Origin of the sequence: uncultured Flavobacterium sp. (assembly GCF_951805225.1) — a bacterium.
GTDB lineage: Bacteria > Bacteroidota > Bacteroidia > Flavobacteriales > Flavobacteriaceae > Flavobacterium.
On record NZ_OX638201.1, the window covers coordinates 519042 to 749727 of the forward strand.

General features: G+C 32.8%; 197 protein-coding genes (1 of these 197 running past the window's edge). 77 read left to right on the forward strand and 120 right to left on the reverse strand.

Annotated elements, in window-relative coordinates:
- The first annotated feature begins 79 nt into the window (after window positions 1–79).
- Entirely contained in the window at window positions 80–994 is a 915-nt protein-coding gene (locus WN975_RS02320; protein ID WP_337965033.1) for a LamG domain-containing protein, read from the forward strand.
- A gap of 207 nt (window positions 995–1201) precedes the next feature.
- The gene (locus WN975_RS02325) at window positions 1202–1429 is read left to right on the forward strand and encodes a hypothetical protein (RefSeq protein WP_337965034.1); all 228 of its coding nucleotides are present in this window, start codon (window positions 1202–1204) and stop codon (window positions 1427–1429) included.
- Here WN975_RS02325 and WN975_RS02330 read toward each other — a convergent pair.
- The 3 genes from WN975_RS02330 to WN975_RS02340 form a co-directional block, all read right to left on the reverse strand.
- Entirely contained in the window at window positions 1426–2190 is a 765-nt protein-coding gene (locus WN975_RS02330) for a hypothetical protein (protein WP_337965035.1), read from the reverse strand. The genes WN975_RS02325 and WN975_RS02330 overlap by 4 nt on opposite strands.
- A 61-nt stretch (window positions 2191–2251) precedes the next feature.
- On the reverse strand, window positions 2252–2506 hold the full coding sequence (locus tag WN975_RS02335; protein WP_337965036.1) for a hypothetical protein: 255 nt from the start codon (window positions 2504–2506) through the stop codon (window positions 2252–2254).
- Between the two features lie 135 nt (window positions 2507–2641).
- Window positions 2642–2836 (reverse strand): hypothetical protein, encoded by a 195-nt coding sequence (locus tag WN975_RS02340; RefSeq protein ID WP_337965037.1) that lies wholly within the window; start codon window positions 2834–2836, stop codon window positions 2642–2644.
- Window positions 2837–3258: 422 nt separating this feature from the next.
- On the opposite strand from WN975_RS02340, the gene WN975_RS02345 reads away from it, so the two are divergent.
- The gene (locus tag WN975_RS02345; protein WP_337965038.1) at window positions 3259–4008 is read left to right on the forward strand and encodes a hypothetical protein; all 750 of its coding nucleotides are present in this window, start codon (window positions 3259–3261) and stop codon (window positions 4006–4008) included.
- A gap of 91 nt (window positions 4009–4099) precedes the next feature.
- Here WN975_RS02345 and WN975_RS02350 read toward each other — a convergent pair whose 3' ends face one another.
- From WN975_RS02350 to gcvT, 3 genes are all read right to left on the reverse strand, one after another.
- Window positions 4100–4813, reverse strand: a complete 714-nt coding sequence (locus tag WN975_RS02350; RefSeq protein WP_007811539.1) for a YebC/PmpR family DNA-binding transcriptional regulator — start codon at window positions 4811–4813, stop codon at window positions 4100–4102.
- A 344-nt stretch (window positions 4814–5157) separates the two neighbouring features.
- Entirely contained in the window at window positions 5158–7188 is a 2031-nt protein-coding gene (locus WN975_RS02355) for a S41 family peptidase (RefSeq protein WP_337965039.1), read from the reverse strand.
- 260 nt (window positions 7189–7448) lie between these two features.
- Window positions 7449–8531 (reverse strand): glycine cleavage system aminomethyltransferase GcvT, encoded by a 1083-nt coding sequence (gene gcvT / locus WN975_RS02360; protein ID WP_337965040.1) that lies wholly within the window; start codon window positions 8529–8531, stop codon window positions 7449–7451.
- A gap of 443 nt (window positions 8532–8974) precedes the next feature.
- Here gcvT and WN975_RS02365 point away from each other — a divergent pair, with 443 nt between their 5' ends.
- From WN975_RS02365 to WN975_RS02375, 3 genes are all read left to right on the forward strand, one after another.
- The gene (locus WN975_RS02365; protein WP_337965041.1) at window positions 8975–9835 is read left to right on the forward strand and encodes an NAD(P)H-hydrate dehydratase; all 861 of its coding nucleotides are present in this window, start codon (window positions 8975–8977) and stop codon (window positions 9833–9835) included.
- A 355-nt stretch (window positions 9836–10190) separates the two neighbouring features.
- The gene (locus WN975_RS02370) at window positions 10191–10973 is read left to right on the forward strand and encodes an aminotransferase class I and II (protein WP_337965042.1); all 783 of its coding nucleotides are present in this window, start codon (window positions 10191–10193) and stop codon (window positions 10971–10973) included.
- A complete protein-coding gene (locus WN975_RS02375) occupies window positions 10963–11346 on the forward strand; it encodes a DUF3037 domain-containing protein (protein WP_337965043.1) in 384 nt (127 codons plus the stop codon). Before WN975_RS02370 ends, WN975_RS02375 begins: the two co-directional genes overlap by 11 nt.
- Before the next feature lie 256 nt (window positions 11347–11602).
- On the opposite strand, the gene WN975_RS02380 is transcribed toward WN975_RS02375, so the two are convergent.
- A complete protein-coding gene (locus tag WN975_RS02380) occupies window positions 11603–12715 on the reverse strand; it encodes a pectate lyase (RefSeq protein ID WP_337965044.1) in 1113 nt (370 codons plus the stop codon).
- Between the two features lie 215 nt (window positions 12716–12930).
- Here WN975_RS02380 and WN975_RS02385 point away from each other — a divergent pair, with 215 nt between their 5' ends.
- On the forward strand, window positions 12931–13500 hold the full coding sequence (locus tag WN975_RS02385) for a Crp/Fnr family transcriptional regulator (protein WP_337965045.1): 570 nt from the start codon (window positions 12931–12933) through the stop codon (window positions 13498–13500).
- Between the two features lie 245 nt (window positions 13501–13745).
- Here WN975_RS02385 and WN975_RS02390 read toward each other — a convergent pair whose 3' ends face one another.
- The 9 genes from WN975_RS02390 to WN975_RS02430 all read right to left on the reverse strand — a co-directional run bounded on the left by WN975_RS02390 (window position 13746) and on the right by WN975_RS02430 (window position 24521).
- On the reverse strand, window positions 13746–14294 hold the full coding sequence (locus WN975_RS02390) for a HutD family protein (RefSeq protein WP_337965046.1): 549 nt from the start codon (window positions 14292–14294) through the stop codon (window positions 13746–13748).
- 93 nt (window positions 14295–14387) lie between these two features.
- On the reverse strand, window positions 14388–14894 hold the full coding sequence (locus WN975_RS02395; RefSeq protein ID WP_337965047.1) for a GNAT family N-acetyltransferase: 507 nt from the start codon (window positions 14892–14894) through the stop codon (window positions 14388–14390).
- A gap of 125 nt (window positions 14895–15019) precedes the next feature.
- Window positions 15020–15838 carry an aspartyl protease family protein gene (locus WN975_RS02400; RefSeq protein ID WP_337965048.1) on the reverse strand — a complete coding sequence of 273 codons (819 nt, stop codon included), beginning with the start codon at window positions 15836–15838 and terminating at the stop codon, window positions 15020–15022.
- Window positions 15839–16029: 191 nt separating this feature from the next.
- Window positions 16030–17160, reverse strand: a complete 1131-nt coding sequence (locus WN975_RS02405) for a helix-turn-helix transcriptional regulator (protein ID WP_337965049.1) — start codon at window positions 17158–17160, stop codon at window positions 16030–16032.
- A gap of 37 nt (window positions 17161–17197) precedes the next feature.
- Window positions 17198–17785: a hypothetical protein gene (locus tag WN975_RS02410; protein WP_337965050.1), complete on the reverse strand. Its 588-nt coding sequence runs from the start codon at window positions 17783–17785 to the stop codon at window positions 17198–17200.
- Window positions 17786–18186: 401 nt separating this feature from the next.
- Entirely contained in the window at window positions 18187–20661 is a 2475-nt protein-coding gene (locus WN975_RS02415) for an FAD-dependent oxidoreductase (protein ID WP_337965051.1), read from the reverse strand.
- 62 nt (window positions 20662–20723) lie between these two features.
- Window positions 20724–21665, reverse strand: a complete 942-nt coding sequence (locus WN975_RS02420) for a hypothetical protein (protein ID WP_337965052.1) — start codon at window positions 21663–21665, stop codon at window positions 20724–20726.
- Window positions 21666–21781: 116 nt separating this feature from the next.
- Window positions 21782–22831 carry a serine hydrolase domain-containing protein gene (locus WN975_RS02425; RefSeq protein ID WP_337965053.1) on the reverse strand — a complete coding sequence of 350 codons (1050 nt, stop codon included), beginning with the start codon at window positions 22829–22831 and terminating at the stop codon, window positions 21782–21784.
- A gap of 694 nt (window positions 22832–23525) precedes the next feature.
- Window positions 23526–24521, reverse strand: coding sequence for a hypothetical protein (locus tag WN975_RS02430; protein WP_337965054.1), 996 nt, complete (start codon window positions 24519–24521; stop codon window positions 23526–23528).
- A gap of 481 nt (window positions 24522–25002) precedes the next feature.
- On the opposite strand from WN975_RS02430, the gene WN975_RS02435 reads away from it, so the two are divergent.
- The gene (locus WN975_RS02435; protein ID WP_337965055.1) at window positions 25003–25398 is read left to right on the forward strand and encodes a helix-turn-helix transcriptional regulator; all 396 of its coding nucleotides are present in this window, start codon (window positions 25003–25005) and stop codon (window positions 25396–25398) included.
- 338 nt (window positions 25399–25736) lie between these two features.
- Window positions 25737–26027: a hypothetical protein gene (locus WN975_RS02440; protein WP_337965056.1), complete on the forward strand. Its 291-nt coding sequence runs from the start codon at window positions 25737–25739 to the stop codon at window positions 26025–26027.
- A gap of 47 nt (window positions 26028–26074) precedes the next feature.
- Here the strand turns inward: WN975_RS02440 and WN975_RS02445 are convergent, their stop codons facing one another.
- The 5 genes from WN975_RS02445 to thrA all read right to left on the reverse strand — a co-directional run bounded on the left by WN975_RS02445 (window position 26075) and on the right by thrA (window position 32949).
- Entirely contained in the window at window positions 26075–26554 is a 480-nt protein-coding gene (locus tag WN975_RS02445; RefSeq protein ID WP_337965057.1) for a hypothetical protein, read from the reverse strand.
- A 197-nt stretch (window positions 26555–26751) separates the two neighbouring features.
- On the reverse strand, window positions 26752–27366 hold the full coding sequence (locus WN975_RS02450) for a DUF2321 domain-containing protein (protein ID WP_337965058.1): 615 nt from the start codon (window positions 27364–27366) through the stop codon (window positions 26752–26754).
- A gap of 323 nt (window positions 27367–27689) precedes the next feature.
- A complete protein-coding gene (thrC, locus tag WN975_RS02455) occupies window positions 27690–28979 on the reverse strand; it encodes a threonine synthase (protein WP_337965059.1) in 1290 nt (429 codons plus the stop codon).
- 441 nt (window positions 28980–29420) lie between these two features.
- Complete coding sequence (locus WN975_RS02460) at window positions 29421–30353, reverse strand: homoserine kinase (protein ID WP_337965060.1); 933 nt, start codon at window positions 30351–30353, stop codon at window positions 29421–29423.
- 148 nt (window positions 30354–30501) lie between these two features.
- Window positions 30502–32949: a bifunctional aspartate kinase/homoserine dehydrogenase I gene (gene thrA, locus WN975_RS02465; protein ID WP_337965061.1), complete on the reverse strand. Its 2448-nt coding sequence runs from the start codon at window positions 32947–32949 to the stop codon at window positions 30502–30504.
- Between the two features lie 725 nt (window positions 32950–33674).
- Between thrA and hutH the strand changes: the two genes are divergently transcribed.
- Genes hutH through WN975_RS02480 form a run of 3 tightly spaced genes read left to right on the forward strand, consistent with a single transcriptional unit; the run spans window position 33675 to window position 37247 of the window.
- Window positions 33675–35189, forward strand: coding sequence for a histidine ammonia-lyase (hutH, locus tag WN975_RS02470; RefSeq protein ID WP_337965062.1), 1515 nt, complete (start codon window positions 33675–33677; stop codon window positions 35187–35189).
- A 48-nt stretch (window positions 35190–35237) separates the two neighbouring features.
- Window positions 35238–35882: a DUF47 family protein gene (locus WN975_RS02475; RefSeq protein WP_089352421.1), complete on the forward strand. Its 645-nt coding sequence runs from the start codon at window positions 35238–35240 to the stop codon at window positions 35880–35882.
- A 33-nt stretch (window positions 35883–35915) separates the two neighbouring features.
- Entirely contained in the window at window positions 35916–37247 is a 1332-nt protein-coding gene (locus tag WN975_RS02480) for an inorganic phosphate transporter (RefSeq protein WP_337965063.1), read from the forward strand.
- Window positions 37248–37645: 398 nt separating this feature from the next.
- Here the strand turns inward: WN975_RS02480 and WN975_RS02485 are convergent, their stop codons facing one another.
- The 3 genes from WN975_RS02485 to WN975_RS02495 all read right to left on the reverse strand — a co-directional run bounded on the left by WN975_RS02485 (window position 37646) and on the right by WN975_RS02495 (window position 42345).
- Window positions 37646–38170, reverse strand: coding sequence for a DUF421 domain-containing protein (locus tag WN975_RS02485; protein WP_337965064.1), 525 nt, complete (start codon window positions 38168–38170; stop codon window positions 37646–37648).
- Between the two features lie 117 nt (window positions 38171–38287).
- Window positions 38288–39658: a 30S ribosomal protein S6--L-glutamate ligase gene (gene rimK / locus WN975_RS02490; RefSeq protein WP_121325734.1), complete on the reverse strand. Its 1371-nt coding sequence runs from the start codon at window positions 39656–39658 to the stop codon at window positions 38288–38290.
- 140 nt (window positions 39659–39798) lie between these two features.
- Window positions 39799–42345, reverse strand: a complete 2547-nt coding sequence (locus WN975_RS02495) for an ATP-dependent Clp protease ATP-binding subunit (RefSeq protein WP_099711702.1) — start codon at window positions 42343–42345, stop codon at window positions 39799–39801.
- A 257-nt stretch (window positions 42346–42602) separates the two neighbouring features.
- Between WN975_RS02495 and gyrA the strand changes: the two genes are divergently transcribed.
- Together gyrA and WN975_RS02505 are read left to right on the forward strand one after the other, a co-directional pair.
- Window positions 42603–45245 (forward strand): DNA gyrase subunit A, encoded by a 2643-nt coding sequence (gene gyrA, locus WN975_RS02500; RefSeq protein WP_337965065.1) that lies wholly within the window; start codon window positions 42603–42605, stop codon window positions 45243–45245.
- Window positions 45246–45293: 48 nt separating this feature from the next.
- Entirely contained in the window at window positions 45294–46565 is a 1272-nt protein-coding gene (locus tag WN975_RS02505) for a tetratricopeptide repeat protein (RefSeq protein ID WP_337965066.1), read from the forward strand.
- A gap of 80 nt (window positions 46566–46645) precedes the next feature.
- On the opposite strand, the gene WN975_RS02510 is transcribed toward WN975_RS02505, so the two are convergent.
- The 7 genes from WN975_RS02510 to WN975_RS02540 all read right to left on the reverse strand — a co-directional run bounded on the left by WN975_RS02510 (window position 46646) and on the right by WN975_RS02540 (window position 56074).
- Window positions 46646–47062 (reverse strand): OsmC family protein, encoded by a 417-nt coding sequence (locus WN975_RS02510; RefSeq protein WP_337965067.1) that lies wholly within the window; start codon window positions 47060–47062, stop codon window positions 46646–46648.
- Window positions 47063–47422: 360 nt separating this feature from the next.
- Window positions 47423–49420 (reverse strand): DUF349 domain-containing protein, encoded by a 1998-nt coding sequence (locus tag WN975_RS02515; RefSeq protein ID WP_337965068.1) that lies wholly within the window; start codon window positions 49418–49420, stop codon window positions 47423–47425.
- Window positions 49421–49723: 303 nt separating this feature from the next.
- The gene (locus WN975_RS02520; protein ID WP_337965069.1) at window positions 49724–50479 is read right to left on the reverse strand and encodes a lipid A phosphoethanolamine transferase; all 756 of its coding nucleotides are present in this window, start codon (window positions 50477–50479) and stop codon (window positions 49724–49726) included.
- Between the two features lie 67 nt (window positions 50480–50546).
- Entirely contained in the window at window positions 50547–51296 is a 750-nt protein-coding gene (locus WN975_RS02525; RefSeq protein WP_099711708.1) for a shikimate dehydrogenase, read from the reverse strand.
- Window positions 51296–52693 (reverse strand): tetratricopeptide repeat protein, encoded by a 1398-nt coding sequence (locus tag WN975_RS02530; protein WP_337965070.1) that lies wholly within the window; start codon window positions 52691–52693, stop codon window positions 51296–51298. The genes WN975_RS02525 and WN975_RS02530 overlap by 1 nt, the downstream gene beginning before the upstream one ends.
- A gap of 273 nt (window positions 52694–52966) precedes the next feature.
- Window positions 52967–54163 (reverse strand): aspartate aminotransferase family protein, encoded by a 1197-nt coding sequence (locus tag WN975_RS02535; RefSeq protein ID WP_337965071.1) that lies wholly within the window; start codon window positions 54161–54163, stop codon window positions 52967–52969.
- Between the two features lie 210 nt (window positions 54164–54373).
- A complete protein-coding gene (locus WN975_RS02540; protein ID WP_337965072.1) occupies window positions 54374–56074 on the reverse strand; it encodes an OstA-like protein in 1701 nt (566 codons plus the stop codon).
- Between the two features lie 682 nt (window positions 56075–56756).
- Between WN975_RS02540 and WN975_RS02545 the strand changes: the two genes are divergently transcribed.
- The gene (locus WN975_RS02545) at window positions 56757–58628 is read left to right on the forward strand and encodes an alpha-amylase family protein (RefSeq protein WP_337965073.1); all 1872 of its coding nucleotides are present in this window, start codon (window positions 56757–56759) and stop codon (window positions 58626–58628) included.
- 103 nt (window positions 58629–58731) lie between these two features.
- Here the strand turns inward: WN975_RS02545 and WN975_RS02550 are convergent, their stop codons facing one another.
- The 14 genes from WN975_RS02550 to rsfS form a co-directional block, all read right to left on the reverse strand.
- A complete protein-coding gene (locus tag WN975_RS02550; protein ID WP_337965074.1) occupies window positions 58732–60357 on the reverse strand; it encodes an alpha-glucosidase in 1626 nt (541 codons plus the stop codon).
- A 128-nt stretch (window positions 60358–60485) separates the two neighbouring features.
- Entirely contained in the window at window positions 60486–62198 is a 1713-nt protein-coding gene (locus WN975_RS02555) for a hypothetical protein (RefSeq protein WP_337965075.1), read from the reverse strand.
- Window positions 62199–62212: 14 nt separating this feature from the next.
- Window positions 62213–63499 (reverse strand): MFS transporter, encoded by a 1287-nt coding sequence (locus WN975_RS02560; RefSeq protein ID WP_337965076.1) that lies wholly within the window; start codon window positions 63497–63499, stop codon window positions 62213–62215.
- Complete coding sequence (locus WN975_RS02565) at window positions 63499–64557, reverse strand: glycoside hydrolase family 130 protein (protein WP_337965077.1); 1059 nt, start codon at window positions 64555–64557, stop codon at window positions 63499–63501. The genes WN975_RS02560 and WN975_RS02565 overlap by 1 nt, the downstream gene beginning before the upstream one ends.
- 76 nt (window positions 64558–64633) lie before the next feature.
- Entirely contained in the window at window positions 64634–66184 is a 1551-nt protein-coding gene (locus WN975_RS02570; RefSeq protein WP_337965078.1) for a RagB/SusD family nutrient uptake outer membrane protein, read from the reverse strand.
- Window positions 66185–66194: 10 nt separating this feature from the next.
- Window positions 66195–69281, reverse strand: coding sequence for a TonB-dependent receptor (locus WN975_RS02575; RefSeq protein WP_337965079.1), 3087 nt, complete (start codon window positions 69279–69281; stop codon window positions 66195–66197).
- A 193-nt stretch (window positions 69282–69474) separates the two neighbouring features.
- Window positions 69475–73674, reverse strand: a complete 4200-nt coding sequence (locus tag WN975_RS02580) for a two-component regulator propeller domain-containing protein (RefSeq protein WP_337965080.1) — start codon at window positions 73672–73674, stop codon at window positions 69475–69477.
- A gap of 380 nt (window positions 73675–74054) precedes the next feature.
- Window positions 74055–74837 carry a superoxide dismutase gene (locus tag WN975_RS02585; protein ID WP_337965081.1) on the reverse strand — a complete coding sequence of 261 codons (783 nt, stop codon included), beginning with the start codon at window positions 74835–74837 and terminating at the stop codon, window positions 74055–74057.
- A gap of 8 nt (window positions 74838–74845) precedes the next feature.
- Complete coding sequence (locus tag WN975_RS02590; RefSeq protein ID WP_099711718.1) at window positions 74846–75115, reverse strand: acyl-CoA-binding protein; 270 nt, start codon at window positions 75113–75115, stop codon at window positions 74846–74848.
- Window positions 75116–75769, reverse strand: a complete 654-nt coding sequence (locus tag WN975_RS02595) for a phosphatidylserine decarboxylase family protein (RefSeq protein WP_099711719.1) — start codon at window positions 75767–75769, stop codon at window positions 75116–75118.
- Window positions 75759–76646 carry a phosphatidate cytidylyltransferase gene (locus WN975_RS02600; RefSeq protein ID WP_337965082.1) on the reverse strand — a complete coding sequence of 296 codons (888 nt, stop codon included), beginning with the start codon at window positions 76644–76646 and terminating at the stop codon, window positions 75759–75761. The genes WN975_RS02595 and WN975_RS02600 overlap by 11 nt, the downstream gene beginning before the upstream one ends.
- A gap of 1 nt (window position 76647) precedes the next feature.
- Window positions 76648–77253, reverse strand: coding sequence for a lactate utilization protein B/C (locus tag WN975_RS02605; protein ID WP_121325715.1), 606 nt, complete (start codon window positions 77251–77253; stop codon window positions 76648–76650).
- Window positions 77254–77367: 114 nt separating this feature from the next.
- Window positions 77368–79293 (reverse strand): ATP-dependent zinc metalloprotease FtsH, encoded by a 1926-nt coding sequence (gene ftsH, locus WN975_RS02610; RefSeq protein WP_337965083.1) that lies wholly within the window; start codon window positions 79291–79293, stop codon window positions 77368–77370.
- 15 nt (window positions 79294–79308) lie between these two features.
- Window positions 79309–79680, reverse strand: a complete 372-nt coding sequence (rsfS, locus tag WN975_RS02615; protein ID WP_007809313.1) for a ribosome silencing factor — start codon at window positions 79678–79680, stop codon at window positions 79309–79311.
- A 93-nt stretch (window positions 79681–79773) separates the two neighbouring features.
- Here rsfS and WN975_RS02620 point away from each other — a divergent pair, with 93 nt between their 5' ends.
- Window positions 79774–80514 carry a biotin--[acetyl-CoA-carboxylase] ligase gene (locus WN975_RS02620; RefSeq protein ID WP_337965084.1) on the forward strand — a complete coding sequence of 247 codons (741 nt, stop codon included), beginning with the start codon at window positions 79774–79776 and terminating at the stop codon, window positions 80512–80514.
- Between the two features lie 322 nt (window positions 80515–80836).
- On the opposite strand, the gene WN975_RS02625 is transcribed toward WN975_RS02620, so the two are convergent.
- From WN975_RS02625 to pyrE, 3 genes are all read right to left on the reverse strand, one after another.
- A complete protein-coding gene (locus WN975_RS02625) occupies window positions 80837–81493 on the reverse strand; it encodes a hypothetical protein (protein WP_337965085.1) in 657 nt (218 codons plus the stop codon).
- Window positions 81494–81780: 287 nt separating this feature from the next.
- Complete coding sequence (locus WN975_RS02630; protein WP_099711725.1) at window positions 81781–82173, reverse strand: orotate phosphoribosyltransferase; 393 nt, start codon at window positions 82171–82173, stop codon at window positions 81781–81783.
- Between the two features lie 140 nt (window positions 82174–82313).
- A complete protein-coding gene (pyrE, locus tag WN975_RS02635; RefSeq protein WP_337965086.1) occupies window positions 82314–82961 on the reverse strand; it encodes an orotate phosphoribosyltransferase in 648 nt (215 codons plus the stop codon).
- Between the two features lie 7 nt (window positions 82962–82968).
- Between pyrE and WN975_RS02640 the strand changes: the two genes are divergently transcribed.
- The 4 genes from WN975_RS02640 to WN975_RS02655 all read left to right on the forward strand — a co-directional run bounded on the left by WN975_RS02640 (window position 82969) and on the right by WN975_RS02655 (window position 86806).
- Window positions 82969–83577, forward strand: a complete 609-nt coding sequence (locus WN975_RS02640; RefSeq protein WP_337965087.1) for an NUDIX domain-containing protein — start codon at window positions 82969–82971, stop codon at window positions 83575–83577.
- A 418-nt stretch (window positions 83578–83995) separates the two neighbouring features.
- The gene (locus WN975_RS02645) at window positions 83996–85573 is read left to right on the forward strand and encodes a GLUG motif-containing protein (protein WP_337965088.1); all 1578 of its coding nucleotides are present in this window, start codon (window positions 83996–83998) and stop codon (window positions 85571–85573) included.
- A 302-nt stretch (window positions 85574–85875) separates the two neighbouring features.
- Window positions 85876–86106, forward strand: a complete 231-nt coding sequence (locus WN975_RS02650; RefSeq protein ID WP_337965089.1) for a DUF4287 domain-containing protein — start codon at window positions 85876–85878, stop codon at window positions 86104–86106.
- Between the two features lie 283 nt (window positions 86107–86389).
- The gene (locus WN975_RS02655; protein WP_337965090.1) at window positions 86390–86806 is read left to right on the forward strand and encodes a helix-turn-helix transcriptional regulator; all 417 of its coding nucleotides are present in this window, start codon (window positions 86390–86392) and stop codon (window positions 86804–86806) included.
- A gap of 339 nt (window positions 86807–87145) precedes the next feature.
- Here WN975_RS02655 and WN975_RS02660 read toward each other — a convergent pair whose 3' ends face one another.
- The 10 genes from WN975_RS02660 to WN975_RS02705 all read right to left on the reverse strand — a co-directional run bounded on the left by WN975_RS02660 (window position 87146) and on the right by WN975_RS02705 (window position 96766).
- Window positions 87146–87508, reverse strand: coding sequence for a hypothetical protein (locus tag WN975_RS02660; protein WP_337965091.1), 363 nt, complete (start codon window positions 87506–87508; stop codon window positions 87146–87148).
- A gap of 60 nt (window positions 87509–87568) precedes the next feature.
- Window positions 87569–88666 (reverse strand): YbjQ family protein, encoded by a 1098-nt coding sequence (locus WN975_RS02665; RefSeq protein ID WP_337965092.1) that lies wholly within the window; start codon window positions 88664–88666, stop codon window positions 87569–87571.
- Between the two features lie 226 nt (window positions 88667–88892).
- Window positions 88893–89441, reverse strand: a complete 549-nt coding sequence (locus WN975_RS02670) for a DUF4738 domain-containing protein (RefSeq protein WP_337965093.1) — start codon at window positions 89439–89441, stop codon at window positions 88893–88895.
- Window positions 89442–89535: 94 nt separating this feature from the next.
- Window positions 89536–89973 carry a hypothetical protein gene (locus WN975_RS02675; protein WP_337965094.1) on the reverse strand — a complete coding sequence of 146 codons (438 nt, stop codon included), beginning with the start codon at window positions 89971–89973 and terminating at the stop codon, window positions 89536–89538.
- Window positions 89974–89988: 15 nt separating this feature from the next.
- Window positions 89989–90333 carry a hypothetical protein gene (locus WN975_RS02680; RefSeq protein WP_337965095.1) on the reverse strand — a complete coding sequence of 115 codons (345 nt, stop codon included), beginning with the start codon at window positions 90331–90333 and terminating at the stop codon, window positions 89989–89991.
- A gap of 205 nt (window positions 90334–90538) precedes the next feature.
- Window positions 90539–91027, reverse strand: a complete 489-nt coding sequence (locus WN975_RS02685; RefSeq protein WP_337965096.1) for a hypothetical protein — start codon at window positions 91025–91027, stop codon at window positions 90539–90541.
- A gap of 55 nt (window positions 91028–91082) precedes the next feature.
- Window positions 91083–91577, reverse strand: a complete 495-nt coding sequence (locus WN975_RS02690; RefSeq protein WP_337965097.1) for a hypothetical protein — start codon at window positions 91575–91577, stop codon at window positions 91083–91085.
- A gap of 26 nt (window positions 91578–91603) precedes the next feature.
- A complete protein-coding gene (locus tag WN975_RS02695) occupies window positions 91604–93052 on the reverse strand; it encodes a hypothetical protein (protein ID WP_337965098.1) in 1449 nt (482 codons plus the stop codon).
- Between the two features lie 310 nt (window positions 93053–93362).
- Window positions 93363–95090, reverse strand: a complete 1728-nt coding sequence (locus tag WN975_RS02700) for a M14 family metallopeptidase (RefSeq protein WP_337965099.1) — start codon at window positions 95088–95090, stop codon at window positions 93363–93365.
- A 263-nt stretch (window positions 95091–95353) separates the two neighbouring features.
- Window positions 95354–96766 (reverse strand): PLP-dependent aminotransferase family protein, encoded by a 1413-nt coding sequence (locus WN975_RS02705; protein WP_337965100.1) that lies wholly within the window; start codon window positions 96764–96766, stop codon window positions 95354–95356.
- A gap of 100 nt (window positions 96767–96866) precedes the next feature.
- Here WN975_RS02705 and WN975_RS02710 point away from each other — a divergent pair, with 100 nt between their 5' ends.
- The 4 genes from WN975_RS02710 to WN975_RS02725 all read left to right on the forward strand — a co-directional run bounded on the left by WN975_RS02710 (window position 96867) and on the right by WN975_RS02725 (window position 100590).
- Complete coding sequence (locus WN975_RS02710; RefSeq protein ID WP_337965101.1) at window positions 96867–97325, forward strand: cupin domain-containing protein; 459 nt, start codon at window positions 96867–96869, stop codon at window positions 97323–97325.
- Window positions 97326–97342: 17 nt separating this feature from the next.
- Entirely contained in the window at window positions 97343–98224 is an 882-nt protein-coding gene (locus tag WN975_RS02715) for a dihydrodipicolinate synthase family protein (RefSeq protein ID WP_337965102.1), read from the forward strand.
- Between the two features lie 223 nt (window positions 98225–98447).
- Window positions 98448–99797 carry a DEAD/DEAH box helicase gene (locus WN975_RS02720; protein ID WP_337965103.1) on the forward strand — a complete coding sequence of 450 codons (1350 nt, stop codon included), beginning with the start codon at window positions 98448–98450 and terminating at the stop codon, window positions 99795–99797.
- Between the two features lie 346 nt (window positions 99798–100143).
- The gene (locus WN975_RS02725; RefSeq protein WP_337965104.1) at window positions 100144–100590 is read left to right on the forward strand and encodes a hypothetical protein; all 447 of its coding nucleotides are present in this window, start codon (window positions 100144–100146) and stop codon (window positions 100588–100590) included.
- A 226-nt stretch (window positions 100591–100816) separates the two neighbouring features.
- Here WN975_RS02725 and WN975_RS02730 read toward each other — a convergent pair whose 3' ends face one another.
- The 5 genes from WN975_RS02730 to WN975_RS02750 form a co-directional block, all read right to left on the reverse strand.
- On the reverse strand, window positions 100817–101395 hold the full coding sequence (locus WN975_RS02730) for a PhnA domain-containing protein (protein WP_337965105.1): 579 nt from the start codon (window positions 101393–101395) through the stop codon (window positions 100817–100819).
- 94 nt (window positions 101396–101489) lie between these two features.
- Window positions 101490–101636 carry a hypothetical protein gene (locus WN975_RS02735; protein WP_337965106.1) on the reverse strand — a complete coding sequence of 49 codons (147 nt, stop codon included), beginning with the start codon at window positions 101634–101636 and terminating at the stop codon, window positions 101490–101492.
- Window positions 101623–102207: a zeta toxin family protein gene (locus tag WN975_RS02740; protein ID WP_337965107.1), complete on the reverse strand. Its 585-nt coding sequence runs from the start codon at window positions 102205–102207 to the stop codon at window positions 101623–101625. Before WN975_RS02740 ends, WN975_RS02735 begins: the two co-directional genes overlap by 14 nt.
- A 45-nt stretch (window positions 102208–102252) precedes the next feature.
- Complete coding sequence (gene coaD / locus WN975_RS02745) at window positions 102253–102711, reverse strand: pantetheine-phosphate adenylyltransferase (RefSeq protein WP_302095492.1); 459 nt, start codon at window positions 102709–102711, stop codon at window positions 102253–102255.
- A gap of 149 nt (window positions 102712–102860) precedes the next feature.
- Complete coding sequence (locus WN975_RS02750; protein ID WP_099711747.1) at window positions 102861–103832, reverse strand: D-alanine--D-alanine ligase; 972 nt, start codon at window positions 103830–103832, stop codon at window positions 102861–102863.
- A gap of 434 nt (window positions 103833–104266) precedes the next feature.
- On the opposite strand from WN975_RS02750, the gene WN975_RS02755 reads away from it, so the two are divergent.
- Window positions 104267–104890, forward strand: coding sequence for a PASTA domain-containing protein (locus WN975_RS02755; protein ID WP_099711749.1), 624 nt, complete (start codon window positions 104267–104269; stop codon window positions 104888–104890).
- Complete coding sequence (locus WN975_RS02760) at window positions 104880–105923, forward strand: RluA family pseudouridine synthase (protein WP_337965108.1); 1044 nt, start codon at window positions 104880–104882, stop codon at window positions 105921–105923. Before WN975_RS02755 ends, WN975_RS02760 begins: the two co-directional genes overlap by 11 nt.
- 135 nt (window positions 105924–106058) lie before the next feature.
- Here the strand turns inward: WN975_RS02760 and WN975_RS02765 are convergent, their stop codons facing one another.
- The 6 genes from WN975_RS02765 to WN975_RS02790 all read right to left on the reverse strand — a co-directional run bounded on the left by WN975_RS02765 (window position 106059) and on the right by WN975_RS02790 (window position 111250).
- A complete protein-coding gene (locus WN975_RS02765; protein WP_337965109.1) occupies window positions 106059–106667 on the reverse strand; it encodes a hypothetical protein in 609 nt (202 codons plus the stop codon).
- Between the two features lie 9 nt (window positions 106668–106676).
- Window positions 106677–107918, reverse strand: a complete 1242-nt coding sequence (locus tag WN975_RS02770; RefSeq protein ID WP_337965110.1) for an ATP-binding cassette domain-containing protein — start codon at window positions 107916–107918, stop codon at window positions 106677–106679.
- A gap of 88 nt (window positions 107919–108006) precedes the next feature.
- Window positions 108007–108861, reverse strand: a complete 855-nt coding sequence (locus WN975_RS02775) for a sulfurtransferase (protein WP_337965111.1) — start codon at window positions 108859–108861, stop codon at window positions 108007–108009.
- 11 nt (window positions 108862–108872) lie between these two features.
- Complete coding sequence (locus WN975_RS02780; RefSeq protein WP_337965112.1) at window positions 108873–109727, reverse strand: ThuA domain-containing protein; 855 nt, start codon at window positions 109725–109727, stop codon at window positions 108873–108875.
- 33 nt (window positions 109728–109760) lie between these two features.
- Window positions 109761–110150 (reverse strand): DUF1398 family protein, encoded by a 390-nt coding sequence (locus WN975_RS02785; RefSeq protein WP_337965113.1) that lies wholly within the window; start codon window positions 110148–110150, stop codon window positions 109761–109763.
- A 110-nt stretch (window positions 110151–110260) separates the two neighbouring features.
- A complete protein-coding gene (locus WN975_RS02790; protein ID WP_337965114.1) occupies window positions 110261–111250 on the reverse strand; it encodes an alpha/beta hydrolase in 990 nt (329 codons plus the stop codon).
- 305 nt (window positions 111251–111555) lie between these two features.
- Between WN975_RS02790 and WN975_RS02795 the strand changes: the two genes are divergently transcribed.
- Entirely contained in the window at window positions 111556–112248 is a 693-nt protein-coding gene (locus WN975_RS02795) for a hypothetical protein (RefSeq protein ID WP_337965115.1), read from the forward strand.
- 223 nt (window positions 112249–112471) lie between these two features.
- On the opposite strand, the gene WN975_RS02800 is transcribed toward WN975_RS02795, so the two are convergent.
- The 7 genes from WN975_RS02800 to WN975_RS02830 form a co-directional block, all read right to left on the reverse strand.
- Complete coding sequence (locus WN975_RS02800; protein WP_337965116.1) at window positions 112472–113317, reverse strand: mechanosensitive ion channel family protein; 846 nt, start codon at window positions 113315–113317, stop codon at window positions 112472–112474.
- A gap of 88 nt (window positions 113318–113405) precedes the next feature.
- A complete protein-coding gene (locus tag WN975_RS02805; protein ID WP_230713373.1) occupies window positions 113406–113843 on the reverse strand; it encodes an acyl-CoA thioesterase in 438 nt (145 codons plus the stop codon).
- 166 nt (window positions 113844–114009) lie between these two features.
- On the reverse strand, window positions 114010–114480 hold the full coding sequence (locus tag WN975_RS02810) for a hypothetical protein (RefSeq protein WP_337965117.1): 471 nt from the start codon (window positions 114478–114480) through the stop codon (window positions 114010–114012).
- 363 nt (window positions 114481–114843) lie between these two features.
- On the reverse strand, window positions 114844–116073 hold the full coding sequence (locus tag WN975_RS02815) for a sigma factor (protein WP_337965118.1): 1230 nt from the start codon (window positions 116071–116073) through the stop codon (window positions 114844–114846).
- A 219-nt stretch (window positions 116074–116292) separates the two neighbouring features.
- Window positions 116293–116637: a YciI family protein gene (locus tag WN975_RS02820; RefSeq protein ID WP_337965119.1), complete on the reverse strand. Its 345-nt coding sequence runs from the start codon at window positions 116635–116637 to the stop codon at window positions 116293–116295.
- Window positions 116638–116747: 110 nt separating this feature from the next.
- A complete protein-coding gene (locus tag WN975_RS02825; RefSeq protein ID WP_121325681.1) occupies window positions 116748–117200 on the reverse strand; it encodes a carboxymuconolactone decarboxylase family protein in 453 nt (150 codons plus the stop codon).
- 255 nt (window positions 117201–117455) lie between these two features.
- Window positions 117456–118724: a Na+/H+ antiporter gene (locus WN975_RS02830; protein WP_337965120.1), complete on the reverse strand. Its 1269-nt coding sequence runs from the start codon at window positions 118722–118724 to the stop codon at window positions 117456–117458.
- 370 nt (window positions 118725–119094) lie between these two features.
- Here WN975_RS02830 and dnaK point away from each other — a divergent pair, with 370 nt between their 5' ends.
- A complete protein-coding gene (gene dnaK / locus WN975_RS02835; RefSeq protein WP_337965121.1) occupies window positions 119095–120978 on the forward strand; it encodes a molecular chaperone DnaK in 1884 nt (627 codons plus the stop codon).
- 137 nt (window positions 120979–121115) lie between these two features.
- Here the strand turns inward: dnaK and WN975_RS02840 are convergent, their stop codons facing one another.
- A complete protein-coding gene (locus tag WN975_RS02840; RefSeq protein WP_337965122.1) occupies window positions 121116–121763 on the reverse strand; it encodes a carboxypeptidase-like regulatory domain-containing protein in 648 nt (215 codons plus the stop codon).
- 157 nt (window positions 121764–121920) lie between these two features.
- Between WN975_RS02840 and corA the strand changes: the two genes are divergently transcribed.
- The 12 genes from corA (at window position 121921) to WN975_RS02900 (ending at window position 142775) form a co-directional block, all read left to right on the forward strand.
- Entirely contained in the window at window positions 121921–122991 is a 1071-nt protein-coding gene (corA, locus tag WN975_RS02845) for a magnesium/cobalt transporter CorA (protein ID WP_337965123.1), read from the forward strand.
- A 48-nt stretch (window positions 122992–123039) separates the two neighbouring features.
- Window positions 123040–125133 carry a phosphate acetyltransferase gene (pta, locus tag WN975_RS02850; protein ID WP_337965124.1) on the forward strand — a complete coding sequence of 698 codons (2094 nt, stop codon included), beginning with the start codon at window positions 123040–123042 and terminating at the stop codon, window positions 125131–125133.
- Between the two features lie 93 nt (window positions 125134–125226).
- Window positions 125227–126411: an acetate kinase gene (locus tag WN975_RS02855; RefSeq protein ID WP_337965125.1), complete on the forward strand. Its 1185-nt coding sequence runs from the start codon at window positions 125227–125229 to the stop codon at window positions 126409–126411.
- Window positions 126412–126513: 102 nt separating this feature from the next.
- On the forward strand, window positions 126514–129258 hold the full coding sequence (locus WN975_RS02860; protein ID WP_337965126.1) for a histidine kinase: 2745 nt from the start codon (window positions 126514–126516) through the stop codon (window positions 129256–129258).
- A 243-nt stretch (window positions 129259–129501) separates the two neighbouring features.
- Window positions 129502–132534 carry a SusC/RagA family TonB-linked outer membrane protein gene (locus WN975_RS02865; protein ID WP_337965127.1) on the forward strand — a complete coding sequence of 1011 codons (3033 nt, stop codon included), beginning with the start codon at window positions 129502–129504 and terminating at the stop codon, window positions 132532–132534.
- 4 nt (window positions 132535–132538) lie between these two features.
- Window positions 132539–133993 carry a RagB/SusD family nutrient uptake outer membrane protein gene (locus WN975_RS02870; protein WP_337965128.1) on the forward strand — a complete coding sequence of 485 codons (1455 nt, stop codon included), beginning with the start codon at window positions 132539–132541 and terminating at the stop codon, window positions 133991–133993.
- 74 nt (window positions 133994–134067) lie between these two features.
- Window positions 134068–135435, forward strand: coding sequence for a glucoamylase family protein (locus WN975_RS02875; RefSeq protein WP_337965129.1), 1368 nt, complete (start codon window positions 134068–134070; stop codon window positions 135433–135435).
- A gap of 1 nt (window position 135436) precedes the next feature.
- Window positions 135437–136150, forward strand: coding sequence for a prolyl oligopeptidase family serine peptidase (locus tag WN975_RS02880; protein ID WP_337965130.1), 714 nt, complete (start codon window positions 135437–135439; stop codon window positions 136148–136150).
- A 10-nt stretch (window positions 136151–136160) separates the two neighbouring features.
- A complete protein-coding gene (gene bglX, locus WN975_RS02885; RefSeq protein ID WP_337965131.1) occupies window positions 136161–138461 on the forward strand; it encodes a beta-glucosidase BglX in 2301 nt (766 codons plus the stop codon).
- 98 nt (window positions 138462–138559) lie between these two features.
- Entirely contained in the window at window positions 138560–139345 is a 786-nt protein-coding gene (locus WN975_RS02890; RefSeq protein ID WP_337965132.1) for a glycerophosphodiester phosphodiesterase family protein, read from the forward strand.
- Window positions 139346–139369: 24 nt separating this feature from the next.
- Window positions 139370–141289: a discoidin domain-containing protein gene (locus tag WN975_RS02895; RefSeq protein ID WP_337965133.1), complete on the forward strand. Its 1920-nt coding sequence runs from the start codon at window positions 139370–139372 to the stop codon at window positions 141287–141289.
- A gap of 97 nt (window positions 141290–141386) precedes the next feature.
- Complete coding sequence (locus tag WN975_RS02900) at window positions 141387–142775, forward strand: M20/M25/M40 family metallo-hydrolase (protein ID WP_337965134.1); 1389 nt, start codon at window positions 141387–141389, stop codon at window positions 142773–142775.
- A 57-nt stretch (window positions 142776–142832) separates the two neighbouring features.
- Here WN975_RS02900 and WN975_RS02905 read toward each other — a convergent pair whose 3' ends face one another.
- From WN975_RS02905 to prmA, 11 genes are all read right to left on the reverse strand, one after another.
- Complete coding sequence (locus WN975_RS02905; protein WP_337965135.1) at window positions 142833–143138, reverse strand: hypothetical protein; 306 nt, start codon at window positions 143136–143138, stop codon at window positions 142833–142835.
- A 4-nt stretch (window positions 143139–143142) separates the two neighbouring features.
- Complete coding sequence (locus WN975_RS02910) at window positions 143143–143595, reverse strand: hypothetical protein (protein WP_337965136.1); 453 nt, start codon at window positions 143593–143595, stop codon at window positions 143143–143145.
- A gap of 95 nt (window positions 143596–143690) precedes the next feature.
- Window positions 143691–144377 (reverse strand): YiiX family permuted papain-like enzyme, encoded by a 687-nt coding sequence (locus WN975_RS02915; RefSeq protein ID WP_337965137.1) that lies wholly within the window; start codon window positions 144375–144377, stop codon window positions 143691–143693.
- 164 nt (window positions 144378–144541) lie between these two features.
- Complete coding sequence (locus tag WN975_RS02920; RefSeq protein ID WP_337965138.1) at window positions 144542–145447, reverse strand: hypothetical protein; 906 nt, start codon at window positions 145445–145447, stop codon at window positions 144542–144544.
- Window positions 145448–145466: 19 nt separating this feature from the next.
- A complete protein-coding gene (gene kdsA, locus WN975_RS02925) occupies window positions 145467–146285 on the reverse strand; it encodes a 3-deoxy-8-phosphooctulonate synthase (RefSeq protein ID WP_026982277.1) in 819 nt (272 codons plus the stop codon).
- 419 nt (window positions 146286–146704) lie between these two features.
- The gene (locus WN975_RS02930) at window positions 146705–147019 is read right to left on the reverse strand and encodes a hypothetical protein (protein ID WP_337965139.1); all 315 of its coding nucleotides are present in this window, start codon (window positions 147017–147019) and stop codon (window positions 146705–146707) included.
- Window positions 147020–147064: 45 nt separating this feature from the next.
- Window positions 147065–147517, reverse strand: coding sequence for a 2-dehydro-3-deoxyphosphooctonate aldolase (locus WN975_RS02935; RefSeq protein WP_337965140.1), 453 nt, complete (start codon window positions 147515–147517; stop codon window positions 147065–147067).
- Window positions 147518–147738: 221 nt separating this feature from the next.
- A complete protein-coding gene (locus tag WN975_RS02940; RefSeq protein WP_337965141.1) occupies window positions 147739–148416 on the reverse strand; it encodes a lysoplasmalogenase in 678 nt (225 codons plus the stop codon).
- Between the two features lie 7 nt (window positions 148417–148423).
- Window positions 148424–149695 carry a sterol desaturase family protein gene (locus WN975_RS02945; protein WP_337965142.1) on the reverse strand — a complete coding sequence of 424 codons (1272 nt, stop codon included), beginning with the start codon at window positions 149693–149695 and terminating at the stop codon, window positions 148424–148426.
- 64 nt (window positions 149696–149759) lie between these two features.
- Window positions 149760–150035, reverse strand: coding sequence for an ATP-dependent Clp protease adaptor ClpS (locus WN975_RS02950; protein WP_099711786.1), 276 nt, complete (start codon window positions 150033–150035; stop codon window positions 149760–149762).
- A 233-nt stretch (window positions 150036–150268) separates the two neighbouring features.
- Window positions 150269–151102: a 50S ribosomal protein L11 methyltransferase gene (gene prmA / locus WN975_RS02955; protein WP_337965143.1), complete on the reverse strand. Its 834-nt coding sequence runs from the start codon at window positions 151100–151102 to the stop codon at window positions 150269–150271.
- Window positions 151103–151215: 113 nt separating this feature from the next.
- On the opposite strand from prmA, the gene WN975_RS02960 reads away from it, so the two are divergent.
- Together WN975_RS02960 and WN975_RS02965 are read left to right on the forward strand one after the other, a co-directional pair.
- Entirely contained in the window at window positions 151216–152352 is a 1137-nt protein-coding gene (locus WN975_RS02960; RefSeq protein WP_337965144.1) for a hypothetical protein, read from the forward strand.
- Window positions 152312–154648, forward strand: a complete 2337-nt coding sequence (locus WN975_RS02965; protein ID WP_337965145.1) for a hypothetical protein — start codon at window positions 152312–152314, stop codon at window positions 154646–154648. The genes WN975_RS02960 and WN975_RS02965 overlap by 41 nt, the downstream gene beginning before the upstream one ends.
- A 144-nt stretch (window positions 154649–154792) precedes the next feature.
- Here the strand turns inward: WN975_RS02965 and tpiA are convergent, their stop codons facing one another.
- From tpiA to WN975_RS03000, 7 genes are all read right to left on the reverse strand, one after another.
- Window positions 154793–155545 (reverse strand): triose-phosphate isomerase, encoded by a 753-nt coding sequence (tpiA, locus tag WN975_RS02970; protein ID WP_337965146.1) that lies wholly within the window; start codon window positions 155543–155545, stop codon window positions 154793–154795.
- Between the two features lie 84 nt (window positions 155546–155629).
- Window positions 155630–156124 carry a TlpA disulfide reductase family protein gene (locus WN975_RS02975; RefSeq protein WP_337965147.1) on the reverse strand — a complete coding sequence of 165 codons (495 nt, stop codon included), beginning with the start codon at window positions 156122–156124 and terminating at the stop codon, window positions 155630–155632.
- Window positions 156125–156528: 404 nt separating this feature from the next.
- Complete coding sequence (locus WN975_RS02980) at window positions 156529–157197, reverse strand: DUF2974 domain-containing protein (RefSeq protein ID WP_337965148.1); 669 nt, start codon at window positions 157195–157197, stop codon at window positions 156529–156531.
- A 77-nt stretch (window positions 157198–157274) separates the two neighbouring features.
- The gene (locus WN975_RS02985; protein ID WP_337965149.1) at window positions 157275–157427 is read right to left on the reverse strand and encodes a hypothetical protein; all 153 of its coding nucleotides are present in this window, start codon (window positions 157425–157427) and stop codon (window positions 157275–157277) included.
- On the reverse strand, window positions 157424–157897 hold the full coding sequence (locus WN975_RS02990) for a hypothetical protein (RefSeq protein ID WP_337965150.1): 474 nt from the start codon (window positions 157895–157897) through the stop codon (window positions 157424–157426). The genes WN975_RS02985 and WN975_RS02990 overlap by 4 nt, the downstream gene beginning before the upstream one ends.
- A gap of 92 nt (window positions 157898–157989) precedes the next feature.
- Window positions 157990–159114, reverse strand: coding sequence for a DoxX family protein (locus WN975_RS02995; RefSeq protein WP_337965151.1), 1125 nt, complete (start codon window positions 159112–159114; stop codon window positions 157990–157992).
- 91 nt (window positions 159115–159205) lie between these two features.
- Window positions 159206–159745 (reverse strand): DUF1599 domain-containing protein, encoded by a 540-nt coding sequence (locus WN975_RS03000; RefSeq protein ID WP_337965152.1) that lies wholly within the window; start codon window positions 159743–159745, stop codon window positions 159206–159208.
- A gap of 220 nt (window positions 159746–159965) precedes the next feature.
- Between WN975_RS03000 and folP the strand changes: the two genes are divergently transcribed.
- Both folP and WN975_RS03010 read left to right on the forward strand, forming a co-directional pair.
- Window positions 159966–160790 carry a dihydropteroate synthase gene (folP, locus tag WN975_RS03005; RefSeq protein WP_337965153.1) on the forward strand — a complete coding sequence of 275 codons (825 nt, stop codon included), beginning with the start codon at window positions 159966–159968 and terminating at the stop codon, window positions 160788–160790.
- 174 nt (window positions 160791–160964) lie between these two features.
- Window positions 160965–161597 (forward strand): hypothetical protein, encoded by a 633-nt coding sequence (locus WN975_RS03010; protein WP_337965154.1) that lies wholly within the window; start codon window positions 160965–160967, stop codon window positions 161595–161597.
- Between the two features lie 42 nt (window positions 161598–161639).
- On the opposite strand, the gene rlmH is transcribed toward WN975_RS03010, so the two are convergent.
- The 7 genes from rlmH to WN975_RS03045 all read right to left on the reverse strand — a co-directional run bounded on the left by rlmH (window position 161640) and on the right by WN975_RS03045 (window position 167563).
- Window positions 161640–162113, reverse strand: coding sequence for a 23S rRNA (pseudouridine(1915)-N(3))-methyltransferase RlmH (gene rlmH / locus WN975_RS03015; protein ID WP_029269532.1), 474 nt, complete (start codon window positions 162111–162113; stop codon window positions 161640–161642).
- Window positions 162114–162196: 83 nt separating this feature from the next.
- The gene (locus WN975_RS03020; protein WP_337965155.1) at window positions 162197–162499 is read right to left on the reverse strand and encodes an antibiotic biosynthesis monooxygenase; all 303 of its coding nucleotides are present in this window, start codon (window positions 162497–162499) and stop codon (window positions 162197–162199) included.
- A 176-nt stretch (window positions 162500–162675) separates the two neighbouring features.
- Window positions 162676–164091: an adenosine deaminase gene (locus WN975_RS03025; RefSeq protein ID WP_337965156.1), complete on the reverse strand. Its 1416-nt coding sequence runs from the start codon at window positions 164089–164091 to the stop codon at window positions 162676–162678.
- Between the two features lie 237 nt (window positions 164092–164328).
- Window positions 164329–164610 carry a GNAT family N-acetyltransferase gene (locus WN975_RS03030; RefSeq protein WP_337965157.1) on the reverse strand — a complete coding sequence of 94 codons (282 nt, stop codon included), beginning with the start codon at window positions 164608–164610 and terminating at the stop codon, window positions 164329–164331.
- A gap of 6 nt (window positions 164611–164616) precedes the next feature.
- Window positions 164617–165012, reverse strand: a complete 396-nt coding sequence (locus tag WN975_RS03035) for an OsmC family protein (protein WP_099711800.1) — start codon at window positions 165010–165012, stop codon at window positions 164617–164619.
- A gap of 2 nt (window positions 165013–165014) precedes the next feature.
- Window positions 165015–165896, reverse strand: a complete 882-nt coding sequence (locus WN975_RS03040) for a pirin family protein (protein ID WP_337965158.1) — start codon at window positions 165894–165896, stop codon at window positions 165015–165017.
- 566 nt (window positions 165897–166462) lie between these two features.
- Window positions 166463–167563: a DNA alkylation repair protein gene (locus WN975_RS03045; RefSeq protein ID WP_337965159.1), complete on the reverse strand. Its 1101-nt coding sequence runs from the start codon at window positions 167561–167563 to the stop codon at window positions 166463–166465.
- Between the two features lie 349 nt (window positions 167564–167912).
- On the opposite strand from WN975_RS03045, the gene nadC reads away from it, so the two are divergent.
- The 5 genes from nadC to priA all read left to right on the forward strand — a co-directional run bounded on the left by nadC (window position 167913) and on the right by priA (window position 173454).
- The gene (nadC, locus tag WN975_RS03050; protein ID WP_337965160.1) at window positions 167913–168770 is read left to right on the forward strand and encodes a carboxylating nicotinate-nucleotide diphosphorylase; all 858 of its coding nucleotides are present in this window, start codon (window positions 167913–167915) and stop codon (window positions 168768–168770) included.
- 84 nt (window positions 168771–168854) lie between these two features.
- On the forward strand, window positions 168855–169778 hold the full coding sequence (locus WN975_RS03055) for a YihY/virulence factor BrkB family protein (protein WP_337965161.1): 924 nt from the start codon (window positions 168855–168857) through the stop codon (window positions 169776–169778).
- A gap of 1 nt (window position 169779) precedes the next feature.
- A complete protein-coding gene (locus tag WN975_RS03060; RefSeq protein ID WP_337965162.1) occupies window positions 169780–170211 on the forward strand; it encodes a DUF2147 domain-containing protein in 432 nt (143 codons plus the stop codon).
- 18 nt (window positions 170212–170229) lie between these two features.
- Window positions 170230–170976, forward strand: coding sequence for a subclass B1 metallo-beta-lactamase (gene bla-B1-FLAV / locus WN975_RS03065; protein ID WP_337965163.1), 747 nt, complete (start codon window positions 170230–170232; stop codon window positions 170974–170976).
- Window positions 170977–171003: 27 nt separating this feature from the next.
- Window positions 171004–173454 (forward strand): primosomal protein N', encoded by a 2451-nt coding sequence (gene priA / locus WN975_RS03070; RefSeq protein WP_337965164.1) that lies wholly within the window; start codon window positions 171004–171006, stop codon window positions 173452–173454.
- Between the two features lies 1 nt (window position 173455).
- Here the strand turns inward: priA and WN975_RS03075 are convergent, their stop codons facing one another.
- Complete coding sequence (locus tag WN975_RS03075) at window positions 173456–174154, reverse strand: LytTR family DNA-binding domain-containing protein (RefSeq protein ID WP_026729423.1); 699 nt, start codon at window positions 174152–174154, stop codon at window positions 173456–173458.
- A gap of 177 nt (window positions 174155–174331) precedes the next feature.
- Here WN975_RS03075 and rpsF point away from each other — a divergent pair, with 177 nt between their 5' ends.
- The 10 genes from rpsF (at window position 174332) to WN975_RS03125 (ending at window position 199113) form a co-directional block, all read left to right on the forward strand.
- The gene (gene rpsF / locus WN975_RS03080; RefSeq protein ID WP_007810575.1) at window positions 174332–174673 is read left to right on the forward strand and encodes a 30S ribosomal protein S6; all 342 of its coding nucleotides are present in this window, start codon (window positions 174332–174334) and stop codon (window positions 174671–174673) included.
- Between the two features lie 5 nt (window positions 174674–174678).
- Window positions 174679–174975, forward strand: coding sequence for a 30S ribosomal protein S18 (rpsR, locus tag WN975_RS03085; protein ID WP_002987043.1), 297 nt, complete (start codon window positions 174679–174681; stop codon window positions 174973–174975).
- A gap of 66 nt (window positions 174976–175041) precedes the next feature.
- Window positions 175042–175482 (forward strand): 50S ribosomal protein L9, encoded by a 441-nt coding sequence (gene rplI, locus WN975_RS03090; protein WP_007810573.1) that lies wholly within the window; start codon window positions 175042–175044, stop codon window positions 175480–175482.
- Window positions 175483–175582: 100 nt separating this feature from the next.
- The gene (locus WN975_RS03095) at window positions 175583–178759 is read left to right on the forward strand and encodes a carboxypeptidase regulatory-like domain-containing protein (RefSeq protein WP_337965165.1); all 3177 of its coding nucleotides are present in this window, start codon (window positions 175583–175585) and stop codon (window positions 178757–178759) included.
- Between the two features lie 108 nt (window positions 178760–178867).
- Entirely contained in the window at window positions 178868–179341 is a 474-nt protein-coding gene (locus WN975_RS03100; protein WP_099711810.1) for a DUF6495 family protein, read from the forward strand.
- 1258 nt (window positions 179342–180599) lie between these two features.
- Window positions 180600–193253 (forward strand): gliding motility-associated C-terminal domain-containing protein, encoded by a 12654-nt coding sequence (locus WN975_RS03105; RefSeq protein ID WP_337965166.1) that lies wholly within the window; start codon window positions 180600–180602, stop codon window positions 193251–193253.
- A 45-nt stretch (window positions 193254–193298) separates the two neighbouring features.
- Window positions 193299–194231, forward strand: a complete 933-nt coding sequence (locus WN975_RS03110) for a type IX secretion system membrane protein PorP/SprF (RefSeq protein WP_337965167.1) — start codon at window positions 193299–193301, stop codon at window positions 194229–194231.
- A gap of 11 nt (window positions 194232–194242) precedes the next feature.
- A complete protein-coding gene (locus tag WN975_RS03115; protein ID WP_337965168.1) occupies window positions 194243–196177 on the forward strand; it encodes an OmpA family protein in 1935 nt (644 codons plus the stop codon).
- 247 nt (window positions 196178–196424) lie between these two features.
- Complete coding sequence (gene ligA, locus WN975_RS03120; protein WP_337965169.1) at window positions 196425–198431, forward strand: NAD-dependent DNA ligase LigA; 2007 nt, start codon at window positions 196425–196427, stop codon at window positions 198429–198431.
- The gene (locus WN975_RS03125) at window positions 198418–199113 is read left to right on the forward strand and encodes a hypothetical protein (RefSeq protein WP_337965170.1); all 696 of its coding nucleotides are present in this window, start codon (window positions 198418–198420) and stop codon (window positions 199111–199113) included. Before ligA ends, WN975_RS03125 begins: the two co-directional genes overlap by 14 nt.
- On the opposite strand, the gene WN975_RS03130 is transcribed toward WN975_RS03125, so the two are convergent.
- The gene (locus WN975_RS03130) at window positions 199099–200010 is read right to left on the reverse strand and encodes a metallophosphatase (RefSeq protein ID WP_337965171.1); all 912 of its coding nucleotides are present in this window, start codon (window positions 200008–200010) and stop codon (window positions 199099–199101) included. The two genes, WN975_RS03125 and WN975_RS03130, sit on opposite strands and share 15 nt — an antisense overlap.
- A gap of 111 nt (window positions 200011–200121) precedes the next feature.
- Window positions 200122–200901, reverse strand: a complete 780-nt coding sequence (locus WN975_RS03135; protein WP_337965172.1) for a 5'-nucleotidase — start codon at window positions 200899–200901, stop codon at window positions 200122–200124.
- 47 nt (window positions 200902–200948) lie between these two features.
- Between WN975_RS03135 and WN975_RS03140 the strand changes: the two genes are divergently transcribed.
- The 16 genes from WN975_RS03140 (at window position 200949) to WN975_RS03215 (ending at window position 216962) form a co-directional block, all read left to right on the forward strand.
- On the forward strand, window positions 200949–201461 hold the full coding sequence (locus WN975_RS03140; RefSeq protein WP_337965173.1) for a hypothetical protein: 513 nt from the start codon (window positions 200949–200951) through the stop codon (window positions 201459–201461).
- A gap of 27 nt (window positions 201462–201488) precedes the next feature.
- Window positions 201489–202370, forward strand: a complete 882-nt coding sequence (dapA, locus tag WN975_RS03145; RefSeq protein ID WP_337965174.1) for a 4-hydroxy-tetrahydrodipicolinate synthase — start codon at window positions 201489–201491, stop codon at window positions 202368–202370.
- Between the two features lie 136 nt (window positions 202371–202506).
- Entirely contained in the window at window positions 202507–203307 is an 801-nt protein-coding gene (bamD, locus tag WN975_RS03150; RefSeq protein ID WP_337965175.1) for an outer membrane protein assembly factor BamD, read from the forward strand.
- 4 nt (window positions 203308–203311) lie between these two features.
- Window positions 203312–203629: a DNA-directed RNA polymerase subunit omega gene (locus tag WN975_RS03155; RefSeq protein WP_007807938.1), complete on the forward strand. Its 318-nt coding sequence runs from the start codon at window positions 203312–203314 to the stop codon at window positions 203627–203629.
- 18 nt (window positions 203630–203647) lie between these two features.
- The gene (gene coaBC, locus WN975_RS03160) at window positions 203648–204862 is read left to right on the forward strand and encodes a bifunctional phosphopantothenoylcysteine decarboxylase/phosphopantothenate--cysteine ligase CoaBC (RefSeq protein WP_337965176.1); all 1215 of its coding nucleotides are present in this window, start codon (window positions 203648–203650) and stop codon (window positions 204860–204862) included.
- 68 nt (window positions 204863–204930) lie between these two features.
- A complete protein-coding gene (locus WN975_RS03165) occupies window positions 204931–205815 on the forward strand; it encodes a DUF4835 family protein (protein ID WP_337965177.1) in 885 nt (294 codons plus the stop codon).
- Window positions 205816–205864: 49 nt separating this feature from the next.
- A complete protein-coding gene (gene recN, locus WN975_RS03170) occupies window positions 205865–207517 on the forward strand; it encodes a DNA repair protein RecN (protein ID WP_337965178.1) in 1653 nt (550 codons plus the stop codon).
- 107 nt (window positions 207518–207624) lie between these two features.
- Window positions 207625–208815, forward strand: a complete 1191-nt coding sequence (gene fabV / locus WN975_RS03175) for a trans-2-enoyl-CoA reductase family protein (RefSeq protein WP_337965179.1) — start codon at window positions 207625–207627, stop codon at window positions 208813–208815.
- A gap of 128 nt (window positions 208816–208943) precedes the next feature.
- Window positions 208944–209942 carry a glycosyltransferase gene (locus tag WN975_RS03180; protein ID WP_337965180.1) on the forward strand — a complete coding sequence of 333 codons (999 nt, stop codon included), beginning with the start codon at window positions 208944–208946 and terminating at the stop codon, window positions 209940–209942.
- A 1-nt stretch (window position 209943) separates the two neighbouring features.
- Complete coding sequence (coaE, locus tag WN975_RS03185) at window positions 209944–210540, forward strand: dephospho-CoA kinase (protein WP_337965181.1); 597 nt, start codon at window positions 209944–209946, stop codon at window positions 210538–210540.
- 59 nt (window positions 210541–210599) lie between these two features.
- Window positions 210600–212186 carry a HAMP domain-containing sensor histidine kinase gene (locus tag WN975_RS03190; protein WP_337965182.1) on the forward strand — a complete coding sequence of 529 codons (1587 nt, stop codon included), beginning with the start codon at window positions 210600–210602 and terminating at the stop codon, window positions 212184–212186.
- 3 nt (window positions 212187–212189) lie between these two features.
- Entirely contained in the window at window positions 212190–212906 is a 717-nt protein-coding gene (locus WN975_RS03195; protein ID WP_099711827.1) for a response regulator transcription factor, read from the forward strand.
- A gap of 690 nt (window positions 212907–213596) precedes the next feature.
- Entirely contained in the window at window positions 213597–214343 is a 747-nt protein-coding gene (locus WN975_RS03200; protein WP_337965183.1) for a hypothetical protein, read from the forward strand.
- A 3-nt stretch (window positions 214344–214346) separates the two neighbouring features.
- Window positions 214347–215738, forward strand: a complete 1392-nt coding sequence (locus tag WN975_RS03205; RefSeq protein ID WP_337965184.1) for an RtcB family protein — start codon at window positions 214347–214349, stop codon at window positions 215736–215738.
- 11 nt (window positions 215739–215749) lie between these two features.
- Entirely contained in the window at window positions 215750–216439 is a 690-nt protein-coding gene (gene prfH / locus WN975_RS03210; RefSeq protein ID WP_337965185.1) for a peptide chain release factor H, read from the forward strand.
- Window positions 216426–216962, forward strand: coding sequence for a hypothetical protein (locus tag WN975_RS03215; RefSeq protein ID WP_099711832.1), 537 nt, complete (start codon window positions 216426–216428; stop codon window positions 216960–216962). Before prfH ends, WN975_RS03215 begins: the two co-directional genes overlap by 14 nt.
- A gap of 332 nt (window positions 216963–217294) precedes the next feature.
- Here the strand turns inward: WN975_RS03215 and WN975_RS03220 are convergent, their stop codons facing one another.
- The 9 genes from WN975_RS03220 to WN975_RS03260 all read right to left on the reverse strand — a co-directional run bounded on the left by WN975_RS03220 (window position 217295) and on the right by WN975_RS03260 (window position 225204).
- Complete coding sequence (locus tag WN975_RS03220) at window positions 217295–218041, reverse strand: thioesterase (protein WP_337965186.1); 747 nt, start codon at window positions 218039–218041, stop codon at window positions 217295–217297.
- A gap of 76 nt (window positions 218042–218117) precedes the next feature.
- A complete protein-coding gene (gene miaA, locus WN975_RS03225) occupies window positions 218118–219038 on the reverse strand; it encodes a tRNA (adenosine(37)-N6)-dimethylallyltransferase MiaA (protein ID WP_337965187.1) in 921 nt (306 codons plus the stop codon).
- A gap of 152 nt (window positions 219039–219190) precedes the next feature.
- On the reverse strand, window positions 219191–220030 hold the full coding sequence (locus WN975_RS03230; protein WP_337965188.1) for an ion transporter: 840 nt from the start codon (window positions 220028–220030) through the stop codon (window positions 219191–219193).
- Between the two features lie 30 nt (window positions 220031–220060).
- A complete protein-coding gene (locus tag WN975_RS03235) occupies window positions 220061–221422 on the reverse strand; it encodes an exonuclease domain-containing protein (RefSeq protein ID WP_337965189.1) in 1362 nt (453 codons plus the stop codon).
- A 65-nt stretch (window positions 221423–221487) separates the two neighbouring features.
- Entirely contained in the window at window positions 221488–222147 is a 660-nt protein-coding gene (locus WN975_RS03240) for a YggS family pyridoxal phosphate-dependent enzyme (RefSeq protein WP_337965190.1), read from the reverse strand.
- The gene (locus WN975_RS03245; RefSeq protein WP_337965191.1) at window positions 222147–222734 is read right to left on the reverse strand and encodes a hypothetical protein; all 588 of its coding nucleotides are present in this window, start codon (window positions 222732–222734) and stop codon (window positions 222147–222149) included. The genes WN975_RS03240 and WN975_RS03245 overlap by 1 nt, the downstream gene beginning before the upstream one ends.
- Window positions 222735–222752: 18 nt before the next feature.
- A complete protein-coding gene (locus tag WN975_RS03250; protein WP_337965192.1) occupies window positions 222753–223640 on the reverse strand; it encodes a 3-hydroxyacyl-CoA dehydrogenase NAD-binding domain-containing protein in 888 nt (295 codons plus the stop codon).
- Window position 223641: 1 nt separating this feature from the next.
- Window positions 223642–224238 (reverse strand): hypothetical protein, encoded by a 597-nt coding sequence (locus WN975_RS03255; RefSeq protein WP_337965193.1) that lies wholly within the window; start codon window positions 224236–224238, stop codon window positions 223642–223644.
- Window positions 224239–225204, reverse strand: coding sequence for a Gfo/Idh/MocA family oxidoreductase (locus tag WN975_RS03260; RefSeq protein ID WP_337965194.1), 966 nt, complete (start codon window positions 225202–225204; stop codon window positions 224239–224241).
- Window positions 225205–225347: 143 nt separating this feature from the next.
- Here WN975_RS03260 and WN975_RS03265 point away from each other — a divergent pair, with 143 nt between their 5' ends.
- Window positions 225348–225989 (forward strand): protein-L-isoaspartate(D-aspartate) O-methyltransferase, encoded by a 642-nt coding sequence (locus WN975_RS03265; RefSeq protein WP_099711843.1) that lies wholly within the window; start codon window positions 225348–225350, stop codon window positions 225987–225989.
- A gap of 29 nt (window positions 225990–226018) precedes the next feature.
- Here the strand turns inward: WN975_RS03265 and WN975_RS03270 are convergent, their stop codons facing one another.
- From WN975_RS03270 to smpB, 3 genes are all read right to left on the reverse strand, one after another.
- On the reverse strand, window positions 226019–227068 hold the full coding sequence (locus WN975_RS03270; protein WP_337965195.1) for a Fic family protein: 1050 nt from the start codon (window positions 227066–227068) through the stop codon (window positions 226019–226021).
- An 89-nt stretch (window positions 227069–227157) separates the two neighbouring features.
- The gene (locus WN975_RS03275; RefSeq protein ID WP_337965196.1) at window positions 227158–227799 is read right to left on the reverse strand and encodes a hypothetical protein; all 642 of its coding nucleotides are present in this window, start codon (window positions 227797–227799) and stop codon (window positions 227158–227160) included.
- A 77-nt stretch (window positions 227800–227876) separates the two neighbouring features.
- The gene (gene smpB, locus WN975_RS03280; RefSeq protein WP_099711846.1) at window positions 227877–228332 is read right to left on the reverse strand and encodes an SsrA-binding protein SmpB; all 456 of its coding nucleotides are present in this window, start codon (window positions 228330–228332) and stop codon (window positions 227877–227879) included.
- A gap of 165 nt (window positions 228333–228497) precedes the next feature.
- Between smpB and WN975_RS03285 the strand changes: the two genes are divergently transcribed.
- Window positions 228498–228725: a VF530 family protein gene (locus WN975_RS03285; RefSeq protein WP_337965197.1), complete on the forward strand. Its 228-nt coding sequence runs from the start codon at window positions 228498–228500 to the stop codon at window positions 228723–228725.
- On the opposite strand, the gene WN975_RS03290 is transcribed toward WN975_RS03285, so the two are convergent.
- The 3 genes from WN975_RS03290 to WN975_RS03300 form a co-directional block, all read right to left on the reverse strand.
- Window positions 228726–229280 (reverse strand): DUF3575 domain-containing protein, encoded by a 555-nt coding sequence (locus tag WN975_RS03290; protein WP_337965198.1) that lies wholly within the window; start codon window positions 229278–229280, stop codon window positions 228726–228728.
- 130 nt (window positions 229281–229410) lie between these two features.
- The gene (locus tag WN975_RS03295; protein WP_337965199.1) at window positions 229411–229959 is read right to left on the reverse strand and encodes a GNAT family N-acetyltransferase; all 549 of its coding nucleotides are present in this window, start codon (window positions 229957–229959) and stop codon (window positions 229411–229413) included.
- Window positions 229960–229970: 11 nt separating this feature from the next.
- Window positions 229971–230686: the 3' portion of an aldose 1-epimerase family protein gene (locus tag WN975_RS03300; protein WP_337965200.1), read on the reverse strand. It continues 136 nt past the right edge of the window; 716 of the gene's 852 nt are visible here — the last part of the coding sequence; its start codon lies off the right edge, out of view; it ends in the stop codon at window positions 229971–229973.

The window sequence follows — 230686 nt, forward strand, 5'->3', positions numbered from 1 at the left end:
TTTTCGCTCAAATGCATAATAATATAGTTTAGCATTGTTAAAATGACACAGAGTTTTTTAATACCCTAAATCTACTATTATGAAAAAATTACTACTCACATTAATGTTTGTAAGTTATTTGAATGTTAATGCACAAAACCCGATTCAGGAGTTTAATTTCAATGGTACTTTAAATAATACCAACAATACAACTTCATTCATGGGAACGAATAATTTCGTGAACGATAGAGCAGGAGTTGTAAAAGGAGCACAGCGACTAAGCAATAAAGCGCTTGAAGCTGTAATTGATAATCTTCCTCAGGAAAATAGTGCAAGAACTGTAAGTATCTGGGTTAAGCTAAATGATATTTCGTCAGCGAACTATATTTGGGGTTATGGAACTGCTTATAGTGCACAATATTGCGGTTTATTGCAGCAAGGAACGGCTTCATCAAACTCAGACTTAAGTTTGGCTGGTTGGGGAGCTACAAATGATGTTATTGTTTCGACGCCGCTTGTAAAAGATACTTGGTACAATTATACGATAACTTACGATGGTAAAGTTTCGAAGATTTTTAGAAATGGACAATTGCTTAAATCTGTTAATGGAATAAGTCGTTCGACTAAAGGAAACATCTTTAGATTAGGTGAAATAAATACAACTGTTGGGATTAATGCTGACATCGACGATTTAAAAATATATGATGTTGCGCTTACAGACAGTCAGGTTATAGAACTTTATAATAGTTCTAAACCTACAGTAAATATTGTAGAACCAGTTGTAGCTGCAAAAGTTACGACAACTGCAAAAGGAAAAACGGCTACAAAAACTGCAACATCAAACAATGCTATTATTGCTTCAAGTGATGTGAATGGAGTTTCAAAAAATGTTGAGGTTTTCTCGCAAGGACAAAAAATAATAGGTAATAATTCGATGAACATAAATGATTTGCCGGAAGGAACTTATTTGCTAAAAATAACAAATGCTCCATCTAAAAAAATCACTTCAAAATAAGGTTAAGGATAATTTTTAAATAGTTAGTTAGTTTTTTATGTTGTTTAGTAGAGTTAAATTTTTTGGAATAGTGAAAAAGACCTTCTAAAGACCCTCCTTTCAGAAGGTTTTTTTGTACTTACTGCTTTTTTAATAAAATACAAAACTTGTATTTTATATACCTTCATTTCTGTGATTACTAATATAGAATTCAAAATAGTAGTTAAGATGAAAATAAATATAGCTACTTGGGATGATCCTGAAGATTTGCAAAATCTGATAGATTCATACAATAAAAGCAATAACCTTGATATTAAGATTGTAGCTTTTGAAAATCGGGATGGTAGTTTTTTTGCAACTATAGAATCGGATAAATTAAGTAAAGAAGACGCCTTTTACCTCGGGAAAACTTATGGAATTATGATAGAAGATTTCAAACCAAAAGGTATTCTTTAATTTTTATAAACTCCGTAAATGAAAATACCTTCCGGACCATATTGTCCTGTAAGAGAGTAAATAACGGTTAATTTGTCATTTTGAGAAATTTCTAATATTCTTGAATTGTTATTCTCGGCGTAGGCATAAAAAACATTATTCTCTTCTTTTATCTTTAGATTGTATTTTTCAGTTAATAACTCAAGTTCTTGCTTGCTAAAATATCTAAAAGTAGATAATGATTTTAAATTTTCTTTAATGAAGTAAATTCTTTCGTTCTGTACTTCTATATATGAATTACTATAAATAGAATAATCGTCGGAACTTAGCCAATTATCATAGGAGTTGGTTGCTTCAAACAAGCTTATTCCATCGAATAAATCATAAGTAAACTGAATATCTAAATCATCAGCTTTATTATTTTCTGTATTAGAATTAGCAATCAAATAGTCTTTCCAGTCTTTCATTAACTCATATACTTCCTGAGTAGGAATTTCGGCAATACATTTCCAGTAATTATAAGTATCAATAACTTGCGATATTTCTTTTTTACATTCAATAGAATAGACTTCATACCCAAAATCATAATACAGTAATTCTCCAGATAAGACTTTTTCTAATGATTTGACAATTTCTTCTAAATAATCTAATTTTAAATTTAATATTTCAGTAGAAAAATGTTCCCCATAATTCTCTTGGTCTTCAATTATTAATAGTGATGTTGACTTATTAAGATTGTCATTTTTATCAAAATAATTATGCTGTTCAAATTTGTATTTCATCTTTTTGTAAATTAAGAAACAAGTAAAGTCCGCGTAAGATTTAACTGTTATAGAAAAAAAGTTACATAAAACTAGAGCGGGGATTTGATATGTTCTTGTCAACTGCTTCCACTGAACCACCGTGTATTCTCCCTAAATCAAAAACCTGATTAAAATTGGCATTAGTAAATTCTACAATCGCAAAGTTGACCTCATCACCTATGTATTCGACAAAAACAAAGTCTGTATTATAAGTTGCATTATACCACTTAATAGAATCTCGTAATATGATTTCGTGGTTTGTGAATATTCTTAGGCGATTTTTTTCTTGTTCCATTTATTTTGTAAAAATATTAGAGAAAGATATTTAAATTAAAGATAAAATTTCAGCGAATGTGAGAAATAGTTTGTTTTATATTTAAAAATGATAAAAAGCCTTCTAAAGATTATTCAGAAGACTTTTTTGTGTTTATTACTTTTTCTTTTGTTGTCCTGGAGCATAAGCTTTTGCGCTTTTACTTCCGGACATTTTTTTTGCTTGTCCCGGCGGAATTTTGCCAGAACTTCCAGCAGTATGTGTATGTGTGCTGCAGCCAATTGCGCTAATAGTCACAAATAAAATTACCATAATAGCAACGGTAAATTTGGTGTACTTAAATGTTTTCATAAAATGTTTTTATAATTTGGAGTACCTCAAATATACTAGTTTATATGATTTTTTATAGTTTCTGAATTTAGTTTAAAACCGTTACAAACAACAAAAGCTCTGAAAATTTCCAGAGCTTTTGTTGTTTGCTTTTAAAGTGCTTTTAGCTAATAACGCTAATCACTATAAATAGAATAACCAAGGCGATTACAGCAAATTTGGTGTATTTAGATGTTTGCATAAAATGTTTTGTTTAAAATTAATTTAGATTTGAGATCGGCAAATATAATAGTTAATTTGATTTATAGCTCTTAAGAAGATATTAAAATAAGAATAATCGTAAGAAAAAAAATAATTTTATTCTCTTCCCAACCTTTTTTATCGAAATGTACTCTATATAAATAGTAATCATCTCAAAATGATTTTAATTTAAAAAACAGAGTATGAAAAAGAAATTCACCTTAGAAATAGCAAGTCCTTGTTCTGAAAATTTTGATAAAATGATTCCAAATTCAAAAGGTTCATTTTGCGATTCATGTGCTAAAAATGTGATTGATTTAAGCAGAAAAACAAATTCAGAAATCGCCAGATTTATGGTGGAGAATAAAGATAAAAACATTTGCGCAAGAGTTAAAACAACGCAATTGGAAAACGAATTTGTATACAATGAAACTTCGAGAATGAACAATCTTAAATATGCTGCAATTGCTGCTTCGGTTTTACTAACGTCAAATGTTGTCGCGCAAGAAAACGAGCCGGTTAAAAGCGAGATAAGTGTAGAACCAACTCATCATCTTGTTGGTAAAATCGCCATTAATCAAGCTGTTCAGGAATTGATTTCGATAAAAGTCAAAGGAAAATTATTAGATTCCGAAACTCATAGACCATTGGACGAATTAAGATATCCTGATTTGACGCTTAATATTAATAACGAACCAACTCCGGTTAAGGTAAATCCTAAAACAGGCGAGTTTTCTATTCCTGTTATACTTTCAAAAGACAGTAAAGAATTGATGATTACTGTTGTCAGCAATGATTCTCATTTGTCTAAAGTGATACCTTTTGATGCGAAGTCAGTAAAAAGAAATGTTTTTCAGCAAGATATAATTATCGAAACTGAAAGTATGGTTGTAACTCAAGTATATCGATTAGGTGGTATACGTGCCAATTTTATTGAAGAAAAAAAGGAATAACAAAATTCAATTAAACGCAATCAAAGACTTCATCAAAACAAAAAAGCCCTGAAAATTTTCAGGGCTTTTTGATGTTTATAAAAAGAGAATATTATTCTTCTTTCATAGTGTGATAAACGTTCATAACGTCATCATCTTCTTCAATTTTTTCGATTAATTTCTCAACGTCAGCGATTTGAGCTTCAGTAAGTTCTTTTGTGATTTGCGGAATACGCTCAAAACCAGAAGATAAAATTTCAAGACCTCTGTTTTCTAATTCTTTTTGCAAAGCACCAAAGCTTCCAAAAGGAGCGTAGATTAAGATTCCGTCTTCGTCTTCAAAAACCTCTTCAGCACCAAAATCAATTAGTTCAAGTTCTAATTCTTCAGGATCAAGATTCCCTTTTGCAATTCTAAAATTACAAGTATGATCAAACATAAACTCAACAGAACCTTGAGTTCCCATTGTTCCGTTACATTTGTTAAAGTAGCTTCTGATGTTTGCTACAGTTCTATTATTGTTGTCAGATGCAGTTTCAATTAAAATCGCAATTCCGTGAGGCGCATATCCTTCAAACAAAATTTCTTTATAATTGGCAGTATCCTTATTACTTGCATTTTTTATCGCGCGCTCCACATTGTCCTTAGGCATGTTAGCGGCTTTTGCATTTTGTATTACAGCTCTTAATCTAGAATTGGCATCTGGGTTAGGACCACCTTCTTTAACGGCCATAACGATATCTTTACCAATTCGGGTAAATGTTTTAGCCATTGCTGACCAACGTTTCATTTTTCTTCCTTTTCTAAATTCGAACGCTCTTCCCATTACTAATTTTTTATTTTGTGATGCAAAAATACGGTTATTCCTTATTTTTCCAAAATCAATTCTATTCTTTTTTTATTTGTTTTAAGTTTCAGGTTTTCTTTGTTTCAGGTTTCAGGTTTCACGTTTTGAAATAAGGTGAGTTTGTGTGAGTTTAACCGCAAAGCACGCAAAGTTTTTCATCTATAAAGTGTATAAATGTGCATAAAAAGGCAAAGTTCGCAAAGCTATGTCTAAATAAAGCTTTGCGAACTTTGCATTTACTAACCACAATCCAAAACAAAAAATCTTTGCGCACTTTGCGGTTAATTTTTTTATTCTCATTTCAAAACCTGAAATCTGAAACCTTATTTCGAAGCATTAAACTCATTAATAACATTTACTGCTTCATTCAGATACGGATTGGTTTTCAGATTATCGATTTGATATTGATTTATTGTTTTTTCGGTAGGATAAGCGCCTAATAAAAATTGATTTACGGTAGAATTGTAAACATCCAACGGATTATTTTCGTCATTAAAAGTATTGATTTCAGTCCAAAGCGAATTTACGCTTTTCTTTTGTTGAAAAACCGCGTCTAATGTCATCGGAATCTCCGCTTTTGGAGTATTTACCAATTGATCAATTTTCAGATTGATTTTTTTGATGTTATTAAAAAAGTAATTATCCGCCAATCTTGCTGTACTATTTTTAGCCAGTTTATCGATAAGACTTCTCTTTACGTATGGTCTGTATTTTAAAAAGGGCTGAATACTGTCGTTTTTAATTGCAGTCGGAAAATCACTTTCTTTTTGGTAAACACCTTCGTAGAATTCCGGAAGAATTACGTCTGGTTTAACCCCAATATATTGATGACTTTTGCCTGTAACTCTATAGAATTTGTTGATTGTAATTTTTAGAAAGTCAGTATTTTTACTTTCGTCAAGCGAAAGAATAGTCTGCATTGTAGCTTTTCCAAGAGTATTGCTTCCTAACAATAATGCGCGATTATAATCTTGTAAAATCGACGAGAAAAACTCACTTGCCGAAGCAGTATTGCTATTTACCAAAATCACAATTGGACCTTTATAAATCAATCCTTTATACGGATCATTAATCACAGATTTTCCGTCCTTATTATCTATAACAATCGAAAGCGGACCATAATCTATAAACATTCCCGCCATTTTTATAGCTTCTTCCATAGATCCTCCACCATTATCGATCAAATCAATTACAAGACCTTTTATATTATCTCTTTCAAGTTTTATCACTTCGCGCGCAACATCATCGGCACAACCTTTTCGACTCGTTCCGTCTAAATCTGCATAAAAACTCGGAATCTTGATGTATCCAATTTTACTTTCTTTTCCAACAATAAAACTAAAAACCGAATTTTCTTCGTCTTTCATCACTTGCTTTTCGATATAAACATCAAAGCTTTTACCGGCATTTCGCTTTAGCGTAAGCGTAATACTTTTATTCGATTCAGATAAAATCATCGTCGAAATAGATTCTAATGAAGCACAGGAAACCTGCAAAGTGTCTTTTTGATTCGAAATCGAAACAATCTGATCGCCTTTTTTTATTTGTCCCGTTTTGTAAGCAGGACCATTTGGATCGATTTCTTCAACAATAATTTCATTTTTTTCGTTAAGATTCACCGTCATTCCCAGCGACAAATGCTCTTTGGACAATGAAGCGACAAAACTCGTTTTAGAATCATCACTAAAATAAGCCGTATGCGGATCAAAATAAGTACAGAAGAAATTGTAGAAATTCTCTTCCTGTTTCAGTTTAGTTTCAAGAAGCGTATTAATTCTGCAGATTTCATTCGTCAGAATCATTTTTCTGGCAGTAAGTTCAATTGATTTAAAATTGGCTTTAATCGAATCCAGGTTCTCGCTCGTTTCAGAGATTTCATCCAGAATTTGATAACGAAGTTTTTTAAGCCAAACCTTCTCTAAATCTTCTTTTTTGAGATAAAACGGAAATGATTTTTTATAAAACCTGATCGTATCTTTCTTAGAATAATCAATTGGTCCCGCCTGAATTTTTTCTAAAACAGCTTTAGTTCTCAAAAGACCATTTTTGTATTTAGCCGTAATATCCGCCAGAAAACTACAATCGTCGCTCAGGATTAAATCGTCTAAATTAAGTCGGTATTTATCCGCCATTTCGTCGTATTCACTCTTGTAGAAAATGTTTCGTGAAGGATCTAAGCCATTGATAAGATTATCAAAAACATAAATAGATAAACTATCGTCAACAGGTTTCGGTCTGATATGTTCTGCCTGAATAAGAGCGTTTATTTTGTTTACTAATTCGCACGTTTCAGCGCTATTTTGACTAAATAGAACAGTAGTAGTCAACAAAAATACCAGCCAAATTTTTTTCATAAATAGAACATCTATCGTTTAGACTAAAGTTACATTTAATTTTTCAGAAAAGGTTATATTATTTTCTAAAATTTCTTACAGCAAAGCAATTTATTTTAACACATTCAAATTAAGTTTTTAAAATATAAAGCCAGAAAAAAAAACACGAATTCATGAATTATTGTAAGTGCATGATAAACAATAATTCGTGAATTCGTGGCAAAAAAAAAATGCATTACAATTAAGTAATGCACTCTTATTTATGTATGTCTTAAAAAAAACTATTTCTTATAAAAAGGTAATTTAACCACTTTTGCAGCAACATCATTTTTTCTAATTCTGATAAAGATATCGCTATCAACAGCACTATTATTTACTGTAACATATCCCAAACCAATACCTTTATTCATAGAAGGCGACATAGTTCCAGAAGTCACAATACCAATTACTTCGCCAGAAGCATCAACAATTTCATAATCGTGTCTTGGCACCGCACGCTCTTGCATTTCAAAAGCAACCAGTTTTTTAGTAACACCAACTTCTTTTTGTTTCTTCAAACTTTCAGAATTGGTAAAATCTTTAGTAAACTTAGTAATCCATCCCAATCCTGCTTCAAGCGGAGAAGTAGTATCATTAATATCATTTCCGTACAAACAGAAACCCATTTCAAGACGCAAAGTATCACGTGCAGCTAATCCAATAGGTTTGATTCCGAAAGCTGCACCAGCTTCAAAAACCTTGTTCCAAACTTGTTCAGCTTCACTGTTTTTGCAATAAATTTCAAAACCTCCAGAACCAGTATATCCTGTAGCCGAGATGATTACATGTTCTATTCCTGCAAAATCACCAACTTCAAAATGATAATAAGGTATTGCAGCCAAATCGATAGACGATAAAGCCTGCATAGCTTCAACCGCTTTTGGCCCTTGAATTGCCAATAACGAATAATCATCCGAAAGGTTTTTCATATCAACACCCAAATCATTGTGCGAAGAAATCCAGTTCCAGTCTTTATCGATATTCGAAGCATTTACAACCAGTAAATACTGTTCCTCTTTCATTTTATAAACAATCAAATCATCCACGATTCCGCCTTCATTGTTAGGCAAGCAAGAATATTGCGCTCTTCCAATCGTCAAAGTCGATGCATCATTTGAAGTCACCTTCTGAATCAAAGCCAAAGCATTTGGTCCAGTCAACAAAAATTCTCCCATATGCGAAACGTCAAAGACCCCCACACTGTTTCGAACCGTCTCGTGTTCAGCATTCACACCCTCGTATGTAATAGGCATATTGTAACCGGCAAAAGGTAGCATTTTCGCTCCCAAACCCTCGTGTATGTGCGTAAGCGCAGTATTTTTCATTGTGTTGTTTTAAAAAATTGTGTCGCAAATTTATTCAAAAAATATCAAAATGAAGCACACTAAATTATAAATTTCGTAAAGATTAGGAGCTATTTCCTGCTTTCCGTTACAAGTCCTCATAAAAAAAGCAAAGTTTCTAAAGTTCCAAAAAGAGCTTCCGTTGGTCGCTTTTTTAGAACAAGAAACTTTTGCTTTTTTTACTCCGGGCTTTTCAATTCAATCAGGGCTAGGACATTCAGGCAATAAGAAACACTCTCTTCATCAATTTTTTATGTAACTTTAATAATCCAAATTTTTATCATTAAAATAAATCCAAAAAACAAAACATTTCACGAATCAAAAATCAGTTTTTATCCGCGTCTTTACGAAGTAAATCCGTTTTATCCGCGTCATAAATAACCCCAATACAAAAAAAACATCAATACAATACATAAAAAAGCCCAATGAAAGATCCATTTCTAATCACAAAAGAAGACATTCTAAAATTCTACAAACCCGTAAATCCTCTCACACATAAAGGACTTCAAGGGCATGCAGTGATTATTGCCGGAAGCTACGGCAAAATTGGAGCAGCAGTTTTAGCCTCAAAATCCTGCTTAAAATCAGGCTGCGGACTTGTAACAACTTTCACACCAAAATGCGGTTATCAAATCCTTCAAATCTCAATTCCCGAAGTCATGGTTGTAACCGATGAAAACGCCAATTTTATCACCAATATTCACTTTCCCATACAACCACAAGCAATCGGAATTGGTCCAGGAATCGGGCAGGAGTTAGGCACACAAAAAGCACTATTCGAATTTTTAAGAATCAACAACACACCATTAGTTCTCGATGCCGATGCCTTGAATATCTTGGCACAAAACCAATCCTGGCTAGAACTAGTTCCCGAAAATACAATACTAACACCACATCCAAAAGAACTGGAACGCCTAATAGGAAAGTGGAATTCAGAATCAGAGAAGTTTCAAAAAACAATTGCCTTTTCAGAAAAATACAAAGTCATAATCGTCATGAAAGGCGCGCCAACCTACATCATCAATAAAACCGAAATCTACGAAAACACCACAGGAAACGCCGCATTAGCAACCGCAGGAAGCGGCGACACCCTAACCGGAATCATCACAAGTTTACTCGCCCAAGGTTACGAACCCAAATATGCCGCAAAACTAGGCGTCTTTCTCCACGGATCAACCGCTGATATCGCTTTGCCAAAAACAGGCTATCAATCGTTTATAGCCTCAGATATTATCGAGAATTTAGGGAAAGCTTTTCTTGAATTAGAAAATGTGTCAATTAGATAATTAGAAAATTGGATAATTTGTTTCAGGTTTGAGGTTTTCTTTGTTTCAGGTTACTCACTTTGTCCATAGACTAAAGTTTACACAATGTTTTGTCATTTCTCGTTCCTCGAAATGACAAACTAAATCGCCAATCTTTTTCGAGTTTCTAGTATGATCTCTCGTTCCTCAGGATAATAAAAAAACACAACTAAAAAAAAATCCGCATTAATCCGCGTCTTCGCTTTAGCGAATCAGTTTCATCTGCGTACTTATTACACGCCAAAAAAGCTTAAGATATATATATTATTCTTCGCACTCTTTGCGTAAAACTTTGCGAACTTTGCGGTTAAATAAACAAAATCGTAAGTTTGTATATATGAAAAACAATTTCGATCTAAGAACCGTAAATGTCACCCGTTACATTACACCTTTGCGTGAAGGCGGTTCCTTACCCGCTTTGGCAGAAGCCGATGACGATTTTAAATACGTCCTAAAATTCAAAGGAGCCGGTCATGGCGTAAAAGCCCTAATCGCCGAATTAGTTGGTGGACAAATTGCCAAAGCCTTAAAATTACAACTACCGGAATTAGTCTTTGCAAATCTCGACGAAGCCTTTGGAAGAAGCGAAGGAGACGAAGAAATTCAGGATTTACTACAAGGAAGTCAGGGACTAAATTTGGCACTTCATTTTTTGTCAGGCGCCATTACATTCGATCCCGTTGTAACAACAGTTGATGCCAAATTAGCATCGCAAATTGTTTGGCTTGACGCTTATATTACCAATGTAGATCGTACGTTTAGAAACACCAATATGTTGATTTGGCACAAAGAATTATGGCTGATTGATCATGGCGCATGTTTATATTTTCATCATTCCTGGAACAATTGGGAACAACATGCTAAGAGTCCGTTTGCATTGATAAAAGACCACGTTTTATTACCACAAGCCACACTTTTAAAAGAAGTTGACGCTGAATATAAAGCGCTTTTAACACCGGAAATTCTGGTAGATATTGTAAATACAATTCCGGAAGAATGGCTGCAATGGGAAGACACTGATGAAACACCCGAAGCTTTGCGAAACGTATACCTACAGTTTCTGCAAACGAGATTAAACAATTCAGAAATCTTTGTAAATCAAGCCCAAAATGCAAGATAGTCACTTATATGAGTATGCCGTAATTCGCGTAGTACCCAGAGTGGAGCGAGAAGAATTCCTAAATATCGGAATCATTTTGTTTTGCAAAAAAGCCAAATTTATAAAAGTATTACACCACATAAACGATACAAAAATCGAAGCATTATCAAACGATTTTGATATCGAACAATTGCATTGCAATATAACAGCATTAGAAAAAATTGCAAGTGGAGCCAAAGATGGCGGTCCAATTGGCGAAATGGAAATTCCGGAACGTTTTCGTTGGTTAACAGCTATTAGAAGCTCAGCAATTCAGACTTCAAGACCACATTCAGGATTTTCTCAGGATTTAGAAAAAACGATTCAAAGATTATTTGAAGAATTAGTGCTTTAAAAAGAGGTTCAAAGGTGCAGAGGAACAAAGGGACAAAGATTTCTCTGTAGAGGCGCACAGCAGTGCGTCTAACCTAACGATTTAAAAAACTTTGCGTCTTTGCGCGACTATTTCACTTCAATATAAAAAGCTTTGGGGTAAAATGGTTTAGTAAAAAAATAACCATATAAGTAATTCAAGAAATCATAAGCCTCAGACTTAAATTAACTTAAATAACTTATATGGTTTAAATAAAAAAAAACTAACTCAATTTTTATTAAAAAGATCCACAGGTATTTCCTGTAAATGTAGCACCGGCGCCTCCAGTAACATCAGCTTTAACAGCCGAAGCAGCAAGTGTTATAATAGAATAAGGCGGAGTAAAAGCAGTATTACTTCCAAGAGTATTTCCGGTAGTATTTACAAATGAGTTTCCAACTGCGGTAACGGCAGTATAACCAGTCATTAAATCTATTGGAGTCTTAACACCTTCAAATACATTGTTTTCTACGCGAAGACTAGCTTCAAAACCTGCAGCAATACATTTATTGCTCACAGTACTATTAAAGTAATTGTTGATCAAATGTACTTTTCCAAAACGAACTCTAGGCATTCTTTCTTTACAACCTTGCGCCCACCAACAACGAGCAAAAGTAATTCTCAATTTTCCACGATCGGCAGTTGCACCATCGCTTGAACCAATTAAATTTGAATATCTGTGATCGTCAGAACCTCCTGGACCTCCAGCTTTAGGCGCTTTCAAATAACCGAATTTGCAATAAGAAACCGTCACATAATCTGATTTGTTTTTGATGTCAAAGTTTCCGTCAACACCATCTCTGAATTCGCAGTGATCAACCCAAACGTTTTGGCAATCGTCAAGAATTGCATTGTCCCAACCGTCAGTATCGTACGCGCCAGGACCTTCAAAAATTAAATTTCTGATGATTAAATTCGTACATCTTTTGATGTTGATAATACCAGAACCATCTTTAGTCTGATTCGTAGAAACAAGTTTTGCTCCGCTTGCGCCATAAATGGTTTTTCCACTTTGGTCTTGCAATGATAATCTTGTTGTAACGGTAATTGTACCGGTTACTTTAATCACTTTTACCGCACTATTTTCTATAGCCGATTTAAGTAGTGCGTAAGTGTTCACGACAGTTTCTGGTGAAGTTCCACCACCAGTTGTACTTCCATTTTGAGAAGCCCAACCCGGAACCTGAGCGCAGTTTCCAACTTTTGCAGTTAAACCGCTTTGAGCAGTTGTAGAAGTTTCGATAACAGCATTTTTACCGTTTTCAATAGTTGCAGTTTCGTCGGTATTACAAGCTGTAAAACCGAAAATTAGTGTTAGTAAAAACACTGAAATTGTAGATTTGGATTTCATAATATTAAGTTTGGTTACAAAAAGTTAAGAGTGCAAATCTGCTTATAATTAGATTGAAAAAAGTTGAACAAGTTCAATGTTTTGAAAATATTTTACTGTTAAATGTATATTTAACACCAATTACATTACAAAAAACTATATTTTTGCGCAATCGATTACATTATTTTTGATTCATTCACCTACTTACGCCCCTGAGTAAGAATAAAATAAAAAACATGTACAAAGCCCTAAGATTAAACATTGAACGTAAAATACCACTAACAGACGAAGAATGGAAATTAGTACTTGAGAAAACGGAGTTTATAAAACTCAAAAAGAACGAGTTTCTTCAGATTCAGAATTCTAATAGTTCCTATGAAGGATTTATTCTGAAAGGAGCTTTTAAAACCTACATTTTGAATGATAATGGTAACGAAAGTGTTATTTTTTTCTCTTTCGAAAATGAATGGATGTGCGATCTCGAAAGTTTCTATCATCAAAAGCCTACAACCTACAACATCAAGGCAATTGAAGAAAGCGAAATTTTAGTGATTAGCAAAGCCAATAAAGCGCTCTTGTTTGAGCAAGTACCCAAGCTGATTCAGTTTCACATTCTTATGGTCGAAAAAGCCAATATTGCCATTCAGCAAAGACTTTTAGACGTATTAAACAAAACTTCGAAGCAAAGATATCTGGAGTTTATAGAGAGATATTCTCAAAAAGCAGATAAAATCAATAACAGAAATTTGTCGTCTTACCTTGGCGTTTCGCACGAGTTTTTGTCAAAGATTAAGAGAAGGTGCTGAGGTTCTGAGTAGCTAAGGTTCTAAGGTTTTCTGTAGAGGCGCACAGCAGTGCGTCTTGGTTATTATTAAAAAATCTCGCAAAGTCGCGAAGTCGCGAAGTCGCGAAGATGCAAAGAAATATAAGAAATAAACTTTGCGACTCTGCGACTTTGCGAGATTAAAAAAAACTTGTGAACTTTGCGTAAACCCTTGCGAACTTTGCGGTTAAACCTGAAACCTGAAACAAAAAACTTCAAAGAATCGGATTAAAAATCCAATATTCCAGTGAGGCATTCATTAGAAAAATGAAGCATTACATTTTCCTTTTCTGGATTTTCAATGACTAATAAATCATAAGGTTCCAGATCATATGACTGCTCATTAATTTTAATAACGGTTGTATCCAAAGAAAATAGAATTATTATTTCAGTATTAAAATCCTGATTACTATTTGTTATTTTCAGTTTGTGATGGCGTATTTTTTCAGAAATGATCCAATTAAAATCAATACCTTTTGTAGAAGAAGTCACTTCATCATCCGAATTAAATTCCATGATTTCGTATTTCTCATATATCTTTTCTTCATTGTTTATCTCAACATGTAAAGAATCATCAAGCATAACCAAATATCGGTAATAACCTTTAAATTTCGTAAACTTAGAAGGGACTTCCTCAATTGTAGCACTGCTTATTCTGAATACAAAATCTCTATCGGCATAGTTTGCTGTTCTCGGATATATCATATATTCATATGTCAATCCGCCACTCCAAATAGAGGCTTTACAATCTTTTTTAGGAAAAAGGCTTATGTTCATTTATTGAATATTTTAATATGACTTCAAGTTCCTTGATACATCTTTTTACCCTGCTTTTAAATGAACTTATATCACTTATATGGTAAAAAAAACTTAAATTTTCTTTTCAAAATAAATAAACTCCAAAGGTTTTTCAGAAATCGTAACATGAATTTCACTTTCAGGAAAAGCTTCTCTTTTGCCAGTATCAACATACCCGTGACGTTTGTACCAAGCAATAAGCTCTTCACGAACCGAAATTACCGTCATAATAATACTAGATAATCCTAAAGATTTAGCATGATTTTCGGCTTCAGCCAACATCTTTTTACCAATTCCGCTATTTTGTAATTCAGGAGAAACAGTTAACATTCCCAAATACAATTGATTTTCTTTTTCGACCAATAAAACCGATCCAATAATTTGATTGTTTTCGGTGTATTTTAGAATAGTATTTTTAGGATCAAGAATTGTTTCTGTCAATTCTTCTTCGTTTGTTCTTTTTCCTTCTAATAAATTGGCTTCAGTCGTCCAGCCTTTTTTAGAAGTTTCGCCTCTGTAAGCTGAATTAATTAATAGATTTAATGACGGAATATCTTGTAATGTTGCTTTTATAATCATGGTATACAATGCTGTATTTTTATTTTTTAATTTGAATAGTTTTTTGCATTAACTGGAGAAACAAAATTATACTATTTAGGGAACGGCTTTATCCAAAATCTGTTAATTATTTTTTTGCTTTTCGATTAATTAATCCAAACCTCTTTATTTATTAAATCAATAGTAAAAGTATATTCACTTATGGATTCGACGTTTAAAACGCCATCATAAATTATTTTCCTTGAGAATGGTTTTATTTTCAGTTTGTTTTTGCCAATATTAAATTCTGTTTCAATAGTATTTGCCTCATTTATATCAGTTTGTAATCCCCAAGTGATACTACTTTCATTCGAAAGCAAGAAAGGTCCGCTGTTTCCGGAATCAAATAAAAACCAATAAATCGAATTATTTTTTGGTATTCCGATAAAGATATTTAATTCTGATCCATCAAGACCATTTGCAAAACGACTTTTGATAAGATGTTTTCCTTTCATTTGTTTTTTTGCCGAAATTGTATTCTCAATTATAAAAATGTTCTTAGAAAGATCAAGAGTCAGAATTTTATTTTCGAATGATTTTAGAGAAATAACACCATCAATTTTTGGCCAGTCTTTGGGTAAAATACTCATGATATCCCAAACACTAACAGTTGAATGAAATAAAGTTGCAGAACCTATTTTAAGCGAAATACTATCGCATTTTTGAGCTTTGATGATTTCGCCATCCATTCTAAAACCTGTAACGCTTCCGTATATTTTTTTGTTTGTGATTTGAGCGATTTCGGGAGAAATAATAGTTTGTGCACCTCCTGTATCGAATAGAAAATTATATTTTTTTCCTTTTATAAAAACGTCAATAGTTTTCATGTTTTCGATGTAAGGTTTTAGCCGAATTGTGTCTTGTGCAGAAACGTCTATTTTATTACCAAAAAGCAGTACGATAAGAATTATTTTGATTGATTTCATGATTGAATTTTTGCTTACTCTAAACTTGGTTTTCAGCTTTTCCCATTTTTGCATTATTGCGTATGTTTTTTAATTTCATGCAAATGTGGAATACTTATTTTCTAAAAACGACCGACAAAAAAAAGTCGAACCATTTATTTTAAATTAAATGGTTCGACTTTTTCTGAGAAATAATCACTCTTAATATAATTCTATAATAATGAAGATTTTCTGTATTCTGTTGGAGTTAGCGAAGTATGCTTTTTAAAAGCAGTATTAAAAGAAGATTTAGAATTGAAACCAACTTTATCTAAGGTTTGCAAAATGGTGAAGTCTTTTTTGGGATGGTTTTTTAGAATTTCCATTGCTTCTTCGATTCGGTATTGATTGATAAAATCAAAAAAGTGCTGGTTGAGATGCACGTTAATTAAAACCGATAATTCACTAACCGGAACATTAATTTGATTTGCCAATTCCTGAATCGTAAGCGAAGGATTAAGATAAGGTTTTGCTGTATTCATATGTTCTTTTAACGATTCGATTTGAGACATTATCTGTCGGTTTTCAAGATCGGTTAAAGCCACCGTTTTCGACTTATTCTTGCTTTTAGAATCTATACTTTTAAAAAGGTCAGGATTATTTAATGCTTTCAAAATAAACCAGCAAGTTATAGCCAATGCAATAATACCTGCAAACTCGTTGATGACGACTAAAAACTCATGATAATTAGTATATCTCAATAAATTTTTGAGTGTGTCAAAGTAATGCGCAATCACAAAAATCGTGGTCATTTGAAACAACCATTTATAAACAGAAGTATTAGAATTAGTATAATTTTCTAAGTAGATACTTTTGTATTTCTTTAGAATTATAAAAACGGCAATTATATATCCTAAATACTGTAATTCGATTATGGATTGAAAAAGCATCATTTCTCCGGTTTCAAAATGATGCTTAAAAAAGTACTTTTTAGCAGTATCATTTCCCAGATAAATACGAGGTATTAAAACCAAATTAAAAAGGATAAATAGAACAAAATGCAATAAATGTTTCCGTTTTAAACGAAAATCATTGTAGCAAATCGCTTGCACATAAAGATAGAATAACGGAATACTTAATAAGCAAAGCGTCCATCTGAAAATTTCTAAATTCGGATAGTAAGAAGTAATTTTATCGGCAAGAAAAAATCCGCTAATATCAATTCCGTTGATTATTAAATAAGTTGCAAAAAGTCTATTGGGAATCTTGTTTTTTGTCTTTACAGTTAATAGAAAAAAGATCAGAAGCAGTAAGACAAAAACTGTAATTACGGCAATAATCTTAAGATAACTGAAAGAATTCATCGAGTACTTTTTTTACGTTTTTTATCTTTTTTTCTAATTAATATTTTGGAGTAATGTTTTTTATTTTTTCAAATAATAGATCTTCTTTTTTAATTACTTTTTCATAAGGAGATTTATCTGGCAGATGTTGTTTTTGATATTCCTCAATAAGCGGAATAGTTAAAATAATTTTCAAAGCACTATGATAATTATTTATCTCGTTTCGTTTTTCATTGATAGTATTCATTAAATTTTTCAGATCAGCTTTTTGAGAGACATATTTATCGTTACTTTTCGTAATTAAATTTAAAATCTTCTGTTTCATTACGCTATCCGTTATACTATTTATTTGGTTTTTTGCGTCTCTGTAGTAATCATTAGATTTTTGATTATAATTATAAAAAACGTTTACTGTATCTCTTGTATTTAATTGACTTAACTCGTTTTCTAAAGATGTCAATTCTGGAGATTTCTCTACAAGTTCCTGATACAAGTCTTCGACCAAATCATTGCCTTTTCTAAATCTTCCGATATCAATACTTTTTTCTTCGAATGCTTTTGGTTCTTCAGAATTTCGGACATTAGTTTCATTATCCCGACAAGATGTCAAAATGATTAGTGATAAGAAAATGATTTTTTTTAGCATAGCTTTATAGTTATAATTTTAAAGTTTGAATTGTCTCCTGCTTTAGCTGGAAGAGCTAAATATATTATTTGCGGAATGGCTTTAGCCAAAATCGTTTAATTATTTTCTTGCTTTTCGATTTAGTAAATAACAATAAGTAAAATGAGTTAACAAAACTACTGTTATTCCAATATTCCAATAAATTTCAAAGTAACCAAATGCATTATAAAAGCAATATAAAGAATCTTTAGGTTCATCATCAACTCCAAAATAAATAGGAAAGACAATTAAAAAAAGTGATAGAAATATTGATAGAATTATGAGACGACCATATTTGATTTTAAAATGATCAACCAATCCATAACATAGCATTTGAATGATTAATATTACCAGAAAAAACTTCTCCATAGTTTTAAATTATTTTAATAATCATAAACGTGTTCAATTGTAATGCTTTCGTTTCTTGCTTTCTTGATAAAAGGCAATAATTTATCGACAGGTAAAAAGTAAACATTTCTTTTTAATTTATCATTAGTAACAATTTTGGATTGATACAATAATTTTGTGTCTGCCAGCTTTATATCTTTCGAATTGTCCATTATTGTCGAAACTGCAATTTCATCATTTCCGGAAATTTCATAAATTTTTACATCCTGATTCGAAAGTTTAATCATTTCAGATGTAAAAGCTCCCCATCGCGTCACGGCAATAATCATTTTGTCACCTCCTTTTTTAATGATTTTCAAGTCTTTATTTTCTTTAATAGAATCTGTATTCGAGATTATTAAATAAATAACATTTGAAGGAGTTTCGTATGTCGATTGCGCTGCCCATTGAATAAGTTGCGAATAAAAAGCTTTAAACGAAAATTCAAAAGTAAATAATACCGTTCTTTCCCATTTTCTTAAAGTACTGCAATTTGAATTATCAGAGACAGTCCACACTTTTTTGATCCAATCTAAAAAATTAAATTCATACCAAGCAGTTTGATATATAAAATCACTGTAAGCGCTTTGAGCTTCGATTATTGTTTCTTCTTGTTTTGATATTTGTTCTTCGGCAAATAGCGAAAAGAAACGTCCTATTGTATTTTCATAAATGATTTTTGCGCCGTATTCCATTGTCATACTTGCGCCAATTACTTGCAGCATTGTTTTGTATTCACTGTTTTCCGGATAAGCTTCTGAAGTTAATTTCAGCGAACGATCATAAAGTTTCCAATATTCATCAATTGATTTATAGAATGGAAAATCAGACGGATTTTTACCGCTTTTTAGATAATCAGCATATTCTTTCGGATTATAAACTAAATACCATTCCGGAACCGTGAGAATTGTTTGTTCTTCGGCTCTGAAATATTCTTTTATCTTCTTTTTTTCAATCGAGAGATTGTTTTTTCGATAAGGATTATACTTGTCCAGCAATTTGTTTGTAAAGCGCTGATCCGGATCGAGTTTGTTTTTTACTTCAAAATATTTTGTACTATTTGGATATCCTTTTTGAAACTGTTCAATAGTCGCATGAGGCTGATAGGGAAGATACCACGTTCCGTTTTCGCTCAAAATAGCGTCAGTCATTTCAAGAGTCCATTTCTTGACATTGTCTTTTGCTTCCTGATCAGTTCCTTGTTTATAATAAATCACAAAAGCAAAAACCTCTTTGTTTGCCCACGAAAGATAACTTTCATGATCCGGCAAAGCATGTCTTACCGAAACGTTGATAACATTTACTTTGTTATTTTGAAAAATAGCACTCATTTTCGGGATAAACGACTTTATATTTTCAACCGGAATAAAGTATTCTTGCAAGACGTAGGTTTCTTTTTCGCGAGAAGCAGGTTCTAATTCCTTTACATCATAACTTGCTTCCTTATTTCTCCATCGTACTATTTCGGGAAAATAAAACAAAGGATCAATCGTATATTCCCGAATCCATTTTCCGGAATTTCCCCAGGAAACCATTCCCGAAACTCTTGATTCCAGTAAATAATTTTCATCTTCCGGTATTAATCGTTCTTTATCAGTTAATGGTTTTGTAGTTTTTTCCCATGAAATACTCATTATTTTATCGTATTTCGGCGGATATAAATTACCATTTTGAAAAACTACATTGGTATTATTCCGAATGTTTTTATCGAAATAAACTTTGTAATCTTCGATATCCATTACCTGATGAAATCTTTCTACTTTTTCATTATCAACCAGTTTTAAAGTAGCTTCGGCAATAACACCAATTCCGCCATAACCGCCAATTGCGGCATTAAAAACCTCTTGATTTACTTCTCGATTGGCAATTATAATATCACCATTTGCCGTAATTATTTTTAATTCTAAAACCGACGAAATAATCGGACCATGACCAATATATCTTCCGTGACAATTTACAGATATAGCGCCGCCAACGGTAAAATTAGAATAGGTTTGCATTATTTTTATAGACAAATTCAGCGGATCGATTACTTTTTGAATGTCTCTCCAGCGAATTCCTGCTTGTACCGTAATTTCTTTTTTGGTTGTATCAATCTTTACAATTTTATTGAAAGATCTCATATCGATATGCAAACTGTTTTCAAAAGCAGTTTGTCCGCCCATACTGTATTTTCCTCCGCCTATAGAAATTGGTCCTGTAGTACTTTTTATGGCATCGATAATTTCATTTTCGGTTTCTGGTCTGATAATTTTATTTGCCTGAATAGGATTTATTTGCGTAATATCATTCAGCGTTTTATCCTTAATAACGGTATTGAAATTTGAATCTCCCGAAAATTCAATCAACAGGAAAATGTATAAAACGAATAAAATAAAACCATAAAACGGAATCGATCTGCGCTTTTTTCTATTAATAAACCGAATGGCTTTTTTAATTCCAGACCAAATCAGTTTTATTATTTTTAGCAAATAATTACATATAAATCGAATAAAGCGGTAGATTTTCTTCATAAAAAGGTGTAGAAAAATAATTATATTTTTGTAAAAACCATTAAAGCATTTTTGGTAGGATCTCCTTTTTGATACAATGTTTTTTTGGTGAATTTGAATCCAATTTTTTCGACAAAATCACAAATAAAATCTAGCGAATAAAAGTTTCTGATCTCTTTGGCATTGTATTCCCAAGTCTCATTTACGCCCAAATTAAAAACGTCGTGAGCAAGCGCAACTAATACTTTTTGATCTTCGGTATCGCAATTATGATCTCTTAAAATAAGTTTTCCGCCAACTCGCATTGTATCTCTGATCGACGAAATGTATTGCGTTCGCAAATCTATTGGACAATGATGAAAACCAATATATACAGTTACAAGATCTAAACTATTGTGCGGTACATGATCTGCAAATTTGGTTTCGTAATTGGTAAACTGAATATATTCTGCGCCAACGGCAATTTGACCGCGTTCGACCATTTCTGTAAAGGAATATTTTGGTTTTCGGCCGTCAGCATAATATCTTTTTCCTTTAATGGAAATACTTTCTTCAAGATAATCCAAATATCTGCCCGAAGAACCAATTTCTAAATAGCCATTATAAGAAGTTCCTTCGCCAAGTAAAGCAACGGTTTCTATAGACATTTCATTTTTTTGATGCATCAAAGCCGGAAGTTGATATCGAACGCCTGATAAAATGGGCGTAATGTCGTCTAGTTTTGATTGTGTTGCAATATAAATTTCTTTATCTGTAGTTTTTGAAATCGTATTGTCATAAATTAATTTATGGAATTCTGTTTCCGGATATAAATTAAATACGTTTTTCAAAAACAAAAAGAACTGATTTTTAAGCTTAGAATTGGTATAGATATATTTGAAATTACTTCTGATTAGCGAAGTCGAATTAAGTATTATATTCGGAAACAATTGTGCAGATGTAACAAAGAGTAATGTTGTTTTAATGAAATTCCTTCTTATCATAATTGTTTTTAATAAAGTAATATAATTCTTTCTTTTTTGAGCAAATATAGGTTTTAATTCAAAGGTTAATTATTTTTATTTGAATTCATATTGACTAAACAAATTAATTCCAATCTTTAATCCAACAAACCACTATTCAACACTATTTTTCGAATTTCAGATTCGAAATAATAAGCGATATCTAAATTGTCAAAAGCTTGGTTTTCGAGAACAATAATACTTGTTTGGGTTTTTGGATAATATAAATTTACCGATGTAAAACCTTGATCTGGAACAATTCCGGTATGACCAAATTCTTTAATTTTTGATTCATCGTTGATTCGAATTCCATATCCATAACCAATTTCTTTATCGCCAAAAACCGAATGTTGATTTGTAATTGTATAAGTAGTCATTCGGCCATAAGTTCCCACGTTCAAAAGTTTGCCATTATGCAACAAATTATTCCAAATAGCTAAGTCTTCGACAGTGCTGACAAGTCCTGCAGCAGGAATTCTCTCTTTGGGAACTATAACACCTTTTATTTCTTTGGTTGTATTGTCTTTAGAAAATTGACGACCGTTTACAACTTCATCTTTGTTAGAGTCATTCGGAAAAAAACTATCTCTCATATAGTTCTTCTTGAACAATTCGGTTACAACAGTTTCGTATGTTTTGTTGGTTACCCTTTCTATAATTTGAGCTAATAAAATATAATTTAAATCAGAGTATTTAAATTGAGTTCCGGCAGCAAAAATCGTTGGTTTCTCAAGATCAACAATGCCCGAAGTATGATTTAATAAATTTTCGACCGTTACAGTACTTGTCCAGGGTTGTTTTAAGTTTGGTAAATATTTTTTTATCGGAGTAATCAAAACAATTTTCCCTTTTTCGACTTCCTGAAGAATTAAAACAGCCGTAATTTGCTTACTATTAGATAAAATAACAAAAGGATCATCTAATTTCAGAGGTGTTTTTTTTGCAAAATCAGAATAACCGTAAGCTTTAGAATATTTGGTTTTTCCTTTTTGAGAAACTAAGATTGTTCCGTTAAAAGGTCGAACCGAAGTTGTTTTAATCAAGCTGTCTATTTTGGCGCTATAATTATCTTTTTGAGCAAAAATACTCTGATTTGATACAAAAAATAGGAGTAAGGCAATTGGAAGAAAAGATAACTTGTTTTTCATTTTTTGTAAAAGAGGTTTGGTGTTTTATGATTAAGTATTAAATGTAAAAGTAATAGAATTTATGCTGATTCGTTTTTATAATTTTTTGTTCCATCGGAACATCTCATCGGTAAAAACATACAGATTAGACACACAATTTGTCAAACGTCCTTACAAGACGATGTTTTTCACGATCTATTTTTTTTTCTACCGATGAGATGTTCCGATGGAACAAATTGTTGATGACAATATCTTATCAGGTTGTTTGTTAGAAAAACAAATCATTTTCTATTTAAGACACCTTTTTTTATGCTTTTCTGTTCCATCGGAACATCTCATCGGTAAAAACATACAGATTAGACACACAATTTGTCAAACGTCCTTACAGGACGATGTTTTTCACGATCTATTTTTTTTTCTACCGATGAGATGTTCCGATGGAACAAATTGTTGTTGACCATATCTTATCAGGTTGTCTGTTAGCAAACAAATCAATTTCATTATTTAAGACACCTTTTTTTATACTTTTTTGTTCCATCGGAACATCTCATCGGTAAAAACATACAGATTAAATACACAATTTGTCAAACGTCCTTACAGGACGATATTTTTCACGATCTATCTTTTCTACCGATGAGATGTTCCGATGGAACAAATTGTTATTATTTAACCAAAAAAGCTACAAGTTTTGAGTTTGTAGCTTTTGTATAATTTGTTATTCGTAAGTATATAAAGTTTTTAATACATATGGCGTTGCAAGCGGATTAGCGATATTAGTTGTTGTACGTTTAGATTCGGTTAAATAACCATCTGCATCATAAACATATTCGTAGTCGTATCTTTGCTCATATTCGGTTACGCCATTAGATACAGCTTTAAATTTCCAATCTACAATGTGCATCCAATCATAAATATAACATCTAAAGATTGGTTCACTAGAATAAATTCCCGCTTTTGTATAATCTACTGTAAGCTCATAAGTTATATTTGTGATCTTGTCTTTATACTCATATTCACTAGTTGTAGTTCCTGGTTTTAGAGTTCCGTAATTCTTTTCAGTCTGAACGATATTAACGAAAACTTTATTCCCTTCATAAGTATATAAATAAGTTGCCGTTAACGGATTTTCAACTTCAGTATAAGAGTATTCGCCGTTATCTTCCAGTTTTTCAATTTCCTGAAAATAAGTTCCGTTTGCAACTTCTTTGATATCACGTCCAATTTCATCATAGAAAATATCAGTTACAGTTCCGTCGCTTCCGGTTACTTTCGAAATAAATCCTCCGCTATTAATTTCTGCTACAATATCAGCATAATAAGTACTTGTTACCTGATTTGCATCATTAAAATTAAACTTCGTAATGTTTTTGTACAACTGATTATTTCTATATCTGTCTACCGAATTCAGACGACCTTTTGAATCATAAGAATAACGATTATCAGTAATGTTAGTTTGAACGTCATTTCCTGCCTGATCTTTGGACAATCTAAAACTATACATTTTAACAAGATGTTTAGTTGTCGGAGCATATTTTCCGGTACTTTTTGCCGCTTGTGTTTTTGGAACTAATTGTATCGCTGGTTTAAAAACTTCCTGATTTGGCAATCTAGGATCAATTACTTGCGCCGAGGCAGTATCTTCGTTACTTTGGCAATTAACAAATAATAGCGTTGTAAAAGCAAGAAGTGTTTTTAGAATAATTTTCTTCATTTGTAGTTTTTGGATTTTGGTTTTTTCTTGATTTCAGAGTAATTCTCAATCTTGATTTATAGTGTACAAATGTCAATTTTATTTTCATTATTTTTTTACGGGAAGCCGTAAAACCGCAATAATATTTAAGGAATATTATCTGTGTGAATTTGTAGTAATTTGGCTAAAACAATATAGGAAAATCCGTTTTTATCAGCGTTTTCGCTTTAGCGAATCAGTAAAATCAGCGTCTAATTTTGACGCGGATAAAAACGGATTTAATTTGCAATAAATTTACTTTTTAAAGCTTAACTTAATGACATTGAGCTTTAGCTGAAGAAAAAGAATTGCATTAGAAAATGACTTTAGGATAATTTTTGGTGTTTTTTGGCTAAAGCCGAATTTCTCAATTTATATAAATTATGAAAAGAGTATCTTACAAAAACAGTTTGTTTTTTACCTAAATTTATTTTCGTTCAAGAATTTTAAATATCTTTGAATTATGAGTACAGCAATAAAACCAAAACATATCGGCAGAAATATAAGCCGTATCAGAGAGCTTAAAGATATGAAACAGGAAGCTCTGGCACAAGCTTTAGGAATAAGTCAGCAGACGATTTCGGCTATTGAAAACAGCGAAACTGTAGAAGAACAACGATTAATTGAGATAGCAAAAGTTCTTGGAGTTTCTGCTGAAGCAATTAAGAGCTTTTCGGAAGAAGCGGTTTTTAATATTATTGGAAATACCATTCAAGATAATGGTACGCTTTCGACTACGACAGGTAATTTTAATTGTACTTTTAATCCTTTAGATAAAGTAGTTGAACTTTACGAACGTTTGGTGCAAGCTGAAAAAGATAAAGTTGAATATTTGGAGAAGTTATTGAACGGGAAATAACGTTCTTAGATATATATTAAATAAAAAAGAGATCTTAATTTTAAGATCTCTTTTTTGTTTTTGTTCAATTGCTGGCGCGAGCGTCTCGCTCGTGAACGTTCCAATTGGGTTTTGAATTTCTTTGTGTTCACGAGCGAGACGCTCGCGCTATCGGGGAGCAAAACCATTGTTAACTGCAATATCGTTTGTAATATTTGACAAAAAATACAAATTTCGGACATAATGGCTTGTTTTGTTCGCTTTACAATGTTAATATTATGAAAAAATGTCATAAAAATACAATGGGTATAAAATATGCTTTATGAATCACGCACCATAAAATCAGGTGCAGTTAGCCTATGGCACAGATATTAATTACTTATGATTTGCAAGAAGATAGCTTGCACCCATCCAAGCACATTCAGGTTAAGGATGAAATGAAAAAACTTGGCTATATGGATAGCTGGTCATCTGACGGAGTAACTTACACACTTCCAAATACTACACTTTGGAAGAATGAAGCGACCACTACTCAGGCAAAGACAGATTTAGAGAATAGCGCAAAAAAATTCGGAGCTACTGTTGAAAGATTTGTGGCAGTTGAATTTACAAATTGGGATGCCATACAGGGTAAACCATACAAAAAGTAAATTAAAAAAGAGGAGAAATAAAAATTTCTCCTCTTTTTTATGTTCTATTATTCTAAATTTTGAACCGTAAACTCCAAAATTCTCGAACAACATTTTATTAAATCTTCATTTCGTTGAAACTGATTATTTTCCAATTCTACTTTTCCGTCATGAGTTAAATTATTTCGAACTTGTTCTATTATATACAGTAGTGCTCGAGTTTGATTATTTTTAAATGTATGCTCATTTTTTTCGTCGAGTAGATCATTACGAAGGAAATCTGTTGCATTTTTAATTATAGGCTTAACTTGAAATTCAAAATCGTTTGCCCTTACATAATCTAACTTTATAAGCTCAAGAATGTCATTTTCAATGTCTTTAAATTCCATCAAATTTATTCGATGAGATAACCATTCATGTTGATTTTTCGCAATGCCATTTGCTTTGCAATAATTTTCTATTCCAGTAAAATTTTCTCTCAGATTATTTCTGTAATGCGCATAATCGCTTCCAAAAATTAATTCTTTAAATTTACGAAATTCGTTCATGAATGTTTTTAGATATTGTAGGTAACGTTCTGGTGCTACCGGCTGTTTGCGGTTTTGTAAATGAGTGTTTTTTGCTTAACGAAAATATGATGAAAATACGATAATTCCCTTAAGTCCGCAAATCGATTGTAATGGAGGTTAGGCTATGTGCCAATTAATGGTTTTCAAGATATTTAATATTAATATATTATTTTGATTTAGTTTTTCGGAAACAAACGTTCATAGAAAACAGGTTCTTTAAATAGAATATAACTTGCAAAACCTAAAACAGCAGTTGCAATTGTGATTATTAAGCATGTGATAAAAATATATAAAATAATTTTAATAAATCTATCTTCAGTTTTTAGCAATAAAGAGAAAACGAAAGCGAAAAAAGAAATTACAAGTACGAAAAACGGATACACAAATACATCACTATTATTCAATTTGAAATAGCCTGCTAATGCTAAAAGGCAAATTGTAGCTACAATGACCCATGAATATTTCAGTATGGGAACATTATCAACAGCTTGTTTATATAAAACGATAATGGAACTTAGTACTTTTGGAAGTTGAATTTTTTTGTTGTTCCAAGGGAAATTTACACCACAATCTTCACATACTTTTGGAACTGGGGTTTTTCGTCCGCTCAAATCAATGAAATTTTCTACATGATAATTACCCTTAATTAAAGAATTGCATTTTGGGCATTGATGAATTGTTTTTGCACCGCAATTTGGACAATGTTTCTTTCTATGTTGCGGATATCTGTAATATGTATCAGTAATTTGATGACCATTAAGACAAACTTGCATAGTGTCAAATGTTCCCATAAGTTTAATATTAGTTTAAAATATATAAATTTAGATTTTTATCTTTTTTTTCTACGGCAATGAAGGCGCCTAACTCATTTATATGCGAAACAAACCTTCGGATGTACACCTAAGATCGGGTAGATAAGCGAAACTTTACTTCGTTTTCTTGCTTTTCAAATATATGGTTTTTTCTTACTAGATTTTTAAACTTGATATTGAATAATTATTTTTTTGGAAGAAAATAAATTTAAAAAATACTTTAGACAGTTAAGGACTGACTCAAAAAACAAAACGACTGAAATAAGTCTCAGCCGTTTTATATGTGATGATAAATTAATTTTTTAGCCCAAGAAGTCCTTCAATTCCTCATAAGTTTTAATCTTCACACTAACTTTTTCTTCATTAATAACACTTTTAATTTGTTCTGGAATCGGAAGTGTAATTCCTAAAGCAGGTTCAACAACGTCTAGAAATTTGATAGGATGTGCAGTTTCTAAGAAAACACCAATTGCGTTTTCGTGTTTTTGTAATTCTTTCTTTAAACCTAAATAACCAACTGCGCCGTGTGGTTCTGCAATGTAACCGTCGACTTTGTAGATGTTTTTTAAGGCAACAAGCGTTTCTTCGTCAGTATAACTATAAGAAGAAAAGTCTTTTTCGAAAGCTTTTAAATCGTTATTATATAATTCCTGAATTCTAATAAAGTTACTTGGATTTCCAACGTCCATTGCGTTAGAAATTGTTGCTTTAGAAGGTTTTGGATCGTATTTTCCGCTTTCTAAGAATCTTGGTACAGTATCGTTTACGTTTGTAGAAGCTACAAAATGTTCGATTGGCAAACCTAATTTCTTTGCCATAATTCCGGCACAAATATTTCCGAAATTCCCACTCGGGCAAGAGAAAACCAATGGTTTGTTTTGGCTTTTCAAAGCTTTGTAAGCAAAGAAAAAATAGAACATTTGTGGCAACCAACGCGCAATATTTATAGAATTTGCCGAAGTCAGGTTTTTATGTGCCAAAGTTTCATCCAAAAATGCTTTTTTTACCATATCCTGACAATCATCAAAAACGCCATCAACTTCAAGTGCTTTAATGTTTTGCCCTAAAGTCGTTAATTGTTTTTCCTGAATATCGCTCACTTTTCCTGACGGATATAAAATCACAACATCAACGCCGTCAACGCCAAGAAATCCGCTTGCAACAGCACCGCCTGTATCTCCCGAAGTTGCTACCAAAACAGTATTTTTGCTGTCTTTTTTGTCTTTATTAAAATACGCCAGACAACGTGACATAAATCGCGCTCCAACATCTTTGAAAGCCATTGTTGGTCCGTGAAATAATTCTAAGGAATAAATGCCTTCTTCAACTTTCACAACCGGAAAATCAAAACATAAAGTCTCAGCAATAATCTCTCTTAAATTTGCCTCAGGAATTTCGTCACCCACAAATTGCTGAATAACATCAAAAGCAATATCCTGATTGCTTAAATTTTCGATTACATTAAAAAACGCAGGATTTAATGGCGTAATATTTTGAGGAAAATACAATCCTTTATCACTCGCTAATCCTTGTATTACGGCTTCTTTAAAGGAAACCTCGGGTGCATTATGGTTTAAACTATAGTATTTCATTTTTTTTATTGCTTTAGGCTTTAAGCTATATGCTTTAGGCTTTTTTCCTAATGCTTTTAAGCTTATTGCTTTTTATTGGTTGTTTTATTTTGGATTTTATTTTAACCGCAAAGAGCGCAAGGAAATTGTTTCTTTTGAAAACGCAGAGATCGCAAAGCTTTGTGGTTTTTAAAATTCAATTATTATTATTATTATTATTATTATTATTATTATTATTATTCGGTTTTTTTGTCATTCCGAGGAACGAGGAATCTCCGCGAGAAGCTCGACAAAGATTGACTCACGTTACGGAGTTACTTGCGGAGATTCCTCGTTCCTCGGAATGACAAACGTTATGTTTTTTGTTTGCGTCTATACTTTACGTGGACTTCGACTTCGCTCAGCCTGACAAGCAGCACATGATTTTTAATTCTAAATTTTTAATTCTTAATTCTCACCACCTTACAATATCCTAACTCCATCCGGATTAATTTTCGAAACGTGAATTTCATACGGCAAATTCATGTTTTCGTAAACCTCGCTCATGGCTTTTGCGATTTTGTCTGCGGTATTTTTTCCTCTGCTTAAAGCAAAAATCGACGGACCAGAACCTGAGATTCCAGAGCCTAAAGCACCGTTTTCAAGTGCCGTTTGTTTGATTAAATCAAAACCTGGAATCAAAACGCTTCTTAGCGGTTCAACGATTTCATCATGAAGAGATCTTCCAATCAAATCGTAATCTTTTGTGTATAATCCGGCAATTAATCCGCCCACATTTCCCCATTGCATAATGGCGCTTTTCAGGGAAACATTTTGTTTTAATACCGAACGTGCATCCGAAGTTTTCAGTTCAATTTGCGGATGAACCACCGTTGCGAACAATTCCTCCGGACTATCAATTCTGATAATATCAAGCGGAGCATAACTTCTTACCAACGTAAAACCGCCTAAAAGGGCAGGAGCAACGTTGTCAGCATGAGCGTTTCCGCTGGCTAATTTTTCGCCTTGCATCGCAAATTGAACCAAATCTTTGCGGGAATAAGGTTTTCCTAATAATTCATTAATTCCAAAAACGGCTCCGGCAGAACTTGCAGCGCTGCTTCCAATTCCGCTTCCGGCTTTGATGTTTTTGTAGATTTCGATTTCAAATCCAAAAGTTATGGCTTCAAAATCTCTTTCGTAAGCTTCTAACATTGCAAGAGCCGCAACTCCCGAAACATTTTTCTCGGTTTCTAAAGGTAAATCGGCACCCACAATTTTTGTAATCCGAATTCCTTTTTGATCTACTTTTCGAACAATCATTTCATCGCCCGCATTGTCTAAGCAAAGTCCAAGTACGTCAAATCCGCACGAAAGATTTGCAATTGTAGCGGGACAAAATAGTTTTATTTCCATTTTTAAGGTTCTGAGGTTCTAAGTTGCTAAGTCCCTAAGGCTTCTTTTGCAACTTTATATTTTTAGTTTCTAAGGTTCTGAGATTCTAAGTTGCTAAGATTAGTTTTAAAAAAACTCAGAACCTTAGCAACTTAGAACCTTAGTACCTCTAATTATTACCTATTCTAATTACATCCGCAAAAATTCCAGACGCTGTAACTGCTGCTCCGGCTCCGGCGCCTTTTATTAATAAAGGCTGATCTACGTAACGATCTGTGTAGAAAAGTACGATATTGTCTTTTCCTTCCAGATTGTAAAAAGGATGATCTTTTGGAATGAATTGAAGACCAACGCTTGCTTTTCCGTTTTCGAATTGTGCTACATATTTCAAACGAGAATCTTTGGCTAATGCTTCTTCATAGATTTTCTCGAAATGTGGAGCATGTTTAATTAAGGAAGCAAAAAAGTCTTCGTTATTTGTTGTTGCCAAACAATCTGCAGGCAGGAATGATTCGTTTGCAATGGCGTCAATATCCATTTCATAACCGCTTTCGCGAATAAGAATCAGGATTTTACGAGCAACGTCGATTCCGCTTAAGTCAATTTTTGGATCTGGTTCTGTGAAACCCTGAACTCCGGCTTCTTTTACAACATCATGAAAAGAATTGTTCTTGTTGAAATTGTTGAAAATGAAGTTCAAACTTCCTGATAAAACGGCCTGAATTTTATGCACTTTATCGCCCGAAGCAATTAAGTTTTTTACAGTATCGATAATTGGTAATCCCGCACCAACATTCGTTTCAAACAAAAACGGAGCGTTATATTGGCGTGATAAACTTTTTAATTTTTTATAATTGTCATAAGCAGATGAACAAGCAATTTTATTACAAGTTACAACGGCAATACTTTCTTTTAAGAACTTCTCATACATTTCAGAAACGCTTGCATTTGCTGTAATATCAACAAAAATACTGTTACGTAAATTCAGTTCTTTCGCTCGGGCGATAAATTCTGTTGGAATAGCTTCTTCTCCTTTTGCTAAATCTGATTGCCATTCTTTTAAAGAAATTCCGTCTTCGTCAAAAAGCATTTTTCTTGAGTTTGATAAGGCAATTACGCGAACATTTATCTTTAGATTATCTTTTAAGAACTTTCTTTGATTGTGAATTTGTTCGATGAATTTTTCACCCACATTTCCAACTCCCATTACAAATAAATTCAGCTGTTTTGTGTTTTCTTCAAAGAAGTTTTCGTGCAAAGTGTTCAATGCTTTTTTAACGTCTCTTTCGTTGATTACAGTCGAAATATTACGCTCAGAAGCACCTTGCGCAATGGCACGAATGTTTACGTTATTTTTTCCTAAAGTACTGAACATTCTTCCGCTTAAACCTTGGTGATTTTTCATGTTTTCACCAACCAAAGCAATAATGCAAAGATCTTTTTCTACGATACAAGGATCGATTTTGTTTTGTAAAATCTCAACTTCAAAAGCTCTGTTAATTGCTGCTTCGGCATTTTCAGCATCTGAATTTAAAATTCCGATACAAATCGAATGTTCAGAAGAAGCCTGAGTAATAAAAATTACGTTGATTTTTTCCTGAGATAATACTTCGAATAAACGTTTTGATGAACCCGAAACTCCAATCATTCCCGGGCCTTCAAGAGTTACAAGCGATATATTATCGATATGACTAATTCCTTTTACAACTGTATCTTTTGATGAAACCTGATTAGAAATTAAAGTTCCTACAGCTTCCGGTTCAAAAGTATTTTTGATTAAAATTGGAATATTTTTTCTTAAAACAGGCTGAATCGTTGGCGGATACAACACTTTTGCACCAAAATGCGACAATTCCATTGCTTCCTGATAAGATATGTTTGAAATTGGTTGCGCTTGTTTTACGATTTTTGGATTTGCTGTGAACATTCCGTTTACATCAGTCCAAATTTCTAATTGAGATGCATTAAGCGCTCCGGCAATAATTGCGGCAGTATAATCAGAACCTCCACGGCCTAAAGTTGTAGTGATTCCGTCAAGAGTTTGCGAGATAAAACCAGGCAGAATATTGATTTGCGTATGATTTCCGCCAAAATATTCCTGAATTAATTGGTTTGAAACTTCAAAGTTTACAACCGCTTTGCTAAAGTTATTATCGGTTTTAATCAGTTCGCGGCTGTCTTTGTAAACGACATCTTTGTCAATTTGCTGATATGCCTGAGCGATTATGTAAGACGATAATAATTCTCCAAAACTCAAAATTGTGTCAGCAGTTCTTGGAGATAATTCGCCTAATAAAAAACATCCATCCAATAAAGTTTCTAAATGATTGATGATTCTTTTTACGTGACTTAACAAGCTGCTTTGCTCGCTTACCGGAATTAATTCTTTTAAGGTATCAAGATGTTTTTTCTCAATTTCGACAACGATATCTCTAAAAGTTTCGTCGTTTGCAGCTGCTTTTGATGCTGCTAATTGCAGTAAATCAGTGACTTTGCTTAATGCCGAAACAACAATTGCCAGTTTGTCTTGTTTAGAATTTTGTTTAATTATTTCGAGAACTAATTTTATATTTTGAGCATTGGCAACCGAAGTTCCGCCAAATTTTAATACTTTCATTTTGATGTTTTTTAGTAAGGTGCAAAGATTTTGAGTAACAAAGGTTCAAAGGTTATCAACTGTGAACTGAAACTGAAAACTGCGACTATTTTTTTTCTTTGTAAATGTTTTTTATGTACCCATTGCCTTTCTTCTTTCAAGAGAAAAGTATAGATAACCTGGATTATATGTAAAATGTATACCCCTAAGGGGTAGTAGTTGTTGTAGTAGAAATAGTTGTAGCAGCAATTGCAACTCTAGTTTGAGTTGTCATTGTAGATTGATATTTTGCGCTGTTACTTTTCATTTTGATTTTTCAAAAGTACAGTTTTTTATAAAAGTTAAAAACTCTAAATGTCTTTTTACGAATATTTTAATAATTCAAATCTCATCAAATTAATATTGAGCTTTTGTCAGGATAGAATATGATAAATTGATGTATTCGTATATTTAAGCTTGTTTTTGTTGGGTTTGGTAATAGTTAATGGTCTGATTTTTAATAAAAATATTCCAAAATAAAAGCAATTTAATCTATATGGTAAGTAGGGATTGAGTTTTTTGGCTTTTGATGCGAAATTCTGATAGTTTAAATTCCTAAACCCAAATAAGGAGTTGATTTTGTGTGATTAGTATTGTGAAATAGATAAAAGTGAAGAAAATGAATCAGTCTAATTTTAATTATTATGAACAAATGTTGCTTTTTAATATTGATTTGTTGAATTTTGGGGTCTAAAATTATAAACATCATGAATGAAATCCATTATATAAGTACTGAAACTTTAGGTTTAGAAGCTTTACAAGAAATTATTGTTAATCAAAAAACACTTGAATTATCAGAAGAAGCTAAAGTAAATGTGCAAAAATGCCGCGATTATTTAGATAAAAAAATGGCATCGCATTCTGAACCTATTTATGGTATAAATACTGGTTTTGGATCACTTTATAGTGTGAAAATTTCAAATGAGAATTTGTCTAAACTTCAGGAAAATCTAGTAAAATCACACGCATGTGGAACTGGTGAAGAAGTTCCGGCTGAGATTGTGAAAATGATGTTGTTGCTTAAAATACAATCTTTAAGCTACGGTCATTCAGGAATTCAATTGCAAACATTACAGCGTTTGGTTGATTTCTATAATAATGATATTCTACCTATAATTTATACTCAAGGTTCACTTGGAGCTTCGGGAGATTTGGCGCCATTGGCACATTTATCTTTACCATTATTAGGAGAAGGAGAAGTGCTTTTTGAAGGTAAAAAAGTAGCTTCTGCCGAAGTTTTAAAACATTTTAAATGGGAACCAATCATTTTACAGTCAAAAGAAGGTTTGGCTTTATTAAACGGAACTCAGTTTATGAGTGCTTATGGAGCTCATATTTTATTGAAAGCTTATAAATATTCTTATTTAGCAGATTTAATCGGAACAATTTCTTTAGAAGGTTTTGATGGAAGAATCGAGCCTTTCAACGAATTGATTCATTTTATACGTCCTCATAAAGGTCAAATTGTTACCGCTCAACGTGTCAATGAGTTTCTTGAAGGAAGCGAAATCATTGTACAAGAGAAAAAACATGTTCAGGATCCGTATTCTTTCCGTTGTATTCCTCAGGTTCACGGAGCTTCAAAAGATGCGATTGATTATGTTCGAAAAGTATTTAAAACCGAAATTAATTCGGTTACAGATAATCCAAATATATTTATTGAATCAGATCAAATTATCTCTGGCGGAAATTTCCACGGACAACCTTTGGCTTTAGCCTTAGATTTTATGGCAATTGCTTTGGCGGAATTAGGTAGTATTTCTGAAAGAAGAACGTATCAATTGATTTCTGGTTTACGTAATCTTCCGGCATTTTTGGTTGATAATCCGGGATTGAATTCAGGATTTATGATTCCGCAATATACGGCGGCAAGTATTGCAAGTCAAAACAAACAATTGGCAACTCCGTCAAGTATAGATAGTATTGTTTCGAGCAATGGGCAAGAAGATCACGTAAGTATGGGAGCAAACGGAGCTACAAAAGCTTTGCGTGTTATGGATAATTTAGAGCGTATTTTGGCAATCGAATTGATGAATGCTTCTCAGGCGATTGCTTATAGAGAACCTTTGAAATCGAGCGATTTTATCGAGATGTTTTTGAGCAGTTACAGAGAGGTTGTGCCGTTGGTAAAAGAGGATAGAATCTTACATTATGACATCGAAAAAACCGTTGCGTTCTTGAATAGTTTCCAAATTGAAAACGATTTGTTAACAATGGCTTAACATGGCAAAATAATATTGAAGTAATTTTGCACTATCAAAAATAAAAAAATGTCAATAAACAGTATTTTCCAATTTTTAGTTCCGAAAGACAAGAAATTCTTTCCACTTTTTGAAGAGGCTTCAAGCAATTTAATTGAATTAGCGTCTAATTTACACGAAGCTGTAAACCTTCCATTGAAAGAAAGAGAAGTTCTTTTTCAAAAGATTGATGAGTTAGAGCAAAAAGGAGAAGACATTACACGTCAGACCAATCTTGAATTGAGCAGAAACTTCATTACTCCATTTGATAGAGAGGATATTCATACATTAATTACTTCAATTGATAACGTTGCTGATTACCTTCACGGTGCAGCAAGCAGAATGAGATTGTATCAAGTTGATAAGATTACAAAATCTATCAGAAAGATGACAGAAATCAACCTTGAAGCTTGTCAAAACATTGACAGTGCTGTAAAAGAGTTGAGCAACTTAAAAAACATGAACATTATTAAAGAAGCTTGTGCAAGAATTAATAAACTTGAAAACAAGTCTGATAACGTTTATAACAAAGCAGTTTTTGAAATTTTTGAAAACGAAACAGACGCTAAAAATATTATTAAATATAAAGAAGTGTTATCTGTTTTAGAATCAGCAACAGACAAATGTAAGAGTGTTGCGAACATACTAGAATCTATTTCTGTAAAACATTCTTAAATTCAATTTATTTCATTCTGAAGTTATAATTTTATGACGCTACTTATAATTATTATAGTATTAGCTTTAATTTTTGATTACATCAATGGTTTTCATGATGCGGCAAATGCTATAGCTACCGTTGTTGCTACAAAGGTTTTAACGCCTTTTCAGGCCGTTCTTTGGGCAGCATTTTTTAACTTTCTGGCTTACTGGGTTTTTGGATTTGGTGTTGCGGATACTGTTGCGAAAACAGCCCACACTATGGAGATTAACCTTGTTGTTATTCTGGCTGGGGTTATTGCAGCGATTTGTTGGAATTTATTGACTTGGTGGTTAGGAATACCTTCAAGTTCATCACATACATTAATTGGTGGTTTTGCCGGAGCTGCAGTTGCTCACGCAATCGCTGTACATGGTTTTTCTGGTTATGTTGGCGAAGATGGAGCTACTCATTATTGGTATCAAATCGTAAGTTGGTATAAGGCCGGAAAAGATGGCGGAATGCCGTCAGGGGTTATTATCATTATTGCTTTCATTGTTTTAGCGCCATTATTGGGAGCATTAGCTTCTTATTTAATTTCGATTTGGTTGCTAAACGCTTCTCGTAAAATTATTGGACCTAAAATTTTCACTGTAGCTTTAATGATTGCTACCGTTTGGGTTGTTAGTAGTTTAATGGTTCCTTATGCTGATATTGAAAAGCCTCGTTTTGAATCTCATTTTTGGAGTGTAGCTTTTGATCCGCACAATATTAAATGGTTTTTAGTTGCTTTTATTATCTTAACAGTAAGTGCTTTTTGTTTAATATTCAGTAGTTTGAACCTTCACCAGGCTGATGCTGCTTTAAAGAAAATGCAATTATTGTCTTCTGCTGCCTTTAGTTTAGGACACGGAGGGAATGATTCTCAAAAAGTAATGGGTATTATTGCTGCTGCTGTAGCGGTTTATATCAATACAAATCCGGGTGTTCATATGGATTCTTGGTTAGATGTTGTTTTGCCAAATGATGATTTGGGTGTAAAAGGAGTAATGCCAGGTTGGATTCCATTAGCATGTTATTCTGCTATTGCTGCAGGAACTTTGAGTGGTGGTTGGAAAATTGTGAAAACAATGGGTTCTAAAATCACAAAAGTAACTTCGTTTGAAGGTGTAGCTGCTGAAACTGCTGGAGCTTTGACGCTTTACTTTACTGAGCACTTAAAAATTCCGGTAAGTACAACGCATACAATTACAGGTTCTATCATCGGGGTTGGATTAACAAAACGTGTATCTGCAGTTCGTTGGGGAGTAACCGTAAGTTTGATTTGGGCTTGGATTTTGACTATTCCTATTTCAGCTATTTTAGCAGGATTGGTTTACTTTATCTTAAGTGTATTTATTTAATAAAATGATTATTGTGAAATGTGAGATCTAAAATCGCATTTTGTCAACATAAAAAAAAAGCTGATTTCAATTTGAAATCAGCTTTTTTTTTATGAATAAATTCCAACGGATCAAAGCAAGAACCTGTGGAGAAACATAAGATATTTTGTGTAGGCTAATCATTTTAAACGCAAAGCACGCTAAGATTTTTATCTAGTAGTATGTTTAAAAACACAAAGTTCGCAAAGCTTTGTGTTGATTTAGCTTTGCGAACTTTGTGTTTTATAAAATCCGATACCGATATGTATAAAAAAACTTTGCAAACTTTGCGGTAAAATCCATCTTTAATTTTTATAGCTCCACAAGTTTTTATATTGATCCATTTCAGCTCTGAGCGTTATTCTATTGGAATTTTTTATTTAAGATTGTTTTTGTAAATTCTTGCGATTGTGTTTTCGTTTGTAATGCGTTTGTTTTAGATTCTTTTTATCTTCTGAAATGATGCTTATTGAACCATCAATTTCTAACATGGCGAGCTTTACATCTGCGAAAAATTCAATTCCGTGTTCTCGCATTGCTTCTTTTAATTCATCATGTGAGATATCTAATTTACTTAATGCTGAAAAATCAAGCTTTCCGTCATGGATTAAAATCTCAGGTTTGTCTAAAAGTAAATTGTTTAGAATTTTGTATTTATGCGTCAGTTTTTTGATGATGTAATTAATTATGAATAAAGCCAAAGCAGCAATTAATCCTCCTGAAAGACTCGTGTCTGGGCCAACCATTGCATTTTGAACGGAATTACTAATTAATAAAATCAGAATAATATCGGCAGTATTTAATTGCGAAAGTTCTTTTTTGCCGAAAATTCGCAAAGCAATTGTCATGAAAAAATAGACAGCGAGACTTCTTAAAATAATGTCCAGATAAGGATATAGTGCCATTTTTTTTTTTTTTTTTAGGATTTAAGTTTAAAAAAAGCTTTGTCAAAGTTTTAAACTTTGACAAAGCTGCTAAATTAATTATATGTTATTAAGTTCGGATGAACTTGTTTTTAGTTTTTATATAAGCTTAAAGTTCTTTTCGATTGCTCTGATCATTTCTCCGGCAATATCTTTGTTTGTTGCACCTTCGATTCCTTCAAGACCCGGAGAAGAGTTTACTTCAAGTAATAATGGTCCTTTTGAAGAACGAATAATATCAACGCCGGCAACTTTTAAATCCATTGCTTTTGCGGCTTTAATCGCGATCTTTTTCTCTTCGGGAGTAACTTTTATAACAGAAGCAGTTCCGCCAAGGTGAATATTAGCTCTAAATTCGCCTGGCATTGCTTCACGCTGAATTGCTGCGACAACTTTTCCATCGATTACAAAACAACGAATGTCTTTTCCGTTGGCTTCTTTAATGAATTCCTGAACTAATATATTTGCATTTAAGCTTTTGAAAGCATTAATAACACTTTCTGCTGCTTTTTTAGTTTCTGCAAGAACAACGCCTTTTCCTTGAGTTCCTTCTAATAATTTTACGATTAAAGGCGAACCTCCAACCATTTTAATCAAATTGTCAGTATCCAAAGGAGAATTGGCAAAACCAGTTGTCGGGATGTCGATTCCGCTATTCAAAAGTAATTGAAGCGAATATAATTTATCTCGTGATTGTGTAATGGCTGTAGCCGAATTTAAAACAAAAACCTTCAAAGCTTCAAACTGACGCGTTAAAGCACAACCGTAAAAAGTAATACTTGGACGAATTCTAGGAATAATAGCATCGAATTGATTTAGTATTTTTCCGCCACGATAATGAATTTCTGGTGTCTTTGCGTCAAGTTTCATATAACATTCCTTGATGTTTAAGAAATGCATTTCATGACCGCGCATTTCGCCCGCTTCCATGATTCTTTTATTGCTGTATAATTCAGGATTACTGGCAAGAAGACCAATTCGCAATCCAGAAGTTGCTTTTTCAGAGTTTTGGTATAATTCTTTTAGAGATTCTGGAGTTGGCTGACCTAATAAATATTTTTCTTCGGGATCAACCAAAACACGTCCGCTCATGGCTTCACGGCCTAAAAGCATACGGAAACCCATTGAATCTCTGTTAGTCAAAGTCATTTCTATTGGCCATTTGATATCGCCAAGTTTAATGTGAGTTTGAATAACATAACGATGTTCTCTGAATCCGCTTGAACTTTTTACAATTCGTTTATCAACCAGCGGAGCTTCACAATGAATAATGGTTTTGATGTTATTCTGAATAGGATTAATATCAAATTTTACCCAATTGGTATCATTTTTAATAAAAGGAGCTATGTTTATGGCGTGCATTGCCGAAGTTTTGGCACCAGAGTCCACACGAGCCTTGATCGTTGGAATTCCTAGTTCTGGAAATGAGCACCATTCTTCGCTACCTAAAATGACTTTGTTTTGAAGCATACGTAATTTTTTATTATAGAATTTAATAGCCAAAAATAGCTATTTGCTTTTACTAAAGATAGTAAATTATCTAAAAAAAATACCCGTTATGTTATGAAAACGTAACGGGTTTGTTATTTCTGTTATAAAACTTAACTATCTTATTGATTTGTTGGTTCTTCAGCTTTGTGTATTTCTACTGAAAGTTCTTGAGAATCATCTTTTAAATCCATTAAGATTTCGTCACCTGAATGTATTTTTGAAGTTATGATTTCTTCTGCTAACAAATCTTCAACATATTTCTGAATTGCTCTTTTTAGAGGTCTTGCTCCAAATTGTCTGTCAAAGCCTTTTTCTGCAATAAATGCTTTTGCTTTGTCGGTAAGATTTAGCTTGTAACCTAATTCAGCAATACGAGAATAAAGTTTTGCAAGTTCAATATCGATAATTAAATCAATGTCGCCTTTTTCTAATGCGTTGAATACGATTACGTCATCAATTCTGTTTAAGAATTCTGGTGCGAAAGTTTTTTTCAATGCATTTTCGATAATGCTTTTTGAGTTTTCATCGGCTTGAGCCACTTTTGCAGCAGTTCCGAATCCTACACCTTGTCCAAAATCTTTTAATTGACGTGCTCCAACGTTAGAAGTCATGATAATGATTGTGTTTTTAAAGTCGATTTTGCGACCTAAACTATCTGTCAAATATCCATCATCAAGAACCTGAAGCATCATATTGAATACATCCGGATGCGCTTTTTCGATCTCGTCTAAAAGAACAACACAATATGGTTTTCTACGAACTTTTTCAGTCAATTGTCCACCTTCTTCATATCCTACGTATCCCGGAGGCGCTCCAACTAAACGCGAGATCGCAAATTTCTCCATGTATTCACTCATGTCAATACGAACTAACGCATCTTCTGAATCGAATAATTCTTTTGCAAGAACTTTTGCCAATTGTGTTTTACCAACTCCAGTCTGACCTAAGAAAATGAACGAACCAATTGGTTTGTTAGGATCTTTAAGTCCGGCTCTGTTACGTTGAATAGAGCGTGCAATTTTAAGAACAGCTTCGTTTTGACCAATTACTTTATTCTGAATTAATTCAGGTAATTTAGCTAGTTTGTTGCTTTCTGTTTGTGCAATTCTGTTTACAGGAATTCCAGTCATCATCGAAACAACATCGGCTACATTATCTTCTGTAACTTCAATTCTGTTATTTTTAGAATCTTCTTCCCATTGTTCTTGAGCAACCGCAAGATCTTTTTCGATGCGTTTTTCATCATCGCGAAGTTTGGCAGCCTCTTCGTATTTTTGTTTTTTAACTACCATATTCTTCATTTCACGAACTTCTTCTAACTGACGTTCTAAATCAAGAATTTGTTTTGGAACATCAATGTTAGTAATGTGCACGCGAGATCCGGCTTCGTCAAGAGCATCAATAGCTTTGTCTGGTAAGAAACGCTCAGACATATATCTGTTTGTTAATTTAACACAAGCTTCAATTGCTTCCTGAGTATAAGTTACATTGTGGTGATCTTCGTATTTGTCTTTTACATTGTTCAAAATTGCAATCGTTTCTTCCACAGAAGTTGGTTCAACAATTACTTTTTGAAAACGTCTTTCAAGGGCACCATCTTTCTCAATATATTGTCTGTACTCATCAAGAGTAGTTGCACCAATACATTGAATTTCGCCTCTTGCTAAAGCAGGTTTGAACATGTTTGAAGCATCAAGAGATCCTGTTGCTCCACCAGCGCCTACGATAGTGTGAATTTCGTCAATGAAAAGAATAATGTCATCATTTTTCTCCAGCTCGTTCATCACGGCTTTCATTCTTTCTTCAAACTGACCGCGGTATTTTGTTCCGGCAACTAAACTTGCCAAATCAAGAGTTACTACACGTTTGTGAAAAAGAATACGAGATACTTTCTTTTGAATGATACGTAGCGCCAGTCCTTCTGCAATAGCAGATTTACCAACTCCAGGTTCTCCAATAAGAAGTGGGTTGTTCTTTTTTCTACGGCTTAAGATTTGCGAAACACGTTCAATTTCTTTTTCGCGTCCTACAACCGGATCTAGTTTTCCTTCCTCAGCCATTTCTGTTAAATCTCTCCCAAAATTATCTAACACCGGAGTTTTAGATTTTTTGTTTGACTTATTGGCGGGATTGTTAAAACTACTTTCTTTAAGACTGTCATCTTGTCCTGAATCGTCATTATACGATTCGTTTCTTGGCAAGTTTTCTAAGAATTCTTCTTCGTTTGGAGTCATATTTAAATATTGTTCTTTAGCTATGTCATAATCTATTTTTAGTTTATTCAACAGCTTGGTTGTTGGATCGTTTTCGTTTCGTAAGATGCATAGAAGCAAATGAGCTGTGCTAATCGACGAGCTTTGAAATACTTTAGCTTCAAGAAAAGTGGTCTTCAGGGCTCTTTCTGCCTGTCGGGTAAGATGAAGGTTTTTCTTTTCGGCATTTACTTCAACGCTCTGGTTGGCTGGACTCAGTATTTCTACCTTCCTGCGTAAATGGTCTAAATCGACTGCTAGGTTATTAAGTATATGAATAGCTTTTCCGTTTCCATCCCTTAAAATGCCTAGCATTAGATGTTCAGTACCAATAAAGTCGTGTCCTAAACGAAGGGCTTCTTCTTTACTGTATGTAATAACATCTTTTACTCTTGGTGAAAAATTATCATCCATAATATATAATTGGTATTGTAAATTTAGTGAATTACAGTTTGAAAAACAAAAACCGTACCCTTCAGATCTCCTGACAGCTAAGAGACAAAAAAAATAACAATAAAAGCGTTAAAATACGCTTAATTTATTAACTAAAAGCTAAAATAAAGTTGTTAATAAATCATTGAAATAAGTGTAAGTAAATAGCTGAAAAAATTCCAAAAAAACGTATCTTGGCACGCTTTGAAACTAATATAATTATTTAAACATAACAACTTATGTCTGAAGGAGAAAAGTTAATTCCTATTAACATAGAAGATGAAATGAAATCAGCTTACATCGATTATTCGATGTCAGTAATCGTATCGAGAGCGCTTCCTGATGTTAGAGATGGCTTGAAACCAGTGCATCGAAGAGTTCTTTACGGAATGTATGATTTAGGAGTAACCTCAAGATCTGCCCACAAAAAATCTGCGAGAATCGTAGGGGAGGTTCTTGGTAAGTATCACCCACACGGAGATACCTCTGTTTATGATGCAATGGTACGTATGGCTCAGGAATGGAGTATGCGATATTTATTAGTGGACGGTCAGGGTAACTTTGGATCTGTCGATGGTGACAGTCCTGCAGCAATGCGTTATACTGAGGCCAGAATGCGTAAAATCTCTGAAGATATTATGGCAGATATCGAAAAAGAAACAGTTGACTTTCAATTGAACTTTGACGATACATTATATGAGCCAAAAGTAATGCCTACAAGAGTTCCTACTTTATTAGTAAACGGAGCAACAGGTATTGCAGTTGGTATGGCAACAAATATGCCTCCACACAATTTAACTGAAGTTATCAACGGTACTTTAGCGTACCTGGATAATAACGATATTGAAGTTGATGAATTAATGACACATATTAAAGCGCCGGATTTTCCAACTGGTGGTGTAATATATGGTTATGAAGGTGTTCGTGAAGCTTTTAAAACTGGTAGAGGACGTATTGTAATGCGTGCTAAAGTTGGTTTTGAAGAAGTTGACGGAAGAGAATGTATCATTGTTACTGAGATTCCATATCAGGTTAACAAAGCCGAAATGATCAAACGTACGGCTGATTTAGTTAACGATAAAAAAATTGAAGGTATTGCGAATATTCGTGACGAATCTGATAGAAACGGTATGCGTATCGTTTATATCCTTAAACGTGATGCTACGCCAAACGTAGTTTTGAATACCTTATATAAGTTTACATCATTACAATCTTCTTTTAGTGTAAACAATATTGCATTAGTAAAAGGTCGCCCGCAAATGTTGAATCTAAAAGATATGATTCACTATTTTATTGAGCACCGTCATGATGTAGTAGTTCGTAGAACTCGTTTTGAATTGCGTAAAGCTGAAGAAAGAGCTCACATTTTAGAAGGTTTAATTATTGCTTCTGATAATATTGATGAAGTAATTGCAATCATCAGAGGTTCTAAAAATACTGAAGAAGCTCGTGAGAAATTAATCGAAAGATTTAATTTGTCAGACATTCAGGCTCGTGCAATTGTTGAGATGCGTTTGCGTCAGTTAACAGGTCTGGAACAAGACAAGTTAAGAGCTGAATTTGATGAATTAATGAAGTTGATCGAACATTTGAAAGCATTATTGGCAGATGTAGATTTAAGAACAAACTTAATTAAAGAAGAACTTGAAGAAATCCGTGAGAAATACGGAGATGAACGTCGTTCTACTATTGAATATTCTGGTGGAGATGTAAGTATCGAAGATTTAATTGCGGATGAAAATGTAGTTATTACAATTTCGCACGCTGGTTATATCAAACGTACAAACTTAACAGAATACAAAACTCAAAATAGAGGTGGAGTTGGACAAAAAAGTGCAGGAACAAGAGATCAGGATTTCCTTGAGCATATGTTCGTTGCAACCAATCACCAATATATGATGTTCTTTACGCAAAAAGGAAAATGTTTCTGGATGCGTGTTTATGAAATTCCTGAAGGAAGCAAAACTGCAAAAGGTAGAGCAATTCAGAATTTAGTAAATATTGAAAGTGATGATAAAGTAAAAGCTTTCATTTGTACACAAGATTTAAAAGACAAGGATTATATCAACAGTCATAATCTTGTAATGGTAACGAAACAAGGTCAGGTTAAGAAAACTTCTTTAGAGAAATATTCTAAACCAAGAGTAAATGGTGTTGCTGCAATTACAATTAAAGAAGGTGATGAGTTACTTGAAGCGAAATTAACTAACGGAGAAAGCCAAATTATCCTGGCTGTTAAGTCTGGTAAATTAGTTCGTTTTGAAGAAACTAAAACACGTCCAATGGGAAGAACGGCTTCTGGAGTTCGTGGAATTACTTTAAAAGACGATACTGATGAAGTAATTGGTATGGTTACTGTTGATAAAGAGAATGTAAACGATACACAGATTTTGGTTGTAACTGAAAATGGATACGGTAAACGTACTAAATTAGTTGATGACGATGGAGAAGATGTGTACAGAATTACAAACCGTGGAGGTAAAGGTGTAAAAACACTTAATATCACGGAGAAAACAGGAAAATTAATTTCTATTAGTAATGTAACTGATGCCGATGATTTAATGATTATCAACAAATCAGGATTAACAATTAGAATGGCAATTGAAGATTTACGTGTAATGGGTCGTGCAACGCAAGGAGTTCGATTAATTAACCTAAAAGGTAAAGATTCTATCGCTGCTGTAACAAAAGTTATGAAAGATGATGTTGCAGAAGTTGTTGTTGACGAAGATGGTAATGTTATTGAATCTGCTATCGAAAGAGTTAAGCCTGATTTAGAAGTTCTTGAAGATGACGGAACTGTAGAAGATGACGACGACGATGATTCTGAAGAAGAAATAGAAGACGAAGACGACTCTGAAGAAGAAGAATCTGAAGAATAATAAATTTAACCCAGGAATAATTAAAATTAAATACACAAATTGAATATTATGAAAAGTAAGTATGTAATACTAGCATCAGCATTATTGATTTCGGTAGCTACTTTTGCTCAAAAAGATCAAATTAAGAGTGCTGAAAAAGCGTTAAAAGGCGGCGATGCTCAAGGAGCAATTACAATATTGAAAGACGCTGAAAACTTGGTAGTAAATGCCAAAGATGTTGAACAAGCGCAATACTATTTTGTACAAGGAAATGCTTATTTAGATTTAGCTAACAAAAAAGTTGAAGAAGGTACAAACTTATCTCTTGCAGCTGAAAGCTATAAAAAGTTAATTGAAATCGAAAAAACTTCAGGAAAACAAAAGTATTCAGTTCAGGCTGCTGCTTCAATTACTGAAATTAAAGGAAAGTTAATTAACTCAGCTATTGCTGATACGCAAAATAAAAAAGTTAAAGAAGGTGCAAAAAAATTGTATGATGCTTATTTGTTAGACAAAAAAGATACAATCAATTTATATTATGCAGCTTCAACAGCAGTAAACGCTCAGGATTATGACAGCGCTTTACCAATGTATGAAGAATTGAAAAAACTGAACTATTCAGGAAAAGGAACTGCTTACACAGCTGTAAATAAAGCTTCAGGAAGTGAAGATGGTTTTAATACTGCAAAAGAAAGAGATTTAGCTGTAAAATTGGGAACTCACGAAAAACCAAAAACAGAAGCTATTCCTTCTAAAAGAGGTGAGATCTACAAAAATTTAGCTTTGATTTTAGTTCAAAAAGGACGTACTGAAGATGCTAAAAAAGCGATTGCTGATGCAAGAAAAGCAAATCCAGATGATTCTTCTTTGATTCTTTCAGAAGCTAACTTATATCTTGAAACTAAAGACTATGAAACTTATAAAACATTAGTTACTCAAGCTTTAGAAAAAGAACCAAACAATGCTGATCTTGTTTTTAATTTAGGTGTAATCAGTGGTAATGCAAAAAATAGCGCTGACGCTGAGAAATATTACTTGAAAGCTATTGAAATCAATCCAAGCTATACTAATGCTTACCTTAACCTTGCAGCATTAAAATTAGAAGCTGAGAAACCAATCATTGATGAAATGAATAAATTGGGAACTTCTGCAAAAGATATGAAACGTTACGATGTGTTGAAAGCACAAAGAGAAAACGTTTTTAGAGGAGTTATTCCTTACCTTAAAAAAGCAAACGAATTAGATCCTAAAAACGAAGATGTTTCTAAAACATTATTAGGAGTTTACAAAGCTTTAGAAATGACTGCTGAAGCAAAAGCATTAAAAGCTACAATGAACTAAAGAATTTTAATTCTTATTATTATAAAAAAAATATCCCGCCAAAAGCGGGATATTTTTTTGTTTAAAAATTACTGTATTGACTAAACTAAAGTAACTGATAAAGTAATTGTTGTATTCAAAAGTTTTGAGATTGGACAGATTTCTTTTGCTTTTGCAGCTGTCTTTTCAAATTCTTCAGCAGAAATTCCAGGAACTTTTCCTTTTAAGTCCAAATGAATTAATGTAATTGTTCCGTCTTCAAAAGTTACAGTCGCTTCTGTATTTAAATCATCTGCAGTAAAACCTCCTTCGTTCAATAAAAAACTTAATTGCATCGTAAAACAGCCGGAATGCGCTGCTGCAACAAGTTCTTCTGGATTTGTTCCTACTCCGTCTGCAAATCTTGTTTTAAATGATAATTGTGCATTATCTAATGTTGTACTTTGTGTACTTATAGTTCCTGTTCCTTCCATACCGGTTCCTTTCCAGTTGGCATTTGCTTTTCTTGTAAATTTCATTTTATACTATTTTAGGTTTATAATCTTTTGATTCTCAAATATAATCAATATTTTAAAGAATAGTTTTATGAAATTTAATTAGAATGTTAAGTTTGGGGTTGGGATTAGGTAAATGTTGGAGTGGATTTTACCACAAAGGCGCAAAGGTTTTACGCAAAGTTGTTTGTTTTATCTCGCGCAAAGACGCAAAGACGCGGAGAAAAATAAAACTTTGCGTCTTTGCGACTTTGCGCGAAAAAATGAGTTAGGTATTCTTTTCATAAAACCTTTGCATCTTTGCGGTAAAATGACCCCAACAAAAAAAGGTGCAATGAATATTTTCATTACACCTTTTTTTATTTATTGTAGAAACTTAGAACCTTATTCTTGTCCCAGATTACGTAATTGTTTCAATTTGTCTTTCCAAACTTCAAGGCTTTCTTTGTGGATAGCGATGTTTTTGCGAACTTCAAGAACAATTGAGTTTTCTTTTTTCGCATTTTTTGTATTCGTAAAGAACTGAATATTATTCTCTAATTGGAAGATTTCATTTTGAACTTCTTCAATTTTGCGCATTAAGAATATCTTCTCGTTGTCTAATTTACGTGTGTCATTGCTGTCAGATAAAGAGTCAATTCTGTTAGCAAAACGCATCATTTCAGTTTCTTTTTTACTCAAACTTAATTTTTCAAAAAGAGCATCAAGGATTTTATTGAATTTTCCTTCGATGTGACGTCTTGCAAAAGGAACTTTTCCGTAACCTTTCCAGATTTCGATGTGTGCTTTTATAGCGTCTAAATCAGTTTTGTGATCACCAGTAAGTTGGTAAGCTCTTAGAATATCTAAGTAAGCTTTTTTATTGTCAAAAGCAGCAACTTCATCAACGTTTTCTTCTGATTTGTGCTCTTTTAATTTATCAAAATAATGATTACAAGCGTCTTTAAATTCTTTCCAGATTTTATCTGAATATTTTTTAGGAACGTGACCAATTTGTTTCCACTCTTCCTGAATTTGTTTCATTACAGGAGTTGTAGCGCCAAAATCTGTACTTTCTTGTAGTTCTTTAGCTTTTGCTACAAGAGCCATTTTTTTGTTTAAATTGTCGTTTTGGTCTTTTTTAATGTCCTTGTAAAATGAATTTTTAAAAGAATTAAAATTTCTAACGGCAGTTTTAAATGCAGCCCAAGTTTCTTCATTTACTTCTGATGGTACTTTTCCTGCAGCAAAAAACTCATTTCTAAGTGCTTCTACTTTCTGAATTTGTACTAACCATTGTGAGTGAGAATTTACTTTTTCAGTTCCTAAAACCTCAATTTTTCCAATGATTTCTTTCTTAACTTCAAGATTTTGTTGTTCGTTTGCTCTTTGGCTTTCGAATAAAATTTCTCTTTTGTCATGAATTTTCTTAGTCAGTTCACTGAATTTATTCCAGATACTATCACGGTGTTCTTTTGAAACCGGACCAATATCTTCTTTCCAGATTCTGTGTAAGTCTTGTAATTCACGGAATGCTTTGCTGATATCAGTTTCGTTTACTAATTCTTCAACGCGTGCAATAATTTTTTGCTTTTGCTCCAGATTGTATTTGAAATCTAAGTCTCTTGCTTCACGGTCTAAATGCAGATAATCATAAAAATTCTCTACGTGAAAGTGGTAATTATTCCAAACGTGATTGTATTTGTCTTTTGGAATTGCTCCGGCATTTTTCCATCTTTCTCTTAAATCATTAAAATGTTTAAGTGTATCTTTAATGTTTTCCTGCGGATTTATAAGCTCTTTTAGTTCCTCAACTATTGCAAGTCGATTATCTAAATTAGATTTAAGGTTTGTTTGTAAATGTTTAAAGTGAGCATTTCTTTTTTCTCTAAAAACATTATAATATTCATCGAATTTAGATTTTAATGGAGAATGATATTCAAATTCTTCGTTAGGATCTTCTTTAGAAGCGTTGAATTCTTCTTTTTTCTCCTCTATAAGATGGTTATATTGTAGTAAAAATGCTTTCTTAATTTCTTCGATATGCTCTTTTACAGACATCACTTTATCATCGTTGATCAATTTTTTCAATTCATCAACAAGTGCGTCAAGAGAGAAAGTATTATAATCCTGCATAGGAATATCATGGCGCTCTTTTAGCGTTTCATCTTCACTTTCTTCGGCATTCGAATTTGTTATAGCATCTAATGCTGTTTGATGCTCTGTTTCTGTAGATTCAGCTTCAACCGTATTTTCTGCTACAACTTCTTCATTAGGAATTGTATCTTCAGTTGCTGCTTCAGAACCAGTAGTTTCAATTGCATTATCTTGTGTAGAATCGTTAATCTCGATTTCTAATTTTCCGTCTGCTTCTTGCAGGTTATCATTCTTTTCTTCTAACATTTTAAATGTATAAGGTTTTTATTGTAAACAGAGCGAAAGATAGTAAAGGAGTTTCTAAATACAAAATAAATCGTTTGTTTATACGTGATTTTACGATGAAATTCCTATTTAATGAAGTAATTTAGGAATGTGATATCGGTTTTTTTGCTATTTTTTTTGAAGTTTAATTAAATGGGTAATTTATACACTTTTAAGGAAATTTGTGGGAAGTCTCTATTTTAAATCAAAATGAGTAGTTTTTTTTCAATAGTCAGGATTTTGAAAAATTCTATTTGACGAGATTTTCTAAGAGTTTGAAGCGGATTAAAATAAAATTAGCATTCCAACTTCGATACCATAATTATAAGTTTTATGGCTGCCAAAAGCTACACTTGGATGTATGTAAGCCATGTCGTTTTTAGTAATCCTTCTGCCAAATTCTACAAAAGCATTATTCGGATAACCTTTATTGGTGTTGTTGTATCTAAAAGCAACATCGGCAGCAATCCAGTTTTTTCCAAGTATAAACATAAAGTAATTTTCGAATGCAGTAAGATTGATATCACTTCTATTGTCAGATCCTGCAAAACTCATTTGGTTTTCTAAAGAAGCAATCCATAAAATATGATTTTTCTTTATATATTTTCCGTAGAAAATAGCCGGAGCAAAGACCCATTTGCCTGATCCAAGAGCCGGATCAACGGCAGAGTTTGAGATTATTCTGGCGCGAAAAGCAACTCCATCTTTATTATGTTTCAAATAGGGTATATAGCTAATTCCAACGCCAATATCGCCAATACCGGTTTTATTTATAGAGCTAGTATTTGTAGAAACTAAAGGAAGATCGACTCGCAAGTTCCACGCTTTATTAGCAATAGGATGTAAGAAACGAAGTTGTGTAGTATTAAATGAGCCCGTTTCAGTATCTAAATACTCATTAAAAAGTAATATTGTTTTTAGATAATAATGATAACGCGCTTCTTCATAAATGTTTTCTTTCTGCTCATTAATAGTATCCTGAGCAAGAATTGAATTGTAAAATGGAAAAATGAGTAAAAAAAAAGGTAGAAATTTTTTCATAACTATCTATTAATGAATAGACTAAGTTACGAAAAGAATTCTACCGTTTCATTTTGTAAGTATGTTTTTATTTATTCCAGATTTTCCAAGCTTTTTCTGCTTGAAAAATTAGCATATCATAACCATTTTTTATTGTTGCGCCTTTTTCTTTGGCATTTTTTAAAAACTGAGTTTCTTCCGGATTGTATATCAAATCGTAAGCAATATGTTTCTCTGTAAAAAACTCATACGGAAGATCTGGACAAGCTTCAATATTAGGACTTGTTCCTACCGGAGTACAATTGATTATAATTTGAAAATTATCAAAAGTAGTAGCATTAATTAAACTGTAATCAATGATATTTTCCTTTGATTCTCTGGAAACAAAAGTATACGGAATATCTAATTCGTCAAGAGCAAATGCAACACCTTTTGATGCGCCGCCAGTTCCCAGAATTAGGGCTTTTTTGTGATGCGGTTCTAATAATGGTTTTAATGATTTTTTGAAACCATAATAATCAGTGTTGTAACCTTTTAATTCTCCGTTTTTGGTGAATTTAATAGTGTTTACAGCACCAATTAAAGCCGCTTTTTTTGATAATTTATGCAAGAACGGAATAACTTGTTCTTTGTATGGTATCGTAACATTTAATCCTTTTAAATCGGGATTGTTTTTTACTAATTCAGTGAAATAATTAATTTCAGATATATCGAAGTTTTCGTAGCTGTTGCCGGCAAAAACTTCATCGCTGAATTTTTCTGTAAAATATCCTTTTGAAAATGAGTAACTAATATTACGGCCCAACAAGCCAAAACGTCTTCTTAAAATATCAATCATTATTCTTTTCTATGTTTTTCAATGTAATTTTTCACCATTTTTTTTGACCAGACTACCGGAAATAAATCTTCGATTAAAATGTAGTTTTCAAAGTTCAAACGCAAACCATTGCTTAAATGAAATTTTGCTTTTGTATTGTCCTGAATCATAAAATACAATCCTGCTAAACGATATTCGATTTCGTTTTCTTCAGGAAAATATTCCGTTGCTTGCAATAAGGTTTGAATGGCACTTTCGAATTCACCTAAAAACTGAAGTATGTCAACCCAGAATAACCAGGTATCTAATGCATAATCTCCAAATTCTACCGCTTTTCTGTATCCAAATTCAGCTTCTTCAAAAAAGTTCATTTGTTTATTGATCGTCGCATAACGTTTCCAGTACAAACGATTTTGATTGTCGATTGCTAAAGCTTTATTCACAAAAAATAATGCTTTTTGAAAGTTTTTTTGACGAACATGAAAGTCAGTAATTGCAATCCATCCTTTGTCTAAAAGCGGATCTTCGTGTACAGTTTGGTTGTAATATTGTAATGCTTTCGCCGAATTACCTAGTTTTTCGTAGCATTTTCCAATACGCAATAGCGCATAAGAAGTTGCATCGTCTAACTCGATAGTTCTGTTGTAGCTTTCGATTGCTTCACTGTATTTTTTAAGACGTTCATAGGCTTTTGCTTTTTCCATGAAAGCGCCCAAAAATTCATCGTCAATAAGTGTTGCATAGTCAAAAGCGCGAATCGCATTTTCGTATTCTTTTACGCCATAATGCAAACGTCCAAGCTGATGCCAGGCGATTTCGCTATATGGGTTTTTATTGATATAATCGTTAAGATATAGAATGGCTTCCTGATTTTGATCTAAAAATTCAAAACAATAAACCACATTATACAAAGCAGATTGATCTTCTAAATCTTCTTCAAGACATTTTATAAAACTGTCTTTTGCCATCTCAAGGTTATCCATAAACAGATATTCCATTCCAATCAAGTTGTACACATCAGCGTAGTCGTCTGTATATTGCAAGGCAATTTTAAGCAATTCTACCGCTTTTTCGTGTTGATCTCTTTTAGAACAAATATTGGCTTTTTGGATGTAAATTTCCTCGTTATTAGGTTCGATTGCATATAACTCGTTCAGGAGTTTCTCGGCGATTTCCAGTTTGTCGTCGTAAACCAACATTTCTACTTGTACTAATTTTAAGCCCGTAGATTTTGGGTGTTGGTCTAATGCAAGTTTCAAGGCCTTTTTTGCTAAATTAGCCTTACCTATATCTAAATAATGAAGAATGATTTCTTCAAATTCTTCAGAATCAAAAAAGAGTACTTTGTTAGTTTTTAACATAGACTCAAATTTGGATAAGGATAGGTTATAATCTTCTTCTTCGTTGCTTAATTGCATACTTTGTTTATTTGAAATTAGCCTGTTATAAATTTAGGCAACCATATTATTGTTGTGGGGAAAGGAAATTAATTGTTTTGAACAATTTAATTAACAATATGGACAGAATTCCTATTCTGTTTTTAGTCATAATCTTCTTATTTTAAAAGAGATTATTAGTTATTATTATATTTTATTTTTAACCGAGAGTCCTAGCCCTGATAGAAGCGATATCCTTTAGTTTTTTTCTTTAAAAAACTAAAGATAAAGCGGATAGCAGGAAATAGCTCCAAATTATGCTTTTTGCCCTTTTTTCAAGATTTCATCCATAACACTCAGGATTATGGCACAACCTTCTTTTATTTCTTCTTCAGAAATGGTTAATGGTGGTGTTATTCTAATGGCGCATCCTTCGAATAGCAACCAGAATAAAATGAGTCCTTTGTCCTGACAGTTCAAAATAACTTCGTTGGTTATTTCGGCTGTTTCAGTCATTGCTGCGAGCATTAATCCTTTTCCTCTAACTTCCTTTATCAAAGGATGTACCAAAAGCGATCTGAAGAGTTTTTCCTTCTCTAAAGCCTCTGTCATAAGGTTTGTTTCAGTTAATTCCTGCAAAGTAGCCAGACATGCTGACGCAATGACAGGATGACCTCCAAAAGTCGTAATGTGTCCTAGTTTAGGATTTTCGGTTAAAAGATCCATTTTTTCTGCCGAAGCTGTAAAAGCACCAACCGGCATTCCGCCACCCATTCCTTTTCCCATAACGACAATATCGGGAATAACATCGTAGTTTTGGAAGCCAAAAAGTTTTCCGGTTCTTCCAAATCCAGGCTGAATTTCGTCGACAATCATCATCGCTCCAACTTCGTCACAACGTTTGCGAACTTTTTGTAAAAAATTATCGTGAGGCTGAATAAATCCTGCGCCTCCCTGAATAGTTTCTAAAAGTATTGCGGCTGTTCTGGTGGTTATTTTTTCTAAATCGGCTTCGTTATTGAACGTGATAAAATCAACATCCGGAAGCAAAGGACGAAAGGCTTGTTTGCGTTCTTCGAATCCCATAACACTCATAGAACCCATTGTGTTGCCGTGATAAGCGTTATGACACGAAATAAGCTGACTACGGCCTGTTATTCGTTTTGCTAATTTTAAGGCGCCTTCAATCGCTTCTGTACCTGAATTTACTAAATAGGTTTTATTTAAAGATTCCGGTAGGAGTGAAGCTAGTAATTTGCAATATTGAACGGCCGGACTTTGCGAATATTCGCCATAAACCATGACGTGCGAATATTTGTCTAACTGATCTTTTATGGCTTGATTGACTCTTGGATGTTGATGTCCAAGCGTGCAAGCCGAAACTCCGGCTACGAAATCTAAATATTTTTTATCGTTTGTATCGTAAATGTATGAGCCTATGGCATGCGAAACTTCCATTCCTAAAGGATAAGGAGAAGTTTGCGCTTGATATTTTATAAAATCTGGATTCATTTTTTTAAGGTTCTAAGTTGCTTAGCTTCTTAGGTTCTGAGTTTTTTTTGTTTCAGGTTGTAAACTTAGACTTTGACTAAAATTTAACCGCAAAGATCGCAAAGATTTACGCAAAGTTTGCAAAGCTGCAATCAAGTTTATATTATTAAAATGCAAAGAACACAAAGCTTTCTAAACTGAAAACTGCGACTGAATATTAATAACTGATAATTATTTCACCGCTTGAAGTTTGACTTTTGCCGAAGTTTTCGCCGAAGGTTTTGCTGCTGCTTTTGCAGCCGGTTTCTTCTTGTCGTAATCTAAGGTTTCTTTCCTGACTTTCATCGGAGTGTCTTTATCCTTAGCTTCTTGATCTTTTCCTTCTTGTATTAATTTGTCGTTGAGTTCATTGTCTTCTGCGGTAAAAATATCGTCTTTCGACTTTATTCGTTCATCGCCACGCCAGACTAAACCTCTTAATTTACGAGCATTTTCGGGCAAGTCGGCTTCGGGGTAAATATCGCCATCGACTTTATTAAAAAAGCTAATAGTTTCTACAGCATTATTCTCCAGAAGTAAATTAATTTTACTACTTACATTTTTATTGATTCCAATAAGTTCGTGTTGATCATTTCGCATGAAATAAATGACTTCAGTATTTTTGATAACATCTACATCATGGAGTTTTCCGTCTTTAAATTTTCCGAATAAATTGATTCCCTTGACTTGATTATATCCGGTTCCGAGTGTGTCCTTCGAGACGAGAAAGGTGTTATTGAGGACTTTCATAGAATCTAATTTTCGGGTATTCTGGTCACCAATTAAATGGATAACTTCGCCGGTAATTTGGTTTTCACCGTTCCATAAAATTGGGCTTCCAATTAGTTTTGTCAAGGCAATTTTAGTATCTGAGTGCAAAGAATCACATTTTCCGCTCATGTCGATTTTGAAAAAACGAACATTGTTATAAGCTCTAATAATACGTTCTCCTTCTTTGCCGGTTACCATTAATTTTTTTCCGTGAATGTAAACGGAGTCATTTTCGACAAGATTAATTGCAACCGCTCTTTTGGTTACAAACATGGAATCTTTTAGCTTATAAATCTCGGCATAATGACCTTTTACAATTCCGCGATTTATGGAATCTGTAATTTTTACATTTCGCGTTGCCGATGCAAATTCAATATTTCGATTATAATACAAACTATCGCCTTCAATGAGCCTGTCATCATATTTTATATAGGATTTCCGCAAAAAGTGGGCGAGATTTTTCTTGGTATCATAAAACCCTTTTTCTGTATAAATATAATTGGTTTTACTGGTAATTGTCGATGGTCCAAATAAATAGGTATGTCCAGAATTACTGTAATAATCTAAGTGATTAGATTTTATTACATATTTAGGATTTGTAATAGTAACTTCGGTTAAGAATTGAAATTTCTTTTCTGAAACATAATATCTTCCTGATTTACTTACTAAAGTATTGTCTTTGTTGACGATTGTACCTTTTGTATTGTAAAAAACCTGCTGAACATTTCGGTCAAAATTAATCGTATCGGTTTGTAAAGTAGCATCAGGCGAACTCATAACGGCGTCACCGGTTGCGAAAGCTTTTTTTAAGTTTCCGCTGTATTCTGCATATTTACTATTTAAAAACAAAGTATCACCTTGCACTAATTGTACATTTCCGAAAGCTTTGATGTAGTTTTCTTTTTGAAAAAAATAGGCTTTATTACAAGTCAGGACAACACCATCATGATTTACTTTTACATTTCCGGTAAGCAAAATTCCATCTGGCACTAAAACCTGATTCACTTCTACGAGGTCAGAATTCTCAATATTAATTGTTTTTGGCTTTGGCGCTTGTGCAAAAATGGATTGTACGCTTAACAAAAGCAAACAATAGGATATGAAAAAGAGTGATTTCTTCAATTGATTAATTTTTTGTCAAATTTATGAAAAAGGTTACAACCTTATAATGTTATTAGGATTAAATTATAGATTTTAGATGCAAAGGTTCAGAGTGGCAAAGGTACAAAGGTTTGTTGGCGTTTTTTGTAAATGAATTTTATAGGGAATTTTTATCGTAGAGACGCACAGAAGTGCGTCTAACATAGAGTTGTAGGTTCAAAGTCAAAGATTCAAAAAAGGTTTGTAGATAGAGAATACGTAGGAGTTTAAATTGTAGCTTGAATTGTGCCGTTAGGCACTAAATATTGGTAGTAAAAATTACAATGATTACCCAAGCGTGCCGTTAGGTACGCAACAAATCGATAAATGTCACGTACCTACGGCACGTAAAATCAATTCTGAATTCATTTACTACCAATATTTAGTGCCTAATGGCACAAAAATAAACTTATGCGGTTACTATGTGTTTTTAGATTTTAAAATCTTTAATTCATTTCAAAAAACCTTTGAACCTTTGCCACTCAGAATCTCTGTACCTTCTTTTAGTTACCAACAAAAAGCAGAACTATTTCGTTGTAGTTTCGGTTTTGGGATTGAAATCAGATAGAGTTTCTTCTGAGTTTTAAAATTTAGTTTAAATTTAGAAAATGGTTTAAAATACCAGATTTACTAACTAGACCAAAAGTTGAGATTATAAAAAGATATGATAAGTAAAAGAATTGTAGTTACAGGAATGGCTGTAACAATGCTGTTTTCAGCATGTAAAACAAAAGATTTAAAAATGAATACTACCAAAGAAGAAGTTCCTGCTGAGAAGAAAATTGTGGTTTATCAAGTTTTTACACGTTTGTTTGGAAATAAAAACACAAACAATAAACCCTGGGGAACAATTGAAGAAAATGGTGTAGGGAAATTTAATGATTTTACAGACAAAGCGCTTCATGAAATTAAAGATTTAGGTGTTACTTATATTTGGTATACCGGAGTTCCGCATCATGCTTTGGTTCGGGATTATACGGCTTACGGAATCTCTAATGATGATCCCGAAGTAGTAAAAGGTCGTGCAGGATCGCCTTATGCCGTAAAAGATTATTATAATGTAAATCCAGATTTGGCTGTAAATCCTGCGAACAGATTGCAAGAATTTGAAGCTCTAATTGCCAGAACTCACAAAGCTGGTTTAAAACTAATTATTGATATTGTACCAAATCATATTGCTCGTAAATATGAAGGAAAAAATAATCCTGAAGGTGTAAAAGATTTTGGTGCCAATGATAATGTAAATGTTGAATACGACAGAAATAACAACTTCTATTATATTCCGAAGGTTCATTTTGAAATTCCCGATGGAGATATTCCGTTAAACGGAGAAAAAAATCCAATGATTGATGGCTATTTTGATGAAAATCCTGCAAAATGGACAGGAAATGGTTCCCGAAAAGTAAAACCAGACCAAAATGATTGGTACGAAACAGTAAAAGTAAATTATGGAATTCGCCCAGATGGTTCTAAAGATTTTCCTGAACTTCCGACCGGATTTGATCAAAAATCGTATCAAGAACATTTTGCTTTTTGGCAGGATAAAGACGTTCCGGATTCCTGGAAAAAGTTTAAATCTATTGCTTTGTATTGGACGGCAAAAGGAGTTGATGGTTTCCGTTATGATATGGCCGAAATGGTTCCTTATGAATTTTGGAGTTATATGAATTCTGCTATCAAAATGAAAAATCCAAATGCTTTTTTATTGGCAGAAGTTTATAATCCGAATGAATATCGCAATTATATCCGTTTAGGAAAAATGGATTATTTGTATGATAAAGTTGAAACGTATGATAAACTGAAAGATATTATTCGCGGAAAATCGAATCCTGATGGATTGTCTGATATTCAAAAAAGAGTGTCTGATATTGAACATCATATGCTTCATTTTTTAGACAATCACGACGAACAACGTTTGGCAAGTCCTGAATTTGCGGGAACTCCGGAAAGAGGAAAACCATTAATGGTGGTTTCAACAACAATTAGTACTTCGCCAACAATGGTTTATTTTGGACAGGAAGTAGGCGAGGCTGGAAATGAAAATGCAGGTTTTGGAACACATTCGAGAACTTCTATTTTCGATTATATCGGAGTTCCAAATCACCAGCGCTGGATGAACGAAGGAAAATTTGATGGTGGAAAATTATCTGATTCGGAAAAAAGTCTTCGCGATTTTTATAAAAGATTGCTGAATTTTTCGATTAATAGTTCGGCTTTAATGGGAGATTTTCAAGAGATTCAATCTATAAACCGCCAGAATAATCAAGGATATGATGAATCAATTTATTCTTATGTTCGTTGGTCAGAAAGCCAAAAATTGATAATTGTTGCTAATTTTTCTTCTGAAAAAACAAGTACGTTTAATTTGAAAATTCCATCTGATGTTATTCTAAAATGGAATTTAAAAGATGGCGAATATGTGCTTACAGATCAATTGTATTCGAATAAGAAGAATGTTTTGGTTGTAAAAAATGGAGAAGGAACTGTTATCGTTGAAATAGCGCCTTCGGAATCATTTATTTATGAAGTAAAATAGTTTTATAAAATAGTTTTAAAGTGTGTATTTAATAAACCCGACAGATTTTTAAAACCTGTCGGGTTTGCTTTGTGAATTCTAGTTTTAAAAAGATTTCAAAAAACTAGTTTTTGTAAACAATAAAACTATTTGATTTTAGAGTTTTACTTCCCATTAATATTTTAGAATTCTTTGGTATTTGTATTTCCTTTTTTAAACCAAAGTTGATTATAACCGTAATTTTTTCTCCTTCGAAAGATCTTGTAAATGAAATTTGATCTTTTGAAGCTTCAAGATTTTCATAAGTTCCATATTGCAAAACTTTTTCCTTATTTCTTAAAGCGATAAGTTTTTTATAACTGTTAAGAATGGAATTTTTTTGGTTTTCTAAAACGGCAACATTTGTTTTTTTATAATCGGAATTAATTTTGATCCACGTTTTTTCTTTTGAAAATCCTGCAAAAGAATTTGTGTTCCATTGCATTGGGCTGCGTGATTTATCACGATTATGTTCATTGCCTTCCAGAAGTGCTTCTGTATCATTTTTGCCTTTTTCGATTGCCAATTTATAATGTGTTCTTCCTTGAATATCGACCATTTCGTCAATGTTTTTGGCTATAATATTATGCATTGCAATCTCTTCGCCATAATAAATAAACGGAACTCCTTTTGCGGTAAGTATCAAAGCGGTCAATGCTGTCGCTTTATCTACATTACCATTTGCTAATCGATCGATCATTCTTGGCATATCGTGACTTCCGAAAAACAAAGTTGGATAATTGCTCATGTTTTTCTCCATACTTTGCAATTCATCAAAAATACGTTGTGTCGAAAATTCTTTTATACTTCCAAAGTTGAAATTAAAAACAACATCTAATAAATCCTGTGATTGATATTGTTTTAAAACTTCGATTTTATCACTTCCTATTTCGCCTACAATAAAGCGATTGTCATATTCGTTAACGGTCGATTTTATAATTTGCATGGCATTTTTCACACCTTCCTGATCAATATCATTAATGTGATCTTGTTTTCCGTCTTTCATCGGATTATCCTGTGTGATTCCGTTGGTGGTCAAAAAGTTAATTACATCCAATCGAAAACCATCAACACCGGCATCGAGCCAAAAACGCAAAACATTCTGAATTTCAGTAACTACTTTTGGATTTGACCAATTAAGATCGACCATTCTTTTATCAAACTTATGATAATAATATTGATTCGTTAGATTGTCTTTTTCCCATGCCGTTCCTCCAAAAAAAGATTCCCAATTGTTAGGTTTCTCTTTCCATATATAATAATCACGATACGGATTGTCTTTTGATTTTCTGGATTCCTGAAACCATTTACTATCTGTAGAAGTATGATTAAAAACCATATCTATAATTACTTTAATGCCTCGTTTATGAGCTTCGTTCAGGAAAGTATCAAAGTCAGCTTTATTTCCGTAAGTAGGATCAACTTTATAATAATCAGCAACATCATAACCGTTATCTACTTTTGGAGATTTGAGAAAAGGAGTAAGCCAAATACCTTTTATACCCAGATTTTGTAAGTAATCCAGTTTTTGAGTCATTCCTTTAAAATCTCCATACCCGTCGCCATTACTATCAGCATAACTGGGCATATAGATTTGATAAAAAACTGCTTCTTTCCACCATTTTTGGTCTGCTGTTTTTTGAGCATTCGTTGTGTTTATATTTAGCATTAGCAGAAAAAATACGGCACAATTGAATAGCTTATATTTCATAATACTTATTGTCTTGTTAAGTTATAATAGCATTGTTTATTTGCACAAAGACGCAGAGGCGCAAAGAAAAAAGTTTATAAAACCTGACTTCGCGACTCTGCGTTTTTGTATGAGAATTTAGAAATAAACTACTTTTTTTCTTGTGATTTATAATCTATGATAATACCATCAACTAGCATTTTTTCGCCTTCATATGTTATTTTTCCGCTTGACGGAACAACTACAATTATTGCTGCATTTAATGGATCAATTTTTACTTTAGAGGAAGAAGAAACATTTCTTGCTATAAAAGTTCCGGAAAGGGTATTGTATAAATCTACTTTTTTGCCCTTTTCAGTTTTTATAGTAACAGTTTTACTTGTCGTATATGGATTATAATATAAGTATGTTGGATAAGCTTTATCATGATAGAAATCTGTTGCTAATAAATCAAGTTGCAATATTCCTGTTACGTTTGTTGCCTGAATAATGCTTCCGAAGATACCAACATGACCACTTCCGTAAACGCTGAATTGAGATTCTTTTGGATTTTCGCCTAATACCCAAAGCGGACCATCGCCTTGTGCTACGGGACCTTTTAAGTTTTCATATTCTTTATAACTTGATTGCTTGATAATTCCTTCGTAGCCAATTACTCCTTTGGTAACTTCGGCAAGTTCTGGAATAGTTTGATGTTCTTTTGGCATATATTGCGGATAAAAAAAGCGTGAAGCATTTGCAGCGTTCAACATCCATTTTCCAATTGCGGTTGCATACGATTGATCGTATCTCACCATTGGTACTAATGGCCAGGCAGCATCGTAGGTATTCATTAAAAATCCGTATCCGCCGTGATCAACTGTACTTCCAAAAGTTCCTGAAATATCAATTCCGTTCCAGTTTCCAACTAAAGCTCCCCAACCTTCACGACAGATTGGTGTTCCGTCAAATGTCCAGTCAAGCATTTTATTGGTGTTGTATTTTGTTCCATTTTCGGCATTAATTCTGGCGGCTAAATAAGCTCCAAAAGGCATTAAAACTTCATAAGTTGGATTTTTTGATTGTGATTCTAAAGCTGCTAAAGCACTTTTTGCTCCTTTTAAATATTTGGCATCTCCAAACTTTTTATACGCCATATACAAAACCCAAGCGTGTCCTGCTGCTGCGTCAGGTTGTGCACAAATATGATTTGTCATTGGCGTCATTTTGTTGTAATCAAAATAAGAATATTCATAATTCCCATTTAAAATTACATCGGCTTCATAAAACTTATCTGCAATACTTTTAGCGATTTCTGTAAAACCAGGTTCGTTAGGATATTTATCATAAACAGCAAAGAATAATAGATTCGGATATACATCATACCACCAATCACGACCGTAACCGCCACCCAAAAGTGCAACTTCAGGACAGGTATTATTCATCATAATATTCCAGTTGGTTTCTTTGTTGAAATAATTTTTAAGCATTCCAACGTAGTTTAAGTTTGGTTGGTTTTTGTCGATTCCAACCAAAGTTGCGCCTAAAGTTGCTCCCATTGTTGCAAGCGCTTCATGAAACATTCCGTTGTTATGATCAGGTCCTTGCCTTACATCGGCCACAGCCGTATATAATCCTACAACTTTTTGCGGGAAGTTTTTCTGGGTGTCATCCATCCAAACCATTGGCCAAAATTTTCCTTTGGCATTAAAATCATAAACGGTTTTATCAAAATCTAAAGCCAGTTTTTTATAATCAATTATTTTTAATGGTTGTGGTAGATTTGGCATTTGATCTACACGAGGAATTTTTTGTTGTTTTACCTGAGCTGTCAGGCTTAAAGTGAACAAACAACAGAGGGTAATTTTTATAAATGTATTCATTTTATGTTTTTATTTTAAAGCAGATCTACGGCTACTTTTTCTAATACTTTTTTGTTTGGTTCAATTTCCGGAGAAAGTTCCAGTCCTTGTTTTATAATTTTTTTACTGATAAAAATCGAGCACAATTGTAATAGCGCGATGATTCCGATGGCGTATCTTAAAGCAAAATCTTCTGAAACTACATAATATAAGGTTAGGAAAGTTCCGGCTCCAAAAAGTCTTCCAATATATAAACCTGCTTCATGATTTAAGATATAGGTAAACTCACCTCTTTTTTCGATGCGGGATACAATATCAATTACTTTTAGCTGAATAGGGAAGTAGGCTAAATCCATCAAAGGTTTTGCAATAAGGAGCAATAATAAAAAGAGAATTACACCGGTTTTATCAAAGAATAATCCGTTAATGCAAGCTCCTAAAGCAAATAGAATCAGTCCTGCCGAAAAGATTTTGATTCGATCTGATGGTTTTGAAAAACGTCCGATAAAATAAATGATGATGGCCGCCAGTATTGCACCTATGGATTGTGCTTTTCCTAATGCACCTTCTTCTCCTAATATTTTAAAAATAAGCATTGCGGGAGCTGTGACTAGAAATCCTTGAGCTAAACCCTTGAATGTAGCAAGCGATAATAGTTTATACCATAAGGGATGAAATTTGAAAAAGATGTACTTTTTTTGTGTCGGATTTTCAAATTTACCTCTGTAACAAACTATTGAAGCGGCGATTGTAATCAGAAAAACTATTCCTGTAATGATTACGTAAGCTTCATGTTTTTCACCTTCGCCTGTTTTTGATTGTATAAACCAACCAATTGTTGCTGGGATTGCAATAGCAATTATGGTATAAATAAAGGTTTCTAAACCGTAATAATAATTTCGGTTTTCATCGTTTGTAATTGCCAAAGCAAGATAATCTCTATTTGCCCAATACAAACCAAATGAAAGCCCCATAGTAATACCTGCGATACCAATTCCGGTAAGATCAAGTGTTTTTAAAGACATCATGATTATCATTGAAACACCGCTAAGCATCATTCCAATTGAATATAACTTTTTGATGTTTAGATGTTTCAATAAGAATCCATTTAACAAAAAGGTAAGCGGAATTCCGGTATAAATTGCCAATTGATAAATGACAACTTTTGAGGTATCATTTGAATTCCTCATAATATAGGCGGCAACAAAAATATCGATTACAGGCAATACCAATGCATAGACCAGATTTGTGAATATTAGTATACGAAAATTATGGGTTTGGCTTTTAAAATGATCAATTTCTGATATAAGTTTTTTAAACATTAGTTGTTTTTTAGAAGTAAAAGAATCTCTTTGATCGAAAATTGTGCTCCGCATACAAATTCGTCCGAAGCACCATAATAGATCGTAACAGTATCGCCGTCAGGTTCAATAATATGACCATTTGTAAATACTACGTTTCCAAAAAATCCGCTTAGTTCATAACTTGTTGTGGGGATCATAATTGGTTCTTCGGTTCTTGCGATTACTTTTGTCGGATCGTTTAAATCCATTAAAAATGCTCCTAAACAATATTGGTGATTTTCATTGGCTCCGTGATATATTTCCAGCCAGCCTTTATCTGTTTTGATAGGCGAAGCTCCGGCACCAATTCTTTTACTGTCCCAAAGCCCTTTTCGTGTTTTAAGTATACAATGATGATTTCCCCAGTGAATACCATCCGGAGATGAAGCAATCCAGATATAATTTCCTCCAATATCTACGCTGCTCGGACGATGTAAAGCATAAAATAATCCGTTTATTTTTTCTTCAAAAATGGCACAATCTTTATTATGTGCGGGTAATATCATGCCGTGTTTCTGGAAATTTTTCCAATCTGTTGTGGTACGTAAACCTACACCAACGCCATTATCTGAAACTGAGGTAAAGGTCAAATAATAAGTTCCTTCGATTAAGGAAACACGACAATCTTCTATCCCGAATGTTTCCAAAATACCTTCTCCAACTAAGGAAGGATAATTTTCAGGCTCATAAAAATCACGACCGTTTTCGCTGCATAGTAAACGCAAATGTGATAGTGTAGTTAAATAATCATTTCCTTTATAATTAATTACTCGTGCATCTGTTGCAATTAAATCAGGATCATTTTTCGGAATTTCGATAATTGTAATCTCACCAGTTTCTGTTAAGATTGGGAATGAAATTAAATTTTCTTTCTGTTTTGGCCTTTCTGCCACGCGAACAACTAACCAGGTTTTATTTTGGTATTGAAATACGCCCGGATTCAATAAACACGTAATTTCTAATCCTTCTCTGCTTGCAGGTATATCTGTAGGTGATAATAACGGGTTTTCTGTAAAACGTTTTGCTATATCTTTCATGATTTTTAGTTCTATATTATTGTGAATCGAAACCTAACAGGTTTTTAAAACCTGTTAGGTCTAATATTTTAAAAAATTAATATCCGGGGTTTTGAGTTAAAAGCCCCGCAGAAGCATCTATTTCTGATTGCGGTATTGGATAGAGCATATGTTTGTCTAAGAAATTTTTTCCATGCGCAGTCATTACTTGTTTCGCAATTCCCCATCTTTTCAAATCACCCATTCTATGGCTTTCAAAACCAAGTTCGGCTCTTCTTTCTGAGATTAACCATCCTTTTACAACTGTTTTATCTCCAGAAATTGGTCTGTCCGGCAATGTTCCGGCAGGTGGCGGAGGTCCAACAGAACTAATTATAATTGTTTTGGTTGGATCATCCGGAAAATTAGGATCTTGACCTTTAACTGTAACTGTTGTTACTGTATTTCTGGCTCTTGCTCTAATTTGATTGATAATGCTAATTGCTTCTGAATAATTGTCAGTTTCATTAAGTGCTTCTGCTTTCCAAAGTAAAACATCGGCATAACGAATCAATACTTTATTGTTTGGTGCGTCATCATCGCCTTTATTCCCTCCGTTTGTGGTTCCTAAAAGTTTATTAACCCATTGTTCCGGAGCATTTACGGTATATAATTTTCTTGGGTCATTTGGCTCAAATGATGCTAAAAAATCAGTACTTGGTGCAAAAAATCCCCATCCCAGAGGAGCACAAATTCCATTTCCTCGTCTTGGATCAGCTTGTTTAACGTGGTTGTAAGAAAAAATAACTTCGTTGTCTGCATATTCCGTATTCATATTAAAGTTATCAAAATAATTGGTATCTAAATTATAAAAACCGGTTGTCTGCAATTCTGATACTAAAGTTATTACGCTTGTCCAATCCTTGTTATACAGAGCAGTTTTTGCAAGAAGTGCAATAACTGCTCCTTTTGAAACTCTCCAAGGCTCTTTATCAGATGAATATTTTGAATTTGGCAGCAATGTTTTTGCTGTTTCCAAATCGATTTTAATTTGTTTCCATACTTCTTCTTTAGGAGCTCTTACCGCTTTATCAAAAGCTTCCTGATACGTTTTTATTGAAGACAGAATTAAAGGTACATCACCAAAATTAGTTACCAGTGAAAAATAATAATAAGAGCGTAAAAAATAAGTTTCACCTAATAATTGATTTTTTCTTTCGGTGGTTATTCCTGTAATAGATTCAATATCTGGGTTTAATAGAAATCCCAGAGCAATGTTTGTTCTTATTATGCCTTCATAATTGTATTTCCATAATCCGTTTGGACCTCCGTTCGTAGAAGTAAAAGTAAAATTGTTGATTTCATCCATCCATGGCTGATCTCCATCAGGCGACCATTTTTTTTCCATATCATCAGATGCAATATCTTCTATTATAATATCATTTTGAAACACTAAACCTGCATTCCAGTCCCAAGTTGCCAATTGATTTAACTTATTGGATAACATATCGTAAGACGAGGTTACGGATGTTTCTATAGATTTTAATGTTGGTTTAGAATTTGCCTGTTCAAAAGTTTGTCCGCCTACAGGATCTGTAGTTAATTCATCCTGACAGCTTGTGAATGTAAGTAGCGTAATTATAATGGTTGTTATATATATGTTTTTCATGGTTAGTTTATTAAATTTTGAATTTTAATCCCATTAGTATTGAAGTAGATTGCGGGTAAGTTCCCTGATCTATTAAAGAAGTTGATTCCGGATCTAAACCTGTATATTTTGTAAAAGTCAATAGGTTTTGACCAGATATATATAATCTTAAATATCTGTCACCAATTATTTTAGGGTCTAATGTGTATCCAATTTCAAGATTTTTTAACCTTAAATAAGACGCATCTTCAACAAATACACTTGAAACTTGACTTCCACCATTATCATTCATTGTATTTCGGGGAATTGTATTACTTGTGCCTTCTCCATTCCAAGCGTTTAATACTGCGGTTGTTGAATTGAAAGGACGGCTGTCATAATCTAAAATTTGTTTTAAATCATTGTATCGATCTACGCCTGAAACTCCTTGAAAAAGAAACGACATATCAAATCTGTTATATTCAGCATTAAACGAAAAACCGTATGTTATTTTCGGAATTGGACTTCCTATAAAAGATCTGTCATTGGCGTCGATTTGTCCGTCTCCGTTTAAGTCTTTAAATTTAATATCGCCCGGTTTTACTCCGTTTGTATTGGAGTACAGCGTAGAATTTATTTCTGCCTGATTTTGATAAATGCCATCAAATTTTAATCCGTAATAAGAGCTTATAGGTTGTCCAACAACTGTTTTAGTATGTGTTTTATTGTCGGGAATCTCGGTAACATATTGTTGCAGTTTTTCAACATTGTTTTTTAGAGTTGCAATATTTCCGCTGATTCCGTATTTAAATTCGTGATCATTGTTTTGAAAATTAGCTCCAAATTCAAACCCTTTATTGCTTACAACTCCTGCATTAACATATGTTGAATTGATTTGACCAACAGTTGCTGATGGTAATCCAACAGCTAATAAAATATCATTGGTAGTTTTATCAAAATAATCAACAGTGAAAGTCAGTTTGTTTTCGAAAACGCCTAAATCAAGACCAAAGTTAGTTTGCGTCGTCGTTTCCCATTTTAAATCCGGATTACCATAACGAATTACTTTTATGATTCCTCCAGTTTCGGTAACAAGAGTTTCATAAGCATTATTAGGGATTTCCTGATTACCGGATTGACCCCAACTGGCTCTCCATTTTAAGTTAGAAATCCATTTTGTGTTTTCCATGAATTTTTCTTTAGACATTAACCAGCCTCCAGAAACCGAAGGAAAAAATCCCCATTTGTTATTTGGTCCAAAACGAGACGAACCGTCTGCTCTTACAGTCCCTGAAACAAAATATTTATTGTTATATCCATAATTTGCAGAACCAAAGAATGAAATTAGATTCCACATTTGAGCAGATCCCGAACTGTTTTTATCAGTATCGCTTCCGTAATCAAGATAACGGAAAGGATCAGTTGTATTATTGTAATTTGTTCTGCTTCCGCCTACAGCAGATTGATTGTAGTTAACCGTTTCTTCTCCTAATAACGCATTAATGCTATGTTTCTCTGCAAGGGTTTTAGTATAGTTTAGTGTATTTGTAAAAGTAAAAGTTGTTGCTTCTCCGCGGTTTTCGTTTAAGTTTGAAGGCTTGTTTTGTCTGCCTTGACCCGGATATAATTCGTTTGGATCATTGTCGTTGTCATCGCCAAAATTTTCTCCAAAAGCTTTATTGTGGTCAAAAGTGATTTCTGCGCCAAAATTACTTCTGAATTTCAATGATTTATCAGCTAAGAAAGTATATTCTCCGTAGACATTTCCAAACGTTTTAAATAGAGATCTTACATCATCTGTATAATTAACTATTGCAATAGGATTTGACGTTAATTCATAATTACGGCTCCAACCTCCATTAGGATTGTTGTTTATGTAGAAAGGAAGATCTGTATAAGGATTATTTGCTTTATATGTTGGATCATTTACATCCTTATAAACTCCCAACACAGAAGGACGTAATAAAGCGTGTCTAATCACTCCCGGAGCGTCTCCGCTTGAAGACATTTTATCCTGTTTACTGTTTGTAATTTGAAAGTTTGTTCCAACTTTAAAACGATCAGTAACTTCCGTATTAATATTTGCTCTAAAATTAATACGCTGATAAGTGTCTTTATCTCCCACAACAATACCGTTTTGTCCAAAATAACCACCAGATATTAAGTACTGTGTTTTTTCTGAACCTCCGCTAAACGAAAGCTGTATATTGTCTGTTTTTCCTGCTCCAAATAATTGTTTTAACCAATTTGTGTCAGACAACGGTATTCCGTTAACTTTTCCATTAGTTCTGTCAATACTATATGGACTTAAAGCATTTGCGGGATTATTGTTTGAGTTATGCCAAGCCTGATCCATTACTGTTAAATACTGATTTGCATTTAGCATTTTAGGCAAGTTTGTCGCAAAGTTGGTTCCTGAATAATACTCGACATCGATATTCGATTTTCCTTTTAGACCACTTTTGGTAGTTAGAATTACGACACCTCCTGCAGATCTTGAACCATAAATAGCGGTTGCAGCAGCATCTTTTAAAACCGTCATTGATTTTACATCAGACATATTCAAGAAAGAAATATCGCGTGTGGCAACACCATCTACAACATACAAAACTTCATTGTTTCCTAGCGTTCCTTCGCCTCGAATACGTATTTTAAGTCCATCTCCGGGCGCGCCAGTATTTGCCGAAACCGAAACACCGGCAACTTGACCTTGCAGCGCCTGACCAACATCGGCTACTTTTGTTTTGGATAATTCAGTCATATTTAGTGTGGCAACTGCACCTGTTATTGCAGATTTTTTTTCGCTTGTATATCCTACGATAACAACTTCGTTCAAAGTATTAGTATCTGTTTTAAGAGTAACATTTAGTTCTTTTTTGCCAGCTGTAGATACTTCCAGAGTTTGGTATCCAATATAACTGAAAATCAATACAGCATTTGAAGTTGTGGTTTTAATGCTATAATTACCGTCAAAATCAGTTGTCGAATAATTTGAAGTCCCTTTTTCGTTCACATTTACTTGTGGCATAACTCCGTCGACATCTGAGACTGTACCTTTAATAGTTTGGGCCTGTATAATGCTGCCCAGCATAATCGTTCCGAATAGGAATAATTTGAATATAATTTTTTGAATCATCATAAGGAAGTGTTAATTGAATTACTAGTTAGATTAGTTTTTTTGTGGTTTTTTTTAAGGTTAATTCTGTTTTGTGGTTTTACGATAACGTTTGAATTAATTATCGTTTATAAAATTAGTTTGAGGGTACAGCAAATCGTGTACACTATTTCTTCAAAAGTGTACACTGCTATTTTTGTAGTTGTAAATCAGTTATTTAGTGATTTATTAGCTCTTTGATATATTTGAGCTGATAGTTTTTGGGTGTTAAATCGTATAGTTTTTTAAACTCACGATAAAAATAAGAGCGATTATTAAAGCCAGATTGATAACATACTTCAGATACTGTCAATTTATTTTTTCTTAACAATTCGGCAGCATATTTCAATCGAATGGTACGAATTAAATCACCCGGTGTAAAACCAAAAAGTTGTTTGGTTTTTCGATACAATTGTGAATTACTAATCCCTAATTCTTTTTCGATAAATAAACTTTGTAGATTTTCATTATCGATATTATTGCGAATAAGTTCAATAACTTTTTTTATAAAATCTTTTTCCTCGTTATTGATGTTCAGATTGGGTAGATTTTCGGTAAGTGTATCTTGTTTAAAATATCTTGAAATCAATTCTTTTTCTTCTAATAGCTTTTGTATTCTTATAAGTAAATGATCCGGATAAAATGGTTTTGGAATATAGGAATTCGCACCACTCTCTATTCCTTCGATTCTATGCACAACAGAGTCTTTTGCTGTTAGCATAATAAAAGGAATATGACAGGTTTTAAGATTTGTTTTAATTTTTTTGCAAAACTCAACGCCGTCCATAAAAGGCATCATTACATCGCTTATGATAATATCCGGAAGAACATCTTCAATAATTTTTAAAGCTTCAAGTCCATTGTAAGCCAGTAAAAGTTTATATTTTTCGCTAAGTAATTCGTCAAGAAGTACATGAATATCTTTTTCATCTTCGACTATTAGTATTACTTTTCGATTGTCTGTAAGTTCTTCGAGCGACAAAATTTTATTTGGAGTGTCTTCGAGTTTAATAGGATTCTCTTCTAAAATATTTTTTAAATGTTGTGATATTAAAATAGGGCTTATTGCTGTATCTAATTCCTTTTGGCTAAAAGCTTCTTCATGGCAAGGTAATAAGATTGTAAAGGTCGTTTCTTTATTAAGAGTACTTGTAACTTGTATTTCGCCTTTTAATACACCAACTAATTTTTTTACATATGCAAGACCAATACCGGTTCTAAACATATTGTTATCAGTTTCTTTAGTATTTGTATCGGCTAAGAAAAATTGAGTAAACAACGAATCTAATTCTTCTTTCGGAATTCCTTTTCCTGTATTTGTGATTGTTATGTTTAGCTTTTTAGAATCATTATCCTGAATATAAAATTTAAGATCTATTTGTCCATTTACAGGAGTATATTTAAAAGCATTTGACATTACATTAAATACTATTTTTTCAATCTTATCTTTGTCAAACCATCCTGGTAAAGTAGGAGGGATGCTGAGGTTGTATTGAATGTTTTTCTCTAAAGCCCATTCATCAAATAATTCGGCAATTTGTTCGATTAGGTTTACCAAATCAAATTTCTTCACCGTTACTTCCAAATAGTCATATTCTGCTTTTCTAAATTCAAGTAATTGCTGCGTTAAGAACAATAAACGCGAAGAATTTCGTTGAATCATTTGTATGAATTTCTGATTTTTTTCGTTGAGATTTGTAGCTTCCGAAAGTTTTTGAATAGGTCCAACAATTAACGTTAGCGGCGTTTGAAATTCGTGAGCAATATCAGTAAAAAACGTAAGTCTGTTTTCGTGAAGTTCTTTTTCTCTTTGTCTGAAAAGAATATTTTGGGTCAATGATTGACGTTTTTTGTAATAACTAAGTACAAATAAAATAAAAGCCAAAAACAACAAAGAATAGATTATAAAAGCAAGATTTGATTGCCAGAATATTGGTTTAACGCAAATATCAATAGCATGAACCGGTTTACTCCAAACACCATCACTATTTGACCATTTTATCCATAAAGAATAGTTTCCTTTAGGCACATTTGTAAAAGAAATAATTCGGCGGTTATTAATCGTATTCCAGTTTTTATCAAAATTCATTAACTGATAAGCATATTGACATTTTTCAGTATTGATATAAGTTAAAGCAGTAAGTTCAATATCAAAAAAGTTTTGATTATGGTCTAAAACAATTGATGGATGAGTATTTGAATCAGGCGTGATAACCAATCCTTGATAATACGGAATAGGTTGATTTTGACCACTAATTTTATCAATAAAAAGATCCGGAATTATACTGGATTCTTTTATTTTTTGAGGTAGAAAATAATTAAAACCTTTAATTCCTCCCATAAAAATAAATTCAGAGTTTAAGTCCTGATAAAAGGCACCGTCTGCAAATTCATTATTTTGTAAGCCTTCATTTTTAGTGTAATTGGTAAATTTTAATCGATAAGGATTAAAATTAGACAAGCCGAAATTGGTACTTAACCAAAGATTGTTTTTTTTATCGACAACAATTCCGTGAATAGTATTATTCGGAAGTCCATCTTTTACAGTGAAGTTTTTAAAGATTGCTTTTGCGTCCTTTTTTACAGGATTTAATAAATTAAGACCAAAACTGGTTCCTATCCAAAGTCTGTTTTTGGGATCAGTTTGCAAACACAAAATATCATTATTAGATAAACTTGTAGCGTCATCAGGATTGTTTTTATAAACGGTAAAATGTTCTGATTTTTTATCGAATAAATTTAAACCGCCTAATCGGGTTCCAATCCAAAGCTGTTTTTTGTCTTTAGGGATTATAGAAAAAACAATATTGCTACTCAAAGCACTTGTTTTATTGTTGCTGGCAAGATATCGCTTAAAATTAGTGATCTTCAGGTTTTCTCCAGACCGTTCGATCTTGCAGCGAATCATTCCGTATCCGTTAGTGCCAAGCCAAATAAACCCATCTTCGTCCTGATATATTGAGTAAATAGATTTAAAGTAATCGCACTCTTTATTACCTGGAATATTGGTCCAATTAATTAATTTAGATTTTTTTAGATCGAAAATTGAAATTCCTTCACCATCAGTTCCAATAAAAATTAAGTCGTTTTGTCCTTTACATAAAGAAAATACGGCATTATTAATGGAACTATTATTCTCGTTATAGTTTTTATATTCCAGCGGTTTTTCGGGATTTAGATAAAAGCTTGAAGAAAAACGGAATAAACCCTTTCCTTTTGTACCCACCAAAAAAGAGTTTTTATCAACTTGTAGAAACGTTCTCACAATCGCTCCATCTAATTCCGGAACCTGAGATTTTGCAATAAGATTAAACGATTTTTTGAGCGGATACATTTTAATAATTCCGTCGCCGTCTGTTCCTGCCCAGAGAATATTTTCATTTCCTCTAATTAAAGTTGTAGTTTTTTGATTGTTCAGATATTTTAGCCAATCGTGATTGATTATAATACCATTTGTATCAATAATAAAATAGCCTGTTTTACTCGAAACAACAAGCCCTTCAGGAATATTACCAATACTATTTTCAATATCTTTTTTGGCAAGTAAAATATTCTCTTTGGTAGCAAAAGAATACAAATTAGCATTTCCGGTTACAGATACGGTACATATTTTTTCTTTCGAAACAATTCCGAATGTTCGAATGTTATCCGATATCAATTCTATTTTAGAAATAATAGGTTTCTCGTTTAGCTTATTTTTAAAGGATAACGAATAGAGTTTATTATCTTCAAACAACACCAGTAATTCACCGTTTAAAGTAAATTCCATTTTTTTTACCGCTTTTTTTGAAAGCTTTTCAGTGTTTAATAACTGAAAAACATTCCCATCAAAATAACCAATTCCCCAATCTTTTACAGCACAAAATACTTTTTTAGAAGAATCAAGAGCCATATTAAATTCAGATTCCGATAATGGCGGAATGTTTTCTCTTGAAAAATAATAATGCTGAAAAACACCTGTTTTTTTATCATACCGATTAATTCCGTGTATGGTTAATATCCAAATCCTTCCCACGTTATCCTCATCAATTTTGAGAATTACCTGATTACTCAGACTATTTTTGTTGTTTAATTCAGGTCTGAAAATTTCAAAGTTATTTCCATCATATCGATTTAAACCATCCCAGGTTCCTATCCAAAGCAAGTTTTCAGAATCTTGAAATATAGCGTTGATCGAACTATTAGATAAGCCCTTTGTATTGTCTAATTGTTCTAAAGAATATTTTAAGTCTAATGATTTATAAGAATTCCAAACTAATTTATAATCCGGATTGTCATTTTTAGGTTCTTGACTTTTACCAAACTGACGAGTTGCCGAATTATTATTTAAAGATTTTTTTTCTTTTTTATTACAAGAAAGTAGTGATATAAATATCAAACAACAAAATATGGTTTTAATTTTCAAGGGGATATTCTTTTAGTAATTATCAAAGTCGATATAGTCATTGTTTCAGTTCTATAACATCAGTTATATTTATTCTGAATTACATTCTTATACGATTGGGTGATATAACTTATATTTAGAATGTAAACTAAATTGCTATTTTGCGAAGTGTAAGATATGGAAAAGCACACTGATAATAAGTGATTTTTATCAGATATTTTTTGAAGGAATAAAAGTTTAGGAGTACGTTTATTTTGATATTTGCAATTAGAAAATAAAAGGTTTTATTCTTCTTCTGAAGTCTTAATAGAAATAGGGCAGTTCTATGGAATCAAAAAAAAGCTGATACTTATTGTATCAGCTTTTTTTTGTTTTTATACTTTTTTGACTTTCTTTAAAGCCTCTATGTAGTTTTCGTTTACTTTTTCCCAATTTATATGTTGATAAAAAGCATCAATATAACTTCCTTTTCTGTTTTGGTAATCCAAGTAATAAGCATGTTCCCATAAATCAATTCCTAAAATAGGAGTTCCGGGAATCAAAGCATTTTTCATTAACGGATTATCTTGATTATCAGTCGTCGTTACTTGTAGTTTTCCGTATCTGTCAACTACTAACCAAACCCAGCCAGAACCAAATTGCTTTGTTGCCTGACCTTTAAACTGATTTGTAAGGTTGCTAAATGAACCAAATTCTTTATTTATAGAACCAACCAAAGTATCTTTTGGAGTTGTCTCTTTTGGAGTCAGAATATTAAAATACAAAGTGTGATTGTAATATCCACCAGCATTTTGACGAAGTTTTGCATTGTTGAGATCCATTTTTTTTAAGATATCTTCAATTGGCAAGTTTTCAAATTCAGTATTTAAAATCTCCTTATTTAGATTATTCGTATACGTTAAATAATGCTTTGAATAATGCGTTTCCATAGTGAGCGTTCTTATTGCCGGCGCCAATCCATCATAAGAAAAAGGAAGTTTTGTTAATTCAAAAGATCCCGGATCTGCTTTTACATCATTTGGAGATCCAATCGTTATTTTTTCTTCTTTTGTAGGCAAAGGAACTTCTACAACTTCAGTTAGCTTATTATTATCATTACAAGAAAATAATAATAAAAATGAAGCTAGAATCCCAAAACGAGTAATGTTTTTCTCCATAATGTTAGTTATTTTGATATTAATGAATTAATAATTTCTATGTAGCATTCTTTAGCCTCATCGATTGATATACGACTTATTTGCATCCAAGCATTTGTTTTGAAAGCATCACGTAAATCAAAATTCTCAGATTGATTGTAAACAGCTGATCCAAAAGTTGCCTGTTTGTAATAAGCATAAAGCCTTAGCTGCACATCTTGTGGCAGCGAGGCCTGAGTCATTTTTAAAGCAGTTTCTACAGCCTCTGAAAAACGAGTATCTAAATCTTTTTCGGTCATTTAAGCTTTTGTAGCAATAATGGTTTTTCCTCCAATTGCTTTTTGGTTTAATACTACATTAATTGGAGTACCTAAAGGTAAAAATAAATCTACTCTTGAACCAAATTTAATGAAACCGGCATCAGTTCCCTGAACAACCTGCATTCCTTCTTGTGCATAATTTACAATTCTACGTGCCAAAGCACCTGCAATTTGTCTGTATAGAATCTGTCCGAAAGTTTCGTTTTCAATTACAACAGTTGTTCTTTCGTTTTCCTCGCTTGCTTTTGGATGCCATGCAACTAAAAACTTACCAGGGTGGTATTTACTAAATTTTATAATACCGTCCATAGCATAACGTGTAACGTGTACGTTAATTGGCGACATGAAAATAGAAACTTGTAAACGTTTGTCTTTGAAGAATTCACCTTCATAAACTTCTTCGATAACCACAACTTTTCCGTCAACAGGAGCAAGAATATGATCGCTGTTTCTGATTGCAATTCTTTTAGGATTTCTAAAGAATTGTAAAATAATAATCAAAACCAATAAACCTGCTAGTTGCACTAGTATTCTTAACCAACTGATATCAATAAATTTTTCAGCAAGCAAAATTACGGCAACAGCAAATACAGTACCTAATAAAATGGATGGTCCTCCTTCTTTATGAAACATAATATAAAATTTGATAAAATAAAAATATAATTGGTGCTACAAATATAACACTATCTAGTCGATCTAATACACCTCCGTGGCCAGGCATTATCGAGCCACTGTCTTTTACACCTGCAACTCTTTTGAATTTTGATTCGATCAAATCTCCAATAGTTCCAAAAATGCTAACAATTAAAGCAATTATCATCCAGATTAAGATAGATTTATTGCTAAATTCAGGTTTAGGCTGTATGTATAATTTTGATATTAAAAAACCGGCAAAAGCAGCAAAAACAACTCCGCCAAGAAAACCTTCTATTGTTTTTTTAGGAGAAATACGTTCAAATAATTTGTGTTTACCCATAGATTTCCCAACCAGATAGGCAAAAGTATCGTTGGTCCAGATTAAGACAAATAAACCAATAATAATTTTTGGATTATAATCTTTAATTCCGAAAGAAATTTTTGTGATAAAAAGAAAAGGCAGCATAATATACCCAATCAAATAAATGTATTTTGAAGCTTTACTAATACTTTGAGTATCATCAAATAAAAAGAAAATACATTTTATAGAGACAATCAGAGTGATTATAAGTAAAACAGAAAATAATTTATCTGTATCAACTGTAATTTGGATATTATCTTTTAGAAATTTGTTGATGTAATTCTCCGTTTCGGTTCTATAAAAACTAATTAAAGAAACCGTAGAGTAAAACAGCGTAACAAATAGAATAGAAATAACTTTATTGATATTAACTAAATTGCAAAATTCATAAGTTGCAATAATTAGAAAAATACCAAAAAGAATGATAAAACTCTCTGTTGAAAACAGAATAGAAGTTAGTAATAAAGCGATATAAACAGCACCAGAAATGGTTCTCTTGAGTGTTTCATTCATCTTAAAGATCTTCTAAGAGCAATAAATAAAGATTCTTGGCAACACTTCCGTATTGTGTAAAATCCTCTTCTTTCGCTTTTTCGAAATATTTTATTGTGGTAATGTTAGTAGGATAATCTCTTTCGTATTTACGTTTAATGGCACTTAAACCATCACTTTTTATAGAAAGGATCTGACTTGTTGTAGCAATAATTACAATATTTGCAGGTAATTCGTTTGGTTTGTTTTGTCTGATTTGTTTTGAAGAGAACAAAATAGAACCTTCATCAGCAATTAGATTTTCGCAGCTTGCCAAAAGGAATTTTGGTCTTGTTGGTGCAATATAAAGTAACTTGTTTTCATCTAATAAATGAAAAAGACCTGGTTCATAACAAAGAACTTCATTTTCGAACCAATCGTTTTCTTCTAAAATATTTTCAAATTGTTCTGCTACTTCTTGTTTGTTTTCACAATACAAAAACTTTCCTCCGTTTTTCTTAAAATTGAAAATGAACCTTTCGTCTATAGACAAATGGCTATCCTGAATGGAATTGCCTGCATATTCGCTTTCATTCTCTTCGTCGGAAGCGGCATCACTTGAACCAAATATTTTTTTGAAAAAATTCATTTTTATATGAAATACTTTACATGTTAATTGAAAACGTTCAAAGATAAAAAAATCTTAATTCAAAAGGCTATTTTGAATTAAGATTTTAAAAAATATTGCATATTTCTGAATAATTTACGAAACCACTTCTTCTAAATTTTTATCAAAAGTACGTTTTCCGAAAATTGTTTCTAAGTCATCTTTAAAAATAACTTCTTTTTCAATTAATATATCAGCAAGCTGATTTAACTTGTCTTTGTTTTCTTCTAAAATTTGAATTGCTCTTTGATATTGACCTTCAATTAATTCTGAAATTTCTTTATCAATTATTTTTGCAGTTTCATCAGAATAAGGTTTAGAGAAGTTGTATTCACTTTGTCCTGTTGAATCGTAATAAGTAACATTTCCAATTTTATCATTCAAACCGTAAATAGTTACCATTGCACGCGCCTGACGTGTAACTTTTTCTAAATCGCTCAATGCACCAGTCGAAATTCTGTCAAAAGTTACTTTTTCAGCAGCTCTTCCACCCATTGTTGCGCACATTTCGTCTAACATTTGGTCTGTTCTCACGATTTGTCTTTCTTCTGGTAAGTACCAAGCAGCTCCTAAACTTTGTCCACGAGGCACAATAGTTACTTTAATAAGTGGTGCAGCATGTTCTAACATCCAGCTTACTGTTGCGTGACCAGCTTCGTGAATTGCGATTGCTCTTTTCTCTTCTGGAGTAATAATTTTATTTTTCTTTTCAAGACCACCAATAATTCTGTCAACAGCGTCAAGGAAATCTTGTTTATCAACTGCAGTTTTGTTATTACGGGCAGCGATTAATGCAGCTTCGTTACAAACGTTTGCAATATCAGCACCAGAGAATCCCGGAGTTTGTTTTGCTAAGAAATCAAGGTCAAGACCTTCAACTTTTTTGATAGGCGCTAAGTGTACTGCAAAGATTTCTGCTCTTTCGCGAATGTCTGGTAAGTCAACAAAAATTTGTCTGTCAAAACGTCCAGCACGCATTAAAGCTTTATCAAGAACATCAGCTCTGTTTGTTGCAGCCAAAACAATTACGTTTGAGTTTGTACCAAAACCGTCCATTTCTGTTAGTAATTGGTTCAATGTATTTTCTCTCTCGTCGTTTCCGCCTGACATATTGCTTTTTCCTCTTGCTCTACCAACAGCATCGATTTCGTCGATAAAGATAATAGCAGGAGATTTTTCTTTTGCTTGTTTAAATAAATCACGAACACGTGAAGCACCAACACCTACAAACATTTCTACGAAATCAGAACCTGACAATGAGAAGAAAGGAACCTGAGCTTCACCGGCAACCGCTTTTGCAAGCAAAGTTTTACCAGTTCCCGGAGGTCCTACAAGTAAAGCTCCTTTTGGAATTTTACCTCCAAGATTGGTGTATTTTTCAGGGTTTTTCAAGAATTCTACAATTTCTTGTATTTCTTCTTTAGCACCTTCTAAACCTGCAACATCTTTAAATGTAGTTTTGATATCAGTTTTCTCGTCAAATAATTTAGCTTTAGATTTTCCAATGTTGAAAATTTGTCCGCCACCGCCACCTGCGCCACCTGACATTTTACGCATAATGAAAATCCATACACCAATAATAATGATGATAGGAAGTAAGCTGATTAGAATATCAGTCCAATTATTTTTTTGCAAGAAATTATAATCTTTCAGTTTCTTTTCGGCAACTGCTTTTTCTAATTTAGTTTGAAAAATCTGATCGTTACCAATTTCTAAAGTATAGTGAGGACCTTTGTTAGGTCTTTCAAAAATATCTTTAGCTACTTTTTTGTTAGCAGCATCTTTAAGAGCCGCTTGCGTCAAGTATACTTCAGCTTCAGCTTTATTATAAACGTTAACTTTTTCAATTTCTCCTTTTTCTAATAATACATTGAATTTAGAAGAAGTTAATTGAGCAGGCTCGCTTAAGTTAGATCCACCGGTTGCAAAACTTATAAATAAAAAAACTAAAAGTATTGCGGTATATATTAACCAAGGACTTATTTTAAATTTACTCGGATTTGGATTATTATCTTTAGCCATTAGAAAAAATTTTCTTTAGTATTTGTTTTCGATTGTAGTTATTTTGGCGTCACCCCAAAGGCTTTCGATATTATAGTATTCACGAATGTGTTTCTGGAAAACATGTACCACGATATGCACATAATCCATTAGAACCCATTCTGCATTATCGGTTCCTTCTACGTGCCAAGGTTTGTCTTTTAAATCTTTGGATACTGTTTTTTGAATTGAGTTTACAATGGCGTTAACTTGGGTATTAGAGCTTCCGTTGCAAATTACAAAATAGTCACAAACAGCCGTGTCTATTTCTCTTAAGTCAAGAATATCGATATCATTTCCTTTTACTTCTTCAATCCCTTTGATTATGTTCGCCAATAGAACATCATTATTAATAGTCTTTTTCGCCATGAATTATTTTATATGAATTTGTAAAGTTACCAAATTTTGTGATTATTTTTGAACCTTAACAAAATATTAAATTAAGTTATTTAAATTACTTAAATGAAACTAATCAAACTCGATGCCATAGATTCAACAAATGATTTCTTAAAATCATTGTCAAGCCAAGATGAGCTTGATAATTTCACTGTCGTAACGGCTGAAAATCAGACAAAAGGAAAAGGACAGATGGGAGCAAAGTGGCAGTCGGAATCAGGTAAAAACTTAATTATGAGTGCCTTGGTTAAGGATTTTTTATATAATAATGAACAATTTTTTAACCTGAGTATAGTAGTTTCATTAGCTGTAATTGAGGTCTTAAAAACGTTAAATATTTCTGATTTAAGTATAAAATGGCCGAACGACATTATGTCATACAATAAAAAAATTGGTGGCATACTAATAGAAAATACCATAAAAAGCGATGGCAGGATCGTGTCAGTTGTCGGATTAGGACTAAATGTCAATCAAACTAATTTTGATCAATTGCCAAATGCTTCTTCCTTGGCAGTTATCGCCGGACATTCTTTTGATAAAGATGCTTTACCAGTTTTAATTATCGAAAAAATGAAAGAAAAAATCGAATTATGGAATACTAATTCAGATGATTTCTGGACAACTTATTTTGATACTTTATTTAGAAAAGGTGTTCCAATGCCTTTCAAAAATCTTGATCCTCAATCTTCAGGACAGAATTTTATGGGAATTATTCAAGGCGTTTCTCCCGTTGGAAAGATTCAAATTTTGCTTGAAGATGATTCGATTTCAGAATTCGACATTAAAGAAGTTCAGATGCTTTATTAAAAGAGGGACAAAGGTTCTGAGTTGCAAAGGTGCAAAGGTTTAAGGTAGAAGCGCACTGTAGTACGCCTAACTTATGTTAACCTATTTTTTTCCATAGATTAAAAAGGATTATTTAGAGTTAAAAATGGAGCATAAATCTGCTCAATCTGCAAAATCTGCGAGAAACAAAATTTTATTGAAGAAGGTTCTAACGTTTTTTTTAACGTAGAGACGCACTGTAGTGCGTCTAACTTGTTTTTTTGCCACAGATAACATGGATTAAAATGATTAAAAAATAATCAGCATAAATCCGTTTAACCTGCCAAATCCGTGGGCAATTTCTCTAAACCTCAACTACTTTTACTGGTTTTGGCGCTATTTTTCTATTCCAATAAATAATATAGAAAGTCCCTAATATTGAAGGCGTCATCCAGGCGATTATATTTCCAATTCCAATTCCGGCAACGATAAATGCGGTTACAGAGGCAATTAAAGCTCCAATCATTTTTCCGATGTGTTTAGAAAGCCAGTTTTTGTTTGATACAGAAAGGTTTTTGAAGAAAATAAAATCTTTAACCGTCATATAGAACCCAAAACCACCAAAGAAAGTAAACAAAATACCATTTTCAATAGCATTCAATTGGCAATATATTCCAATAGAAATCATTATTACAGAAAAGAATAACATACTTCCGGAAATTAATTTATCTACAAAATCAGCTTTTAATTTACGTTTAAAACTTAACGCTCTATTTCCGGAGATAACCAGATAAATGGTAAACAATCCAATTAGAAATAAAAAGATATTCTGATGATTTGGCATCCAGCAAATCGGAATAGAAATTAGAGAACTTGTAACCATTCCTATAGAAAATAGTTTACCCATTCTTTGGTGTAATACTCCACCTTTTTTGACCATAATACTTCCAATTCCTGTGATAAGTCCAATTCCGCCAAAGAAGGCATGAATGTAAATTAAAATCTTGATAGTTGCTTCCATAACTTGGTTTTTGTTAGTTGATGGATCAAACTTCGGTCAATAATTTAGGTTGAAATAATTAATAGTTCTGAACTGTAGTTTTTTGAGGATGAAGTGTTTTTTTTAAGGTTCAAAGGTTCAAAGGTTTTATGTAGAGGCGCACAGCAGTGCGTCTTTTTTTGATTTCGCAAAACACAGAGTTTTGTTTCTTCTTATTTTAAGATCACAAAAAAAGCCTGATCGTAAAATCAGGCTTTTTAAATTTTATATAATTCGAAAATTAATAATTAACAATCAATAATTAACAATTATAATTTTGTCATATTAGTTGCTAATGTTTCGATGAATTTGCTAATTGGTCCTTTGATCATCATCGCCATCATAGCATTAAATTCTCCTTCGAATTGAAGTTGTACAGCACTTTCAGTATCAGAAACACTATCAATGTTTGAAACCAAAGTAAATGGAAGTTTATCACTTGCAGCTCCAAGAACAATTTTGTTTGGTGCTACTTTTTCCTTCATTTTTAGTTTTATTTCCGGCATACCTTTCAATCCAAAAATAAAAGCATCTTCGCCTGTTACTTCAAATTTAGCAATATTATCCGGCATTAATTTTTCAAAATTCTTAACATCAGTCAATAAATCAAATAAATCTTGAGCTGATTTCTGAACAGTAACTTTTGGACTTTCTAAGTTCATATTTTATTTTTTATTTATTTTTTTACCGCAAAGTGCGCAAGGTTTTTTTATGTTGTAAATTTTATAGAACACAAAGTTCACAAAGCTTTATCTTGAAAATCAATTTTAGCAATCTAAAATCTAAAATCAGCAATCTAAAATTATTCCTCTTGTCCCCAAGTCGATGGAATTGCATTCCATTCTTGTAAAGTCGATTGTTGTTCTTCGGTAATGTATTGTTTTTGAACCGCTAATTCCAATAAGTTTTCGTAATTACTTAAAGTATACAAATCGATATTAGCATTTTTAAAGTTTTCTTCAGCAACATTAAAACCATACGTAAAAATCGCTGCCATACCTTTTATATTAGCACCTTCGTTACGTAAAGCTTCCACGGCCATTAAACTGCTGTTTCCTGTGCTGATTAAATCTTCAACGACAACAACATTTTGACCTTTTTGTAAAAAACCTTCAACTTGGTTCTGTCTTCCGTGTTTTTTAGCTTCCGGACGCACATATACAAATGGCAATCCAAGGCTTTCGGCAACAAGAATTCCAATACCAATGGCGCCTGTAGCAACACCGGCAATGACATCTGGTTTCCCAAATTGTTTTTCAATATTTTTCGCAAACTCATCACGAACGTAGTTTCGGATGATAGGAAATGAAAGAATTAACCTATTATCGCAGTAAATAGGAGATTTCCAACCAGAAGCCCATGTAAAAGGATTTTCGGGATTCAATTTAATTGCATTTATTTGCAAAAGCAATTCGGCTGTTTTTTCGGCAGTATCTTTATTAAAAATCATAGTACAAATGTATAAAGTTTTTGTGAACGACAAACCACTTTTTTTGACAAATGAAATCTCAAGAGAGACTAATTTTCAATTATTCCTATTAGAGAGTATTGATATCGAGCAGCTTATAGTGAAAATATTTCAAAATAAAATTCAAAAGGCTTACTTATATCATCCTGACGAAAAGGAAATAATGAAAACATTAAAAGCTAAAATTCCTGTACAGAAAGCGGGTGGAGGCTTTGTGTACAATAAAAAAGGCGAGGTTTTATTTATCTTCAGAAACGGAAAATGGGACTTACCAAAAGGCGGAATCGAGAAAGGTGAAGAGATTGAAGCCACAGCAATGCGCGAAGTCGAAGAAGAAACCGGCGTAAACCAATTAAGAATTACCAATAAACTTCAAAAAACATATCACGTTTTTAAACGTAACGGTAAATACAAATTGAAGATCACACATTGGTTCGAAATGTTTTCAGATTTTGAAGGAACTCCAGTTGGTCAAGCCAATGAAGGAATCGAAAAAGTAGCTTGGCTAAATCCCGAACAAATTAAAGAAGCACTTAAAAACTCGTATGAAAACATCAAATTATTGTTTGAAGAAGAGAACGAAATTAAAGTAGAGTAGTGACTAGTAGAAGCAAGAAGAAAGAAGAAAGAAAAGCTTTGAAGCTAATGTAGAGCGCGTTATAATTTGAAAAAAGCCTAATAAACATTGTGTTATTAGGCTTTTTTTTGTGTTATAAAGTACTGGAATTTCATCGTTAAGAATAAGTTGACATTTAATCATAGATTACAGAATAATTTTACATATTTTTTGTAACATTTCTGATGTTTTTATACTAATTAAGTTCTTTGTGTAAACATGTCTCAAAGATTAAGTATTATTTTTTATAAGAATTTCACTTTAAAAACAAACTAACTAACCAATAACCAAAGAAACCGCATGAATTCATCTTAAAGAAATAAAAAATTAAACTTTTAGAGCAAACTGAACCGCATTCAGTTCTCATTTTCCATAAATTATCAAATAAAAAACTAAAAGAATGATTAAAAAATTAAAATTTGCCGCAATGCCATTTTTCAAATATGTAGGCATGTTGGCATTATTACTTGTAGTAGGTTATTCATGCTCAAATGAAGGGATTGACGAAGGCGTAGTAAAACCATTAAGCAGTGCCAAAGCAATTACCTCTTTTTCTTTTGTAAATCCTGTAGTAAAAGGTACGATTGATGAAAGTGCACATACTATTTCGCTTACGTTTCCTGGCGGAACAGATTTGACTAATCTGGCAGCTACATTTACCACAACAGGAACCAAAGTTACCATAGCCGATGTTGTTCAGGTAAGTGGTACAACCAAAAATAATTTTAGCAAAGTCATCACTTATACCGTTACGGCAGAAGACGGAACCAAACAAAATTACACAATAACACCACCAAATTCGGCAGATATATTAGGTTTTACTTTTGAAGGTTCTAATGACGAAGCCTATTGGGAACTTTCAGGACTAAAAGAAGGAACAAACACAATCTATAATGCTCCGGCTGGTCTTGATTTTGTTACAGGATTTCCAATTTTGCCTCCGGGAGCCGAAATCACACAATCTGGAGAAAACGAAGAAAGTGACTATCATACAACAGGATTTAGTTTTACCGTAACTGCCGGTGACGGAAAAACAAAAAAGTCATATATTATCAAAATACCAGCTTACGACAAAGACGCAAACCCATACGGAATCTATAATCCAGCGCATCTTCTTACGGTAGATAATAATCTTTTGGCAAACTTTAAAGTGATGAATGACATTACGATGCCAGCCGTTAACGGTACAGAAATATTGGCTCCGGATTATGCGACTCAAGGTTGGATGCCAATTGGAGATTTCGAAAGTTTCAGAGGAACTTTAGACGGAAATAATCACGTAATCAAAAACTTGACTATCAAAAGAACCAGTCATGACGATGTTGCATTTATTTCGACTTTAGGCGCTAAAGGAGTAGTGAAAAATCTAGGATTAACAGCTGTAAATATTCAAGGTAGCGGAAACGTAGGCGCGTTGGTTGCCAATAACGTAGGCGGAACAATTTCTCATTGTTATTCTACCGGAACAGTTACTTCTACAGGACTTTCAGTTCAGAAACACGTAGGAGGTTTAGTTGGAATCAACAATGATGCGAACGGAAAACCGGGTAAACTTTTAAACAGTTATAGTACCGTAAATGTCTCAGGAAAAGATTCATTTGTTGGAGGTTTAGTAGGCTACAATTACCTTTGCGCAGTCGAAAATTGCTACGCTACAGGATCTGTAACCGGACCATACAAAAACGGTGGAGCACTTATTGGTAAGAACGCCAGCGAATTACTTAACTGTTACGCAACTGGAAAAGTAGAAGTTGGCGGCGGATTAGTTGGTTTAAATTTTAACTGGAGTTCAGCACCAAATTGCTTTTGGGATATTCAAACCACAGGACAAACAACATCGGACGATGGAGGAGAAGCAGTTGGAAAAACAACGGCTCAAATGAAATCAGGAACTCCATATAGCAATACCTGGACAGCTGCAAATTGGATATTTACAGCAGGCAAATACCCAACATTAGTAGGAGTTGGAGGGCAATAAAAACCACTTTCTCTTTATAAATAAAAAACCTCGTAATCATTTAGATTACGAGGTTTTTTACTTTTCAGAAACTCATTTTAAGTATAATTTGGGCGTGCCACCAATTAAAAAAAGGCCTAATAAACTTTGCGCACATTAGGCCTTTTCTTAATTGCTGTCGGGCTATACACGCTACTTCGGTAGCAAGCTTCTATCCCTCACGCAAGCTACACTTTGTCGTAAAAAAATAAGAATAATCTTAGTAAGTTTTAAAATTTAATTGTATTTTCGTTTGTATAGATTAACCAACTAAATAAATATTTATGTCATTTCAAGGATATTTAAAAACCATAAAAGAAAAAACCGGCAAAGGTCCCGCCGAATTTAGAGCACTTGCAGAACAAAAAAACTTTACACAAGACGGAAAACTCAAACCCGAAGTAAAAGCAGGAGATATCGTCAATTGGCTCAAAACAGATTTTGAACTAGGACAAGGACACGCAATGGCAATTTATGCATTACTAAAAGGCATAAAAGACGAAAATAGCCAATAACGAAATCAAATTTTGATAAAATTCAGTTTTGACTTTTTCAAAGTTTAAAACCTTGACAAAGATTCTCACAACTTTCTGATCTCAGCGTTTTCTAAGCATATTCAAAAGAACAAATTGTGGTATAATTTTATTTTAAGTATTTCATATCACAAAAAACGTACTTTTGTTTAGCATACAATACGTAATAAATTATTGCGCCACAAATCATTTTGCTTGTATCGTACATCGCAAAATATGTTTTTTATATATTGTTTGTTATTACCCTTAATATTATCTTTGAATTATGAGCACACTTACAAAATCAAACCATATAGGGCGAAAAATTAGCCGAATTCGTGAACTTCGTGACATGAAGCAAGAAGCTTTGGCGCAAGCTTTAGGAATTAGTCAACAGACTATATCTGCTATAGAAAACAGTGATACCATAGATGATGAAAGACTTATTGATATCGCAAAAGCTTTAGGAGTAAGTGTTGAAGCTCTTAAAAACTTTTCAGACGAAGCTGCAATTAATTATTTTAATAATTTCTATGATAATAGCGGAACTAATGGAGCATTTTCGCATGGACCAGTATATACTTTCAATCCATTAGATAAGTTAATGGAATCAGTAGAAGAAAACAAAAAACTTTACGAACGTTTACTTCAATCTGAAAAAGACAAAGTTGAGTTTTTACAAAATATATTAAAGGATAAATAATTTTATTCTTTTTACAATTAAAAAAAAGCCTAATGAAATTATATTCATTAGGCTTTTTTTGTGTTGTTTGTTTAGCAAGAGTTTAGTGTCACTAAGTTGAGCTTTTAGAAATAAAAATTATATATAAAAGTTAAACACAATCTTGTCATTTCGAGGAACGAGAAATCTCCACAAGTAACTCCGCAACGAGAATCCAAGCTTTGTCGAGCTTCTCACGAAGATTTCTCGTTCCTCGAAATGACAAAATCTTTGCGATTTTAAGATTTTGTGAGAGATTTATGCTTTAACATTATAAATTTCTCGCCGCTAGCGCGAGCGTTCCGCTCGTGACGATTGATATTAAGGTATCTTTGTTGAGTTTGTATTAATAAAGTGCTTAAGTTCAAAATATATCTCTCGTGAAGGTGTAGAATCAAAATAAGTGCCCAACTTAAATTTTATATTACTAGAAATATTAAATTTTTCGATTTCTATTAAACAATCAAGAAATGATGGGAGCTCTTCTTGTTTATCAATAAGTTCTCTTGACAATATATTATTAATATGAAATGGTTTTTGAGAATTTCCTCTGTATAACTCAATCGTATGTAGATTTGTTGTATATAAAGTTTTACCGTTTGGAGTATCTACTGCATCAATAATTAATAAAAAATCTTGAGTATTGTTATTAATTGTGCCCGAAATAATGTAATTTATAGCCATGTAGTTATTTTTTAAATTTTAGTTTTTTATGAGTGATTTATTACCAAGTTCTCTGGTTGTTTATTCAATATACTCATTTATTAATTCGATTTTTTGTTCGATATACTTTACAATTTCTGTTGGCTTCATTTCAATTTCCTTAAATCCAAAAATATCATTGTTACAACTTCCACAATATTCTCCTATTTCATTGGAGTTGTTTCCGCATTCACAATTCCAAACCTCTTTTTCTTTAGAAGATAATAATTGTTTTTTTGTGGAAAATGAACCCCTTTCAAGAAAATTAGTAGTAATAAAACTTTTGGTTTGATTTAAACTTTCAATATCATTTTTACTATAAAATGGTTTGTCATAAGTGGCGATTTTTAAGCCAATTTTTTGTTTTTTGAAATCAGAATTTTTAAGTAAGTTCATGTTTTTTTCAAAATCCAATAAATTTAACTCTTTAATTATTTTAGATAAATATACTGCGATTCTATTACTTGTTTCTGTTTCTATTGAATTGTAAATTAGCGCTATTTTTTTATTTTCTTCTAAAGAATCAAGATAGCTTAAGAAACTTTTGTTGAAGATATGGTTTAGATCAAAGCTTGATTGAAAGCTTTCTATTTCATTCGCGTAATTTTTTAATATATATGGAAATACTTCATCAACTTGATTTAATGTTATAAAATTCCAGATTTCATCATTGTAGTATGTTAGATCTTTATTTTTGGTTTTTTCAATAATATCCTTTCTTTGTCTTAAATTATTTATTCTCTCGACACCAACATTTTCAAGCTTATCTTGAGTTGTTGAAAGATTTGATGGATTATCTTTTTCAATTATGACTGCAGTTCCTACAGCAGTTAACATAAACATTGATTTACCTTTTCCAGAAATTTCATCCATATCAATACTAAGTCCAATAACACAATTAGCACCAATCTCATGTGCACTTTGTTTTATTTTTTCTATTGCTTCATTATAGAGAGAAGATAATTGTTTTTGATAAGAATTTGATCGACCTCCAAAAACATCTGTTAATCCACCTAAAAAGTCACTGAATAAATTAGTTCCTGCAACAATGTGAGAAGAAACTGGTTTTAAATATTTTTTTATTTTTAAACCATCAGTTGCTGAAGTGGTTAGGACTAAAATATCTTTAGGGTTTATCATTTTTTTTGCACTTTTATTAAATAAGATTTTATTATTTCAAATGTAAAACCTAAAAATAAAGTAATATTATGGAAATCCATAATATGAGTAAGATTCTGTAAATGAGATTAGACCTTTGTCAAAGTTTCGAACTTTGACAAAGGTTCTACGAACAACTTTGTGATCTTAGCGTTTACTAAATCCAATACTCGCGCTAGCTACTTAATCAAAAAGGATAATAAATATCTTATTCTTCCTCTTGTTTAGCGATAGCAAATTCTAATTTTTTAGTTTTAAAATTATAAAAATGATTAAAATCTAAAGTGTTATCAGTTTCAGGTTCTGTAATTACTCCGAAAAATTCAATTCCTTTTTCGTCAATATTTTTAAACCAATAATTATGAAAAATCGCTATTTTTAAAAAATCGTTTCCAAGAGATTTGGCAAATTGTTCTTTTTTAAAAACTGTATCTAATACTATTTTTTCATTTTGGGTTATCGTCAACGCGATTTCTGCATTTCTATATTTGTCAGTATATTTTTTGTCAGAAGCCCAAGAATCGTGCAAAACATAACTGTCCAGATCTCTGCGAACAATAGAAATTTTAATATTTTTGTTGGTAATCAATGTGTCAAATTTTTCCGTTGCTTTTTCCGTCGGATAAATTTTTGTAGTATCAGTTTGTGCAACTTTCGGAGGTAGTTTCTCAGATTTTAGTGTTTCAGAATTCTTGTTGCTTTTTGAATTACATGCAATGAAGAGGAATACAATTACAATTGCTAGAAGTTGTTTCATTAAGTTCGGTTTAAATTTATTGATAATATTTGTGAGACCTTTGTTTGTTTTAATGTCGCGCTTTAGGCTATTTTTTTTACTACGATTGATTTAGTTATTTGAAATTATCTCCATGAAAAAACATATATCTACTTTGAAATTCTAATCTCATTTTTAGAAATTCTGTCTCAATAAGTTTATTAAAAACACTATCACTTATATTTTTATAATTAGAAGGAAGTATCAGTTTAAGATTCAGTTTAAACTTATTATTGAATGTGTCTCTGATTGCTATCAATTTATGACGATCTTTATATCTGTTTCTTTGAAAATAATCTTCAAGTTTTAATTCTATTTTATTTAAACTATCATATCTTTTTTTGTAAAAACTATTTTCAAGTGATAGACTGACAAAGTAACTTTCTTGTGATTTAATTATTGTTTTTAGATCTTTATTGTAATTGTCTAATTCGGAATAAAGAAGTTTTTTTTCATCATTATTTTTACAAGATGAGAATAAAATAAAAACTATAATCCATTTAAATAAATTCATATTAAGAGTTGTTATTTAATCATTTAAACTTTTCAAATGCTTGATATAATTATCCAGTAAACTTTGAATTTGGCGCGCTGCAACAGGATTTGCAGAGTGAACATTGAATTTTAGATTTTCTAAATCAAGTCCAGATTCATAAACCAGCCATTTTGCTGCGGCGTAACCATCTTCGGCAATATTATCATTTTCATCTAATCCTAAATCATTGTCAAAACTAATCAATTCAGGAAGTCCGTTTTCGAGTATAACTTTTTTAAAATCATCAAAATTCCGAACTATAACAAAATCATCGTCAGTTAAGTTTTTGTAAACCATTTTTACATCTCTAATATCATCAAGAAAAAGCTTGTATTTCATTATTTATGTTTCGTTAGACGATAATTGTTAATATTTCAACTTTGTCAAAGTTTAAAACTTTGACAAAGTTCTTTACGTAAAGCTTTGCGATCTTTGTGTTTTTCAACTCAATCAAAAGCAATAAAACTTTGCGAGCCTTGCGGTTAATTAAGTTCATCAAGAAAAAGCTTGTATTTCATTATTTATATTTCGTTTGATGGAATTGTTAATCAACGTATTTTTTTACGTTATCGAGTTGTTCAATATTTCCCTTAAAATTTAAAGTAATTTCAATTTTGGCAGTCACAATAACTTTTTGCGAAGAATGGAAACAAATTTTATTTCCACGGAATTCTTTTTTTTCGATAAAATAAACTCTTTCTACTCCGGGTTGTTTTCTATTGTTTTCGGTTTTAGAAATCTGAATTATAGATTGGTTTTGAGTGATTAAACCATTTAAAATAGAGTTTCTCAACAATATTAATAATGCATCATCAAGGAGAATTATATTAGAAGTGTAATCTTTCCAGCTAAAAGAAGTCTTAGTTTTACTGTAAATTTCGGTTGGAATATTTTTAATTTCGATAAAATCTTTACCGCCAATTTGATTAAAAAGAAGTTTGCGTCGGCTTTTATAATATAAGTGTATCAGGTATCTACTAAAAATTAGAAATGAAAACATGAAAAGAATAGTTGTAATTATGCTTGAAATCATTTTTAATTTATGGTATTATTGAGCGTTATTTACCTGATTATTTGCTGTTAATTTTTTATTTAAATTTATCAAGAGTATCATCAACTAAATGTTGGACTTCTAAAAAGTTATTAGCAAGTTTTAAAACTTCTTCCTGCAGATTTTCTAAGTCAAATTTTATCCAGCCTTCCATTAAAGTCAAAGGACCATGATTTACGCTAACATTTTGCCAGTTGTTTTCATAATCTTTAAAACTTTCTCTAAATACCTCAGCAAATTTTCGGCTTTGTATTTTATAACCGCTGAGTTTTCTAAGTTTTAAAGCATGAATATTGTACATGATTTTTTGCTTTTGCAAAGTCGAATCATTTACCCAAACCGAAAAGAAAATTCGTGATTCGGCAGTTAATGGTTCCTGAGAATTACTTGCCCAAGACTTTTTATACAGTTTTATAAAAACAGAATCCAAATAAACCCCAATTGAAACTTCAATTGATTTTGTACTCAATAATTTTGAATCAAGCTGATCAACTATTTTTTGAAAATTTTCAAGATAAAAAGAAGTATCCATAACTAACTAGAAATTAAACCTGATTTTTATTCCTTAATTTGTCCTTGCAATTGAAATAATCCTGTTAATTGCATTCCAATTGTAAGATTTTCAAAATTCATATTTTGTTTATTTACAAACATTTCAATTGTAAAGAAATCAGGATAATCTTCGTTAGTTATTAGTCTTACTTTCAAAATAAAACCTTCATATTTTCTATTATCCATTACCTCAATTTCTCTAAAGTCTTCGAGTACACCTATAAAATCGAAACAACCAAATTCAGACAGTTCCTTATTGGGCATATACATCGTGAAGTTTTCGCTAAAATTTGGACCATCCGGAGTATTTGATTCTGAAATAATAGAAATCTCTAAATGATAAATTAGCCCGCTCAACTCAATGTTTAGTTTTTTATTGGTTTTGTATTTTTCTTTATTTAGAGCGTAATCTGTCGCAAAATAAGTCAGTCCAAAAGTATCTCTTCCATTTCCTGTGATAACCGCTTCAAGATTATTTATATTTTCCCATTCGTTAATTTGCTTATTTTCAACATCTATAAAAATATCAGTTTTAAGTAAAGGATACGTTGTACGGGTTTCATCATTAGTTGTTTTGACACCTCTAAAGATAATATTGTCGAAGTTAATCTCTGAAATTAAAACCTCATCGTTTGATTTTACTGTTTCCTGAATAAAAACATACGCAGCATTATGAATAAGGAAATTTTTACCGTCTTCCTCGCTTAATCGGTCAAAACCAAAAATTCCTGCCCACATATCGCCAACATTTCCATTATTGACTTTTTTTATTTTTAAACCAATTTCATTTTCAGTAATTGGTGATTCGATCGTTACTCTCTCTTGAAAATAATCTTTATCTTCTTTTAATTGCGTATTTAAAATGAAGTTATTTTGTTCTGGCGAAAAACCGGAAATACCTTGAAAAACAATATGATCATCTTCAAATGAATATCTCAAACCTAGAAATCCACTCAAATCTGATGTTTTATATTTTATAGAAATTGCATTAAAGTCACCATTTTTCTTCGCAATTTCATGGTCATTATTATCCTTAAACCTGGAATGGTAATAGATGGTATAAGATTTTATTGTTTTTTCGCTGAGTCTTTTTTCAAATTCAATTTCCATATCCGAAATCACTTCTTCAATTGAACGATTGTAGCTCATATCTTTTGCGATATAGAGATAACCTATTATTTGGCCATCTGTTTTTTCATAAGCTGCAATTGGAGAATAATTATTCTGTATTTGCATTCCCATAAACCGAACGATATATTCACTGTAAATTTTGATAAAATCAAAGATTTTATCGGAGTTTTCGATACTTACATTATTTAGTTTCTCAGCATATATTTCATTCAGAGACTTTCCGCTGTGTTTAATTGTAGAAACTGGATTTTCTTCAGTCTCAAGTATTTTATTATCAATTATTTCAGCTTTTTTATTTTTCTTTAAGAAGTCAAAAATCCCCATTTTAGTATGTTTTAATTAGTGATAGTTTTTCTGAATGTAATTAACTATTTCGTTGCGTTATCGATCTTTGTCAAAGTTCAAAACTTTGACAAAGATTTTACCGTACAGCTTTGCGATTAATTACGTTTTCAAATGTAAATGATTTAACTAACACAATATTACGTGAAGACGTAAAGGAATAGTAAACTTAATCTTTGTCAAAGTTCAAAACTTTGACAAAGATCTAGACGTATAGCTTTGCGATCTTAGCGTTTTTCAACTCAATCAAAATAAAAAAACTTAGCGAACTTTGCGGTTAAATTATTCCTATTTACAAAACACGATAAATAGGATATTGCAAATGCGCCTTTTCATAATAAACCGAATGTTTGTAAATCCAATCTAATTGTGCTGGAGCATTTTTAGCAAATTCAGCATCAGATTGTTTTTTTGATTCTAATTCGGCTGTTAAAGTTGGATTTTCTTTAAGAAGTTTTGCGGCTGTATCTTCAAAAATATACTCAGAATAATGCTCTTTTTGCTGTAAAATAGGATCGAAGAAATTCCAGTTAAAGAAAGAATCAACACCTTCAGGTTCAAAAGCTTCAACTAAGTATTTTACTCCTTTTTGATTTGTTGAAACCAGATAATCACCTTTGGCAAAAGCCAATTTTACAATTTTAGAATTTATATTGGTATTATAATGCAAATAATGTCCTTCGTAAGCATTTGGAACTGTTTTGTAATCACGGATTTTATAGCTTTCAACTTCGATAATAGTATCATTTTTAAGTTGAGAATAAGCGATGTTATTATTCTTCAAAAGGTCAATAATATTCCAATAACCACGCGGAATGATATAAGCGGACGGAATAACAACCTCTTTTTGCGATTTGAATTCTTTGATATAAGGAACGTCTTTTTTATACGGTTTGCTTCGGTCATAATACAAACGGTTTCCTGTCGTGGCGTCGCTTTTTTTGTATCCGGCTTCATATCCAAGAAATGTAAATTTAGTAGCTTTTGTGCTGTCCAATTCCCATTTTAAAGTATAAGACTTTTTAGGCTGATATTGTTCCAGATTTTTAACTCGAAGTTCTTTGATTTTCTGATAATTAGCGTCCGTAAAATCCAAAGTCGATTTTGTGTATTCGTAAGTCATTTTTACACGTTCGGCATATTTTTTTAGCATATGGGTTTCAACCACAAAACCAATCGTGTTAAACAACGAAGTATATCCTGTTGTATATCTTGGACTGTCTACAAATTGCCCAAAACCTTTGTCTGGAGTATCTTTAAAAGAATCTACATAAGGCGTAGTTTCGATTTTCTTTTGTTGTAAATCTTTGACCAAAGCCGGCATCATTTCGGTATTCATAAAATCTCCCAAAACGGTTCCTAATTTATTATGTTGTGTCATAATATACGTCAGTTTGTATTGATAATCAGATCCGTTACTAACGTGATTGTCAATAAAAACATCAGGATTTATTTTCTGAAAAATCTCGACAAAACTCTTTGTATTTCGAGTGTCCGATTTCATCAAATCGCGATTCAAATCATAATTTCTGGCATTTCCTCTAAAACCGTAAACTTCCGGACCATCCTGATTTGCTCTCGTAGTCGAATTTCGATTTAAAGCTCCGCCAATATTGTAAACCGGAATAGTTACTAAAACGGTGTTTTTTGGCACTTTTAGTTTTCCAATTGCGAGATCTCTGTAGAATTGCATTGTAGCGTCGATTCCGTCAGGCTCTCCGGCGTGGATTCCGTTATTGATAAAAAGTACTGCTTTATTTTTCTGAATTTTATCGAAATCAAACTCCTTTTCGGGATTATAAACCACCATATGCAAAGGTTCACCGGAATCTGTTAAACCCATTTCCTTGATTTGAATCGTCGGAAAATCATTGGCTAAAAGTTTATAATACTTGATAGTTTCTTCATACGAAGCGGATTGGTTTCCGTTTCCTTTTTCAAAAAAAGTATCGTATTTTTTATTGTTTTGAGCGAAAAGGGTTATCGTAAAAAGTGAAATGACAATTGTGAAAAGTCTCATGGTTTGGGTTTTTTAATAGAAGAATCAAATATAGAAAATTTAGTTACAGCTTGAAATGCGATAATACTTTGTGCGTAGATTTTACCGCAAAGGGGCAAAGTTTTTTTGCTGTTGATTGTGCTTATAAACGCAAAGTTCGCAAAGCTTTGTGAATATAGCTTTGCGAACTTTGCGTAAAAACTTTGCCCCTTTGCGGTAAAAATTCAAAGTTGCTCTACTCGCATTTCAACTTCAAACAAAGAAAACCTAAAACAAATTATCCATCACAAATATTTACCAAGTTCAATAATTCCTTCTTCGATTTGTTTTTCAGTCAGAGAAGCATAACCAAGTCTGAATCCTGATATTGGTTGATTAAAACTAAATTTTTCCGGTGTCATTATCTTTATTCCTTTTAGGAGAAGTTTATCGGCAATTTCAAAAATATCTATATCTGAATTTGGAACAATCCAAAAAGCCAAACCGCCTTCAGGTTTTATAAAAGTGGTTTTGTCTTTTAGATATTTAGTACAAATTGTTTCAAAATAATCTCGTTTGGCTTTATAAATAAGCGTCGTTCTTTTGAGATGTCTTTTTATTTCGCCTTCGTTTATGAGTTGCAAAACGGCTTCTTCCATAATATTGTCGCCTTGTACATCGATCATTTTTCTGTGTTTACCAACTTTCAAAATAGTTTCGGAATTACTGACCAAATATCCAATTCGTAAAGCTGGCGCAACGATTTTGCTTAAAGTTCCAATATAAACAGTGTTCTTGGCATTGCTGTAACTCGAAATAGGTAAAATTGGTCGTTGCCCAAAATGAAATTCATTATCATAATCATCTTCAATAATCGTGAAACCATATTGATTGGACAATTCTATAAGTTTCAATCTTCTTTTTAAACTGAGTGTGACAGTCGTTGGAAATTGATGATGCGGCGTTACATAAATGGCTTTTATATTATTGAATTTCTTCAAATATTCCTCAACTTCATCTATCAACAAACCATCTTTATCAACATTTACAGGAAGTAATTTTGCGCCTGCATTTTCAAAAGTTTCCCAAGCCGGTTTATATCCAGGATTTTCAATCATTACATAATCGCCTTTCGATAATAAACAACTTGCGGTCAAATACATTGCCATTTGACTCCCGCGTGTAATGCAAATTTCGTCTGGAGTAATATTCATTCCTCTTTTAAAATTCAGCATTTGAACAATGGCTTTTCTGAATTCCAAATTTCCAAATTCAGTACTATAACCCATAATTTGCCAACGTGATTTCCGATTAAAAATCTGTCTGTAAGCTCTTGCCAATTCATTCATAGGAGCAATTCGGCTGTCTGGAATTCCGTCATCAAAAACAATTAATGGTTTTGGTTCTTCTTTGGTATTATTTGTTTTTTGTTGCTGTTTTATGCTTTTTGTGGCAATTGGTAAAATGTCGGCTACGAAAGTTCCTTTTCTTTCCATTGTTATTAGCCAACCTTCGGCGATGAGAACATCGAGCGCTTCAATAACGGTGTTTCGATTTACTTTTAATAATTCTGCAAGTTGTCGGCTTCCGGGCAAAGCGTTTCCGCTGTTGAGCATTCCGGTTTTGATAGCGTCAATAATGGCGTCAGCAATTTGCAGATAAATTGCTTTATCAGAATTGGTATTTAATTGAATCTCTAATTTCCAAGGTCTTAACATCTGGACTATTTATTTATATGAAAACTGTGTTAGTTGAGTAGTCCAAAGTTAAAATAATTTTGGAGAGCAATACTGCAGAAAATTAAAATTTATAAAACTTATGGAAACTAAAAAACAATTTTCATCAAAAGACTTTCATGAAACTTTTGCCCGACCAACTTTTGTAATGCCGGAAAAGCTAATTCACAAAAATGTGGAACAAGCCGGAGAACACAATCAATTTTCGACAGAGCGAAAACATCCGGTTTTCTTCGTTGATCTTCCAAGTAAAAATGTGAGTATGACTATTGGCGGTTTATTACCGGATCAATTGACAAATAAACATCGTCATACTTATGAAACCGTTATTTATGTCATTGAAGGACATGGTTATACCGAAATTGAAGATATAAAAGTAGAGTGGAAGGCAGGTGACGCAGTTTATATTCCGAGTTGGGCATGGCACAGACATCAGAATTTAAGCAGTTCAGAATCGGCTAAATATATTGCTTGCGAAAATGCACCTCAGCTTCAAAATTTGGGCGTTGCATTGCGAGAAGAAGAAGGTAGAGATCTTTAATTTAAACTGGAAACAAAATGAAAAATAACCTATTTAAAGGCATTATTGCTTATCCTATAACGCCATTTGATAAAGACGAAAAAGTCGATATCGAATTGTACAAAACATTATTAGAAAGATTGATTGTTTCCGGTTCTCATGCCGTTGCGCCATTAGGAAGTACGGGCGTAATGCCTTATTTAACAGACGAAGAAAAAGAAGCGATAATAATAGCAACAATCGATCAGGTTAAAGGCAGAGTTCCGGTTTTGGTTGGTGTCTCCAATTTAACAACGGAGAAAACAATTTATCACGCAAAATTTGCAGAAAAAGCGGGTGCAAATGCCGTAATGATTATCCCGATGAGTTACTGGAAACTGACTGATGACGAAATTGTAGCACATTTTACTGCTGTTGCCAATCAAATTTCGATTCCTATAATGGCGTATAATAATCCTGCAACTGGCGGAGTAGATATGTCGCCGGCTTTATTAAAACGACTTTTGGAAATTCCGAATATAACGATGATCAAAGAAAGTACGGGAGATGTACAAAGAATGCATTATTTAAGAAGAGAATTGGGCGATGATGTAGCATTTTATAACGGTTCAAATCCGCTGGCATTGGCTGCATTTTCTGCGGGAGCTTCTGGTTGGTGTACGGCAGCTCCAAATTTAATTCCCAAGCTGAATTTAGATTTATATGACGCAATTCAAAACAATGATTTGGATGAAGCTCAAAAGGTATTTTATAAACAATTGAACCTTTTAAAGTTTATCGTAAATAAAGGTTTACCAAGAGCGATTAAAGCCGGTTTAGAAATTCAGGGAATAAAGGGAGGTTTTTTGCGAAGTCCGTTAAAACCGCTGACAGAATCTGAAATAGCTGAATTTAAATTGATTTTAAAGGAAGTAGAATAATAATGTATTGAGGTTTTTACCGCAAAGTGCACAAAGATTTACGCAAAGTTCGCAAAGTATATAAAAATAGCTTTGCGGGCTTTGCGTTTTTCAACACAATCAAAAATAAAAAAACCTTTGCGAGCTTTGCGTTAAAATGTCAAAGTTGCTCTATTCTCATTTCAACGTGAAACCTGAAACAAACAAAACCTGAAACAATCAGTATTTTGACTACTTTTGCAAAATGAATAAAAAACACCATTCCAATAACATACTTTCGAATTTAGGAATTGAGAGCCTAAACGAAATGCAAGAAGTAGCGCAAGATGCTATTTTAAACGATAACAATGTTTTGCTGCTTTCTCCAACAGGATCAGGAAAAACATTGGCTTTTTTACTGCCTGTTTTAGAATTATTACAACCTGAGATTCTTTCGGTTCAATGTTTAATTTTAGTGCCTTCGCGCGAATTAGGTTTGCAAATTGAGCAGGTTTGGAAAAAAATGGGAACGCAATACAAAGTAAATATTTGCTACGGAGGTCACTCTATTGATACTGAAATCAAGAATTTGAGTAATCCGCCTGCGGTTTTAATTGGAACTCCTGGAAGAATTGCAGATCATATTGACAGAGATACTTTTCGCACAGATAAAATTCAGACTTTGATTCTGGATGAATTTGATAAGTCATTGCAATTGGGTTTTCATGAGCAAATGTCTTATATCATTGGAAAATTAACGAAGCTGAACAAACGCGTTTTAGTTTCGGCAACTTCAGATATTGAAATTCCAAGATACACAAGAGTTGTTAATCCTACTGTTTTGGATTTTATTCCTGAGGAAGAAGAAAAAGCAAATCTTTCGATGAAAATGGTTGTTTCTCCAAGCAAGGATAAATTGGAAAGTTTATTCAATTTGATTTGTTCGTTGAAATCACAATCGGCTATTATCTTTTGTAATCATCGTGATGCTGCAGAAAGAATTAGTGATACTTTAAACGAAAAAGGAATTTACGCAACCTATTATCATGGCGGAATGGATCAGGATGAGCGTGAGCGTGCTTTGATTCAGTTTAGAAACGGAAGTATGAGTTACTTAATCACAACTGATTTGGCGGCTCGTGGATTGGATATTCCGGAAATGAAACACGTTATTCATTATCATTTGCCTCTAAAAGAAGACGAATTTACGCATCGTAATGGTCGTACAGCTCGTATGCAAGCTTCTGGAACTGCTTATATTATCATTCACGAAAGTGAAAAAAAACTGGATTATATTGACTACGGAATGGAAGTTCTAAAAGTTGATAATGCTACAACTTTACCAAAGCCACCAGAATATCAAACTATATATATTAGTGGTGGAAAGAAAACAAAACTGAACAAAATTGATATTGTTGGTTTCTTTTCTCAAAAAGGAAAATTGGAGAAAGGTGATTTAGGTTTAATCGAAGTAAAAGATTTTATTTCGTTTGCCGCTGTAAGATTCAATAAGGTAAAAGACTTGCTTAAAAATATCAAAGACGAAAAAATGAAAGGCAAGAAATTCAAAATCGAAGTTGCCAGAAAAGTGGTGAAGAAAGAGGAGGAAAGATAGTTTTTTGTTTCAGGTTCTCTCTGGTTTATCGTTTTGTACGGACTTTTTTGTCAAAATTGTAAACTTTGATAGAATTTAGAAGGGAGATTTGTAGTAAAATTTCGTTAATTTCGATACGTTTTTACATTTTTTCAATCCCAAATTTAAGTCTTTATTGTATTCGGTTTGATGAGTTAAATGTTGTTTAATTTGTTGAATTTCAGTATTTTGTTTGTTTGTAGTGTTGTGCTTAGGCTAATTTTAAACAACAATATTAATTGAATGTTGATAAATTAATGATTAAGGTTTTAATTTATCATAAATTCTACGTTTCTTGTGGTGGTAAATAATAAACCCCAAATTAATTATGAAAAGAATTATTACGATTGCTATTTTGTTGTTTAGTGTTGTGTCTTTTGCACAAATTAAAGTTATTGAAACTGTACCAGTTGAAAAATTAGGAAAAGTAAATAACAACTATATTCAGAAAATTGGAGATGAGTATACTGTATACTACACAAGTATTCAAAATGATGATGAATCTTCTTCTTTGAGAAAGTTTACATTTAAAAATGTTAATAATGATTATACTAATCTTTATAACATTATTGTAAATGGTTTTACTGCAAATCCATTATACGATATCAAATTAGAATTACCTAATAATTATATTTGGTTGCACTACACAGGAAGTGTTATTCCTGAGAAAGCTACAGTTCAGTTTATGGTTGGATCTAAAGATGCTTCTTCTGCAACAAGCAGTGTTTCTGAGCCATTTGTAAAAGATCAGATCAATAAATTATTCCAAAAATAAATTTTAGTTTCAGGTTTTATTTGTTTCAAGTTTAAAACCTTATTTAATGAAACTTAAGATATAAAAAAAGGCTATTCAGATTTTGAATAGCCTTTTTTGTTTTGTTTCAAGTTTGAAAATTTTGTTTCAAGTTTCAGGTTTTCTTTGTTTCAAGTTTTTGATCTTTGACAAAGATTATAAAAACTTAGTAGCTTAGAATCTTAGTAACTTAGAACCTAAAAAAAGATTAAATCTTTTTGACATATTGCGTGATAATCACAATTTGCTGACCGTCTACTTTTCCTTCAATATATTCAGCGTTTTCGTGGTCTAAACGAATGTTACGCACAGCAGTTCCTTGTTTGGCAACCATACTGGAACCTTTTACTTTTAAATCTTTGATTAAAACTACAGAATCTCCGTGTTCTAAAATTACTCCGTTACTGTCACGGTGAATGATTTTGTTTTCATCATCTTCGCCTTCGCCAGTTGCTTGTGCCCATGCCAGAGTATCTTCGTCTAAATACATCATGTCAAGTAATTCCTGAGGCCATCCTGCAGCACGCATACGGCTTAACCTTCTCCATGCGACAACTTGTACGGCTACATTCTCATTCCACATGCTGTCATTAAGACATCTCCAGTGATTTAAATCGACATTGTCCGGGTTTTCAATTTGGTCAATACAAGTACTGCACGCCATTATACTTTCGTCAAGTCCGCCTTTTTGAGTTGGTAATACCTGATATACTTTTAGGTTTTCCTCAGCTCCACAAAGTTCGCATTTAGATCCGCTACGTTTGTTTAATTCTCTTTCGATGCTCATTATGATTGTTTATTTAAAAATGCGAAATTACTTATAATTTGCTTCGCTTGCAAGTTTATGTTTTGGGCAATAATAGAAAAAAAAGTAATACTTGTTAAGGCTTTATTCGGACTATTTTGCCGTCCTTAAGAATAACTAATTCGCTATTCATTTTCTTTTTGAAATCGATTAATTTATCATAAACTTTGTCCATTCCTTCCAAAATTTTTGTTTGGTTTTCTGTTCTTTTATGCGTTTTCATGATAATATTGTTTTAGTATATTGAATTTTACATCATTTAAAATATTCAGGTCAGTGTCCAAAGTTTTTTCGGCAATCAATTCGGGTTTTCCAGCCGAATTATCAAAAATCATTGCTTCATCAACTATTGAAAGATAAATTTCAAATAAGTTTTTTATTCCATTTCTGTATCTTCTGCGAATAACATCTTTTTCGATATTATGACCACCTTCAGAAACTCTTGTTTTGACTCTTTCAATTGCTAAATCAACGTTTTGTAACCAAAAGAAAAGAAGAGTGACTGTGTAATCCTTTTTTTGTGCTTTAATTACTTTTGATTTGTAGCTTTTAGTTGCTAAAGTAGTTTCAAAAGCAAAATCTTCATTCAAAATAAAAAGTTCATTTATTCTATTGAGCATTATTCTTCCTGCTTCAAATGAAACTCTTTCAGGTTGAAAAGGAGACAAACCTTTTGCTATTTCATCAGCATTTACAAATTCTTTACAATTTAGAATTTCTGGTAAAATTGTAAAAGAAGCAGTAGTTTTCCCAGCTCCGTTACAACCTGCGATTATATAAAGATTTTTATTCATTTAAGACAAAGGTAGTTAATTGATGTTGTAAAATGAATTTGTTGTTTACTTCTTCACCCTAACCGCATCAGGAACCAACATTTCATATTCACCGCCATTTCGTAATACATCACGAACTATGCTTGAACTTATGTATGAAGTTTTTGCTGCAGTTAATAAAAATACAGTTTCAATTTTCGAAAGTTTTCTGTTAGTATGGGCAATTGCTTTTTCGAATTCGAAATCTGCGGGATTGCGTAAACCTCTTAAAATGAAGTTGGCTTTTAGTTTTTTTGCCAAATCTATTGTCAAACCTTCATAAGTGATAACCGAAATTTTTGGTTCGTCTTTGAAGGTTTCTTCAATAAAACGCTTTCTTTCTTCTAAGGAAAACATGTATTTTTTTTCGGCATTGACACCAATTGCAATTACGATTTCATCAAAAAGTGAAATTCCTCTTTTGATAATATCTTCGTGACCTAAAGTAATTGGGTCAAATGATCCTGGAAATATGGCTTTTCGCATTTCTATTAAAGATTCTGAGGTTCTGAGATACTAAGATTCTAAGTTTTTTTAGATTCTGAAACTCGGAACGACAATTTTTATTATTTAAATTTTTCTCAAAAAATAAGGTGCTAAAATCTCAGAATCTTAGCACCTCAGTATCTTAGTAACTAGGCCAAAGCCAACTCAATCGCGTTTGTGAATAAATCTTCCAGAGATATTCCGGCCGCGTGCGCTTGTTGCGGAATCAGACTTTCGGTTGTTAATCCCGGAATTGTATTCATTTCCAACATGTGCGGTTCGTTGTTTACGATGATGAATTCGCTTCTTGAGAAACCTTTCATTTTTAAAACTTCGTAGGCTCTTTTTGCAGTTTCACTTACTTTTTGAGTCAGTTCGTCAGAAATTCTTGCTGGTGTAATTTCTTGTGATTTTCCTTCGTATTTCGCTTCGTAATCAAAGAAATCATTGTCTGAAACAATTTCGGTGATTGGTAAAACTTTGATTTCGCCTTTGTAATTAATTACTCCAACAGAAACTTCAGTTCCGTCAAGGAAACTTTCAATGATGATTTCGTTATCTTCTTTATAAGCAACTTCAATTGCGATTGGCAATTCTGCTTCAGTTTTTACTTTTGAGATTCCAAAGCTTGATCCGGCTTTGTTTGGTTTTACGAAACATGGCAAACCTACTTTTTTAACGATTTCGGCAGTATTGATAACGTCACCTTTGTTTAAGTAATAAGAAATTGCCGTTTTGATTCCGTATGGTTTTAAAACCGATAATAAATCACGTTTGTTGAATGTCAATGCTGCTTGATAATAATCGCAAGATGATTGAGGAATACCTAATAATTCAAAATAAGCTTGCATTAAACCATCTTCTCCAGGAGTTCCGTGAATGGCATTGAAAACACAATCGAAAGTGATTTTTTCTCCGTTTACCGTCACAGAAAAATCATTTTTATCAATTGGAAATTCTGCATCATTTTGATCTACATAAACCCATTTTTCTTTAAAGATATGAATGCGGAATCCGTTGTATTTTGTTTTGTCAAGATATTGGTGAACGACGTTTCCTGAAATAAGAGAAATTTTATATTCACTTGAATATCCGCCCATGATGATGGCTATGTTTTTCATTGATTTGATGTTTAATCGTTTATTTGTTTGATTGTTTAATCGTGTATTTGTGTATTTGTTTAAATCGTTTTTTTTGTTTCAGGTTTCAGGTTTTTTGTCATCTTGTTCTCTTTTTTGTCAGACTGAGCGGAGTCGAAGTCACGTTTGCTGAATCACCTTGCGGACTTCGACTACGCTCAGTCTGACAAAACGGTGTTTTATAAAAAAGAAAATAGTTCTTATGAAACCTAAAGCCCTAGCCCTGATGGAAGCGGCATCCTTTTTATTTTTTCTTTAAAAATAAAAAGATACAGTGGACAGCAGGAAACAGCTCCTGAAAATTATCCTTCGACTTCAATCAGGATTGCAATTGCAACACTTTCTTGTTTAAAACAAAATTATCATTTTTTTTGAAACGAAATAGCTTTATCTTTGCCTCTAATAAAAATAAATTTATGAGTTTACGTAAGTATTTAACTAGCCGAGTATTTTTTGTGCAAGTATTAAGTGCGGCTGCTATAATTGCCGTTTTAGGTTATTTGTTTATGCATTGGTTGACTTTTACAACTGATCACGGTCATGAAATTGCCGTTCCGAATTTAACTAAATTGACTGAGGAACAAGTTGAGGCAAAATTAGACGATTTGGACCTTGATTATGTGCTTTTGGATAGTGTTGATTACCGAAGTGAATTTCCTAAATACAGTGTTGTTGAGCAAGATCCGTTGCCGGGAACAATGGTAAAAGTAGGAAGAAAAATATATATTAAAATTAATGCATCAGGATTCTCATCTGTTAAAATTCCTGATTTAATCGAAAAAACATACCGTGAAGCGGTTCCAACTTTGAAAGCTTTAGGGCTTGAGGAAGGAACGATTACTTATATTCCGAATCTTGGAAAAGATATGGTTTTGGAGATGCGTTATAAAGGTAGAAACTTAAAAGTAGGAGATCGCGTGCTGAAGGCTTCTAAAATCGACTTGGTTTTAGGAGACGGAAAAGCATCTTATGTAGATGAAAGTCAGGCCACAGATAGTTTAGCTGCGCCAACTACGGAAACCCCAAAAGATGAACAATAATATTGAAAATTTAGATCTGGAAGACGAATTATTCGAACATTTTAGATTTGAAGTCCCTAAAGGTCAAGCGCTTTTGCGTATTGACAAATATTTAATGAATTTGATTCAGAATGCAACGCGTAACAAAATCCAGAACGCTGCAACTGAAGGGAATATCTTCGTAAATGATATTCCGGTAAAGTCAAATTATAAGGTTAAACCATTTGATGTGGTGACAGTTATGTTGTCGCATCCTCCGTTTGAAAATCATATTCTTCCAGAAGATATTCCGTTGAATATTGTCTATGAAGATGATGCTTTGTTGCTGATTAATAAAGAGCCGGGAATGGTTGTACATCCTGGTCACGGAAATTATACAGGAACTTTGGTAAATGCATTGGCGCATCATTTTGATAATTTGCCAATGAATAGCAGCGAACGCCCAGGTTTGGTTCACCGAATTGATAAGGATACGTCCGGACTTTTGGTGGTTGCTAAAACGGAAGCTGCAATGACACATTTAGCAAAACAATTTGAAGCTAAAACTTCTGAACGTGAGTATATTGCTCTTGTTTGGGGAAATGTTGCTGAAGAAGAAGGAACGATTGAAGGAAATCTTGCAAGACACTTAAAAGATCGTATGCAAATGGCGGTTTTTGCTGATCCAGAAATCGGGAAACCTGCAATTACTCATTATAAAGTTTTGGAACGTTTTGGTTATGTGACTTTGATTTCTTGTAAATTAGAAACGGGAAGAACGCACCAGATTCGTGCGCACATGAAGCATATTGGTCATCCGTTGTTTAATGACGAACGTTACGGTGGACATTTAATCTTAAAAGGAACGACGTTTACAAAATACAAACAGTTTATAGACAATTGTTTTAAAGCTTTGCCACGTCAGGCTTTGCATGCTAAAACGCTTGGTTTTGTGCATCCTGTAACGGGCGAAATGATGCGTTTTGATACTGAGTTACCTCAGGATTTTCAGGATTGTATCGAGAAATGGCGCAATTATGGAAAGTCGCATAATATGGAAGATGATGAGAATTAATTAGATAATTTGTCAATTAGAAAATTAGATAATTTCTTATCGTTTTATATAATTTTAAAAAGCTCCTTTGGAGCTTTTTTTGTTTTTATCATGTTTGGATTATGTCCCGAGGTTTTAACCTTGGGAGACATATTTTTATTGAAGAGTTTTAATAGTTAAATCAATAACTTTTGTTTCTCCGTTGGTTAAGAAACCTAGTTTTCCTTGTTGGCTTAGATTGCTTTTTTCAAGGTTACATTCTAAGAACGTTTCGTTATCGACTGAAAAGTATAATTGATTGTTTGTGACTCTGATTTTGATGGAATACCATTTGTTGTTTTCTAATTTCATGGTCTTTTTAAACAAAGTTGGCCCGCCGCGTTTGCCGTATTCGTCGCTGTTTTTATTGTATGTTCCGTCTCCAATTACAATATTTTGGTCGATTTGATACAAATAGGCTCTAATGTATTTGTTCTTGTTAATATTAAGCATAACCTCAAATAGAGATTCTTCAGTCATGTTGACTTTAAAATCGATTTCATAATTTTTAGGGAGTCGTTTTTTTAATTCCATTACTCCCCAGTGCATCGGTACTCCATGTCCAATTAGTGTATCTTTTTGCAGAAACCATTCATTTAAATTGCAATGTGATTTGAATTGAGAAGCTTTGGTGATTTTGTATTCTTTTTTCGCTGTTGAAATTGTGCCGGAACACGAAGTGATTATTAGTGATAATGCTAATAATACGATATGTTTAATTTTCATTTTTGTGTTTTAATTTAACTCAGAGTGGTATTTTATTTTACCAATTGATCCTGTTGGATTTGGTAAAAGTTCAAAAACCGAAGTAGGAGCAAGCCCGGATTCTATACGATGTGAAACGTACAAAATACTAACGTTTGTTTCTTGTTTAATGGTATTTATAAGCTGAATTACCAGATCTACATTTTCGTCGTCCAGACCTTCTACAGGTTCGTCCAAAATTAATAATGGCGGATGTTTTAAAACGGCACGAACAATCAGCGCAACTCTTTGCTGACCAATTGAGAGATCTATAAAACGTTTTTTTCTTAAACTTGTCATTTCAACAACTTCAAGCCATTGCGCTACATTTTGCTTTTGTAAAGTGGTTGGCTCGTTATATAATCCAATGGAATCAAAGAATCCCGATAGAATCATTTGTTCTAAAGTGTGTCCTTTCTGAAACAAATCAGTCATAGAAGTGGTGAAGATTCCAATTTGTTTTTTGATATCCCAAACGCTTTCTCCAGTTCCTTTTTTTCTTCCGAATAAAAATAAATCCTGACCAAATCCTTTTGGATTATCTCCCGTAATTAATGATAGAATTGTACTTTTTCCTGAACCATTTGGACCAATTAATTGCCAGAATTCGCCTTGTTTTATTGTCCACGAAATTTGATCTACAATTTTACGATCGTCATAACTTACAGAAACATTGTTCATTTTGATTAGTACACTTTCGTGAAAGGAATGTGGTTCAATCGCTTTTGGAATTGCGGCTGTATTTAAGGTTTTAAAATGATTTTCGGTTTTTAAAAGAGGATGTAATTCGAAGGAATTGTCTTTGATTTGTGCTTTATTCGGAACAAATTCTAAAACATCAACAACACGATTAAGTAATTGAATAATCGCAATAGTATCTGTTAGTTTTTCCAGTGATTGTGCCAAAACAACTCTCGAAGCCTGATCTAAATGATCAAACGGATTATCGAAAATTATGAAATCAGGATTTTGATTGATACAATATTTCAGAAACTCTTTTTTACGCTCGCCAGACGAGAAAGTTCTCAATTGTCTGTGTGATTCCGGAGAAGCTTCGATAGTGTCATATTGATACTCTTTTTCGATGAATTTTTCAATGGCAATATCTGAAAACAGAATTCCTTTTTGGTTGTTAAAAACGGCTAATTCACCTTTGGCTTCGCCAGAAAGTAAAGTATCAATAAAAGCTTTTTTATTTACGTGATTCGATAAAAGTATATCCCAATGCTGCATTTTGTATTTTATTTTAAACTGTTGTATGTGTTAGAAACAGGTTTTTTTTATTCTTTTTTACACATATAAAATCTATGTTTTTATGTGTTTAATTTTTCTCTTTTGTGAACATTTCGCGATCGTTTCGTGACCATTCGCTCCAGGAACCTACATAAAGTTTTGGAATCGAAATTCCAGCATAATCCATTGCTAATAAAGTATGGCAAGCAGTAACTCCGGAACCGCAATGAACAATTATATTTTCAGGATTTTTGTCGTTTATAATTGCGGAATATTTCTCTGCTAAAACTTCAGGTGATTTGTAAAATCCTTCTTCATTTAAATTTTCGCTAAACGGAACATTTATCGCACCAGGAATATGTCCGGCAATTAAATCCAAAGGTTCTATTAAACCATCAAAACGATTTTTATCTCTAACATCAATTACAATATTTTGATCGTTATTTCGGGCTTTTTCGACTTCATCGATATCGGCTAGAAGTAATTTCCATTCTGATATTGGGTAATTTTCATTTGCATCAAAAATCTCAGTTTCTGAACTTGTCGGATAATCTGCTTTTATTGCTGCTTGTAAACCTCCGTTTAAAACCTGAACTTTTTCGTGACCAATTGCTTTCAACATCCACCAAAATCTTGCTGCGGCATTTGATCCGTTTTTATCATCATAAATAATAACAAAACTAGAAGGCGAAATTCCGAGTTTTGAAAGTACTTGAGAAAATTTTTCGAAAGAAGGCAAAGGATGTCTTCCTCCATTTGCAGGATCAGTTTCTACTGATGCTAAATCCCGATTTAAATCGATATATCGAGCGCCTTTCAAATGTTCGTTTTTGTAATTTTCTTCGGCATTGATTCCGGCTCTGGCATCAATAAAAACAAACTCAGAAGTATCTTTTAGTTTTAAAAGTTCTTCAGGATTTATAATTGGAGAAAGTTTTGACATCTTAAATAATTTTATTTTTTAGAATTTCCTAACCAAAGCAATGTATTCAAAATTAATTGGCTTTCTACTTTGTTTTCAAATGTATACGAAAGTGTTTTGTTCGTTCCGTGTTCATAATCAATATCATTATGACCCATATTTACATACAGCATTTTGTAGTTTTTATTGGTCCAAACGACAGGATAATAACCGCTATGCCAGATTTCATGCGCTTTTGGTCCGGTTCCAAGTGGGAAACTGCTTTCGTCAATTGCCAAAAGAATTTTAATGTCCGGATTTTTGGTAAGATCGTTAGTCCATCTGTACCATTCGTTTGGCGCTGATGAAAATGTCTTTGGAATATTTTTCGTAACCGGATGTTGATTTTCTACTCGCAAAACTGCCGATGTTGGTCGCCAGGTATTGCTTCCGTATTCGCCGGAACCTAAAAAAGTATTGTGATACCAATTCCAGTTTTGAGGATAATCAGAATCGTTTAATGCAAAAGCCGAAAAATGAAATCCTATAAAACCTCCGCCATTTTCCATGTATTTATGAAAAGCTTCTCGCTGACTTGGCGTTTCAGGTCTTGTATCCAGAAATAAAACAACTTGATATTTTGCCAGGAATTTAGCGTTTAAATTGTCCCAATTGTTGGTAGAATCATATTCAAAATGATTTTCTTCAGCAACTTTTGGAAAATATTTATTAGCTTCATGAACAAAACTTATATGTGCCTGATCATTTTTCGCAGTATAAAAAGCAATTACTTTAAATTTTGATTTGCTTTTTTTCTGCTGAGAATATCCAGCAAAACAACCTAAAAAAAGTATTATCAAGAGACTCTTTACAATTAGAATACAAGCTTTGTTATTAAAAATGGTCATTCAATATAGTTTGGTTGGTTAGTTAATTTTTGATTAATCAGGAATTTTCTCGATCAAAATTTCATTTCCGGATTTGTCATAATATGTACATGTCATTTCGATAATATCAACTCTCCATTTTGCAATACCACATTGCGCAGCATGATTGCAGAAAGCAAGATAATCCGTTTGACCGCTTTGGTGCATTACCAAAAATTCGATAAAACGTTCTTTATTGGCAAGAGAAGCAACCTCAATTTCCGGATATCTTTCCTCTGCTGAAACCGTATAATTATTTACGCCATAATATTCGACATTACCATTATTTACAAATGTGTCGTAACCTTTAACGCCTAAAATAATTAGGTCTTGTATATAATTTGGAAAATCTGCACCGCTTTGTACTTTCGAATGCGCTTCTTTGATTTGTTCTAGTGTAAACATATATTTTAGTTTTAGATTAGTTATATTGAAGTTTCCGCCACGAATTCACGAATTATTTTTAAATAATTTAGCAATGAAATTCGTGAATTCGTGGCGGAAACTCTTATTGTTTATTTCAAAAATACAATTAATGGTTTTATAAATTGATCGAAAGATTCAATATGTGGCAAATGTCCGGTATTTGGAACTTCTACTAATTTTGAATTCGGAATTGCTTTTTGTGTCTTTTTGCCTAGCTCTAAATAATTCCCCATTGTTTTTCGAACTTCTTCAGAAACCAATGGTTTTCCTAAAGCCGTTTTATCTCTCGTTCCGATGATTAAAAGTGTTGGACTTTTTATGTTTTTAAATTCATATAAAACAGGTTGTGTAAAAATCATATCATACAAAAGTGCGGAGTTCCAGGCAACGCGATCATAATCAGGAGCAGTTGTCCAGCCAGCGCCAAGTTCAGCCCATTTTTGGAAATCAGCATTCCATTTTCCATCATAATAATTGGTCATCTGATAAGTTTTTATGTTCTGATAGTTTTGTTTTAATTCAGATTCATACCACCAATCGACAGGTTTGTAGGGAACAACAAGTTTCCAGTCTTCAAGACCAATTGGATTTTCGAGTACTAATTTTTCGGTAGTTTCAGGATACATTAAGGCAAATCTGGTTGCTAACATTCCGCCCATAGAATGACCGAGAATGGTTGTTTTTTCGATTCCTAAATGATCTAATAATTTCTTAGTGTTTTCTGCAAGTTGCTGAAATGTGTATTGAAAATTATCCGGTTTTGACGATTTTCCAAATCCTATTTGATCCGGAACTATAACTCGAAATCCTTCGGCACTTAATGCTTTTATAGTGGTTTCCCAATAAGCTCCGTTGAAATTTTTACCGTGAAGCAAAACAATATTTTTGTTGTTGTAATTCGGCGGAATAATATCCATATAAGCCATTTTTAGATATTGGCGCTGATTGCTCAATTCTATGAACTTTACAGGAAATGGATATTCGTAATTACTTAGATTAATATCTAATGCTTTGATTTTTACTTCTTGCGAAAAACAGAAAACAGGAAATAATAGGAATATTAATTTTATAATTTTCATTTTCGGGCAGATTTTGAATTTACAGGATTATAAAATTACCGTTAAGCATCTTTAAATGCAAAAAATAGAGTCTTAAAGTTATCAGAAAATCTAAAAAGAAGAGATTTTAGAACTGTTTGTAATTAATTATTATTGAATTTTTAGCGAATAGAGCATTATATTTTGTAAATTTAATGTCCCGTAAGACACTGATTGTGAAAATATTGCATTTTAACGAGTAATGCTGTACTTCAAAGAACTTCTTTTATTAACAGGAAAATAGTCTGTAAATTAGAGTAAGAATGTTGTATGCTAAAACTGGTATTATGAAAAAAACTATACTTTTACTCTTACTCACAACGCCTATATTTGCTCAGGAAGTCAATACATTTGATTTCGCAGTAATAAATTCTACTTTAATATCTCCTAATATCGATCTTGATAAAGGGAGGAGCGTTGTTGCCGCCAATAAAGATGAATATTCGTCTTATTTTCAGTATGCATTTGATATGTGTGATGATGATATTATTTTTGGTGCCGGAATTGATAAATCTGAGATTGACCGAACTTATATTGGTTATATTGGAAAAATCTGCGATAAGTTCAGAGCGACAATTGCAATTGGTTATGTTGATTCTAGAAGTGATTATCAAGGAACTTTTACAGGATTTAGTGTTTCGTATAATTTTGGTGAAAATACTTTTGTAGGCGCAAGTTTAGAGAATTTGCATTCTTCAATTGTTGATTATGAAACGGATGAGAGTTTTGATTACTATAAAAAACTGGTTCCGAAAGTTTTTGCGAGTTACGAAATTATTCCACATATAATTGCTTTTGGGCAATTGAGCAGTAGAGTCAATGATATTGCTTTAAAATATCAAGTTGATCGATTTTCGACTGGCGGATTTTATTCCGGACATGGAGTCGGTGGTATTTTTGGAACTCTTGATATTGGCAGGTTTGCAGTTTCTTGCAGTACTACTTTTGATAAAGTGAATTTTGGTTTGAAATTTCAATAAATTGATTGCCCACGGATTTTACTGATTAAGCGGGTTTTGGCGGATTTTTTTAGATTATAAAATTCGATGTATAGAATTGAAAAAGTTTCACGCAGATTTTACAGATTATGGCAGATTTATTTTGAAAAAATCTATCTGCTTAAATTTTTTTAAATCTGCGTGAAACAAAAAAACTTGGCGAGATTAAATCGATTTAATGTGTTTTCTATTCTTTTGAATAGTTTTATTCTTTGTCTTTTTTAATCGTTATTACTCTTTGTGGATATGGAATATCGATTTTAGCTTCGTCAAAACGTTTTTTTATACTTTGTAATAAATCGCAATACATCACAAAACCATCTGTTGAGTTTTTGGCCCAAGCCCAAGCTTTTAAGTTTACGCTTGAATCTGCGAGTGCAACAACTCTTGCCACGACCAAAGGTGTTTTTTGCTTTTTATTTTCGGCGGTTCTGGTGTCGATAAAAAGCGGATGTTTGGCAATTTCATCTTGCATGATTTCTAATGCTTTTTCGACATTGGATTCATAACCAATTCCAATTTCGATGATTTTGCAGCATTTAGTATCGTGCATATTCGTGTTTACAATAATCTGATTGCTTATTACGGAATTTGGGATTATAATTCGGTTATTTTCGGCATCTTTCAAAACGACTTGTCTCAAATTAATATCTTCTACTGTGCCGATAAAATTATTGATTGTGATTTTATCGTTTATTCGGAAAGGTTTAAAAATAACCAGAAATATTCCGCTAACGATATTACTCAAAGCTTGTTGAGAAGCTAAACCTGCGACTAACGAAATAACGCCGGCACCTGCTAAAAAGGAATGTCCGATAATTTTGAATTCGGGGATTTGTATTAAGGCAAAGGCAAATCCTAAAATGTAAATTACGGTTATAATCAAATGCTTTAAAAATCTAAATCCTGTCGCATCATATTCTTTATCGGATAATTTTCGATACAAAAAATAACGAAGTACTTTGTCTGTAACAGCGCCAAGAACGATTGTTACAAGTGCAATTGTAGCAATAACGATAATTATTCTAAAGTCTTTTAGGAAATCGATCATGAGTTTTGAATTTAAAAAATCCAAAAAACATATATTTAAAATTATAGTTTTTTGGATTTTATAAAGTTATGAAAAATGAAGTTTGTTTTTATAATCCAACAAAATCATCACTTTTTGGGAATATGCTCAAAGCTTCAATTGCAATTTCTGGTGTTGGAGATGCTAATTTGCGTAGTTTGGTATCCATCCATGCGCCATCAACTGTAATTACTGCACAAAGTGTATCGTCTTCTCTTCTAAATTCGTGAATGATTGACCAACGCGAAGCATCTGGTTTCATTTTTGAAGTTTTTGTATGAAGGAATATTTTATCTGAAAGTTTTAGTTCTTTTCTAAAGATGCATTCTTCTCTAAATAAAACAGGACCAAAACCTTGTGTTTGCATTACTCTTAAAGTCAAACCAAGTTCTTCGAGGATTTCGATACGATGTTGCGCACCAAAATCGTAATAAGCACTATGACGAACGTGAAAATTTGGGTCAAGATCTGACCAGCGAAATGAAATTTCTTTAATAAATGAAGCCATTTTATACTTGTATTTTAATTTTATTCTGAATGTTTTTATATTGAATATTATTTCATAAAAACAATCATTTTCAGAAAACCGAAATTACAAATAAAAAAGCAAATTGATAGCAGAAAAGCAAAAAGTATTATTCGTGCATAGTAAATTTTTATCTCTTTTAGGATAATTATATACTTTCCAAATTATCCCATTCGTATTCAATTTTGTTGATTTTTAAATAATATGGAATTAATAATGCAAGTTCTAATCGCAAAGAAAAATGTCCGTTTACGTCGTTAATAAACGGAAGTATAAACATGGAAGCGATGCAAATTACAACTCCAAGTATTGCGTCAATTTTAGCTAGTGATATGGCATTTTCTTTTTCGAACCAAAGGGAATAACCAACATATGCTTTAAATGTTATAATGGCGATAATGAAAATCCCAATTCCTGAGAGTGCTGTATTGCTGCTAAAACCATAAATTGACAGGTTTACGTTTGATGTAAAAAAACTAAAAGGTATTGTTGCGAAACCAACAACGCCCATTATCATAAAAATCCAACAGAATGTCTTAATCCACCACGGGAGAAGTTGTCTTCTAATAATTTCAGGTTTGTCAAATTGGTCAAATTGGCTTTCTAGTTCTTGGTTCATGGTTTTGGGTTTATGGTTTTGGTTGACGAATATAGATTAAATTTTAATATTATTTGTAATAATAGATTTTCTCATGAAAACGAATGTCCTAGCCCTGATGAAAGCAGCATCCTTTTTTGCCGGGGTTCGGCACAAAAGATACAGCGGACAGCAGGAAATAGCTCCTGATTAAAAAATTTATATTCACCGCGTTAATTTGTGTAGTCCCTACGGGACAATATTATTTTTGTGTCTACCGATTTGTTTTTTACCGACCTGTAACTCCTAACGGAGTATTTTTTGGGATGTTTAATATGCATCGTAAAGGATGGATGTTGGTAGAAAATTTGACAAAGATGATCGCTTCATGGATTAAAATCAACACTATTTAATTGCATTTATATTTTTGATTATTGTTACTTTGTCAGCAGAAGAATTGGTGATTTGTAATGCTTTTTCAAAATTTTCTATGGCTTTTTTATTGTCAATATTAGTATAAAGATTGCCTAATAAAGAGTAATAAAAAGGATTATTGGTCAGATTTAGTTTTTCGGCTTCGATAATAGCTTCTTGTTTTCCATTGGTTTTGGCAAGGGCAAAAGTTCTGTTTAAAGCTGCGATAGGCGAGTATTCTAAAATAAGAAGGCGATTGTAGAGTTGTAATATGTTTTGCCATTTTTCTGGTGTGTCTTCTTTTTGTGTGTGCCAATAAGCAATTCCTGCTTCAAGATGGTATTTTGAAAGATGGTTTCCTGTAGAAGCTTTAACTAAATAATGTTGTCCTTTTTCGATTAATTCCTGATTCCAAAGCGTTTCATCCTGATCTTGATACAAAATTGTTTCGCCATCTTCATTTGTTCTGGCGTCAAATCTGGAACTGTGAAAACACATTAGAGAAAGCAAAGCATTTACGGAAGGTAAGTTGGTTGTTGGATTTTCGATCAATAAAAAAGTCAAACGCATGGCTTCTGCGCAAAGATCTTTTCGCAGAATAGTGTTTTGCGATGTAGAATAATAACCTTCGGAAAACAGTAAATATAAAGTTGTCAGAACGGTTTCTAATCTATTATTGATTTCCGAAACTGTTGGTTGTTCAATCTTAATGTTGGCTTCTTTGAGTTTTTCTTTGGCACGATTGATTCTTTTATAAATAACTTCTTTATTGGTTAAAAAAGCATCGGCAATTTCCTGAATTCCAAATCCGCATAATAAATTTAATGCTAATGCAATTTGTGCTTCACCTGAATTTTCAGGATTGCAAACCGTAAATATCATCGCTAATTGACTGTCATTTATATTTTTGTTTGACAAGTCGATTTCAATTTCTTCAGATTTATTTGTGGTATGTTTTATTTCTACGGAAAGCTTTTGCTCAAAAACAGCATTTCGTTTGAGGTAATTTTTGGTTTTGTTTTTAGCCACGGTATAAAGCCACGCTGTTGGATTTTCGGGAATTCCTTTTAAACTCCATAATTCTGTTGCAGCGAGAAATGTGTCGCTTGTAATGTCTTCGGCAATTTCGATATTATCGATTCCAAATAAATAACAGAGCACCGAAACTATTTTTCGGTACTCTGTTCTGAATAAATTGGGTAAAAGCTGGCTTTCTTCCATGATTCTATGCGATACTTTTTGTGAAAAGTAAACTGTTAGATGTAATTTATAAAAGCTTAATTTAAACACATAGAAACATAGATTTTATGTGTGAAAAAGAAAATAAAAAAGAAATTCATTTCTTGCACATAGCGAACTTTGTGTATTTCAAATAAGTGAAACGCCTTATTTTTTTGCTAAAAAAGTCTATGTTTCTATGTGTTGAAAAATAATTATTTATTATGCTGTAACTGCCATGCGTATTTCTACATTTCCGCCTAATTCTAAGATTGGACATCCGTTTGCAATTGTTACGGCTTCGTCATAATCTGCGGCTTTGATGATAATTAATCCGCCAATTGCTTCTTTGATTTCGGCATAAGGTCCGTTGATTACGCTTTTGTTTGTGGTTACTATTTTTCCTTCGCCATCCCAACGCTGCAAAGGTCTTGCTAGTTTGTCTTGTGCTGCAATTCCGCCTAGCCAATCTTGCCATAATTTAAGCGAATCTTGCAATTCTTGTGGCGAAGGCTGTGTTTCTTTTGTGATATAATCTCTACGAAATATCAATAAAAATTCGTTCATGATATTATTTTTTGAATGTTATAAATTTTTCTTTTGATGTTTTTAAATCGATTTTTCAGATTGATTTTATATATATAATGAATCTGAAAAATCGATCAATAAAGCTTTAATTAACCAAATAAACCCACTTTGTAAGTTCCAGGTTCGTTAGGAAATGCAAGGTTAATTCGGTTCCAGGTATTGATGTTTGTGATAGCTAAAGTTAAATCAATTAATTCTTGTTCTGAAAATTCTTTTGCGGTTTCGTTGTAAACTGAATCTGTAACGTCGCATGCTGTTAAAGCTTCTGCCCATGCAAATGCTGCTCTTTCACGGTTTGTGTAATATGAGGTTTCTCTCCAGGCGCTTAATCCGTATAAACGTTGTTCGGTTTCGCCTTTGTGACGTGCATCTTTATAATGCATATCAAGACAATAAGCACATTTGTTGATTTGTGAAACTCTAAAAAGAACTAATTCTATAAGTGATTGCTCCAATGGAGATTTTTTCAAGTATCCGCCAACTGGATAAAGTGTTTTGATTGCTTCTTGTCCTTTTACGTGAATGTTAATTCGATTTTCCATTTTGTTTAAATTTAATGTTTATAAATGTTGTTATAATGGAATAACAATCGAACTTCCGGAATTGGACAAAATTTTTATCTTTTTTTGAAAATATTTTTATTTTTTGTTTAAAAAGTTTGTGAAGGCTTGATATTAGTGGTTTTGTTGAAATTGAATTTTTTTATAAAAAACGTATATCCTAGCCCTGATGGGAGGGAAAATCCTTTTGTTCCGGTGTTCGGAACAAAAGATTGGAAGGACAGCAGGAAATAGCTTCTAATTATTTTCTCGGGCACTTAATTTTTTGACAATCCAAGGCAGCGTTAATCCTTGACCAATAAGTGTCAGTAGTACAACGGCAACCGAGATGAAAATAATTACGGTTCGTTCGGGAAAAGGAGTTCCGTCTTCGAGTTGTTTTGGGATACCAATAGCAATTGCGAGAGAAACGATTCCGCGCATTCCGGACCAACTTAGAATGACGCTGTTATTGAAGTCTAAAAGAGCATCTTCGGTGACTTTTCTTTTCCCTTTATTTCGTGTGCTTTTAAAGGCTTTTTGAAGATTGATTTTCTGAAGAAATATTCTGACCATTCTAATCAATAAAGCGACAATTGTGATAATGAATGCATATCCGATATACGGCAATATCATGTCGTTTTCGATACCTTTTAGGATATAACGAAAATTAAGTCCGATGAGAATAAAGATTAATCCGTTTAGTAGAAATATGATAATGTCCCAAAGGCTTCGGGAGTGATTTTTGAGGCTTTCGGGGAATATTTTTTTACTGAAACGTGCAATTGCGAGACCTAAAATAACTACTGCAATTACTCCGGAAACATGCAATTCTTCGGCAATAAGATAGGTGACAAAAGGCATTAAGAGCATGAAACTGATGGTAACTTCTGGATTCTTTTTGTGGACTTTGCTTAGTATGAAAGCCAGAATTTTTGCCATTACAAAACCTACGAGGAATCCGCCTCCTAATAAAAGGATAAATTGCAGGGTTGCTTTCCAGATTATAAATGCTGATCCCATAACGGCTGCAACGGCAAATCGATAGGCTACTAATGCTGAGGCATCGTTAATTAAACTTTCGCCCTCAAGTATGGTTATGGTTTTATGTGATATTCCAAGTCCTTTTGTGATGTTTATTGCGGCAACAGCATCGGTTGCTGACAGGATTGCTCCGAGTAAAAATGCTAATGGCCAGGTTATATTCGGGATCATGTAATGTGCGACTACGGCAATCCAAAATGTGGTGAGAAAAACTAATGTTATTGCTAATGTACCAATAGTATTGATATTGGTTCTAAAATCTTTTGGAGAAATATTAAACGAGGCATCATATAATAATGGTGGCAGAAAGAGCAGAAATATGATTTCAGGATTAATTTCGATCTCGTTCATTGTTGGAATAAAGCCAATTGCAATTCCTACTATAACGAGCAGAATTGGTTGTGGTAGTTTTATAACATCTGTAAAGGCTGAAAGTCCGATGACAATGGCGAGTATAAAAATAATGATGCTGTAGTTTTCCATTAAAATAGATTTTGAAGAAGCTAATATAGGTATTTCGGGTTTTAGTTGAAAGCATTGAAAGTCATTAAAGGAGTAGATTAAGATGATTTTCTTTTGGAAATAATTGCTCTAGCCCTGATAGGAGCGACATCCTTTTTTGCCGGGGTTCGGCATAAAAGATATAGTGGATAGCAGGAAACAGCTCCTAATAATGACACGTAAAGTACTGATATGCCACGATTGTCAGGTTTGAAAAATGTCATGTTGTCAGATGATTATTGTCGTGCCAATATTAAAACTGACAATTTACTTTGGTTTTTTATATTGGCACAAAGATTGACTTATGCCACCTGAGTTATAAAATGTATATCAAAAATTAAATATATAAAAAATGGGTAAAATAATCGGAATTGACTTAGGTACGACGAACTCTTGTGTTTCTGTAATGGAAGGTAACGAAGCAGTTGTTATTCCTAACGCAGAAGGAAAAAGAACAACGCCATCTATCATCGCTTTTGTTGAAGGTGGAGAAATTAAAGTGGGAGATCCTGCAAAAAGACAAGCGGTAACGAATCCTACAAAAACGATTGCTTCTATTAAACGTTTTATGGGACACACTTTTGCTGAAACTCAAGAAGAGGCAAAAAGAGTTCCTTACAGTGTTGTAAAAGGTGACAACAATACTCCACGTGTGGATATTGACGGTCGTTTATACACTGCTCAAGAATTGTCAGCAATGACTCTTCAAAAAATGAAAAAAACTGCTGAAGACTATTTAGGTCAAACTGTAACTGAAGCGGTTATTACTGTTCCTGCTTACTTTAACGATGCACAACGTCAAGCTACTAAAGAAGCTGGAGAAATTGCTGGTCTTAAAGTTATGCGTATCATCAATGAGCCAACTGCTGCTGCACTTGCTTACGGATTAGATAAAAAAGGAACTGATCAAAAAATTGCTGTTTACGATTTAGGTGGAGGTACTTTTGATATCTCTGTTCTTGAATTAGGAGATGGTGTATTTGAAGTATTGTCTACAAATGGTGATACTCACTTAGGTGGTGATGATTTTGACCAAGTTATTATTGACTGGTTAGCTGACGAATTCAAAACTGAAGAAGGTATTGATTTACGTTTAGATCCAATGTCATTACAACGTTTGAAAGAGGCTGCAGAGAAAGCTAAGATTGAATTATCATCTTCTGCTGAAACTGAAATCAACTTACCTTACGTAACTGCTACTGCTTCTGGACCAAAACACTTAGTGAAAAAATTATCTAGAGCTAAATTTGAGCAATTATCTGATTCTTTAGTAAAACGTTCTATGGAGCCAGTTGCTAAAGCATTAAAAGATGCAGGTTTATCTACATCTGATATTGACGAAGTTATTCTTGTTGGAGGTTCTACTCGTATGCCAAGAATTGCTGACGAAGTTGAAAAATTCTTTGGTAAAAAAGCGTCTAAAGGTGTTAACCCTGATGAGGTTGTTGCTATTGGAGCAGCTATTCAAGGTGGAGTTTTATCTGGAGATGTAAAAGATGTATTGTTACTTGACGTAACACCTCTTTCTTTAGGTATCGAAACTATGGGTGGTGTTATGACTACATTAATTGAGTCTAATACAACTATTCCAACTAAAAAATCTCAAGTATTCTCTACTGCTTCTGATTCTCAGCCATCTGTTGAGCTTCACGTATTGCAAGGAGCTAGAGCAATGGCTGCTGATAACAAAACTATTGGTCGTTTCCACTTAGATGGTATTCCACCAGCACCAAGAGGAGTTCCTCAAATCGAGGTTACTTTTGATATTGATGCTAATGGTATCATCAAAGTTACTGCTACTGATAAAGGAACTGGAAAATCTCACGATATCCGTATCGAAGCTTCTTCTGGATTAACAGCTGAAGAAATCGAAAAAATGAAACAAGATGCTGAAGCTAATGCTGATGCTGATAAAATTGCAAAAGAAAGAGCTGAGAAATTGAACGAAGCTGATAGTACTATTTTCCAGACTGAAAGTCAATTGAAAGAATTGGGAAGTAAATTAACAGACGATCAAAAAACAGCTATCGAATTTGCTTTAACTGAATTAAGATTTGCTCACCAATCTCAAGATCTTGAAGCAATCCAAAAAGGATTAGACAATGTAAATGCAGCTTGGAAAGTAGCTACAGAAGCAATGTACGCTCAAGGTGGTGAAGGTCAACAAGCAGCTCCACAACAAGAGCAATCGCAAGGTGACAATGTTGAAGACGTTGAATTCGAAGAAGTAAAATAAGCAGAGAACTTCCGATTTATCGGAATGTGAATCGCTTATCCCGATTTTTATCGGGATCTTTTGAAGATCATAAATAAGGAAAAACCGAGTCAGAAATGGCTCGGTTTTTTTGTACTTTATAATTAGTAAAATTATGTTTAATCATCTTCTGGATCTCTTATAATTGAGAAACCTTGTAATTCTACTTCGTCAATTTTCATTTTGATGGTTAGATTTAGATTTTTTTTCAAATGAATTTCAACTTCTTTATAGCCTACAAATAAAACTCTTAATACATCGCGTTTATCCGCTTCTATTGAAAACTTTCCGTCAATGTCTGTTGAAATTCCGTTTTTTGTGTTTTTAATTGAGACAAATGCACCAGGTAAAGGATTGTTCTTTTCATCATAAACAACCCCTGAATATCTGATTTTACCATTAGATTTAACGTTTACAGAATCACTAAGTTGCTTTTTATCTGTTTGCTCTATTTTTATTTTGCCTTGTGCTTTTGCTATTTGGTTTCCTAAACCAAGAAATGCAATGAGCGAAGCCGCTGCAATAATCCAGATTGATTTTTTTTCTTTAGGAATAATCATTTCACGATCTAATTGCGATATTCTAAATCTGCCGCACAGTTTTTCCTCTTTTTTATAGGCTAAAATAATTTCCCTATCCGAGGATTTTGTAAAATCAATTACATTTTTTTGGCAACTGCTACAAAATTTACCTTTTTCTGTTGGAGACATTTCATACCAGTTTTCATGACAAGGTTCTGGAATTGAGATTTTTATTTTGTTCGTCATTTTATTTTATGCTGTTTAAATGTATTCTAAAACAAATTGCTGTTTATAAAAGTAATGATTATTTAAAATTACGCGACAATAGATTCCTGTCAAAATGATAAATGTCATTTCCCATTCAGATTCTTTTTCGTAATATTACTATTGAAAATATTATTGAATGAGAAAGATAAAATACAAGAAGGGACGCAAGCTTCAGCATATCACTTTAGAGTATACAGGATCGCATAAAGAGCATCAGACAGAGATGCAGCTTTTTGTATACGATGATAACGATGTTGTTGAATATGATAAGTTTACGGTTCTGGCATTAAATACCTGTATTGATTATAATAAAAATAATTGGCTCAATGTTCACGGATTAAATAATATAGATTTACTAAAAACTATTGGCACACATTTTAAGCTGGATGATTTTTTATTGGCAGATATTTTAAATACTGCGAAAAGAACCAAGCTTGAAGAACAAAAAGATATCTTATTCTTTAATATAAAATCACTTTTGCCTTCTGAATATTCGGATAATATTAGCGTTGAGCAAATAAGTTTTATTCTGAAAGACGGAATTTTAATTTCTTTTCAGGAAAAACGAAGTGATTTCTTTACTCATATTCGCGAACGACTTCGCACACATGCGGGAATTGTGAGAACTAAAAAGGTCGATTATTTACTCTATTTATTGCTTGATGCCGTAATGGAGAATTTCTATATTACGATTGAAGATGAAGAAGATAAAATCGAAGAACTAATCAATTTAACAAAGAAAGGTGCAGATCCGGTTATTTTGGAAAAGATTGAAAATCATCGTGATAATTTTAATTTTCTAAAACGTTCTATTGTTCCGCTTCGTGATTCTTTATATTATTTAAAAACGATTAAAGACGACGATACTTATAATGGAATCCAAAAAGAGACTTTTAGTTTCTTTATCAGATTGCATCAAAAAAGCCTTGAATTGCTAGAGCAAATCGAATCGGATATGAGTTCGTTAGAAAGTGCTTCAAACTTTTATTTCTCGGAACAAAGCCGAAAAATGAATGAGATTATGAAAACCCTGACGATTATTTCGGCCATTTTTATTCCGCTTACTTTTATTGTTGGAGTCTACGGAATGAATTTTGAATACATGCCGGAACTACGAGCAAAAAACGGCTATTTTATTGTCATGGGAGCCATGTTTTTATTGGTTATAGCCTTGATTATTTATTTCAAAAAAAGACGTTGGTTTTAGCGTTTTTATTACACAGTTAAAGACTTGAAAAGTTTTAAAATATAAATTATGAGTAAAGCAATATATATAGCTACAAGTGATCAAAATAGCGGAAAATCAATTATTACACTTGGTTTAATGAGTATTTTGATTGGTAAAACAGCCAAAGTAGGTTATTTTAGACCCATTGTAGAAGATTTTATCGATGGAGAATTAGACAATCATATCGAAACTGTTTTATCGCATTTTAATCTTGATATTAAGTTTGAAGATGCTTATGCGATTACCAAAAGCAAACTGATTAAAAAGAAGAATAAAGGTAAAATAGGAGAGGTTCTGGATTTAATTATTGAGAAGTATAAAAAGCTCGAAGAACGCTTTGATTTCGTTTTAGTTGAAGGAACAAGTTTTACGGGCGAAGGAACTTCTATTGAATTAGATTTGAATGTTTTAATTGCAAAAAATCTCGGAATTCCAACAATAATTATAGGTTCAGGAATCGGAAAAACTTTAGAAGAATTAGTTGATAGTCTTTACTTAGTTTACGACTCTTTTAAAGTAAAAGAAGTTGAAGTTCTATCTGTAATTGCAAATAAAGTTCAGTTTGAAAACATAGAATTGGTAACGCAAGGATTGCAGAAAAGTTTGCCTGCTAATGTTTTGATCAACACAATTCCGTTGATTTCAAGTTTAAATAACCCAACAATGCAGGAGATTGTCAATCAGCTTGATGCAAAAGTATTGTTTGGAGGTAATTATTTGAATAATGAAATTGGGCATTTTAGTGTTGGCGCCATGCAATTGCATAATTACTTGGTTCATTTGCATGACAATGCTTTGGTAATTACTCCCGGAGATCGTTCAGATATTATTTTGGGCGCTTTGCAAGCCAATGAATCGGCTAATTACCCAACTATTTCAGGAATTATTCTAACAGGAAATATTGTTCCTGAAGAAAGTATTCTAAAGCTTATTGAAGGACTTTCGGCAATTGTACCAATTATTGCTGTTGATGGAGGAACGTATCATATTACGAACAAAATAGGTTCTATACGATCAGAAATCTACGCAAATAACACTCATAAAATAGAAACTTCAATAACTACTTTTGAAAAGTATGTAGAAGTTGAAGCGTTATCTGAAAGATTAATCACTTTTGTACCGGAAGGAATGACACCAAAAATGTTCCAGTACAATATGGTAAAAAGAGCGAAACAACATCGTAAACATATTGTTTTACCTGAAGGAAATGATGAAAGAATTATCATTGCCGCTTCAAGATTATTAGATATGGATGTGGTTGATATTTCGATTATTGGAGATAAAAAACAAATCGAAAGTAAAGTTGCAGAACTTGGAATTACATTTGATTTTTCGAAAGTAAATATTATCAATCCTATAGAATCTCCACTTTACGAAGATTATGCAAATACGTATTATGAACTTCGAAAAGCCAAAAATGTGAGTATCACAATGGCAAGAGATTTAATGGAAGACGTGTCGTATTTTGGAACTATGATGGTTTACAAAGGTCACGCCGACGGAATGGTTTCAGGTGCCGCACATACTACACAACACACGATTTTACCGGCTTTGCAATTCATTAAAACCAAGCCAAATTCTTCGGTAGTTTCATCTGTATTTTTTATGTGTTTAGAAGACAGAGTTTCCGTTTTTGGTGATTGTGCTATTAATCCAAATCCAACAGCAGAACAATTGGCAGAAATCGCAATTTCATCTGCAGAATCGAGTTCAGCTTTTGGAATTGAACCTAAAATTGCAATGCTTTCTTATTCGTCAGGATCTTCAGGAAAAGGAGATGAGGTTGATAAGGTAAGAGCTGCAACAGAAATTGTAAAACAAAAACGTCCGGACTTAAAAATTGAAGGTCCAATTCAGTATGATGCAGCAGTCGATCGTGCCGTAGGAAAAAGCAAAATGCCGGATTCTGAAGTAGCAGGGCAGGCGAGTGTACTTATTTTTCCGGATTTAAATACAGGAAATAACACGTATAAAGCCGTTCAAAGAGAAACTGGAGCATTAGCAATTGGTCCAATGTTGCAAGGTTTAAACAAGCCTGTAAACGATTTGAGCCGTGGTTGTACTGTAGACGATATTATAAATACGGTTGTCATTACGGCGATTCAGGCGCAAGGCTTGTAATCAATTAAAAATCTGGAATTAAAAATTAAAAATATTGAGCTAAAAAAGCTTAGAAACTTAGGAACTCAGAACCTTAGCAACTATAAAAAAGTAATGAAAATATTAATTATAAACTCAGGAAGTTCATCTATAAAATATCAATTAATGGTTATGCCAACAAACGAAGTGATTTGTACTGGTATGATTGATAGAATTGGATTAGAAACTTCAAATGTAACATTCAAAAGTGCCTTAAACACAATAGAAGAAACATTGCCAATTTCGAACCATAAAGTAGGTTTGCAAAAAGTAGCTAATATGCTTTTGGATGCTGAAAAAGGCGTTATAAAATCAACTTCAGAAATTGGAGCAGTTGGTCATCGCGTTGTTCACGGAGGAAGCGATTTTAGTGATACGGTAAAAATTGACGATAAAGTAAAGGCAAAAATCAAGCAGCTTTTTGAATTGGCGCCATTGCATAATCCTGCGAATTTAGAAGGAATTAATGTCGCTGAAGAAATCTTTAGCTCGGCAGAGCAAATTGCTGTTTTTGATACCGCTTTTCACCAAACAATGCCCGAAGTAGCTTATAAATATGCTATTCCAAATTATCTTCTGACAGAGAATAAAGTACGTGTTTATGGTTTTCATGGTACAAGTCACAAATATGTTTCTGAAAAAGCAATTGACTTTTTAGAAAACAATTCTAAAATAATAACCATTCACTTAGGTAATGGCTGCAGTATGGCTGCGATTAAAAACGGAAAATGTATTGATACTACAATGGGATTTTCGCCTTCTAACGGTTTAATTATGGGAACACGTTGTGGCGATATCGATCAGTCTGTGGTATTTTATATGATTAAAAATTTAGGATATACACCAGACGAAGTAAATTCGATTTTATTGAAACAAAGCGGTATGCTTGGGCTTACAGGTTATAGCGATTTACGTGATATTGAGTCAGAAGCCGAAAAAGGAAATAAAGATTGCCAATTGGCTTTATTTATGAACGCGTATCGTATCAAGAAATTCATAGGTTCTTATACTGCTGCTTTAAATGGACTGGATGCGATTGTTTTTACTGCCGGAATTGGAGAAAATTCTTCGCATATGCGTAAATTAATTTGTGCAGATATGGATTATTTTGGAATAGAACTGGATCAGGATAAAAATCAGATTCGTTCAAAAGAAATCAGAGAAATTAATTTACCGAGTTCAAAAACAAAAGTTTTGGTAGTTCCAACAGATGAGGAATACGAAATTGCAAATCAGGTTTATCATTTACTTCACGATTAAAATTTCACATTTAAATTATAAAAAAGCTCCACAATCGTGGAGCTTTTTTTAGACCTGAAAATTAAATATTTGTGAGTATCTTTGAATATAAAATATCATATTTTGAAATCGATACTTATAAAAACATTATTCTTCTTTTTCATTGCTTTTCAAATACAAGCACAAGAATTACTTCCTTTCGTAGAAAATTATAATAAATCAGATTACCAGGGTGATAACCAAATTTGGAATGTCGTTCAGGGAAAAGATAACGCCATGTATTTTGCCAATAACCATTATTTACTGCGATATGATGGTGTACTTTGGGAAAAATATTCGTTGCCAAATAAAACCATTATCAGATCTATTTTGATCGAAGGCGATAAAATTTATTCAGGTTCTTATAAAGAATTTGGATATTGGTATAGAAAAGATGGTAAAATGCATTACGTTTCTATTACCAAAAACCTGCGTTTGTTTGATGAAAAAGACAACGAAGAAATCTGGAAAATTTTCAGATTTAATGGTTCTTTATATTTTCAATCTTTCAATGATGTTTTTATCTATGATGGAAAACAGATCAAAAAAATCAGATTCCCTTTTTTAATTTCCTATTGTTTTGTTGTAGACAACAATCTTTATGTTGCTTCTGTTGCAAGGGGAATTTTTAAAATGAATGGTTCGCGAATTTCAAATCCAAAAGGTTGGGATGTTTTAAAAAAGACAGTAGTTCACGCCATCGAAAAGTATCAAGGTAAAACTTATGTTTTTACCCAGAAAAAAGGAATTTTTATTCTGGAAAACGGAAGTTTGCAACCTTGGAATAATCCTTTAAATGAAACTTTTAAAGCTGCTACAATTAATGTCGCAAAATTTATTAAAAACAATAAATTAGTTGTAGGAACAGGAAACAGAGGTGTTTTTATATACGATTTTAATACAAATACTTATAAGAATATCGATCGAAACAATGTGTTGATGAACAACTCTGTTTTGAGCATTGGTTTTGATAAAGAGAATGATTTATGGTTAGGATTAGACAACGGAATTGCTCATGTTGAGGTGAATTCGCCAATATCATTTTTCTACGATAATTCAGGGATTTTAGGTTCTGTATATTCTGTTGCAACTACAAATAAAGGATATTTGATTGCTTCCAATCATGGTATTTATGAGTTTTATGCCGGAAAATTTAATATGTTGCCCAATACTCAGGGTCAAGCCTGGAATATTACAAAAATTGACAATAAATATATTATTGGTCATAACGATGGAACATTTTCTTATGACAATGGTTCTTTAGTCAAAATAAATAATAAAAGCGGCGGTTGGAATTTATCAAAAAGCAGTATTAATGATACTTACTTTCAGTCTACTTATGACGGAGTTTTGTTGTATGATAATCCAGCAAATCTAACGCAGAGTAAAGCTATTAAAGATCTTTCGAAACCTATAAAATATGTAGCTCAGAATAGAAAGAATGAAATTTGGGCGGCAGATAATTATCGCGGATTGTATCGTGTTTTATATGATGACGATTACAAAACTAAAAAAGTAGAAAACGTTACGCAGCAAAGTAAAATAAAAAATGATTTTGGAGTTAAAATTTTTGAATTCCGAAGTGAGATTCTTTTCCTTATAAATAATATTTGGTATACTTATAATTCACTCAGTAATAAATTGGAAGAAAACAAATTGTTTAATTCTAATTTCAAAAATATTAGTGACGTTGTATCAATTGACGAAGATCATTTTATGGTTCTTCAAAATGGTATTTTGTATCATATTTATGCTGATGGAAATAAATTTCTATGGAATATTATTCAACAGAAATATTATAAAGGAAAACTGATCAATGATAATCTTAGAATTTTTAAAACTCAGAATCATTATTTATTGAATCTTGATGATGGTTTTATTTCGCTTCCGCTGAAATATGAAAATCATCAAAATTCAGACGTTAAAGTAGAAGCATTCAATGAAGAAAATTTAGTTGAGCAAGATTCAAAAATCAAGTTCAATACAGAATTAAAGATTAATGTGATTTCAGGAATTTACGGAGCCAGTAAACCTAATTTATTTTATAAACTTAATAATAGTAAAGATTATCTTCCGGTTTTAGACGGATTAATTGTATTGAATAATTTAAGCAGCGGTTATCATTCGATAACTATATTTAATCACAATGGAGCCAATTATGAAAAGGTTGCAAATTTTGATTTTAAAGTTGCTGAACCTTGGTATTTTTCAATTTGGATGATTTTCTTGTATTTATTAGCAATTGGAGCAATTTTATTTTTCTATTATAAATGGAATAAATTTCGATACATGCAAAAATTAAAATTGCAGGCTGAAGAATTAAAGCATCAAAGAGAAATTCTGGAAATGGAATTGAAAGCAGAAAATGAACTGAATGTTCAGGAATATGAAAAACACATTCTGGAACTTGAATTGCAAACAAAATCTTCTGAAGTTGCGGGTAAATCTTTGTCTATTGCAAAACAAAGTGAAATGATCGAAAATATTCAAAGCATTCTTGATTCAGAAAAAGATTTTAATAAACTTAAAAGCGAAATCAAAAAAGCTATTAAGATTAATGAAGTCAATAAACACGAATGGGAAACTTTTGAAACAAATCTGAATCAAATTCACAATGAGTTTATCATTAACCTTTCTAAGAAATTTCCAAATCTTACTCCAAAAGATATTAAGTTGTGTGTTTATCTTAAAATGAACCTTTCATCAAAGGAAATTGCGCCTATGATGAACATCTCTTTTAGAGGTGTAGAATTGCACAGATATCGCTTAAGAAAGAAATTAAACCTTACGCAAGATGAAAACCTCTCAAAATTTTTATTAAGTCTGTAAGATTTGTATTTTATTTTTAAAGATATTATATTTTTGCATCTCTTTTTTTATATAATTCTAATACATCATTACTACATCATAAGGTTTTGTTAACGAAATAAAATTAACATTTAGATGCTTGATTTTTAATTATTTATGTTTAAAAATTAACATAATGATGTATCTATGTTGTAGTGCTTTTGATGTACTACAACGTTGTAATTGTTTAATTTGGTCGGACTAACTTAAACGATTACGAACTGTATGAAAAATTTTATTTTTAGCTTTTTAGCGCTCTTGCTGCTTCCTGCTTATATGTCAGGACAAGCAATTAAAGGAAAAGTAGTAGACAGTAGTGGAATGGGAGTTCCTGGAGCAATTATTTCTGCTTCAAATTCCAGAACTTCTGCTGATGCTGATTTCGACGGAAATTTTACAATAAACGCCAAAGAAGGTGAGATTTTAAAGATCTCAATGTTAGGTTTTGATTCTCAATCAGTACCTGCAACTACCGCACCAATGACGATTACATTAAAAGAAGCAGGAGATACTGTTTTAAAAGATGTCGTAGTAATTGGATACGGAACAAGAAAGAAAATTGATAATACTTCAGCAATCACATCTTTAAAAGCTGAAGATATTACAAAAACAAAAGTATTAAATGCTTCTCAAGCTATTCAAGGTAAAGCGGCTGGTGTTCAGGTTATTGCATCTGATGTTCCAGGTAGTACTCCTTCGGTTGTTATTAGAGGTTTAGGTACTGCATTAGGAGGTAGAAATCCTTTGTATATTGTTGATGGAATGCCAACGGAAAACATCAATAACATCAATACGAATGATATTACTTCGTATGAAATTCTTAAAGATGCTTCATCTTTAGCGATTTACGGTACAAGAGCAGCAAATGGAGTTATCATTATTACAACTAAAAAAGGTAAAGGTGATAAAGTGTCTGTTGAAGTAGAAAGTTTTGCAGGTGTTAGAAATCCTCTTAAAAAGGTTAAAATGGCAAACAGCGATCAATACGTTGCTTATACAAATGCTGCGCCAACAACTGCTAATTATTTTGCTGCAAACCAACCTTATAATACAAATTGGCTTGACGAAATAACAAGAACTGGTTCTTATACTCAAAACAACGTTTCTGTTTCTGGAGCTTCTGAAAATGTGAAATATTTTTTCAGTGCCGGAAATTATGAAGAAAAAGCGATTTTGAACGGATTAAATTATAGCCGTACAAGTTTTAGAAATAATAATGAATATAAAATTTCTAAAAAAGTTACTTTAAACCAAAACTTTAGCTTTACATCAACGAATTCTGCTCCAAAGCCTTTAAGTGCTTTTACAAATGCTTACAAACAAGCTCCAATTGTACCGGTTTATTTCTCTACAGGACAATACGGTGTTTCTTTTAGAAACTCTGATAATGTTGCTGGTCCAACTGGTGAAAAAGGTGCGTTTAATAATGTTGGAAATCCTGTCGCTCAACTTGATTTCTACAATGAACAACAACGTAGTGTAACATTACAAGGTGGTTTAAAATTAGATTACGAAATAATCAAAGGATTAAAATTTACTTCACAATTTAATGGAGAATTTTATACTTGGAAACAGTATAATTATGAAGATACTAAGAATATTTGGCTAGCAGCAGATCCAACTCGTGTGGCATCTAATTATCCTGCGACTTCAAATACCAATTTATTGACAAAAGGAAGAGAACAATATTTCAACTGGAACTTATCTAATTATTTTACTTATAATAAAGTTTTTGCTGGTATTCATGATGTTGAGGTAACTGCAGGTATGGAGGTTTCTGTAAAAGGACCAAGAGAAACATTATCAGTAGTAAGAAAAAATGTAAATCCAAATTCTAATTACTGGGCTCTTTATAATTCTACAGACGGTAAAGGAGTAGATTATGCTGGAAACGTTGTGAATTTATACAATGTAGTGTATAATGAAAGCAGATTAGCTTCTTATTTTGGTCGTTTCCAATATAAATTAATGGACAAATACTTGTTTACAGGTACCGTTAGACGTGACGGATCTTCAAATTTTAATAAAGATTATCGTTGGGGAACTTTTCCATCTTTTGGTATAGGTTGGATTTTGACAAAAGAAAGCTTCTTAGCTGATGTTAAAGAAATTAATTTAATTAAATTAAGAGGTAGCTGGGGTAAATTAGGAAATCAAAACGTTCCATTAAATAATCAGGCTTACAACTCAGGACTTAATAGTTATTTAGGAGGTTCTATTCTTTACGAAGGAACTACAATTTCTTCTCAAATTGATCCAAGTTTATCTTGGGAAGTTACTGAAGAAGCTTCTGTAGGTGTTGATTTTGAATTACTAAACAGTAGATTAAAAGGATCTTTTGATTACTATGATAAAAATACAAACAATGTAATTTTAAATACAAAACCTTATGTAACTTCTGGAATTACTTTGGCAACTCCAGCACACGTAGGAGAAGTTTCTAACAAAGGTTATGAAATTTCTTTACGTTGGGATGATAAAATTACAGACAATTTGAGTTACTGGGTTGGAGGTAATTTCTCTCACAACAAAAATGAACTTGCCGGATTAAAAGATTTAGACATTTCTCCAATTATTGGTGGAAATTTAGGAAATGGTCAAAATACCAAAATTCTTGACAAAACTTCAGTTGGTCAGCCATTAGGTAGTTTTTACATATATGAATATGCTGGAATCGATCCTGCAAATGGAAAAATGTTGTATTACAATGCAGCAGGGGCAAAAGTTACTCAAGATGTATTAGATCTTACTAAAGACAGAAAATACGTAGGTTCAATTTTGCCAAAAGCAAATTACGGTGTTACGTTAGGTTTAAACTACAAAAATATCGATTTCTCAGTTGACGGATACGGTACTGGTGGAGCTAAAGTTTATAATGGTAAAAAAGCACAACGTTTTTCTGGTGAAAACATTGAAGCATCTTTAACAAATAATTATTGGACTCCGGCAAATACAACAGGAACTAATCCTGCTCCATTTAATGAGGTTCCTGTAGCATCAACTTATTACTTAGAATCAGGAGATTTCTTTAGAATAAACAATATCACTTTAGGATATAAACTTCCTTTAACTGATTTAAGTTTTATTAACTATTGCAGAATTTATGTAAACGCAATTAATCCATTTATAACTCAAAAATTCTCTGGATTTTCTCCTGAGTTAAATGGAGATGGTAATCCTTACGGAACTCAAGGTGTTGAGCTTGATGCTTATCCTACTTTAAGATCTTTCGTTGTTGGTGCTAATTTAAAATTTTAATATTATGAAAAAGATATATATATCAATGTTTGTACTATCAGCATTCTTTTTTACTGGATGTGCAGACGACTTTTTAGATGTCAATCAAACAGAGTCTATTTCTACAAACGACATAGAATTATTTAACAGTGATGCTGGTGCAGCAACATTTGTAACTTCTATTTATAGTAAGTTTTTAGAATGGGATATGAGTGTATTTGGTTGGATTGGATTGGCAAGTATAACTTCTGATGATGCTGACAAAGGATCATCTCCAGGAGATACAGGTACAGATAAAGATGTTTTAGATGCCTTAACTTATAATTCATCAAATCCATCTGCAGAAAGTACTTTTACAGCTCAATACGATGGAATAAACAGATGTAATCAGGCATTAAACATTATTCCAAAATTAGATAAAGCAAATCCTGCTTTAAGAGAAAGATTAATGGCAGAAGCTAAGTTCTTAAGAGCTTTCATGTACTTTACTTTAGTAAAATGTTATGGAGGTGTTCCAATTGTAGATCACTTACCAAATCCATCTTCACTTGAAGATAAAAACATGTTATTAACTCGTAAAACTGCTGCTGAAGTATATGCTTTTATCGAGAAAGATTTAAATGAAGCAATTGCTGTATTACCAGTTAAATCAGCCTATGCTGCTGATGAGAAAGCAAGAGCTTCAAAAGGAGCAGCTTATGCATTATTAGCGAAAGTTAATTTGTACCAAAAAAACTGGCAAAAAGTAGTAGACAACTGTAATTTGGTTACTGGTTACGCAATTGCTCCGGATTATGGTAAAATGTTTAGAGTAGAAGGAGAAAATGGTGTTGAATCTATTTTTGAAATTAACGGAGTTGGTTCTGTTCCTATAAAAGGAATTGGAGGATATTCAAACGTTCAGGGTGCTCGTGGTACCGGTGGATGGGGATGGGGATTCAATACACCATCTCAAAGTTTATTAAATGCTTATGAAGCAGGAGATGTTAGAAAAAATGCTACTATTATTTTTAGAGGTTCAACCTTATATGATGGCAGAGTAGTTCCTGCAACAGTAGAGAATGCAATGTATAATCTTAAAGCTTATTCTTCAAAATATACTGATGCGTGGGAAACTGATGCAAATATTACTTATTTAAGATACGGAGAAGTATTGTTGATGAAAGCTGAAGCTTTGAATGAATTAGGTCAAACATCTGATGCGATTCCTTTATTAAATCAAATTAGACATAGAGCTGGTTTAGGAGATACTCCTGCAACTTCTCAAACGGCTGTTAGAACAGCAATTTGGAAAGAAAGAAGAGTTGAATTAGCTTTTGAATTTGACAGATTCTTTGACTTAGTTAGAACGGGTCAGGCAAAAGCGGCTTTTGCAGCAGATGGAAAAGTATTTACAGAAGGTAAAAATGAATTGTTCCCAATTCCTGCCTCATTCATAATACAATCTGGAGGTTTAGCAACTCAAAACCCTGGTTACTAATTAAAATTTCAAAATCACTCCTTTCAAAACTTAGAAAGGAGTGATTTTTATTAATGGTTTTTAAATTTTTTATAATGGTTAGAATTTCAGTTTTATTATTAGTTTTTACATTTTTTGGTTGCGGATCTAATTCTGATAAATCAAAAGAGAAAGAAGGAGAAAATGCAGTTGTTGTAAAATTAACAGATGAACAACTTTTAGCTACTGTTCAAAAACAGACTTTTAAATACTTCTGGGATTATGCTGAACCAAATTCAGGATTAGCCAGAGAACGTTTTCATCCTGATGGAAATTATCCTGATAATGATGCTAATATTGTTACAACCGGAGGTTCTGGTTTTGGCTTAATGGCAATCGTTTCCGGAATGTCTCAAGGATATATTACAAAAGAACAAGGAGTTGAAAGACTAAACAAAATTGCAGATTTTTTAGGCAAAGCAGATCGTTTTCATGGAGCATGGTCACATTGGATAGACGGAAATACCGGAAAAGTAAAGCCTTTTGGAACCAAGGATAATGGTGGAGACTTAGTCGAAACATCATTTTTGGTTGCAGGAATGATTACTGTTCGCGAATATCTAAAAGAAGGCTCAGAAAAAGAAAAAGCAGTCGCTCAAAAATATGATGCACTTTGGAAAGGTGTTGAATGGCAATGGTTCACAAACAATAAAAATGTATTGTACTGGCATTGGTCACCAACATACGATTGGCAAATGAATTTTCCGCTTGAAGGATACAACGAATGTTTAATTACTTATGTAATGGCTGCATCGTCACCAACACATTCAATTGATGCAAAAGTATATCATGAAGGTTGGGCGAGAAGTGGCGGAATTGTTTCGGATAAAAAGAAATATGATATTCCGTTGATTTTAAAACATAATGGAGCAGAAGAATTTGGCGGACCATTATTCTGGGCACATTATTCTTACGTTGGACTAGATCCAAATCAATTAAGCGATAAATATGCGAACTATTGGGATTTGAATGTTAACCAAACAAAAATCAATTACGAATACTGCGTTCAAAATTCTAAAAACGGTTACAGCGCTGATTATTGGGGATTAACGGCATCTTATTCAAGAAATCCTGATGGATCGATAGGATATAATGCACACATGCCAAGCAACGATCAAGGTGTTATGTCGCCAACCGCTGCAATCAGTTCTATTGCTTACACGCCAAAAGAATCAATGGCAGTGATTAGAAATTTATACGAAAATCATAAAAAAGAAACTTGGGGAGAAGCAGGATTTTACGATGCCTTAAGCTTGCAGAATAATTGGGTAGCAAAACGTTATCTGGCAATTGATCAAGGACCAGAAGTAGTTATGATCGAAAATTACAGAACTGGTTTATTATGGAAATTATTCATGAATGCGCCTGAAGTAAAGCAAGGATTAACAAAATTAGGTTTCCATTCAGGGAAATATGGAATTTAAGATGAGATATAAATTTGCATTAATTACGCTATTATTTTCTGTGTTGGGTTTTGCGCAAAGCGAATCAACGGGAACAATAAAAACGGTAGTAATGGTAAAACATGAATTAGGTTATGCATTACACAAACCCGCCAATACAAAAGAGAATAAGCCATTAATAGTTTTTATTTCGGGAGATGGTGAAAAAGGTACAGATATTGAAAAAGTTAAAATCAATGGGCCTTTAAAATATTTAAAAACACATTCATTAGATGCTTATGTTTTGGCTCCGCAATGTAAATCAGATGAAAATTGGGATATAGAATCTATTAATGAATTGATTTTAAAAATTCAAAAAGAGAATAAAATTGATTCCAACAGAATATACGTAACCGGGTTAAGTTCCGGAGGTTGGGCCGCGTGGAATCTGGCATTATCATATCCGGATAAATTTGCGGCAATAGTACCAATTTCAGGTTTTGTTGATTTGATAGAGTTAGAGAGTGCTTGTAAGATTGCTAATATTCCAACGAGGATTTTTCATGGATTATTAGACGATGTAGTAAAAGTAGATTACGCAATAACAATCTACAAAGAGTTAAAAAAATGCAATGCCAAGGATGTTCAATTGACCATTTTTGATGATGCAGGTCACGATAGTTGGACACGAGTTTATGACAATCCCGAAATTTATGAGTGGATGTTTAAACAGATAAAAACAAATACGAACAAATAAATATAATAGAATGAAAAACAAATTAGTCTTACTTTTTTTAGGATGTGCTGTTTTGGGTTACGCTCAAAAAAAGACCACTAAAAATACAGTAAAAATTAAACCAAAATCAGAGTTTGTAGCTGAACTATTGTCAAAAATGACATTAGACGAAAAATTAGGGCAGCTTAATTTACCAACTTCTGGAGATATTACTACAGGACAAGCAAACAGTTCTGATGTGGCTAAAAAAATTGCTGAAGGTAAAGTAGGAGGTTTATTCAATATTAAATCTGTTCAAAAAATTAGAGAAGTACAAAAGATTGCTGTTGAAAAAAGCCGTTTAAAAATTCCATTGATTTTTGGTATGGACGTAATTCACGGTTACGAAACAACATTCCCAATTCCGTTAGGATTATCTTGTACTTGGGATATGGGCTTAATCGAAAGAAGTGCTCAAATTGCGGCTCAGGAAGCAAGTGCTGACGGTATTAACTGGACATTCTCTCCAATGGTTGACGTTTCTCGTGATCCTCGTTGGGGAAGAGTTTCTGAAGGTTCAGGTGAAGATCCATATTTAGGAAGCCAAATTGCAAAAGCAATGGTAAACGGTTACCAACAACACGATCTTTCTAAAAATAATTCTATCATGGCATGTGTAAAACATTTTGCTCTTTATGGTGCGCCAGAAGCAGGACGTGATTACAACACTGTTGACATGAGTCATATTAGAATGTTTAACGATTATTTTCCTCCTTACAAAGCGGCTGTTGATGCTGGTGTAGGTTCTGTAATGGCTTCTTTTAATGAAATTGACGGAATTCCTGCAACAGGAAACAAATGGTTAATGACAGATGTTTTAAGAAAACAATGGGGCTTCAAAGGTTTTGTTGTAACAGACTTTACTGGAATTCCAGAAATGATCGAGCACGGAATGGGTGATTTACAAGCTGTTTCTGCTTTATCACTTAATGCAGGTGTAGAAATGGATATGGTTGGAGAAGGTTTCTTAGGAACTTTGAAAAAATCATTAGAGGAGAAAAAAGTAACAATTGAAACAATCGATAATGCAGTAAAACTTATTCTTGAAGCAAAATATGATTTAGGATTGTTTAGTGATCCATATAAATATTGTGATGCTAACAGAGCAAAAACGGAAATCTTTACAGCAAGCAGCAGAAAAGAAGCAAGATCAATCTCTGCACAATCATTGGTTTTATTAAAAAATCAAGGTCAGGTATTGCCTCTTAAAAAATCTGGAACTATTGCTTTAATCGGACCATTGGCTGATGCCAAAGAAAACATGCCGGGAACTTGGAGCGTAGCTACAAAAATGGAAAATGCTATATCATTATTAGCAGGAATCAAAGAAGTAGCGGGGCCTTCTGCAAAAGTATTATATGCAAAAGGTAGCAATTTAGATTACGATGAAACTTTTGAAACAAACGCAACAATGTTTGGTAAAACGTTACACCGTGATGGTCGTTCAAAAGAAGAATTATTGGCAGAAGCTTTAAAAGTAGCCAATCAATCAGATGTAATTGTTGCTGCACTTGGAGAATCTGCAGAAATGAGTGGAGAATCAAGCAGCCGTACGAATTTAGAAATTCCACAAGCGCAAAAAGATTTATTAAACGCATTATTGAAAACAGGAAAACCAGTTGTTTTAGTATTATTTGACGGTCGTCCGTTAGTTATTAAAGAAGAAAACGAAACTGTTCCGGCAATTTTAAATGTTTGGTTTGCAGGTTCTGAGGCAGGTTATTCTATTGCTGATGTTTTATTTGGAGATGTAAATCCTTCTGGAAAATTGACTTCAACTTTCCCAAGAAGCGTTGGACAATTGCCAATTTATTACGCACACAAAAATACAGGAAGACCACTTTCTAATACAGAGGGTAAATTCGAAAAATTCAGATCTAACTATATCGACGAAAGAAACGAGCCATTATTCCCATTTGGTTTCGGATTAAGTTATACTTCTTTTGAATATTCAAACTTGAAAATTTCATCTGATAAAATGAATTTCAACGGAAAATTAAAAGTAACTGTTGATGTTGCAAACACAGGAAACTATGACGGAAAAGAAACCGTTCAATTATACATTAGAGATTTAGTAGGTTCAGTAACAAGACCAGTTAGAGAATTGAAAAATTTCCAAAAAATTACACTTAAAAAAGGTGAAAAACAAACCGTGACTTTCGATATCACAGTTGAAGATTTAAAATTTTATAATTCTGATTTACAATTCGTAGCAGAACCTGGACAGTTTGATATTTTCGTTGGTGGAAATTCAAATGCCGACAAGAAAGTTAGTTTTGAATTAGCTAAATAGTTGGTTTATTTATTGTAATTAGCCCTTCGTATTTGGTTGACGAAGGGCTTTTTTTTAGTCTTTAGTTTTATAAAAAATATAAATTAAATTTCTATCTAATGAATAAAAGTAAAATTTCTAAGACACTTTTTTTAATGTCGATGATGGTTGTTTTTTCATCTTGTAATGTCAGTAAAAATGCTATTGTAGCACATCGAGGAGCATGGAAAAAGAATAATTTTCCAGAAAACTCAATCGCTTCTCTTAGACACGCTATTGATTTAAAACTTGCAGGTTCTGAATTTGATGTTTGGAGAACAGCCGATGATTCTCTTGTAATCAATCACGATGCACATTATAATAAATTACTGATCGAAGAGACAAATTATGCTGATCTTATAAAGTTTAAACTTTCGAACGGAGAGAAGTTGCCAACTTTATATGAATATATTAAAGAAGGTAAAAGAAACAATAAACAAACACTATTAGTCTGTGAAGTAAAACCATCGGAAATAAATAAAGAAAGAGGAAAGGAAACTGCAATAAAAACAGTTGAAACAATTAAAAAACTTAAAGCAGATAAAATAACGTGTTACATAAGTTTTGACTACGAAATTCTGAAGCAAATTCAGCAATTAGATCCAAAAGCAGGATTGCAATATCTCGAAGGAAATAAGTCTCCAGCCGAAGTCAAAAAAGATAATATTTCTGGAATAGATTACCATTATTCTGTTTTTCAAAAGCACCCGGAATGGATAAAAGAAGCAAAAGACAACAAGATTACACTAAATGTCTGGACAGTAAATGATGCTGAGGTTATGGATTGGATTATCGGAAATAAATTTGATTACATCACAACCAATGAACCGGAATTACTTAAGGAAAGATTAAATAAAAAGAATTAACCTCTTTTTACAAAAAACAAGATTATGAGAAAACTATATTTAATACCTGTTTTGCTAATGATTATTGGTTTTAATACCAATGTCATAGCGCAGAATACCATTCCTGGTAAAACAGAATGGTTTGACCCAAACAAACCCGCAACAACATATTGTAATCCAATTAATATTGGATACAATTACACAACCCATAATCATAACGGAATTCCTGAATCGCGTCGTTCAAGTGCAGATCCGGTAATTATTACTTATAAAGGCGAATATTATTTATTTGCGACGAATCAGGCAGGTTTTTTCTGGAGTAAAGATATGTCAGACTGGAATTTTGTTTACGGAAGTTTCCAAAGACAACCGGGCGACGATGATCAATGTGCTCCGGCTGCATGGGTTGTAAATGACACGTTATTTTATGTTGGTTCAACCTGGAAAAGAGATCATCCAATTTGGAAAACAGCAGATCCAAAATCAGGAAGATGGACACGTCACGTAGACAAAGCAATGTTGCCAACTTGGGATCCTGCGATTTTTCAGGATGATGATAAAAAAGTATATATGTACTACGGATCAAGTGGAAAATTGCCACTTGTAGGTGTAGAAGTTGATTATAATACATGGCTGCCAAAAGGAAATCAAGCAGATTATGCAGAATTATATAAAGCAACTGAAGTTGAAGATATTCAAAAAGTTTACGGTCAAGTAAAAGAAGTGGCTATTTTAGATCCTGCAAATCACGGTTGGGAACGTTTTGGACCAAATAATGATATGGAGCCTGCGCCTTGGGGAAATTTTATTGAAGGAGCCTGGATGACCAAACATAACGGAAAATATTACATGCAATATGGAGCTCCGGCAACAGAGTTCAAAGGTTATGCAAATGGTGTTCATGTGGGAGATAATCCGTTAGGGCCTTTTGTGTATCAAAAACACAATCCAATGTCTTATAAACCCGGAGGTTTTGTAATTGGAGCCGGACACGGAAATACTTTTGCAGATAATTACGGAAATTACTGGAACACCGGAACCTGTAAAATCTCAATAAAAGACCGTTTTGAACGTCGTATCGATATGTTTCCTGCTGGATTTGATAAAGACGATGTCATGTATTCTATAACTTCTTATGGAGATTTCCCAATCGTGCTTCCAACTGCAGAACGCAATCAGGAAAAAGGAGCTTCTTCAGGATGGATGTTACTTTCGTATAAAAAGCCAGTAATAGTTTCTTCTTCAGAAGAATGTATGGAAGTAGAAACTCATAGAATGGATAATGGCGGTAAAAAAGTATATGAGAAATTTTGTTACGGAGCTAATAATCTAACCGATGAAAATATTCAGACTTATTGGTCGGCAAAAACAGATAAACCTGGCGAATGGCTGCAACTTGATTTAGGCCGACAAATGCAAATAAATGCGCTGCAGATTAATTATGCAGATCATAAAGCAACGCAGTATAATAAGGCAATGGATATTTATTATCAGTATAAAATATTCATGTCTGACGATGCTGTAAATTGGACATTGGTTGTTGACAAATCTCAAAATGCAAAAGATGTTCCGCATGATTATGTTGAATTAACAAAAGCAATAAAAGCGCGTTATATCAAAATGGTCAATATTCACAATGCTTCGGGATTATTTGCGATTTCAGATTTTAGAGTTTTTGGAAATGGATTGTCAGAAAAACCAAAACCAGTTTCGAATTTTAAAGTTGATCGAAATACAAAAGATTCTCGAAACGCAATGATTACATGGAAAAAGCAAGCTGATGCAATTGGTTATAATATTTATTACGGAATAAGCCCTGACAAATTGTACAACAGTATTATGGTGTATGATGAAAGTTCTTATGATTTTAGAGGTTTAGACAAAGGCACTAAATATTATTTTACAATAGAAGCTTTTAATGAAAATGGAATTGGAGAAAAAAACAAACTAAAAGAAGTAAAATAATTTATGGTTTTATTTTAAGAAAAAGGTGCAGAAAAATCTGTCGCAGTTCTAAAGAATTTTGTTCCTTTGTCTTACAACCCAAAATGCTATAAAAACCATGAAAAAAACGATTCTTTTGACTGTTTTGGTCTTAAACGGATTGACATCATTTGCACAATCAAACGATGAAAAAAACATTAAATTATTCTATAAAAAAGCTTTAACCGAAGCAAAATGCTACACTTGGTTAGAATATTTGTCTAACGATATTGGTAGTCGTTTATCAGGTTCTTCAAGTGCCGAAGAAGCAGTTCAGTACACGAAAAGACAATTAGAAACCCTTGGACTTGACAAAGTATATTTACAAGAAGTTATGGTTCCGCATTGGGTTCGTGGCGAAAAAGAAACGGCATATATCTTAAATGGAAAAGAAAAAACTGTTGTACCAATTTGCGCTTTAGGCGGATCTGTTGCAACACCAAAAACAGGACTTACTGCAGAAATTGTAGAAGTACAAGGTATCGATGAATTAAAAGCTTTAGGAGATAAAGTAAAAGGTAAAATTGTGTTTTTTAACAGACCAATGAATCCTGAAAATATTGAGACTTTTGTTTCTTATGGAGCTTGCGTTGATCAAAGATTTGCAGGAGCAAAAGAAGCTGCTAAATTTGGTGCTGTTGGATCAATTGTTCGTTCGATGAATTTACGTTTAGACGATTTTCCTCATACGGGAGCACAGAGCTACGGTGATTTACCAAAAGAGCAATATATTCCAACTGCTGCTATTAGTACAAATGGAGCAGAATTGTTGAGTAAATTATTGAAAGTTAACCCAACTTTAAAATTTTATTTTAAACAATCTTGCGAGACTTTACCAGATGCATTGTCTTATAACGTAATTGGAGAATTAACAGGATCAGTTAATCCATCTAATATTATGGTTGTTGGAGGACATTTAGATTCTTGGGATTTAGCCGATGGTTCTCACGACGATGGAGCAGGAGTAGTGCAAAGTATGGAAGTAATCCGCATTCTTAAAAACCTAAACTACAAGCCTAAAAATACAATTCGTGTTGTATTATTTATGAATGAAGAAAATGGTGGAAAAGGTGGAGCTAAATATGAAGAAGTTTCTAAGGAGAAAAAGGAGAATCATATTTTTGCTTTAGAAAGTGATTCAGGAGGATTTAGTCCAAGAGGATTTTCTATAGAAGCTGATGATACGAATTATAAAAAAATAAAAGATTTTGCACCTCTTTTTGAGCCTTATTTAGTGCATAGTTTTACAATAGGTCACGCAGGTTCAGATATTAGTCATCTAACTTCTAAGGCGATTGTTAAAGCAGGTTTAAAACCAGATTCACAACGTTATTTTGATTATCACCACGCAGCAAATGACAAGTTTGATGCAATAAACAAAAGAGAATTAGAACTTGGAGCAGCAACAATGACTTCATTGATTTATTTAATGGATCAAAACGGAATTACTCTTCCAACAGCGAACTAATCAAATAAGGTTATAAAATATTAAAGTCCTTCGAGAAATCGAAGGGCTTTTTTTATGCTACATTTTTGTTACAATATTATAGTATAAATACACAATAGGAATATTGACCACCAAAATCAGTATTTTATTGAGGATATATTTTCTTTGATTCGGTCGTTTTATAAAATTGTCAACCAAATGAATGAACATGATTAAATTGACCATTATTGCCGAAAATGCAAAAGGCCATGCTATAACCAAAATATTCGGGCTTTCGTTTGAAGCGATATAAAGTATAAATAGAATTGTACTGATGACAAGAGTTCCAACTGCTAAAGGAGTGGCGTTTTTTTCTTCAAAAGGTTCTTCGATAATAGTTTTCATAAGTTTAAATTTTAAAGGTTTCCTGAATAGAGTGAATTGGAGTAAATAACATTTTTGAAAAATCCAGATAGTAAAACGGAAGCGCTTGCTTTCCTCTTTTATATTGTTGTAAAAAATAAGAGAATTGATTAGGATAAAACGGAGTACCGGAAAGTATAACAACAAATAGATACATGCTTTTTTTGCCGTTTCCTAAAAGATAATATTGCATTCCAATTTCCTCAGTGACAGAAACTCCCGTATTAGTCAGAACATGAATAATATCATGATCTTCGAGTTTTGGCTGAATATCAAAATGATTTTTAGCCAGAAAAGTACCTAAACCAAATCCTAAACTTTCTTTAGGATATTGACACAATTCAGATTGATCAATTTCCCAAGGAGTATTTTTCTTGAAATATTTTTGATACGGTTTTCTAGTCCATTCATACATCTTTTCTACAAGAATATCTTTCATATAGTTAAAATTAAAAGTTCTTTGAAATTCAAAGTAAAATAATAAATAAAAAAGCCAATCATTCTGAATTAGCTTTTTTGATAATTCTTAGTAACTTAATAGTTGTCTATAATAGTTTTTAATAAATCCGAATCTGCAAGATCAACAGGAGCAACCACTTTTTCATCTAGCGGAATATCATTGCCATATCTTTCCTTTAATATTTTTTGAACTCGAGCGTCAGTTAAATTAAAATCTTTCAATTCTCTTAGTTTTGAAAGTTCAATACCTGCAGCATTTTTATATATTTTCCAAACCAATTCAGAACAATATATTCTTGTATCAGTCCATTCAAAATAAGAGTCATATTGTTTTCCATCAAACTGTTGGCTGTAATTTTGCATCTTTTGCACAACAATCGGAGTCAAAACCTGATCAGCATTTTTTAATCGTTTTACAACATATTTATTGTCTTTTCCGTGCTGAATCCATTCGTCAAATGGAGTCAGTTTTACTGGTTGAACAGCTTCAAAAACAAACCATTTTCCGTCTATATTGTAGATAATACCACAATGAGAAAATTTTGAATTAGTCGCAATTCTTACCGCTTCACATTGAGGAGATTGTGAAGTTTGAAAAATAATATCACCATCTTTAAGTTTAGTTTCTGCGGCATTTTCTGTTTTTTCCTTCTTCGTTTTCGAAAACGGATTATTCGGAAAAACAGACATTGCAACAAATAATGCAAGACCAAAACTTAGCAGAAATGTAATTCCCAGAAACAGATATTTTTGTTTTTTCATGTCTTTTTTTTTGAATTCTAAAAGTACTTTATTACGCTTTATGTCAATTATCTTTTTTAAATAATTTAACACAATTCAAAAGAACTTTGAATTACAAAGTAAAACATAAAAAAAATAGCTACCAAATAAATGATAGCTATTTTTAAAAGTATTTTTAAGAAATATTAGATTCTGAAAATTCCACCAACAGCGATAATTCTTTGGAAAAAGAAGAAATCCTGTGAAGCTTTGTCTTCATTGCTTGTTGTAGTTCTAATATCCTGCATGTTGATATAACCACCTTTTAACTCACCTTGCAAATAGAAATATTTGAAGAAAGTAAAGTTAATTCCCGCTTTTGCAGATAAACCGTAGCCAGAAATGTGAAAATCATCGTGACGTTCCATTCCTAATAAAGTTGTATTTGTTTTTGGGTATAAAAGTCCCGCACCTAAACCTTCTGTTAAGTTAATCTGAACTTTATCTGTATTTGGTAAACCAAACAATTTCGAAATATCGTCATGTCTGGAAACTTCAGTATTGATATAGTTCAAACCATCTGTATGTTCGTACATTAAAAATGCAGTACCATTTGGATTAGTATCACCTTTTGGATACCCACCTTCAATAGCACCACCTTGAGACATATCTACAGGAGTATTATTGTAAACTCCGTTGTAAATAGATCCAGCCTGATCAGCAGGTAAATTAATATAACCAGTAACATTAGCCGTTTGATTTTGAGTCATCACATATTTCATGTGATCCCAACCAATCGAAACACTGTAGTGGTCGTTAATGAAATATCCCATTCTAAAGTTAGTTTGCGGAATCGTCATGTTTGCCGGATTTACATAATCAATATGATATCCTTTTGGTTTATCATGAGCTTTCATATCCGCAACCGTAAAGTTGTAATCCTTACCTCTGAAATTCACATCAGATTTAGTATAACTATCTCTGTTTCCTCCCCAAGACACGAAGAATTTTCCTTTATTATGTGCTGTGTATCTTTCTACAGCGATTTGTTCTTGCGCAAAAGTGTTTAATGAAAAACACAATAAGGCGAAAAATAAAAATTTAGTTTTCAATGAACGTAATGTATTAAATTTAAAATGAGTTAACTGTTTTTCTGATAGCAACCAACTTGGTCATTAGGCCTTCAAAATAGTCTAAATGAAGCATGTTAGCGCCATCACTTTTTGCATTAGCAGGGTCAAAATGAGTTTCGATAAAAATACCGTCAACACCAACAGCAATTCCTGCTTTGGCAACAGTTTCGATCATATCAGGTCTTCCGCCCGTAACACCTGCAGTTTGGTTAGGTTGTTGCAACGAGTGCGTAACATCAAGAACTGTAGAAGCATATTGTTGCATAGTAGGAATTCCTCTAAAATCAACAATCATGTCCTGGTAACCAAACATAGTACCACGATCCGTAACCATAACATTCTCATTATGACAATCTAATACTTTTTGAACCGCGTGTTTCATGCTTTCCGGACTCATAAATTGTCCTTTTTTCAAGTTTACCACTTTTCCAGTATTTGCAGCCGCCACAACAAGGTCAGTCTGACGAACAAGGAAAGCAGGAATTTGCAATACATCAACGTATTGTGCAGCCATTTCAGCATCTTCATTAGTATGAATATCTGTTACAGTTGGAACGTGAAAAGTTTCAGAAACTTTTCTTAAAATTTTTAATGCTTTTTCGTCACCAATTCCAGAAAAACTATCAATTCTAGAACGGTTGGCTTTTTTAAACGATCCTTTAAATACATAAGGAATCTGAAGTTTGTCGGTAATACCAACTAATTTTTCAGCAATTCTGAGAGCCATTTCTTCTCCTTCAATAGCGCAAGGTCCCGCCAATAAAAAGAAGTTTCCGCTATCAGTATGCTTAATTTGAGGAATATGTTGTATGTTCATAATATGATTTTTTGACAGTGCAAAGGTAGTTATGATTTATGAATAGCAGATTAAGATTTAAGTTTTTTTTAAGAAGCAATTCCTGCTATCCACTGCAATCTTTTTCTCTAAACCCTTTTTTTCTTGGCACTTGCAGGAGCTTCCTCCGGTCGCTCTGCAAAAGCCAGAAAAAATAGGCTTTCTCAAAAAAGGATTTCCGCTTCTATCAGGGCTAAGACGTTAGTGGAATCATAGGATTTATTGAGCAATTTTTTTATATCCATATATATGTTTTAAGAAAGAGCAATGTTAAGATATTACAAAAAGTAAACCCATGATATTTATCAGGTTTAGCTTGTTTTTTTGTGTTTTCTTAAACGCTTTTCTTTTGATATATGCACAAGAATTTCCTCGCGCTAGCAATAGTTTTTAAAAATCATTTATTCCTCATAAGATTTTTTAATATAATACTGTACAATTATAACAATTACAAGGATTATTGAAAAAAGGAAAGAAAGCATAAAAATTCCAATAAAACCCATTCCGCATCTGTATTGTTGACCTTGAAGCTGTTCTTGAAAGTTATTTGAAGCAATAATAAATGCAATAATTGTTAATGCAATTTGCAAAATAATGCTGATCATAGAAACAGTTCCAAATTCTAATGTAATAGATTCAGCAATTGCTTTTCGACCAAATATAATTTGAAAAACTAAGGGTAAAATGATTAAAATTAATGGAGATATTCCGAACATTTCTGGATCGCTATTTATTAAATATTATTCTTAGATATAAAAAAACTATTCTTTCTTTAAACCTAATCCCATCGGAACCATTAAAATTCCTTTTTCGTAAATATTCAAATAAAGCGTAACAGGTTTCTTTTGACCTTCCCATCTTAACTCATAAACATTTAAAAAACCAGCGCCCATATTGCTTCTTTTAGTTGGAAAAGGACAACAGGTTTCTAATCTTTTATAGGTTATTTTTTCACCATTTGGACCGCAAAGAGCATTTAAAAAACGAGTTTCATTCAAAGCTTCATCGGCTGTATTTCTGTAGAAAATATTAACGGGATAATCAGGATCATAACCGTATTTTTTGTCTTTACTAAAAAGAGTAATGATAAAAGTATTGTCTTTTTTCAGAACTAAATCTGGCGCATTATCGTCTACATTTTTCAAAGTAGATCTTGTACTCACACAAGAAACAGTAGTAAGGAGTAAAACGACAAAAAGGACTATTTTTTTCATGGGTTATGGTATTGGTCGTACAAATATAAAAGTAAATTGGTTTTAGAACAGATCAAAAAAATAAAAATGCTTAGAAAAAATCTGCTAAATCTGCAGAATCTGCGTGCAAAAAAATAACGCAAATCCATTTAATCAGCAACATCTACAAATTATTTTGCCACATCAGGATAAAGAGATTAATTTAATCAGTGCAAATCCGTTTTATCAGTTAAATCCGTGAGCTATTCTACTTTTTTAGGATTCAGTTTTAATATACCAACCACAATCAGATATTGTGCCACAAGATACGTTAGCATAATAAAAAAAGAACTTTTCTCGATTGGAGTATAAAATTTATTTACGGCCAAAATACTATCAGAAAGAACAAATACAATTGCACCTAGAAAAACATAAGAGTTCCCGGGTTTTTTCCAGACTAAAAAGCCATTAAATGCAAACAAAAGCATGATCGAAATTACAGAAGCATATATCGTTACAGGAATTTTTAAATCGCCTAAAGTTGGCAATAAAACAGAAAGCATTCCAACGAGATAACAAGCGATTAAAATACTTCCGATGCCAAAAACAGCAATGTTTTTTTTGATTGTACCTTTAATTTGTTTGTTAAAAAGGATACAATATGTAATATGAGAAATCAGAAAAGCAACTAATCCAAGAATAAAATAGATCTCAGCAATATCAGTAAAAAGCAAAATTACATCGCCAATCCATGAAAATAGTAAAGCGGTTAGCAATGTGTTTTTGGAAGGGAACTTTCGATAAAAATAAACACCAAAACCTAATAACGGAATCAAAAGTGGCTTTAAAAACAGATTTAAGCTTTCATATCCTAAAAATAATACAAGCAAATAGAAAGCACTAAATGCAATATAGATTTTAAAAAATGTAGAATTTCTCATAAGCGGTTTATGAATTGATTGGTTGAAGTTGGTTAGTTCTAAAATCTATTTTTACAAAGTAAATCGCAGTTAGTAACGATAAACTTAAATAGGTCAAAATGATATAATTTCCAATTGCCAAGGTGTTATTTAAACCAAACCAATCGCCATAATAAGATATAATTCCAATTGCAACAGCCAAACGCAAAGCTTCCCAAAAAGGAGCATATTTACTTTTATCCATTAACTCTGTATAACTGTAAATAGTTAAGAGAATAAAAAAGCCATAAAGAAAGATATTTGGTAAACCAATTTTTGCAATATTATCAAATAGATAACTCACAAACAAAAGCGTAATTAAAACCTGTATAACAGACCAATAAATCAGTTTTTGAGAATTTTGTGTACCGTATTTATCGAAATCAAAAACATTTTCGATTTTATTTACAGGATATTTTTCTTCAAAATTTTCCGGACGCCATCCAGTTGGTTTAAACCAAATTGTGAGTTTGTCTTTCCAGTTTTCTGCTCTCCAGGCATCTTTGATTAACAAGCTAAGATGCTGAAAATTAATTCGGATTGGATTCCAGGTTTGTGCCGGTCTTGTGATTCCAAAAACAGGCGGAACATCTTCTAATTCAGCTTGAAAAGTACCAAAAAGTTTGTCCCAGAAAATAAATATCTGCGAATGATTTTTGTCTAAATATTCAGGATTTATCGCATGATGAACGCGGTGATGTGAAGGTGTAACGAGAATGTTCTCCACAAATCCCATTTTCTTAATATGCTTGGTATGATACCAAAATTGAAGAAATAAATGCAATGGCAAAGTAATCGCAATAACCGATGCAGGAACGCCAATTAAAGCTGCTGGAATCAATAAAAAAGTAAATAGATTTACTAAACTTGCAATAGGTTGTCGCAAAGCGCACGCAAGATTAAACTCTTCGCTGCTATGGTGAATAGCATGTTTGTTCCAGAGAAAATTGATTTGATGCGCCAATCTGTGGCTCCAATATCCATAAAAATCAATGACGAAAAAAGCGATGCAGTAGGAGAGAACATTAGCTTCGAGATGGTAGATTGCTAATTTAGAAACCAACCATTCATAAGAGATAAATGTCAGGCTTAATCCCAAAACATCCTTTACAGAATTGGTAATTCCAGAGCTAATGCTCGACACGCTGTCTATTAAAGGCGCAGTGTCGTCTTTTTTATAAATGCCGTATGCCTTTTCGATTATAATTAATACTAAAAAAATCGGCATGGCGATAATCAATATCTTTCCGTATTCTTCCATAAAAAAAACATTCTATTTTATCCAAATATAGAATAAAATAGAATGTTTTTTAAATTATTTGCAATTAAACAATTTCAGCGCTTAATCCGGCTTCTAAAAGTTGGGTGCATTGCGGTTTTAATTTGTCAATTGGACCAGTCTTTACGGTGCATTTTCCGTTGTAATGTACAATTAAGGAACATTGTTCTGCTTGTTCTGCCGTATGGCTGCAAACGCGCATTAATGTGTCAATTACGTGATCAAAAGTGTTTACATCGTCGTTATAAACAATGATTTCGTTATTGAAAGCCGTAGCTTCCTTTTCGCGGACTCTCTCTCTTACTTTTTCTTTAGTACTCATTTTTTAAGGTTTTTGTACTGATGTAATTACTAATTTTCTCGCCACAGATTAAAAGATTTACAAAGATTTTTTTTATCTAAATTTCGCGTAGATTTAAAAATATTTAAGCAGATTATAGCAAATTAATTTTAATAAAATCTAACCAAATCTGCTCTAATCTGTTGAATCCGCGTGAAACAAAATCATTCTAATTCTTTATCTATGAGCTGTATAATAAATAGATAATCAACTATCTAATTTACGTATTTTAATGAAACCCAGTTGTTTCTTTCAAATTTTTTAACATATGTTAAGCCTTTTTCCGTGCATGAAGCATCAATAAATGGAATGTCTTCTACATAGAAACCGCTAAACAATATAATGCCGCCTTTATTTAAGCAATCAACATAACTTTGCATATCATTCAATAAGATATTTCGGTTGATGTTAGCAATGATTAAATCATATTTTTTTCCTGCTAATAAAGCTGCATCGCCTTCATAAACGGTGATATGTTTGCAATTATTGCGTTCAGCATTTTCGATAGAATTCAAATAACACCAGTTGTCAATATCAATAGCATCGGTTGGCTGAGCGCCTTTCATTTCGGCAAGAATAGCCAAAATTGCAGTTCCGCAACCCATGTCTAAAGTTTTTAAACCTTTGACATCAATTTCTAATAAATGCTGAATCATCATGTGAGTCGTTTCGTGATGACCAGTTCCAAAACTCATTTTTGGTTCGATTACGATATCAAATTCAGCATCAGTTTTTTCGTGAAAAGGAGCGCGAACATGACATTTTCCGTCAACATCAATTGCTTCAAAATTCTTTTCCCATTCCTCATTCCAGTTTACCTGATCGATTTCTTCAATTGTATATTCAATTTTAAACTCATCAGATTCTAAGATATAAATGTCATCAAGAATATTTTCGTCCCATAAATCTTTCTTCACAAAAGCAGAAATTCCAGTTTCTGTTTCTGTAAAAGTTTCAAACGCTTTTTCGCCTAATTCAGCAATTAAAATTTCTGAACCCGGTTCTTTCGGTTCAATCGTAAAATGGTATCCTAAATATATATTTGACATAAAAAAAATTTTTGCAAAGGTAAGAATAGAAAAGAGAAGTTGTTCATAAATAATCCATATCCTTACATATATTAGTGTTAATTTTGATTAGAATTTGTAAGGATTTTTAAAATATGAAGAATATCATTTTTATTTTGCTCTTTGTGGTACTTAATGGAGCAACTTGTGAGAAAGAACACGAAATAGTCAGATCGTTTTGTTATTGGAAAACCGATTTTAATTTTGAAAATCAAGATGATTCTCTATTTAAAGATTTGAAAGTACAGCATATGTACGTACGTTTTTTTGATGTTGATTGGAATCCGTATGCCAAAGAACCTTTGCCCGTTGCAACAATCAGAAGCACAAGTCTTATCGAAAGTAATCCTGAAATTACACCAAGTATTTTTATTACGAATGAAGTTGTTTTGCAAGCTTCTAAAAAGCAATTGGATAGTTTGGCGATTAGAATTGCGAAACGTGTTGCCAAAATTGGTGTAAATATAAACGAAGCTAAAGCCGATAAAATCGCCAATGAAATTGTTTATCCAAAAGATTATTACAAACAAGAAAACTATAAACGCATCAATTATGATTCTGTAAAATCGATTGAATTAGTAAAGCTAAATGTTGATTTTAAAGAAATTCTAATCGATTGTGATTGGTCCGAAAAATCAAAAGGCAATTACTTTTACTTACTGAAACAAATCAAAAAAGGATTTCCAAATGCTCAGATTTCTTCTACAATAAGACTTTGGCAATATAAATATGCTTCAAAAGCTGGAATTCCTCCAGTAGATAAAGGTTTATTAATGTGCTATAATTTGGCAAAACCAGATGATTTTAGCACCAAAAATTCCATTGGAACAAGCGAAGAATTGGCGCAATATATTACCCACAATCAATATAAATTAAAATTAGACATTGCTTTGCCATTGTATAGTTGGGCGGTTGTTTTTAGAGGAAATCAATTTAAAGGGATTTTATCAGATTATGATCAATTACGAAATGATTCTCTTAAATTAAAGAAAGTATCAAACACAAAATATGTTTTGCAAGATGATATTTTGGTGGGACAAACTTATTTGCGAAACGGAGACGAAATTAGAATCGAGAAAATTTCTGAAGATGAACTTGAGAAAATGATTTCGATAGTAAAAAGTAAAATCAAAATTGATAATCAGACCAAAGTGACGTTTTTCTCTTTCGATAAAAAATACATAAACGATTATGGAACCCAAAAAATATCCAGCTATTATGAGAGTTTTTAGTAGTTTACTTTTAGTTTTTAGCATTCAGGTTTCTTTTGCCTGCGGTTGGAGTGTGTCGCCTGAAATAAGTCGATTGGTATTGTTTAAAGCGCAAAGAGAAGGTTTTTTTAAGTTGACACCGTTTTATTATTCGGCCAATTATTACTATTCGACCAATGCAGTTTCGGGTGTCGATCAGGAATTGAATTGTTTAGAATGGAAGAAAAAATTAGGAAATAAAGTCGATCCAAAAGATGTCCATACTATTTTGTACGAAACAGATTCTGAACAATTTGAAAATGCTTTTGAATCTAAATCATTAAATAAAGTATTCGGAAATAATACCTTTATTGAGGCTTTATTATTATCGAAAAACAAAGCTTTTCTAAACTATATTTTATTTGCTAAAAAACTCGAATACAATAGTAATACAGATGTAAAATGGGAATCTTGGGGACAATTAGGCTACGGAAGTAAAGATCACAAACTTGCCGATGTAAATGATTTTGAGAAGAAAATTAATTCAGCGAAAGATTCTTTCTTGAAAGAACGTTATGCATTTTTAATCTTAAGATATAGTTTTTACGCACAGGATAAAAATGAAGTTATCCGTTTGTACGACACTTATTTTTCGGATAATAAAAATACCATTTTGCAACCTTGGGCTTTGTATTATAAAGCTTTATGTGTTGAAGATTTTCCTTTGCAGAATTATTTATTGAGTAAAGTTTTCGCTTCATGTGAAGAAAAATCCTTTGCCGTTTTACAACATTATAACTGGAAATTAACGGAACAAACTTTGGCTTTGGCTCAAAATGACGAAGAACGAAGCGTGATGCTTTCGATTGAAAGTTTCCATAATCCTGCACCGGATTTGAAAACAATCGAAGAAGTTTACAAACTAAGTCCGAATAGTATTAATTTGAGTTTTTTGATAGGGAGAGAAATTAATAAACTCGAAGATTGGATTTTTACGCCACAATATTCCAATAACGGAAGTCCTTCGGTTGTGTTTGACGGCGTAAATTGGTATGATGATTATGCTAAAGCCAAAGAGGAAAACTTAAATAAAGATATCTTGCATTTAAGAGCATTAGAATACTTTTTAATTTCGATAAGAGAACAAACTTCAGGCGAGCAAAAAGAGTATATCACATCTGCAATTGCACAACTTTGTTTTATGGATGATGATATTGAGTTGGGAAAAAAATATACCAATATGATTACCGATAAAGCTAATGCATCGATACAAATGCAAAAGAACATTCAATTGGCTTTGGTTTCTTTAAAGCAAGACGATTTAAAAAGTGAGAAAGTTCAAAATCAACTCTTTAAATATTTTGATTCTATCGAAAATCTGGTTGAAACAGATTATGGATTATTTAAAAATCTTTATAGTTTATACCGAATTGCAAGCGCAGATTTTGCTAAAAAAGACGATCGCGTTACAGCAGGATTATTAATGATGAAATCAGATCTTAAAAACGAAGGAGAATATTCCGCGTATAATAATCCTTATTTGTATAGTTATATTGGTTATTTTGACAGAACTGCAACTGTCGAAGATTTAGATCGTTTAATCGCTTTACAGCAAAAGGAAAATAAAACATCTTTTGAGAAATACATTTGTTCCGGAACGATTTCGCCAAATATAAATTATTATAAAGATCTAAAAGGAACAATTGCTTTTAGAAATAATAATCTGGAATTGGCTTATGAAACCTTTTCATCGATGCCAAAAGACTTTTGGGATATAAATTATGCGTATAAAGATTATTTAAACGAAAACCCATTTACGCCCAAAATTTTGCAAAATGAAAAAGAAAGAAAATTCGATTATCATTTTAATAAAGCTGATTTTATAGCCAAACTAATTCAGTTAAAGAAACAAAATACAGCAACTAGTAATTTACAATTGGCACATGCTTATTTTAATGTTTCGTATTTGGGAAATTCCTGGATGATGGTTGCTTACGATTGGACTTCTGGCGAATCGTATGTTGATTATGTTTATGGAGATAATTCGGACAATGAAAAAACATATCAGAAAGGCAATTATTACAGCTTAACAATGGCTAAAATGTATTACGAGAAAGCTTTGAAAATGTCTAAGAATAATAACGAAAAAGCATTGGCAAGCTTAATGATTTTCGAATGTAACTATTATAATCATTATGCAAATATCATTTCTGCCGAAGATGAAGCTAAGAATCCGTTTAAAGCAGGGAAGGAGTTGGTGAATTTCTATTCGGTTTACAAAAACACACCAAATTTCAGAAAGTACAATTGCCCTTTATTAAGAGAATTTATAAATTAGATTTTTTCACCATATAAGTTATATAAGAAAATTTAAGCTTGACTTTGCGCAAAACTTTAAATGAACTTACATCACTTATATGGTAAAAAAAAAACGTTCGCTGATGCGAACGCTTTTATTATTTTATCTATTGTTAGATGTTTCTTAGATAGCAGTAACAATTGCTAAAAAGTCATCTGCTTTTAAAGCTGCACCACCAATTAAACCACCATCTACGTCTGGTTTACCGAAGATTTCTTTAGCGTTGTCTGGTTTTACAGAACCACCGTATAAGATAGAAACTTCGTCAGCGATTTCAGCTCCGTAAGTTTTACGAACAACTTCTCTGATGAATTCATGCATTTCCTGAGCTTGTTCCGGTGAAGCAGTTTCTCCAGTTCCAATAGCCCAAACAGGCTCGTAAGCTAAAACAATTTTAGACCAAGATTCTTTTGAAATTTGGAATAATCCGTCACGCAATTGGTTTTCAACAATATTAAAGTGATTTCCTGATTGACGATCTTTTAATTCTTCTCCAAAACAGAAAATTACAGTTAAGTCATGTTTTAATGCAGTATCAACTTTACTTGCGATTAAAGCGTCAGTTTCGTGAAAAATAGCACGACGCTCAGAGTGACCAAGAATTACGGTGTTTACACCAATGCTAGTTAACATATCAGCAGAAATTTCTCCTGTAAAAGCTCCACCTTCAGCTTGGTGAACGTTTTGAGCAGCAACACCAATAGTTGTGTTTTTTACTTTAGCAACAGCTGCTTGTAAGTTTACAAATGTTGGAGCAACAATTACCTGAGCAGTAGTTTGTGCTGGTATTTTAGTAATTAATTCGCTTAATAATTCTTCAGTTTGAGCTGCGTTTTTATGCATTTTCCAGTTTCCTGCAACAATCTTTTTTCTCATTTTGGTAGTTTTTATTTTTTTTGTTTTATTGAAGTAAAGTCAAAAATTGATATTGATTTTTGACATTGATATTTTTATTGAAAATTATTTTAAACCTTTTAAAGTTTCATTGATTTTATCAAAATCAGTTTCAATGGCACGGTACAATACAATTTTTCCTTTTTTGTCTACAATGATATATCTTGGAATCCAATCTAAATCAATTGCCTTTCCAAAAACACCTTTCATACCGTCATTCATCATGAAATGATCGCCTTTTAATTCGTGTTTTTCGATTCCTGCTTTCCATTTATCAGCTGTTTTATCAGCAGAAAGGAATAAGTAAGAAACATCAGGATTGTTGGCTTGTAATTCTTTTACTTTTGGCATTGCTTTTACACAATCGCCACACCATGAAGCCCAAACCTCGATTACCAAAGTTTTACCTTTGTATTTTTTTAAAATGTTTTTGAAAGAAGTCTGACCTCCATCAACGGTTAATAATTTTTCAGACAAAGCTTCTTTAGAAAAACTTGTTTTCTGAGCCTGTGAACATGAAAAAGTAATAAATGCAATAACAACTAAAGCTATTTGTTTCATATTATAATTATAGTTTTTAAATATTATGAATTGTCTTTTCTGAACTGAATCTGCAAATTCAAATCAGAGCAATTTCATAAATTAAGGTTCCGAACAAAGTTAAACAAACAAATCGAAAGCCAAATGGAGATTAACAAAATTTGAAGAGTCGTTTATTTTATCACAAAAGGGAAAAATTCGGTTAAAAAAATAGTTCTGAAATCGTAATAGTACGTTTAGAAAACTTCATTTTTTACTGATTTTTCAAAAACAACTTTTATAAAGGTTAAAAAAGAAACACTTTTTTAAAGAAAAAAATCATTTTGAAGGAGAAAAAACGTCTGATTTGCATCAAAAAAGCCTTCAATATATTCTAAATTCAGAATATTTTGAAGGCTTTTTTTTTTGAGTTTATCTTAGAAAATTTAATTCAAATCATAATTTCCATTTGCCCATTTTTTACATGGTACAATCCAATTATCTGCAGCTTTGTATAAAAAGCCATGTTTTAAATTGGTGTTTAATTCAATTTGTTTAAAATGATTTATTTTAAGTTTCGAAGTTTCTTTTCTTTTAGTAGCATCAACACCATAAATATCCGATTTCTCATAAATTGTCAAGATGTTTCCACAGTAATTAATATCCGGAATTTCTTGTATATCTGTATCCATATAACATCCAATAAAGACAAAATTCACATCAGGATTTGCTAAAAATGTTGAAACATATTGTGCTATATAACCGCCTTTTGAAGTTCCAATTACCGTGATTTTATTTGGCGGAACTTCATTTTTAAGCTGTTTTTTTATTTGCTTTGTTATTTTTTCAGCGTAGTCGTATGCATTTGTGTTTTTCTTCCTGATTTCGCTAAACACAATAAAATTATCTTTTCTAAATGAAGCTAAAATCTCGTTGTATTCTGCTTTTCCATATTCCGGATGCGCAGCATTTAAAGCATTTTCTTCAACAAATTTATTGTGTAGGAAGTAAATATAACGTTGGTCTTTGTTTGGAGTTTTACTTTGGCTAAAACCTGCAAAAGTGCTAAGTAGAGTTAGTGAAAAAGCAAAGAATAGTTTTAATAATTGATTCATAGATTGGTTTATTTTTATAAAAAAAAAAGCCCAATTTGTGAAAGGACTTTTTATTGTAGAGTATATTGTAGTTCAAATTATATATTCAAATTAAAAGTAAGTTTATTAACTTCTTCTTGCTTGTTTGATTCTATAAATTTTAAATCGTCGAGTTTTTTATCAATCTTTACTTTAGAATTAACAGAAGCATTTTTATTTTCAGTTGAAATTTTCTTTACTATCGTTTTCATAATTCTTTTCTTTTTATAATAAAACCTAAAACATCAGCATTTGGTTTGAAAGGAACACTAATAATATTTCCAAACTCATTCTTTATTGCTCCAAAGATAGTAAAAGTCTCGGATAATTCTTCTAAATTAATTGAGATTGCACTTCTGTATAAACGTGTTCTTCCAAGTGTACTGCCTTTAAAAAAGACCATCTTTTCAGGATATTTTTCTGTAAAAATATAAACTGATTTTGCAACAGTTGCTAAAATTATATTTCTGTCTCCATTATCTGTAATTACTGAATCATCCAAAATATATCTTTTCTGAACTTCATTATAAATCAAATCTCCAAATGCTAAATTATAAATGTCTTTAGATTGAGTTGCATTAAAAATTATGACTTTCGTTATTTCTCCATTTGTACCAATGCTTTTAAATTCAAAAATAGTTGTTTTAGTATTTCTATAAAGATCATATTTTGGATGTTTCATTCTTTCTATTTCAATCGCAAAAGTATGAAATTTAAGTAAAAAAAAAGCTACAAAATAATTGTAGCTTTTTTTGAATATTATGATGTTATTTTTTAAAGATCATATGACACATCAGATAATTTTAAATCGTCAATATCATTATAGTGTACTTTTTGAACAATGGTTCCTTTGTGTATTACAACAACACTTGGATTTGCTCTTTCGACAGTTTTTAAAGCTGTAGCATCGCAGAAATAAAAGTCAACATCTAATAAGCCATATTGTTTTTTAGCTTTTGCAATTTCATCGGCTCCTGAAGCTGTCATTGCAATTACTTTGTATCCTTTTGCTTTAGCATCTTTGGTTAAACCTTGTAATTTTTTCATTCCGTCAGGATTTGACAAAGCTAAATCATAAGTAACGTAAACTAGTAATTTAGGCTCTTTTAATAATTCTGCTTTATAATCAGAATCTTCTTTTACCATCGTAAAATCGTGAATTGGCGGAATATAACCTTCAGTAATTACTTTGTCTTTACGATCAACAAATGTTGCTCCTTCAGGGATATTTGCCAGATCTTTTTCGGTAAATTCTTTATCAACGCCATTTACTTTGTAGATAAAAATCATTTCAACTACAGATTTTGGAGCGCCTTCCGGAATTTCCATTCCTTTCTCGATGTTTGTTCCAACTTTATAAGGACGGAAATCTTTTATAGGATTATGATTCAATACCCAAACTGCCATAAATACACATAAAATTATAGCAAGAAGTGTAACTAAATTAGTTGCCATTTTTGGGAATAAAGGTTTTACCAGCTTTTTATTGATGAATAAAATCACAATAAAGAATAATAAAACAATATCTTTTGTAAACGATTGCCAAGGAGTTAAATGTAAAGCATCTCCGAAACAACCACAATCTTTAACTACATCAAAATAAGCAGAGTAGAAAGTAAGGAATGTGAAGAAAACAATCAATAATAATAAAGCCCAAATCGTAAGTTTAGATTTGTAACCTACTAAAAGCATTACACCCAAAACTACTTCCAGAATTACTAAAAAGATTGCTAAACCTAAAGCTAATGGCTCTAAAAATGGCATATTAAAAACCGGTTCGCTAAAATATTCGGCTAATTTATAAGAGAAACCAACCGGATCATTTAGTTTAATTAATCCTGAAATTATAAAAAGAACGCCGACAAATAATCGGGAGAATTGAGTAATGATGTTTTTCATGGAAGTTATTTTAAAATGTTTTTATTTGCCATGAATGACTCTAATTTGCGATAATTAATTCGCGAAAATTGGTGTAATTCGTGGCGGAATATTATTTTAACGGATTCAATATTAAAGCAAAAACAGAGTAATTGATCATATCCTGATAATTGGCGTCAATACCTTCAGAAACTAAAGTTTTACCTTTATTATCCTCAATTTGCTTTACGCGAAGTAATTTTTGCAGAATCAAATCAGTTAATGAACTTACGCGCATATCGCGCCAAGCTTCGCCATAATCGTGATTTTTGGCTTCCATTAACTCTTTGGTTAATTTAATTTTAGCATCATATAATTCCGTTGCTTTTTCAATATCCAAATCCGGCTGATCAACAACGCCTAATTCTAACTGAATCAAAGCCATAATTGAATAATTGATGATCGCAATGAATTCTCCTTTTTCATCTTCATCAACTTTGCGGACTTCATTTTCCTGAAGACTTCTGATTCGTTGTGCTTTTATAAAAATTTGATCCGTCAATGATGGCAGTCTTAAAATACGCCACGCACTACCATAATCTTTCATTTTGTTGATAAATAAAGTCCGGCAAACCGTAATTACATTATCATATTCAAGGGAAGTATTCTTCATTTATTGCTGTATATTTGCTAAAATTTCTTCAAAAATAAGGATAAAATTAACGAGTTTCAAGTTTCGGGTTTTCTTTGTTTCAAGTTTTTTCTAAACAAATTGTTAATGCCAACAACTAGAAACTGCAAAAAGTTTCAAGTTTCAGGTTTTCTTTGTTTCAAGTTCAAGTGCTTGCGCAATCTACGTTAACCTGAAACCTGAAACAAAAATAACAAAACATATGCTAATTAACTGTAAAGGCCAACTTATAGATTTATCGATTCCTAAAGTAATGGGGATTTTAAATGTTACGCCCAATTCTTTCTTTGATGGCGGAAAATATAAAAACGAAGATGAAATTATTTCTCAAGTAGAAAAAATGCTGTCTGAAGGCGCTACATTTATTGATATTGGTGCTTATTCGAGTAAACCAAGTGCCGAGTTTGTTACTGAACAAGAAGAGATTGATCGAATTGTTCCGGCAATTGAATTGATTCTAAAGCATTTTCCAGAAACTTTATTATCGATTGATACTTTTAGAGCCGAAGTTGCAAAAGCGAGTATAGAAAGTGGCGCAGCGATTATAAATGATATTGCAGCGGGAGAATTAGACGATAAAATGTTTGAGGTTATTGCCAAATATAATGTTCCGTATATCATGATGCACATGCGCGGAAATCCGCAAACGATGCAAAGTCTCACGGAATATGATGATATTGTAAAAGAAATTCTTTTCTATTTTTCTGAGAAAGTAAAAAAGGCGAGAAGTCTCGGTATTAACGATTTGATTCTAGATCCAGGTTTTGGATTTGCAAAAACAACAGATCAAAATTATGAAGTTTTGCAAAAAATGGAACTTTTTAATTTATTGGAATTACCAGTTTTAGCCGGAGTTTCCAGAAAATCTATGATTTATAAAACGTTGAATAATACAGCCCAAGAAGCTTTAAACGGAACAACGTTTCTAAATACAATCGCTTTGACAAAAGGCGCAAAAATCCTTCGTGTTCATGATGTAAAAGAAGCGATGGAATGTGTTACTTTGTTTGAGAAAATGAGTTTTTAATATTAAGAAATCGCGTAGTTTGTTATTTCGACGAAAGAGAAATCTTCGCAAGAAACTCCGTAATCACAAGATAATCGTTGTCGATTTTTGTTGTGAAGGACGGATTGAAATCCATCCCTACAATATGATTTGTTCCTGCGGAACGCTTTATGTAGGATCTAATAAAATATGAATATGAAATACTTTAGCTTAATCTGTTTGTTTCTTCTTTTTTCATGCGAAGAAAAAAAAGACGTTTTACTTCCAAAATCGAATGTTTCTATTGTGAAAGATGTACAAGATCATTCACCAATTTACATTTTCTTTAAAACGGAAGGGAAGGATACGATTGCCGATGTAAACAGAAAAAATAGTATTATTTCGACCAATTGGATTTTCAATATAGACAAACGTTTGCCTTTAAGATTAGTAATTCCGGAAGTAATAAAACTTCAGGAAAAAAAGCGAGCTGAAAAAGCACACAAAAACGAAAAAGCTGAAAACTACTATTCCTACGCAGATTCTATCGGAAAGAATATGGCTTTTTTACCTTTCACGAAAGTGTATTATAAAATGCAAAAACCGAGTAGAGAAAATTTTGTCTTTTATTTTAGAAAAGGAAAAGAATATGTTTTGATGGGAAATAAGGAAATAAAGAAAACAGAAATATTACAGCATTTTTATAGTTTAAAATTTGAAAAAGTACCAAATGTGGTATTTTTATTTGATGAGGATATGAGTTACGAAGAATATATTCAGAATAAAATTTTACTGCAAAAATATGTATCTCACGATCTTGATAAACTTCCAGTAGAATTCATTTTTTAGATAATTTCCGATTAACCAATTCCACAAATAAACGATTAAACATTATTGATGATGATAAGGTTCATTCCTTAAAATCGTAAAACCGCGATACAATTGTTCGATAAAAAATAACCGAACCATTTGGTGTGAAAACGTCATTAGCGAAAGCGAAATTTTTCCTTGCGCTTTGCTGTAAACCGTATCTGAGAATCCGTAAGGACCGCCAATTACGAAAACAAGTGTTTTGATTCCGGAGTTCATTTTCTTTTGTAATTCTTCAGAAAAGCCAACGCTGGAGAAGTTTTTCCCATTTTCATCCAATAAAATCAATTGATCTGTTGGTGTTAATTTAGAGAGAATCAATTCGCCTTCTTTTTCTTTTTGCTGACTTTCAGATAAATTCTTTACGTTTTTGATATCCGGAATAATCTCCAAATCAAATTTGATGTAAAACGACAAACGTTTGGTATAATCGTCAATCAAAGTTTGAAGCGATTTATTATCTGTTTTGCCAATGGCGATAAGTTTGATATTCATTTGTTTGTTTTTTTGCCACGAATTGCACAAATTAAAAATTATTAAAATCTGTGTTCATCCGTTTAATCCGTATAATCTGCGGGCTATTTTTTATTTATAAAAACAGTCTCAAAATGTTCTACAACAGGAAACGGTTCATAATAATGATGCAACATCTTTTTCCATTCCAGATAAGCTTCAGAAGTTCTAAAACCTACGGTATGATCTTCAAGTGTATTCCAATCTACCAATAAAAGATACTTGTTTTCGACTTCAAGGCATTTCTCTAAACGATGCCCTAAATAACCATCAATCGACGAAATATATTGACTTGCTTTTGCAAAATCAGCTTCAAATTGAGTTGCTAAATTTGGTTTTACATAAAGAAATGCGGCTTCTAGGATCATATAAATTATTATTTTTTTATCTGCTCGATCTGTTAAATCTGCGTGAGATAATTTTTTTCTCGCAGATTTAGCAGATTAGGCAGATTTTATTTTAGGTATTCACAAACAAAAAATCTGTGTTAATCTGTTCAAATCAGTTTAGATCTGCGTGCAATTTTCGCAAAGATTCGACATTTTTAGTTCTTAGAAAATTTATCTTCAAAAGTTTTAAATCTTGCATCCAAATCCTTCACTAATTGTTTTTTTACTGATGCATCCTGAATAAAACTATAATTGATACTGTTGTAAACATATTGTTTTATGATTGCATACGAAACATCAGGATATCTTTTTGCTAATAAAACATATTGTTCCGTCATATTTGTTCTTAAGATTCCGGCGTCGTCTGTACTGATTACAATTGGAACATTAAATTCTTTGTAAAGCGTAAACGGATGTCTGTTTTCTTTTACTTTCAAAATGAATTCATTACTCGTCAAATTAATCTCAATCGGAATGTTATTTTTTGCCATATAACGCAACAAATCGTATGAATTTGCTTCGTAAGCGATATCAACTCCGTGACCAATTCTGTTTGCTCCGGCAATATGGATCGCATCGTTTATATGCCATGTTAAATCTTCTGGCTGAACTAATCCTAAAGTTAATTCTCCCGCGTGAAGCGTATATTTTACGTCTGGATATTTAGAATGACAGTATTTAAACATCACCATATGTAACCAATAATCTTTCATAGAGTTTTCGCCGTGTTCCGGAGAAACAATGTTTACACCCGCAACCAATTTACTGTCGTTTGCCGAGATAAAAGCGATTGTCAGATTTTTGAATAAATCGACCGGATCCATAAAACGAAGTACAAAATTTTGATAACGCATTGTAAAACGGTCATCGTCAATTTTTAAATCTTTATGAAGTTTTGCTATGAAATTAGTATTGAAATCTGCAGCATATTTTTTGGCATCTTTTTGCTGAAGAGATTTATGCAATTCGTCTAAAAGTTTTAGAACTGCTTTTTCATCTTTCTGACTTGCTGCCTGACGTAATTTAGTGTTGAAATCTGATAAGTCAGAAACATTCATATCACACGGAATCGTTGATAATTGAGTTTCGATATAACTTACATTTTCAGCAAGGGCACGTTTTTTTAATTCTAACATTCCTTCGGCAAAATGACCTTGAATTGTAGTTTCGAATTTCATAAAAGAGTCAAAAAACAAATCGTCAGAAGGTACAGAACCATTATAATCTTTAACAGACCAGGTTTGCATTACTTGTTGCTCGTATTGTTCTAGTTTTCCGTTGTTTTTAAGAGAAGAAAATGTTTCCCAATTGCCAGTTGCAGGTTTTGTTTTAGAAACTGCCATCGTTTCTAAATTCAAATAAAAATCTTCTGCAATTGCTCTTTCCAAAAGAGGTTCTGCATAAACGGATCCTGAAAAATGATGGTGTAAATCGCCGCCTTTTGGCATTTGTTGAAAGAAAGCTGTTAAGAGAGCTTCGTTATTTCTGATCTTTTGTAAATAATTTTCAGCCGTTTGAGAAAAGCCGATTTGTGCTATGAAAATACAGAAAAGTGTAATTATCCTCGTCATACTCTAAGTTTAAATTACATGCAAATATAAGAGTTTTTGAGGAGATTTGAAAATTCAATTTTTTGATGTTGAGATTTAACCGCAAAGAACGCAAGTTTTTTTATCTGCCAGACTTAATACAAACGCAAAGTTCGCAAAGCTTTGTCTAAAAAACTTTGCGAACTTTGCGTAATTCTTTGCGCGCTTTGCGGTTTAAAAAAAATCTTAGAATCTTAGTAACTCAGAACCTCAGTACCTTTAAGAAAGTACATCTCGAATTTCTTCTGTTTTATCAAAAACGCTTTTTGCAAAAGGACAAAGCGGAATAATTTTTACATTGTTAGCTCTGGCGTAATCTACGGCTGCCATAACCAGTTTTTTACCAACACCTTTTCCGTTAAAATCAGGACTAACTTCGGTGTGATCGATGATAAATTTTGAATCTCCAGCCCAAGTATATGTCATTTTTCCAGCTTCTTTTCCGTCTTCTATGGCTTCAAAATAGCCTCTTCTTGTATCGTTTGTTTGTTGAATTTCCATGAATAATTATATTAATGTAGTTTTAATTTCGATTGAATGTGTAAGCGTTTTATGAATTGGGCAGCTATTGGCAATGGTTTCTAATCGTTGTCTTTGTGTTTCGTCGACTTCACCAATTACTTCGATTTTTCGGGTGAATACAGACACACTTCGTTCAGAATCTCTTTCAAAATCAATTTTTACATTTATTTCTGATACGTCCCATTGTTTACGATTTATGTACATTCTTAACGTAATTACGGTGCACGAAGCCAATGATGCTGCCAAAAGTTCGGTTGGATTTAATCCTAGATTTTTACCTCCTAATTCCTGAGGTTCATCGGAGATCAAAACATTTTCGCTTGCTGATGTTATTTCCGTTCGATACAAACGAGTATCTATTTTCGCTGATATTGTGTCCATATTTATTTAATTCTAGGTTGAGGTAAAGGCACAAATTCAGTTTCGCCCGGAACTTTCGGGAAAGTTTGTTCGGTCCAGTCTTTTTTAGCTTTTTCAAGTAGTTCTTTATCTGAGGAAACGAAATTCCAAAAGATAAAATGTTCTTCCGGAAACGGTGTTCCTCCAAAGATATAAACGGTGGAATTTTCGGCTAATTCGAACTCACACAAAGTACTGTCGTTTGTAATAAGAATCTGTTTCGGCTCATAAACGTGTTCGCCGCTTTTAATACTTCCTTCAAGAATATACAAACCGCTTTCGCCAAATAAGTCTTTACCAATATTGATTTTTTTAGCTTCGGTGCTTTTTATTTCTATAAAATATAACGGACTATAAACAGGAACCGGTGATTTTTTTCCGAATGCTTCTCCGGCAATTAATTTATAGGAAACTCCATCTTCTTCCCAAGCCGGAATGTCATCTGCTTCGACATGTGCAAAATTCGGATCCATTTGTTCCAGTTCTTTCGGTAACGCAACCCAAATTTGCAATCCGTGAAGCATTTTATCCGAATGTCTTAAATATTCAGGCGTTCTTTCAGAATGTACAATTCCTTTTCCGGCAGTCATCCAGTTTACGGCGCCAGGTTTTATTTCTAATTCGGTACCTAAACTATCGCGGTGCATAATGCTTCCTTCAAACAAAAAAGTCAGTGTTGAAAGTCCGATATGTGGATGCGGCGGAACATCCATATTTTCGTGATCACTTAAATGTGCCGGTCCCATATGATCGATGAAAACGAAAGGTCCAACAGCTCTTTTTTCGCGGAATGGCAATAATCTGCCTACCATAAAATTGCCAATGTTGGCAGCACGTTCTTCGATAATTAAACTGATATTTGACATGGTTATTTTGATTTGATTTGAAAACAAAATTACAGTTGTGATAGAAATCTGTAACTTAATTTAGATTAAGAAAACTTGTTTTTAGTATTATTTATAAAAGTAAGGAAAATGTGGAATAATTCAAATTCATCATTTAAATATAACAATTTGGTTTTTTTATCATTTTGGCGGAGCAGATCTACAAAGCAAATCGATAAGAATGAACGCGGATGACACGGATTCGCTAAAGTGAAAACGCGGATTTATACGGATTTTTTTATTCTTGCTTTTTATTTCTTTTAAGTTCTGGATCTTTGTTAAACATAATCTACGTCAAACCCGACAGGTTTTTAAAAACCTGTCGGGTTTAATTTTGGTGGAGATTTACTTTGTTATTTGTTTGAAATCATAATTCCTGATAAAACTGAAAGCCATAGCCCCAATAGAAGTGAAAATCCTTTTATGGCGGGGTTCGCCATAAAAGATTGTAATGGATAGTGGGATTAGCTCCTAAAAAAGCTTTTATTGCAGAAATTTAAATGACAAAAATGAGACAACTAATTTGTGATAATTAGTGAAATTAGTATTTAATCTATCAATTCAAATTCCAAAACTTCACTTTCTGTTCCGTTTATGATAATCGACAATTGATGCATTCCAGTATGAAAAACACGCGTTGTAATTAGTTTGAAAGATTGATTTCGATCGACTTTAATTAATTGATTTGGCTGGTAAATTTTTTCACTAATTTTGAAGACTTTTTTAGCCAAATGTCCTTTTGATTTTTTGTAATGAACGGCGTATTCTAAACGAACAGTTTTAGCTTCTTCATTTTTATTATTTAAGTGAAATTGAAACTGCAGATAATCTCCAATTTTTACGATAGGCGTTTTAATTTCGAAAGAAGAAAGTTCGATATTAGTACTTTCTAAACCATAATGACTTAGAACTTCCGGATGTCCTTGTTTTAATAAAGTTCGGCAGCCGTGTTTTATAATTCCGTCAGTTTCTTTGCTGAAACCTTTCCATTTACTGGCGATTTCAAGTACAATTTGCGGATTATCTTTTGTGATATCATTTAGGTTATTGGCAACGCTTCGGCGAACATATTCGGAAGGATCATTTTTTAGGTTTTCTAAAATGGGAAGTATAGAAGTTGGATCTTTCTTTAAATACGGAATCGCCATTGCCCACGGTAATCTCGGACGGCTTCCTTCGCTTGACAATCGGCGAACGTGATAATTTTCATGTAGCGACCATTTGATCATTTCGTCAATCATTTCTTGTTTGTATTTTAAAACGAAAGGACGAACGGCAAATTCGCAGCTTATAAATTGAGTTATGGAAACAAAGGCTTTCGTCGAAGTTTTGAAATCGTCTAAACCGTATATTTCGATATAATCGGCAAAAAATATGAAAGCCAGATTTCCCTCAGTGAAATTGTTTTTCTTGAGATTATTGATGATTTTATCAATTAAAGCTACGGCTTCGGGAAAATTTTCAGGCATAAATTGATGCAAAACAACAGTAGTATGTTTCATGCGATCTTTCCATTCTTTTTGGGCAAAATCGCCTTCATAAATGGTTTCGATAAATTTTTGTTTGTCGAATGTTGGATGCACTTCGGCAACAGCCTGACCAAATTTTTCGTAAAATGTAACCGAGTAAATATCTTTAATTAATCCCATGATTTTGTTTGAATGAACTTCAAAGATATTTAATGTTTCTGAATAAAATGGAGAGATTTAAAATCAAATTTTAACGCATAGATACATAGAATATAAAGGATAAATTGTAGATGGTTTTAAAAAATCAAGATTTTATCACATAGATATTCCCGAAGTATCGGGATGAATTTGAATTGAGTGAAACACCTTTTTATGCAATCAAAAGCTATGTTTCTATGTGTTAGATAATTTTAATACTTTTCTTCCAAATATTTTCAGATATTTTGATGTTTATAAATTTTTGGCAGTCGTTTAACTTTCAAATGCACAAAATATGTCCTACTTTAGCATCTTATAAAATTTAAGAAAAATGATTAGCGAAGTACAATTTCAAACAGAATTAGAACTATTGATTAGTAATGCAATTCGCGAAGATGTAGGCACGGGAGATTATAGTTCATTGGCGTGTATTCCGGAAACGGCGCACGGACAAGCTAAATTATTGGTGAAAGATCAGGGAGTTATTGCTGGTGTTGCACTGGCAAAAAAGATTTTTGAATTTGTAGATCCAAGATTAAAAATCAAGACTTTTATTGAAGATGGAACGCATGTAGAATATGGTGATGTGGTTTTTGAAGTTTCAGGAAGTTCTCAGTCTATTTTGAAGTCAGAAAGAGTGGTTTTGAACACGATGCAACGTATGTCTGCAATTGCAACAAAAACAGCTCAATATGTACGGCTTTTAGAAGGAACCGGAGCTAAAATATTAGATACTCGTAAAACAACTCCAAATTTCAGAGCTGCTGAAAAATGGGCTGTAAAAATAGGAGGTGGAGAAAATCATCGTTTTGCACTTTATGATATGGTGATGCTTAAGGATAATCATATTGATTTTGCGGGCGGAATTACGCTTGCAATTAAGAAAACCAAAGAGTATTTGGCAGGAAATAATCTGGATTTGAAGATTATTGTTGAGGCTAGAAATCTGGATGAAATTCGCGAGATTCTTTTAAGTGACGGCGTTCACAGAATTTTGATCGATAACTTTAATTATGAAGATACTAAAACAGCTGTTGCGTTAATTGGTAAAAAATGCCAAACAGAATCTTCTGGAAATATCAACGAAAAAACGATTCGTGAATATGCTTTATGTGGCGTAAATTATATTTCGTCCGGAGCATTGACGCATTCAGTTTACAACATGGATTTGAGTCTGAAAGCTTTTTAAATTAATTTTTAATTGTTAATTGTGAGTTGAAAGTTATGAGTTTGTAAATCTAAAATCTGAACTCAAAAATCTAAAATTATAAATATGTCTCAAGAGATAGAAGACCGGATTGAAAAAATTCCTGTAGTACGTCATTTAGTCCGGTTTTTAAAAAGAATAAAACTGCCTTGGCTGGAAGGTTTTTCGTTGTACGATTTACTCGAAATGTATACTATTGGTATCATTGACGGTGCATTTTCGTATCATGCGAGTGCCGTTTCTTTTAGCTTTTTTATGGCTTTGTTTCCTTTTGCGCTGTTTATTCTGAACTTAATTCCGTTTATTCCGATTGAAGGATTTCAGCAGGATTTTTTGCAATTTGTGCAACAGGGAGTTCCGCCAAATACATATGATGCAATCAGTAAAATTATCAGTGATATTTTAAATAATAGTCATTCGGGATTGTTGTCGTCAGGATTTTTGCTTTCTATTTTTTTGATGGCAAATGGTATTAACGGAATTCTAAGTGGTTTTGAATCTTCGAAACACGTTTTTGACAAACGAGGTTGGTTTAGTCAATATTTAGTAGCGCTTGCAATATCGCTTGTTATGACAATTATATTGTTTATAACGGTGGCAACAATTGTCGTTTTTGAGGTATTTATTCAAAAAACAATCATTCAGGATGTGTTAAGTGATCGAATTCCGCTGATTATTTTGGGACGATATTTGTTTGTTGTTTTGATGATTTTGATAACATCTTCAATATTATTGCGTTATGGTACAAAACAGTATAATAAAGTACCTTTTATAAGCATTGGATCTGTTTTTACAACCATATTAATTGTTATATCTTCGTTCTTTTTTGGGATTTGGGTTATAAAATTCTCAAAATACAACGAACTTTATGGTTCAATTGGTACATTATTGATTCTAATGTTTTATATTTGGATAAACTGTATGATTCTGCTTTTGGGATTTGAATTGAATGCCTCTATCAGAAAATTAAAACAAAAAAAAAATAAATAATATGAAAAATTGGATGTTAACAATTGGTGTTTTCTTTTTAACCTTAGGTACAATTCAAGCCCAAAGCGTTATTGGAAAATGGAAAACAATTGATGATGAAACAGGTGAAGCAAAATCAGTTGTAGAGATTTATGAGAAATCTGGAAAACTTTATGGTAAGGTTGTAGAAATACTTCGTGCTGATCATAAAAAAGATGCTTGCGTTAAATGTGATGGTGCTGATAAAAACAAACCAATTTTAGGGTTAGTAATTATTAACGGACTTAAAAAAGACGGTGACGAATATAGCGGAGGAACGATTTTAGATCCTACAAACGGAAAAAAATACAAATGTTATATTGCTTTAGAATCTGCTGATAAACTTAAACTTCGCGGGTATGTTGGAATTTCTATTATGGGAAGAACACAATACTGGACAAGAGTGAAAAATTAATTTTTTTTGAAAATAAAAATGCGAAAATTAGCATCGATAATTTTATTTCTGGCAATACTAACCAATAGTTTTGCTCAGTCTAAGAATTCGCCATTACAAATAAGTCATCTTACGGGTGACTTTTATGTTTATAAGACGTTTCATGATTATAAAGGAACATTGATTTCTGCAAATGCCTTGTATCTGGTTACAAATAAGGGAGTTGTTTTGTTTGATGCGCCTTGGGATAAAACACAATTTCAGCCTTTATTAGATAGTATAAAAGCAAAACATCATAAGGAAGTTGTGATGTGTTTTGCGACGCATTCTCATGAAGACAGAGCTGGAGGTTTGGGGTTTTATGGTAAAAAAGGAATCAAAACTTATACTATAAAATTAACAGATCAGATTCTTGAAAAAAATAAAGAACCAAGAGCCGAATTTGTAATTCCAAATGACACAACATTTACGGTTGGACAACATACTTTTGAAGTTTATTATCCTGGAAAAGGTCATGCGTCTGATAATATTGTAGTTTGGTTTAATAAAGAAAAAGTACTTTATGGCGGTTGTTTTGTCAAAAGTATCGAAGCAACAGATTTAGGATATCTTGGCGATTCTGATGTAAAAGAATGGGAGAAATCAATAGCAAAAGTGCAGTCGAAATTTAAAAATCCTAAATATATTATTACGGGACATGATGATTATAAAGATCTAAATTCTTTAAAACATACACTGAAATTGGTTAAGGAATATAATACTGCAAAAACTTCAGATAAAAAATAATCTTTCAAATCTTATACTATCATTTCCATGTTTTTTGTTGAAGTCGTTTTACCACTTTCTCTAGCCAAAACTTTTACTTATCGTATTTCTGAGGCTGAATTTCATTTCATTAAAAAAGGAATGCGCGTTGCGGTACCTTTTGGAAAAAGTAAAATATACACGGCATTGGTGATTGATATGCATCAAAATGAACCGAGTTTATATGATGCTAAAGAAATTCATCAAATACTGGACGAAAAACCTATTGCAACCGAAACTCAGATTAAACACTGGCTTTGGGTCGCAAATTATTATATGTGCGGAATTGGCGATGTATATCGTGGCGCTTTCCCAAGTGGATTATTATTGGAAAGTGAAACGGTTATTTCGCATAAAGTTGATGTTGTTGTAAATGAAAATGAACTTTCTGATGAGGAATTTTTGGTTTACGAAGCTCTACAACATCAAAGCTCTCTTAAGGTTCAGGAGATTATTTCGATATTAAATAAGAAAAATATTCTTCCGACGCTTCAAAAAATGATTGCTAAAGATATCATTGTTTTAGAAGAAGAAATTAAAGAAGGTTATAAACCTAAGTTGGTTCGGTATGTGAAATTGCATGCAAAATACGAATCCGATAATGGTCTTGGAGAATTGCTGGAAGTACTGAAAAGTGCTAATAAACAAAAAGAAATTGTTTTAGCATATTTTCAAATTATGGCTTCTGAAAAGAAACCTATTACGGTAAAAAAACTTGTTGAGGTTTCAAATGCAACTGCGACGACTGTAAAAGCTCTGATTGACAAAGAAATTTTTGAAGAATATCTTTTGCAACAAGATCGTGTTTCTTTTACAGGTGAAGCTTCGGATAAACAATTACTTTTAAGTGAAGCTCAGGAAAATGCTTTTACAGCAATTAAAAATAGTCTTTTAGAAAAAGAAGTTTGTTTGCTTCATGGCGTTACGTCAAGCGGAAAAACAGAAATTTATATCAAGTTAATTGAGGAATATTTAGCAACCGGAAAACAGGTTTTGTATTTGTTGCCAGAAATTGCTTTAACGACACAATTGGTTTCGCGTTTGCGACTTCATTTTGGAGATAAAGTTGCGGTTTTTCATTCTAAATATAGTAATAATGAAAGAGTAGAGGTTTGGAAACAAACGCTCGAAAATTCAGAAAAAGCTCAGATTGTAATAGGAGCGAGGTCGGCTTTGTTTTTGCCATTCAATAATTTAGGATTGTTGATTGTTGACGAAGAACACGAACAGACTTTTAAGCAAACAGATCCTGCGCCACGTTATCATGCGCGTGATGCGGCTATTGTTTTGGCTAATTTTCATAATGCAAAAGTCCTTTTGGGATCTGCAACGCCAAGTATTGAAACTTATTTTAATACACAAACAGATAAATACGGTTTGGTGACGCTTACTGAGCGTTATAATAATGTTCGAATGCCGGATATTGTTTTGGTTGATTTGAAAGACAAACATTTCAGAAAACGAATGACCGGACATTTTAGTGATGTTTTAATAGAAGAAATTACAGAAGCTTTGTCTTTGGGTGAACAAGTGATTTTGTTTCAAAACAGACGTGGATATTCACTAATAATAGAATGTATGACTTGTGGTCACGTTCCGCATTGTCAGCAATGTGATGTGAGTTTGACTTTTCATAAACATAAAAATCAATTGCGTTGCCATTATTGTGGTTATTCGATTGCAAAACCTACGCATTGTCATAGTTGTTCGAGTATTGATTTGACTACAAAAGGTTTTGGTACAGAACAAATCGAGCAGGAATTAATGTCTCTTTTTCCGAAAGCTAAAACCGGAAGAATGGATCAGGATACAACTCGTGGAAAATATGGTTTTGAGAAGATTATTGATTCTTTTAAAAACCGTGAAATTGATATTTTGGTCGGAACGCAAATGCTTGCCAAAGGTTTGGATTTTGATAATGTAAGCTTAGTTGGAATCATGAATGCCGATAATATGCTGCATCATCCGGATTTTAGGGCTTTTGAGCGTAGTTTTCAGATGATGACACAAGTTGCCGGAAGAGCTGGAAGGTCAGAAAAACAAGGGAAAGTTGTAATTCAGACTTATAATCCAAATCATAATACAATTCAGCAAGTTACGATGCATAATTATATAGGTATGTATAAGGAGCAATTGTATGACCGTCAAATCTATAGATATCCGCCTTATTTCAGAATCATAAAACTGACTTTGAAACACAGAGAATTTGAAAAACTTAAAGAAGGTTCAATGTGGTTGTACCAGGTTTTGAGTCAGAATTTAGGGATTCCGGTTTTAGGACCTGAAGAACCTGCAATTAGCAGAATCAGAAATGAATACATCAGAACCATTCTGATTAAGATTCCGCAGAATATGCCGTTAGCAGGTACAAAAAAAACTATTCAGAAAATGTTGAATAGTTTTGAGGCTGTTGCTCAATACAGAGCTATAAAGGTAATTGCGAATGTCGATTTTTATTAAATCATGACGATGTTGACAATGCTTTTACTAAATCTTCTTTTTTGTTTCGGCTAAGCGGAATTTTGGTAATACCAATTTCAGCAAATTTACTGTTAAAGCGTTCTACTTTATCAATATTGATAATGTAGGACTTGTGTACGCGTATAAATTTGTCTTTTGAAAGATCGTTTTCAAAAGATTTCATTGTAGAAAGTACCAGATTGCTGTCGTCTTCTGTAACCACTCTTACATAATCTCCAAAAGCTTCAATCCATTTGATTTTTGCTGTGAAAATTTTAAGTTTTTTAAGGTTACTTTTGATGAAAATATGTTCGCCTTCTTCTTCTTTTACCTCTTTTTTAAGTAAATGCATGTCTATTGCTCTTTTTACAGAAGCATTAAAACGATCTACGGCAATAGGTTTTTGCAGATAATCGGTAGCATCATAATCAAAAGCTTTTAAAGCATACTCGGCTTTAGAAGTGATAAATATAATTTGAGGTTTTGATTTTAATCCGTCAAGGAAGTCAAAACCGTTAATAACAGGCATTTCAATATCAAGAAATATTAAATCGATATTATTTAGAGAGATACAACTTTTTGCTTCTATTGCATTAGAAAAGTCCCCGATTAAGTGCAAACCTGGGTGATTATTAACTAATTTTGCAATAATTGTCCTCTGTATAGAACTATCATCTACAACAACACAGTTTAGTTTCATAACATTTAAATTTAGAATAAATTCAGGATAGCAGTAGTAAATGTATTATTTTTTTGTAAAAAAAACTAGAGTGAGCGTGTATTTTTTGCATTACGACGAATAAAAGTAAAAAAGTGTTGTATATTTAAATTTAATGGTTACTTTTGCACCCAATTTTAACAAATAAATATTGTATTTATGAATCATTATGAAACTGTTTTCATTTTAAATCCCGTTTTATCTGAGGTTCAGGTGAAGGAAACAGTAACGAAATTTGAAGAATTTCTTACTAGTAGAGGAGCTGAAATGGTATCGAAAGAGGATTGGGGTCTGAAAAAAATGGCTTACGAAATCCAAAACAAAAAAAGTGGTTTTTACCATTTATTCGAATTCAAAGTAGCAGGAGAAGTTCTTATTGCTTTTGAAACTGAATTTAGACGTGACGAAAGAGTTATGCGTTTCTTAACTGTAAGTTTAGATAAACATGCTATTTCATGGGCGGAGAGAAGAAGAGCTAAATTAAAATCTACTAAAGCGTAATTATTATGTCTACAATTGAGCAATCTGCAAAAGGAAAAAAAGACGGAGATATCAGATATTTAACGCCTTTAAACATTGAAACTAACAAAACTAAAAAGTACTGTCGTTTCAAAAAATCAGGAATCAAATATATCGATTATAAAGATGCTGATTTCTTATTGAAATTCGTTAATGAGCAAGGAAAAATTCTTCCTCGTCGTTTAACTGGAACTTCATTAAAATACCAAAGAAAAGTTTCTGTAGCTGTAAAAAGAGCTCGTCACTTAGCTTTAATGCCATACGTGGCCGATTTATTAAAATAATTAAAAACTCTAGTCGCTGGTTTCTGTTAAATCAGAACCTAACTTCTAAAATATAAGGACAACAACATGGAACTTATTTTAAAACAAGACGTACAAAACTTAGGATTTAAAGATGATGTAGTATCTGTAAAACCTGGTTACGGTCGTAACTTTTTAATTCCTCAAGGTTTTGCTGCTTTAGCAACTCCTTCTGCTAAAAAAGTTTTAGCTGAAAACCTAAAACAAAGAGCACATAAAGAAGCTAAAGTTGTTGCTGATGCTAAAGCATTAGCTGAAACACTTAAAGCTCTTGAAATTAAACTTACTGCAAAAGCTGGTGGAGAGAAACTTTTTGGTTCTATCACAAACATCGACATTGCTGAAGCTTTAGAGAAATCAGGTAACGCTATTGATAGAAAATTCATCACTAGTGGTATCGTAAAACGTACAGGAAAATATTCTGCTAGCATCCGTTTACACAGAGATGTTATCGTTGACTTACCATACGAGATTATCGCTGAAAAATAACATTTTGTTAACTTCTTGTTAATAAAATATAAAAACCACTCTTAGGAGTGGTTTTTTTTTGTCTAATTTTGAGTTTACCAACTAATTCAAAATCAGCAAAATGAGAAAAAACCTTGCATTATTATTGTGTTTGTTTGCATTAACGGTCGTTACAGGGCAAACAACGACTTCGAGTATTAAGGGTATTGTAAAGAGTTCATCAAATGAGCTTTTACCGGGCGCTTCTATTTTGGCAGTTCATACCCCAACAGGAACTAAATATTCAGCTGTTTCCAATGAAGATGGAAGATTCAGTATTTTGAATATGAGAATTGGAGGTCCGTATAAAATTACGGTGACTTTTGTAGGGTTTCAGAACCAGGAATATACTGATATCAATCTTGATTTAGGAAAGCCTTTTAATCTTGCGGTTCAGTTAGAAGATGCAAGTCAGACTTTAGAAGAAGTGAAAATTGTTTCTAAAGACAAGGTTTTTAAAAGTGGAAAGACTGGAGCCGAAACTACAATTGGAAGACGAGAATTAACGGCATTGCCAACTATTTCGAGATCGGCTGAGGATTTTACCCGTTTAGAACCAACTGCGAGTGGAGGTTCTTTTGGAGGAAGAAATGATCAGTATAATAATTATTCTTTGAATGGAGCGGTTTTTAATAATCCTTTTGGATTAGACGCTGCAACTCCGGGCGGACAAACTGGCGCTCAACCAATATCATTAGATGCAATCGAGCAAATTCAGGTTGCAACTGCGCCTTACGATGTTACCTTGTCTGGTTTTACTGGAGCTTCTGTAAATGCGGTTACAAAATCAGGAACAAATGAGTTTCATGGTACTGCTTATGTATTTTACAGAGATCAGGATTTGACTGGAAATAAAATTAAAGGAGAAAAGATATTTGTACCAACATTAGAACAAACTCAGGCAGGTTTTAGTTTGGGTGCACCAATTATTAAAGATAAATTATTCATTTTTGGAAATTTTGAAATCGACAGAAGAAGTGATTTAGGATCTAATTTCGTAGCTAATAATAATGATGGTGTTACGGGAATTAATGAATCCAGAGTTATGGAATCTGATTTGATTGCGGTTTCGAATGCTTTGAAGGGGTTAGGATATGACACTGGAGCTTATCAGGGTTTTATTCATGAATCGAACTCAAATAAAGGTATTATTAAAGTCGATTGGAATATTAATGATAATCATAAATTGGCGGTTATTTATAATTTTCTTGATGCTTCAAAGGATAAGACTGCGCATCCAACGGCGCTTGGTTTTAGAGGACCAAATGCTTCGATTTTGCAATTTCAAAATTCTGGATATCAAATCAATAATAATTTAAGTTCATTTTTAGCGGAGTTAAATTCAAAATTCAGCGAAAGCGTTTCGAATAAGTTACAAGCTGGATATTCTCATTTTAATGATTATAGAGTTCCGTTTTCGGTTCCTGCGCCAGTAATTACCATTCAGGATGGAGGAGGTTCTAATTATATTATTGCCGGACATGAACCATTTTCGATCAATAATACATTAGATCAAAAGGTGATCCAAATTACAGATAATCTTACTTATACGGTTGGAAAACATGCTTTTACTTTTGGAACTTCTTTTGAGAAATTTGGATTTAAAAACTCATTTAATTTAGCAGGTTATGATAAATTCAGAGGAGCTACAGATCCGGTTCCTTATTATGGTACTTTTAGACCGTATGCAAGTGTGACAGATTTTTTAGCAGATGCGGCTTTACCATTAGCGTCTAGTTCTTTGAGGCAAAATTTTCAACATGCGCAAGATGTTTTTAATACTAAAAGTCAGTTTGAAGTTGGGACTGATGGAGGATGGAAACTGGCAGAATTAAATGTGGGACAATTGGCATTTTATACACAAGATGATTTTAGTGTCAGTGATAATTTCAAATTATCTGTTGGTTTAAGAATTGACAAACCATTATATTTTAATACCGCCGATTTGATTCAGAAGTATATTGATACTGATAATGGAGGCGCGGGTAGAAATAATGATATTGATTATTATGATCCGCAAACGGGTCAGGCTGTTAAATTGATTTCTACAGATTTGCCAAGTGACAGGATTTTGTGGTCGCCTAGAATTGGTTTCAACTGGGATGTAAAAGGTGATGCGACTTCTCAGCTTCGTGGAGGAACAGGAATCTTTACCGGAAGAATTCCTTTTGTTTGGTTAGGAAATCAGGTAAGTGGTGCGGATGACAGCTTTTTGCAAATTATGGATCCGGATTATAAATGGCCACAAGTTTGGAGATCTAGTTTAGGTTTTGATCACAGATTTAAAAGCAATTATATTGTGACGCTTGATTTGTCTTATAATAAAGATATTAATGCGGTACAGGTTCAAAACTGGGGATTAAAACCTCCAACAGGAACTTTGGCTGGTGTTGATAACAGAGCGATTTATGTTGCGGCAGATCATGGCGCAAATAATGCTTATGTAATGACGAATTCGAATAAAGGAAGTGCTTTTAATGCAACGGTTAAAGTGCAGAAGAATTTTGAAAATGGTTTGTATGCAAGTATTGCTTATAATTATTTAAAATCAAAAGATGTAAACTCGATTGAAGCTGAAATTACTGGTGATGCTTTTGCTTTCAATCCAGCTTTAGGAAATGTGAATAATGCTGTTCTTTCGAATTCTAAATATGGAGATAATCATCGTTTTATTGGTGTAGGTTCTAAAAAATGGAAATACGGAAGAGATAAGTGGGCGACAACTGTTTCGGCTTTCTTTGAATATGCTCAAGGCGGACGTTTTAATTATACTTATGGCGGTGATATTAATGGTGATGGTTCTGCTGTAAACGATTTGATTTATATTCCGACAACTGCCGAAATTGCTTTAATGAATTTTAGTGCGCCAGGACAAGGCGAGGCATTTGATAAATTTATTTCGCAAGATGATTATATGAAGAACAGAAGAGGGCAATATGCGGATCGTTACGGTGCTATATCGCCTTGGAGAGGAAGATGCGATCTTAAGCTTATGCAAGATTATAATTTTAGAGTTTCATCGGCGTCAGAGAAAAAAAATACGATTCAGTTTAGTATCGATGTCTTGAATTTTGGAAATTTATTAAATTCAGATTGGGGAGTTGTTCAGGTGCCAACGAGTGTTCAGCCAATTGGTGTGACGGTTGTTGGAAATACTCCGACTTATACGTTTAATAATACGCAAACTAAAACTTTTAGTTATGATGCGAGTTTAACATCAAGATGGCAAGCTCAATTTGGTATCAGATACATTTTTTAGTAAAGCAAAAAAAGTTATAAATTTGCCCTCGCATTTGCGAGGGCTTTTTTTTGGATAATAAAATTTTATCTAAGCTTTTTTAAGAGTGTTTAAACGTAAAAATAAACAATGAAATACGCAAGATTAACAAAAGAGCAATTTGATGAATTGCACGCAGAATTCGCTAGCTTTTTAGCTACTCAGGCAATTGATAAAGCAGAGTGGGATTCTCTTAAATTAAATAAACCGGAAGTTGCGGAACAGGAGTTAGATGTTTTTTCAGATTTAATTTGGGAAGGTGTTTTGTCAAGAGCTGAATTTTTAGAGCATTTTTCTAAAAATCATATCTTTTTGTTTCAATGTTTTGAGGAGCATGTTCAGTCAATAGTGTTGAAATCATTGGTTCCTGAAACAGATTTTCTGACGAAAGATGGTTTGCAATGGCTGAGTGATAATATGTTTACTGAAAACATCGAAATGAAGGTTGGGAAAAAAGTATTTACAGAAGATAGAAATGCATCTATTTTTGAATTGATTCAGCAAGGAGCATTTTTAAGTGATGGACAATTATTTACTCAAATTAATACTATTATTGAGTCTTAATTTTAGTTAAAAGATTTTTAAAAAGGTAAATGATTGATATTAAATTGTTTACCTTTTTTTTATGTTTTTAACTTTTGTTTAGACTTTTGTATTTTTTTTACCCCGTATTTATACCTGTTTTTTTTGAATTGTTTAAGAAATTCACATTTGTATATAAAAATGTAAGTTTTACTTTTCAATTAAGCTTTCTTGCTTCAATTTCAATCGATTACGAGTTTTAAAAAGTAAGTTTTTTTTTACTTTGTTGGAATATTATGAAATATTATGATTTTTTCTGAGATAATGCTAATGGTCATTATTGCCTTAAAACTGTTGGTTTATCTGATATTTTGATGTTTTTGTCGAATAGGCATTTTTGTTAAAATTTAAAATATAGGAATTTTACGCTTGTTTTGTAAGATTGTTTTTTTTAATTTTAGGATAAGAAAGTTAAACAAAATGTTTTTTTGTACTTTTTCAAAAACAACAAAAGCGAAGTTATTTGATTACTTTTTATAGACTAATACAAATTGCAGTTTAATTGTTTTTGCCGAGAAATTTAAAGTTGAAAATTTTACTAATAATTTAATTAGTTTGCTTATGGAATTGACAATTACTTTCTTCATCAAGTTTGCATTAGGTATCCATATTATTTTAGCTTTATTTTTTATTCTTTGGAATAAGATTAAGTTTATTCCCAAACTTGATTTTACTTCTATAGTAAGTTATTTTCAAAAACCTTTTCATTTTAAGATTTTTTCATTTCCTAAACCCAGTGTGTGTTCCAGTTAATGAATAGTATTATTGTGTTTAAATTTTTTAAACTATAAAATACTTCAATTGAAAAATAATGTATTCAATTTTTAGAATTTATTCTAAATAGACAAAGTTTATAGACAGAGTAATCAACTTTCTATAAATATTGAATCATACTATATATTTTAATAGAATCTCCCTCAGTTCTATCTAAACGTAAATTTTCTTTTATGAAAATTAAACCTGCAACAAATCACTCCTCTTGGAAGCCTGATTCAGATCAGTATTCCTCAAAAGTTTCGAGTTATTATCTGTTTATTATAAATAGAAATAGCTCCTTAGTATACTTCGGTATACTCAATACAACATGATTTTTTATTACGGAATTTAATTTATTACCCTACTTGTCAGGGTTTTAAGTTGTGGTTTAACTAATTTGAGTTTTAACGTTTTTTTGAATTGCCTAAGCATACGTGCTTATCGCAAGAGGTATTTTATTGTCCATTTTCTAATCTTCCAAATTATGAAAAAAAAATTTACTTTCTATGATCTCATCGTAAAGAAGAGATTATTTGGTTTGTTGTTTTTATTGCTTTTTTGCAATAAAAACTTCGCACAAACTTTTTGTAGACCAGATTCTCAGACGAATAGTACTGGCGGTCTTTTATGTGTAGGAATGAGTGTAACGAATCCGGATAATGCATGGGATTCGAGCATGACAACTTATTCGACGATCTCAAACGTGCTCGGTTTGGCATGTTTTGCTCAGGAAACATTACATTTTAGTCAGACTGCAAAAGCAGGTGACCAAATAGTAATATATTTTGGTGAAGGCAACGGATTGTTGGATGTTGATGTGTTAGCAAATGCAACAATTCAGGCCAAAAACGGTGCGGCTCTTGTGGGTGGTCAGGTTACTATGAACAATCCACTGTTAAATCTGCAATTATTATCAGCTACAAATTCGGCGGTAATAAAATATACATTACCGGCAGATGCAGATCGTATTCAAATTCAATCTGGTGGGCTTTTATCTGCATTAGTAAATTTAAGGATTTATGATGTGCGACTTCAATTTGCAAAACCAACTATTACGGGAGGTGAGACACAATCTGTATGTTATGGTCAATCTGTATTACTTACAGCAACTCCTGCTGCAGGAACAACTGTTGCGTGGTATGATTCTCCAACATCAACTACGGCACTTTCGACTATAGGTACATTTACTACTCCAAACTTAACAGCGACAACTACTTATTATGTAAGTACTTCGAGAGCGTCGGGTTGTGAAAGTAGTGAACGTTTACCTGTTACTATAAATGTTATTAATCCTATACTACCAACGATTAGTACTACCGGAACGACGATTTGTTCTTCGGGGGCAACCCAGGCAACTACACTATCAGTTATAAGTCCGGTGCCGGGAACAATATATTCCTGGTTTAGTGCATCAACTGGAGGTGTAGCATTGGCAACAGGAACTTCTTATACTCCAACTGTACCAACTGGCGCTACTAATTTTTATGTAGAAGCATCGATTGGTACTTGTAAATCTGCACGTACTCAGGTTACTGTGAATTCAACTCCGGTTCCGGCGCTTGCAACGGTATTGACACAAAGTGTAACGATATTATCCGGACAAAATGCAACTTTGAGCGCTTCTACAGCTGAAGCTAATGTTGCTCTGGATTGGTACGATGTACCTACGGGAGGAATAAAATTATTAGGAGATTCTAATACTTTTACAACTCCAATTTTAACTGCTACTAAAATATATTATGTTGAATCACGCAGTACTATTGGCGCTTGTGTTAGCGTTACGAGAGTACCTGTGACGGTGACAGTTTTACCGGTTGCGTTAGGAGGTTGTTTGGAAGCTAATAGTCAGCAGACAACTCAAAACGGACTTTGTTTGCTTTGTGTTTCTTCAAATCAAAACAATTCTGTAGATGGAAATAGCGCTACGGCTGCAAGACTTACTCTTCCGATTGGTTTGCTAAACGGATGGATTCAACAAACATTACAATTTAATAATCCTGGTAAAGCGGGAGATATCGTAGATGTTGAATTGGCATTGCCAGGCGGTATTGCCGATCTTTCATTATTAGGAGCTGTTAGTTTAGCAACTTATAATGGAGCAACTTATAATAATGACAGAGTTTCTACTAATAATAATGCTTTAGTGACTTTGCAATTAATATCAGGAAATCGCTTTAGAGCTAGTGTTGTTGCGGGTGCAAATTTTGATCGTGTCGAAATAAGATTGGGTGGTTTGGTAAGTGCTTTGACAAATTTAGATATTTATCAGGCAACTTACAGATATAAAGCGCCAGCTATAACTGGTAACGCTACACCAATTTGCGGCACACAGACTGCAAATTTAACGGCTTCAACAGCTTTGGGAGAAACTATAAAATGGTATGATGCTTTAACCGGAGGAAATCTTTTGGTTAGTACTGCAGCTTATACAACTCCGGCATTAACTGCAAATACAACTTATTATGTAGAGCTTACGCGTAATGGTTGTGTGAATAGTGAAAGAAATCCTGTTCTGGTTACAGTAAATAATCCTATAGCTCCCGGAACAGTTACTGCTTCTCCTTTGAATTTATGTAGTGGAGAATCAACAACAATAACGATTCAATCTCCGGTTGTGGGCACTACTTATAATTGGTATGATGCAGCTGCGGGTGGAAACTTGGTGTTTACGGGAACTGCTTTTGCAACGCCGGCTTTAACAGCTACAACAACTTATCATGTTGAAGCTGTAATTGGAAGTTGTATAAGTCCAACGCGTACACCAGCTATTGTAAATGTAAATCCAAGACCTTCGGTGCCTGTTCCTGCGAATTCAAGTGTTGTTATTCAGTCAGGTCAGAGTGCGATGTTGTCTGTTACGCCTACTGCGGGTGTTACCTATATGTGGTATAGTGCTCCAACAGGAGGAACGCTTTTACAAGGTTCAGGAAGTAATAATTATACTACTCCGGTTTTGACTGCTAATACAACATTTTATGTTGAAGCGGTAAGTACTTTAGGAGATTGTAAAAGTACTTCAAGAGCTGCGATTAATGTATTGATAACGAATGGAGTTAGTACTTGTTTACAACCAAGTACACAAGCAATAACTGTTGACCCTGGTTTATTATGTGTTTTATGTAATGGAATTAACGGACCTAATTCTGTTGATGGAAACCCAAATAATTTTGCTTCTTTGACGATAACTGCGGGAGTACTTAATTCATACATTCAACAAGAACTAAATTTTGTGACACCTGGTCAAGCGGGAGATATTATTGATGTCGAATTAGAATTACCCGGAGGTCTTGCTGATCTGTCATTGTTAGGATCTGTAAGTATAGGAACTTCTAATGGTGGGGTCGAAAATCTTCTTAGACTGCCAGTAAACAATAGTCTATTGAATTTGCAGGTTTTATCAGGAAACAGATTCAAAGTTAGTTTCCCTACAAATGCTGCATTTGATAGAGTCGACATTAGATTAGGAGCTTTAGTTGGCTTATTAACTACTTTAAATGTTTATGGAGCTTCTTATAGATTTCCAAATGCTACAATAACCGGGGCAACAGCGCCAATTTGTGCAGGACAAACTGCAACATTAGCAGCTTCGTCTACAGGAAATGAAGTATTTACATGGTACGATGCTCCTACAGGTGGAAATATTGTGGCTGTTAGTCCAACTCTTCCATTAACGACTACTACAACTTATTATTTAGAAGGAACGCGTAACGGCGGAACTTGTATTAATAGTGTTCGTCAGCCTGTTACGGTAAATGTTTTACCTATTCCAACTGATGCAGATATTATAATTACAACTCCTTTGACTGCTTCTTGTGCGGGAGGTGTTGTATTGGCTCCAACATCAGCTTTAGCTGGAGCTAAATTTAAATACTATACTGATCAAAATAAAACAACAGAGATTACTACGGGAACTGTAGCGGGTGTAACTTATGTAAAAGATGGTACAACTGATGCTCTAACAATTAGCGGACTTATTGCTGCTAATGCTCCTTATACTTATTATGTTTCTGTTCTTAACGGAGGAACTTGTGAGAACGTAAACGGAACATTAAAAGCGGTTGTTGTAAACTATCCTACAGGTTCTGCTTTAACAGTTCAAACTCCTTTTGTTCGTTGTGCGAAAGTAAATCTAAAAGATGCGATCACAAATTTTGATACATCAGGAAATACAACTTATACTTTCTTTGATCCTTCAAATAATCCAATAACAGATCTAGCTGCGTCGAATATTACGCTTAGCGGAACTTATTCAATTCAGGCTCAAACGGTAGGTTCTGCTTGTCCATCTGTGAAGTTACCGGTTGTAGTGACAGTAAATCCGTTGCCAACATTAACTGGGGTAACAAGTTCTATTGTAATTACAAAAGGATCTTCATTAGCATTGGCTGCAACATCAAACGGAACAATTACCTGGTATGATCCTCAAGGTAATGTTTTACCTTCGAACAATACAGGAATTCTTAATACTGTAGGTGTTTATACTTATACAGTAATTGCAACTAGCGCTGCATCTTGTACAACTAGCCAGACAGTAACTGTTAGTGTTATTGATCCGGTAGATTGTGATCCTTTATTCGAAAGAGTATATGCTACGACAGAATTATCAGGATCTATTCTAACTGGTGGTGTAACAAGCGGACCTCAGGCGGTTGATGGCGATCCAAGTACATTCTCGACTATAACTACTGGTTTAGGACTTTTAGGTATTGGAACTACTTGGCAAAATTTACAATGGCCAACAACTATTGCTAAAGGAACTCCTGTAACAGTAAAATTAGGCTTAGCCAATAGTGCAGTTGCAGTTGGACAAAGCATTTCTGTAGTAGGAACAAAACGTGATGGTTCTAATAATCCTATTGATATTGGACCTTTACAATCAGCATCAGGTTCATTATTAAACTTATTGCCAGGTCAAAATTCATTCGAATATACATTTGTTCCTTCTAATACTTCTGGACCTCAGGATTATGATGGTATTAGAGTTCAATTGGGATCTGTGCTTAGTCTTGCCCAAAATATCAATGTTTATGATGCTCACTATAGTAAACAAGTAACTCAAATTGCTTGTGGAAAAGGTGATATAGAAGATATTTTCTTTGGAGTAAGAGATTTAGGAATTGGAGCATTAACATCGACTGTTGGTGTTTCTAACGCCTGGAACGTTGCCGATGGTGATGTTGCTACTTATGCCACAATGTTTAGTGGAGCAGGAGTACTTGCTGCCGCTGAACTTACTACTAAATTCAGAACACCATCTATGGTTGGTGATAGTTTAAGAATTACAATTTCTAAACCGGGAACAATTTTAAATCTTAATTTGCTTACTGGATTCACGATTCAGCTTTATTCAGGAAATATTGCGGTTGGTGCGCCAATACAAAACACAAGCAGTTTATTGACTTTAAAATTACTTTCGGGAGATACAATGGCGATGACAATCGTTGCGCCTCAAACTCAGCCATATGATAAAGTTACTATTACATTTGGAGGAGTTGCCAGTGTTTTAGATCAGCTTAGAGTTCATACGATCGATCGTGTAACCAATACCGAAGTCATAGGAGGTGATCCTGATAATAAAATCACAGTCTGTCCCGGAGCTGATATAACGCTCACGGTTCCACCAAAAGCTTGTGCGAACTACGTTTGGTATGATTCTCCAACAGGAGGAAACTCTGTAGCTACGGGTCAAACGTTTACACTTCCTGCAAATTTAGCTGCAGGTACATATAAATATTATGTTCAGCCAATTCGTTACGGTTGTCCAGCCTTAGAAAGAGGTGAAGTTACTGTAGTAGTGAGAGCAACAACTCCAGCTGCTAAAATAGCAAATGTGACAATAAACGGAGGAAATGGTACTATAATTTGTGCTGAAGATGGAAAAGTAACATTAGATGCGGTTTTAGCTGCCACACCAACAGTTACTAATCCGGTATATCACTGGTACAAATTTAACGGAACAACAAGTGTGGCCGTTGCGGGAGAAACTACTTCTAAATTAGTATTGACAGGATTAGTTCCTGGAACTTATACTTATTATGTAGGACTTAGTTCAGATGAATTTTGTGAAACTGCTGTAGCAGATAGAAAATTAGTAACATTCACAATTTTACCAACTTCTCTTGTAACTGATATTGTGGTAGACAATATTACAATTTGTCACGATACAGATGCTGTATTGACACCAACAACTACTTTGACAAGTCCTGTATTCTCATGGTTTTTAGATGCCAATAAAACACAGCCTATCACAAATGGAGTAATTGGCGGAGTAACATACACTATTAGCGGTACCGGAGTTTTAACAGCTTCAGGTTTAACAACTGCTATGAGTCCTATTACTTATTATGTAGCTGTTTCAAGTAGTACTACATGTCCTAACAAAAACGGAGAGCTTAAAACAGCAACCGTAATTGTTAACGATCCTGCTACACCAACAACTAATGATACAACTCAGGATTTCTGTTTAATAAACAATCCAACAGTTGCAAGTCTTCAGGTTAATGAAGCAGATGTGGTTTGGTATACTGCATCATCAGGAGGAACAGCATTGGCAACAACAACTGCCTTAGTAACTGGTCCTTATTATGGAGCGATTAAAAATCCAGCGACTGGTTGCGAAAGTTCAGCTAGATTATTAGTAACTGTAACAGTGACAGATCCAGGAACACCAATAATTACTAAAACAACTCAGGATTTCTGTTTAGTAAATAATCCAACATTTGCGACAATCGACGTAAGTCCGGCGACAAATATTATTTGGTTTAGTGCATCAACAGGCGGAACAGCAATTGCTCCAACTACAGCATTGACAACAGGAACATATTATGCGTCGATCAAAAATCCAACCACTACTTGTGAAAGTAAAGTTAGATTAGCAATCACAATTAATGTAACCGATCCTGGAACGCCAATAATTACAAAAACAACACAGGATTTCTGTTTAATAAATAATCCAACATTTGCGACAATCGACGTAAGTCCGGCGACAAATATTATTTGGTTTAGTGCAGCAACAGGTGGAACAGCGATTGCTCCAACTACAGCATTGACAACAGGAACTTATTACGCAGCGATTAAAAATCCAACAACTACTTGCGAAAGTAAAGTTAGATTAGCGATCACAATTAATGTAACGGATCCTGGCACACCAGTAATTACAAAAACAACTCAAGCTTTCTGTTTGATCAACAATCCAACTTTTGCAACTATAGATGTGAGTCCAGCAGTTGCAGCAAATATTGTTTGGTATGCTGCACCAACAGGCGGAACAGCGATTCCATCTACAACAGCATTGACAACAGGAACTTATTACGCATCAATCAAAAATCCAACAACAACTTGTGAAAGTAAAGTTAGATTAGCGATCACAATTAGCGTAACCGATCCAGGAACACCAATAATTACTAAAACAACTCAGGATTTCTGTTTAGTAAATGCACCAACATTTGCGACTATAGATGTAACTCCAGCAGTTGCAGCAAATATTATTTGGTTCAATGCAGCAACAGGCGGAACAGCAATTCCATCTACAACAGCATTGACAACAGGAACATATTATGCGTCGATCAAAAATCCAACAACAACTTGTGAGAGTAAAGTTAGATTGGCAATCACAATTAATATAACTGATCCTGGAACACCAGTAATTACCAAAACAACTCAGGATTTCTGTTTGATCAACAATCCAACATTTGCTACGATCGACGTAAGTCCGGCGACAAATATTATTTGGTTCAATGCAGCAACAGGCGGAACAGCGATTCCATCTATAACAGCATTGACAACAGGAACTTACTACGCAGCGATTAAAAATCCAACAACTACTTGTGAGAGTAAAGTTAGATTGGCAATCACAATTAATGTGACTGATCCTGGAACGCCAGTAATCACAAAAACCACTCAGAATTTCTGTTTGATCAACAATCCAACATTTGCGACAATCGACGTAAGTCCAGCAGTTGCAGCAAATATTGTTTGGTATGCTGCATCAACAGGCGGAACAGCGATTCCACCTACAACAGCATTGACAACAGGAACTTATTACGCATCGATTAAAAATCCGACAACTACTTGTGAGAGTAAAGTTAGATTAGCGATTAATATCAGCGTAACTGATCCAGGAACACCAGTAATTACAAAAACAACTCAAGCTTTCTGTTCGATCAACAATCCAACATTTGCAAGTATAGATGTAACTCCAGCAGTTGCAGCAAATATTGTTTGGTATGCTGCAGCAACAGGCGGAACAGCGATTCCATCTACAACAGCATTGACAACAGGAACTTATTACGCATCGATCAAAAATCCAACAACAACTTGTGAAAGTAAAGTTAGATTGGCAATCACAATTAGCGTGACTGATCCTGGAACACCAGTAATTACAAAAACAACACAGGATTTCTGTTTGATAAACAATCCAACATTTGCAACTATAGATGTAAGTCCAGCAGTTGCGGCAAATATTGTTTGGTACAGTGCAGCAACAGGTGGAACAGCGATTGCTCCAACTACAGCATTGACAACAGGAACGTATTACGCAGCGATTAAAAATCCAACAACAACTTGTGAAAGTAAAGTTAGATTGGCAATCACAATTAATGTAACTGATCCTGGAACACCAGTAATTACTAAAACAACACAGAATTTCTGTTTGATCAACAATCCAACATTTGCTACTATCGACGTAAGTCCAGCAGTTGCAGCAAATATTGTTTGGTACAGTGCAGCGACAGGAGGAACAGCAATTGCTCCAACTACAGCATTGACAACAGGAACTTATTACGCATCAATCAAAAATCCAACAACGACTTGTGAAAGTAAAGTTAGATTGGCGATTAATATTAGCGTAACTGATCCTGGAACACCAATAATTACTAAAACAACACAGAATTTCTGTTTGATCAATAATCCAACATTTGCGACAATCGACGTAAGTCCAGCAGTTGCAGCAAATATTGTTTGGTATGCTGCAGCAACAGGCGGAACAGCGATTCCGTCTACAACAGCATTGACAACAGGAACCTATTACGCATCGATCAAAAATCCAACAACAACTTGTGAAAGTAAAGTTAGATTAGCAATCACAATTAGCGTAACAGATCCTGGAACACCAGTAATTACCAAAACAACACAGGATTTCTGTTTGATCAACAATCCAACATTTGCAACAATCGACGTAAGTCCAGCAGTTGCGGCAAATATTGTTTGGTACAGTGCAGCAACAGGCGGAACAGCAATTGCTCCAACTACAGCATTGACAACAGGAACTTATTATGCATCGCTTAAAAATCCAACAACAACTTGTGAAAGCAAAGTTAGATTAGCGATCACAATTAATGTGACTGATCCTGGAACACCAACTACAACAGATACAACACAAGATTTCTGTTTGGTAAATGCTCCAACTGTAGCTAATATTCAAGTTAATACACCAACAACAGGAAGTATTGTTTGGTACAGCGCAGTAACGGGCGGAACAGCAATTGCTCCAACCACAGCATTGACAACAGGAACTTATTATGCATCGATCAAAAATCCAACAACTACTTGTGAGAGTAAAGTTAGATTGGCGATTGCAATTAGCGTAACTGATCCTGGAACACCAGTAATTACCAAAACAACACAGGATTTCTGTTTAATAAACAATCCAACATTTGCAACTATAGATGTAACTCCAGCAGTTGCAGCAAATATTGTTTGGTATGCTGCAGCAACAGGCGGAACAGCAATTGCTCCAACTACAGCATTGACAACAGGAACTTATTACGCATCGATCAAAAATCCAACAACAACTTGTGAAAGTAAAGTTAGATTGGCAATCACAATTAGCGTAACCGATCCTGGAACACCAGTAATTACCAAAACAACTCAGAATTTCTGTTTGATCAACAATCCAACATTTGCGACAATCGACGTAAGTCCAGCGACAAATATTGTTTGGTATGATGCAGCAACAGGCGGAACAGCAATTGCTCCAACTACAGCATTGACAACAGGAACTTATTACGCATCGATCAAAAATCCAACAACAACTTGCGAAAGTAAAGTTAGATTAGCGATTAATATCAGCGTAACAGATCCTGGAACACCTGTAATTACAAAAACAACACAGGATTTCTGTTTGATAAATAATCCAACATTTGCAAGTATAGACGTAAGTCCAGCAGTTGCAGCAAATATTGTTTGGTACAGTGCAGCGACAGGCGGAACAGCAATTGCTCCAACTACAGCATTGACAACAGGAACTTATTATGCATCGATTAAAAATCCAACAACAACTTGTGAAAGTAAAGTTAGATTGGCAATCACGATTAATGTAACAGATCCTGGAACACCAGTAATTACAAAAACAACTCAGAATTTCTGTTCGATCAACAATCCAACATTTGCCACAATCGACGTAAGTCCGGCGACAAATATTGTTTGGTATGCTGCAGCAACAGGCGGAACAGCAATTGCTCCAACTACAGCATTGACAACAGGAACTTATTATGCAGCAATCAAAAATCCAACAACTACTTGTGAAAGTAAAGTTAGATTGGCGATTGCAATTAGCGTAACAGATCCTGGAACACCAGTAATTACAAAAACAGCTCAGAATTTCTGTTTAGTAAATGCTCCGACTTTTGCGACAATCGACGTAAGTCCTGCAGTTGCAGCAAATATAGTTTGGTACAGTGCAGCGACAGGCGGAACAGCGATTCCATCAACTACAGCATTGACAACAGGAACTTATTATGCAGCAATCAAAAATCCAACAACAACTTGTGAAAGTAAAGTTAGATTAGCGATTACGATTAAAGTAACTGATCCGGGAACACCAACTACAACAGATACAACACAAGATTTCTGTTTAGTAAATGCTCCAACTGTAGCTAATATCCAAGTTAATACACCAACAACAGGAACTATAGTTTGGTATGCTACAGCAACAGGCGGAACACCAATTGCACCAACAACAGCTTTAGCAACAGGAAATTATTTCGCATCGATTTCAGATCCTGCAACTACTTGTCAAAGTGCATTAAGATTACAAGTCGCAGTAAGTGTAACAAATCCTGCTACACCAACTACAACAGATACAACACAAGATTTCTGTTTAGTAAATGCGCCAACAGTAGCAAATATTCAGGTGAACCAAAGTAATGTCGTTTGGTACAATGCAGCAACAGGCGGAACAACAATTGCTCCAACAACAGCATTGGCAAATGGAAATTATTATGCAACACTAAAAGATGCAACTACAGGTTGTGAAAGCTCAGTTCGTTTACTGGTAGCAGTTAGTATAAAAGATCCTGGAACACCTACAACAACAGCAGCAACTCAGGTTTTCTGTTCAGGTGATTCTCCTAAAGTTTCTAATATTAAAGTAAATGAAGCTAACGTAGTTTGGTACGCCACATTAAAAGGCGGAACAGCAATCGCACCAACAACAGCATTAGCAAATGGAGATTATTTTGGAGCCATAAAAGATCCGGCAACGGGTTGTGAAAGTAACACAAGATTAAAAGTTACGATTACTATTGGAAACACAGTAAATCCAACAACAACTAATGCAGCTCAAAGTTTCTGTACAGTAAGTACACCAACATTTGCAAGCATTCAGGTAAACGAACCTAATGTAGTTTGGTATACAGCTTTAACAGGCGGAACAGCAATCGCATCAACAACAGCTTTAACAACTGGAGTTTATTATGGAAATATAAAAGATCCGATTTCAGGATGCGAAAGCACAACTCGTTTGAAAGTTACTGTTACGGTTTCAGGACCAAGTCCTACGCCAACAACTACAGATGCTTCACAAGACTTTTGTTCAACAAATACACCAAAAGTTTCTGATATTCAGGTAAACGAAGCAAACGTAATTTGGTACAGTACAGCAACAGGCGGAACAGCAATTCCTGCAACGACCGCTTTAGCTTCAGGAACATATTACGGAGTTGTTTCAAGTGCTACAGGTTGTGAAAATCCTGTTAGATTAGCAGTTGTAGTAAAAGTAAATACACCAGGTGTTATTACAACACCAAATGCAACACAAACATTCTGTTTATCAGCATTGCCAACTATAGCCAACATTCTGGTAAACGAACCTAACGTTGTCTGGTATACAACTGCAACAGGCGGAACACCTTTAGCAGCAAACACACCATTGATAGCAGCTACCTATTATGCAAGTGCTTTAAGCAATACAACAAATGGTTGTGAGAGCGCTACGAGATTAGGAGTTACTGTTAAGTTTGAAAACGATGCTTTAGTACAAATAGCAACTACAGACGATACACCATGTGTTTTCAAAGGAGTTACTTATTCTATAGCAAACGGAAAATCAAATTATGTATGGTCAATTACTAACGGAACAATAGTTTCAGGCGGAGGAACAGCAGATGGATCTGTAACAGTTTCATGGTCAGATATCGGACCGGGCAAAGTTGAGGTAACTTATATAAATAACTGCGGTGATACAACAACAAAATCACTAAATGTTACAGTTGCCACATGTTCAGATATAACTATAACCAACACAGTTAGCAATCCAACACCAAATTTTGGTGAGGTAGTAACATTTACCGTTACAGTAAACAATGTTGGGGAAGGTAGTTTTATCAATACGATAGTTAGTGATTTATTACCAAGTGGATATAATTTAGTAAGTTCTAATGCAACATTAGGAACATATGATCCAAAAACAGGATTATGGACAATTCCAAATTTGAATTCAGGACAAAGTGTTGTACTTACAATTACCGCCGAAGTTTTACCAAGCGGTACTTATACAAATGTTGCCACTGTCGAAATTTCAACTCCATTAGATGTTGATGCATCAAATAACTCGGCTTCCGCTTCGGTAGAACCAATTTGTTTGACAGTTTATAACGAGTTCACTCCAAATAATGATGGATCAAATGACCTCTTTAGAATTGATTGTATCGAAACACATCCAAATAACGAGTTGAAAGTATTTAACAGATACGGTTCATTAGTATATAGTAAACAACATTATGAAAATGATTGGGACGGAACTGCCAATGTATCAGGAGTTGTTAATAGAGGAGATATGTTGCCAACAGGTACTTATTTTTATGTGATAACCATTGGAGATGGAACGGTTAAAAAAGGATGGTTATCTATAATGAGATAAGCGTGCTATTAATCATCTAATTAATTAAACTAAATAAGTATCGTTATGAAACTATATATAAAATCATTAGAAACATATTTTATTTTGATATGTTCTTTTATCACGGTTTGCGCCAGTGCGCAACAGGATCCTGAATACACACAGTATATGTATAACACAATGGCCGTAAATCCAGCTTATGCTGGGTCTACGGGAGCATTGGAAGCTACACTTTTGCACCGTTCACAATGGGTTGGTATTTCTGGAGCACCAGAAACGCAATCATTCTCCATTCAGTCACCGCTTCGAAACGAGAAAATTGGTTTGGGATTAAGCGTCGTTAATGACAAAATTGGTCCATCAAACGAATTGTATCTTGACGGAAACTTCTCTTATTCAATACCACTTGGTTACGAAAAAAGACTAGCCTTCGGGTTAAAAGCAGGTATGAGAATGCTGAACATAGATTGGTCAAAAGGGAGATATTATGATAATAATGATGTTTTGCTAAATCAAAATATTGATAATCAAGCAAAAATAGCCGTTGGAGCAGGAGTTTACTATTATACTAATAAATGGTATTTAGGATTTTCAATTCCAAGTTTTATCCAAAGTGATTACTATGACGACGTTCAGGAATCTATTAATTACGATCGGTTACATTATTATTTAATGGGAGGTTATGTTTTTGATTTGAATCCAAATTTGAAATTTAAACCGGCATTTTTAGTAAAGGCAGTTAGTGGAGCTCCACTTTCTGCTGATATTTCGGCGAATTTTATGATTGCAGAAAAATTTGTAATAGGAGCTTCTTACAGAACAGACGATTCAGTAAGTATTCTGGCAGGTTTTCAAATATCAAAAAGCTTCTATTTAGGATATGCTTTTGATTATACTGTAAGTCAATTGAACAAATACAATGATGGAACACACGAATTCATCTTGAAGTATCAGTTCAATAAAGGTGAAAGCAAAATTAAATCTCCTCGATTCTTCTAAAAGTACAACCTATGAAAAAAATATATATCCTAAGTTTCGTATTGAGTTTTACATTAGGTTTTGCTCAGACGAATTTAAAGAAAGCGGATGCCTTGTTTAGAGATTATTCCTATCTGGATGCTTCAAAAGCATATGAGGAAATTCTACAAAACATAAAAAATCCATCCGCTCAAACGATAAAGAATGCTGCCGACTCGTATTATTTTATTTCAGATGCCAGAAATGCATTAAAATGGTATAGAAAATTATACGAAGTACAAGGCAACAATTTAACCGACATTTACTATTTGCGTTACATTCAAACCATGAAAGCAGTTATGGATTATGATGAAGCAGATAAAATCACAAAAGAATATCTGAATAAAAAAGGAGATAAAAAAGAGATCAATCGTTATGTTGCCCAAAAAGCACAAATGGATAGTCTCGCAAAAACAAAATCTCTTTACACCATAAAAAATTTAGATATTAATACCAGTAAATCTGATTTTGGAGCTGCTTTTTATGGAGACAAAATAGTATTTACATCTGCCAGAGACACAACAAAATTCGGTGAGAAGCTTTACAGTTGGAACAATCAGCCGTTTCTAAGTTTGTATGTAGCCGAAAGAAATCCTGCAGATGGAAGCTTGTTTAACGAAACAGTATTTCTTCCAAATATTATGACCAAGTATCATGAAGCAACTGCGAGTTTTGATGCCAGCGGAAAAACAATTTATTATTCTACCAATATTGTGAAGAAAAATAAATTGGTTATTGATCAGGACAAAGTCAATAATTTTCAGATCATAAAAGGCGTTGTAGTAGATAATAAGTTAGATAATCCGCAGAAAGTTTTCTTTGACAGTGATGATTATTCAGTTGGTCATCCTTCTTTGAGCGACGATGGAGTATATCTTTTCTTTGCATCAGATATGCCGGGAGGTTATGGTGAAACAGATTTGTATTATGTAAAAATCGCCAATGACGGCACAATGAGTTCCCCGGTAAATTTGGGACCAAAAATTAATACAATTGGTAATGAAGTTTTTCCTTTTTACCGAAACGGAGTACTTTATTTTTCTTCAGATGGACATTACGGATGGGGAGATTTAGATGTTTATGAAAGCAATTTTTTAGCAGATGGAACTTTTACAACTCCAAAAAATTTAGGAGGTCCAATAAATAGTAACAAAGACGATTTTGCTTTTGTAATTGATAAAACAGACAGTTATGGTTATGTTTCCTCAAACAGAGCCGAAGGTAAAGGAGACGATGACATCTATTCTTTCACAAAAGGGAAACCGGTTTGTAATCAAAGCATTTCAGGAATGGCATTTGACAGAAAATCAAAATTGCCACTTACAGATGTTTCCATTATGGCGTACAACTCTTATAGTGAGATTCTTGGAGAAACAAAAACCAATTATGAGGGTAAATACGCAGTCGTAGTGCCTTGCGGAAAAGTAGTTAAAATGATTGCGGCTAAGCCAAATTATAGCAGCGACGAAAAAACCGTTGAAACTACGCTGGAAAATGAAGGCGAAATTAAAGATGTAAACTTCGAACTTAGCAATTACGATGATTTAGTAGTTAAGAAAAAAGGAGTTGAAAAAGTGGATGTTAACCCAATTTATTTTGATTATGATAAGTTTGATATTACGCCATTGGCAATTGAAGAATTGACGAAAGTGGTTTTTATCATGAAGAAATTTCCAAACATCAGAATCAAGATAGAATCACACACAGATTCTCGCGGGAAAGACTCTTATAATTTAAAATTGTCTGATAACAGAGCCAAATCGACTCGCGATTATATCGTTTCGCAGGATATCGATCCTTCAAGAATAGAAAGCGCGATAGGTTATGGTGAAACCCGAATAATTAATAAATGTAAAAATGGCGTAAAATGTACCGAAGCCGAACATTTAGTAAACAGACGCTCAGACTTCATTATTATCCAGAAATAGTTCTATATTTGTAGTCTAATAATCTGATTATCAGTGCTAAAATATAAAACGCAGAAACCATTTGGAAGTTGGTTTTTATTAATTCTTTTTTAAGAATAATGGACAAGAAGAAAATCAGGCTGCATCGTTTTGCAGCTTGATTTTTGATTTTATAAAACTTTAGGTTTTTACTGTTTTTGAACAAAAAAAAATCCTAATTTTGATATTCAATTATTCTAAATTACAACCAGCACCATTTTATTATCATATGAATATTCAAGAAACAATCCAGGCTTTACGAAACGAACTTAATCAGCACAATCACAACTATTATGTGTTAGATAACGCCACAATTTCTGATTATGAATTTGATATTAAACTAAAAGAATTACAAGATTTAGAAAATAAACATCCGGAATTTTTTGATGAGAACTCGCCAACACAGCGAGTAGGAGGAACCGTTACAAAGAATTTTAAGACCATTGCGCATCAATCCAGAATGTATTCGCTGGACAATTCTTATTCTAAAGAAGATTTATTAGACTGGGAAACCCGAATCCAAAAAGTTTTAGGAAACGTCAATTTGCAATATACATGCGAGTTGAAATATGATGGAGCATCAATAAGTATAACCTACGAAAACGGAAAATTAGTTCAGGCTTTAACACGCGGAGACGGTTTTCAGGGAGACGAAGTAACTAATAATATCAAAACCATAAAATCAGTTCCTTTACAGTTAAAAGGTAATTTTCCGGAGAGATTTGATATTCGTGGCGAAATTATTCTGCCATTTGCAGGTTTCGAAAAAATGAATCAGGAACTAATTGAAATAGGAGAAACACCTTATTCAAATCCAAGAAATACAGCTTCCGGAAGTTTAAAATTACAAGACAGTGCTGAGGTTGCAAAACGACCATTAGAATGTTTATTGTATTTTGTAACCGGAAATAATTTGCCATTTTCTACACAATATGAAGGATTAGAATCCGCTAGAAAATGGGGATTTAAAGTCCCAAACGAAGCAAAACTAGTCAATAATATGCAAGAAGTTTTTGACTTCATCGATTATTGGGATGTTCACCGCCATAATTTGCCTTATGAAACAGATGGAGTTGTTATAAAAGTAAACAGCATTCAGCATCAGGAAGAATTAGGATATACAGCAAAATCACCACGTTGGGCAATTGCATATAAATTTAAGTCAGAGCAAGTTTCGACTAAATTAAAATCAATTTCATATCAAGTTGGTCGTACTGGAGCAATTACTCCGGTCGCAAATTTAGAACCGGTGCAATTGGCTGGAACTATTGTAAAAAGAGCTTCTTTGCACAATGCAGATCAAATTGAGAAATTGGATATAAGAATAAATGATACCGTTTTTGTTGAAAAAGGAGGTGAAATTATTCCTAAGATTATTGCAGTAGATTTATCGCAAAGACCAGAAAACTCAGAAGTAACACAATATATCACACATTGTCCGGAATGTAAAACTGAATTGGAAAGAAATGAAGGCGAAGCAAATCATTATTGCCCCAATTTTTACGGATGTGCTCCACAAATTATTGGACGTATTCAGCATTATATTTCAAGAAAAGCAATGGATATTGAAGGACTTGGAGGAGAAACAGTTGCGTTGCTTTTTAAAAATGATCTAGTTCACAATTATGCCGATTTATACGAATTAAAAGTCGAAGACATTTTGCACCTGGAAAGAATGGCGCAAAAATCAGCTGAAAATTTGGTAAAAGGTGTTGAAAAATCAAAAGAGATTCCTTTCGAAAGTGTTTTATTTGCATTAGGAATTCGTTTTGTTGGAGAAACCGTAGCTAAAAAATTAGCCAAACATTACAAAAACATTGACGCATTAAGTAAAGCTTCTCTAATGGATTTGATTCTGGTAGATGAAATTGGCGAACGAATTGCCAAAAGCGTAATTGAGTTTTTTGAAAACGAAGAAAACAAAACAATAATTGAACGTTTGAAAAATCATGGAGTTCAATTTGAAATTGTAGAAAAAATAAATCCAAATGCGACCGAGAAATTCATCGGAAAAACATTTGTAGTTTCTGGAGTCTTTGCCCAATTCTCAAGAGATGAATTAAAGAAAACAATTGAAGATAATGGCGGGAAAGTAGGAAGTTCAATTTCTGCTAAAACTGATTTTGTAGTTGCAGGAGATAATATGGGACCCGCAAAATTAGAAAAAGCAAGTAAATTAAATATCCCAATACTATCAGAGCAAGATTTTATAAACAAACTAAATGAAAGCGAATAAACCATCGTTGATTTTATTCTTTCTGGCATTACTGTTTACAATCATCTTCGATTGGACGGGACAAGATTTCTTGGGGGTTTACGCCAAAGCAATCGTACTTCCGTCAATTTTTATTTATTACTTAATTAGCAGCGAATTCAAAATAGGAAAAACAGAAGGTTTAATCTTTCTGTTTTGCTTTATAGGTCAGGTATTCGATTTAATGGCTATCGAGGTTTCCGAAATTGGAGGAGTAATAAGTTTCTTAGTAGTTTATCTTTTGATAGTGAAACTTTTTATGCGGGAACACGAACGGATAAAATTGGCAAAAAAAGATATTTTGCCAATCTCTATCGTCGTTATTTTTATTGTTTATTTACTTGTTTCAGTGTTGAGTTTACAACTCGACAGCATGAAAAAATTCAATATTATTTATACTTTCTACGGAATCGTTCTCAGCGTTTTAAGCTGCTTCTCCTTTATAAGTTATATAACAAAAGGCACACATCTGGCATTGTTAATGTCGCTAATGGCAATTAGTTATATATTCTCAGATATCTTTTATATCTTCAATGAGTACTTTTCTTATTCCGTAGTTTTAGTTTTAATTCGTGATGTAACACAAATTCTGGGATACTTTTTTATGGTCGAATATTTTCTTGAAAAAGCAAAAGTTCAAAAGAGAATATTATACAACAATTGATCTTCCCTGATTAGTATGTGCTTTATCTTTATCAAAATAAAAATCTATTCTTCCTAAATTAATTCCGTAGCAACCAACTTGATTAACCAAAACATCTTGTTGCGCTTTATTTTTTACAACAGTTGGTTTGTCTAAGAAAGTGTGCGTATGTCCACCAATAATCAAGTCAATATCCTGAGTTTGTGCAGCAAATTTTAAATCAGAAATTTTAGATTCATCATCTTTATATTTATAACCTAAATGCGAAAGACAAATTACCAAATCACATTTTTCTTGTTTTTTTAGTAATTGCGTCATATCCTGAGCAATTTCTACAGGATCATTATAAACAGTTTCCTTGTACATTTGTTTATCAACCAAACCGGCAAGTTCAATTCCTACACCAAAAACACCAACTTTAATTCCGTTTTTGTGGAAGATTTTATAAGGTTTTACAAGACCGTTCATGACCGTATTTTTAAAGTCATAATTAGAGTTGATAAATTCAAAAGTAGCATGAGGCATTTGAGCATGCAAACCATCAAGACCATTGTCGAAATCGTGATTTCCAATAGTAGATGCGTCGTATTTCATCATACTCATTAACTTAAATTCAAGTTCACCACCATAGTAATTAAAATATGGAGTTCCCTGAAAAATATCTCCGGCGTCTAATAAAAGCACATTTGGATTTTCTTTACGAATAGTTTCTATAAGAGCCGCTCTTCTTGAAACACCGCCTTTATTAGGATTACGAGGATCATCAGCCGGAAAAGGATCAATGTGGCTGTGAACATCATTAGTATGAAGAATCGTTAAGTGTTTTATATCGTTAGTTTCAAAACTGCTTAATGACAAACCTAAACTTAATAAGGCAGTACTTGCGGCTGTTTTTTCGATAAATTCTCTTCTTTTCATTTTATATATTTTTTTACGAAAACTGTAATATAATTTGCTAATGTTTTTTCTTTGTCACTATTATCACGAATTTATAATAATCAGAATTCGTGTAAATTCGTGTCGAACTTTTTATTCTTCTGTAATTCGAATATTTTTTGCTATCGGAATAGTATCAACTTCTTTGAAATAATCAATCAATACATCTCTCAGTTTGTAATTCAAATCAAATTTCTGAACACCTTTAGCAAAGAAAGTCATACTATCACCACCATTTGCCAAATAATCATTTGTAGCTACATAATAGATGGTATTAAGATCAAGAGGTTTTCCCTGAATTAAAATATTTTTTGCAGTATTATCTTTTGCAATCGTAAAAGTCATTCCTGATAAAGGCTGAGGTTTTTTCTCCTTAATAATATAAGCAGCGATATCCAGAATTTGTTGTCCTTTTAAAGCAACAACAACAAGATTGTTTTCAAAAGGCATAATCTCAAAAGCCGTTCTTGTAGTTACATTACCTTTAGGTAAAATAGCACGGATTCCACCATGATTTAATAAACACAAATCAATGCTCTTTTTCTCGCGAGCTTTAAAAACAAGATTTCCACGTTCTACACAAACATCGGCTAATAAACTTCCGATACTTGTTTGCCATTTTCCCGTACTTTTATCAAGAGTTTCAGGACAATATGCAAGCACGCTGTCCAGGTCTTTGTTGATATGATCGCGATATGGCTTTATAAATTTTTCAATTTCAGGAGTTTCTGCACCCTTTTCTGTAATTGGAAGCTGTTTTCCCTCTATCTTCGTTAAATTATAATTTTTCTGACTACAGGAAAATATAAAAAAAAGTGTTAAGAATATAACAAAAAGTTTCAAAAATCCGTTATACTTTTTTAGTTTTACCATCTTAAATGCGACTTAAATAATTAATTTTGTAATCTGGTAAAAGTACTATGTTTTTAAATTATATAAAGGAAATTTTTGTAAAAAAATCATTAAAAAATAACCTGCATAATGTCAAAAACGAAGTCTTTACAAGTAATGTGCAAACAATTGGTTTATTGATCGATGAGAGTGATTTTAGTCATTCGCAAGAGTTAATAAACGAATTAAAACTACAGGGAATATCGCCTGAGAGTATAAAAGTTGTTGCGTACAGAGATAAATTTAAGGAGAAAGAAACGTATTCGAAGCCTACTTTTGGTAAAAAACATATCAAATGGAATGCAGAGATTACAGAAGATTTTCTAAATGAGTTTATAGATACAGAATTTGATCTTTTGATTAGTTATTATAATATCGAAAAAGTGATTTTGATGATGATAACCAGTAAATCGAAAGCTAAATTTAAAGTAGGATTTTCATCAATCGATAAAAGCTTAAACCGTTGGATGATGAATACTGCTATAGAGGATTACAAACTTTTCGTAACAGAATTGTTTAAGTATTTAAAGAGTATAAAATAAAATATAAATTAGAATATAAATTAGAATATGCAATCATTAATAGGAACTGGTGTTGCGCTTGTAACTCCATTTAAAAAAGACTTTTCAGTAGACATCGAAGCTTTACAGCGCATCGTTAATTTTTCGATCGATGGAGGAGTTGAATATCTTGTAGTTATGGGAACAACAGCAGAAAATGCTACCTTAACACAATCCGAAAAAGAATTGGTTATAAAAACAGTAATCGATGTCAATAAAGGAAGATTGCCTTTAGTTCTTGGAGTTGGAGGAAATAATACAATGCAAATTGTAGAAGAATTAAAAACAGGAGATTTTTCAGCATTTGATGCGATTCTTTCTGTTTCTCCTTATTATAATAAGCCAACACAAGAAGGAATTTATCAGCATTTTAAAGCAATTGCAGAAGCATCGCCAATTCCGGTGATTTTATATAATGTTCCGGGAAGAACATCAAGTAATATGTTGCCCGCAACAGTAGTGCGTTTGGCAAAAGAATTCACTAATATTGTAGCAATAAAAGAAGCTGCAGGAGATTTAGCTCAGGCTATGCAATTGATAAAAAATGCACCAAAAGACTTTCTTGTAATTTCAGGAGATGATATGATTGCATTGCCAATTGTTTTAGCTGGTGGAGCAGGAGTAATTTCTGTAATTGGACAAGGTTTTCCGAAAGAATTTTCAGAAATGATCCGTTTAGGATTGAACAGAAAAGTAAATGAAGCATTTAAAACACAATACTTTTTATCAGATTGTATTGATATGATTTTTGAGCAGGGAAATCCTGCCGGAATCAAACAAATCTTTCAAGCCCTTGGTATTGCTGAGAATGTTGTACGTTTGCCATTAGTAACCGTAGACGAATCTCTGGCAAACAGATTGAATGAATTTGTTAAAAAAAGCATTAAATAAGAGTCAGATTACCGGTATTTTAATATACCAAAAAATATTTTGTAGTAGCTAAATTAATAACTAAATTTGCCACCGGAACTTCGGTGTGATTTTGCTTTGGCATAATTGTCTAAGAAATCATAATAAAAGTAAGAAAATGAAAAAAATAGTATCTCTATTAATTGTTGTTGTCCTTTTTTGTTCTTGTAGTGATTACCAAAAAGCATTGAAAAATGAAGATGTTGCGGCAAAGTTTGATATAGCAACAAAGATGTATGATGCAGGAAAATATTCAAAAGCAATTCGTCTTTTTGAGCAATTAGCACCTACATATAGAGGTAAGCCTCAGGCGGAGAAATTATTTTATATGTTTTCTCAGTCTTATTATAAGACAAAACAATATTATTTAGCTGGTTACCAGTTTGAAAGCTTTGTTTCAGGATATCCTCGTAGTGAGAAAGTTCAGGAAGCAGCTTTTCTTGGCGCTTTTAGTTACTCAAAATTAGCTCCTGTATATAGTTTAGATCAAACAGATACAGTAAAAGCTTTAGAGAAATTACAAGCATTTATTGATAACTATCCAAACTCTGAATACATTGCTCAGGCAAATGAAGCTGTTAAAATTTTGAACGGTAAATTAGAGAAAAAAGCATACGAAAATGCTAAAGGATACAATACAATTTCAGATTATAAATCAGCATTAATTGCGTTTGATAATTTTATCGCTGATTTTCCAGGAACACCATTCAAAGAAGATGCGTTGTTCTATAAATATGATTCAGCATACCAATTGGCAATAAATAGTGTTCCTTCAAAAATGGAAGAACGTTTAAACGTTGCAAAAGCAGCTTATAATAACTTAATAAAGTTCAACAGCGCTACAAAATACAAAGTGAAAGCAGACGAAATGAATGCTAGAGTTGAAACTGATTTACAAAAATTTACTAAAATAAAATAAAGTCATGGATTTAAAAAAGACGAATGCTCCTGTAAATACAATAACTTACAATAAAACAGTTATTGAAGAGCCAACAGGAAATGTGTATGAAGCAATTACCATTATGGCTAAAAGAGCAAATCAAATTAATTCTGAAATTAAAAAAGAATTAACTGAAAAATTAGAAGAGTTTGCTACTTACAATGACAGTCTTGAAGAAGTTTTTGAAAATAAAGAGCAAATTGAAGTTTCTAAATTTTACGAAAAATTACCTAAACCACACGCTTTAGCAGTACAAGAATGGTTAGATGGTAAAACTTACCACAGAGGTTCAAACAAATAATAAAATAATATAGTATAAATGTCAGTTTTAAACGGGAAAAAGATTTTACTGGGAGTTTCTGGTGGAATCGCAGCCTATAAAACAGCTTCATTAGTACGACTTTTTATAAAAGCAGGTGCACATGTCCAAGTGATAATGACACCTGCTTCTAAGGATTTTGTAACTCCACTTACGTTATCTACGTTATCAAAAAATCCTGTACATTCCAGTTTCTTTAATCAGGATGATGAAGATGCAGTTTGGAACAATCATGTTGATTTGGCACTTTGGGCCGATTTAATGTTAATTGCTCCCGCAACAGCAAATACATTGTCGAAAATGACTACGGGAAACTGTGATAATCTTTTAATTGCAACTTATTTATCGGCAAAATGTCCAGTTTACTTTGCTCCGGCAATGGATTTGGATATGTATAAACATCCGTCTACTTTATCCAGCTTTGCTGCTTTAAAGCAATTCGGTAACATAATGATTCCTGCTGAAAACGGAGAATTAGCAAGCGGTTTATCTGGAGAAGGCCGAATGGCAGAACCAGAGAATATTATTGCTTTTCTTGAAGCTGATTTAGAAAGTAAATTGCCTCTTAAAGGAAAAAAAATACTAATTACTGCCGGACCAACATACGAAGCGATAGATCCTGTACGTTTTATAGGAAATCATTCTTCAGGAAAAATGGGGTTTGATATTGCAAATGAAGCAGCTAATTTAGGAGCACAAGTGATTTTAGTAGCTGGACCAACACATTTTAAGGCTAAAAATAATCTGGTTGAAGTTATCAATGTAGTTTCAGCGCAAGATATGTATGATGCTTGTCATTTACATTTTAACGATGTTGATGTAGCAATTGCGGCAGCAGCCGTTGCAGATTACAAACCTAAAGTTGTGGCTTTGCAAAAGATTAAAAAAGCAGCTAATGATTTTACGATCGAATTAGAAAAGACAAAAGATATCTTGGCATCATTGGGTGCAATCAAAAAAAATCAATTTTTAATAGGTTTTGCTTTAGAGACTGAAAATGAAATTGAAAATGCTAAGTTGAAAATTCAGAAAAAAAACTTAGATTTGATTGTTTTAAATTCCTTACAAGATGAAGGAGCCGGTTTTAAAAAAGAAACCAATAAAGTTACCTTTATTGATAAAGATTTTAAAATCGAACCAATGGAATTGAAATCAAAAGAATTTGTAGCTGTTGATATTTTAAACAAAGTTGTTTCGCATTTTGTGAAATCATAAAGAGTTAAAATACGAATTAAAAGCAAGAATAGTATTACTTTTGTAATTGAACCCAAATTAACTTTCGTATGAATAAAATAGTTACATTTTTAGTTTTCTTTATTTTTGGCTTTACGCAGGCACAACAGCTAAATTGTACTGTAACTATTAACACAGAAAGATTACCAAATCCTAATCAGCAGGTTTTTAAAACGCTTCAGACTTCTTTGGCTGAGTTCGTGAATAAAACAGATTGGACGGGATCAGTTCTGAAACAAAACGAACGAATCAATTGTTCGATGTATATTACATTGTCTTCTAATAGTTCAGATCAATTTACAGGAACAATCCAGGTGCAATCATCTCGCTTGATTTTTAATTCGACCTATTCATCTCCGGTTTTAAATTATAACGATAAAGATTTCAGTTTCAGGTATACAGAATATGAACCATTGTTGTTTAATCCTACAACATTTGATTCGAATCTTGTTTCTGTGATTTCTTTTTACAGTTATTTGATTTTGGGAATGGATGCAGATACTTTTCAAATGGGAGCTGGAAATCAATATCTTGAAACCGCTCAGAATATCGCAAATGTTGCCCAACAAGGAGGTTCTAAAGGCTGGAGTCAAGCTGATGGAATTCAGAATCGTTACTATTTAATAAACGATATGATTTCTCCAATGTATAGTGATTTGCGTCAGGTCACGTATGCTTATCATACAGGTTTAGATTTGATGAGTCAGGATTTGAAAGCATCAAAAGAAAAAATAAAAGATGCACTCCTTATCATTGGTCGATTTAGTACTGTAAAACCCAATGCTTTTTTGACGAGAGTATTTTTCGATGCAAAATCAGATGAAATCGTTTCTATATTTTCAGGAGGTCCAAATATTCCTGTTACAGATTTGACAGACGTTTTGAATAAAGTCTCGCCATTGAATTCTACAAAATGGTCGCAAATTAAATTTTAATTATTTAATTTCACCCCATCATTAACTTTTATATTTACAAATTTTCTCTATGATTACTTCGCTGTCAATTAAAAATTATGCTCTAATTGAAAAACTTGCCATTGACTTTTCAAAAGGTTTTTCTATAATTACAGGTGAAACAGGTGCGGGGAAATCAATTATATTAGGTGCAATTGGACTTGTTTTAGGAAAAAGAGCCGATCTTACTTCGTTAAAAAACAAAGAAGAAAAATGTGTAATCGAAGCACATTTTGAGATTTCTAAATACAATCTAAAAGAATTTTTTGAAAGTAACGATCTTGATTACGAAGATGAAACTATTATTAGACGCGAAATATTACCTTCAGGAAAATCTCGTGCATTTATAAATGATAGTCCCGTAAATCTTCAGGAACTACAAGATTTAAGTTTGTTTTTGATTGATATACATTCGCAACAGCAAACTCAGGAATTATCAGACGAAAGTGTTCAGTTTAAAATTATTGATGCAATTGCAAATAATGGAGAAACCATATTGTCGTACCAAAAGTTACTGAAAGAATATAAAACAGATAAAAGCAAACTAAATGCTTTGTTGAAAAAACAAAGTGATTCAGGAAAAGAATTGGAATACAATACTTTTTTATTGAATGAATTGGTTGTTGCTAAATTGAAATCAGGCGAACAAGAAGAGTTGGAAGCTGATTATGAGAAACTAAATAATGTTGAAATTATTAAAGAATCAATTGATAAATCATTGGTAATTGCTAATGAAGAACAATTTGGTGTTTTTCATAATCTAAATGAAATTAAAGCTTCTTTGCAAAAAATCGCTTTATTTTCGCCGGAATATCAAAGTTTATTCGAAAGAATAACAAGTGTCGCAATTGAAGTTGATGATGTTTCGAGAGAATTGCAAAATGCATCAGAGAAATTATTAAATGATCCGGCGCAATTAGAATTAGTAAGTCAGAAATTGCAATTGATTTACAATTTACAGAAAAAACATCAGGTTAAAACTGTAGACGAATTATTACAAATTCAGGCAGACTTAGAAAATAAAGTTTTAGAATTGGATAATATTGAAGAAGAAATAACAGTTTTATCAAAATCGATAGAGCAAAAAACTTCAGAATTAGATACTTTTTCAGCTACAATTCATCAGGAAAGAATAAATGCAATTCCGGTTTTATCGAATCAATTAGTTTCAATACTGGAAACTTTAGGAATGCCAAATGTTCGTTTCAATATGGAATTATTGCCTTCTGAAACCTATTTCAATAATGGAAAAGACGAATTGCAATTTTTATTCTCTGCCAATAAAGGAACTGATTTTGGATTATTGAAAAAAGTAGCTTCAGGAGGAGAAATGTCTCGTATAATGTTGGCTGTCAAAGCGATTTTGGCACAATATTCAAAATTACCAACCTTGATTTTTGATGAAATTGATACAGGAGTTTCAGGAGAAATTGCTATTAGAATGGGAGAGATAATGAAAGAAATGAGTGGGAAAATGCAAATCTTCGCCATTACACATTTACCTCAAATAGCAGCAAAAGGAGATTCGCACTTTAAAGTTTCGAAATCTACAGTTGACGACGATACACAATCAGAGTTGAAACTTTTGTCTCAGGAAGAAAGAGTTACCGAAATTGCTCAAATGTTATCAGGAGCAGTCGTTTCAGATTCGGCTTTAAATCATGCTAAAGCCTTGTTGAACTAAAGAAATAATTTATATTTGTCATCTTAAAGCTAATTAAACAAACGTAAATTAGGTGAACTATCTTTAATAAAGAAAGAATTACCCAATTGCGAATAAAAAGGAAAAAAATGATTATAGAACCTAGAATGAGAGGATTTATTTGCTTGACATCTCACCCAAAAGGAGCCGAGCAAAATGTTAAAAATCAAATAGAATATATAAAATCAAAAGGTCCAATTGCCGGAGCAAAGAAAGTATTAGTTATCGGAGCTTCTACAGGATTTGGTTTAGCTTCAAGAATTACAAGCGCTTTTGGATCTGATGCTGCAACAATTGGAGTTTTCTTTGAAAAACCACCAGTTGAAGGTAAAACAGCTTCACCAGGATGGTATAATTCTGCAGCTTTTGAAACAGAAGCTCACAAAGCAGGTCTATATGCAAAAAGTATCAACGGAGATGCTTTTTCAAACGAAATAAAAAGACAAACTTTAGATTTAATTAAAGCGGATTTAGGACAAGTTGATCTTGTAATTTACAGTTTAGCTTCTCCAGTGCGTCAACATCCTGTAACAGGAGTTTTGCACCGTTCAGTTTTAAAACCAATCGGACAAACTTTTACAAATAAAACAGTAGATTTTCATACCGGAAAAGTTTCTGAAGTTTCTATTGCTCCGGCAAATGAAGAAGATATTGAAAATACAGTTGCTGTAATGGGCGGTGAAGACTGGGCAATGTGGATTGATGCTTTAAAAGCAGAAAATTTATTGGCAGACGGAGCTACAACAGTTGCTTATTCTTATATCGGGCCATCATTGACAGAAGCAGTTTACCGTAAAGGTACAATTGGTCAAGCAAAAGATCATTTAGAAGCTACAGCATTCTCTATCACAGATAGTTTAGAGTCTATTGGAGGAAAAGCTTATGTTTCTGTAAACAAAGCATTAGTTACACAAGCAAGTTCTGCGATTCCGGTAATTCCTTTATATATTTCTCTTTTGTATAAAATCATGAAAGAAGAAGGAATTCACGAAGGTTGTATCGAGCAGATTCAGCGTTTATTCCAAGACAGATTGTACAATGGATCAGAAGTTCCTGTTGATGAAAAAGGCAGAATTAGAATTGACGATTGGGAAATGCGTGATGATGTTCAGGAAAAAGTGGCTAAACTTTGGTTAGAAGCTACAACTGAAACATTACCAGCTATTGGTGATTTAGCAGGATACAGAAATGATTTCTTGAATCTTTTTGGATTTGAATTTGCAGGGGTTGATTATGCAGCAGAAGCAAATGAAGTTGTAAATATTGAAAGTATCAAATAAATACAAAAAAAAATACCCTTATAAATGAAAACCATTCGTCACAGCGAATGGTTTTTTTATGAATATAACATATCTTTGTTAAAATTTTTAATTTTAAAATATTTCCACTTTAATACGCACATCCCATTATGATTTTTTCTTTAATTATACCCGTGTATAATCGTCCAGATGAAGTAGATGAACTTTTAGAAAGTCTCTCAAAATCTGATTATAATGAAGCTTTTGAAATTGTTCTAGTCGAAGATGGATCATCAATTCCATGCAAAGACGTTGTGATGACATATCAGGGAAAATTGAATATTTCATATTATTTCAAGGAAAATTCAGGACCAGGAGATTCCAGAAACTTTGGGATGCAAAAGGCGAGAGGAGATTACTTTATCATTTTTGACTCAGATTGTATTATTCCGTCTAATTATTTAACAGAAGTTAGAAAAGCCTTAGATCAGGAATATGTTGATTGTTTTGGAGGTCCGGACAGAGCATTGGATAGTTTTTCGAGTATTCAGAAAGCGATTAATTTTGCAATGACGTCCTTCGTGACAACTGGAGGAATTCGTGGTGGTTCTGAAAAAATTAATAAGTTTCAGCCAAGAAGTTTCAATATGGGAATTTCAAAAAAGGCGTTTGAAGCTTCAAAAGGATTTGGAAATATTCATCCGGGAGAAGATCCGGATTTATCAATTCGATTATGGAATTTAGGATTTGAAACCAGATTGTTTTCAGAAGCTTACGTTTATCATAAACGAAGAATTGACTGGGAGAAATTCTCAATTCAAGTACATAAATTTGGAATTGCCAGACCTATTCTTAATAGTTGGTATCCGGAACATAATAAATTAACTTTCTTTTTTCCGACGTTTTTTATCCTCGGATTATTATTAGCTTTTTTACTATTAATTTTCAATTTTGATATATTATTACAATTATATTTTGTATATTTCGGTATGGTTTTTCTTATAGCAAGTATTCAAAATAAAAGCATCAAAATTGGATATCTTTCTGTAATTGCAGTTTGGAAACAATTTTATGGTTATGGAACGGGATTTTTAGAATCATTTATAAAAATTATTCTTTTAAAGAAAAAACCACAAGAGGCCTTTCCTCGTATGTTTTTTAAGGTATAGTATGACAAAAGTTATAGGCTTAACAGGCGGAATAGGAAGTGGTAAAACAACTATTGCAAACTATTTTGCAGAAATGGGAGTTCCGGTTTACATTGCTGATGATGAGGCCAAAAAAGTAATGCAATCTCAAAGTATTGTCAATGAAATAAAGGCAACATTTGGAGAAACACTTTTTGAAAATGATGTTTTAAACAGAGCAAAACTGGCTGAAATTGTTTTTAATAATGCAGATCAATTAGCAAAATTAAATGCTATTGTTCATCCGGCTGTGAAGAGTGATTTTGAAATTTGGTTATCAGAACATAAAAAATATCAATATGTGGTGTACGAAGCCGCAATTTTGTTTGAAAGTGGTCGTTATAAAGATTGCGATGTTATTGTAACAGTTACTGCCCCGGAAGAAATTAGAATTGAAAGAGTTCTAAAGCGAGATAATACCATACGAGAACAGGTTTTAAGCAGGATAAAAATGCAGTGGAATGACGAAAAACGAATTTCCTTAAGCAATTTTGTAATTAATAACAGTAATCTTAAAATTGCTAAAGAAGAAGTTGTTAAAATTCTTAAAATTTTAAATATAAAACAAAATCAGTCTTAAATGTTAATATTTGGTTAATGTATTATTTAGTATATTGTTAAAATATTAATTTTGTTTCGATGAATAAATTATTTTTTAGAATACTTGTTTTACTTATGAGTTTGTCCTTAATAGGGATTATTCTGGTTCAAGTATATTGGTTCAATTCTTCGTTCAAAAACAATGACGAACAATTTAAATACCACGTTACCCAAGTAATCGGTAATGTTGCTGATAAACTTGAGCAGCAAGAAGAGTATAGTTTTTATGATAAATGGAATCGTTTAAAAGACAGTACTGGTAAAATTCCCAAGAAAGAAGATTTACTTGAAGTACTATATGTACAAAGAAATACCAAGACAAATAAAACGATCGTTTATTCTAACACACTTACATCCGAGGATTATGATATAAGTGGTTCACTTTTCAATAAAAAGTTTAGTAGCGAAAGATTTAAAAATTTTAGTTCGAAAAGAGTAACTGAAGTTTATAACAATAATAACAATATTGATAATAGTACTTTAGGACAAAGTTTAATTCCGGATCTTAAAATTGAAAAGTCGGGAAGTTTAGATCTTTTGAATAAAGTTCAAATGGAAATTTCGATAAAGGATTTTGCAGATGCATTACCAATCGACGAAAGAATTTCTAAGATTAAATTGCAAAACCTTCTAAAGAAAGAATTAGAAGAATATGGTGTAAAAACCAAATTTGAATTCGGAGTTCTTAATAGTGGTTTATCGACAAAAATAAAGTCAGATGGATTTCATTATGATAAAGATGCTAGTTATCATGTACCGATATTCACTGATAATGAAGGAAGCAGTAGATATGAATTGTATATAACGTTTCCTCATAAAAAGAAATTTTTACTTTCTGAATTGTTGAGTATCACTATACTATCGATAATATTTACATTGATTATAATAGTTGCTTATACAAGTGCATTGAACCAATTGATACGTCAAAAACATATTTCTGAAATCAAGACCGATTTTATTAATAATATGACGCATGAGTTTAAAACTCCAATTGCAACAATAAATTTAGCACTCGATGCAATTAGAAATCCTAAGATTATTGAAGATAAAGAGAAAGTTTATCGCTATCTTCAAATGATTCGGGACGAAAATAAAAGAATGCATGCTCAGGTTGAAAACGTTCTTCGTATCTCTAAATTAGAAAAAAGAGAACTTGATATAACAAAAGAACCAACTGTAATTCATGATATCATTGATGATGCAATTGAGCACGTAAACTTAATTTTGGAAGACAGACAAGGTACAGTTGTAAAACACTTTAATGCAGCAAGAACAACGTGTTTGATTAACGAAGTGCATTTTACAAACGTATTGGTAAATATTTTAGAAAACGCTATAAAATATTCACCGGATGCCCCTGAAATTGAAATTTTTACAGAAAATGTAAAAGACATGATTCTGATAAAAGTAAAAGATAATGGTCTTGGTATGAGTAAGATAGCTCAGAAACGAGTTTTTGAAAAGTTTTATAGAGAACATACTGGAGATTTACATAATGTAAAAGGACACGGTTTAGGTCTTGCTTATGTAAAAAGAATCGTAGAAGATCATAATGGACAAGTATATGTTGAAAGCGAAAAAGGAAAAGGTAGCACCTTTATAATAAAAATACCATTAATAAATTAAAATATGGAAAATAATAACAAAAGAATACTTTTAGTAGAAGATGACCTTAATTTTGGGGCAGTTCTTAAAGATTATCTAATGTTAAATGACTTTGAAGTTACTTTAGCTAAAAACGGTATGGAAGGTTTCGAGAAGTTCAAGAAAGATGTATATGATTTGTGTATTCTTGACGTAATGATGCCTTATAAAGATGGTTATACTTTAGCCAAAGAAATTAGAGAGAAAAATAGCGAAGTGCCAATTATCTTTTTAACGGCAAAATCTATGAAAGAAGATGTGCTAAAAGGATATAAAGCCGGAGCTGATGATTACTTAAATAAACCTTTTGATTCAGAAGTTTTATTGATGAAAATCAAAGCAATCATTCAAAGAAAATCTGCTGATACAAAAGCAGAACAAGTTCAATTTGAGTTTAATATTGGTAAATTCCACCTAAATTCTAAACTTAGATTCTTAACATTCGAAAATGAAGAACCAATAAAATTATCTCCAAAAGAGAATGAATTACTTAAAATGTTAATTCTTCACGAAAATGATTTAATGCCAAGAGAACTAGCATTAACAAAAATCTGGAGAGATGACAACTACTTTACTTCAAGAAGTATGGACGTTTACATCGCTAAACTTAGAAAATACCTAAAAGCAGACGAAGATGTTGAGATCCTTAACATTCACGGAGAAGGATTTAGATTAGTTGTTAAAAGTAAAGTTACAGAATAACAGAATAACAAAAAATTCACCAAACAAAAAATATTAAAGCTCTGAGAAATCAGAGCTTTTTTTATGCTTATATTTTTTCAGATTACTATTATACGCAATCTTTACAGAAATGACAAATCCAGCGAAAAGAATGGAATTTGGTCCCGAAGCTTCGGGATAAAAAATTAGACTTTTAATTTTAAAATATTAGCTTTTCATATAATTTGGAGCTATTTCCTGCTATCCGCTATATCTTTTTCGGGCAAAAAAGCCCTAAAAAGGATACCGCTTCTATCAGGGCTATGGCTTTAGTTTTCAGTTAGATAATCCTATATTTTTAGAACCATAAAAATGAATAAATATTTTTTACACGAATTTTCTCTATTATTATTTGGAAAATTAAAAAAGTATTCTGAATATTTGCAGACGAAAAAATTAATAACCCTTTAAAAACGAAGAAAAATGTTTGTACTTACATTGACATCTCAGAGCTTCACACCAAACGGATTTGGTGCAGCACTTCTTCGTGGCTTATTTCAATCTTAGAAATTCATTTTTAGATATATAAAAAAGCCCGAAGACATATAGTTTCGGGCTTTTTTTATTCTAGACACTTCAAATTTTCCCGAATAATCGATTTTATTATTTGTCCCAAAAGGATAAAATGTTAAAGCCTGTTTTGGCTATTAATTTAATGCACTATAATTTTTTATGGAAAATTATACAGCAGAGGAGTATGCTTTGTGCTCTCGCTTTAAAAATAAAAGAACAAAGAAAAGATTAGTAAAAGAAGATTTTGAAAAACAATTAATTCAATCAAGAAAATTTGAAGTTGAACTCTGGAAAAAACGACAAAGTTTACCATTGATTCCTTTAGCAACACCTTATCAAAAAGGTTGGGAACGGAGCTTTGTGCTTAGAGAAGATATAGTAAGATCAAACGAAGCTTCATTTTATAAAACATTACTGGAGAAGATAAATACATGGCAATATTCTTCCGAAAAATCTTTTAAGAAAAGGAAAAAGAAGAAAAGAAAACATGTATATGTCGAAAAACTCCAAACAATAAAAGAGTTTTCTGAATCAGAATGGAGAAGTTCAAAACTAACATTAACTGAAAAAGAGAAAATGCATTTTTATAAAAGGGAACGATGGTGTCCTAATTGTAAACGCTATAAAATTCATTATATATTTAATGAGCCATGGCGTTATGTATTTCGCGTTAAACCGTACATGATAACGCATACTAAAATGGTTGATGCAGATTTAGAAAGTGAAATTCAGCTTCTTGACAATTATATTACGAATCTTAATTTACGACATAGAATAAACAAATTAGTAGATGGTTTTTCTTATCGTTGGAGGTATTATCAAAATGAAAACCCACGAGAGATAAACCCAATTAAAAATAAAAGTCTGCATATATTGTATCAACAATATGTAGACGAAATGATATAAATCATGGGAAATAAATTATCCGGAAAAGACCTGATTAAGTTAGGCTTTCCAAAAAATAATTCAATAAATATAGCTTTAGGGCAAATAAACAGATATAGAAAAAGAGAAAAAAAGGAATCCATTCTGACAGAAGCAAAAGAAGTTTTACTTCATCCTGAAAAATTTGAAGGACACGGAACTTGGGGAAAAGTAGCCGAAGGTTTGGTAAATCCCGTTCATGTAAGAATGCATCAGTTGAAGACAACAAGAGTTCCTTTTACCATTTTTGGAGAGAATGAAATCGATCAGCAAGCTAAGTTTCAGTTGTATGATTCTTTAAAATTGCCAATTTCAGTTGCGGGAGCATTAATGCCAGACGCGCATTCAGGTTATGGATTGCCAATTGGTGGAGTTTTAGCAACAGATAATGCAGTTATTCCATACGGAGTTGGTGTTGATATTGGCTGCCGAATGAGTTTGTCAATTTTTGATTTACCGGCTTCTTATTTCAAAGGAAAAGAGCATCAATTGCAGGCAATTTTAAAAGACAATACCAAGTTTGGAATGAATGAAACACACGCTACAAAAGCGGATCATGAAGTTTTTTACAAAAGCGAATTTCAGGATATTCCATTACTAAAGAATCTTTTACCAAAAGCTTATAAGCAATTAGGAAGTTCTGGCGGAGGAAATCATTTTGTAGAATTTGGAATTGCCAAAATTGATAATCCAGAGAATGAATGGAAACTTGGCGCAGGAGAATATTTTGCTGTTTTATCACATAGCGGTTCTCGTGGCTTAGGCGCAAACATTGCGAAACATTACACGTATTTGGCCGCTAAACAATGTCCGTTACCAAAAAATGTACAGCATTTGGCATGGTTGGATTTGAATACACACGATGGTCAGGAATATTGGTTGGCAATGAATTTAGCCGGAGAATACGCAAAAGCCTGTCACGACGATATTCATAGACGAATCGCTAAAGCAATTGGGAAAAGAGTTGTGGTTACGATTGAAAATCATCACAATTTTGCCTGGAAAGAAATGGTAAATGGAAAAGAATGTATTGTGCATAGAAAAGGTGCAACTCCTGCTGCAGAAGGTCAATTGGGGATTATTCCTGGATCGATGACTGCTCCGGGATATATTGTAAAAGGCAAAGGAAATGCAGAGAGTTTAAACTCGGCTTCACATGGAGCCGGAAGGTTATTTTCACGCGCTAAATGCAAAGCTAATTTCACACAAAGTGAAATTAAAAAAGTATTGAAAGCTAACGACGTAACTTTAATTGGCGGAAACATTGATGAAGCGCCAATGGCTTACAAAGACATTACAAAAGTAATGGGAAATCAAACGGACTTGGTGGAAGTTCTGGGAACTTTTACTCCGAAAATCGTTAGAATGGACCGATAAGAAATTAAAAAATGGAAAAAATTATTCAGATAACAGCAGGTCGCGGACCTGCAGAATGCACTTGGGTTGTCGCCCAAGTGCTTAAAAAAGTTTTGGACGAAGCACAAGAACAACAGTTAGAAACTATTTTGCTTCAAAGAGAAGTTGGTGAAGAAAACGGAACAGTTGAAACGGCAACTATTTCTATAAAAGGAAAAAATGCTGAAACATTTGCAAATTCATGGATTGGAACTATTCAGTGGATTGGCCAAAGTCAGTTTAGGAAAATGCATAAGCGTAAAAACTGGTTTATTGGCATTTTTGAGATTGAACTACAAAAGAATGCGTCGATTTCAGAAAATGATATTCAATACCAAGCAATGCGAAGTTCGGGTGCTGGCGGACAACACGTTAATAAAGTGAGTTCGGCTATTCGAGCGACTCATATTCCAACTGGAATTGCCGTTGTGTCGATGGACAGCCGATCACAACATCAAAACAAAAAACTGGCAACAGAAAGATTATTAAAAAAACTAGAAGACGAAACTTTGCAACAGCTTAAAAATCACGTTGGAAAACAATGGGAAAATCAACTGAATATTCAGCGAGGAAATCCTGTTAGAGTTTTTACCGGAACTGATTTCAAAAAGAATAAAGTGGAGAAAAGTTACAAAGGAACTCGTCAGAAATTAAAAACCGATTTACGAAATGAAAACAATTGATAAATACCTTTTTCAGGCTTTGGATAATTACCCGTATTCGCTTGAGGAAACTATTGAATCATTAGATTATGCTTTTTCATATGATGCCAAAAATACTATGGTTTTGTGTTTGTATGGTAGAATTCAGGCAGAGCAATTATGGAATTATGAAGAGGCAAAGCAGTATTTTCAGGAAGCTTTAGCGATTAATATTCATGCTCTTGAAGTTTATCCGCACTATTTACAGACTTTGATTTTGAACGAAGATTATGAAGAAGCTCAAAAATTAATTGATTTTGCTTTGACTATAAAAGGAATTAATAAATCTGAAATTTATGTCAAGAAAGCAATACTTTATGAAGCTCAACATGAATTTAAAAATGCATTGAAGGAAATTAAAAATGCTAAACTTCATTTTTTGCAATTTGCTTTTGATTCTGATATTACTGATGTAGAGAAGAGAATTAAAGGAAAAATTGATTTAATTGAAAATAAAAAGAAGTCAAAGAAATCGAAAAAAGATTCAAAAAAGAAGTCAAAATGATTTTTGATTTTAAAAAAAAAACGATGCAATTCTATTTGAGTTGCATCGTTTTTTTTTATTTAATATAATTTAGTGTTGTCCCTACGGGACAATTTTAAGGAAGGCTATTTTTGTTTTTTACCGATATTTAACTCCTAAAGAAGTATTTTATGTTTAAATTATTTGAAGGAATATCTCGTAGAGATTACATCTTGGTAGAGATATCGTCAATAAAGCGAATATTTGCCCCGTAGGGACTATACAAATTTACATTTGAAATGTATTGCTTTTTGCCGAATTAAAAATGAAATAATCCGCGAAAATCCGTTCAATCCGTTAAATCTGCGGACAATTTATTTCCAATGCAATTCTAATGCAAAACACGTTTTCTCGTTTTTTGTAATACTGAATGTTGCTGTTGTATGATTGTCATCTTCACTTTCGTGAATTACTACGTTATCTTTTAGTGAAAGTTCTTTCATGAAATTCATTTCAAAACTTTTTACTTCTTGTTTTAAAATTCGTTTTTCATCTACATGATCTAAACACCATTCTAAATATTTGACGTTATTTACGTGATTTACAATATCTAAATCTGATAAATAAACTGTTTTTTCAAAAATAGCTCCTTTTTCGTGATTGATATTTATTTTAGAAAAACCTTCAGTTGTTGCTCTATTGTCCGGAAATAATTCGAAATGTTCATATGGCAAAGCCAATGGTTCTGGACGACGCGCTTGTGTATTAAATACTGCCCAATAGGTTTCGCAGCCTACTATTTTTTTGCCATTTACATACATTTCAAGAGCACGAACAGAACGAGAATTTTCTAAACTATTAATCCATGTTTTTACGGTTACAACATCTTGCCATTTTGGTAAGGACGAAATTTCGACACGCATTCTGCTTAAAACCCAAGCTTGGTGAAATTCCTGCATATCAAAAAAACTAATACCTCCAACTTCTGAATGTGCTGCAGCAGTTAGTTGTAGAATATTACATAAATCGGTGTATTTTAAAAAACCATTTGGGGTACATTGTGTAAAATTGATTTCCCAGTCTTTGCTTAAAACCGATGTGAAATTTGGCGATATAGGCATTTGTAATTTTGAATTTAGATTGTTGGTTTTAGATTTTTCTATCTGATAATAGAAGAAAGAGAAAAGAAAATAGATTTTACTTTAGTTGATTTTCTATATAATTTATAATTTCTTTTCTATCTGTGGCGTAATCAAACCATTTTGTGTTTTCATTCCGTTTAAACCAGGTAAGTTGTCTTTTTGAGAAACGTCTGGTATTTTTTTTGATTTCTTCGATGGCAAATGGCAGCGTGAAATCTCCGTCAAAATAACTAAATAATTCTCTATAACCGACAGTTTGTAACGCATTTAACGCTTTATTAGGATATAAAGCTTCTGCTTCCTGCAATAAACCTTCGTTTATCATGATGTCAACTCGTTGGTTGATTCTATTGTAAATCGTAGATCTTTCGGCATCTAAACCAATTAAAATAGGAGCGAAATTTCGGTTGTTTTTCTTCTGATTTAGAAATGATGAATATGGTTTTTGACTTCCGATGCAAACTTCTACAAAACGCATCATTCGTTGTGGATTTTGAAGTGTTTGCGAATTTTCTTCTGTTATTTTTTGATAATAATCAGGATCTAAAAGCTGTAATTGTTCTTGTAGATATTCAATTCCGAAGTTGTCGTAATTAGAATTTACCTGAGAACGTATTGCTGGATCAATTTCCGGGAATTCATCGAAACCTTTTAAAATTGCATCAACATATAATCCTGAACCACCAATAAGAATGGCAAAATCATTATTTTGGAATAATTCTTCTAGTTTAATAAGTGCTTCTTTTTCGTAATCGCCAACGGTATAATTTTCGAAAATTGATTTGTTTTGAATAAAGTGATGTTTTGCTGCTTGTAGTTCTTCCTGATTGGGAACCGCTGTGCCAATTGTTATTTCTTTAAAGAACTGACGGCTGTCGCAAGATATTATTTCGCATTTAAAATGTTGTGCCAAAGCAATACTTAAGGCTGTTTTTCCTATTGCTGTTGGTCCGACGATGGTTATTAAGTATTTCATATTTTTTAGCCCAGATGGTAATGGAAACCCCGGACTTATATTTGTTAGTTTTTTTGGGATAAAAAAGCGACTTTAGAAGCTCTTTTTATGCCTTAAAAAAACAACAAAGATAAGGAGGAGTTGGAATGTACAGCTGGAAATAGCTCATTAAATTAATTATTTGGTAACTCGATTCCGCATTCATGGCAATATTTTGCGCTATCAAAATGTACCTGTGCATTACAATTTTGACATGTTTTTTTTGTGCTAACAGCATTATTTCTTAAGCTGCTTTTTGCAAATTCGGCAGTTACGATTCCGGTTGGTACGGCAATAACTCCATATCCCATAATCATAACTAGCGATGCTAAAAACTGACCTAATGGTGATGCCGGCGAAATGTCGCCATAACCAACGGTTGTTAGGGTTATAATTGCCCAATAAATCCCGACAGGAATGCTGGTAAAACCACTTTCTTTGCCTTCGACAACGTACATTAATGAGCCGATAATTACGGCGCTGATGAGGACGAAGTATATAAATACCAGAATTTTTTCTTTACTGGCTTGCATGGCTTCACGGAGTTGCAAGGATTGTTGAGAGATCTGAGGAATGTGTAAAATTTTAAACAATCGGAAGAAACGCAGGATTCTAACGATGGTTAAAACATTTGTCGCAGGAAAAAATATGGATAAATACATGGGTAATATGGCCATTAAATCGATGATTCCGTAGAAACTAAAAACATATTTAATGGGTTTTTGTATCGAAATAATGCGTAAAATAAATTCTATGGTAAAGAAAATAGTAATAATCCATTCACAAACAAGAAGTTGTTGGTGGTATTTTTGATTGATGCCTTCGACGGTATCCATCATTACCAGAAGTACGCTTAAAAGAATAAGACCTAAAAGTACCAGATCGAACAAACGCCCTAAAAAGGTGTTGCTACCGTAAAGGATTATTTGAGTCTTTTGTCTAAAAAGGTCGTATTTTGATTTTACTTTTTTCATATCGGCTAAGATAATGAAAGTTTTGTTGTGTTAAAAATGAAGAATTTTAAGCGATTTGCTTTTTCGGATGTAGTTTTGAATAATATTTTTTACATCTCGATTATGCTGCATCGGGATTAAAATGTTTTTTAGAATCTCAATATTGGTAATTTGATAATTGAGGTCGTAATAAGCGTAACCTTTATAAGTTCCGTTTTCGATTAATACAGCACTTCTTTCATTCACGTTTCTACCTCTGTCAAGTAGAATCATACTTTTGTTTTCAAAGCTATTTTCTGATATAAATTGCTGAACACGAATGTTATATTCTTCTGGACTAACTTCGCCAATACAAGCGCCATCGCATTCTTTTATCTTATATTGAAAACACTCTTTTTTGGTTTGGTACAATCCGGTAAGTTTTTGGCACAAATGATATTTCGATGTGAATCTGAAAAGTGCATTTTTTCCTTCTTGTAAAGTAGCAAATGATGTGATTTCTTTTTTACGTCCATCTGCTTTTTCAAGTTTAAGATTCATATAACCGTTTGCATCTTTCTCAGCATATAATGCATATAGAAAAACCGTTTTTCTTTGAGAGCGATTATGTCTTGGACGATTTATTTTTACTTCTTCACTTTCTTTTAAAAGTGCGATTAATTCGCTTCCGGTTTCATCATAAGTTATGGTGAAAACTTCAGCTTGAATTTTTTTACTTTTAGTTGTGATTCCGGTAAAATGCTGATTGATTCTCTTTTTGATATTTTGGCTTTTGCCGATATAGATAAGGCTTCCACCTTCATTATAAATGTAATAAACGCCAGTTTTTGCAGGCATTTGCGCTAAAAGATCCATCAATTTTGGAGCAATTCCTTTTTCGACTTCGAGTTTTATAAAATCTTTTACGATTGTTTTTTCCAAGTCTTTTTCGAGAAGCATTTTAAACAACTTGGTAGTTGCCATTGCGTCTCCGCTTGCACGATGTCTGTCGGCCATTGGAATTCCAAGTGCACGAACGAGTTTTCCTAAACTATAAGAAGGCTGATCCGGAATTAATTTTTTGGCAAGTTCAACAGTACAAAGTGTTCTGGCTTCGAAATCATAACCTAAACGTCTGAATTCGGTACGTAAGATTCTATAATCAAATGAGGCATTGTGTGCGACAATAATACAATCTGAAGTTATTTCGATGATTCTTTTGGCAACTTCAAAAAACTTTGGAGCTGAGCGCAACATAGCATTATTGATTCCGGTTAATTTCACCACAAAAGGCTGAATCGGAATTTCGGGATTAACAAGGCTAATGAATTGGTCAACTACTTCATGACCATCAAATTTATAAATGGCGATTTCAGTAATTCCTTCTTCATTAAACTGACCTCCAGTGGTTTCTATGTCTAGTATTGCGTACAAATTCAGTATTCAGTCTCAGTTTTTAGTATTCATTTAAAATCTACAATCTTTAATCTACAATTAGATTAACGTCCTCCAAAAATGCTGCTTCCAATGCGAACCATTGTGCTTCCGCATTCTATTGCAAGCTTATAATCGCCGGACATTCCCATTGAAATTGTAGAGATGTTTTGCATTCCTTCTTTTTCTTTAATCGAATCAAAAATAGACTTTAAATGTGTAAATTCTTTTTTAATTTGGTTTTGATCTTCTGTAAAGGTTGCCATTCCCATTAATCCTAAGATACGAATGTTTTTCATTTCTTTGAACTCTGCCGAAGATAATAATTCATTTAATTCATTTTCGTCTAAACCAAATTTAGATTCTTCTTCAGCAATATATATTTGAAGCAAACAATCGATTATTCTATTGTTTTTTAAAGCTTGTTTATTGATTTCCTGTAATAATTTTAAGCTGTCAACTCCATGAATCAAGCTCACAAATGGTGCCATAAATTTGACTTTATTCGATTGCACGTGACCAATCATGTGCCATTGAATATCTTTAGGCATTTGTTCGTGCTTATCAGCCATTTCCTGGATTTTGTTTTCTCCAAAAATACGTTGACCAGCTTCGTATGCTTCCATCAAATCCGGAACAGGTTTTGTCTTAGAAACCGTAACCAAAGTTACGTGTTCAGGTAAATTGTTTTTTATTTGAAGCAAATTTTGCGTTATTGCACTCATTATTGATTATAATACTTAATTATTTGATCATTTTTTGTAGCTACCCAACTTTTAAGTTCAAATGAAGAAAGAGTTTGTGTTTCTTTCAAATTGTTTAATTCGGCAATACTATAATTATAGGTTTCTGAAATATCTTTTTTATTATTTTCAGTTCGTATGATTTTAATTTTCACATAGAAAAGTTTTGTATCAAAATAGTAAAATTCTCCAGTAATATTGTCTGAATACGAATTTAAATAATGAATACTTTCATGATATTGACCTTTTATTAAATTGCTGTATTTCTCAAAATTATATTTTCTTTTTTCGATATTCGAAAGTAAATTATAATTCTCTTCATTGAAATGGTGAAGATAAAAGCTATATGAATATCCACCTCTTGCGCTAAGAAACTTTGTTTTAATTTTGTCTACTTCAGTCTCAGTTTCAATTCTTATGACACCATCTGAAATGAAGCCATGTCCATTTTTTGCAGAAATGCTATCGATTTGATTAATGGTAAATTGTTTATTAGAATCTATTTTTAAGTTTTGAGAAATACAAATTGTGATTACAAAATGGGCAAAAATTAAAAATAGATTCCTCATAAATTTTAAAACTTTATTTTAAATAAACTGTTTTGAGATTTTCTCAGCTTTTTTACTTTCGCTATAGTCATAAAAACCTTCACCAGATTTTACTCCAAGTTTTCCGGCTCTAACCATATTTACTAATAATGGGCAAGGAGCGTATTTAGGATTTTTGAAACCTTCGTACATAACATTCAAAATAGCAAGACAAACGTCAAGACCAATAAAATCAGCTAATTGAAGCGGTCCCATTGGATGTCCCATTCCTAATTTCATTACGGTGTCAATTTCGTAAACACCTGCAACTTTATTATATAAGGTTTCGATTGCTTCGTTTAGCATTGGCATTAAAATTCTGTTTGCCACAAAACCAGGATAATCGTTTACTTCAACAGGAGTTTTGCCTAATTTTTCAGATAAATCCATGATGATTTTAGTCACTTCATCGCTGGTATTGTATCCACGAATGATTTCGATTAATTTCATAATTGGCACCGGATTCATAAAGTGCATACCAATAACACGCTCAGGATGTGCAACAACAGATCCGATTTGTGTAATTGAAATCGAAGAAGTATTAGTTGCCAGAATTGTATTGTGAGAACAAGCTTCGTTTAATTGTTTGAAAATGTTCAGTTTTAATTCTACGTTTTCGGTAGCTGCTTCAACTACTAAATCTACACCAACAACACCATCTTTAATATCTGTATAGGTAATAATATTGGTAATCGTTTTTGCAACTTCTTCTTGAGTAATTGTTCCTTTCGAAAGCATTCGATCTAAATTGGCAGCAATAGTCGCCATTCCTTTGTCTAATGATTTCTCAGAAACATCGATAAGTTTTACAGTAAAACCACTTTGTGCAAATGTATGAGCAATTCCGTTACCCATTGTTCCTGCACCAATTACAGCTATAGTTTTCATTTTATATATTAGTATTAAAATTGAAGTATTTGTCTAAATCTTCTTTTATTATTTCGTATTCATTATCGTTAATATATTTATTGGTATACAACCAGATATATCTTTCGTGTTGTGTATGATATGGTAATATTGGATCTATAAGGAAATATTTTGTTCTAAAGTAGTTGATTTGTTTTTGATAAATTGAATCTACAAATTGATCAACTTCTATTGCATTTTTTTTTGTGTAAATAAAATACAAATGTTTCCCCGCCTCTAAATGTAGTTCATCATGTCCTTCTGAAATATTTTTAGCTATAAGAACAAAAGGAGTGATTAAACCTAAACATAGTGCCTGGAGTGATAATGGAGAAGCATTATTTGTTACCATTATCAAGCTTAAAACTAGTAAAACATTTAAAAAAATAGAGAAGTATAAAATCATTAAGAATTTATTTTCTCTGTTTTTTTGAATATAACTGGATTTTTTTATTTCCTCAAAAGGAATAGAATACTTCAATTTATGTTTTGAAGTATTCAAATCAACTATAATTTCTTTATCTAAAATTTCAAAATATTGCTTTTGATTCTTATACTTGATCTTTAGTATAGATTCCATCTATTTTTCGAAACAATCAATAATCTGATACGCTACTCTTAAAGCATCTGTTGCTTGTTCAAGAGTTACAACTGGCGTAGTATCAGTTTTTATTGCATTTGCAAAAGACTCTAATTCGTCCAGAATTGCATTGTTTTGTTCAACGTCAGGATTAGTAAAATAGATTTGTTTTTTTACACCTTCGGCATTTTGCAGAATCATATCAAAATCTCCGGGAACTTCAGGAGCATCTTTCATACGAACGACTTCACATCTTTTTTCTAGAAAATCAACTGAAATGTAGGCATCTCTTTGAAAAAAACGTGTTTTACGCATGTTTTTCATCGAAATTCTGCTTGCTGTTAAATTGGCAACGCAACCATTTTCGAATTCAATTCTTGCATTGGCAATATCCGGAGTATCACTGATTACAGAAACTCCACTTGCGTGGATATCTTTTACTTTTGAATGAACAACACTCAAAATAGCATCAATATCATGAATCATTAAATCAAGAACTACAGGAACATCTGTACCACGCGGATTAAATTCGGCCAAACGATGCGTTTCTATAAACATTGGATTTTCGATCATGTTTTTTGTAGCAATAAACGCTGGATTAAATCGCTCAACATGACCAACCTGACCTTTTACATTGTATTCTTTTGCCAAAGCGATAATTTCTTCAGCTTCGTCTACAGTATTGGCAATTGGTTTTTCTATAAAGATATGTTTACCTGATTTGATCGCCACTTTTGCACATTTGTAATGAGAAAGTGTTGGTGTAACAATATCGATTACATCCACAGCGTGGATTAATTTTGCAATAGTACTGAAGTTTTTATAACCGAATTCTTTTGAAATTCTTTCGGCATTTTCTTGATTTTCGTCGTAAAATCCAACTAATTCGTATTTGTCAGATTGTTGTAATAAGCGTAAATGTATTTTACCTAGATGACCTGCACCTAAAACTCCTACTTTTAACATGAGAATGTATTTTAAACAAAAATATAATTTATTTGTCGAAAGTGAAAGTTAATGCAATAAAGATTTAGGAATTTAATAATTAAAAATCAATATTTGATTTACTGTTTTGTTTCCTATTTTTGCAAAAATAAAACCTACCCATTTTGAAAGACACTGCCAAACATCAAGGACTTCGTAATCAATTAGTAAGCACTTTAGAACAAAAAGGAATTACTGATAAAGCGGTTTTGGATGCGATAAAAAAAATCCCAAGACATCTTTTTTTAAATTCTAGTTTTGAAGATTACGCTTATCAGGATAAGGCTTTTCCTATAGGAGCGGGGCAAACTATTTCGCAACCTTACACTGTTGCTTTTCAATCTCAATTGTTAGAAGTAAAAAAAGAACACAAAATCCTTGAAATAGGAACTGGCTCCGGTTACCAAACTGCAGTTTTATGTATGTTGGGCGCTAAGGTATATAGCGTGGAAAGACAGAATGAGTTGTTTAAAACGACTTCAAATTTATTTCCAAAATTAAATATTCGTCCTAAACATTTATCATTTGGTGACGGATACAAAGGATTGCCAAGTTATGCACCGTTTGATAGTATTATTGTAACGGCGGGCGCTCCGTTTATTCCGCAGCCATTAATGGCGCAGTTAAAAATAGGAGGAAGATTAGTAATTCCGTTAGGCGAAGATGTTCAGATTATGACATTATTGATTCGAAAAAATGAAACACAATTCGAAAAACATGAGTTTGGAGAATTTAGATTTGTTCCTTTATTAGAAGATAAAAATTAAGAGAAAAGCCCAATTTAGTTGGGCTTTTTTTATTGACCAATAATACTAATATATCGTTCTAGATTTTCTTTTTCAATTTGAGCAATAAAAAGTAAAAAGTCTTCTTTGTTATTCTTGGTTTGGGCAATTTCAAGACTTTGGTAGTATTGCATACGACTATCATAATCTCCTTTTATATTAGCAATGATATATCCTTTTTGTAATAGGATTAAATTCATGACAAGACGAGAAGTTCGCCCGTTTCCATCAATAAAAGGATGAATTGTGACTAATCTCTCATGCATTTCGGCAGCAAGAATGATTGGATGTAATTTGTTCTTGTTGATTTCGTACCAAATAAAATAATCTTCCATTTCTTTTGCAACCATAAAAGGTTGTGGCGGCATATGTGTACTTCCTTTTATCATAACCTGGACTTTTCTATAACGTCCTGCGTCTTCAGGAATTATTCCGCGTAAAATTAAATTGTGAATCGATAAAAGATCACGTTCGTTTAGGGAAGCATTTCTTTGCATCAAATCTTTAATAAAACCAATAGCTTCTTGATGATTAATAGCTTCTAAATGCTCGCGCATACTTTTTCCCGAAATAGTCAAACCTTCATTAATAACCATATCTGTTTCGCGAAGTGTCATTGTGTTACCTTCAATACGATTACTTTCAAAAGTATATTCTAACTCTAAAGCCTGAGTGATTCTAAAGCTATCATATTGACGATAACTATCTAGTTTCTCTTTTAAAAGATCGATCTCATTTAAAAGTTTTTCTAAAGTATTGGAAATCTTTAATTTCGAAACTGTTTTGTTATATTTTATTTCTTGTTCGGCTAGTATTAAAGCTTTTAAAGCAAATTCATCATCTCCAATTTCATACAGAATTTTTTCTTTAAGCCATGCGATCATTAAAGTTTCATAATCGATTTCTAAAAGTTGAGCAAGTTTAGAAATTTGATCTTTAGTTGGTTTTCTCGTCCCTGATTCAAATTTACTTATCAAAGCCTGATCAATGCCAACTAATTGTGCCACTTCTCGAGTCTTTAATCCTTTTTGTTCTCTCGCATTTTTAAGAAGTGTTTTCATTTTTATATGATTTGTATTGTCTTGACAAATTTAGTCATTTTTATTTGAATTAAAAAAGCAATAGACAACTATTGCTTTTAATAATGTTTTTATTTAGGAGGAAGTGACCCGTCTTTTCTCATTTCTTTTACAACTGTTTGCATAATTGCATCAACAGTTTGACCTAAATCAGTAACGTAATCTGATTTTGTAGTTCCTGTCCAGATTAGTTTATTTTCTTTTAATGAAAAAATATTTGTTTCGACCATATACGAAGTTGTTTCCTGATAATATCCCGGATCGTAGAAGTTAGGAGAGTACATTCCGTACCAATTTCCAAAACCATAGCCATACATTCCGGTGTACATTCCGTCAAATCCACCATAATACATTCCGGTATAAGTTCCGGGAACATAAGTAGTTTCTTTGTCAGCACTTACTAATCGCATTGTAATTACTCCGTCAAAATTCTCGTCTTGTAAGATTTTTAATTTTTGTTCTTTGGTAAGATCTTTGACTGTTTCGTTTAGGTATTGATAAGAAGTTTTGAAAATTGGATTACTTGCTGCAATTCTATTCTCTGCAACTCTTCTTGAAGCTTCATCTTTTACCAAAACAACAACCAATACTTTTTTGAAATTCTCTTGAGCAACAGTTATTTTAGGATCTCTCCAACTATTGACGATAGAAGTATTGCTACCACAACTTGAAAGTGCAAAAACAGTAATCAATAAAAATAAGTACTTCTTCATATTACATTTTTTTAGAATTATTGTAGTAAAAATACGTATAAAATGATAAAGAATACTAGTTCTGGTAAAAATAACTTTTAGTTATAAGCTTTTTTTATTCGATCTAAATCACGTTTAGTGTCCTGTTCTTTAAGAGATTCACGTTTGTCGTAATTTTTCTTTCCTTTACAAAGACCAATTTGCAATTTTGCCAATCCTTTTTCATTCGTAAACAATTTTAAAGGAACTATTGTAAGTCCTTTTGCTTGTACATTTTTATGAAGCGTTTTTAGTTCTTTTTTATTCAAAAGTAATTTTCTCTCGCTTCTGGATTTATGGTTAAATTGATTTCCAAAAGAATATTCTTCTATATAGGTATTTATAGCAAAAAGTTCGAGATTACTAAATTCGCAGAAACTTTCGGTAATATTAGCTTTTCCTAAGCGTATTGATTTAATTTCAGTTCCGGATAAAACAATTCCGGCAGTATAAGTGTCGATTATCTCATAATCAAATCGAGCTCTTTTATTAAGTATATTGACTGTTTTTAACATAAGTACAAATGTAAACAAAATTGGAAAACTTTGATATGTCTAAAGATAATTAAAGATTTAATTGATTTAGATTTCAATTTACTAGTTTTGTAAAAAATAAAGAGCGTACTTTTTTAAAGCACGCTCTTTTTATTATTATTATTATTATTATTTAAAAAGTATAAAATGCAGAATCAATCTAAAGATCCTTTACACGGAATTACACTTCAAAAAATTTTAGAATCATTAGTTGATCATTACGGCTTTGACACATTAGGAGAATTAATTCCTGTAAAATGCTTCTTGTCAAATCCTAGTATTAAATCAAGTTTAACTTTCTTAAGAAAAACAGATTGGGCTCGTAAAAAAGTAGAAGATTTATATGTAAAATCACTACCTAAGTTTACGAAATAATTACAATTTATAAGAAATCATAACACCGCCACGGTACGGAAGCCATTCGCCACTTTTGTTCCAGTTTGGAGCTTTTTCATATCTTCCAGGAGTTCCATCATTATAATAACCGTGGTAAAAACCTTGATGCCATCCACCACCTGCAAAAATATCTAATATAAATTTATCGCTTAATTTGATATTGTATCCAATAGTTGCACCTAATCTATAACCAAAACCTTGTTCGTATAAATTGGTATCCCAGTAATTCCATTTTTGTAATTGATAAATATCCGGACCAGCGTGAGCACCTACGTAAAATCCATTATATTTTTCTTTAAAATGGTAACGAACTTCCGCAGTGAACGTATAAAATTCCATTGGATTATGTCCATTAAAGGATTTCCAAAAAGAAGCCATTACGTCAAAACTAAAAGTAGTTTTCTCTCCAATACTAGTTTCTACACCAACATTTGGAATACCTACTAAAGCTGTTGCTGCATTAAATTTAATAAAAGTTTGACTTTGTGATTGTATTGTAAAGAAAAGAACAAGAAGTATTAATAATTTTTTCATAAGATATTTTATAAACAAATGCGGATTGCATTAATTATTTCGGGTGCAAATATAACGCATAAGAATACTTACTATTGCTTGTTGTTCTCTTTTTTAATGAAGTTTTTTCTGTAAAAAACGGTTGTTGAAATTACTTTTCTAATAATGAGTAAATTACCTTATCGTAAAAACGACCTTCATAAAAGTCAGATTCTTTAAAATGAGCTTCTTTTACAAAACCGCATTTTTGCAGTACTTTTTCAGAGGCAAAATTCTCAGGATCAATAACAGCTTCTATCGAATGTAATTTTAAATCTTCAAAACCAAATTTAATTAATCGGTTTACAGCTTCAGGAATTATTCCTTTTCCGTGAAATTCAGGTAACAAAATATATCCAATTTCAGCACGATAATTTTCAGGTTGCATTCTGTAATAGCCAATTATGCCAAGTAGTTTAGGACTGTCTTTTAGTGTAATTGCCCAATTGATCCCAACATTTGTATTTATTTTACCTTCAATCTCTGCAATAAGTACAAGAGCATCTTCAGCACTTTTCAATAAAGGCCTTGGGATGAATTTCATTGTTTCGGGATTCGAACGCAATATGAAAATATCATGTGCATCATCATTTGTAACCCTTCTTAATATTAAACGCTCCGTTTCTATAACCGGAAACGGATTAAAATTAAATTCTAGCATTTCTTTACTATTTATAATATTTGTAAACTAAATTTTGCTTGGAAAGTTTGATTGGCATCCAAAACTAAAATTCCTTCTTTTTCAAATAAATCGCCAGAGTTTTCAGCAGTGTCTGAATATCCAAGCCAAGGCTCAATACATATAAATGGAGCATTTTCTTTGGTCCAGATTCCTAAACTAGGAAAATCTTCAAAAGCAACCTTTATATAAGGTTTTGAGTTTTCAAGAATTGTAAGCGAATTTGACTTTAATGTTTTGAAAATCAACGCATCGTTCTCAAATAATTTATAATTTAAAGGAACTAAACTATTGGTGCTTTCTAAAATTTCTGTTTTATTTGAGATTAAATCATTCTCTAAAATATAATATTTCAAAACTTCATTTTTTTCAAAATCAAGAGTATAATTTTCAAAAGCTTCAGGTAATGCTATTGCAGGGTGAGCTCCTATAGAAAAAGGCATTTTAGATTCCCCTTCATTAATTACTTTGTATTCAATATTTAATGTAGATTCATGAAGTGTATAGATAAGTTGTAATTCAAATGAAAAAGGATATTTTTTCAGTGTTTCTTCATTATATTTTAATGAAAAAACAGCACTATTTTCAGTTTTTTCGATCAATTGAAAATCCATATCACGAGCAAAACCGTGTCTTGGTAATTGATATTCAGTTCCATTAATAGTATAAGTGTTGTTTTTTAAAGTTCCTACAATCGGAAAAAGAACAG

Excerpts from the sequence above, each read along its gene's own strand:
- WN975_RS02320 (WP_337965033.1), top strand. The coding sequence starts at position 80 with ATGAAAAAATTACTACTCACATTAATGTTTGTAAGTTATTTGAATGTT.
- WN975_RS02325 (WP_337965034.1), top strand. The coding sequence starts at position 1,202 with ATGAAAATAAATATAGCTACTTGGGATGATCCTGAAGATTTGCAAAAT.
- WN975_RS02330 (WP_337965035.1), bottom strand. The coding sequence starts at position 2,190 with ATGAAATACAAATTTGAACAGCATAATTATTTTGATAAAAATGACAAT.
- WN975_RS02335 (WP_337965036.1), bottom strand. The coding sequence starts at position 2,506 with ATGGAACAAGAAAAAAATCGCCTAAGAATATTCACAAACCACGAAATC.
- WN975_RS02340 (WP_337965037.1), bottom strand. The coding sequence starts at position 2,836 with ATGAAAACATTTAAGTACACCAAATTTACCGTTGCTATTATGGTAATT.
- WN975_RS02345 (WP_337965038.1), top strand. The coding sequence starts at position 3,259 with ATGAAAAAGAAATTCACCTTAGAAATAGCAAGTCCTTGTTCTGAAAAT.
- WN975_RS02350 (WP_007811539.1), bottom strand. The coding sequence starts at position 4,813 with ATGGGAAGAGCGTTCGAATTTAGAAAAGGAAGAAAAATGAAACGTTGG.
- WN975_RS02355 (WP_337965039.1), bottom strand. The coding sequence starts at position 7,188 with ATGAAAAAAATTTGGCTGGTATTTTTGTTGACTACTACTGTTCTATTT.
- gcvT (WP_337965040.1), bottom strand. The coding sequence starts at position 8,531 with ATGAAAAATACTGCGCTTACGCACATACACGAGGGTTTGGGAGCGAAA.
- WN975_RS02365 (WP_337965041.1), top strand. The coding sequence starts at position 8,975 with ATGAAAGATCCATTTCTAATCACAAAAGAAGACATTCTAAAATTCTAC.
- WN975_RS02370 (WP_337965042.1), top strand. The coding sequence starts at position 10,191 with ATGAAAAACAATTTCGATCTAAGAACCGTAAATGTCACCCGTTACATT.
- WN975_RS02375 (WP_337965043.1), top strand. The coding sequence starts at position 10,963 with ATGCAAGATAGTCACTTATATGAGTATGCCGTAATTCGCGTAGTACCC.
- WN975_RS02380 (WP_337965044.1), bottom strand. The coding sequence starts at position 12,715 with ATGAAATCCAAATCTACAATTTCAGTGTTTTTACTAACACTAATTTTC.
- WN975_RS02385 (WP_337965045.1), top strand. The coding sequence starts at position 12,931 with ATGTACAAAGCCCTAAGATTAAACATTGAACGTAAAATACCACTAACA.
- WN975_RS02390 (WP_337965046.1), bottom strand. The coding sequence starts at position 14,294 with ATGAACATAAGCCTTTTTCCTAAAAAAGATTGTAAAGCCTCTATTTGG.
- WN975_RS02395 (WP_337965047.1), bottom strand. The coding sequence starts at position 14,894 with ATGATTATAAAAGCAACATTACAAGATATTCCGTCATTAAATCTATTA.
- WN975_RS02400 (WP_337965048.1), bottom strand. The coding sequence starts at position 15,838 with ATGAAATCAATCAAAATAATTCTTATCGTACTGCTTTTTGGTAATAAA.
- WN975_RS02405 (WP_337965049.1), bottom strand. The coding sequence starts at position 17,160 with ATGAATTCTTTCAGTTATCTTAAGATTATTGCCGTAATTACAGTTTTT.
- WN975_RS02410 (WP_337965050.1), bottom strand. The coding sequence starts at position 17,785 with ATGCTAAAAAAAATCATTTTCTTATCACTAATCATTTTGACATCTTGT.
- WN975_RS02420 (WP_337965052.1), bottom strand. The coding sequence starts at position 21,665 with ATGATAAGAAGGAATTTCATTAAAACAACATTACTCTTTGTTACATCT.
- WN975_RS02425 (WP_337965053.1), bottom strand. The coding sequence starts at position 22,831 with ATGAAAAACAAGTTATCTTTTCTTCCAATTGCCTTACTCCTATTTTTT.
- WN975_RS02430 (WP_337965054.1), bottom strand. The coding sequence starts at position 24,521 with ATGAAGAAAATTATTCTAAAAACACTTCTTGCTTTTACAACGCTATTA.
- WN975_RS02435 (WP_337965055.1), top strand. The coding sequence starts at position 25,003 with ATGAGTACAGCAATAAAACCAAAACATATCGGCAGAAATATAAGCCGT.
- WN975_RS02440 (WP_337965056.1), top strand. The coding sequence starts at position 25,737 with ATGGCACAGATATTAATTACTTATGATTTGCAAGAAGATAGCTTGCAC.
- WN975_RS02445 (WP_337965057.1), bottom strand. The coding sequence starts at position 26,554 with ATGAACGAATTTCGTAAATTTAAAGAATTAATTTTTGGAAGCGATTAT.
- WN975_RS02450 (WP_337965058.1), bottom strand. The coding sequence starts at position 27,366 with ATGGGAACATTTGACACTATGCAAGTTTGTCTTAATGGTCATCAAATT.
- thrC (WP_337965059.1), bottom strand. The coding sequence starts at position 28,979 with ATGAAATACTATAGTTTAAACCATAATGCACCCGAGGTTTCCTTTAAA.
- WN975_RS02460 (WP_337965060.1), bottom strand. The coding sequence starts at position 30,353 with ATGGAAATAAAACTATTTTGTCCCGCTACAATTGCAAATCTTTCGTGC.
- thrA (WP_337965061.1), bottom strand. The coding sequence starts at position 32,949 with ATGAAAGTATTAAAATTTGGCGGAACTTCGGTTGCCAATGCTCAAAAT.
- hutH (WP_337965062.1), top strand. The coding sequence starts at position 33,675 with ATGAATGAAATCCATTATATAAGTACTGAAACTTTAGGTTTAGAAGCT.
- WN975_RS02475 (WP_089352421.1), top strand. The coding sequence starts at position 35,238 with ATGTCAATAAACAGTATTTTCCAATTTTTAGTTCCGAAAGACAAGAAA.
- WN975_RS02480 (WP_337965063.1), top strand. The coding sequence starts at position 35,916 with ATGACGCTACTTATAATTATTATAGTATTAGCTTTAATTTTTGATTAC.
- WN975_RS02485 (WP_337965064.1), bottom strand. The coding sequence starts at position 38,170 with ATGGCACTATATCCTTATCTGGACATTATTTTAAGAAGTCTCGCTGTC.
- rimK (WP_121325734.1), bottom strand. The coding sequence starts at position 39,658 with ATGCTTCAAAACAAAGTCATTTTAGGTAGCGAAGAATGGTGCTCATTT.
- WN975_RS02495 (WP_099711702.1), bottom strand. The coding sequence starts at position 42,345 with ATGGATGATAATTTTTCACCAAGAGTAAAAGATGTTATTACATACAGT.
- gyrA (WP_337965065.1), top strand. The coding sequence starts at position 42,603 with ATGTCTGAAGGAGAAAAGTTAATTCCTATTAACATAGAAGATGAAATG.
- WN975_RS02505 (WP_337965066.1), top strand. The coding sequence starts at position 45,294 with ATGAAAAGTAAGTATGTAATACTAGCATCAGCATTATTGATTTCGGTA.
- WN975_RS02510 (WP_337965067.1), bottom strand. The coding sequence starts at position 47,062 with ATGAAATTTACAAGAAAAGCAAATGCCAACTGGAAAGGAACCGGTATG.
- WN975_RS02515 (WP_337965068.1), bottom strand. The coding sequence starts at position 49,420 with ATGTTAGAAGAAAAGAATGATAACCTGCAAGAAGCAGACGGAAAATTA.
- WN975_RS02520 (WP_337965069.1), bottom strand. The coding sequence starts at position 50,479 with ATGAAAAAATTTCTACCTTTTTTTTTACTCATTTTTCCATTTTACAAT.
- WN975_RS02525 (WP_099711708.1), bottom strand. The coding sequence starts at position 51,296 with ATGATTGATATTTTAAGAAGACGTTTTGGCTTGTTGGGCCGTAATATT.
- WN975_RS02530 (WP_337965070.1), bottom strand. The coding sequence starts at position 52,693 with ATGCAATTAAGCAACGAAGAAGAAGATTATAACCTATCCTTATCCAAA.
- WN975_RS02535 (WP_337965071.1), bottom strand. The coding sequence starts at position 54,163 with ATGAATCCAGATTTTATAAAATATCAAGCGCAAACTTCTCCTTATCCT.
- WN975_RS02545 (WP_337965073.1), top strand. The coding sequence starts at position 56,757 with ATGATAAGTAAAAGAATTGTAGTTACAGGAATGGCTGTAACAATGCTG.
- WN975_RS02550 (WP_337965074.1), bottom strand. The coding sequence starts at position 60,357 with ATGAAATATAAGCTATTCAATTGTGCCGTATTTTTTCTGCTAATGCTA.
- WN975_RS02555 (WP_337965075.1), bottom strand. The coding sequence starts at position 62,198 with ATGAATACATTTATAAAAATTACCCTCTGTTGTTTGTTCACTTTAAGC.
- WN975_RS02560 (WP_337965076.1), bottom strand. The coding sequence starts at position 63,499 with ATGTTTAAAAAACTTATATCAGAAATTGATCATTTTAAAAGCCAAACC.
- WN975_RS02565 (WP_337965077.1), bottom strand. The coding sequence starts at position 64,557 with ATGAAAGATATAGCAAAACGTTTTACAGAAAACCCGTTATTATCACCT.
- WN975_RS02570 (WP_337965078.1), bottom strand. The coding sequence starts at position 66,184 with ATGAAAAACATATATATAACAACCATTATAATTACGCTACTTACATTC.
- WN975_RS02575 (WP_337965079.1), bottom strand. The coding sequence starts at position 69,281 with ATGATGATTCAAAAAATTATATTCAAATTATTCCTATTCGGAACGATT.
- WN975_RS02585 (WP_337965081.1), bottom strand. The coding sequence starts at position 74,837 with ATGGAGAAAAACATTACTCGTTTTGGGATTCTAGCTTCATTTTTATTA.
- WN975_RS02590 (WP_099711718.1), bottom strand. The coding sequence starts at position 75,115 with ATGACCGAAAAAGATTTAGATACTCGTTTTTCAGAGGCTGTAGAAACT.
- WN975_RS02595 (WP_099711719.1), bottom strand. The coding sequence starts at position 75,769 with ATGTTTCATAAAGAAGGAGGACCATCCATTTTATTAGGTACTGTATTT.
- WN975_RS02600 (WP_337965082.1), bottom strand. The coding sequence starts at position 76,646 with ATGAATGAAACACTCAAGAGAACCATTTCTGGTGCTGTTTATATCGCT.
- WN975_RS02605 (WP_121325715.1), bottom strand. The coding sequence starts at position 77,253 with ATGAATTTTTTCAAAAAAATATTTGGTTCAAGTGATGCCGCTTCCGAC.
- ftsH (WP_337965083.1), bottom strand. The coding sequence starts at position 79,293 with ATGGCTAAAGATAATAATCCAAATCCGAGTAAATTTAAAATAAGTCCT.
- rsfS (WP_007809313.1), bottom strand. The coding sequence starts at position 79,680 with ATGGCGAAAAAGACTATTAATAATGATGTTCTATTGGCGAACATAATC.
- WN975_RS02620 (WP_337965084.1), top strand. The coding sequence starts at position 79,774 with ATGAAACTAATCAAACTCGATGCCATAGATTCAACAAATGATTTCTTA.
- WN975_RS02625 (WP_337965085.1), bottom strand. The coding sequence starts at position 81,493 with ATGGAAGCAACTATCAAGATTTTAATTTACATTCATGCCTTCTTTGGC.
- WN975_RS02630 (WP_099711725.1), bottom strand. The coding sequence starts at position 82,173 with ATGAACTTAGAAAGTCCAAAAGTTACTGTTCAGAAATCAGCTCAAGAT.
- pyrE (WP_337965086.1), bottom strand. The coding sequence starts at position 82,961 with ATGATTTTTAATAAAGATACTGCCGAAAAAACAGCCGAATTGCTTTTG.
- WN975_RS02640 (WP_337965087.1), top strand. The coding sequence starts at position 82,969 with ATGTATAAAGTTTTTGTGAACGACAAACCACTTTTTTTGACAAATGAA.
- WN975_RS02645 (WP_337965088.1), top strand. The coding sequence starts at position 83,996 with ATGATTAAAAAATTAAAATTTGCCGCAATGCCATTTTTCAAATATGTA.
- WN975_RS02650 (WP_337965089.1), top strand. The coding sequence starts at position 85,876 with ATGTCATTTCAAGGATATTTAAAAACCATAAAAGAAAAAACCGGCAAA.
- WN975_RS02655 (WP_337965090.1), top strand. The coding sequence starts at position 86,390 with ATGAGCACACTTACAAAATCAAACCATATAGGGCGAAAAATTAGCCGA.
- WN975_RS02660 (WP_337965091.1), bottom strand. The coding sequence starts at position 87,508 with ATGGCTATAAATTACATTATTTCGGGCACAATTAATAACAATACTCAA.
- WN975_RS02665 (WP_337965092.1), bottom strand. The coding sequence starts at position 88,666 with ATGATAAACCCTAAAGATATTTTAGTCCTAACCACTTCAGCAACTGAT.
- WN975_RS02670 (WP_337965093.1), bottom strand. The coding sequence starts at position 89,441 with ATGAAACAACTTCTAGCAATTGTAATTGTATTCCTCTTCATTGCATGT.
- WN975_RS02675 (WP_337965094.1), bottom strand. The coding sequence starts at position 89,973 with ATGAATTTATTTAAATGGATTATAGTTTTTATTTTATTCTCATCTTGT.
- WN975_RS02680 (WP_337965095.1), bottom strand. The coding sequence starts at position 90,333 with ATGAAATACAAGCTTTTTCTTGATGATATTAGAGATGTAAAAATGGTT.
- WN975_RS02685 (WP_337965096.1), bottom strand. The coding sequence starts at position 91,027 with ATGATTTCAAGCATAATTACAACTATTCTTTTCATGTTTTCATTTCTA.
- WN975_RS02690 (WP_337965097.1), bottom strand. The coding sequence starts at position 91,577 with ATGGATACTTCTTTTTATCTTGAAAATTTTCAAAAAATAGTTGATCAG.
- WN975_RS02695 (WP_337965098.1), bottom strand. The coding sequence starts at position 93,052 with ATGGGGATTTTTGACTTCTTAAAGAAAAATAAAAAAGCTGAAATAATT.
- WN975_RS02700 (WP_337965099.1), bottom strand. The coding sequence starts at position 95,090 with ATGAGACTTTTCACAATTGTCATTTCACTTTTTACGATAACCCTTTTC.
- WN975_RS02705 (WP_337965100.1), bottom strand. The coding sequence starts at position 96,766 with ATGTTAAGACCTTGGAAATTAGAGATTCAATTAAATACCAATTCTGAT.
- WN975_RS02710 (WP_337965101.1), top strand. The coding sequence starts at position 96,867 with ATGGAAACTAAAAAACAATTTTCATCAAAAGACTTTCATGAAACTTTT.
- WN975_RS02715 (WP_337965102.1), top strand. The coding sequence starts at position 97,343 with ATGAAAAATAACCTATTTAAAGGCATTATTGCTTATCCTATAACGCCA.
- WN975_RS02720 (WP_337965103.1), top strand. The coding sequence starts at position 98,448 with ATGAATAAAAAACACCATTCCAATAACATACTTTCGAATTTAGGAATT.
- WN975_RS02725 (WP_337965104.1), top strand. The coding sequence starts at position 100,144 with ATGAAAAGAATTATTACGATTGCTATTTTGTTGTTTAGTGTTGTGTCT.
- WN975_RS02730 (WP_337965105.1), bottom strand. The coding sequence starts at position 101,395 with ATGAGCATCGAAAGAGAATTAAACAAACGTAGCGGATCTAAATGCGAA.
- WN975_RS02735 (WP_337965106.1), bottom strand. The coding sequence starts at position 101,636 with ATGAAAACGCATAAAAGAACAGAAAACCAAACAAAAATTTTGGAAGGA.
- WN975_RS02740 (WP_337965107.1), bottom strand. The coding sequence starts at position 102,207 with ATGAATAAAAATCTTTATATAATCGCAGGTTGTAACGGAGCTGGGAAA.
- coaD (WP_302095492.1), bottom strand. The coding sequence starts at position 102,711 with ATGCGAAAAGCCATATTTCCAGGATCATTTGACCCAATTACTTTAGGT.
- WN975_RS02750 (WP_099711747.1), bottom strand. The coding sequence starts at position 103,832 with ATGAAAAACATAGCCATCATCATGGGCGGATATTCAAGTGAATATAAA.
- WN975_RS02755 (WP_099711749.1), top strand. The coding sequence starts at position 104,267 with ATGAGTTTACGTAAGTATTTAACTAGCCGAGTATTTTTTGTGCAAGTA.
- WN975_RS02760 (WP_337965108.1), top strand. The coding sequence starts at position 104,880 with ATGAACAATAATATTGAAAATTTAGATCTGGAAGACGAATTATTCGAA.
- WN975_RS02765 (WP_337965109.1), bottom strand. The coding sequence starts at position 106,667 with ATGAAAATTAAACATATCGTATTATTAGCATTATCACTAATAATCACT.
- WN975_RS02770 (WP_337965110.1), bottom strand. The coding sequence starts at position 107,918 with ATGCAGCATTGGGATATACTTTTATCGAATCACGTAAATAAAAAAGCT.
- WN975_RS02775 (WP_337965111.1), bottom strand. The coding sequence starts at position 108,861 with ATGTCAAAACTTTCTCCAATTATAAATCCTGAAGAACTTTTAAAACTA.
- WN975_RS02780 (WP_337965112.1), bottom strand. The coding sequence starts at position 109,727 with ATGACCATTTTTAATAACAAAGCTTGTATTCTAATTGTAAAGAGTCTC.
- WN975_RS02785 (WP_337965113.1), bottom strand. The coding sequence starts at position 110,150 with ATGTTTACACTAGAACAAATCAAAGAAGCGCATTCGAAAGTACAAAGC.
- WN975_RS02790 (WP_337965114.1), bottom strand. The coding sequence starts at position 111,250 with ATGAAAATTATAAAATTAATATTCCTATTATTTCCTGTTTTCTGTTTT.
- WN975_RS02795 (WP_337965115.1), top strand. The coding sequence starts at position 111,556 with ATGAAAAAAACTATACTTTTACTCTTACTCACAACGCCTATATTTGCT.
- WN975_RS02800 (WP_337965116.1), bottom strand. The coding sequence starts at position 113,317 with ATGATCGATTTCCTAAAAGACTTTAGAATAATTATCGTTATTGCTACA.
- WN975_RS02805 (WP_230713373.1), bottom strand. The coding sequence starts at position 113,843 with ATGGCTTCATTTATTAAAGAAATTTCATTTCGCTGGTCAGATCTTGAC.
- WN975_RS02810 (WP_337965117.1), bottom strand. The coding sequence starts at position 114,480 with ATGAACCAAGAACTAGAAAGCCAATTTGACCAATTTGACAAACCTGAA.
- WN975_RS02815 (WP_337965118.1), bottom strand. The coding sequence starts at position 116,073 with ATGGAAGAAAGCCAGCTTTTACCCAATTTATTCAGAACAGAGTACCGA.
- WN975_RS02820 (WP_337965119.1), bottom strand. The coding sequence starts at position 116,637 with ATGAACGAATTTTTATTGATATTTCGTAGAGATTATATCACAAAAGAA.
- WN975_RS02825 (WP_121325681.1), bottom strand. The coding sequence starts at position 117,200 with ATGGAAAATCGAATTAACATTCACGTAAAAGGACAAGAAGCAATCAAA.
- WN975_RS02830 (WP_337965120.1), bottom strand. The coding sequence starts at position 118,724 with ATGGAAAACTACAGCATCATTATTTTTATACTCGCCATTGTCATCGGA.
- dnaK (WP_337965121.1), top strand. The coding sequence starts at position 119,095 with ATGGGTAAAATAATCGGAATTGACTTAGGTACGACGAACTCTTGTGTT.
- WN975_RS02840 (WP_337965122.1), bottom strand. The coding sequence starts at position 121,763 with ATGACGAACAAAATAAAAATCTCAATTCCAGAACCTTGTCATGAAAAC.
- corA (WP_337965123.1), top strand. The coding sequence starts at position 121,921 with ATGAGAAAGATAAAATACAAGAAGGGACGCAAGCTTCAGCATATCACT.
- pta (WP_337965124.1), top strand. The coding sequence starts at position 123,040 with ATGAGTAAAGCAATATATATAGCTACAAGTGATCAAAATAGCGGAAAA.
- WN975_RS02855 (WP_337965125.1), top strand. The coding sequence starts at position 125,227 with ATGAAAATATTAATTATAAACTCAGGAAGTTCATCTATAAAATATCAA.
- WN975_RS02865 (WP_337965127.1), top strand. The coding sequence starts at position 129,502 with ATGAAAAATTTTATTTTTAGCTTTTTAGCGCTCTTGCTGCTTCCTGCT.
- WN975_RS02870 (WP_337965128.1), top strand. The coding sequence starts at position 132,539 with ATGAAAAAGATATATATATCAATGTTTGTACTATCAGCATTCTTTTTT.
- WN975_RS02875 (WP_337965129.1), top strand. The coding sequence starts at position 134,068 with ATGGTTAGAATTTCAGTTTTATTATTAGTTTTTACATTTTTTGGTTGC.
- WN975_RS02880 (WP_337965130.1), top strand. The coding sequence starts at position 135,437 with ATGAGATATAAATTTGCATTAATTACGCTATTATTTTCTGTGTTGGGT.
- bglX (WP_337965131.1), top strand. The coding sequence starts at position 136,161 with ATGAAAAACAAATTAGTCTTACTTTTTTTAGGATGTGCTGTTTTGGGT.
- WN975_RS02890 (WP_337965132.1), top strand. The coding sequence starts at position 138,560 with ATGAATAAAAGTAAAATTTCTAAGACACTTTTTTTAATGTCGATGATG.
- WN975_RS02895 (WP_337965133.1), top strand. The coding sequence starts at position 139,370 with ATGAGAAAACTATATTTAATACCTGTTTTGCTAATGATTATTGGTTTT.
- WN975_RS02900 (WP_337965134.1), top strand. The coding sequence starts at position 141,387 with ATGAAAAAAACGATTCTTTTGACTGTTTTGGTCTTAAACGGATTGACA.
- WN975_RS02905 (WP_337965135.1), bottom strand. The coding sequence starts at position 143,138 with ATGAAAACTATTATCGAAGAACCTTTTGAAGAAAAAAACGCCACTCCT.
- WN975_RS02910 (WP_337965136.1), bottom strand. The coding sequence starts at position 143,595 with ATGAAAGATATTCTTGTAGAAAAGATGTATGAATGGACTAGAAAACCG.
- WN975_RS02915 (WP_337965137.1), bottom strand. The coding sequence starts at position 144,377 with ATGAAAAAACAAAAATATCTGTTTCTGGGAATTACATTTCTGCTAAGT.
- kdsA (WP_026982277.1), bottom strand. The coding sequence starts at position 146,285 with ATGAACATACAACATATTCCTCAAATTAAGCATACTGATAGCGGAAAC.
- WN975_RS02930 (WP_337965139.1), bottom strand. The coding sequence starts at position 147,019 with ATGTTCGGAATATCTCCATTAATTTTAATCATTTTACCCTTAGTTTTT.
- WN975_RS02935 (WP_337965140.1), bottom strand. The coding sequence starts at position 147,517 with ATGAAAAAAATAGTCCTTTTTGTCGTTTTACTCCTTACTACTGTTTCT.
- WN975_RS02940 (WP_337965141.1), bottom strand. The coding sequence starts at position 148,416 with ATGAGAAATTCTACATTTTTTAAAATCTATATTGCATTTAGTGCTTTC.
- WN975_RS02945 (WP_337965142.1), bottom strand. The coding sequence starts at position 149,695 with ATGGAAGAATACGGAAAGATATTGATTATCGCCATGCCGATTTTTTTA.
- WN975_RS02950 (WP_099711786.1), bottom strand. The coding sequence starts at position 150,035 with ATGAGTACTAAAGAAAAAGTAAGAGAGAGAGTCCGCGAAAAGGAAGCT.
- prmA (WP_337965143.1), bottom strand. The coding sequence starts at position 151,102 with ATGTCAAATATATATTTAGGATACCATTTTACGATTGAACCGAAAGAA.
- WN975_RS02960 (WP_337965144.1), top strand. The coding sequence starts at position 151,216 with ATGAAGAATATCATTTTTATTTTGCTCTTTGTGGTACTTAATGGAGCA.
- WN975_RS02965 (WP_337965145.1), top strand. The coding sequence starts at position 152,312 with ATGGAACCCAAAAAATATCCAGCTATTATGAGAGTTTTTAGTAGTTTA.
- tpiA (WP_337965146.1), bottom strand. The coding sequence starts at position 155,545 with ATGAGAAAAAAGATTGTTGCAGGAAACTGGAAAATGCATAAAAACGCA.
- WN975_RS02975 (WP_337965147.1), bottom strand. The coding sequence starts at position 156,124 with ATGAAACAAATAGCTTTAGTTGTTATTGCATTTATTACTTTTTCATGT.
- WN975_RS02980 (WP_337965148.1), bottom strand. The coding sequence starts at position 157,197 with ATGAATCAATTATTAAAACTATTCTTTGCTTTTTCACTAACTCTACTT.
- WN975_RS02985 (WP_337965149.1), bottom strand. The coding sequence starts at position 157,427 with ATGAAAACGATAGTAAAGAAAATTTCAACTGAAAATAAAAATGCTTCT.
- WN975_RS02990 (WP_337965150.1), bottom strand. The coding sequence starts at position 157,897 with ATGAAACATCCAAAATATGATCTTTATAGAAATACTAAAACAACTATT.
- WN975_RS02995 (WP_337965151.1), bottom strand. The coding sequence starts at position 159,114 with ATGAAAAACATCATTACTCAATTCTCCCGATTATTTGTCGGCGTTCTT.
- WN975_RS03000 (WP_337965152.1), bottom strand. The coding sequence starts at position 159,745 with ATGAAGAATACTTCCCTTGAATATGATAATGTAATTACGGTTTGCCGG.
- folP (WP_337965153.1), top strand. The coding sequence starts at position 159,966 with ATGCTAATTAACTGTAAAGGCCAACTTATAGATTTATCGATTCCTAAA.
- WN975_RS03010 (WP_337965154.1), top strand. The coding sequence starts at position 160,965 with ATGAAATACTTTAGCTTAATCTGTTTGTTTCTTCTTTTTTCATGCGAA.
- rlmH (WP_029269532.1), bottom strand. The coding sequence starts at position 162,113 with ATGAATATCAAACTTATCGCCATTGGCAAAACAGATAATAAATCGCTT.
- WN975_RS03020 (WP_337965155.1), bottom strand. The coding sequence starts at position 162,499 with ATGATCCTAGAAGCCGCATTTCTTTATGTAAAACCAAATTTAGCAACT.
- WN975_RS03025 (WP_337965156.1), bottom strand. The coding sequence starts at position 164,091 with ATGACGAGGATAATTACACTTTTCTGTATTTTCATAGCACAAATCGGC.
- WN975_RS03030 (WP_337965157.1), bottom strand. The coding sequence starts at position 164,610 with ATGGAAATTCAACAAACAAACGATACAAGAAGAGGCTATTTTGAAGCC.
- WN975_RS03035 (WP_099711800.1), bottom strand. The coding sequence starts at position 165,012 with ATGGACACAATATCAGCGAAAATAGATACTCGTTTGTATCGAACGGAA.
- WN975_RS03040 (WP_337965158.1), bottom strand. The coding sequence starts at position 165,896 with ATGTCAAATATCAGTTTAATTATCGAAGAACGTGCTGCCAACATTGGC.
- WN975_RS03045 (WP_337965159.1), bottom strand. The coding sequence starts at position 167,563 with ATGGGATTAATTAAAGATATTTACTCGGTTACATTTTACGAAAAATTT.
- nadC (WP_337965160.1), top strand. The coding sequence starts at position 167,913 with ATGATTAGCGAAGTACAATTTCAAACAGAATTAGAACTATTGATTAGT.
- WN975_RS03055 (WP_337965161.1), top strand. The coding sequence starts at position 168,855 with ATGTCTCAAGAGATAGAAGACCGGATTGAAAAAATTCCTGTAGTACGT.
- WN975_RS03060 (WP_337965162.1), top strand. The coding sequence starts at position 169,780 with ATGAAAAATTGGATGTTAACAATTGGTGTTTTCTTTTTAACCTTAGGT.
- bla-B1-FLAV (WP_337965163.1), top strand. The coding sequence starts at position 170,230 with ATGCGAAAATTAGCATCGATAATTTTATTTCTGGCAATACTAACCAAT.
- priA (WP_337965164.1), top strand. The coding sequence starts at position 171,004 with ATGTTTTTTGTTGAAGTCGTTTTACCACTTTCTCTAGCCAAAACTTTT.
- WN975_RS03075 (WP_026729423.1), bottom strand. The coding sequence starts at position 174,154 with ATGAAACTAAACTGTGTTGTTGTAGATGATAGTTCTATACAGAGGACA.
- rpsF (WP_007810575.1), top strand. The coding sequence starts at position 174,332 with ATGAATCATTATGAAACTGTTTTCATTTTAAATCCCGTTTTATCTGAG.
- rpsR (WP_002987043.1), top strand. The coding sequence starts at position 174,679 with ATGTCTACAATTGAGCAATCTGCAAAAGGAAAAAAAGACGGAGATATC.
- rplI (WP_007810573.1), top strand. The coding sequence starts at position 175,042 with ATGGAACTTATTTTAAAACAAGACGTACAAAACTTAGGATTTAAAGAT.
- WN975_RS03095 (WP_337965165.1), top strand. The coding sequence starts at position 175,583 with ATGAGAAAAAACCTTGCATTATTATTGTGTTTGTTTGCATTAACGGTC.
- WN975_RS03100 (WP_099711810.1), top strand. The coding sequence starts at position 178,868 with ATGAAATACGCAAGATTAACAAAAGAGCAATTTGATGAATTGCACGCA.
- WN975_RS03105 (WP_337965166.1), top strand. The coding sequence starts at position 180,600 with ATGAAAAAAAAATTTACTTTCTATGATCTCATCGTAAAGAAGAGATTA.
- WN975_RS03110 (WP_337965167.1), top strand. The coding sequence starts at position 193,299 with ATGAAACTATATATAAAATCATTAGAAACATATTTTATTTTGATATGT.
- WN975_RS03115 (WP_337965168.1), top strand. The coding sequence starts at position 194,243 with ATGAAAAAAATATATATCCTAAGTTTCGTATTGAGTTTTACATTAGGT.
- ligA (WP_337965169.1), top strand. The coding sequence starts at position 196,425 with ATGAATATTCAAGAAACAATCCAGGCTTTACGAAACGAACTTAATCAG.
- WN975_RS03125 (WP_337965170.1), top strand. The coding sequence starts at position 198,418 with ATGAAAGCGAATAAACCATCGTTGATTTTATTCTTTCTGGCATTACTG.
- WN975_RS03130 (WP_337965171.1), bottom strand. The coding sequence starts at position 200,010 with ATGAAAAGAAGAGAATTTATCGAAAAAACAGCCGCAAGTACTGCCTTA.
- WN975_RS03135 (WP_337965172.1), bottom strand. The coding sequence starts at position 200,901 with ATGGTAAAACTAAAAAAGTATAACGGATTTTTGAAACTTTTTGTTATA.
- WN975_RS03140 (WP_337965173.1), top strand. The coding sequence starts at position 200,949 with ATGTTTTTAAATTATATAAAGGAAATTTTTGTAAAAAAATCATTAAAA.
- dapA (WP_337965174.1), top strand. The coding sequence starts at position 201,489 with ATGCAATCATTAATAGGAACTGGTGTTGCGCTTGTAACTCCATTTAAA.
- bamD (WP_337965175.1), top strand. The coding sequence starts at position 202,507 with ATGAAAAAAATAGTATCTCTATTAATTGTTGTTGTCCTTTTTTGTTCT.
- WN975_RS03155 (WP_007807938.1), top strand. The coding sequence starts at position 203,312 with ATGGATTTAAAAAAGACGAATGCTCCTGTAAATACAATAACTTACAAT.
- coaBC (WP_337965176.1), top strand. The coding sequence starts at position 203,648 with ATGTCAGTTTTAAACGGGAAAAAGATTTTACTGGGAGTTTCTGGTGGA.
- WN975_RS03165 (WP_337965177.1), top strand. The coding sequence starts at position 204,931 with ATGAATAAAATAGTTACATTTTTAGTTTTCTTTATTTTTGGCTTTACG.
- recN (WP_337965178.1), top strand. The coding sequence starts at position 205,865 with ATGATTACTTCGCTGTCAATTAAAAATTATGCTCTAATTGAAAAACTT.
- fabV (WP_337965179.1), top strand. The coding sequence starts at position 207,625 with ATGATTATAGAACCTAGAATGAGAGGATTTATTTGCTTGACATCTCAC.
- WN975_RS03180 (WP_337965180.1), top strand. The coding sequence starts at position 208,944 with ATGATTTTTTCTTTAATTATACCCGTGTATAATCGTCCAGATGAAGTA.
- coaE (WP_337965181.1), top strand. The coding sequence starts at position 209,944 with ATGACAAAAGTTATAGGCTTAACAGGCGGAATAGGAAGTGGTAAAACA.
- WN975_RS03190 (WP_337965182.1), top strand. The coding sequence starts at position 210,600 with ATGAATAAATTATTTTTTAGAATACTTGTTTTACTTATGAGTTTGTCC.
- WN975_RS03195 (WP_099711827.1), top strand. The coding sequence starts at position 212,190 with ATGGAAAATAATAACAAAAGAATACTTTTAGTAGAAGATGACCTTAAT.
- WN975_RS03200 (WP_337965183.1), top strand. The coding sequence starts at position 213,597 with ATGGAAAATTATACAGCAGAGGAGTATGCTTTGTGCTCTCGCTTTAAA.
- WN975_RS03205 (WP_337965184.1), top strand. The coding sequence starts at position 214,347 with ATGGGAAATAAATTATCCGGAAAAGACCTGATTAAGTTAGGCTTTCCA.
- prfH (WP_337965185.1), top strand. The coding sequence starts at position 215,750 with ATGGAAAAAATTATTCAGATAACAGCAGGTCGCGGACCTGCAGAATGC.
- WN975_RS03215 (WP_099711832.1), top strand. The coding sequence starts at position 216,426 with ATGAAAACAATTGATAAATACCTTTTTCAGGCTTTGGATAATTACCCG.
- WN975_RS03220 (WP_337965186.1), bottom strand. The coding sequence starts at position 218,041 with ATGCCTATATCGCCAAATTTCACATCGGTTTTAAGCAAAGACTGGGAA.
- miaA (WP_337965187.1), bottom strand. The coding sequence starts at position 219,038 with ATGAAATACTTAATAACCATCGTCGGACCAACAGCAATAGGAAAAACA.
- WN975_RS03230 (WP_337965188.1), bottom strand. The coding sequence starts at position 220,030 with ATGAAAAAAGTAAAATCAAAATACGACCTTTTTAGACAAAAGACTCAA.
- WN975_RS03240 (WP_337965190.1), bottom strand. The coding sequence starts at position 222,147 with ATGAGTGCAATAACGCAAAATTTGCTTCAAATAAAAAACAATTTACCT.
- WN975_RS03245 (WP_337965191.1), bottom strand. The coding sequence starts at position 222,734 with ATGAGGAATCTATTTTTAATTTTTGCCCATTTTGTAATCACAATTTGT.
- WN975_RS03250 (WP_337965192.1), bottom strand. The coding sequence starts at position 223,640 with ATGAAAACTATAGCTGTAATTGGTGCAGGAACAATGGGTAACGGAATT.
- WN975_RS03255 (WP_337965193.1), bottom strand. The coding sequence starts at position 224,238 with ATGGAATCTATACTAAAGATCAAGTATAAGAATCAAAAGCAATATTTT.
- WN975_RS03260 (WP_337965194.1), bottom strand. The coding sequence starts at position 225,204 with ATGTTAAAAGTAGGAGTTTTAGGTGCAGGTCATCTAGGTAAAATACAT.
- WN975_RS03270 (WP_337965195.1), bottom strand. The coding sequence starts at position 227,068 with ATGAAAACACTTCTTAAAAATGCGAGAGAACAAAAAGGATTAAAGACT.
- WN975_RS03275 (WP_337965196.1), bottom strand. The coding sequence starts at position 227,799 with ATGAAGAAGTACTTATTTTTATTGATTACTGTTTTTGCACTTTCAAGT.
- smpB (WP_099711846.1), bottom strand. The coding sequence starts at position 228,332 with ATGTTAAAAACAGTCAATATACTTAATAAAAGAGCTCGATTTGATTAT.
- WN975_RS03285 (WP_337965197.1), top strand. The coding sequence starts at position 228,498 with ATGCAGAATCAATCTAAAGATCCTTTACACGGAATTACACTTCAAAAA.
- WN975_RS03290 (WP_337965198.1), bottom strand. The coding sequence starts at position 229,280 with ATGAAAAAATTATTAATACTTCTTGTTCTTTTCTTTACAATACAATCA.
- WN975_RS03295 (WP_337965199.1), bottom strand. The coding sequence starts at position 229,959 with ATGCTAGAATTTAATTTTAATCCGTTTCCGGTTATAGAAACGGAGCGT.